We start from the raw sequence: 230,686 nt of genomic DNA, 5'->3' as shown, positions 1-230,686 counted from the left end.
CAAAGATAGGTCAGTTGATCAGGAGAGTTATTGATATAGGTGATGGTTTCCTTTCCCTTGACGGATTGATTATCATCATTGAGTTCCACGTCGATCACATAATTGGCTTTTTGCTGCCAATACATATGTCCCGGAGCACCAGAGGCAGTCCTGTAGACATTGGGAGATCGTAGCATGGTACCCAGCTGCTCAAATCGTTCGCCGTGGTTTTGCTCTGAACGACGAGCCTGCCCGAAAACCTGAGCAGTCATTAGGGCCAAGAGCATCCAAACTAGTCCTGTTTTTTTCATAGTTATATTTTATTTACCAAAATTTCGTTTCTAGCATCATCATCAGGGAAATCCCGAAGACCATAGCAGCCATAACCAAGGTCCACTCCTTTCTGTTTACACCAGCTATCCCTACCAGGATAGAGGTCACCAATAAATAGGCTCCAACAATGATCAATTGTCCGGCTTCCAAACCCAGATTAAAAGCAAGGAGAGGTTTCCAGATAACAGCCTCTTTTCCCAATAGCTCCCGGAGGTAATTGGAAAAACCCAAACCATGGATCAAACCAAAAAACAGCGCGAGAAAATAATTCATTTGAATACCTTTGCCCGTAGAAGGTCTTGGCTTCAAGATAGTAGTAAAGGCAGTAATGGCGATGGTGACAGGAATCAGGAATTCGATAACATCGGATCGTACCTGAATCACTTTAAAAGTGGCCAAAGCAAGGGTAAGGGAGTGACCAATGGTGAAAGCTGTTACCAAAATCACGATCTTTCGCCAATCTCTGGCTATAAAAACAGCACAAAGCGCCAAGACAAATAGGATATGATCATAGCCTTGGATATCCAAAATATGCTTCAGGCCAAGACGGAAATACAGTTCAAATGAATTCATAAACTCAGAAAATACCTCGATTGAAGTAAATTGGGGCAATAATACAGGTTTATTCCCATAAAAGACAAGCAATCCTTTTCAAATGCAACAGTTTTACATCTCCTTGATTTCTCTGGGATGGATGGTACTCAGTCATCCTTATTTTATCTCTTTGACAGAAATCCGGCAAAATCCTGAAAGCCAACGGTTGGAAATCGCTCAGAAGATTTTTTGGGACGATTTGGAGGAAGCTTTAGGAGACTTTCATGGAGAAAAGGTGGATTTTTTGAATCCTGAGAATCCAGAAAAATTAAATGCTCAAATTCAGGCATATCTACTCCATCACAATAAAATATGGTTGGATGGAAGCCCTGCTACTTTGAAATTTTTGGGCTATGAAATCGAAGAAGATGCTGCCTGGTTTTATATGGAGTCTCATCCTCTTCCCTGGAAAGCTAAGATTCGGGTTCAAAACAGCATCTTGATTAAGAATTTTTCTTCCCAGCAAAACATCATTCATGTGTATAAAAACAGCAAAAGCCCAAAAAGCTTGCTTTTGGGCAAAGGGAAGGAAAGTGGACAGATAGAATTCTGATAAAGTTTTAATTTTTAGCCCCATAAATTTTTAAAAAAAAAAGTCCGACTCTTGAGAGCCGGACTTGGATGATTTAAACAAATTGCTTTCCTCTTATTAAGATGGGTTCTGCACCATTTTGTCATTTGCATTCAACTCCGCAATTGGAATTTTGAACTGCCAGTTAGGCGTACCAGCAGGTTCTTCATATTTAGAGTTGATTACTGTTGCTACATGGTTTGCACCATTTCTATCCAATGAAAGATTCAAGCGCTTTAGGTCATAGAATCGGAATCCTTCGCCCCAAAGCTCAATTCTTCTTTGAGTCATGATCTCTTCTATCAAAGCTGCACCCGTGTTGGTTGAAAGCGTATACTCAGGATCTCTTTGAGAAGCCAATTCGAATAGAACTTGGGCTGCCTGAGCACCGTTTCCGCTTCTTGCCAAAGCCTCAGCCTCGATCAAAATCATTTCAGAAGCTCTCATATAAGGAACATCACCTACAGAAGAAGCATTAGCCTGAGCTACAAACTTTCTGTTCATGAAGTTTCTTTTTGCGAAAGAACTCAAAGTAACCTCATCGATAAATGGATCTCTCAAAGCCGCTGTTCCTGCATTTGGATCCCACAAACCTTTTCTGGCATCAGTAGGAGAAATCTTAGCATACAAAGAGCTATTGATCGCCTTAGGATTACCCCTGATATTGGTAGAGCTAAAGTTCAAAGACATATATGCGAAGAAAGAAGCAAAGAAAGTCTGCTGATCGTCAATTTGACGGCTTCCCCAGATCCACTCTGGATTATCAACATTGTTGAATCCTTCATATAATTGAGAAGCAGACATCAAGTCATAGCCTTGACGAGCCTGGTTTGCCAAAGTAGCCGCTTGAGCAAAGTTACCTTGAGTCAAAGCAACTCTAGCCTTGATTCCTCTAGCAACATTGACATTGATATGGGATTTAGCATTTCGGCCTTCACCCAATAAAGCAATCGCTGCATCCAAATCTGCATTCACTTGAGTATACACTTCTTCAACGGTATTTCTGGCTCCACCTTCAGTAATTGGCTCCAAAACCAATGGTACGCCTAATTGACCGTTGTTTCCACCTGCCTGATATCGCTCAGCAAATAGCTGTACCAAGTTGAAGTGAGCCCAAGCGCGATAAGCTAATGCCTGTCCTTTGATCTCATCTTTCTCTGCTTGAGGACCTGCGGCATTATCAATATTAGCGATGATCATGTTTGCGTTACCGATGATTTTGTAATAAAATCTCCACACGAACCGTACATCACCACTGTTTTCGTTGACATGGTTTAACCATCTAGACATGGATACAAACCAACCATTAGCGATTCCGGTCATTACCACATCCTCGCCCAAAACCTCGCGCATAATCATCACCCCACCTTCACCCGGCTGACCTTGGGAGTCGTAACGGATAAACATGGATCTGTGAATCCCATTAAGGGCTGTCATCGCATTTTGCGTAGTCGTAAAGACTGCATTTTCAGATACCGCATCCGTAGGTAGGGTATCCAAATAGTCCTCAGCACATCCAAAACTTAGAATGGCGCCGAGTAAGAATATTTTACTTAATAATTTCTTCATGGTCTTTGGTAAATTACAGATTCACATTAAGTCCCAGCGTGAATGTTCTCGCCGGAGTGAAAGTATTAGAAGTAGTACCACTAAAGGTTCCAGATACATACATACCGCTTCTTGAAGACAACCAGCCTAAGTTTTCACCGGCTAGGTATACGGTAGCTCCTCTCATTTTCCATCTTTCCAATAAAGTTCTAGGAAGGGTGTAAGAGAGATTGATTGCACGTAAGTTGAGATAAGAGGCATCGGTTAGCCACCTGTCTGATGCGACGTTGGTTTGAGCAGCACCGGTTACATCCATTTTAGGAACTTCTGTAACATCTCCAGGCTGTTTCCATCTGTTCAGGATATCCACGTGAGCAGCTCCTCCATCAGGGTCAGCACCCATCAAACCTGCATAGATTCCATCATAAATATCTCCACCTACTGCAAAGCTTACTAGGACATTCAAGGATAATCCTTTGTAAGAGAAGGTATTGGACAATCCACCAAAGAAGTCTGGGATTGCATTTCCTGCAAAATGGAATCTTGCATTTTGGAATCTAGTAGTAACTGTATCCTGCCCAATAATTCTGGTAGTTGGATCATTTTCAGCATACTCTTCAGCTCTATAAAGACCTTCACCAGTTTCTGGATCCACACCGTACCAGTCTCTCAACCAAAAATCAAAGATTGATCTACCAACCACATACTTTTTAGTACCTACAATTTGCTCCTCGAATGGAAGCTCTTTGAATTCATTTTTGAAAGTAGAAACGTTCACATTAGCATTCCATTTGAAAGCTCCTCTTCTCATCACATCTCCACCAATATTGAATTCAATCCCTTTATTCGACATGGTGCCGATATTTTGGAATCTGTTCTCTAAACCCGTGGTCAAAGACAAAGGAACTTCGAAAAGCAGGTTGCTAGACTCTCTATTGAAGAACTCCAAAGTACCTGAGAATCTATTTCCAAATGCGAAGTCCAAACCTAGATCATAGGTATTGTTGGATTCCCACTGTAGATCCAAAGCAGAAAGTGAAGCCTGCAAAATACCCGGCTCAGAAGCATTGTTGAAGCCTAGGTCATACAATGCTTGCCAAGGATAAAATCCTCCCACATTGTTATTTCCAACCTCACCATAAGAAGCTCTTAATTTGAATAGCTGGAAGAAGTTAGAATTGAAGAAATTTTCCTGATCAATCGACCAAGCTGCACCTACTGAGAAGAAAGTACCCCATCTTACATCTCTAAAGAATCTGGATGATCCATCTGTTCTCCAAGAAGCAGAGAATGAGTATTTATCATCGTACACATAGTTTACTCTGGAAAGGTAAGACTCGATTCTGTCCACATCAGTTCTTCCAGAAGCAGAGTTGATAGTTACGAAGTTGTCAGGCTCGATATTTCCAGCCAAGATCTGATCCTGCTTAGAGATAAACTGTCTTGTTCTTCTGAAATCATAGTTTTCATGACCTACCAAAGCTTCCACGAAATGCTTGTCGTTGAAAGTTTTTGAATAAGTCAATAACTGGTTGAAGGTTAGAGAATTGATTCTGATATTCTCTCTTCTTGTACGTCCAGCCGGAGCACCATCACCTACGATAGTATTGTCATAACCAATATTCAGCAAAGAAGTGATATCAGTAGCGATGTTGGTTCTGAAAGTAAAGTCTTTCAAGAACTTAGCTTCTACATAAGCTCTGGAAGAGATGACATCTCTGTCAAAACGATCGACGTTCAACAAAGTCTCCTGAACTACATGACGTCCTGGATAAGCACCAGCACCTCTTCTTGGAAGACCAAATTCTTCTAGGTCACCTAAATCGAAAATTTTGTTACCAAATTCATCCAAGATGAATCCACCAGTTTGCATATTTTGAGCAAAAACCGGATAAATAGGACCCATGGATCTAGCAGTAAAGAATGGGTTCACAAAGCTGGAACTTCCTCCATCTCTTGCATTATTTCCCTCACTCATGGTTGCTGAAAGGTTGATACCAGTTTTCAACCAGTTAGTAGCTTGAGTATTTACATTCAAACGACCAGTGAAACGCTCAATATCAGAATTGATAATGAAACCTTTCTCATTCAAGTAGTTGAAAGAGGTATAAAAATCAGTTTTCTCAGAGCCACCAGAATAAGTCATGTTATATTCTTTTCTGTCCCCTGTTCTCTGCAATTCATCAAACCAATTAAGCCCAACAAAATTGTTTACAGCATTCGAGTTTAGTCTACCGTCAGTTCCTACGATTTGATTGTTTGGAACATTGTAGACATTGTAACCCAAAATATTGATGAGGTTATTGGATGCAAAAGTAGCTGCAGCATCAGGAGTAGCTCCATTGCCCAATTGGCTATTTCTCAATGATTCCCAAACTAAAGGGTAATACTGGTCAGCATTTACTCTGTCATATTCTGGCAAAGCTCTGCTGGATACACCCTGCTGAACTCTCACATTGAAGGTTGGCTTATTTTTCTGACCGGTTTTGGTGGTAATCATAATTACACCATTTGCCGCTCTAGAACCATACAATGCAGCTGAAGAAGCATCTTTCAAGATGGTCATGTCAGCTATATCTTCAGGATTAAGGTTAGATAGGTCCCCATCATAAGGTACACCATCCACTACGTAAAGAGGTGCAGAAGAAGAGTTCACAGAACCAATACCTCTGATTCTTACAGCAGGAGTAGAACCCGGCTGACCTGAAGCAGAAGTGGTGATTACACCCGGTGCCTGACCTTCAATGGCATTTACCACGTTGTTGATAGGACGATTGGCTATCTGATCTCCTTTCAAGGCTATTGCTGAACCGGTAAAGTTTCCTTTATCAGCAGTACCTCCATAAGCAGTAATAATTACCTCTTGAAGATTTTGAGCATCTTCTCTCATGGTAACATTGATTTCAGATCTATTACCGATCTGCTCTTCCACACTGATATAACCGATATAGCTAAATACCAATGTTGATGCATTTGCAGGTACCAAAATGGTGTACCTACCATCCAGGTCAGTTACGACGCCAATGGTCGTTCCTTTCACCAAGACATTCACTCCGATCAAGCCTTCTGGCTCCTCAGGTGAAGTCACCCTACCGGTGATCGTTCTGTTTTGTGCCATGACCGAAACAGCTGTTAAGAGCATGATCACAAATCCCAGTAAAACTTTCTTCATAGGTTAAATTTTAATAGATGATTTGTTTTTCGAATCGGCTAATGAAAAAGCAAATAGCTAAAGGAGCAAATTTGGTAAAACTTAAAAAAGGTTAAGTTTTCAGAATAAAATTCTATTATTTTTATTTTCTTAGAATTTTATGAAAAATATATTGTGTCCGAACAGTGTCCGCTAATATAGGATTTCTATTTTTATAATTTTTATAATAAAAAATTTTGCTATTTTGATTTTAAATTATTTAAAATTCCGTTTCTTAGTTTTATCCAAAAAATATTAAATCAAATATTAATACTTTTTTTCAATATTTAATTCTGTTTTTGCCTATTGCGCAATCGATTTCTAAAAATAAATTTTTGCCATGTCCGATTTTAAAATTTGAATCACAGAATTATAAAAACGAAAAATGAAATTATTCGAAATTTAATTTCTCTTTTAATTTTACTCCAATTAGCACAAAAGGATGATAATCGGTTAGAAAAATAATTAACTAATTATTGTTTAAATTCTATTTTTATTCTTATAGTACTACTAAATACCCTTGAATTACCAGGGTTTTTTAGAAGATTTATACTTATCAAAATGATGTAAACACAAAAAAACCCGGTCATTGAACCGGGTTTTATTTTATATCAAACCAAAATTAATAGCCTGGATTCTGCTCAATTGGAGCAGTGGAGTTAGTTTGAATTTCTTCCAATGGAATCGGCCATACAAACAAATTGCTAGTATACAGAATGGAGTGATCTGTTGGGATTGCTCTGTCTGTATTATAGAAATTAATATTTGTGATAGATCTCGAAGTTGCCTTTGCAGGAACTCCATTCATGACTCCCGCTCCGGATAGTCTGTGAATGTCAGCCCATCTTTTACCTTCAGCCAAGAACTCAATTCGTCTTTCTTTATAGATAGCATCCAAGACACCTGCCTGACCGCCTAATCCAGCAGCGGTAAATGCCGGAACCGTCGCAGGTAAAGCTCTGCTTCTAACTGAATTCAAAAGTGTAACAGCAACATCCAAGTTACCCAATTGCGCATTAGCCTCTGCAGCATTTAATACTACCTCTGCAAATCTCAATATTGGATTTGGATCAGAATAGGTTACTGCATCCGGATATTTTCCAGTATATACTCCAGTTCCGTTGGAAGTAGTCAACAAAGTTCTTCTGGAGTCTTCTGCCAACCAGAAACTTGATCTCCAGATTAGCGGGCTGATTTTAACCAAACCTCTGGCGCCTAAGTCTGGATTTCCAAACATGGAAGCAAGTGCTCCGTTGACACCGGCATTAGATGCTTCCGTATTGATGAAAGAGAACACGTTATCAGTGGTTGAGCCTGAGAAGAAAGGAGCAGTTACTGAAGAAGTCACTGCGTACTGACCAGTAATTTTTGCTTGCTCTGCAATTACACCAGCCCAGTCTTCCATATGCAATTTAACTCTGGATTTCAAACCAATCGCTGCACCCTTACTTGCTCTAGAAAAAGCCCCATTTGGCAATAAAGATTCAGCTTCATCCAAATCAGATAATAATTGCTGATAGTCTTCTCCAACAGTTCCTCTTCCAACAGCCTCACCATCTGGCACTTTTGGTACATCATTGATAGCAAATGTTCTGTAAGGGACCCCAGGTGAAGCTGGATTATCGGAGTATGGTCTTGCGAAATGAACCAAAAGTTCATGATGAGCCAATGCTCTTAAGAAAAGCATTTCCCCTCTATATCGATCTCTTTGCGCCTGAGTTAAAACACCACTGCTTAATGCCTCATCCAACCCTTCCAAAACAATGTTGGCTCTGTTGATCATTCTATATAGAGAGATCCACATCCCATTATTATTGGCTGTTTGTGGGTTATATGCACCAACATAAGTGATCTCGTAGAACAACTGATCATTATACATATCCTCCCCACGCATATCTCCTTGCTGCACATTGGCAGCTCCGAAAGGATATCCTCGTTGAACTGATCCCAAATAGAATCCACGTTGTGCTGATTCGTAGACACCCAGCACCGCAGATTCCACTCTAGCCGGGGTAGCAAATGCCTCCTGGTCAGGAATCAGGTTTGCCGGCGTCAAATCCACTACATCACAAGAGCTTACTGCTCCCATAAGGGCAGCGCCCGCAATAGCGAGTTTGAATTTATTTATTGAAAACTTAGTCATTTTTTCTTCTTTTGATTTTGAAATTAGAATCCAACATTAACACCTAAGGTGTAGGTTCTGATAATCGGAGCCACATTCCAGTCAACTCCAAATGATTGCTGTCCAGAGAACGTGTTAGACTCAGGATCTAAACCAGTATAATTGGTGAATATGAATGGGTTTTGTACCTGAGCAAAAACTCTTGCATTTGTAATCTTGCCAGCAAATGCCGACTGAAGCACATTGCTAGGTAAAGTGTAACCCAAAACGATATTCTGAATTCTGACGAAGTCACCTTTTTCTACAAATCGGCTGTTGGAAGCAGAAGTCTGCCACATATTGGCATCTTGGCCAGAGTACAATTTTGGCATATCTGTCACTTGACCACTTTCAGTCCATCTGTTCATAATAGATGCATGGTTATTAGAAAATCCTTGTCCCAAAAGACCTCTCAAAGACTCGTTCATGATGAAGTTACCACCAGAGAATCTTGTAAAGATTTCAGCATCAAAATTCCCATACTTGAAAGTATTGCTCCATCCGCCTTGCCACTTAGGAAGCGTATTTCCTAAAAACTCTTGAGTTGGCCCTGAAGCCGTTGTAGATACATTGCCCGGGTTAGCTGGGTCGTAGGTTCTCCAACCAATAGCACCTCTTTGAAGGTTATATTGAACGATTTCTTCACCTCTATGGTACAAAGGATTTCCGTTTGCCGGATTAACACCAGCCCATTTGAATCCATATAACTGAGCTACTGGACCACCAACTTCAGTTCTATTATAAGTACCAGTCAATGGTTGGATTAAATTGGTGACCTCATTATTCAAGAATGTAATATTGAAATCAGTATTCCAAGTGAATTTACCTCTGCTTAGTACAGTCGCCAATGCTCTCAATTCCAAACCGGAGTTTCTCATTGCACCTACGTTTTGGTTGATGCTGTTACCAGGCACACCTAAAGATGGAGGGGTAGGAGCAGCCAAGATCAAACCGTCGATATTATTGATGAAGTAATCCGCCGTTAAAGAAACCGGACCAATAGTCATATCGAAACCTACATTGAACTTCTTGGAAGTTTCCCACTGCAAGCCTCCATTAGCAACTCGAGCATACCCGATACCAGCTCCTGCTCCTCCTAATACTGGAGAAAATCCACCGAATGCAGCAAATGAAGCTAATCCTACGTTTCCTACTTCTGCATAAGAACCTCTTACTTTCAAGTCAGAGATCAAATTCGAGTTGAAGAATGCCTCATCAGAAACTCTCCATCCAACTGATCCACCGAAGAAAGTACCTCTCTTATTATCTCCGATCAAATCAGAAATTCCATCATTTCTAACTGTCAATGACAAGAGATATCTTCCGCCATAGTTGTAGTTGAATCTACCGAAGTAGGAATCAAATCCCTGCTCGCTGTAACCACCTCCAGAGAACTGGTTATTGTAGGATCCTGAAATCAGGTTTTGCTCACGGTAGAAGTTATCGGAGATATCTGTTCCCCAACCTGCAAAATTGTAAAGTCTTGTAAACTGGTATTCCACACCACCTGTTACATTGATATTGTGGTTTTCACCGATTACAGTCTGATAGTTCAAGGTGTTTTGCCAGTTCCAACGAATAGCTGGATTGTAGGCCATATACACATAACCATTTGAACTTCTTCCATCACCGTGTCTAGGGTCTAGAGACTGAAAATCATCAGCCAAAGTCAAATCTGTACCGATTTGTGTTCTTGCTGTCAAGCCAGTTGCCAAATCAGCTTCTCCATACACAGAGCCTAAAATTCTGTGTGCACGGCTTCTATAAAGGTTATTGTCAATGACAAATCCGATGTTTGGAATGTTATTGTCCGGACCTGCCAAGTTTGCGCCAAAGCCTGTAGTTGCACCATTAGCAGTGACATTATAGCCATCAAACGCAATATTTTCAGGATCGTAAATCGGTACGTTTGGCAAGGCTCTGGTTGAATTATAGATCGCGCCGGAAAGAGAGTTTGCTCCATTATTCAAGCCGAAAATCTCTGTCAAAGAGTAGGAAAGAGAAGTTCCAATTCTAATTGCATCTGAAATGCTATGATCAATATTTGCTCTAAAAGAGTATCTCTTCAGGTCATTAGGTCTAATAGCAGACTCCTGATCTGTAAAACCTAAAGAGAAGAAATATTTGGTAGCAGCTGATCCGCCAGAAATCGAAATATTATGCTGCTGAGTAAAGCCTTTTCTATAAATCAAGTCCTGCCAATCGGTATTTACACCTGGATTAGCCAATGGAGATTGTCCAGCATTGCTTCTCTTTTCGTTGGCAATAGTAACAAACTGATCTCCATTTAAAAGTTGAAAACGTTCTACTTCCTCATTGAAACCCATGGAAGTATTGTAGCTCACTTTAGCTTTACCATCTGATCCTCTTTTTGTTGTGATCAAAATAACGCCATTAGCCGCCCTTGAACCATAAATTGCAGTTGCAGAACCATCTTTCAATACTTCATAAGATTGAATATCTGCTGGGTTGATGTTTGCCAATGGGTTGGAAGCATTCACAGCTGATCTGTCATCATCTACAATCGGAACGCCATCGATAACGATTAATGGATCCGCACTTGATGTCAAAGAGTTGACACCACGAATTCTAATGATAGGTCTTGCACCTAAAATACCATTTGGAGTGGTCACCTGAACACCAGGTGCGCGGCCAGCTAATTGAGAATCGAAGGATGGTGCCACTAAGTTGGCAATCGATTCATTGCTGATAGAACTCACTGAGCCGGTCACTTCTCTTCGCTCCTGAGTACCATAGCCTACAACGACAACTTCATTGAGGACTTTTACATCTGTTTCCAACTGAACGTCGATTACAGATCTGTTTTGAATATTCACTTCCTTGGTTAGATAACCAACAAAGCTGAACACCAAAGTAGTAGCATTTTCAGGAACATTGATTGAATAAGTGCCATCTATATCTGTGATGGCTCCAACAGTAGTTCCTTTTACTACTATACTTGCACCTGGTACTCCCTGCGGCTCTTCAGACGAGGTTACTTTACCAGTGATAGTTTTGGACTGCGCAAGAGCTGACATCACCGTCATCACTCCCAGCAGGATCCCGAGTAAAACTTTCTTCATTGGGTAAAAATTTAACGTGGGTTAATTTGATTTTGGGCTAAAGAAAAAATTTTAAAATAAAGAATCAAAATCTGTTAAATCTCCTTTAAATAGTATTTTTCAGAATATAATTCTTATAAATTGATTTTTTTAAAATTTAATATAAGAAACTCTAAATTTTCAATATTCTATAAACGAAAGATGTATTTATAAATCAAAAGGAGTATTCTTTATTTTGCCGAACTTCCCTAAAACAAAATGTTATTTGTTTTCTTTAAAAAATTCTATAAATATTAATATTTACTAAAATCCCTTTTGCCCAAATTTTATTAATTCATTGAGGTCATGAAAGAGCTAAAAGCAAATAAAGTTCTAAGTGGAAAAAACAACATCATGAAGAAAATTGGAACTTCATTTCCCTACTTAGACAAAACTCAAAATTAAATTTTTCTTTCTTTTTTTGTTAAAAGCTAGAAAAACCAAGCTGAGTGGTGTTAAAATTAGATTTTGATTAATTTTTTAATAAAAAATTCATGTGAGGAGACCATTTGCCATCCAACCTTTTCAACAAAGTCAATTCCGAAACCTGGAATTCACTTTCAAGCTTCGCCTCCTTTACTTCCTGGAAAACTGCTTCAAAAATCTGCCTCTTTAAGTCCTTAAAGGCTACAGTCATATGGGGATGATAGTTTCTGTCACTCAATTCATCTGGAAGGTGAACTTGGGTTTTCAGAAACTTTTTTAGATCTGATTGAAAAGTATATAAGTCTTGCTCTGCTTTTATATCCAAAAAAATCACTCTTTTACCAAAAGTATCCACGCCTTTCACTCTCATTCCGAAAGTGCTTTTATTACTACAAAAATCCTGTAGCATGGAAGCTAACTTTTCCTCTTTATGCTCATCATATGAAAAGGGCATTTTTACCGTAACATGGGCAGGGGACTTTAAAGCATACTTTACATTGAATTTTTCACGCAGATGTAACTTTAGCTCCTCCACTTTTTCTAAAAACTCTTGAGGTGGGAGTATGGCTAGAAAATATTTCTGCATGTTTTTCATAGAATCATTTTTTGGAATAGATGTAGTTTTAAGAAGTTTCTACAAAGTTTTAAACCTCAAATCTACAGGGTATCAATCTTTATTCTTGTGTACAATTCATCTCATTCTGTTACCTTAGAGAGGATTCCTGAGGTAAAAACATAAAAACTGTTTAAATAACCCAAGCAATCTTTTAAATTAAGGCTATTAATCAATAACACCCTATGAAGTTTTTTTCTAAAGTGATGATCGGTCTCGATATGACCGAGATGGACGAGATTCTAATCCAAAAGACAGTAGTTTTTCTGAAGTTTTTGGGAGTAGAGAAATGCTATTTTGTTCACGTTTCAAAAAATTTGGCTATTCCGGATGAAATTCTATCTCAGTACCCAAATTTATTGGCTGCAGGAGACGAGTCGGTTGAGGCGATCATGCAAAAGAAAATTGATGCCCAAAATTTCCCAAAGGATATAGAAGTAGAGGTTTTTGCTGAGGAAGGAGAACATCCTCTAGAAACATTCTTAAGGTGGGCAAAAATCAAAGATGTTGATTTAATCATTATGGGTAGAAAGGAAACCTTGAAGGGTTCGGGAGCCTTAGCAAACGGCGTGGCAAAAAAAGCTCCTTGCTCGGTAATGCTTCTTCAGGAAAAGAGAGCTCCGGAACTACCTAAACAAATTATGATTCCTACCGATTTCTCAGATCATAATCACATGATCTATGATTTTGGAGAGCGGATTGCTGATCAATTGAATGCCAAATTGATCCCAGTTCATATCTTTCATGTTCCACAGGGCTATTCCAAAACGGGGAAATCCTATGAGGAATTTGTGGAGATCATGAAAGAAAATGCGCGTAAGGATTACAAAAACTTTGTATCCAAGCATAACCACCCAGAATTAGAATGCGATTTTATTCTGGATGAGGGCGAAGATATCGGTGAAACTTTATTAAAGGAAGCTCACAAAATGGATGTGGATATGTTTATCATGGGTTCCCGTGGCAGAACCAAATCAGCTGCCATCCTTCTCGGTAGTACTGCTGAAAAATTAATCAAAGTTAATAATGTGCTCCCCATGATCATTTTCAAGAAAAAGGGAGAAACCATGGGCTTTTTCGAAGCTTTATTCAGAATCTAATCTGCTTTCTTCAATATAAAGAGAGCTTGATCTCCACGGCCTTCCTGATTATACAGGAAGGCTTTTTTATGAAAATCACTCATCTCCTCTGATGAAAAATACTCATTTTCATCTACCTCTAAACTATGACCTTGCTCATACAAGGCTGTTCCCCAAAACTGAAAAGCAGTAGAATCAAACTCCATATGTGATAATTTCAGCCCTTGAGTTTTGGCCAATGCTTTCAAACCGCTGATGGAAGGAATGACCAAATGTCTTGGAGCATCGAGCTGAACCCAATTAGCTCTTTTGTCTTTCCAGACTTGTCCATCTGTAATGGGAAGCCTAATCAAGAGGGTTCCTCCAGGGTTCAGCCTTTCTTTACAAGCTTTCAGCACACTTTCGGGATTTGACATATGCTCGAAGGAATGATGCATCATAATCAAATCAAAAGTCTGGTCTGAATCCAGAAAGTCCATTTTTTGGAGACTCAGGCCTTTCCCAAGCACTTGATCTTTTTCCAAATACGGGTCAAATCCCGTCAAATTCTTGAATCCCGAACAGTGTAACTCATATAATAACTGTCCATTTCCACAGCCCACATCTGCTATAGACTGATTGAATCCTTGGAATACATTTTTTAACCAATACCCATAAACTTTGGGGGCAAAAAAGCTCATCCTTAATTGGAGAAAAAGTTTTGCACGAAGAGCCTTGAAAGCTTTGGATATCAAACTTGAAGGCACAAGAGGGACAAAAGAATAATAGGAGCCTGAATAGTAATCGGAAAGATTATCAGGTATTTGTTCGATCTGAAGCGAAAAGCAGTCCAAGCACTCTAAATAAGAGAAGCTATCTCCTGCTCCAAACATGCGCTCGTAAGCTTGAAACTTGGTAAGGTGGGTACTTTTACAGAATGGACATTGCCTGTCGATCACTAGTAGGCATTTTCACGGTTAAAAAGTAATTCATGGATTGTCTTGATCATTATGCCCATGTCCAACAAAAATGACCAGTTGTTGATATAAAAAGAATCCAGCTTTACTCTTGAACGAATTTGATGTGGGTTTTCGATTTCACCCCTGTATCCTCTGACCTGAGCTAAGCCTGTAATTCCAGGACGGATTTTATGTCTGGAATTATAACGCTCAATTTGGGATTTGAATGTCTTATTCATCGGGATCGTATGAGGTCTTGGACCCACAATTGACATATCTCCTAACAACACATTAATGAACTGAGGCATCTCGTCCAAAGAGGAGGTTCTCAAAAAAGAACCAATCCTAGTGACTCTTGGATCATTTTTTACAGCCTGATGGGTGTCTGCATAATCGTTGGGAGTCATGGACCGAAACTTCAAACAGTTGAACTCACGGTTATTTACCCCATTCCTTTTTTGGATAAAAAAGATTGGACCTCTTGATTCCAATTTGATAAGGATACCTACCAAAGGAATCAACCAAGAAAGGATAAATACGATCACAAAGCTGGCGAAAATAACATCAAAAGCACGCTTCATGATGCTGTTGATCGCATGATCCAGTGGAATTTCATTGACATTGATTACAAAGAAATCCCCGTATCTGGAAAAGCTTAGATTTTTCTCCAATTGTAAGCTGCCTCCCGGAATCATTTTTACTTTAATGTAATTCTCGTCAGCGTAGCCAATAATCTTCTTGACCAATTTGGGTTCTAAATGCTCGTGGATATAAATCAGGTCCAAGTCCAACCCTGGAGCTTCGCTAAAGAAATCATCAATCCCCCCACGAGTTTGATTACAGTCTGCCTGATTGTCAAAATATCCGAGGAAGTTAATTCCAAAGTCTTTTCTAATCTTAAATACGTCTGCGAGTTTAGGGCTTGTTCCTCCCTTTCCGACTATAACTGCATTCCGATAATTATTTCCTTTTACTCTATACTGGCGAAGCAACATATGTACTCCAACCCGGAATATCCCCATGATCACCAGCATTCCTATTCCTAAAGAAAGAATTGGAATCACCTGTATGGAAGGGGTATTAAAAGGAACCCAAAGAACCGCCGCTGCGCCTACAAACCAGAAAACAGTCCCAGTTAGATGGCGAAGTGTATGGTCATATTCATCAGTTCGCCCGATTTTATAATCTTTTCTCAAAGCGGCAATTAAGAGCCACAGGACTGATAGCGGAAGTAATGCGTCTAAATCAGCCCCGTTGAAAAGGCCAATTTGAGTTAGAAAAAAATTACAAAGGAATAGAGAAACAAGAGAGGCAATAAAGTCACTGCTCACAAAAAGCCAGGGAAAATACTTATCGAATCTACGCTTCATAAAAATCTATAGCAAACAATCATATTTTATCAAAAATCAGGCTAAGCCGATCTTTTCTCTGGTTTTTAGGATTTCAAAACCAAAATTAAGAAAAGAATCGTCAAGCATGCTTACTTTTGATGATAAATTATTATACAAACAGCCCCAAAGGCGCTCATGAATTTTATCTCAAATCTATTCGCTTCTTCGGAAAACCCAGCTTCTCTAGGGGCAAAATTCCGTAAAAAACGTTTAGCTGTATTTGAAAATCTTTTTTTTCAACACTTCCAAAAAGACCAAGCAATCAAGGTCTTAGATGTAGGAGGAACTGCCTATTTTTGGAAAGGAAGTAGTCTATTAAACCTTCCTCAAATAGAGATTGTTCTCCTCAATTTGAGCACTGAAGATACAAAGCACCCCAAACTTCAATCCATTGCAGGAGACGCTACTTCCCTCCCTCAATATAAGGATGATTATTTTGATCTGGTCTTTTCCAACTCAGTAATTGAGCATTTATATACTTTTGAGAACCAGGAAAAAATGGCCAAGGAAATTTTAAGAGTAGGTAAAAAACATTTCGTTCAGACCCCCAATAAATATTTTCCTGTCGAAGCTCACTATGCTTTGCCTTTCGCTCAATATTTTCCAAAAAATTTACTTTTATCTATTCTGACCAAAACAAAACTGAGCAGGCTCAGAAAATGGTCGGAATCAGAAGCGAAACAATACTTGGAAGAAATCAGGCTATTGGATGAAAAAGAAATGAAAAGCCTTTTCCCTAATTCTAAAATATTCAAAGAAAAAGTGGCCGGACTGACAAAGTCAATCACGGCCCATAATTTTTATTAGTATGCTAAAGCTGCTTTTCGTTTAAGCAGTTCGTGATGTATACCATCCCAAAGGATTTTTCTTGCCTCCAATGCATCTTTTCCCGCTGCTGTTGCTTGGTCTAAATGCAAATCAGATTCCAATAGCATTTCTACCATTCTCCAAGCCAATGGTCCATGCTCCTCCTCGTCCAGGTGAATATGTCTGTCAAAGTAATAAGCCAAAGTTTTTAATTCCTCAGGCTGGTTTTTGATCAGCTCCTGCACAATCTGTCGGAATAAATCCGGAATCAAATCTTCTCTGCCCAAAGTGAAGGAAGCGGCGATTTCATGGGCTTCTCCAAACAAAGCAGTTTGATAATTTACCCTTAAGAACTGCTGCACAAAACCCGGAACCTTAGCCACTTTCATGGCCTCATCCAATTTAGCTCCAGAGGAAAGAGACTCAATCAACTTCTCTATTCTTGAAGTAGAAGCTCCCGCCTCACTCATGGCTCTTAGATAAAGTTCAAAGTGACTACAATAGCCACCTTCTCCATCCTCATCACTTTCTTCAGCTAATACAATATCATTGATCAATCGAGCAACCAATGGGTCCGATGCTGGCAACCAAGGAAGTGACATTCCGGTCAATCTATGCTGCAATGCTTTCAGCAGTGACATAAAGTCCCAAACCGCAAACACATGGTACTCCATGAATATCCTAAAATCATCCAACCCATTCAAATGCTGGTAAATTGGATGCTTCAACAACTCTTCTCTCTCTTTGGCCACGGAGGCCACCAATATTTCCAGTGAATTATTCATAATCATTTCAGTTACGAAATATAAACTATCCTTGGATGGTCAAATGTTCAGAAATTTTAATTGAAAATGCCTATGGTAGATATTTAGTTATCGGCAAACTGAAGGCGTACTAAATTCGCATAAAAGCCATCCTCCTGCTCTAAAAGCTGCAAATGATTTCCCTGCTCTACAATTTTTCCCTCGCTTAGCACATATATTCTATCCACTTTTCTGATGGTCGCCAATCTGTGAGCGATTATAATAGTGGTTCTGCCTTTCATCAATTCATCCAATGCCTCTTGTACTAAGTGCTCAGACTCCGCATCCAAGGAAGAGGTTGCTTCATCTAAAATCAAGATAGAAGGATCTTTCAAAATGGCTCTGGCGATTGCTACTCTTTGCCTCTGTCCACCTGAAAGCTTAACTCCCCTCTCGCCAACCAAGGTATCTAAGCCTTCCGGAAACTGAGAAATAAACTGCCAGGCATTGGCTTTTTTGGCAGCCATAATTATTTCTTCCTCGCTGGCATTAGGCTTGGCATAAGCAATATTTTCCCGAATGGACCCACCAAATAATAAAACCTCCTGAGGCACCATTCCGATATGGGAACGCAATTGTTCCAGATTCCAACGATTTAGATTCTGCCCATCAATTTTAATCTCCCCTTGGTGTACGTCATAAAACTTAAGCAAAAGCTGGATGATGGTAGACTTACCGGCTCCTGAATGTCCTGCCAAGGCAATTTTTTCACCAGGATTGACATAAAAGCTTAAATCCTTCAAAACCTGAAGCTCCGGTCGAGTTGGATAGGAAAAAACGACCTGTTCGAATTCAATTTTTCCCTCCAGCTTATCCACCTGAAACTCGCTACTTTCCTCAACTTTTTCATCCAAAATTTCTAAGACCCGCTCAGAACTTCCTATTGCTTTTTGGATCTGACTGTAGATATCACCCAAGCCCGCGATAGAGCCTCCTATAAAAGTGGTATACAAAACAAAGGATACTAATTCACCAATACTCATTTCGCCTGAAGCCACCAAGCTTGCGCCATACCACATGACCGCTACGATTCCTCCAAATAGTGCAAAAATGATAAATGATATGAATGCCCCTCTGAATTTGGCAGTCTTCAAGGCTACATGAACCACTCTGTTGAGACCTTTGGAATATCGGCTAGATTCATACGCTTCTCCCACAAATGATTTGACTGTACTGATAGACTGCAAAGTTTCTTCTACAATCACATTGGCAGCAGCTAATTCGTCTTGAGTCTTTTTGGAAAGTCCACGAATAAATCGACCGAAAACCATCGCAACCAATACCAAAATTGGGAAGGTCCCCAACATGAAAAAGGTCAATTTGGGGGTGGTGAAAAACAGAAAAGCAATCCCTGCAATCAGCGTAACTACCTGTCGGAATAATTCTGCTAGGGTCACTGAAAAAGTATCCTGGAGCAAACTGACATCGGAAGTGATTCTAGAGATCAATTCCCCTGTTCTTCTTTTGTCAAAAAAGGTCATCGGCAACCTCAAAAGCCTATTGTAAAGCGACTGCCGGATATCCCGCATGGACCTTTCAGAGACAAGTGCAAATAACCATACTCTGAAAAAGGAAAAAATACTTTGCACAGCCAGAATCCCCACCAACATCAATGCGATAGTATTGATATCAGAAACTATCCAGTCTTCTCCTTGGGCGGTATCTATCAGCTTTCCTGCAACAAAAGGAAACGTCAATAAGGTTAAAGAAGACAGCAGGAGGAAAAATAAACCCGCAATAAAGGTCCATTTATAGGGTAATAAAAACCTGAAAATCCCACTTAATTTCTGAAAACTCTGCTTATTCAACTTCCGCTTTTCGTGCTCTTCCAAAGCAGTTCCTCTCTTCTTGGCCATAGTACTATTACTTCAATCTGCAAAAATAGACCTTTTACTTAGAAAAAAGGGAAAAGACTCGGATTGTCTGAGGAATTAGGCCAAGCTGGCCAAAAGCTGCTGACTCATCTTCTCTCCAATAGCAGCAGAGTGCTTAAATCCATGACCGGAACATGCGGATACCATCCAAGTCATTGGAGAATCAGGATGCTTGCCTATCACAAATTTTGAATCCTCCCTCACCGTGTAAAAACAAACCTCAGATTTGAGAAACTCCTTTTTAAGCCCTTTGATTTTGCCCTGGATTTTTTGATTCCAAAATTCCTCCTGTTCGGTTTGGTTCACTGATCTATTCAAAAAGTCCGGATGTGCTGAATCTATGAAAGATTCTGTGGCCACTTTGATTGACTCTCCATCCAAACTGGGAAAGCCATAGATAAAATCCTCAGCTTGGTGTCCAAATCCCCACATAAAAACGGGAAGATTACCAAAATCAAGAGACTGATCCTCAATTTTTATCCAATGCAAAACCTGTCTACAAATCTTGAATTTATTGGCTTGATTCTCTGGCAGAAAGTCCTTGATCCAGCCACCATTGCATAACAGGACTCTTTGAGCCATGATCTTTTCTTCCTTGAGTTGAAGACAGACTCCTTGTTCGGTTTGTTCCAATTCAATCAAAGGCGCATGAACTCTCAGCTGCGCGCCTTGCTTCAGGGCCAAATCCAGTTGGGTTTCAACTATTTTTTCAGGAAAAAGATAGCCCGCACTAGGTTCAAAATAAACAGCCCCAGTTTTAGGTAAGTCAAATACCCCATAACGTTTTTCCAGTTCTTCGGAACCCAACAATTCATGAGAAATGGAGCGCTTTTTCGCGATACTTTTGGTTCGCTCAAAAAATCCCTCTCCTCCATGCTTGGACCATGGCTGAACTCCTGAGTCCAGTAAAATTCCTCCACTAGGTATGAAAAGCTGATTTCCCGAATCTTGCTCCATTTGTCTCCATATTTCCTGGGATCTTTGGGCAAAGTTCACATACTCTTCTCCTTCGCCTACTGCAAGCCGTGTAATTCTGGTTTCACCGTGAGAAGAGCCCATCGCATGAGGTGGGTCAAAGCGATCTAATCCTAGAACTGAAAAACCAGATTTTGATAAAAAGTACAAGGCAGCTGACCCAACAGCTCCCAGACCGACTACAACTATATCGACTTGCTTCATGCTAATAACTTTGAACCAAAATAATCATTAGAAGCAGTTGAAGCACTTATGAACTACATTAATTCCGAAATCAAGGATAATTCTATGATCAATCTTTCCCCATTTGGGCGTCGATCAGTTCCCTTTTGAGTTTCCGCTCTCGCTCTAAGGTGTTTTTTCTATGCTGATCAAATTCTTCCTGAACCTCTTCCAAGTCCTTTTGGGCTTTACGAATCTTCCTGAAGCTCCTGAAATATTGAAAGGAGAAAAATGCCAATGCAAGTCCCAAACCTCCTACTAATAGCCACATCAGAGAGGAATAAACGGCCTTATGAATAGCTATTCCAAAAATTGAAAAATTATCCTTTGCTTCTATTGCTTCCTGCTTTTCAGCTTCAGTTTGATCCAAAACTTGATTTAAACTGGAAATGCTATCATTTTTTGAAGTCAGCTGGGTTTTAAGCTCCACAACTTCCGCCCTCATGGTCCTCATGGAATCCAGCATATTGGATCTTAACTTATCCAGATTACTTTTCTTGACTACTTTATATTCCTGATAATTATTGGAAGCATCGTAGATGTATTCAAATTGGGAATCGATGGTACCGGAGTTCAATGAGTTTTGAGATTCTGAGGACTCCTGAGCCTGAATGTTGGCAGAAAAAAAAGAGAAAATGCCAACCATTAAGCTGAGGGTAATTTTTTTCATAAATTAGGTGTTTTACTATTTACTGAAAGCTGAGAAACCAATAAACGTGCCTCATTTTCAAAATTATGGCCTTTTTTTGGAAAGGCCTGACCAAAAGTTGATTTTTGATCGTAAATCAATGGGATAAAATCTCCGGAATGACATCCCAAAAATGCTGTGGATTTTCTACATGTTTCGAAAAAAATTACCTTGAAAAAAAACCTGATGGTAAAATACGTGTTCATTTTCATTTTAATGTTTGGGTTGGGCATTAGGACCTTCGCCCAAGAAAATGATTTTGATTTAGGAATTCAGGCCTATAATGAGGGGGATTATGAGTCTGCTTTTCTCCTTTTTGACAACTGGTTGCGAGAAAATCCAAGAGACCCTGAAGGCTATTGGTACTTGGGACAGGTTTACGAGCAATTTGATGGGATGAGTGATTTTTTGGCTTTGGAAAACTACAACCAAGCCTTGGCGCTCAACCCCGAGATGACTCCCGTCTATTTGCATAGGGGGCGCTTATACCTTCGATTAAAAAGATTTGAAGAGGCTGAGGCTGATTTTAAAACCTATAGAAGATTACCTAAAGGAGAGACTACCCGAATTATCTATAAAACCTCCGGCACAGACAGTGGAGTTTCTTCTATTTTCACTGACCAATCCGAAAACCCTTCTCAGATTTTATATCTTTTGTCTTTGAGTAAAGCTGGCCAAGGACAAGTTGAAACTGCCATTTCCCTATTGGACTCTGCTATATACTATAGTCCACTTGAGTCAGATTTCTATGCTGAAAAAGGCAAGCTACTCATGGATGAAAAGCAGGATCAGGCAGCCTTGATTGCCTTGGAAAAAGCCTTGCAGATCAATCCGGATCATTATCTGGCTAAGCAGCGAGTCTTGAGCATCCGTCAGGGAGGGGACAGGGAGAAATTGGAAGAATTGACCAAAGCAATCTCTACCGATCCTGAAAACCCTCTGCCGTGGAAGATTAGAGGCTATTATAAATTTTCCAAATCAGACTTCAAAGGGGCATTGACCGACTTTTCAGAAGCTATTTCATTGCATCCAGAGGATGCGGAAAATTGGTTTTACCGAGCAAAAACATATGCCAAACTGAAAAACTGGATCAAGGCTGAACAGGATTTCACCGAAGCCATGTTTCTGACTGAGCAAGAGCCTGAATTGCTTTTGGGGAGAGGACAAGCCCGGTATTATCAAAACAAGACCGAATTGGCTTTGGCTGATTTCATCCAATTGATCAGTATTGATCCCAGCAACGCCAGCGGATATTATCACAGAGGGATTACTTTACACAGACTGAATCGCGCATCTGAAGCCTGTAATGATCTGACCAAAGCAGTGCAACTCGGAATGGAAAATATAGGAGAAGTCAAGCAAAAAATCTGCAATTAATTTTTTAAAGCTCTTTGATAGTATCTACTCTGGAAGCAATAAAAGCTGGTCTCCAAGAAGCAAGCAATGTAATGGTGACGACTGCTAAACTGATCCAAACAAAATCTGAAAGTACAATCCGGACCGGATAAGCATCGACCACAGCAGAGGCAATTCCCAAGGATACCAAACCAAAGGATTGCTGGGCGAGGCAAATCAAATAGCCCATGACCAAACCAATCAAAGCGCCTGTAAAGGCTATTAAAGCACCCTGCTTCAAAAATATTTTTTGAATCAATCGATCTGGGGCTCCCATGGCTTTGAGAACAGCAATGTCCTTTTTCTTCTCAATGGCCAGCATACTCAGAGAAAAGAAAATATTAAATGAGGCTATCGCCAAAATAAACGTGAGCGTAAGGAATACAAAAAGCTTTTCCAATTTCACAGTTCTCAATAATCCCGCATGCTGTTCATCCGTATTTTTCACAGTGAAATCACTTCCTAAATGGGCTTTTAGTCTTTTTTGAACTTCCGCAACAGTACTTCCTTTTGATACTTTGATTTCCAGGGAAGTTCTTCGATTTCCGTAATTCAAAAGGTCTCGGGTAAAGTTTAAGGGTGCAATGACATATTCATCATCGAATTGTCTTTCCACAGAGAAGAAAGCTACCGGATCCAAAACAGCCGAAGCATATAGCTGGCTTGGATCTAAGGTAGCAGCACTTCGGGGTGCTTTGGGATAAAAAACTTTTAAAGGAACATTCTGATCATCCAGATTGACTGAAAGAAAAAATCCAACACCTCTTCCCAGAATAGCCCCGGGTCTCAGGTCAGTCCCCAGTGTGGTGTCTCCCCAAAAATATCCACGGGTAAATCGGTCTTGCTCCAGAAAATTATCCGATACACCCTTGATCGTTCCTACCAACTGATTGCCTTTATAGTCTAATAAGGCATTGTCCTCGATCACTTCTGTTAATACAGCGACGCCCTCAATGGCTCTAATTCCTCCAAGCCATTCTTCATCCACCTCAAAACTTTTACCCAGGCTCGCTTCTACCTTTAATTCGGCATCAAAGCTGGCAAAAAGTCCACGGATCAGGTCTTCCAAACCATTGAAAACAGACATGACAATGACCAATGCCATAGTCCCCACTGCAACTCCCACCATAGAGATGGTAGAAAGCACAGTGATGAAATTCCGCTTTTTTTTACTTCGGAAATATCGGGCCGCTATAAAATAACTGAGATTCAATCGCTGAAATTAATCTTCGTCCTCCTCTTCTTCTTCCTCAGGAGCAGGTGGAATATCCAGACCGGAAATGACTTTGTCCATATGCTGAGCATAAGAAGCGGATTCATCAGGAAAAAAGGCGAGCTCAGGGATAATTCGAACAGATTTCCCGATTCTCTTGCTCAGATAAAGCCTGATTTCCTTTTTATGATCATTGATCAACTCATAGGTAGACTGAGGATCTGCCAGCAAAAAGCTCAGATAAACCTTGGCTACACCTAGGTCGGGACTAACCAACACCCTGGTAATAGTAACCATGGCTTTACCAACAAGATGTCTAGCCTCTTTTTGAAAAATTTCTCCTAACTCCTTTTGCAGGAGTTTTGCGTGTTTTTGTTGTCTTTTACTTTCCATATAAAGTATTTGTGGTACAAATTTAGCGAAATACTTGGGCAAGCTTTAATTTCGGGGCAATCCTTAACGAATACCCAACACCTTGTATCAATTTTTCAAAGTAAACGATCCTTTCCGACTCATAGGAATATTGCTGTTCCTGGTGATTTGGAGCCTTATTTACATCCTATTTTCGGATTTTCCGATTACTGCTACACAGCTAAATTGGATGTTATTAGGAGAGCGCCTTGGCAATGGTGTTTTTCTTTACCAACACATTATTGATGATACCGGGCCATTATCAGCAGGATTATTTTCCTTGTTGGATTTTCTTTTTGGCAGGAATCCGCTCATGCTGGAAATTCTTGGAAGGATTTTAGTCTTGTTCCAAGTTGTTTTCTGGAACAACGTATTAATCAAATACCGGGTTTATGATGAAAACACCTATTTGCCAGCTATCATCATGTTGGCACTTTTCCATATCAGCTTTGATACCTTAAGTCTTTCACCAGCATTATTGGGAAGTACTTTCTTGGTTTTGGCCTTATCCCAACTTTTCTCCCAAACAGTACTCCAAAAAGACAGCACCGAATCAACCTTGTTGATCGGTATTTATGGAGGACTTGCTACAGGATTTCATCCTATCTACGTGGTTTTCCTTCCCTACATGATTTTAGTAGGCATTGCTATCAGTGGGTTTTCATTTAGACAACTGATGCTTTCTCTCATGGGATATCTCTTGCCCATATTATTGATCTCTGTTTTTTACTATTGGAATAATGGATTAGATGAAGCAATAGAAATATGGCCATTGATTTTTGTATCCGAAAAGTACCTATATCAACCCTATCTGAATTGGTTGATTTTAGGTGCGCTTCCGGTTTTACTTGCTTTGGTAGGATTATTTTTCAGTTCAGTCTTTAGAGCTTCCACCATCAATCAACAAAAACAAAGGCAATTGATGGTCATTTGGTTAATTTTTGCTGTGCTGAGTATTTTCTTTTCAAAAAGACAGGCTGGATTTCAATTGGTAATTTTACTTCCGGGACTTAGTTATTTGATTACACCATTTTTTCTGACTGTCAAAAAAAGCATTGCCACCATTGCTTTTTATCTTCTTATTATCGCTTTGCCTGCATTTAGCTGGTGGTGGATGTCTGAGGAAGTAAAAAAAGAATCCGACTACTTCATCAAAGAAAATCTCTCCTCCAAATATGAGGGAAAAGGAATGATGATTTTAGGAGATGATACCAGTCCATACCTAAATGGAAGCTTCGAAGGACCTTTTTTAAATTTCCATCTGAGCAAGCTATTCCTGGAAATGGATAGAAGCCTGCCGCAACGTGCCAAATTATTCCAGTTGATCCAAAGCCAAAGGCCTTCGCTTATTTTGGATCAGGAAGGAGTTTTTGAAAAGCTACTGAAAGATTACCCAGAACTGGCAAGAGAATATAGACTGGAAAGCAACGGAATTTATAGACTGAAATAAAGAGGCTTCAGAATCCTTTCTATCGAAGCCGATTTCTTTCGAATAGAAATGCTTTCAGATTTCTTATACTAAAAATTGATTGCTAATCTTTACTAGGTATCCGGTTAGGGAAAATTCTTAAAATAAAATCGCCTCAAAACCCTATCCAGCTAAGTCTGCATAGCAAGTAATTAAAAAAGCCACTCCCTTCAAAAAGGAGTGGCTTTACAATTATATAGACTAGAGATTAGCTGACTTTTTTAGCTTCTTTCTCTTTTTCACTTTCAATCTCACGCTTCATCAAGTCTACTACAATAGGAGTAGCGATGTATACTGAAGAATAAGTACCTACTAGGATACCTATGAACAATGCGAAAGAGAATCCTCTTAACACTTCACCACCAAATATCAAGAGTACAATTACCACAATCAATGTTGTGAATGAAGTAATCAAAGTACGTCCTAATGTCTGATTAATGGCATCATTGAAGATTTTCACAAGCTTGCCAGTTCCTCTGTTTTCGATATTCTCTCTGATTCGGTCAAATACGATCACGGTATCGTTGATGGAATAACCAATCACTGTTAACACCGCTGCAATAAATACTTGATCGATTTCGAAGGTTGCCCCAAATGCACTTGCAATAGCAAAGGCTGCAATCACAAATAAGGTATCGTGAATCAATGCAATGATGGAAGCCAAAGAGAATTGCCACTTACGGAATCTTACCAAGATATAAAGGAAGATGGCAATCAATGCAGCTAGCATCGCCTCCACAGAGGAAGCTTTGATATCATCTGCAACTGTAGCTCCTACTTTGGATGAACCTGTGATAGCAAACTGTCCAGAAGAAAGGTTTTCAGCATCATCAGTGAATGTCAATCCAGTCACTGTTGCAATTCCTGATTTTACTTTTTCCTCTACTTGTTTGTTAGAAGCATCATCATCTTCATTGATCAAGTAGGAAGTAGTAACTTTCAATACATTGTTTGCACCGTATGTTTTTACCTCTACCGAACCATCAAATTCACCATCCAAACCGACTTTCAGTTCAGAAGGAACTACTGGCTCATCAAAAGCTACGATGTAAGATCTACCTCCAGTAAAATCAACACCGAATTTCAATCCATTAATAGCTGCAATCCCTAAACCAAGGATTATAATTCCTGAAGAGATCAAATAAGCAACTTTACGCTTTCCTAAGAAATCGAAGTTTAAGCTGCTCAATGTATTTTTTGCAATTGGAGAAGAGAAACTGATAGAGCTCTTATCACCTTTTTTACTCATCCAAGACACAATTACTCTTGTGATGAATACCGCAGAGAAGAAGGAAGAAGCAATACCGATCATCAATACGATTGCAAATCCTTTAACAGGACCCTGACCCAAGGCGTACAAAATAGCACCGGTCAAGAAGGTGGTAACATTGGAGTCCAAAATAGCAGAGAATGCCTTATTGTAACCAGAGTTAATTGCAGCAATCAATCCTGCTCCATTTCTGAGTTCTTCTTTGATACGCTCGAAAATCAGAACGTTCGCATCAATGGACATACCAATTGTTAACACAATACCTGCGATACCTGGCAATGTAAGTGCGGCACCTAACTGAGCTAGAATTCCTAGAATAAAGAAGATGTTGAACACCAATGCAGCAATTGCTACAAGTCCACCTTTAGAATAGTAAGCCAACATGAATAGCACTACGATCACCAAACCGGAAATCATAGAGAACACACCTTGACTTTGAGCTTCTTTACCCAAAGTTGGACCAATGATACTTTCTTCTACGATTTGAGTAGGCGCTGGAAGAGAACCTGACTTCAAGATATTAGCCAAATCCTGAGCTTCCTGAAGGCTGAAAGAACCTGAAATTTCAGATTGTCCTGTAGGAATTTCTCCGTTTACTACCGGAGCTGTATATACATAGTTGTCTAGTACAACTGCAATTCTTTTTCCAATATTAGCAGCGGTCAAGGATCTCCATTTTCTAGCTCCTTCAGCATTCATCTGCATGGAAACTGCAGGTCTGGAAGTTTGGTCCAAAACCTGACGGGCATCTGTCACCACATCTCCTTCCAAAGGAGCTTCATCTGTTCCTCTTGGAGCCTTGATAGCGTAAAGTTCAAGAACCTCGTCGCTAGTTCCTTCCGGAGTGAATGGTTTTACTCCCCAAAGCAATTTGATGTCTCTTGGTAAAAGAGAATTGTAATCAGGGTTTTTCAATATTCTGTTGATCACAACGGTATCTCTCACCTGATAAGCCAAACCATAATTTGGATACAACAAGCTGAAAACTGGAGAAACATCTGTGCTAGGATTCAACGGATCAATCTCTGCCAACTGCTTTTCCAAAGCATTTCTTAGAGAATCTTCCTCAGACATATTTTCTGTGGAAACTGTATCAGCTGCAGCAGGAGTGTTAGAAGATTTGTTATCAGCAACCCAAGCCGCATTTACTGCTTCCAAAGAACCGCCTAAATCATTCAATTCAGCCACTTCCCAGAACTGAAGCTTAGCTACACCCTGCAGCAAGTTTCTAACTCTTTCCTGATTATCCACACCTGGAAGCTCGATTTGGATTCTTCCAGAACCTTGGATTCTCTGAATATTTGGCTGAGAAGTACCGAAACGATCGATACGAGTTCTCAAAATGTTGAAAGAACGATCGATCGCATTTTCAACTTCTTTGTCGATGATATCCAAAATCTCAGAGTCAGAAGACTCCAAAGAGATTCTTCCTCTGTTCGCAGCTGTTGCGAAAATGCTGCTTAATTTTCTGTTTGGATTATTAGACTGCCAAGCGGAATAGAATAGGTTTACAAATTTATCAGTAGAGGTTTTTGCTGTCTGTCTGGCATCTTCTACTGCTTTGTTAAAGCCTTCATCTTTGGGATTTCCTGCCAGACCTTTGACGATTTCCACTGGGGAAACTTCCAAAGTCACGTGCATACCACCTTGAAGATCCAGACCCAAACCTAGTTCGGTTTCTTTGATCTCTTGATAAGTAAAATCAGCACCTAGGAAATTGTAAACAGGCTCTCTCCAGATAGAATCCAGATAAGCTCTTCTTTTGGCAAAATCAACATTGCCGGAAGCATCAGTTGCATACTCGGATGCATTTTTCTGAATGCCATTAGATACAAATGTGAATGACAGATAGTACAGACAGAGGCCTGTAATAATCACTGTCAAAAACACAATGACACCTTTGTTTTGCATAGGGATTAGATATTAAATTATTATTTGTGAATACAGAATTAGGCAATGCTGCAGAGCAGCTTGCAGATTTAAATTAGAAAAAAGAGGATTTTAGGGTCCTTTAGTGGATATAATCCGCTCAAAAAGTATTTCAACCAGCTGATTGGGCTGAATAATGGAAACAGCTTCTGCTACAAAAGATCTGGGCTCGAAGCTGACAATTTCATAAATCAAATAGAATACTGTGTGGGTCACCTGAACCGCAAATGGAACTACGGCATCCACTGCAACGCTCAAAAAAGTTTGTTCTTGATCAGAATTGGTATGTTGCTCGGTTTGAACCGACTCATCCAAAGCAGTATATTCTACTGAAGAGATGAAGAAACACAAAAGCAAAGCAAGCAAAACGGTAATCCGCTGCTTCAAAAGATTGCTATTTGTCTTCCTGCTATTCATGGGTTGCAAATATAGCCATATTTTGATTCCCAAGTAGTTTAGCTATGATTTTTTAGCTTATTTACCGGACTTGGCTCTCAAATAAGTACGGATCACTTCCAGCGCTTTATCGAAACTATGATTGTTTGGAACGATCAGGTCCGCCTCATTTTTGAAAGGCTTGATATACTTTTCATATGTAGGCATGACGTGCATTTCGTATCGATAAAGCACATCATCCAGGTCATAGCCTCTTTCTACTTTATCCCGGATGATTCTTCTTTTTAGTTTGATATGATCTTTGGCATCGATAAAAATTTTCAAATCCAACAAATCTGCCAATTCGGGATAATAAAGAACAAATATTCCCTCCACTACTACCACTGGAGCTGAATTGAAAGTCAACATTTTTGGCTTTTTAGCGGCGTTATTAAAAGTGTATTCTTCCCTTTGTACAGTTTCTCCAGCCTGGATTTTACGGATATCAGAAGCATAGGCTTCAAAATCAATGCTAAAAGGAGTATCGAAATTATGCACCCCCTGAGCATCTACTGGCTGCAAATGTCTGGGTTTGTAATAATTATCCTGAGAAATCAGACAAACCTCGCCGGGTTCAAAAGTACTCAATAAACGCTCTAAGAAAAGGGTCTTTCCTGAAGCAGAACCCCCAGTAATCCCGACGATAAATGGCTTTTGCATGGGCACAAAGTTAAATCATTTTCACCCTTTTATCAGAATTTTCTTTGGCTTAGAAATTTAATCAATTGATTTACTGCCTTTCCCCGGTGGGAAATTTGGTTTTTCTCATCCATACTCAATTCTGCAAAGGTCTTCTCATATCCTTCTGGCTGAAATATAGGATCGTATCCAAAACCTTTTTCACCAATCCGCTTATCAAGTATCTGTCCTTCCGCTATTCCTTCGAATTGATGTTCTTTTCCATCCAGAATCAATGCAATGACAGTTCTAAACCTCGCTTTACGATTTGCTTTACCTCTCAGATTCTCCAAAAGTTTATCAATATTCCGCTCGTCTGATCGGGGTTCTCCAGAGTACCTTCCAGAGTACACACCCGGAGCCCCATCCAAAGCCTCCACTTCCAAGCCGGTATCATCTGCAAAACAATCTACTCCATAATTCTCTTTGACATATCGGGCTTTTTGAAATGCGTTGTGTTCGAGCGTATTTCCAGTTTCCGGTAATTCTTCGTGGCAACCTATATCCTGCAAAGAAACAATTTGAAATTTATCACCAAGAGCAGCTTTTACCTCTTCTATTTTCTTGGCATTATTAGTAGCAAAACAGATTTTCATAATTCAAAAATAGAAAAATATCTATGGGCTGACACGATTGAACTTGGGTATGCAGGATCAAAGCTCTAACTTCGAAAACAGATTTTAATAGTATGAAAAAAGTCACCATTTATTGCGGATCTAAAAAAGGAAATTCTTCTGTATTTGAATCTGCTGCAAGAGCTTTAGCTCATGAAATGATCAAAAGAGACCTTTCTTTAGTGTATGGAGCAGGAAGAGTAGGATTGATGGGGGTAATAGCCGATGAGATGCTGGCAGGAAATAAAGAAGTCCTTGGGATAATTCCCCAAAAGCTAGTTGATCGGGAAGTCGCTCATACGGGCTGCACGGAGTTGATTGTGGTAGAAACGATGAGAGATAGGAAATGGCTGATGGCAGAAAGAGGAGATGGATTTATTGCCATGCCTGGCGGAATAGGAACCCTCGAAGAGCTTTTTGAAATCATGACGCTCAACCAGTTGCATTATATTCAAAAGCCCTTGGCCTTATACAATGTCAATGGTTATTATGACAAATTGATTGATTTCTTGAACCACGCGATGGATTCTGGATTCTTGTATCCCGAGCAGGAAGAGCTTCTGATAGTTTCTGATGACCCAGTGGATTTATTGGATCAAATGGCAGCATATCAAGCACGAAGACCTGCCGATTGGTAGTTTTTTCTTTTGGGGTGATTTTCAGACTAATATTTGTTTTTATACGTTAAAACTTCAAGCTTATTCCGAGACTTTCATCAGTTTTTTCTATTTTTGCTCAGTTATTCAAGGCTTTATGATCGAAAAACTCTTTCCATTAGACAAAAACTATATCCTGAGACAGGCTCAGTTTGTGCTGGAGGAGGAACTTTTGGAGCAGATGATTTATGAGCTAAAGCGCTCCTACACATACCTGTACAATCCATTGCAGCTAATGGATCAGACCTATGCTAGGATTCTTGACAGCTTTGAATTTCCAACAGACCGAATCCGTATGATTTACCGTCAGCTTTGTGGAATCTACCGATTTAAGCATGGAGATAATCAATTGGAATTACTTTTTGACGGAAAATCTCATTTCGAAAAGTTTAAAGAGGATTGGGAAAATTCATTTATCAATTACGTGAAGGAGCTGGGTAATCACGAGCAGTATGTTAAAACCATGCTTAGAATGACCGTTCTGTATGACACAGAATCCCGAGCTGAATGGGCTGAGAATAATTGCAAGGCTTTTATCAATCAGTATTTTGACCTGAAAATCGTTAAAAGACAAGGCGAGCTTCGAATGAAAGTAGGGTAAAAGAGGTGTTGTAAAAACTCTTACACTTCAATAGCTATTTTAGAATTTTGATTTAAGATTTACGAAGGACACAGGGACTTTTGAGATTTTTTATGTCTTAAACTTGAAATCTAAGTTAAAGGTGGATTGATTTTAACCCCAAAAGACGCGTAGGGAGCAAAGAGTTCACTGAGAAAATCAGTGATTTTAGTTTAGAATAGACAATTGAAAAAAAAACTTTGCCTCTTTGATGGAGATAAAACAAAATTAAAAACCAACTAGCTCCTTGGTAATTGTTTCGGATTTTATTTTATTATACGGATAATCTTACTATTAAATACTCCATGCGAAAAATTGTATATCTATTAATTTTTGTTCTTTCAGTTTCCGCTTGTGTGCAAGACGGTTTAAATCCAGATCTGAAGAGATTAAGCCCTGAAGTCATAGAAGCGAGAGAATGGTTACAGCAAAATCAAGAAGCCATGGACTTGAAAGCTTTACAAACTAAATCAGATAGATTAGATCCCAAATTTTTGACTCGGGAGTTCAATTGGGAAAGAGCTTTGATTTTGATTGATTCCAAAAATCGCACAGCTATTGAGATTCCGGTTCACTACCCAAATGGGATGATGTTTGGCGTCACAAGAAATAAAAAGCCCCCTAAATCCGTTCGAACCTCTCTAGTTTTGGTAAAAAAACAGGAAAAGGAATATGCACCATATTTTTTAAAAATTAATTCTGAAGACACGGAGCACATCTTTTCAGCGAATAATTTTCACCTGATAGGCTACTTGAATATCCCCAATAATTTTTCCGGAGAATTTAATTTATATAATTGGGATGAAAGCTGGATTGGGACTACTGTATATAGTAATGGACAACCAGTCCGTTCTCGATTCCCAAAAGATCAATCTATCGAATGAAAAAATTGATTGCTATTTTCTTGTTTCTTTTTGGTTTTTCGGGTATTCCAATTGGCTTTTCACAAGAATTCGTACCTCGGGCTATAATTGGAAAATGGATAAGTGAGGAAGATCAAAAGCTCATTTGGGAGTTTTCTAACCCTTTCTTATTTCAAAGTGAATATGAGGGCCAAAACGAATCAAGTTCAGGGGTTTTTAACATTCTTGATTGGGAAAACACTTGTAGCGAATACAAGGAAACGGATTTGAAAGATCAGAAGTACCTCCAAATTAAAGATGAAGAGGGATTTGTTTTTTGTTATTATCTGGAAACATTAAACCATGAGCAATTAACTCTCATCTATATGCCTCGTGGAAATATTCTATCTTTTAGAAAATTGAAGCCTGATCAGAATTCTGCGATAATGTTTTAACTTAAAAATGTCAAAATACCCATCAGATTGGTGAAAATTGCAGGTTTATGCGCTCAAAGAATCTGCGTTGCGTTTTGCGAAATCTTTGAAAAATCTTGCTTCTGTCATTCTTTAATTTACTAACCTGAAAGCATATTTTAATCGCTTACAAGAGATTGAAAACATAACATTCTAAACTCTTTGCCACTTTCCATCTTTGCGGGAGATAAAACCGCTGCGTCGCCGCGCCTCTGCGAGCCATTTTTTTTTAAACCGCATAGGAATTATAGAAAACATAGCATTCTAAACTCTTTGCCACTTCTTTTCTTTGCGGGAGCCGTTACCGCGATGCCGCTGCGCTATTTTCGAGATTATTTTTTACCGCTGAGCCGCTGAGGGCGCAAAGGAGATCGCAAAGTTTTTTTCCAACGTTCCTCCGATGCTAAAAATGAAAGACCAGTTATTAGGAAATAAATCCTTCATCATGAATAATGGACCGACCTTAATAACTAATAACTCAATAACCTTTGCCTCTGATGCAAAAAGAGTCAGACTTAGAACTCCTGTCTTCGGAATAGGGGGACGATCCTAATAACCTATTACTCAATAACCAATAACTTTTCCCCTGCGTTTCCCCAAGCAATTTAAAGAACCATAGAGGGAACATAGGAAACATAGCCTCTTTGCCTCTTCCAGTCTTTGCGGGAGAAATTATAGTAGCGCCGTTGCGACTCAGCTAGAGAAATTGAGACTGCCACGCTCCGCAAGCTGCGCTCGCAGTGACGACTAAACTTTAAACTTTTTCTTTGCTTCTTAAATTCTTTGCGGGAGATAAAACCGCTGCGTCGCCGCGAGCATGTTCTAAAAGGCTATCCTAATAACTAATAACCATTAACTTACTCCCCCCACTCGGTATGGAAGATTCCCTCTCTATCGATTCTTTCGTAGGTATGCGAACCGAAATGATCTCGCTGAGCCTGGATTAGGTTTAAAGGTAATCTTCCTGAAGTGAATGCATCAAAATAGCTTAATGAAGAAAATAATCCCGGAACAGGAATTCCAAATTCAGCAGCGTATATCACTGTTTTTCTCACCGCTGGTAGACAGTCCTGCACCTGCTTGACAAAAGAAGGAGATAGCAACAAATTAGTAAGTTGAGGATCCGCCTCAAAGGCCTCAGCAATATCTGCCAACAAACCTGCACGAATAATGCACCCTGCTCTCCAAATTTTTGAAATCTGGGCCAAATTCAGTTCATATCCGTATTCTCTGGATGCCTCGGCCAACTGGTGTAAGCCTTGTGCATAAGAAACTATAAAAGAAAAATACAGTGCCTGTTCTGCCTGATGGATCAGTTGATCCTTATCCATAGCCACCAAAGCTGGTCTATGATATAGTTTATCTGCCTGGATTCGCTGATCTTTCAAAGCTGAGATCTCACGCATACTTACCGCCATATCAATGGTCGGAATAGGTATCCCCAAGTCCATCGCATTTTGAGAGGTCCACTTTCCTGTTCCCTTCTGTTTGGCTTTATCCAAAATCTGGTCTACCAATCTCCCATCTGAAAACTCATCTTTTTGAAGGAAGATTTCTGATGTGATCTCAACCAAAAATGATTGTAGTCTATCCTTATTCCAAGAGGCATAAACCTCATGAAGTTCGTCATTCGTAAGATTTCCAGCCTTTTTCAACAGGTCATAAATCTCAGAGGTTAGCTGCATGAGCGCATACTCTATTCCATTATGGACCATTTTCACATAATTGCCTGCAGACTTAGGACCTAAGTAGGCAACACAAGGTTCACCTTTGTATTTGGCAGCAACCGCTTCAAAAACTGGACGCACATGCTCATAGGCTTCCTTATTCCCCCCAGGCATAATGCTTGGACCTTTTCTGGCCCCTTCAGCCCCGCCGGAAACACCGGAACCAAAAAAGTGAATCCCTTTCTCTTGCAAATAGGTATCCCTTCGATCCGTATCGGTGAAAAATGAATTTCCTCCGTCAATAATTATATCTCCTTTATCCAAATGAGGAATCAAATTCTCAATCACCTGTTCAACAATTTTTCCCGCTGGAACCAAGAGCATGATTTTACGAGGAGAAGAAAGGGCAGCAATAAATGTTTTCAAGTCTGAGCTAGCATTTACTCTTTCGGGATTACCGCCTTCTTCGATCAATGCTGAAACTTTCTCGGGGTCCAAATCATAGCCAAAGGCTTTGAAATCATTGTCCGCTACGTTTAAAATAAAGTTTCGGCCCATCACGCCCAGGCCAATCAGTCCAAAATCAAATTGCTTTTGCTCCATCTTTTTTATGCTTTCTCGCTTTTTCCGGCTTAATCTTTTATTTGCTCGAAGTTTAAAATAAATAAGCCTTATTTTTACGATTCGAATTCAAAATTAACCTATCCTACGGAGCATGCCTGCTTTTTTCCAAAAAAGTATTGAGAAAGATTCAGATTTTTGCTTCCTAAAACACACCCTAATCCCGCTGATTTGATGAAATCGAGCACAACGCAAGCTACACACATTGGGATGCCCCGATGTATCGGGGAAAATTTGCGACCTGCCTGCCGCAGGCAGGGATTCCATGCGACCTTTGAGAAACAAATTATAAACACATGAAAAAAACCCTAAACCAAATGCTAATCATTTTTGGAGCTTCGGGTGATTTGACTGCCAGAAAATTAATTCCAGCCATTTACAACCTCTACAAAGGCCAGCATTTACCGGAAAACTTTGTGGTTTTAGGAGTGAGTAGAAGTAATATGGGAAGTGAGGAGTTTCGGTCCAAGGTCGTACTTGAAAGCGAATTTCTTCAGAAAAAAATAGCCAAGGAAGAAAAGGACTTTGTACAGAAGTTTGCCGATAAGCTTTACTATGAAGACCTAGGCACCGATTATGATGCTTCTTACGAAAAGTTAGCCAAAAGAATCAATCAGCTGGATGAGGAACATGGAACAGACGGAAATCTGATCTTTTATCTATCTACTCCTCCCAGCTTATATGAAACCATCGCCAAAAACCTTCATGATGCAGGATTGACCAAGGAAGAAAAAGGCTGGAGAAGATTGATCGTAGAAAAACCATTTGGATATAACCTGAAGTCTGCGAAAGCATTGAATGATGGGCTCCATTATTATTTCAATGAAGGACAGGTATATAGAATTGATCATTACCTGGGAAAAGAAACGGTTCAAAACTTATTAGTAACCCGCTTCTCCAATTCAATCTTCGAACCCTTGTGGAATCGACGCTATATCCATCATGTGGAAATCACCAATGCAGAAACAGTAGGAGTAGAGAAAAGAGGTGGATATTATGACAAGTCTGGGGCATTAAGAGATATGTTCCAAAGCCATTTGCTTCAAATTGTATCCTTGATCGTAATGGAGCCACCCATCAGTTCTGATGCAGAAGAAATCCGAGATGAAAAGGTAAAAGCCTTGAAATCATTGCGCATCATGAAAGATGAGGAAACTATTATTAAAAATACCTTAAGAGGCCAATATGTAGGATCCACAATTGGAGGAAAGAAAGTCAAAGGATACCGGGAAGAAGAAGGTGTAAATCCTGAATCTACCACAGAAACATTTGCTGCCCTCAAATTCTACGTTGACAATTGGAGATGGAAAGATGTTCCGTTCTACGTTCGAACAGGAAAGGCCATGCCGACCAAGGTAACAGAAGTAGTAATCCATTTTAAAACCCCACACCACGAGGTTTTCAAAAGCCAGGATGTCTACAAAAAGGATAATAAGCTTATTATAAGGATTCAACCAGATGAAGGAGTTCTTTTGAAATTTGGGGTTAAGGTTCCTGGTCTGGGATTTCATGTCGAGCAAGCCAACATGGACTTCTATTATTCAGACTTGGATTCCGCCCAAGTCATGGATGCGTATGAGCGTCTTTTATTGGATGCCATGCAGGGAGATACCACACTCTATGCAAGGGCAGATGAAGTGGAAGCAGCTTGGAGATTTGTAGATCCTATTCTGGAGTGCTGGGAAAACAATCCATCTGTCAATACTTATGGATATGCAGCTGGAACATGGGGGCCTAAAAACTCAGATGAATTGATAGAAGACAGTTTTGGCTGGAGAAACCCCGGCGACTTACTTACTGATGAGTCAGGCTTTTGTATTCTATGTTAATTTAAACCTTACAATAGAGCAATGGAAATTAAAATCCTCGAAAATAAAACAGAAGTAGCCAAGTCTTTTTCGGCTTATTTTGCGGAATTGGTTCAATCCCAAGAGCAGCTATTTGTAGCTCTATCAGGAGGAAGTACTCCAAAAACTGTTTTCGATTATTTAGCTTCAGAATACAGAAATAAGATTGACTGGACCAAAGTTTTTTTCTTTTGGGGAGATGAAAGGTGTGTTCCGCCTACAGATTCAGAAAGCAATTATAAAATGACTGTAGATCATCTGCTTTCTAAGCTACCCATTCCTGAAGCCAATGTATTTCGTGTTTTGGGAGAAAATGATCCTGAGGAAGAAGCTTTGAGATATGGGGAGCTTGTGGAGAAAACGCTTCCTTTGGAAAAAGGAATACCTCAGTTTGACTTGGTGATATTAGGCATGGGTGATGATGGTCATACCGCATCCATTTTTCCCAACTCCATTTATCTCTGGGATTCATCCAGAAATTGTAAAGTAGCTACCCACCCTGATTCAGGACAAAAAAGAGTCACCATAACGGGTAGAGTAATTAATCAAGCCAAACACGTTGTTTTCTTGGTCACTGGTGCAAGCAAAAAAGAAAAAGTAAGGGAGGTCATTCGAAGAGAAGGAGAATATAACAGTTACCCTGCCAGCATGGTCAATCCCAGCAGTGACTCTTTGGTCTGGTATCTGGACCAAGAAGCTGCTCAAGAAATAAAGTAATTGGAAAGCCATCGAAACCCGATGGCTTTTTTATTGAAAACTTATCCATCTAAATGATGTTTCATCTCAAACCACAAATCCTTTTTTATGAAAACTGTTAAAGCTTACGCTGCCTTTGAGGCAGAAAAACCTCTTGGACCTTACGATCTAGAAAGAAGATCTGTCGGGGCAAAGGATGTTGAAATTGAAATTTTGTATTGCGGAGTTTGCCACTCTGATATCCACACTGCAAGAAATGAATGGGGAGGCTCTACCATGTATCCAGTAGTTCCGGGTCATGAAATCGTAGGAAAAGTAACTGCCGTAGGACAGGAAGTCTCCAAATTTAAAGTTGGTGATACTGTAGGGGTTGGCTGCATGGTGGACTCTTGCCAAAAGTGCCAAAACTGTGAAGCTGATTTGGAGCAATTTTGTGAAAATGGAATGTCAGGCACCTATAATTCATACTTACAAGACAAGAAAACCATTACCTATGGAGGCTATTCCTCTTCCATAGTTGTCACTGAAAATTTTGTATTGAGTGTGTCGGATAAACTTCCTTTGGAAGGGGTAGCTCCATTACTTTGCGCAGGGATCACCACATATTCTCCTTTACGGCATTGGAATGTCAAGAAAGGGGATAAAGTAGCAGTTGTAGGATTGGGAGGATTGGGACACATGGCCGTGAAACTTGCCTCTGCAATGGGAGCGGAAGTTACCATGTTAAGTCGTTCGCCAGAAAAAGCTAAGGATGCCGATTCATTGGGAGCTCATCACTTTGAGTTGACTACGGATCCTAAAAATATGAAGCGCTTGAAAGGGTCTTATGATATCATTATTGATACCGTGTCCGCGTCGCATGATTACTCTGCTTACCTGAATCTTCTTCGCACTGATGGAGTGATGGTATTGCTTGGTGTTCCGCCAACTCCCGAACAGATTCACGCTACTTCCTTGATTTTTGGAAGAAAAAGTTTAGCAGGTTCCTTAATAGGGGGTATCAAAGAAACTCAAGAAATGCTCGACTTCTGTGCAGAGCATGGAATTGTATCAGATGTGGAAGTTATTCCTATTGACAAAATCAACGAAGCTTATGAGCGCACCATCGCGGGTGATGTTCATTATCGATTTGTGATTGATATGGCTTCGCTGAAAAAGTAAAGTAAAATGGCCTAGAGAATTATTCTAGGCCTTTTTTTTTAAAGCTATCTCAGATTTTAGCTTTCTGGGGTTTTGCCTTGGATCCCATACTCTGAGTATTTGTATTTTGTCTTCAGAATAGGAGTAAAAAATTTTGAATCCTTTCATCACTTTTACTCTCACTCCCTCATAATCTGACTCTATCCCAATAAGTGGGTTTTCAGCGATTATATTTGCTGCCTTGAGAAAAATAGCTTCTAGCTTTTCACTAAATAGTGTGGATTTATTTCGATTCTTCCAATAAGTATAGATTTCGAGCCTATCTTGAATGGACGAAAGGGTCCATTCTATTTTCCTAACCATTCCCTTAACAACTTTTCTGCTTGCTCAGTGGAATAAATTCGATTTTCATGGATGTCTTCTAAGCCCTTTTCAATTGATTTCTTTTCTTCTAAACTTAATATATAACTGGAGACAAGATCTACTTCAAGATCAAGAATTCTATTAATTTCCTCTAAAAGCTTCTCATCATTTAAAGAAGAGACTTTGGAAATTATTGCAGATTTTAAGTTTGAAATATTCATAAGCAAAATTCTTTCAGACACTTAATTTACGAAAGAAAAGTGATCTTGTTCTTTAATTAAATATCAAACAAACCTCCCATTCCTTGGGCTGGCTTGATTTTTAGATGCCTGTATGCCAGTTCAGTAGCCATTCTTCCTCGGGCTGTTCGTTTCATATTGCCTTCCTGAATTAGAAAAGGCTCATACACTTCCTCAATAGTCTCGGCTTCTTTTATTTTGATTATCTTTTGAATTCCTCTTCTTTATAAATCTCTATAAGCCTTTTAACAAGACGTTCAATTTCTAACCTTAATTTTTTATTTTCGATATCAAGTCCGGTAACATCAGTTGCCAAATTTAAAAGCAATTTTTCGAGCTCACTCTTCACAGAAATAACTTCAATAATTGGATCAATATATCTGACATATTCCATATAAACATTGTGAGCAAAAACCCCGAAATTCTGAATTCCTATTGGGTCCCAATGAATCAATACAAGATTTATTCTTGTCTGTAAACCGGTTAAACTTTTTAGTTCGTTATAGTCCATATCAAGGGTTTAATAGGTTAGTTATGATCTTTCCATGGTTTGTACCATTAGATATATTAACGCTATTGCTTTCCCCTGAAATTCCACAAATAATTGAATCCCCCATCTTGCATTAGTTACTATTCTTGGGATCCCACTACTAAGAAAAGCTTTAATTTGCGATGGGGAAAGCCCCTTTGAAATTCCTTAAGTAATTGTTCCATTGGAAGTGTATCACCTCCTACGGTCTAACTTTTACTACCTAGCATGGATGCTTTTTCGGTGTAAGCCGAATATCTTGTCGATAAACTAAACACCCTATTCCTCAGAGCGCCAGAAATATTTGATGGTAGGTCATCCCTTCTGACTTCTGACCTTCACTGAAAATGGGGGTATCATTCTAGTTTGCTTTGCCAATGCTTCATTTTGTGTAAAAGTTAATTTGTCCAAATATGGATAAACTTGCTCATCATCCCTTTCTAGGAATCCAGGTGCAGAAATAAAAACTTTGTCTGAGTTTGAAAACATTATAACAAGAGATTGAGAGAATACCTTATTCTATTCTGAAGTGAGTCTGACCCTTTCTGTCTTTCTCTTATTCTTCTTTCCGTACTCGACTTCTACAATTACATCTGGGAAGACCCCCTCTTGGATTGCCAATATTTTAGGATTTTCTAATCCCTCCAACTTATACAATTTACTCTCAGTATAGTAGTCTCCATCCGGTCTAATACTGATCAAAATACTAGACAAAACCTCATCCGTTCCTTCAAAATAATCAGCTGGTGTAGCCTCAGAGTCATATATTAAAATGGCATTGATGAAAAGTGCTCTTTCAAATAATGGGTAAGACAGAAATTCGACATTTTGAATATTGGCAAAAAAGTAATTCGCCTTCGAATCCTCAGTAAGATCTTTCAATTTGACTTGTTGAGCAAAGGAAAATAATGGAACATTAAAGGCCAAGACCAAAGTTATAGCCATGTTTCGATTCAAGTATTTTTTCATATTCTTGGGCTTATCTTACTGAGAAATGAATATGGTCTGAATGTCCCCCAACAGGATGACTGTAATTCCATTTTCCTGTTTCTATTGAAAATTTATGTTTAAAATGGGGTCCAAAATTTTCTCTTACATTCGGGAAATTATCCATAGCAATCTGAAGTTGAATAATTTGGTTGGTTATTCCTGAAACTGACATCTTTACACCATTTATTCTACTTATATCAATTGCCGTTCCATTGTAATGATTACTTCCGGGTCCATGGGTGCCATTTGTGGTAGCTGCAATATATATTGAGGTAATTTTTTCATTTCCACTTAATTTCAAGTTCGCCTTCTCAATTGCATGTTTGATCCCTTCTAATAATAATTTCGCTACTTCTTGATTAGCACTTTTTCTATCAGATTGGGTAATACCAAACTCTATCTTAATTTGATCTCCATTTTGAAGGATTAGAGTGGTTGGTATTTTAACCTTTTCTCCCTGAAAATTAAACCCATCATCTGGTGTATTTGTCGTTTCGAAATAACGATCTTCCTCCGGAAAAGGAATGCAAAACTCCTCTTCACAAATGTCTTCCTCTTTATCTGAGTCCCCTGTTGAAGGCGGAAGTGAACTCGTTCCTCCTCCTCCTGACGAAGGGGTTTCGGTGCCTACTGGCTCATTATTTTCATAGAGGTTCACATAACACTCCTGAACCCACACAGATTGCTGAGACTCGACACCTACCTCTTCTTCCATTGCAAAATATGGGAAATCTACCCAATACCCAGGTTGACAGTTGGTGAATAAAGAATACGCTCTTGATGAAACTTTCGGCTCCTCGGTCTGATAGCGGATATGAGAGATTAGTTGACCGTTTTCTACTTTGATACTTCTCAGGTGTCGCTCATCATAGGAAAAAAGATCGATCATCCCCGTCCAGCCTAACGGTATCTGATGGTAGGTCATCCCTTCTGACTTCTGATCTTCACTGAAAATGGGGGTATCATTCTAGTTTGCTTTGCCAATGCTTCATCTTGGGTAATAGTTAATTTGTCTAAGTATGGATATACTTGCTCATCATTCCTTTCTAAAAACCCAGCTGCGGAAATAAAAACTTTGTTTGAATTGGAAAATGATAGAACAAGTGATTGAGGATAAAGAATCTTTCTTATAATAATTCCATCTAAGTTTTCTTCAATTGCTACATCCCAATTAACAGTAATATTTTCAATAGTTTGTCCTATCGTATTATTCCAAATAAGGGAATTACTCACATCTGTAATTTGATAATTCTCAAAAGGACTGTCTTCATTTATCTTTATGCCAACTCCGTATTGAAAAAATGAACTATCCCATAAAATTTCAATCTTTTTATTATTCTGACTTTGTATCAAAACTGAAAAATCGACTGAATCAATTTGCTTAAAATGGGATTCTTGGAAGGATTTAGATGTAATCATTCTCTCCACCCTAGAATAATAACTTACTGAATAAACTCTAAGTCCAACTATACTCTCAATGATTTTTTCGAATTCCAAATGCTCTTTGCTTAATTCCATTTTTCGCTTTAAGATAAAATAGATAACTAACTATTCTCCTCGAAGGAAGATAACTTCTATGGTTAGCTGTTTCCCTATCAAAAAAACCTAAGCTCTACATGCGCCGCATACTTATTCAGCCAGATGATATCCATCCTTGCACCTTCCACCCATAGAAAAGTCAGGTCTATGGTCTCTACACTATCTAGTTTATTATAATCCTGAAAAAGATAAGAAGGGAATAAGTTTCGTAAGCTATAAGAACCAGGATATCGCTTTTTGTAATCATCCAAAGTTATTTGGAAAACTGGCAAATCCTCCAGCCTAAAATCTGTATTGCTGTAATTTTTAAATTCTAAGAATATAAGCTTTCCTTGACTGTATTGTACCCATACTGAATCCTTCACATTTCGATAATTGGCAATATCGATTTGATCATCATGCTGGGTAAGGACAAAGCTCTCAGGCAGATTATCAGGCGTTTTTGGATAGTCTGCCATAGCTAATTCGTTGAGAAAAACCTGATTCTCCGGAATAGTTTCGGCGATTTCCTCAATGTTTAAATTTTCGGATTCATTGTAGTACCAGATAGGAGTATCCCCGTGGGTAATGGGAGATCTTAAAATATTCTCTGTCATCGGGATACTGTCGGATGCACCTTCTATTAAAGCCTTTGGTGAAGTTTTTCGTTCACAAGATGACAGAATTAAGACACCTGAAAATAAAACTATTATTCTTATCACTTTTTAGTAGTAGTAGATCTCCAAAAAAAGATTCGTGATCGGTTTTAGGCAAGTCTAACTTCTATAGCAGTAGAACAAAAGGAAATATTTGAGGATGTTCATGATGCCTAATTTTAAATATCAAACAAACCTCCCATTCCTTGGGCTGGCTTGATTTTTAGATGCTTGTATGCCAGTTCAGTAGCCATTCTTCCTCGGGCTGTTCGTTTCATATAGCCTTCTTGAATCAAGAATGGCTCGTAAACTTCCTCGATGGTTTCTGCTTCTTCCCCGCATGCCGTAGCAATGGTGCTCAAGCCTACAGGTCCGCCTTTAAACTTTTCAATGATGGTCAGCAAAATTCTGTTATCCATTTCATCCAGGCCATTTTCATCCACGTCTAAGGCATTTAAGGCAAATTTTGCTATATCCAATGTGATGGTTCCATCTCCTTTGACTTCAGCGAAATCCCGCGTTCTTCTCAATAGCATATTTGCAATTCTCGGCGTTCCACGGCTCCTTCTGGCAATTTCAAAAGCTGCAATTTCGTCTATGGGAGTTTGCAAAATCCCTGCAGATCGGGACACGATATCTGTCAGCAATTTTGCATCATAATATTCCAGTCTGGAATTGATTCCAAACCTGGCTCTCAAGGGAGAAGTCAGTAAGCCCGAACGGGTGGTAGCTCCGATTAAGGTAAAGGGACTGAGAGAAATTTGAACTGATCTTGCATTAGGCCCTGAATCCAACATGATATCAATCCGGAAGTCCTCCATAGCAGAGTACAAATACTCCTCCACTATTGGGTTGAGACGGTGAATCTCATCGATAAAAAGCACGTCTCCTTCTTCCAGATTCGTTAAAAGTCCAGCGAGATCCGAGGGTTTATCTAAGACAGGGCCTGAGGTGATTTTGATTCCAGCCTTCAGTTCATTGGCAATAATATGGCTTAGGGTGGTTTTCCCCAGTCCCGGAGGGCCATGCAATAAGACATGATCCAGAGGTTCGTTTCTGTTTTTTGCAGCCAAAACGAATACCCTCAGGTTTTCAACGATTTTGGCCTGACCTGTAAAATCCTCAAAACTTAATGGACGGAGTACTTTTTCAAATTCTTTGTCTTTGGAACTCAAATGCTCCTCGTCTCCTCTCAGATAATCTTCTCTCATGATTCTTCGCTAGCTTACAAATATAGAAATATGATGATCCCTTATGATACCCTCAACCAAATTCTCTTTGATTAGTAGGAGGGAAGACAGAAGACAGAAGTATCTAAAACCTTTGGTTTCTACCAAAGCAAGGTTAACCTGGTAAATTCTTAAAGACAGTAATTTTTCTCAAAAGATTCAAATAAATAGCCATGGGAGCTATCATAATTTTGAAGTAAGAAATTGACAGGCCAAGCAAAAATAAGCCTTAACTTTGAGTCCAAAATTGATTCGAAATGCGCCCGAATACCCGAAAAAATATCATTTACTCCCTGGTTCTTCTCCTATTGGTAGTAGTAGTCTACACTTGGAGAAACCGGGAAAAATCGCCTGAAATCACCCTGGAAGAGGCTGCTCAAACCGGAAAAGTGACTTTATCAGGCCAAACAATGGGAACAACTTATTCAGTCACCTATTTGGATACTGAAAATCGGGACTTTAAAAAATCTATTGACTCTCTATTGGTTGTTTTCAACCAAAGTTTATCCACCTATATCTCGGACTCGGAATTAAGTCGGTTCAATCAGGGAGACTCTTTGAATTTTCAATTGCCTTTTCTACTTCAAGTGTTGAAAGCTAGCAAAGAAATCTATCAGAAAACTGAAGGGGCATTTGATCCAACAGTTGGTCCTTTGGTGAATGTATGGGGATTTGGACCAGGTGGACCACAGTTAAAAGACTCAGTGGATATCCAAAACATGCTGAGAATGGTTGGGTTTGACAAAATTGATTTTGATTCAAAGCAACTTAGAAAAAAGGTTCCTGGCGTATATCTAGACTTTTCTGCTATTGCCAAAGGACAAGGAGTGGATGTGGTAGCCAAATTTTTGAGCAGCAAAGGATTGTCAAATTATTTGGTAGAAATAGGTGGGGAATTAGTGGCGCGTGGAGTAAATGAAAAAGGCGAACTCTGGAAAGTGGGTGTAAATAGACCTGAAGAAGAATCAAATGCATCGGAACTATACAGCATTATTGCCTTAAACAACAAGGGTATGGCAACTTCAGGCAATTACAGGAACTTTTATGTGCAAGATTCCATCAAGATATCCCATACCATTGATCCTAAAACTGGCTATCCTGTCAGACATAATTTACTTAGCGCTACGGTCCTTGCAAATGATTGCATGACTGCAGATGCCTATGCCACAGCCATGATGGTAATGGGTACCGAAAGAGCTATTGCACTATCAGAAGGGATCAAAGAAATCGAAGTATTTCTAATCTATAGTAATCCGGATGGAAGCTATGGAACTTATGCCAGTGAAAGCCTAAAGCCATACCTATCCTTCGTTCAGGAATAAGAACACAGATTCACAGCATTTAAAATAAATGCAACATTATTGAATTTTATTACCTTTGCGAGGGTTATTAACCCAGCTTTTCTGGGATTTTGAAAGGAAAAGCTGATCAATTCGCATGGGAACCAACTTTATTCTTCTTTTTCTAACTGCAATGATTGCGGGATCTTTGGTCTTTTTTGCACCGAATTTCCGTGATAAGTATTTCAAGCTAGTATTAGTTTTTGCAGGCTCCTATCTTTTCTCTATCACCATTCTTCACATAATTCCCGAACTTTTTGACAGCACTTACAGCAGTTCCAGTATGGGACTGTACATTTTGATTGGCTTTTTATTTCAGCAGATTTTAGAATACTTATCCAGCGGAATAGAACACGGACATATTCACCATCATCACGGTTCCGGTAAAGGAGGAGTGATGACTGTCATGATTGGACTATTTATCCACGCATTTTTGGAAGGTACCCTACTATCCCATGGAAGCTTGATGGAGGGTGTAGTAGAAGAAGTGGCTCATGGCCATAGCGAGAATACCATTTTGGCAGGAATCATCATGCACAAAGGTCCAGCAGCTTTTGCTTTAGCCGCGGTACTTTCATCCGAGCTTTCGAAAAAATGGACATTGATTCTATTAACACTATTTGCATTAGCATCTCCTTTAGGAATGTTTTCAAGTGCCTTTTTATTCCAGCAAGGAGTTTTGGAAAAAGAAGGAATCGGTGTTTTGTACGGGCTCGTTGCAGGAGGATTTCTTCACATTTCCACAACCATATTCTTCGAAAGCAGCCCACAACATAAGCTTCAAACCAGCAAGCTTTTGGTAAGCTTCTTTGCCGCAGCCTTAGCGATTGCCTCTGAATATTTGCTATAAAATTTCGCTTAGCTACGCTGACTTTTTAAAAAATTTTAATTTTTATATAAAACAGGTTGCATTTACGTGGATTCACCTGCTACTTTATATGCTGAAGCATTTATAAAGCCAAAGAATCTATGCCTTCCCAACCCAAAATAAATACAAAACGCTACTGGAGAAAAAATCTTCAGACCTTGTTGATACTGCTCTTTTTCTGGTTTCTCGTATCCTTCGGGTTTGGAATCCTATGGGTGGAAGAACTCAATCAAATCAGGCTAGGAGGCTTCAAATTAGGTTTCTGGTTTGCACAGCAAGGATCTATTTATGCATTTGTGGTTTTGATTTTTATTTATGTCTACCGCATGAATCGGCTGGACAAGGAATTTGACGTAAACGAAGAATAACCTCACCCACTCATGGAAATCCTCACCTGGACTTATTTACTCGTAGGAGTCTCTTTCGCCGTTTACATTGGAATAGCCATTTGGACTAGAGCTGGTTCCACTAAAGAATTTTACGTAGCTGGAGGAGGGGTTTCCCCCTTGGCAAACGGGATGGCAACGGCTGCAGATTGGATGTCGGCAGCTTCTTTTATTTCCATGGCAGGCCTGATCTCGTTTGCGGGATACGATGGATCGGTATATCTCATGGGCTGGACCGGAGGCTATGTATTATTGGCTCTTTTGCTTGCTCCTTATCTGCGAAAGTTTGGAAAATTTACTGTTCCTGATTTTGTGGGTGATCGCTACTATTCCAAAACAGCAAAAATAGTCGCTGTCATTTGTGCCTTATTTATATCCTTCACCTATGTGGCTGGGCAAATGAGGGGAGTTGGAATTGTTTTTTCCCGCTATTTGGAAGTACCGATTGAATGGGGTGTAGTGATAGGAATGTGTATCGTTTTTTTCTACGCCGTGTTAGGAGGCATGAAAGGAATCACCTACACCCAGGTCGCCCAGTACTGTGTGCTCATTTTCGCCTATATGGTTCCGGCTATTTTCATCTCCATGCAATTGACTGGTAATCCTATTCCTCAATTGGGATTGGGTGGAGAGTTGGAAGAAGGCACCTATCTATTGGATAAGCTGGATGGTGTTTTGGCAGATTTAGGATTTGCAGAATATACCTCAGGCAGGAAAAGTATGACTGATATATTCATGATCACATTAGCTTTGATGGTTGGTACTGCTGGTTTGCCACATGTGATTGTACGGTTTTTCACGGTTCCCAGAGTCAAAGATGCACGGCTTTCGGCTGGCTATGCTTTAGTCTTCATAGCCATTTTATATACCACTGCTCCAGCGGTAGCCGCATTTGGTATTTACAATGCCATCAATTCCACCTCGGAAAAGAGAATGGATGAGCTGCCTACCTGGATTGCTACTTGGCAAAAAACTGATTTGATACAAGTAGAAGATAAAAATGGAGACGGAAAAGTGCAATACCTGCCAGATCCGGAAACCAATGAGTTGAATATAGACCGAGATATCATGGTGCTAGCCTCTCCGGAAATAGCAAAACTTCCCAACTGGGTGGTTGGTCTGGTTGCAGCTGGGGCTATGGCGGCAGCATTATCCACAGCAGCGGGACTTCTCTTAGTCATCTCCACTTCTGTTTCCAGAGATTTAGTAAAAACCTATAATCCTGGCATCACAGAAAAGAAGGAATTGCGTATTGCCCGAATTGCCGCAGCCGGAGCAGTGATATTGGCGGGTTATTTTGGAGTAAACCCTCCCGGTTTTGTGGCTCAAGTAGTTGCTTTTGCCTTTGGCTTAGCGGCAGCTTCCTTTTTCCCTGTCATCATTATGGGAATCTTTTCGAGTAGGATTAATAAAGAAGGCGCCATCGCCGGAATGTTAACTGGACTGGTCTTCACCTTGGGCTACATCATTTATTTCAAGTTTATCAGTCCCGAACTCAATACTTCTGAGCATTGGTGGTTTGGCATTTCCCCTGAGGGGATTGGGTCTCTGGGAATGATTCTCAATTTTCTAATTTGTATTTTAGTATCAAGCTTAACCCCTCCACCTCCTCAGGACGTACAAGAAATGATAGAGGAAATTCGAATTCCCAGAGGAGCGGGAAAGCCGACCCATTAGAAAAAATTCAGGGCAAAAGCCCTTTTTTACAATAAACCTAAAGTAGAAATGAGCGATCGATTACACACACTCAGCGGATATTTGTATGAATACCAGAAAAGTGTTGCCCAGCCAGAGGAGTTCTGGTCTCGGGTCGCAGATTCTTTTCATTGGAGAAAAAGATGGTCTAAAACCTTAAAATGGAATTTTCGAGACCCAGATGTCAAATGGTTTATCAATGGTAAACTGAATATCACTGAGAATATTTTTGAAAGACACCTCTATACAATAGGCGATCGGCCCGCTATTATTTGGGAGCCTAACGATCCAAAAGAAGCTGGACGTACGCTTACATATAAAGAGCTTTATCATGCAGTTTGCCAGTTTTCCAATGCACTGAAAGCAAAAGGAATCGGAAAAGGGGATCGGGTCATTATTTATATGCCTATGGTACCAGAGGCAGCTGTAGCCATGCTTGCCTGTGCCCGAATAGGAGCCATTCACTCTGTGGTTTTCGCTGGATTTAGCGCCTCTGCTTTGGCTGATAGAGTGAATGATTGTCAGGCAAAGGCAATCTTAACTGCTGATGGGAATTTCAGAGGAAATAAAAAAATTCCTGTCAAAGATGTAGTCGATGAGGCATTGGAGAAATCCTCCGTGGAAACCGTGATTGTTTACCAAAGAACCCACCAGGAGATCAACATGAAATCTGGAAGGGATCATTGGTGGCATGATGTAATCAAAGAAGAGAAAGAGGAAAATAAAGCAGAGGAAATGGACTCGGAGGATATGCTTTTTATCCTTTACACTTCAGGTTCTACCGGCAAACCAAAAGGGGTTGTTCATACCACAGGAGGATATATGGTTTATACCAAATACTCCTTTGAAAATGTATTTCAATATTCTCCAGGGGATATTTACTGGTGTACCGCAGATATTGGCTGGATTACCGGGCACTCCTACATCGTGTATGGCCCTTTGCTAGCTGGAGCAACCACCTTGATGTTTGAAGGAGTACCTACTTTTCCTGATGCAGGAAGATTTTGGGCAGTGGTGGAAAAACATCAAGTAAATCAGTTTTATACGGCACCTACAGCCATTAGGGCTCTGCAAGCCCACGGCACAGAACCAATCGAGGGATATGATTTGAGCTCATTGAAAGTGCTCGGCTCAGTTGGTGAGCCCATAAATGAGGAAGCTTGGCATTGGTATCACACGCATATAGGAAAAGGAAAATGTCCAATTGTAGATACTTGGTGGCAGACTGAGACTGGAGGAATTATGGTTTCCCCTCTTGCGGGAATTACTCCGACAAAACCAGCATATGCAACTTTGCCTCTTCCCGGAATTCAATTATGTATAGTGGATGCGGAGGGAAATGAGCTCACGGGAAATGGGGTGGAAGGAAACCTCTGTATAAAATTTCCTTGGCCTTCTATGATCCGTACCACTTATGGTGATCATGATCGATGCAAACAAACCTACTTCTCAACTTACAAGGACATGTATTTTACAGGAGATGGTGTCAAAAGAGACCATGATGGATATTATAGAATTTTAGGCCGAGTAGACGATGTGATTAATGTTTCCGGACATAGAATGGGCACCGCAGAAGTAGAAAATGCCATCAATGAGCACCCATTGGTAATAGAATCTGCGGTAGTGGGCTATCCACACGAAGTCAAAGGCCAGGGCATTTATGCTTACGTGATCTGTGACATGAAGAATAGAACGGAGGAAAACTTGGTCAACGAAATCAAGGATACCGTTTCTAAAATTATCGGCCCGATTGCCAAGCCTGATAAAATTCAAATTGTGCCAGGTTTACCCAAAACCAGATCTGGTAAGATTATGCGGAGAATATTGAGAAAAGTCGCAGAAAATAATCTGGATAATATGGGAGACACCAGTACACTGCTTGATCCTGAGGTGGTGACTCAGATTATTGAAGGCAGAAAGTAACCTGGATTTCTGAATTGGATGCAGGATACAAGAAAATAGAACTTGTATCTTGCATCTAAACTTCTTCAACAAATATGGCCAATGTCATTGTCAACCGGGTTCAGGAATTTCTAAAAAAACATCCTCCCTTTTCCTTCTTGAACCAAGATGACTTAGCCTCCGTGGCCTCTCAAATAGAAATTCAATACCATGAAAAAGGTGAAATTCTATTTGAAAAAGGAGATGCCCCGGAAGCCCATTTTTTTATCCTGAAAGAAGGCCAAATCGAATTGAAAGACGGGGAAGAGACCAAAGACTTTTGTGATGAAGGGGATGTGTTTGGAGTCTTGGCCTTATTAGGAAAAAGACCCTATATCCTAACTGCAGCTGTATTGGAAAACTCGCTGGTATATTGCATCCCGGTCAATGCTTTTGAAGAAATTCTGCAGAGAAACAGCAAAGTAGCGCTCTTTTTTGCTGCGGGTTTCGCATCAGGACAGGTCGTAATACGGCAGGATCTTTCTGCCGGACAAAAAGCTAGAGGGATTTTCAAAAAAGACAATAATGACCACTCTTTACTCATTTTTTCAGATCAGTCTGAAATTCGATTTTCAGAAAATGTAGTCTGTATTGCTGCAGAATCTAGCATACAACAAGCTGCAGAAAAAATGGCAGAAAAGGAGGTGAGTTCAGTCGTAATTATCAATTCCGAAAAATACCCCGTAGGAATCATCACCGATAAGGACCTTCGAACCAAAGTTGTCGCAAAAGCAATTTCACTGGATTTGCCAGTGAAGCAAATCATGAGTTCACCGGTGGTCACCAAAAAAAGAGACAGCAGCTTTTCAGACTTGTATTTGAGTATGATTAAAAATAGGCTGCATCATTTGATCCTGACCGAAGACGGGAGCGCCGAAAGTCCTGTTTGTGGGATTCTATCGGATCATGACGTGCTGCTTTCCATGGGCAACAGTCCTGCAGTTTTGATCAATGCCCTGCTGAATACAACCGATCTCACTGAAATGCGTGCCATTCGGGATAGAGCCGAGACAATGCTTCGCTATTATTTGGAAAATGAGGTATCCATGGATTTTGTGGCCTCGGTCATGACCGAAATCAATGATGTCATCATTCAACAAGCAACCAAAATTGCCAGGAGCAAACTAGCACCCGAATTTCCGGAGATGCAGGGAATCAAATTTGCCTTTATTTCTTTGGGCTCGGAGGGAAGGGAAGAGCAGCTACTAAGAACTGACCAAGACAATGCCCTGATTTATGAGGACCTCCCGGCTTCGGTTCAAGTGAAAGCAGCAAACTATTTCCATCTAATGGGTTCCGAAATAGTGGAAGTACTCCTTGCATGTGGGTTTGCATCTTGCCCGGGTGAGATTATGGCCTCCAATCCCAAATGGGTACAGCCTCTGAGCAAGTGGAAAGAATATTTCTCAGAGTGGATTCTTTCGCCTACTCAAGAATCCTTAATGCAGGCCTCTATCTTTTTTGACTTCAGAAAAATCACCGGTAGCTCTTCTCTAACTGATGAGCTCAGTGCCCATATATATGAGGAAATTCAGTCCAAAAAGGCTTTTCTGAGCTTTATGGCTCAAAATGCTTTAAAAAACCCACCTCCACTCGGCTTTTTTAAAGATTTTATGGTGGAAAAATCTGGGGAACATAGAGACCAGTTTGATATCAAAGCCAGAGCAATGATGCCCTTGGCGGACCTAGCCAGACTTTTGGTCTTGAGCCACGGAATAACAGGGATCAATAATACATTTAAGCGCTTTGAAAAATTAGGGCAGCTGGAACCTAATTATGAGTCTCTTTTCAACCAAGCTGGAAAGGCCTATGAAATCCTGATGAGGATGAGAGCATTGGAAGGACTTCAAAATGATAATAGTGGCAGATTCATTTCTCCGGAACATATGGGGAAACTTCAAAGACAATTGCTGAAGAATACATTTTCCCCATTGGCTGAATTGCAAGATATTATGGAAGTGCGTTTTCAACTAGCCTACTTCAGGAAATGAGTTGGTGGCCTTTTGGAAGAAAAAAAGAGGAGCAGCCTCCTTGGCTGAACGCTTATTTAAAGGAGGCTAGAAAGTCTATTCCCGGAATCCGAAAAATCCAGCAGTTGAGCTTTGTAGTCTTGGATACCGAGGCCACTGGTTTTGATCCTAAGAAAGATGAATTATTATCCTGCGGTATCATAGGGATTGAAGAGGAAAAAATCAAAATCAGCAGTTCCAAAGAATGGCAATTTGCATCTGAGAAATCTCCTGGAAAATCTGCAACAATACATGGCTTGATTCATCCCAAAAATCCAATTGAGCTAAAAACCTTTTGTCAGGAGCTACTGGGTAATCTGCGAGGATCCATTATTGTAGGCCATCATATTGGATTTGATTTGGACCTACTGTGCAAAACTTTTCAACCTTTTGGATTTAATCAATTCCCTAATCCGAAAATTGACACGATGAATTTGGCTGTGCGTTTGGATTTTGGCCCCCAAGTAGACTGGAATAGGGTAAGAAAAGAGGATTACAGCCTGGATGCTTTGTGCGAAAAGTTCAACATCCCCAAAGAAGACCGACATACTGCTGGAGGGGACGCATTCCTGACTGCTCAATTATTATTGAAATTATTAAAGCAGGCCGAGAAAAAGGGGATTCTTACTTATCAGGAGTTATTTCGCTGATTACTTCCAGTTGACTCCTATTTTCCCTTGGGCTTTCATCATCACCTGCAAGCCAGAACGAGTAGGATAAAATCCCGAGGGAGATATTTCAAGATTTTGGATAGACAAATCAGCGATAGGAGTCTCCAGACCCAATCTTTCCTGAATGCCTCCCAAGCTATCTTCCAACAAATCTCCTATAGGAAAAACAGCCCTTTTTTCAATCTGACGGATAATTTTTCCCTTTTTAAGCGCAATTCCCAACTTGGCTCTGGAATTATCGCTCATCACTTTGAAATTGACATCTTCAAAAATCAAACTTTCCGATTTTCTATCGTAGGCAGGCTTCCCCACCACAAAGAAATTTCCTTCCATACGCTCACCATTTTCCCGGTCAGCCACGAAATCACAGGTAATAGCCAGCCGTTCCCCAAAAGATTGAGTTTTGAGATTGGCATAAGTCAACAATGTCTTTCTATCCACTCTGAATGTTTTTCCCAGAAAATTCTCTGCCATCAAAGCATCCAGCTCAGCATAACTCATTTGAAAAGGCAATGTGATCTCCAGATGATTTTCTGAATCTGAATTGGTACTTAGAGCCGGAAGAGGAAAAGCTCTAGAAGGTGCTGCATTAGCGGGATGGGTGTTGATTTTTCCGCTCAGACCCAACCAAAGATGAAAGTTCTCAGATCGGTCAAAATACTCTTTTAATCTCACGGATTGAGGCTGAATAGAAAAGGCCTGGGCTCCTCCCTCCCAGTTTACCATAAAAGGCTTACCTGCCTGTTCCCATGCCAAGTCAATCATAGGCTTCATGTTTACCAGTTTTTGATCGGGACGTAAATTTTCTTTCGCCCAAGCCCGGATTTCCCTTTCCAACAATCCGCTCAAATCCAATTTCATCCCTAGTACATCCAGTGCAAGATTTCCTCCTAAATCTATCAATTCAAACTGCTTGACACTCAGACTCCAGTCTGGATTGATCTGGGGATTCACTCGAAATACGGGAGCAAACTGCTCATCCAATGGTACTTTTCCCCTAAATAAACTTCCCAATCCGCCTCTTTTCAATCCTAAATCACCTTTTACTTTTAAAGGAAGAGTCATTTGAATTGTTTGGCTATCCAAAGCTACCCATGAAATGCTCCCAACTCTGCTCAATTGAAGATTTCCCTCTATGCCACTACCTAAATCCAAATTTTCCTCGGAAACCAAATTAACGGGAAGCTGGGAATTAAATATCTTGTTTAGAGTAGCCTTCGGCATAGTCAAAGGAACATTGACCTCGGAAGTAGCCCGTGGGATTTCAGGCAAAGGTCCAGGATTAGAAATATCTAAACTTTTACACCCAACAAGCAGGATACTGAGAAATATGAAAGGAATACTATATTTTTGCAATTGAGTTGCGAATTGATGGATCATTTGTAATTTCAATGAATCTATTAAGGAACTAATTACTCCCTGCAAGTATTGTCCCAATTAAAGTATAAGAAGTGATGAATTGGAAAAAATTAACAGAAGAAGCTCAAATTGAGGAAATAAAAGCGCTTAGCAAAGAAAGACCTGTGATGATTTTTAAGCACAGTACACGTTGCTCAGTCAGTAGCATGTCCTTGGACAGACTATTGAGAAATTGGAAAGCAGAGGATGAACAGAAGCTAGTTCCTTATTTTTTAGATCTCATTGCGCATAGAAATCTTTCAAACCTCGTAGAACAAGTATTTGGCGTACCACATGAGTCTCCTCAGGTCATCATTGTAAGGGATGAGGTGGCTGTTTACGACAATTCTCACTTTGGGATCAATTATTCTGATTTAATGGCAAAAATTTAAACGCTGTTAAAAGCCTGAATTAGCCTTTTATCCCCACTTTTCCCCTCTCTTATTTTTTAGTAAAGAGTGACTAAACCTTTGCCTTTTTCATACAGTCAAAGAAGATGAACTTTGCAATTGTATGAAAAAGAACTACCCAATAATTACTTTAATTTTTTGCTTTTTGACGGCATTGACAGCTTTGGCACAAAGGCCCGAAGGAGCTGAGAGACAGGAGCGAAAATTTACCGGCACCGTGATTGACGGATCTATTAACCAGCCTATGGTTGGTGCCAATGTGCAAATAAAAACAGTAACCGATTCACTTTTGAGAGGGACGGTAACAGATGGACAAGGAAAATTTGAAATCATCCGTCCAAATATCCCTCAAGTTAAAATAGAAATCACTTTTATAGGATATAGAACTATCACCAAAATCCACAGCATGAGAGAGCCCGTGGATTTGGGAGATTTGATTTTACTTGAAGACACCAAGGTATTGGGGGAAGTTTTGATTGAAGGGCAAGTTCCAGTTGGAGAACAAAAAGGAGATACTACCTCCTTTAATGCCAATGCTTTCAAAACCAGAGAAAATGCCCAGGCAGAAGACTTAATCAGAAAGCTTCCAGGTGTCACATTTCAAAATGGACAAATCCAAGCTCAGGGAGAACAGGTTCAGAGGGTATTGGTGGACGGACGCGAATTTTTCGGTTCGGATCCCAGCATTGCCTTAAGAAATCTTCCAGCTGACGCCATCGAACGGGTAGAAGTCTTGGATCAACGCTCAGACCAAAGCAGACTTACGGGTTTTGATGACGGTAACTACACCAAAACCATCAATATTATCCTTCGCTCAGACAAGAAAAATGGGCAATTTGGAAGAGCCTATGCAGGCTATGGTACAGATGATCGCTATTCCGCGGGGGGCAGCTTGAACTTATTTAATGGAGATCGAAGAGTATCGATTTTAGGTCTTTTCAACAATGTCAATCAGCAAAACTTTTCTTCCCAAGATTTGGCAGGGGTAACCGCCAATGCCTCGGGAGGAGGAGGAAGAAGATTTGGAGGTGGGCGCTTCGGAGGAGGCAACAACAACTTCTTTGTAGGCAATGACATTGGAATCATTGCAACCAATGCCTTGGGCCTGAATTATTCAGACAAATGGGGCAAGAAGGTAAACTTCACCGGAAGTTATTTTTTCAATAATACCAACAACACTCTGCGTCAGTTGACCAATCGGGAAACGATTGTCAACCAAGGGCTAAGTCAGTTTTATGAAGAAAGTCTGATCAATAATGTGGAAAACTTCAACCACAGAGCCAATGCCCGAATTGAAGCGGATTTGAATGAGAAAAACAGTTTGATCATCACTCCATCCATTTCTTTTCAAACCAACCGCACCTTCAGTGACAGGGATGCATTGACCTATGCGAGTACGGGTGATTCTCTTTCTGCCTTAAAATCTACTTCCAATGCAGAAACTCAGGCTTTCAATTTGGCAAATAATCTGACTTACCGATATAAGTTTGACAAAAAGGGAAGAACTCTCTCTACTGATATCAATACGGTATGGAACAATAGGGATCAGTTTTCCGACTTATTAGCAGCGAGCAGAGAGTATAGAAGAAATACTTTAGACACCACTACCCAAGAAACAAATGGATTAAATCGGGGCTTTAATTATAGGGTCAACACTACCTGGACGGAGCCATTGGGAGAAAAATCCATCGGTACTTTTGGCTATCAAATAGCCAACAACAAAACCCGTTCTGACCAAAAAACCAGAGTCTTCAATGAGGAAAACCTGCCAGTGTTGGATACAGCTTTGAGTAATGAATTTGACAATAAATTTATCACTCAAAGACTACGATCCGGCTATGCCTATACCAATAATGGCTGGAATATTAATTTGAACCTAGACTACCAAAATGCCCACTTAGACAATGAGGCCTTCTTCCCGACAGAGGGAGTATTCAGAAGGGATTTCAACAATATTTTACCGAGTGCAAATATTAACTTCCGAAATAGGGAAACAGGTTTTTCTTGGAGGATTCGATATAGAACTGATACTGATGAGCCAAGTGTAACTGAGTTACAAAACGTGGTCAATAATCAAAATCCTTTAAATCTATCAGTGGGTAACCCTACCCTGGGCCAAAGCTATAACCACAACATTTTTGCAAACATCGCCAAAGTCAATCTGGAAAAGTCTAAGACCTTTTTCACCTTCATCAACTATTCTGCAACCAGTAATTTTATTGGAAACAGCACCTTTGTGGCTTCCCAAGACACTTTGATCAATGGAGAAATCCTCCTGAGACCCGGAGGTCAAATCTCTCAGCCAGTGAACTTGGATGGGAATTGGAGAGTGAGGGCTTTTGCAACTTATGGAATGCCAATACCAAAATTGAAATTACAATTCAATACCAATACAAGACTAGGCTTCAACCGAACTCCTGGCCTGATCAATGGTGATCTGAATTTGAATGACAACATTGATTTAAGCCAAGGCATTACGATTAGCTCCAATATCAGCAAGAATGTGGATTTCTCGGTAAGTACTACAGGTACTTATACTATCGTTAATTCCAGTTTGCAGGCTAATTTGGATCAAAATTATTATGTGCAAGAGTCCAATATTCGTTTGTATTTCTCTCCCAACAATGGAAAACTATTCGTAGGCAATAATGTGAATAACATGCTTTACAGCGGCTTGTCTGAAGGTTTTGATCAGTCTGTGTGGTTGTGGAATATTGAAGGTGGCTTCCGCTTTGCCAAAAACAATAAGGCCGAGTTGAAAGTGGTGGTTTTTGACTTATTAAATCAAAATAACAGCATCAGTAGAACTATTTCTGATGTGGCGATTACGGATGTATTCACCAATGTTTTAACCCGATACGGAATGCTAACCTTTACTTATATCATTGGGAATTTCAAAGAGCCCGAGCCGGATAATAGTCCTTGGAATAGAGGTAGGCCGAGTGGAGGAAGAACCTGGTAGGAAAGTGAGAAGGCTAAAGTGAGAAAGCTAAAGATGCTCGCAGTGGCCCAATGATATTTCCGCAAAGACTGGAAGAGGCAAAGAGACTATGTTTCCTCTGTGGTTTTTAAAATTGCTCGCGGAAACGCAGGGGAAAGGTTATTGGTTATTGAGTTATTTTCAAACTAAGATTTCACCTTTGCCCCAAACTAGGTGTGCTATTGTGAATCCTATGTGGTTTAAAAAAATAGCTCGCAGCGGCGCTGCGGTTTTATCTCCCGCAAAGGAGAGAAGTGGCAAAGAGGCTATGTTTCCTTTGTTCCCTCTGTGGTTTTTAAAATTGCTCGCGGAAACGCAGGGGAAAGGTTATTGGTTATTGAGTCATTTTCAAACTAAGATTTCACCATTGCCCCAAACTATGTGTGCTATTGTGAATCCTATGTGGTTAAATATTCCCCCCTTAAAATAAAAAAAGCCGACGGAGCACATCCCCGCCGGCTTTTCGCTATTTAACCCTAACTTTACCTTATCACATTTTAGGAAGTACTACAGTATCTACAGAGTGAATTACTCCGTTTGACTGCCATACGTCTGCGATAGTTACTTTTGACTGACCACCGTTTTCGTCAGTGATATATAAGTCTTTACCTTTCATCCAAGCAGTCAATTTACCACCTTGTACAGTCGTCAATACCGCTTTTCCATTACCCTTTTTGATAGCCTCTGCGATGTCCTTAGAACCCATTTTACCAGCAACTACATGGTAAGTCAAGACTGCTGTCAATTGACCTTTGTTCTCCGGCTTCAAAAGTGTTTCTACTGTTCCGTTTGGCAATTTTGCGAAAGCGGAGTTTTCAGGAGCAAAAACGGTGAATGGACCTTTTCCTTGTAATGTCTCTACCAATCCTGCTGCTTTTACAGCTGCTACTAGGGTAGTGTGATCTGCAGAGTTTACTGCATTTTCAACAATGTTTTTGGAAGGATACATAGGTGCGCCACCTACTTCTACTGTCTTCTCCATTTGCGCAAAAGCCACATTGGCTGATAAGAAAACAAATGCTACTAAAGCTACTTTTAAGAAATTTTTCATGGTTTGTAGTGTTTTTTGTATTTGGAAGGAATTACGAGGGTCCTGCAAAAATTGGATTGAGAAGGCTTGAAAAATATTTTAAAAAGTCTGTACCAAGTATCCTACAAAGGCTTAAAGCCCCTTGGAGAGTTTGATGCATGCTTAAAGGATATTTTATTATGATTTGAAATTCGGATTAAAAATCCTACCACAGGAGTTCACCCCAACAACGATAAACCAATACTCCAATAGGCCTTTTAAGTCAAAAATTGTAGCTTTGCGACTTGATTAATCTGAATCTCATGTATCAGGAAAAAATCGATGCCATCAAGGCCGCAATTGCATCTGCAGATGCCAATAATCCCGAAGAGTTGGAAGCTTACCGCATGGAGTATATCTCCAAAAAAAGTGTTGTGGGTGCTCTCTTCGCAGATATGGGAAAAATCCCGAATGAGGAAAAGCGCGCCTATGGACAATTGGTCAATGGAGTCAAGCAACTTGCAGAGGAGAAGTTTCAGGAGCTGATAGAAAAAGTCAATTCTGCAAATAAAAAAGCCAAGTCTTCCAATATTGACCTAACCTTACCTCCATCCAACCAAGATATAGGAGGCATTCACCCACTGACCGCAACTCGTCAACGCATCATAGAAATTTTCGAGCGCATTGGTTTCAACCTATCCGAAGGACCGGAAATCGAAGACGACTGGCATAATTTTACTGCTCTCAACTTCCCTGAAAACCATCCTGCAAGGGAGATGCAGGACACCTTTTTTATCGAGAAAAATCCAGATATCGCCTTGCGTACCCATACTTCTTCTGTACAGGTAAGGGTAATGGAAAATCAAAAACCTCCCATCCGCACTCTTTCTCCAGGAAGAGTGTATAGAAATGAAGCTATTTCTGCAAGAGCACATTGCATCTTCCATCAGGTTGAAGGATTGTATGTTGATGAGAACGTTGGATTCGCGGATTTAAAAAATACCCTGTACCACTTTGCCAAGGAGATGTTTGGTAAGGAAACCAAAGTTCGCTTCCGCCCCTCTTATTTTCCTTTCACCGAACCCAGTGCAGAGATTGATATTTCTTGCCTGATTTGTGGAGGAAAAGGTTGTACCATATGTAAAGGAACGGGTTGGGTAGAGATCGGTGGTTCTGGGATGGTAGATCCAAATGTCCTTGAAAACTGTGGCATTGACTCTAAAAAATATACGGGCTTTGCCTTCGGAATGGGAATTGAGCGAATCGCCATGCTCAAATATCAAATCAAGGATTTGCGCTTATTCACTGAAAACGATGTGCGCTTCCTAAGGCAATTCAAACCCTTACTCTAGATTTAAGCCCGGCAAATTGTCGGGCTTTTTTCTTCTACTTTAGCCTATCAACTACAAGCAATCTTATTCACCCGATTAGCATGTCGTCCGCCTTCAAAAGGCGTGTTTAGGAAGGTCTCGGCCAGTTTTTCTGCAAGCTCGTAGGAAATAAATCTGGCAGGAAGAGCCAAAACATTGGCATTGTTATGCTGACGAGCTAAGGCTGCCAACTCCTCATTCCAGCAAAGGGCCGCACGGATTCCTTGATGCTTGTTGGCCGTGATTGCTACTCCATTTCCGGATCCGCAGATAACAATGCCCAGCTCGTATTCTCTATTTTCAATAGCAGTACTTAAGGGATGCACATAGTCTGGATAATCCACAGAAGCATCAGAAAAAGGCCCAAAATCTTTGACCTCATGGCCTAAGCTTTCCAGTTTCTGAACAAACTTCTCTTTGTATTCAAATCCGGCGTGATCGCCTCCGATTGCTATTTTCATGATTTTGTCTTTTAAATCCCCCTAGCCCCCTTTGAAAGGGGGAATTGGTGGTAGGTTCTTAATGAAGTACTAGCCTATAAAGCAAGACTTATCTTCATTCTCTTAATTTATCTGTATTGTCTTTTCAGACTTCTCACTTCAGAGTTCAGACTTCTATTCGGCTTCTTTTTTCGCATACTCGGCTTCCTTAATCGCACGCTTTTTCTCCAAACGTTTAGCGATATTAATTCCAGCTTCGTACAGGACCAAGATAGGCATGGCGATCAGCAACTGAGAAATTACATCCGGAGGGGTAATCACCGCCGCCAGAACCAATATCACGACAATCGCATGTCTTCTATAAGCTCTCAGCATTCCAGAAGTAACCAGTCCTGACATAGACAGGAAATAGATGACTACCGGCAACTGGAACATAATCGCAGAAGCCAATACCAGCATAATAAGGGTAGTCACATAGGAGGATATATCAAACTCATTCAAAATCGACGGATCCAACTGATAGTTGGAAAGAAAGTTGATCGATAATGGAGAAAGGATATAATACCCAAAGGCTGCCCCCAGGAAGAACAACAAACTCACGAAGAAAACAGCTCCCCGAGCAGCGTTTTTCTCCTGATCATACAATCCCGGGCTGATAAATTTCCAAAACTCCCAGAATACATATGGGAAAGCCACCACAAAACCCACCACGAAACTGGAGGTCATGTGCATGGAAAACTGCCCCGTCATCTGCCTACTTTGAATGGTAAAAGGGAGTTCATCAATACACAATGCTGCGATTCCCAAATAATCACTGATATCACAAAGCACCCGATAGGTGAGAAAATCCACCTTGGATGGGCCCAGGATAATGATTCCAAAAACAATGCTTTTGGATAGAAATGCAATCACTGAGAAAATCAGAATGGCTGCCACAGATCGCAGCAAATGCCAGCGGAGAGCTTCTAAATGGTCCAAAAAGGACATTCCCTCCTCTTCCTCTTGATATTGGTCTAATGCCACGTTGGTTTGTTACGCTTTTAGTATAATGGAAACTGAATCATCCACTTGTTGACTTCTGCACGGATGCTCTGCAACTCACTTTCATTGTCATGGTTTTGCAAAGCTCGGTCAATCAGCTGAACGATCTTTTTCATATCTTCTTCCTTCAGGCCACGGGTGGTGACTGCGGCAGTTCCTACTCGCATCCCGGAAGTCACAAATGGAGACTTGGTATCGAATGGAACCATGTTTTTATTGATAGTGATATCTACTTTGCCTAGTGTTTCTTCAGCCAGTTTTCCAGTAAGATTCTTATTTCGAAGATCAATTAGCATCAAGTGATTGTCAGTTCCTCCTGAAATCAATTGATATCCAAGACTTACGAACTCTTCTGCCATTACGGCTGCATTTTTCTTCACTTGAAGAATATAAGTCATATATTCATCAGACAAGGCCTCTTCAAATGCAACTGCCTTAGCTGCGATAATATGCTCTAATGGTCCTCCCTGAGTACCTGGGAATACACCCATGTCCAGCAAAGATGACATCTTTTTGATTTCGCCTTTTGGAGTAGTCAATCCCCATGGATTATCAAAGTCTTCTCTCATCAAGATCAAGCCACCTCTAGGACCTCTCAGGGTCTTGTGAGTAGTCGTAGTTACGATATGACAAAACTCCAAAGGATCATTCAACAAACCTCTTGCAATCAATCCTGAGGGATGGGAAATATCCGCCAACAATAATGCACCTACCTGATCAGCAATATCTCTCAAACGCTCATAATCCCAATCTCTAGAGTAGGCAGAAGCTCCGCAAATGATCATTTTTGGTTTTACTTCCAATGCCTTGGCTTCTACCTTATCATAATCAATCACCCCGGTCTCTTCTTCTACTCCATAAAAATGAGGATCGTATAATTTTCCGGAAAAGTTTACTGGAGATCCATGAGTTAGGTGACCACCATGAGATAGGTCAAAGCCCAAGATAGGATCACCGGCTTTCAAACATGCCAAGAATACAGCAGCATTAGCCTGCGCACCGGAATGGGGCTGCACATTGGCCCAAGTTGCACCAAAGAGCTTCTTTGCTCTGTCGATAGCAATTTGCTCGATCTCATCGACCACCTCGCATCCACCATAGTAGCGCTTTTTTGGAAGCCCTTCTGCATATTTATTGGTCAAAACACTGCCTGCGGCCTCCATGACCTGCTTGCTGGTGAAATTTTCCGAAGCAATCAGCTCTATGCCGCGCTTCTGTCTGTCTTCTTCTTGTGCGATGAGGTCAAATACAACCGTATCTCTTTTCATAATCAGGGAATTGAAAGCCTATTAATTGGAAAAACAAGACTGAGCCTGTTTGAAATCAGGATCAAAAATAGCCCGAAAGTCCTTATTATCCAATGTGAAATGGGATTGAAAAAAGCGAAGATCCATAGCTAGTCTATAAATCATGGCTGAAGCTTCGTAAATTCAAATTATGATTGATTTCAAATTCCAGCCATCCACTTACTTTTCAGAGGAGGTTTCCTCTGTTTTGTTGGTCAAACTCCACTATCCGGAGTCCACTTGGGGCGAACAGATCAGTATTTATGCCCACCAGATGGATTTCAAAATCCATTTGGAAGCGGTGGATTTTTATGGAAATGACTATATGCTTTATCCATCAAAAATCGAGGAGCCTTTCAATCTGGAAGATTTAATTTATTTGATAGAAGGCATGCAGGTCAATCAAGATGAATTGGATGGAAAAATGGAGTTGGTATTGGATGGAGTGCCTGAAGCAAGCAGTGCGTTTTATCCAGAGTTGGAAAAATACTTTGAGGAGAAGAGAAGGAGCTTTGGCTTGTAGTTTTGAAGCACCTAAGAGGATGGGGAAGGATATTTAGAAATTTTAGAATTACGATTTACGATTTACGGGCATGAACGGTGAACATTGAACCCTGAACCCTGAACCCTGAACAAAAGCCTACTCAATTTCTCAGTTACCCAATTACACGTTCCAGAAAATATCGAACATCGAATGATGAATGTTGAATTTGGAAGTGAAAGCGGTGATTAGAAATGAGATTTATTCTTCAAGATGCCTAGACGAGCGAATAAATAATAATAGAATTACGATTTACGATTTACGGGCATGAACGGTGAACATTGAACCCTGAACCCTGAACAAAAGCCTACTCAATTTCTCAGTTACCCAATTACACATTCCAGAAAATATCGAATGTTGAATTTCGAATTACGGGTATGAACAATGAACTATGTCTATTTGCCGTAGGCAGAAACTTTGAATAATTGAATTCAATTAAGAGACTCTATTTTCCAGATTAAAAATCCTAGGATATGGATTCAGGATTGCAAATCCCGAATAGCTTCTCAAAAATCCAAGGCGCTGGCTCTTTGGCTGCCTACTTGGTAGCTTTTAAACCAATACTCATAGGTCTCAAAGTCGATACAATCCTTCAATTCAATGCCATTGAAAAGTAATTTCTTTAAGCAACTCACCGGCAACCAAGATTTAATTTTGCGCTCCTGTTCTTTGGAAAGCTGGGATAATTGCACCCATTTCTTGCCGTCAATAAAAATTGGAATAAGTTTGGTCATTGGTTTATGCATGTTTTCGAGACAAAAGTACCTTGATAATCAGACGGCTACAATTATGCCAAATTAATTTTATGTTATTAAAATTCGAGATTCATAACTTGCTGAGATGATTGGGGCAGTAATTTCTTTTCTTTTCTTGATTGCGGGGCTTGTCTTTCAGCGAAAAGCAGGCTTTCCAACTGAAAAAGCCACCTCCTTCGTGAATTCTTATCTGTTCAACTTGGTACTTCCTGCCCTGGCTTTACTTTATATACCCCAAATAAAACCAGGTTGGGACCTATTGATTCCTATTTCAGCGGCCTGGCTAACTTTTCTGCTTTCCTGGTTGCTATTCGGAACCCTTGGAAAGATCTTTCATTGGAGTAAACAAGTGACAGGCTGTTTGGCAATTGTTGCAGGGCTAGCTAACACATCATTCTTAGGATTTCCAGTGGTAGAAGCATTGTATGGCAAGTCAGGACTTCCTATCGCCTTATTGATTGATCAGGGAGGTTCTTTTTTATTGGTTTCGTCCTTGGCTATTGTAATTGGCTCGATCTACAGCCATCAAAGCGGAAGACTTCGAGAAATTCCATTAAAAATCATCAAATTTCCTCCTTTTGGTTTTTTGGTTGGAACCCTAATCATGAGCCTTTTGGGCTGGAAAACCCCAGAGTTCTTAATGCCTTTCCTGACATTGGTAGGCAAAACCATGGCTCCAATGGCTTTATTGGCGATAGGTTTGAGGTTTAGAATTGAAAAAGCTGATTTGACTTCGCAATATTTTTGGTATGGCTTAGCCTATCGATTGGTTTTTGCACCGCTACTGGTTTACCTGATCTACAGCAATTTTATGGATACAGAAGGACTTACCTTCAAAGTAACCGTACTGGAATCGGGGATGGCACCCATGATTACCGGTTCCATTGTAGCTATTAATTACAATTTAGCCCCTAGACTAGCTGCTTTACTTTCCGGTCTGGGGATGATCATCTCCCTTTTTAGCCTGACCATCTGGTACTTCTTTTTAGGCTGACCAGATTCTATCCAGTTCTTCAAAAAACTCCTGGTGAATCGATTTATTGGTTGCTAAAATTTCTCTTCCGAAAATATAGTTTTTACCTCCGGAAAAATCCGTCACTTTACCCCCAGCTTCCTGTACAATAAGTGCTCCTGCAGCCACATCATAAGAGTTGAGATTGTATTCAAAGAACCCTTCTATTCTACCCGCTGCAACATAGGCTAAATCAACCGCCGCTGAGCCAAAGCGTCTCAAACCATGAGTAGACTGCATAAGACTTTTCAATGTCGCCAAATAGCGGTCTATCAATTCAAAATTATAATAGGGGAAGCCGGTTGCAATGAGGGAAGCCGCCAGATTTGGAGCTTTACTCACACGAATCGGGGTATCATTGCAAAATGCTCCTCCTCCCTTGATGGCATAAAAGCATTCGTGCATATTGATTTCATACACTACTCCAAGAATCACTTCCTCTTTTTCCATCAAAGCAATGCTTACGGAAAATACAGGCAAGCCGTGAATAAAATTCGTAGTCCCATCCAAAGGGTCAATCACCCAGTTGTATACTTCAGCCCGGGTGGTATTCGTACCTTCTTCAGTGATAAAACCTGCATCAGGGAAAATGACCGAAAGTTGCTCTACGATCTGACGTTCGGCTTCTTTGTCTACATAAGAAACCAAATCATTGAAGCCTTTATGTTCTACATTTTTTACATCAAAATGCTGACGTTCCTTGCGGATAAAGGCGCCAACAGATTTGGCAATATTTTGTGTTTGATCTAAGAGTTTTGAAAGTTCGGCTGAATTAAGCATCGATGAAAAGTGGGGATTTACTTAATAATGGATGGATAGGGTGAAAATGTTTTAATGAGAGAATCAGCTTGCAAGATTAAAGCCATTTTAGCTTGAAGCCTTCGGAAACTAAGATATAGAATTTAGTTGAAGCTTTTTCAGATTTCAAACTTAAAAATCAGCTTTATTCTTCTTTTCCATATTTGGCTTTCCTCTTGTCCTCTCTGCTTTCTTTCTTTTCTGCTTTTCCCTCCACAGTGAGTACAATTTCTCCTTTCAAGGGATTATTTTCATAATAATCAATCAACTCGACCAAGGTTCCTCTGACGTTCTCTTCATGAAGCTTTGATATTTCCCTGGAAACACAAGCCTGCCTTTCTTCTCCCAAAGCTTCTGCAAGCTGAGCCAAGGTTTTCAACAAGCGATGAGGAGACTCATAAAAAATCATGGTTCTGGATTCTTCAGTCAATGCATCAATTCTGGTCTTTCTTCCTTTTTTATGAGGTAAAAAGCCTTCGAAAACAAAGCGATCATTGGGCAAACCAGAATTTACCAAAGCAGGAACAAAAGCTGTTGGACCTGGAAGACATTGAACCTCCAAACCAGCCGCAATAACCTCTCTAACGAGCAAAAAACCAGGATCAGATATTGCTGGTGTGCCTGCATCAGAAACCAGTGCGAATACCTCTCCTTTTTTCATTCTTTCCACCAGCTTTTCAACTGCTTTATGCTCATTGAAAATATGGTAAGATTGTAAATTATTGGTGATTTCCAGGTGTTTGAGAAGCATCCCCGTAGTTCGGGTATCTTCTGCCAATATTACATTGACAGTCTGAAGTGTTTCCAGTGCCCGCAAAGTTATATCCTTGAGATTGCCGATTGGTACAGGAACCAAAAATAAGCTGACCTGCTGCTCTGTCATACACCCAACTCGTCGATGGCTTTTGCTAGTTTACGGTCTTTCTCAGTCACGGTATTTCCGGCATCATGGGTAGTCAATTCAATCTCCACTGTATTGTAGACATTGCTCCAATTAGGATGATGCTGCTGCGCCTCAGCTAAAAATGCCACTCGGGTCATAAAAGCAAAAGCCTCCTGAAAATCCTGAAATTTGAATGTTCTTTTGAGTTTGTTGTCTTCTTCTTTCCACATAGTTTTTAAAAGTTAGAGTGAAATCACACCTTCAATGGTAGAAGCTTTTTCATAATATTCAATGACCTCGTCGGCACTTTCTACCATCACCTGTATCGTGGTGCTGACATACTTGCCTCCAGAGCTTGGCTTCAGGGTCATTTCATTTTTAGGAAAAATTGCTCCAACCTCATGCTCCCTTCCATAGGGAACAATGAATTTAAACATATACAACATTGGAAACTGTCCGTTAGCTTCCAGTTTTTCCTTGAAGGTCTCTTTGTTAAATTTCTTTTGCATTCGTAAGCTCTCCTGTAAAATGGATTACAAACAAAGAACCCATGCTTTGCGGCATGGGTTCCAATTTTTTCTTAGAAGAATTTATATCGATAATCCTTCACATTGGCCAGATCCTGTAAAGCCATCATGACTTGATAGGAAGTTCTCTGGGCTGCATTCTGTGTAAGAGATGCCTGATAGGATGTATAGTCACCGATCTCGGCTGCAGGAGTAAGATTATTCAATCTACCTACAATGACACCAACGTCTTCAGAAATAGGTTGCGTGATCTTACCTTCAGAAATTCCGAAAATAGCACCCACTGCTTTTGGAGCGAATCCGATACCTGGGATTACCGAGGAGCTTAATTTCAGATCTGGAACCTCATTCAAAGAAGCTGCCTGAGGATAAACTGCCTTCATTTCTTCCAAAGTAGCTTTACCATCTAAAGCCTTTTTGATGATTTCAGCTTTCTTCTCATTCATTACTTGGCCTTTCACTTGCTCTCTAACATCTTCTAGCTTCGCTTCTCCTTCTTCTTTTTTACTAACCAAAGAAGTAACGATGTAAGCATTATCCAATTCAAATACAGGAGATACTTCACCTTGAGAAGCTTCAGCAAATGCCCAACGGATAATCTCTCTGGCGTTTTGGAGATTATTCAAGTTTCTGGCACCTGCATCTACATTGTTTGCCTGAAGGATTCTGTATCCTTTGTCAGTAGCATTTTCTGTAAACTCATTTCTATTGCCGGATTCAGCAGCGAAAGCATCAGCATTTCTGAATGCCTCGTTTCTTGTAGCATCAGAAGCAATTAGCTCCAATTGCAATACAGCTATTTTAGTATACTCGCTTTTTGGAAGAGAAGTCACATCGATGATGTGGTATCCGTATTCAGTTTCTACCAAGTTTGGAATCAAACCTGTAGAACTTCTCGCATAAGTAGCATTTGAGAAAGCTTCTACAAACTCATCCTTAGCAAACCAACCTAGGTCGCCACCATTTTGGGCGGTACCATCCTGACCGTATTGACGGGCAGCCAACGCAAAATCACCACCGTTTTTCAATTCAGCCAAAACTTCTTCAGCCTGAATTTTAACCTGAGCTCTTGCAGCTTCGTCCATTCCTTCTGTGCTGAATAGGATATGAGAAGCGCTCATTCTTGGAGTACCATTGTACTTATCAGAAACTTTGAAGGAAATATAGGTAGAGCTTGATGTAACAAAAGGTCCATAAGTTTCGCCTTCTACCATTTCGTCTACATTACTAGTTAATTCCGCAGGGAATTCATCACCAGGTCTGAAAGTATAGAATGCTGGTCTGAAGTCAGAGTTTCTGTTAACGAATACAGAATCGTTCTCAGCTGTTCTCAATTGCTCAGTTAACTGGTTAATTCTGGAGATAACCTCAGCTGAATCTTCTTTGCTTGGTCTAATACTAAAACTTACATACTCCAAGTTGGCAGAATTTCCGGTTTTGAATTTAGCCTGATTCTTTTTCAAGTAGGCCTGTAATTCAGCATCAGAAATTTTCACTGAAGAATCAGACACCGCATAGTAAGGCACAAACAAGATGGATGCATCTGCGATGGTATTGGCAGACTTGTATTCCAATTTTGCTTCAGCAGAAGTAGCATACTCGGAAGTAGCCAAAAGATTATCATACTTGATTCTTAGTCTGGAATCAGCGAACAACTGCTCTTGCTGAGCCCAAAAAGCTTGCTGAGCTGGATCTGCTGTTTCTAAAGATTGTAAAAACTGAATCAACTGGCTTTTGTCAAACTGTCCAGTTTGAGGATTCACCAATTGCTGTCGGAGTTCAGGAACGATATTTTTTCCCTGTACCATATCCACCAATTCAGCAGGGGAGATAGTTAATCCCAATTTTTCGTATTCTTCTTTGAATACTTTATCGACAATCATTGCTTGCCATGCCTGCTCTCTGACAGTAAACATTTCTACTTCAGATGGAGCTCGCCCGGTACGCTGTTGAAAAGCGATTCGAAATTCTTCCACCTTGGCCACGTATTCTTCATACGTGATTTCTTCTCCTGCAATTTCCCCAACGATATTTTGGTTGGAATTGAGAAGAGAGGAATTAGGACTCAAAAGATCACCCCCTAGGAGGAATAAAATCAACCCGCCGGCAATAACACCGATCGCGAGACCTGTCCGCTGTCTTATTTGTTTAATTAACGCCATTATTGTTACTACGCTTTTTTAGAAGTGTCGCAAAATAATAGCATTAGTAACGAAATTCAAAATATATTCTGAATCAAACCCTTACCTAAAAAATCGTTGGGCCGTTGATTTTGAGCCTAACTGAGTCAATTCTATGATCTTGTCTCGAAACTACAGTGAAGGTATATGCCTCTATTGTCACAGACTCCCCTTTTTTGGGAAGATTTTCGGTATGAGAAAGAATTAATCCCGAAATTGTTTCAAAATCTCCTATCGGTAAATCCCAATCATATTTATCATTTAAATAATCAATTTCATGACGGGCACTGAGTAAATATTCCTGATCTCCGATTTTTTGCTCGATCAGATCATCACTGTCATACTCATCTTCTATCTCTCCAAAAATCTCTTCGATGATATCTTCCATCGATACGATTCCGCTAGTACCTCCAAATTCATCCACCACCAAAGCCAAACTTTTCCTTTCCTGAATAAACTGAATCAGCAACTCATTGGCGAGAGCGGATTCCGGTGCAATGATAATCGGTGTAAGAATCTCTTCAATCGTCTTAGGCTTTTTGAAAAGCTCCAATTGATGGCAATATCCGATTACATCATCGATCGTTTCCCTGTATACAATGATTTTTGAATGCCCGCTTTCAGCAAACACTTCTTTCAAATCTTCAATGCTGTCTTCCACCTCCACAGAAACAATATCTGTTCGAGGAATCATACATTCCCGAACTCTGACAGTTTTGAATTCTACTGCATTGTCGAAGATTTTGGTATCTATTTCAGCTTTTCCCTCAGACTTGGTCTGATTCATATGGTTTTGGATAAAGCTGTTCAAGTCCGTCACTGTAAAAACCGGTCTGTCTTCACTATACTCCAATCGTAAGATTTTGGTAATGAAAAATCTGGATAGCCCTACAACAGCCCAAACAACCGGATACATGAGGTAATAGATGCCTAGAAAGGGAATGGCAAAAATGCTCAACATATTGTTGGGGTTGAGCATAAAAAGGCTTTTAGGAAGAAATTCGGCTGTAATCAGCACGATAATAGTGGAAATCAAGGTTTGCAATAGCAACACCACCACCTCATTGTTGAGCCCAGGAGGCAAACAAGCATCCAAAGGATACTCCAGCAGATAGGCCATGAAAATACCATAAAGCACCAAGGATATCGTGTTTCCCATCAAAGTAGTACCGATAAACTGCCCTGGTCTTTTGATGAAGCTACTCAATACTTTTCCGCTAAGTGCACCCTGCTTGCTTTGCAATTCTATCTGAAGCTTATTGGCAGAGATATAAGCGATTTCTATTCCTGAAAAAAATGCAGAAAAAAGGAGAGTAATAATGACATAAATGAGATAAGTAGTCTCCATAAATTAACGCTTGCGCTTTTTAACTGGCTTTGAGTTATTTTTTTCTGCTTCCTCCCGCTTGGTTCTTCTATACTGAAACCAAAAAAGTAAAGCTACTGCGAACATAAAGATAGCATAGGAAAACCCTATTCCCACCGTCATGGTCTGATGAATACCTATGATTATCAAGGCCAAAGAAAGGGATAAAATCAATACATCGCCTAGTTTCATATTTCTTCTCCCGGTAATATGGTCCTACTGTCTCTCACGTTTTTCAATGTGTAATTGGTAAAGCTTTCATCTGCTTCCATTCCTGTTCCATTAAAAAGGGTTTGCTTGTCCCGAATGGTCACAAACTTATCTGTGAAGATTTTTTTCTTGTTTGGATCCCAGTACAATTCCTCACTTTGTAAATGCTGATCTTCTATAGAATTATCCACCTGCACATTTCCTTCACCTCTATACAGGTTTTTTTCTTTGTCAAAATAACCCCTATCCGCTCTCAATGTTGTTTCTAAAGTCCCGTCTCTTTCAAAAAATTCAATCAAAATCCCATCTGGAAACTCCATATTCCCATTGAGGTATTCGAGTTGTTTGGCGGCTGTAATCTCTGATCTAACGATAGCTGAGTCAGAATGTACCACATGGATATTGGTGGCAATATTCATTGGACCTTCATACACCTGCAATGCGGCTGAATCCACATCTTCTCGACAGGAGAGCAGAGATATTGCTAAAAAAAGCAAGAGAAGTAATTTCCTCATGACGCAAAGATAAAAGATATTTTTAGCAGATATGGAAAACAAAAAAAGGCAGCCCGAAGACTGCCTTTTATACTTATTTATTTTGAATTAGTCTCTTGTAGCCAAGGTAACAGTTTCACCAATCCAGCATCCTGTATTGATAGTACCACCTACTTGAAGACCTTCAGTAAAGATTTCCTCTTTGGAAGGGAACTGAGCTCTAGCCTGCGCCATACCCTGAGAGTCACCTGCTCTTTGGTATGCATTGTAAGCAGCCATGTAGATAGATCTATCTTTAACTCTTGATACACCACCTCTACAGTCGTTGAAAGAGTTCATATACAATCCGCCAATCAAAGAGTAAGCATCTTTAGTTTTGCTTTCGTCAAGGTTAGCAGCTTCTTTAGCAGCATTTCTAGCAGCAGACTTTCTTCCTAGGTTGGCATGAACTTTCGCCAATTCCATTTGGATTTCAGCTTTCTGAACATTGTTTTCAGCTAAAGTCAAAGCTTTTTCCAATACTGGCTGAGCTTTCTCATAATTCTGCTCCTGCATATATCTCATCGCTCTTACCTGAGAAGTAGCGTAAGTTGGATTTTTAGAGTCAATCAATTCCAAAGCAGTCAAGAATGCATTTGAAGAGAAACACTTATACTGAACAGAATATTTGAAGATTTGCTGTGCCAATTGCTCATTGGTAGGATCAGCCTTCAACTTAGGACCCATGGTGTTTTCGATGAAATTACAATCGATCAATTCCATAGCTACCAAGATAGACTCAGCTGTACTTCTAGCATTGGATACATCCTTTCCGTTAGCTTCAGCTTTATTTAAGTATTCTTGAATTTTATCGTACTTGGCCAAAACCTGCTCAGGCTTATATGCTTGATTGTAGGCATTATGTCTGTAAACCGCATCGAAGTAAGCAGCATATAGAGTTGGGATGGATAATTCACCATTGATCTCCATTGCTCTTTCGAAATCAGCAACTACATCGCCTAATTTCTCTTTAGTGCCTTTGAAGTAGCCATATCCGTAGTACGCTTTATTTTCAATCCATTTAGTAGCATTGTTATAAAGCTCATCTCTTTTATCATAGATCAGCATTACTGAGTCCTGATAAGCTCTTTTCTTGGCAGGATCGGTAACTGCATCAGCTGCTCCATCATAAACTTTAGTACCATTGATATAGATGGACTCATTTAATTCAGGAACATTTACTAATAGCCAGTGGAGAGGTTTGGTAGCTTCCACAAACTGATCCGCTTTCATGTAGTCTACATAAGCAGCGTTCAATTCTCTAGCTTTAGCTTCTTTAGCTTCGTCGGATGGCCAATTCCATCCGTCCTGGGCTTGCACCATTCCGGCGAGAAGCAAGGCGGATAGCCCCAGAAGGGTTGATTTAATTTTCATGGTTTTGACTTGTTTAATTCGGTTTAATTGCTCTTCTCTTTCTATGCAGTCCTTAAAACTGCCTTCAGATATTTACTCAAATACTCTTTTGTAGAACCAAGTGTTATCGTTAAGAGAGAAGCCTAAGGTGAAGTTCACGTAGTTTTCTCTGATCAATCCTGCGGAGGTAGTCCCTCTTTGTCCCACCTTTACCGCAAGGTTCATTAACGACAATTGGTTAACAGGAATTGAAGCTCCAAAGTTAATGCCAAGGTCATTAATGGTGGTCTGGTTGATATAGTATGGAGTCTGTAAAAACTCCAAACCTACCCTATAAGTACCTCTTTTCAGATTGTTATCAACCGACATAAAATCGGGAACAATCTGGAATCCCAAGCCCAATTTAATAGCCTCTCTTAGCTCCAAAGGATCCCCCAGAAAGTTTCTGAAATCAGAGAAATTCTGGTACTGTCCTTCCAATCCAATCACGTATTTATTGGCTCTCTCGTAACTTACCCCAAATCCGTAACGACTTGGTATATAGATACTTCCTTTTTCGTTATCCAATATCAGGTCTCCTTCTGAATCGGGGTCGCTAGCTTCGCCAAATGCAGCGAGTTTGGCAAAGGCATTTCCATTAACGTCCCCTAGACCCTGATAAATGGCACCCACATGAAGGTTACTTTTCTCACCTACTTTGAAATAGTAGTGAGTACCAAATTTGAGGGCAACATCGCTAATTGTTAATCTTTCATAATATTCCGAAGTGCTTCCTACCTGCGTGCCATTTTCATTAAAAAGAGTCAATTGATTCTTTCTGATGGTAGAGCCAAATAGGTAAGATCCATGAACTCCGATGCTCAGATTTTTGGCTAATAAATAACCCGCACTGATGTATGCTTCAGAGATTCCTCCGTCACCGTTAATATTATTAACTGCCTCAATCTCTGCATTGTTAACCATACTGGAGATTTGCAGATCATAATTTACCGAGGTAACCTGATTCAGACCCATTCCCATGGTTAGTTTTCCTGGCTTGAAAGGCAAGGAAAGCGCGATATAGGAAAGTCCTCCACCGTCCACATCGGAAGATTGAGACCCATTGGAAGCATTGATTCTTCTGTAATTCAGGGAAGTCTGAAAATTAAAAATAGTGTTTCTGGTTTGTAGGGCAGGATTGACTACGTTGGCGTTCCAGCCCGTGCCAAAACTGATTCCTAATCCTCCCATTCCTTGGTTTTGTGTAAGTCCGGAATAATTAAATTCCCCGATTCCAAGGGCAGAATAAGTGGAGGCACTAGACTGTGCCTGAGCTTCAGAAAAGAGGATGAAGGTGCAGCAAACACCCAATAGATGCCATTTGATTTTACTCAACATTGTGGTTTAGAATGCAATTCAATCCATACAGGACCAAATTTGGGACTACAAATATGTGGTCTTTTGCCAATGATTCAAAAGATTGTGCATCTCCACCGCAAACAAAGACCTTAATTTCAGGAAATTCGGCCCTAAAAGCCTGAATTTGACCTATGATTTCGTAATAAATGCCATACCATACCCCCACTTGCATACAAGTTTGGGTAGAATCTCCGACCGGAGCCTCCGGTTTTTTACCTACTTCTACCAAAGGAAGGCGGGCCGTAAACTGATTCATGGCCTTGGCTCGCATAGCCAAGCCGGGACTGATCGCTCCACCTTTGTAGGTATCAGACACAATCAATTCGAAAGTCATACAGCTTCCCAAATCGATTACCAAAGCTGAATTCTGTCCGGCTTTTTTCCAGCCCCCGATCGCAGCAGCGATTCTATCCAAACCTAAAGTCTGTGGAGAACCGTATCCATTATGTATGGGAAGATTGGTTTCTCTTGTCAAAAAAAGAAAATCAAAATCCAAAGCGGATTTCAATTCTTCCTCTGACCATTTGACTGAGGAAATAACACACTCGTCGAAGCTCAGTTCAGACCAGGCTTTTTGGGCAAAGTCCAGATTCTCAAAAGCCCTTTCCCAGGTGATTTCACCTTTTTCAAAAAGCGCTGATTTAACCCGGGTATTCCCTATGTCGACTACGAGGTTTGGCATATGATAAATTATGACTGCAAATTAGCTATTTAAAAAAAGACGACTTTTTCCAGTATCTAAAATTATCTTTGAATCGTCCCTGACTTAACAAACATTAACCCATGAACCCAAAGAGCTTCCAACTAATAGGCTTGATGTCCGGTACTTCCGGAGATGGATTAGACCTTGCCTACTGCGAATACAAAAAGAGTGATAACTGGACTTTCGAAATTTTGGAAGCTTTGACTATTCCATTTCCTGAAAACTTGGGACATCAATTATCCAAATCACACCTATTAACAGCGAATGAACTGGCGGTTTTAGATGTGGCTTTTGGAAAATGGATGGGGGAACAAGTAGCCGCTTTTTGCAAAGAACGAGAAATCACTCCTTTTGCTTTATGCTCACATGGGCATACTGTATTCCATCAGCCAAACCTTGGACTGAGCTTGCAAATTGGCAATGGATGGGCCCTTCACCAAGCTTCAGGATTGACAGTGGTCAATGATTTCAGGATGCTAGATATACAATTAGGGGGTCAGGGAGCTCCATTAGTACCTATAGGTGATGAATTACTTTTCCCTCAAATGGACTTCTGCATCAATCTGGGTGGAATTTCCAATATCAGTATGAAGCAAAATGAGCAAAGAGTAGCTTTTGACATGAGCCCTTTCAATATTTTGTTAAATCCTATTGCCCACATTTTGGGAGGGCCTTATGATGAGGGCGGTCAATGGGCATCTGAGGGTAAGGTATCAAACACACTTCTCGATAAGCTGAATAAATTGCCCTTTTACTCCAAAAAAGGAGCAAAATCCTTGGGAAGGGAAGATATGGAGCAGGATTTTGAACCACTAATCAAAAATTCAGGCTTAGCCCCAAAGGACCTATTAGCCACTTTGATTGAGCACTACGCTCTGCAAATCAGCCAAGTAATAAGAGATTATTCCCAGGTAGAAAATCCACAGGTTTTGATTACAGGTGGAGGAGCCTATAACAGCTATTTTATCCAGAGATTAGACGCTCATTTAGAGGGACAATGGAATCATTTTCAAGCTTCATCTGAATTGATTGAATTCAAAGAAGCCTTGATTTTTGGTTTTCTGGGACTCCTTAGATTGCTGGGAGAGGAAAATTGCCTCAGCTCTGTCACAGGAGCTAGGAGAAATTCCTCTGGAGGAGTGATTTATAGCTAACCCTCCATACAATCTACTCTAGGAGGCGCTGGATATTTTTCTATTTTTGCGCTGCGAAGTAAACCCAAATAAACATGCAGGAATTATTAAAGAAGTTTGAAAATAAAAAACCCGAAATCATTTTCGAGTGGTCAGACTCTGAGTCTGAAGCGGAAGGTTGGGTAGTCATCAACTCCCTGAGAGGGGGAGCTGCCGGAGGAGGAACCCGAATGCGAAAAGGCTTGGATAAAAGAGAGGTAGAATCACTTGCCAAGACTATGGAAGTGAAATTCACTGTGTCAGGTCCAGCCATCGGAGGAGCAAAGTCCGGAATTAATTTCGACCCTAAGGACCCAAGAAAGGATGAGGTATTGAGAAGATGGTACAAGGCCGTCACTCCATTACTGAAAAACTACTACGGAACCGGCGGGGACTTGAATGTGGATGAAATTCACGAAGTAATACCAATTACTGAGTCTTTTGGAATCTGGCATCCACAGGAAGGTGTGGTCAATGGGCATTTTCTTGCTACCGAGCCTGAAAAAATCAGAAAAATCGGTCAGTTAAGACAAGGTGTTTCCAAGGTTTTAGAAGATCCTCATTTCACTCCAAACGGTCCCAAAAAATACACGGTAGCCGATATGATTACTGGGTACGGAGTGGCAGAGGCAGTGCGTCATTATTATAAAATTTGGGGCGGAAACCTCAAAGGAAAGCGTGCAGTCATCCAGGGCTGGGGCAATGTAGGAGCCGCTGCAGCATGTTTTCTGGCAGTAGAGGGAGTTAAGATAGTCGGCATTATTGACCGTGATGGCGGTTTGATCAAAAAAGAAGGATTCTCTCTTGATGAAGTAAGAGAGTTATTTATAACCAGAAATGGCAATCAGTTAGTCGCTGACCAATTGATTCCTTTTGATATTATCAATGAAGAGATTTGGGATCTGGAAAGTGAAATCTTCATCCCTGCCGCGGCTTCGAGATTGATTACCAAAGAACAATCAGAACGAATGATCAAAGCAGGATTAGAAGTGATTTCCTGCGGAGCCAATGTACCTTTTGCAGACCCGGAGATTTTCTTCGGACCTATTGGTGCATGGACAGATCAGCAAGTTTCCGTGATTCCGGATTTCATCGCGAATTGTGGTATGGCAAGGGTATTTGCTTACCTCATGAGTGATCAAGCAGAAGTAACCGATCAGGCAATTTTCAAAGATGTAAGCAAGACTATTGAAAAAGCCTTGAAAAAGACTTTTGCGGAAAATCCGGGAAAAACTAAACTGGCTGAAAGCTCCTTTAAAATAGCTTTGGGTCAACTCGTGTAAAACCATTCTTTAGCTTTGCCCAGTTGGAGTTAATTTTTGATTAAATCCGCTGGGCAGCTTTTTGATGGTTGTGCGGTTTGACGCAAAATCTGTAGTTTAGCAAATCCCTATTACAGACTGTCAAGCAAAAAATATTTGCTTAAATTAACCGAAAAGAACACCCAGCATACCCCTGTTATTCACATGAAGAATTTTATCCTTGGCATCTCCTTACTTTTCGGAATATTATTTTTTCCCGGAATGCAGGCATCCCAGTGCCTGGCTAAGGAGAGCTCTAATGAAACTAGGCTAATTGCACAAGCTGAGCAGGTAGATGCTGATCATGAGGCAGCTAGCGTTCACATAGATGAGGCACACGAAACCGAAGTCCACCATACACCTCCGGGTTGGTTAGTCATTCCTTTTGTGGCTCTTCTTCTGATGATTGCTACGGGGCCATTGTTCTATGAGCATTTCTGGCATAAAAACTATCCCAAAATTGCGGTTGGCTTGGCTGTTCTAGTGGTTTTATACTATCTGTTTGTATTAGAAAATGTACACGGACCGGTTCACGCCTTGGCCGAATATGTTCAATTTATTGCCCTTTTGGCCTCTCTGTACATTGCCTCGGGGGGTATTTTGATTGAAATTGATAAAAAAGCTACACCTCTTGCCAACGTATCTTTGCTGCTGATAGGAGCATTGGTTTCCAATTTGATTGGAACGACTGGGGCTTCCATGCTTTTAATCCGTCCTTTTATTCGATTGAATAAAGGCAACATTCAAGCTTACCATATCATCTTCTTTATTTTTATGGTCAGCAACATCGGTGGGTCTTTGACACCTATTGGTGACCCTCCATTATTCCTAGGCTTTTTGAAAGGTGTTCCATTCTTCTGGACTTTAGAAAACAACTGGGACAATTGGTTATTTGCTCTACTGATTTTAGCAGCCGCATTCTATTTTGTCGATCGCAAATTCGGAAGAGCAAATGATGACAGTGAAATGGAAGAGGTAACCTATACCAATAAATTCTCCATGATTGGATTGAAGAATTTTGGATGGTTATTCATTGTGATTTGTTCTGTCTTCCTCGACCCAAACGTACTGGATTGGGTTCCTGCTATCCACTATGATGGACAAAAATTCTCTTTTCTCAGAGAAATTATCATGCTTTCTGTAGCCTTCCTTTCCTATCGATTTGCAGATCAACGAGCGATTAAAGGCAATGAATTCAACTTCGAACCAATCCGGGAAGTTGCGTTTATTTTCATTGGTATTTTCGGAACCATGATGCCTGCTTTGGAATTAGTAGGTGATTTTGCGAAATCTCCTGAAGGAGCTGAATTAATCACCCATAATACCTTGTATTGGGGAACAGGTATTTTATCAGGCTTTTTGGATAATGCTCCAACATACTTGAATTTCTTGGCAGCAGCGATGGCTTCAGAGGGAGCTTCGATCAACAATATTCAGGAAGTGAGGCAGTTTGCAGCAAATGGCTACCCTGATTCATCTTTCCAGCTAATGGCTATTGCCATCGCCTCTGTATTTTTTGGAGCTATGACATACATTGGTAATGGACCTAACTTCATGGTGAAGTCAATCGCTGAACAAAGCGGGATCAAAATGCCTTCCTTCTTTGGCTACATCATCCGCTTCTCCTTGCCTATCTTATTACCTATCCTGTTTTTGGTATGGTTGGTATTCTTTGCCTTTGCCTAAAAGCAAATCCATTTTCCAAAATATCATGGGATTAAGAGGGATTCCTTTTTCACTTATGAAGTGAGCTTCTCTAGCTGATATTTGATTCGTAATTTTGTTAAAATTTTTTAGTTTATATAGAGTAAATCCTTGTCTCTATACTAAAAACTAGTAACTTAGATTCATCTGAAAATGAATGAATTACGATAGTTATGAAAGCTGGCAGAAATTTTTCCCTGATTCTTTTTCTTTTCCTGTTGGTTTCCTGCAATGCCGAGGAAGACTTCCTGCCCAAAGGAAGCCAACTTCTCTTGAATCCCAATTTATCGCTTTACCAAGGTTCAGTTCTTCCGTGGAATTCTTCAAATATTCGAGAACAATTTGAAATTGGAACAGATAGTGAAGTTTTTTATTCAGGAAACAGATCTCTCTTTATTGTAAACATCGATAGTACTGAATTTGCATCAGCAAGTTGGAATCAAACCTACACTGGTCCTATGCCTAAGGAGGGAAGTACGATAGAACTATTGGCCTTTATAAAAGGTGAAAACATCAAAAGCCTTAGGGCGGATAATAATATATTTATTTCCTTAATCGTTCGTTCTGGCAAGGGTGAAATTATCAAATCAAATAGTGTAATTAATCAACTTGAAGGTGATTTTGACTGGTATTTGCTTAAGGTTACTTTAGATAATTTTCCTGCCGATGCAAATAGCATAGGAGCTAGCGTTGGCTTAAATAGTCGAGTTTTAGGAAAAGCCTACTTTGATGAAATAAATTTATTTGTTAGATAAAATCTCTGTTGAATTTTTAAATAGCCTTAACTCTTCCAGAAATACTAGTAAATTAAATGCACCTGAAAATGAATGAATTGCGATAGTTATGAAAGCTGGAAGAAATTTTTCCCTGATTCTTTTTCTTTTCCTGTTGGTTTCCTGCAATGCCGAGGAAGACTTCCTGCCCAAAGGAAGCCAACTTCTATTGAATCCCAATTTATCCCTGTATCCAGATAATGTTTCGCCTTGGACACCATTGACCTCCAATACAGTTCAGTATGGAGTGAGCCGGGAAGTTTTCTTGACTGGAAACCGATCTCTTTTTATCGAAAATAAAGAAAGATCAACTGCCCATGCTGCAACTTGGATTCAGACTTATACAGGACCCATGCCTGCTCCCGGGAGCACAGTTGAGCTTTTAGCTTTTGTAAAGGGAGAAAATGTAAGGGATTTAACTTTAGGAGGAAGAGTGCACATTGGAATACAGATTTTTCCCAGAATAGCATTTGATCAAAGCAAAAGTGCTTCCGCCACAAATGAAGAGCTTTTTCAAGGTGATTTTGATTGGTTTTTATTAAAAGCCACCTTGGAAAATTTTCCAAAAGATGCAGAAAAAATTCAGGTTGGTTTATTTGTACCCGACTTAACTTTAGGGAAAGTATATTTTGATGAGATTAATCTAATTGTAAGGTAAAAGCCTAAGCTTAAGACCCTTGCAGTTTTTTCACTTCACTATGCCGAAAACAATCGACCAAATGATCATTCACTAAGCCAGTTGCCTGCATGTGAGCGTAGATTGTTGTGGAACCCAAAAATTTAAAGCCTCTTTTCTTTAGATCCTTAGCCAATCGGTCGGATTCAGCTGAAGTAGCAGGAGCATCTTTCATACTTTGAAGCTTGTTTTGAATAGGTTTTCCTCCTACGAAAGACCAGATATAATCTGAAAAAGAACCGAACTCTTTCTGTACCTCCATAAAGCGTTGAGCATTATTGATAGCTGCTTTAATTTTGAGCTTATTTCGAATAATTCCCTGATCATGAAGCAATTCTTCTACATAGGAATCGGGAAAGTCAGCGACCACTTTGTAATCAAAATCGGCAAAAGCATTTCTATATCCCTCCCGCTTTTTCAGGATCGTTGCCCAGCTCAATCCTGCTTGGGCAGACTCCAAAACCAGGAATTCAAAATGAATCTTATCATCATAAACAGGAACTCCCCATTCTTCGTCATGGTAGCTAACATACTGATCAAATCCCAAACACCAAGGGCAGCGAATTTTCGATTGAGTATCCATTTGTAAAAGCTTTAGGAATAAATGTAGGGAAAATTGGGAATTGGAATCAAGCTGACTTAATTTTTGGCCCGGTTCAAAAAAACCAAGAATTATGATTGCTACCTCCTTTTTGGAAATCAGCGCAAAAGCCTATAGACAAAACATCAAATACATTCGCTCAGAGATAGGGGAAAAGCCTACTATTTCTGCAGTGGTGAAAGGAAATGCCTATGGGCATGGAATTGAGCAAATGGTTGGAATAGCAGAAAAAGCAGGTATCAGGCATTTCAGTGCTTTTAGCTCGGACGAGGCTTGGCTTGTTAAAAAGCATTCTACCAAAAATTCTGAGATTATGATTTTAGGGATGTTGTATGAGGAAGAAATGGAAGACCTGATCCGAGCTGGGATCAATTTTTATGTTTTTGATTTTTACAGGCTGGAAAAGGCAATCTCTATTTCAAAAAGAATCAAAATTCCTGCAAAGATCCATATTGAAGTTGAGACAGGATTTCACAGAACAGGGTTTGACTGGGAGGATAAAGAAAAGTTGGTTCAGGTGTTGAAAGAAGCCAAAGAACATGTGATTTTAGAAGGACTTTGCACTCATTATGCAGGGGCTGAAAGTGTGAGCAATTTTGTTAGGGTGAAAAATCAGATTTCAGTCTATTACGAGTTTAAAAACTATCTCTCAGAAAACTATCTCTTTTTCAACAGGTACCATACTGCCTGCTCTGCAGCCACTTTAATTTTTCCGGAAACCATCATGGACATGGTGAGAATCGGCATTGCCGGTTACGGTTTTTGGCCAACCAAAGAGACTTATTTTGCCAAGTTGAAAGATCTTCCAAGCAATAATAAAAACCCATTGAAAAGACTGATTACCTGGAAGAGCTCTGTCATGAGCCTGAAAAAGGTAGAAATGGGAGAGTTTGTAGGGTATGGCAATAGTTTCATGGCCCTTCATGACATGCAATTGGCCATTGTACCTGTCGGGTATGGCCATGGATACAGTAGGTTACTTTCCAACTCAGGACAAGTCCTAATAGGCGGGCAATTCTGTCAAGTGGTGGGAACTGTTACCATGAATGCCATCGCAGTGGATATTACTAAGGTATCGGGAGTTCAAACAGGGGATGAAGTGGTAATGATTGGAAAGCAGGGGAAAAAAGAAATTACTGTTGCTTCCTTTTCGGAGTCTACCCAGCAGGTGAATTATGAATTGCTAACAAGACTTCCCAAAGATATTCCCAGAAAGGTAATTCCCTAATCAATAAAAGATCACTGTCTTATTTTTTACAACAAGGACCTTCCTTTCCAAATGATATTTAATGGCCTTGGAGAGAACTACTTTTTCCACGTCTTGGCCAATTTGTACCAATTCAGAAATCGTATTATGGTGGCGGACGCGTGCAACTTCCTGTTCTATAATCGGTCCTGCATCCAATTCTTCGGTCACATAATGAGCAGTGGCCCCAATGATTTTTACGCCTCTTTCGTATGCTGCGTGATACGGTTTTGCTCCAATAAAAGCAGGTAAAAAAGAATGATGGATATTGATGATTCTATTGGGAAATCTTTCAATCAACTTCCCTGACAAAATCTGCATGTACCGAGCCAACACAATAAAATCTACCTGATTTTCCTCTAAGAGCTCTAGTTGCTTGGCCTCTGCTTCCTCTTTGTTGGAGTTGTTGACAGGAATATGCTCATACTTAATCCCAAAGGACTCTACTACCAGTCTCAGATCGGGATGATTGGAAACTACCAAAGGGATATCCATTTCCAACTGACCCGCATGATGCCTGCCCAAAATATCAAAAAGGCAATGTGAGAGCTTACTCACAAAAAGAGCCATTCTTGGTTTGGGAAAATTAAAATGAAGCCTAAAGTCCATCCCAAATTTTCCAGCGACCTCTTCTTCAAACTTTTGCTTGATTGATTCCTTGGAAATGGAAAAGCTTTCAAGTTCCCAGGCTGCTCTCATAAAGAACATCCCCAGCTCTTCATCCACATGCTGATCTACTTCTAAAATATTCCCCTCATATCGAAACAAAAATTGGGAAACAGCTGCTACTATTCCTTTTTGATCTTTGTATTGAATAATGAGGATAGCCTTTTTCATGGTTTCTCATTCCATATTTTCCAGGCTGCCTCTGCTTGAAGCTCTAACATTTCCAATCCATTTTTGGCCTTTCCACCTTTGGAAAGACAAGCTTTCATGAGAGTAGTTTCTGAAGGATTATAAACCAAATCAAAAACCCAGTGCTCAGAAGTCAATTGAGACAAAGGAATAGGAGGAAATCCTTCTGTTTTGGGATAAGTGCCTAAGGGAGTACAATTGATCAACAGATGATGATCAGCCATGTAAGATGGGTTAACTTCTAAATCCTGATAGCTAATTTGTTGATCTGCTGGATTTCTGGATACAGATAGGAAATCAATTTCCAAATCTTTGAGGGCTTGCTTGATTGCCTTAGAAGCTCCACCAGTTCCCAAAACCAAAGCTTTGGGTCTTTTTGGCCCCAACCATTTTTCCAAAGAACCTTTAAAGCCAAAGTAATCCGTATTGTATCCAGTCAGTTTGCCTGGCTCAATTTTAATACAATTGACTGCACCGATTTTCTCACAGGCAGGGTCAAGAGCATCCATCCAAGGGATTACTTGCTGCTTGTACGGGATGGTCACTGACATCCCTTCCAATTCGGGGTTTTCCTTTAAAACTTTGGAAAAGTCAGTAATCTCAGGAATATCATATAGGTCAAAGTGACAGTCGGTGATTTGTTCTTTTTCAAATTTTTCTGTGAAGTACTTCTTCGAAAAAGAATGACCCAATGGATATCCGATCAAACCAAATTTTCTCATGATTTCTTGAGATAAGCGGCCAACAAATCAATTCCCAAAACCAGTACTATCCCCCCAACAAATCCAAAAATTGCCCAAGTCAAGTTAGGTTCAGATCCTACTTGAGCCATATACTCTGAAGGCAGAATATTTTCAGTCAAAAAGGGCTTTTCTTCACCGGAAGAGGAAATTCTATACTGAGTAACCACTTTCCAAGGCCATAATTTATTAATAGAGCCCACCATAAAACCTGAGAGCAAACCGATTGTAGTGGAATAGAATTTTCGAAGGAGCCAAGAAACAACTCTACTGAATGAAAGAATCCCCACAATACATCCTGAGGCAAAAAGTCCCAATTTGAGAATGTCTTTTTCTGAAACTGCCGCCAGCACTGTTTCATACTTTCCTAGAATCAATAAAATAAAACTACCGCTAATTCCCGGGAGGATCATAGCACAGATAGCAATGGCACCTGCGACAAAAGTAAACCAAAGCGCATCGGGAGAGGTGGTCGGAGGAAGGCCTGTTACCCACCACGCCAAAGCTGTTCCTACCAAGAGAGAAATTATCACTCCCAACTGCCAGCGTTTGATTTCTTTCAAAATAATGAAAGCACTAATCAGGATCAATCCACAGAAAAATGACCAAAGCGGGATGGGATGTTCATCCATTAGCCAAGTTATCAATTTGGAAAGTGTGAAAATTGAAGTCATGATACCCAGCAAAAGACTGAGTAAGAAGCTACCATTTACAGATTTGTAAAATCCTTTCAACTCAAATTTGAGCAGAAGTTTCAGGTTATCCCCTGTAAAGGCATTGATACTGTCCAGCAAACGCTGATAAATACCTGTGATCAAAGCTATGGAACCACCTGAAACACCAGGAACAATATCCGCGGCGCCCATGGCCATTCCTTTCAAATAAGTCAGCAGGTAAATTTTGAGCTTTTTCATTTGATAAAAATAAAGGCTGAAAGATTCACTCGATCAGCCTATTAGATTTTTAAAGTTTGATTTCTCCTAAAAAGTGATCGAATGTATCACCTCTTAATCCCAGTCGTATTGTTTCCAAGGGAATTACTTCGGAGGGGGAAATATTTCCCAAATTGACATTCGCTCCCAGTAATTTGATAAACCAAACCTGCTGAGATTTGATAGGTGCTTCCCAAAGGATTTTTTCTTCAGGGATTTTTGTCAAAATTTCTTCGACCAAACCTTGTCTTACTTCCCCGGAGTCACGGAATAATCCCACATTTCCTCCTTCTCTTGCTTCTCCGATTACCTTCCACGCACCTGCATCGAGTTCAGTTTGCATCTGTTCAATCCACTTGTATGGAGGGATGATTTTAGCGGCATCTTTAGACCCGACTTCTGAAAGTACGGTTACCTGCTTTGCCAAAGTGGATATATACTCACACTTTTTATCATGATTTAGAGATATCGATCCGTCGGAAACTTCAGCAAACTCTAAATTATATTTATCTAATACTTTTCTATAGTCTTCAAACTGTCCTCTTACGATAAAAGCTTCAAATAAAGTTCCTCCAAAATAAACGGGAATCCCAGCTTCTTTATAAACCGCCAGCTTTTCACTCAATTGTTTGGTCACATATGATGTGGCCCAACCTAGCTTAACAATGTCAACAAAATCAGAACAGCTATCTACAAAGTCTTCTGTTTCCCTAAGGCTAAGTCCTTTGTCCATAGCCATAGTAAATCCCGTGGTACGCGGCTTTTCAGTACGTACAGGGATATTCTTTAGCACATAATTCATTTACTTGATTTTAAGGTTTAAGGCAAGAGTTTATCGTCCCGGTATTGCGCAATCAGCTTGTAGATGGCTTTTTGCTGCTTCAACTCAGGCATCAAATCGTACAAAACCGTATGCCGATCAAAGTCCAAAGTTAAAGCATTTTCCAAATATGAAAACGCTTCTTTGTAATTGCCTAATTTGATCTGGTAAACTACCATGCGATAATAGAGCTCCGCTTCCTCGGGCAACTCCTCGATTCCTTCGCTGATTACGTCTACAGCCTCCTCAAATCTATTTTGGTCGTAGTAAATCACAGAGAGGTTCACATAGGTCTCCATGATTCCCGGTTCTAGGTTGATAGCCTCCTCATAAGCCTCCGAACTGGCCTGGAGATTTCCAAGGTTAAATTCAGCGTCGGCCAGACCAACCCAATAATTCGCATTTTCCTTACTGAGATTGAGGGCTTTTTTGAAATAGTGGATAGCCTCAAAGAACTTCTCCTTCTTAAGCATGCACATTCCCAATCCAAACCAAGCATCATCATATTCCTCATCCAGCTTTGCTGACTTTTTGAAATATTTAAAAGCCTCATCGATTTTGCCCAGCTTCTCGTATGCAGCGCCCATATAGCAACAGTTCTCTGCATTCGCTCCTTCGCAATTGATGGTATTTTGATACGCTTCCAGAGCCAATTCATATTGATTGGTATTCATCAGCGCATTTCCCAAATTGAAATAAGCTGAAGCGAAACTATCGTCTATCAAAATGGCATAATCATAGGCTTTGATGGCATCTTCAAACCTTCCCAAGCGATTATAAACTACGCCCAAATTATACCAAGCCCCTGCACTATAGGGATCCTGGTCTATAAATTCTTGGTAAAACTGAAGGATTTCATCGAATGAGCCCTCTTCTTCCGTAATCATAGCAAGCTGAAAAAGAGCATCTTCGTGGTTGATACGGATTTTTACAGCCTCTTTAAAATAATGGCTAGCCTGCTTATTATCACCTTTGGCTCGAAATAGATTTCCCAGAGAATAATAAACCTCTGCCTTGTCCTCTGCCATGGGTAAATATTTCTCCAATAAGTCTACGCCCTCTTGAGGATTCCCAGCCAAAATATGTGCATTGGCCAAAGCAAGGACGATTTCCTCATTATTAGGTGAAATATTATTGATATTTTCCAGGATGCTCAGGCCCTCTTCCAGCTCATCGTTGAAGATCAGGCATTGAGCTTTGAGCAATTTGATTTCCACAGAAAAGGGGAATTTTTCCAAGGCAAACTCAGAAGCCCTTAATGCTTTCAGAAATTTTTGCTGATCAAAATAGAAGCGGATAATATCCTCCAGTTCTTCTTCATCGAAAAACATATCGAGGTTGGATTTCAGGGAATTTTCAAAGCGCTCCACGAGCTTTTTATCTTCTTCCCAATCGTGATCGTGATCTCCGGTCATTCGAATGTGTTAAGGTTTACTTAAGATACCAAATAAAACGGTCTCTCAAAACGCTGAAATGTTAATTTTTTTCAAGTGATTAAAAGGCCTTCCCAGCGCAAGAAAGGGATAACGAAGCCTTTCCGAAATTAGTTTACTTTGCCCAGGAAAAGGTGTCTTCCAAAGATTTGAATTCAAAGTCTAAAAGTTGGACTGCTTTACTGCCATCAAATGTAATTTTTTGGGAAGCAATTTTCGCAGTTTTCTTATTTAAGGGATTTTCAGTAAGTCCCAATTTTCTTCCTATTCCTGTAAAAAATACGGCTAGATTTAAGATTAGGCCTTTGGCTGGTTTGGTTGGGGCTGATTTTTGAAAAACCGTAGCCATCTTTTCAAAAAAGTCCCGGAAAGGAATGCTTGCTGCATTGAGGATAAAACGCTCTCCCCATGCTTCCTTTTGAATCAATTTCCGGATCATCTCTGCAGCATCCCGAATGTCCAAGTAATTGATGTTTCCAGTAGGATAAAAAGAATTTCCCTTCAAAATAAATTGATAAACAGATGCGCTGGATCGCTCATCCTCCACCTTGGGCAAAAGAACAGATGGATTTACTACCATCACATCCAGTCCTTCCTGAGCTCCTCTCCAAGCTTCCAGTTCACCCCAATATTTCGAAACTGCATATTCTGTGTTCAGCGGTGACTCTGTCCACTTGAAATTTTCGTCAATTATTTTTGCTTCAATACTTCTGCCGATCGCAGCTACTGAGGATACATGAACCAACTTTTTCACCCCTGTATTCAGCAGGGCATTAATCAAGTTTGCTGTACCCTCCACATTGACATGATATAAGCGATCAGTATCCGCAGGGTTAAATGAAACCAAGCCGGCGCAATGCACCACAAGATCTATTTCCTGTAAGGCTGATTCCAAGGCATCCATATCTGCCAAACTTCCCTCATGCCAATGAATTGGAAAATCTAAGCCTTGGATCAATTTATCTGAAGATTGCTTTCTTCTGAGCCCATGAATTTCACCCAAAGCACGAAGTTCTTTAGCTAAATAGCTTCCCAGCAAACCTGTGATTCCGGTAATAAGAATTTTCATGCTTTTTTTAAGATCAAAGACTGGTATTTAACCATTCCGAATGACGGATTTTTTCAAAAGTTTTGGACTTGGGAAGTGTTTCCAACATATCCAGATAACGAGAATTATGGCAGTCTGTTCCAAAAAATCGAACATTTGCCTTTTCTAAAAGTGTCTCTGCAAAATCCTTGACTTGCTTGGAGTAGAATCCTGTCAAAGAAAGCAGGTTAATCTGGAAGATAATATTTCTGTCAATGAGATCCTGTAGTAAATCTTTATCCGCAACTAAGTACTGATAGCGCTCAGGATGGGCAAAAACCGGTTTATATCCAGCCATTTCCAAGTGGAAAAAAATCTCCAGCAACATCTGAGGTCGATTGATAAAGCCAGTTTCGACTAGGATATAGCTATCTCCGAAAGTTAAAAGCTCTTCCCCGGCTTTCACTTTTTCCAAGAAAATCTCATCCATATAGTACTCCGCAGCCGCATCAATTTCTATCTCAATGCCCTCATTTTTTACAGCCTTACGTAGATCTTCCAGCCCCATCTTAATAATTTCAGGAGTATTTCGGTAATACTCGGACATGATATGAGGGGTGGTGATAATCTTTCTAAGCCCATATTGGGATAACCTGCGTACCAAATCCAGGGATTCCTCCATAGATTTAGATCCATCATCTATTCCGGGTATGAGATGAGAGTGCATGTCTGCCTGCAACCAGCTAAGGTCCAGGTCTTCTATGACTTCAGGTTTACGTTTAAACAGGTCTAAAATGCCCATTTAGAATCCTCCTCCACTTGATTTTATAAATTCAGCCAATGTTGGCCACTTCTGATCTTTTTCTGAGATTATAGGGTCTGTCACTTTCCAATCAATGCCTAGCTCGGGATCATTCCATAAAATTCCGCCTTCGCTGGCTTGGTGATAATAATTGGAACATTTATACAGGAAAAGTGCATCTTCCAAGACCGAAAATCCGTGTGCAAATCCTTTCGGAATATACAGTAAATTCTGCTTGGATGCATCCAAAACCACAGATAATGATCGCCCAAAGGTAGCTGAATCTTTCCGAAGGTCCACTACTACATCCAAAACCTTCCCCTGCACAACACGCACGAGCTTTGCCTGCGCAAATGGATCTCTTTGAAAATGTAGTCCACGGACAGTTCCTTTTTGGGAAAAGGACTGATTATCCTGAACCCAGTTTTCTTCCAAACCATTGGCAGTGAACCAATCCTTTCGGAATGATTCAAAAAAATAGCCCCTAGAATCTTGAAACAATTTAGGTTGTATTTCAAAAACACCGGAAATGAAGGTTTCCGTTATCTGAGCCATGGGAGTTTAATTTTATTTGAAAGCAAAATAAGTAGTCCCCCCAAGACTATCCTAATCATTATTGAGGAAATATGACGAACTTTGTGTCTTGGAAGGTGATTTTCAGAGGGATATTTCCAAATAATTGAAACTTATCCACTCGATCTCTCCTTTTGTATTGAGAATCAAAAATCCTTTATGAGTAAATTTTCCCGAAAACTTCAAAAATTATACGATACCGCTCCCAAGCAGGAAACCGCAGTTTTGGTGACTGTTGTGAGACAAAATGAATCTGATCAACTGATTGATGAGCATTTAGATGAGTTGGCTTTTTTGACCGAAACGCTGGGTGTAAAGGCTGTTTTTCGCTTTACCCAGAAAATGGAAAAGCCAGACATCAAAACTTTTGTGGGGAAAGGAAAACTGGAGGAAATTCAATCCTATGTGGAGCACTTTGCAGTAGACATGGTCATTTTCGATGACGATCTTTCTCCTTCTCAAATGAAAAATCTGGAAAACGAGCTGAAAGTGAAAGTGTATGATCGATCTCTGCTGATTTTAGATATTTTCTTACAAAGAGCCCAAACGGCACAGGCCAAAACCCAAGTAGAATTGGCCAGATTTCAATATCTACTTCCAAGATTAACCCGCATGTGGACTCACTTGGAACGTCAGAGAGGTGGTACATCCACGAGGGGTGGTGCCGGTGAAAAGGAAATCGAAACAGATAAGCGGGATATCCGAAATAAAATCACCTTGCTGAGACAGAAGCTAAAAGAAATAGAGAAGCAAGGTGTCACCCAACGCAAGGGGCGTAAGGGAATTGTCCGAGTTGCACTGGTAGGTTATACCAATGTAGGCAAATCCACTTTGATGAACTTGGTTACCAAAACCGATATTTTAGCTGAAAACAAATTATTTGCGACGGTAGACTCTACGGTTAGAAAGGTCGTGTTGGAAAACATCCCTTTCCTGCTTTCCGACACCGTAGGATTTATTAGAAAACTACCTACACACTTGATAGAATCATTCAAATCTACACTGGATGAAATTCGTGAAGCAGATCTTTTGGTACATGTGGTTGATATTTCGCATCCAAGCTTTGAAGATCATATTGCAGTAGTAACCCAAACTCTCAGAGAAATCAATGCAGGAGATAAGCCTGTCCTATTGGTCTTCAATAAAATTGACCTGGTGGAAACTATGCCTTCTGAAGAGAAAATCATGGAAATGACTGAAATCGAGCTTCAGGAATCCGACTTTAAGGATTTTGACGCACTTTCAGAAGCCTATGAAAAAAAGACTGGAATCCAACCTGTTTTTATGGCAGCCGGAAGTGGAAAAAACATAGAAGAGTTCAGAGAAAGGTTAGTATCCGAAGTCAAGAAACAACATCTGAAAATTTATCCACATTATTTGGAAGATCAAGTAGTCATCTGGAACAGTGAAGAAAATAGCTCGGATTAATCTCCGAGCTATTTTCTTATCAGACAATTTGAGGGCTTTAAATTCTTCCTATTCACTTAATAAAATTCCTTTTAGTCTTTAGTTATTTTTCATATATATTTTCAAAAAGAGGCAAAACCCAGCCCATGACTACAGAAGATTATCCCTTTGAATTATTTTTCGATTTAGTTCCTGACCTACTGTGCATTGCAGGTTTTGATGGTTATTTTAAAAGAATAAACCCAGCGGTTTCCAAAGTATTAGAATATAGTCAAGAGGAACTCTACTCTCGGCCTATTAATGATTTTATACATCCTGAAGATGTGTCAATGACCAATCAGAGGAGATCTCAACTTTTTGAATCACAGCCTTTGCTAAACTTCGAAAACCGATACATTACCAAAAGTGGAAAAATCATATGGCTTTATTGGACTGCCTGGCCTAACACCGAAAAAAAACTGGTTTTTGCGATTGCTAAAGAAATTACTGAAAAGAAAAGATTGGAAGAAAGGAAGGACGAATTACTGTCAGACCTTTCTCACAAAAATGAAGAACTCAAAAGTCTTACATACATAACAGCTCATGATTTGAGGTCTCCAGTTTCGAGTATATTGTCAGTTTTCCAGTTACTGAATTTGGAAAAAATAAAAGACGAAGAAAGCGTAGAGTTGATCAAGCTTATTCAGAGATCAACCTTGGGACTTAAAGAAAACCTCAATAAATATTTGAATAAACTTTCTGAAAAGGACAGCAACAATAACAAAAAGGAGCTGGTCAACTTATCAGAAATTCTTCAGGAAACACTGATTACACTGAACCCTACCCTGAAATCAGTCAATGCCCAAATCAAGCATGATTTTTCCCAAGCAGGTGAAGTTTATTTTAACAGACTTCATTTAGAAAGTATTTTCCTGAATTTGATAGGAAACTCTATTAAATATAGAAAAACAGATGTTGCACCACAGGTTTGCATATGGACAGAAATTGTTGCTGAAAGAATATTTCTCTATATCAAAGACAATGGGCAAGGAATGAATATGGAAAAAGTAAAGGATAAGATATTCAAAATGAATCAAACCTTTCACGGGCACTCAGAGGCCAAAGGCATTGGGCTTTATTTAGTAAACAGCCATCTTCAAAATGCAGGCGGAAGCATTGAAGTGAAAAGTGAGGAAGGGGTCGGAACTACTTTTAAGGTAATTTTTTAAGAATTTAAATAAAAAAGAGGCTGTCTTAGAAGTAGCCCTATTGTCAGCCTGAGCGGAGTCGAAGGCCATTTTTATCGTTGTGGCCTACATTTCGACTTCTCTCTATGTGACAAATTTCACTTTTTAGACAGCCTCTTAATCAAATTTTCTATTAGTCATTTTAGAACTTCATACTCACTCCAAGCAAGAAATTCGTGCCTGCCTGAGGATAATAGAAGTTTTCTGTAATCAATTCTCTGCCACTATTCCCCGGAACGAAATAGCTAAAGGTGTAGCCATTAGGCTCGTACAACTCATTGAAAATATTATTGATCAATAAGTTTACCTCTAAACTCTTAAAGAATCGGGGCTGTGCGGTATAGCTGATTCGAAGATCATTGGTGAAAAATGCATCCAATGTCCGGTTCTCATTGGAGGTATTATCCAGGTATTGCTGCCCTACATATTTACTCAACCAGTTTAGAGAAAGGTTCTTGGTAGGATGATATTCGATAATAGCCGAACCCACTACATTGGGAGAAAATGCTATATCCGTGTTGGTATAAGTATTCTCCACTTGCTGAAAATCCTCCACGCTGTAGTCGTCTATGTATTCCGTGAATTCAGCAATCTTATTTTGACTGAAGGCTATGTTTCCTCCCAAAGTCCATTTTTTAGATACTTGATATGCACCGTCCAATTCTATCCCTGCCCTGTAGGATGAAGCAACATTCTCTCTTATATAGGCACCAACATTATTGATTTGACCAGTCAAAATCAATTGATCTTTGTAATCCATGTAATAGAAGTTGGCATTATAGGTAAAGTTGCCTGCTCTTGACCGCACGCCTGCCTCGATGTTATTGAGTCTTTCAGGTCTTGGCACTTCCGTAATCGGATTGTCCGTAAAATCAGCTCTTGTTGGTTCACGGTTGGCTACAGCATAGCTAGCATACCAAGTCTGATTTCCTTTTTCGTACGAGAAACCAAACTTTGGATTGAAGAAGGTATAATCTTCCTGACCGTCCACAATTCTCAAATCGTCATTGACTCCGAAGAAGGTATAATTAATCCCACGAACTTGAAGATCTCCAAATAGATTTAAGCCTGGCTTCAATTCATAATTTGCCTTGGCATAGATATTTCTATCGTCTTTAACAGCGTTATTATCGTAATATCGATCTCGGATATCAGTATCTCCAGCAATTCTGGCCCATATGATTTCTCCAAAATGGTCGCCATCGTAGCGATTGGCGCCACCTCCTAAAATCACATCCCATTTTCCATCGTCGGACACATAATTAACAGATCCTACGAACCCAAAGAAATCATTGTCCAACCATCTTCTTCTGATGATATCTGTTCTAGTAATGGTATCTCCACCAATAATGACATTGGGCAAGGCATATCTGGAAAAGCGGTCATTTTCGCGAAACTGCTCATAATAGCCGCGGCCATAGGTATAATGTAAAGCCAGATTAGTTTTCCAATTGGACCCAATTTTTCCCGTATAAATCAACTGATAATGATCCTGCTGGTAATTATCTGTTTCATTATCATAGGTGTAGAAATTATTGGTGCGGTCAGTCTCCAATAGAGCCTCCGGTAAACCATACCAAGACTGATAAGTCTGCTCTTTTCCGGAGAAAACATTCAATTTGACTACATGATTTTCTCCGTAGTAGCCTCCAGAAAGGAAGTAAGATCCCAAATCAGAAAAAGCTCTATCCACATAGCCGTCGGTCGTGATTTTGGATAATCTAGCATCTACGGCAAATCGATTATTCAATAAACCTGTTCCAGCTTTGACTGTATGTCTCCAGGTGTTGAAGCTGCCAAAACCATTATCAACCTGAGCATAGGCCTCTTCTTGTCGAGTATCTGTTTGGAAATTCAAACTTGCTCCGAAAGTAGCAGCTCCATTGGTCGAAGTCCCGACTCCCCGTTGAATTTGCACATTATCTACCGAACTGGCAAAATCCGGCATATTGACCCAGAATACTCCATGTGACTCAGCATCATTGAGAGGGATTCCATTCACAGTAACGTTGATTCTTGTCTGGTCTGTACCCCGAATTCGGAGGCCAGTATATCCTATACCAGCACCGGCATCCGAATGTGTAACCACAGAAGGAGTGAAGTTCAAAAGAATTGGAATATCCTGACCCAAGTTCCTTTTGGCAAGCTCTTCCTTGTCTATGGTTTTGAAAGTAGTTGGCGTGTTTTCTGATGCCCGAGTGGCAGATACTATAAATTCTTCACTCAGAAAATCTTTGCCGGAAAGTCTAATCTCCAAATTTCCAGAATAGGGTAAGGTTACACTCTGACGAAAAGTCTCATATCCTAAATAAGATACCCGAAGATCAACTTCACCCGTAGGAAGCTTTGAAATGGTGAAATTTCCTTCTCCATCAGTAATAGCTCCTCTTCCTGTTTTTTCGGTCCATACAGATGCTCCTACCAGAGGCTCGCTACTTTTTGCGTCCAGTACTTTTCCGCTCAAACTTTGTTGAGCCCAAGCCGAAATGGTCAGCGTAAATGCCATCCAGCTCATCAATAATTTTTTCATTTGTTTAAATCCCTTCCGGGTCATTGAGTGAAACATGGGATGACTTAGGGGAAGTCAGCCGTATTTGTTTACCCGTTTTGCAATAGTAAAATCAGAGCATACAGTGGTACCAAACTGTCTATTCTAAATTCACTTTGCTTGCTCATTTCCCTTCGCCGGCACTACCCGGATCAGGTATTATGGGTATGATCTCAGCCCGTTTTATTAAGGCACCCCTTATGATCTATGTGCAAAGGTATGGGGGAAAAGTCTTAAAGCAAAAAAAGTAATAAAAGGATTTGTTAGTAATTCACTTTAAAATTTAATCATAATGAAATCTACATTTTGCAATTAAAATTTCATCATCCTTTACTTGGTAAATTAGGCGATGTTCTTGATCAATTCTTCTAGACCAAAATCCCGAATACTTAAATTTTAAAGGCTCCGGTTTACCTATACCTTCAAATGGGTTTCTGGAAATATCCTTTAACAACTCGTTGATTCTTTTCAACTTTTTCTTGTCTGTTTTTTGCCAGTAAAGATAGTCTTCCCAAGATTCCTCAACGAAAACAAACTTCATTCTTCAAATAGTTTTTTCTCGAATGATTTCCCTGATTTCAACTTTTGAATAGCTGAATCGAGGCGCTCTTCATTTACTTTAGAAGAAAGTTCATGATGGGTAGCCTTCAAAGAGTTATATTCTACTAAAGACATTATCACAATGCCAGAATCCTTGCCCCGATTAATTATTAGTGTCTCGAAGTTTTGCGAAATTTGATCAAAATATCGTTTGATATCCTTTCTGAAATCTGATAAGGTAGTAGTAAGCATATTTATGATTTTTTGTACACAAATATGTACATATTTTTTTAAAAAAAGAGGCTTTCGCCCCTTTTTATAAATCATCCTCATCAAAATCATCTTCGTCTCCAGGCCCCATATCAAACATGGAACTGAATAAATCCTTGAACTGTAAACCAGTGTCCAACATGCGTTTGCTCAGCTGAGAATATTCAGCCAAACCATGCAATGCAAACTCCATAAAAAATTCTTTCTCTCTTTCAAGTAGATTTTTGACCAACTGTGTTACCACATTTTCCAAGCCCGGAACTTCCATTAAAGCTTGCTTATACTCTTTATCGGATTGAGAGGCTAAAATATCCAGGACGTTTCCTTCCCCAAACCAGGCAAGTGGAATCACATAGGGGTTTCCTTCCTTGGACTTTTTCTTTTCTTCCGGAGATGGAAAATAATTCACAAACTGAGATCTTATAGCTTTTCCAATTAAGTTGTACGCAACCAATCCCGCACCTTCTTGCTCTCCTTCATACACTAATTCTACTTTACCGGTAATCGCCGGAATTACTCCGATCAAATCGGCAATTCTTACCACCGTTTTGTTTTCACCATTCATATAAAGCCTTCTCTCAGCTGCTGAAATCATATTTTCATAGGCTGAAATGGTTAAACGAGCCGAGACACCTGACTTTTCATCCACGTACTCGGAAGCTCTTGCCTCAATCGCAATCTGTTCGATCAAGTCCTTCATGAGTTCGGGCACATGAATATTTTCAACAGGCTTTCCCTTCAAGTTTGCCTCCTGTGCGGTGATTTTTTTACCAATCTCAATGGACTTCGGATAGTGGGTGATAATCTGACTTTCAATTCTATCTTTTAGAGGAGTAACTATACTTCCTCGGTTGGTATAGTCCTCTGGATTAGCTGTGAAAACAAATTGTATATCCAGGGGCAATCGCAGCTTAAAGCCCCGAATTTGAATATCTCCTTCTTGAAGAATATTGAATAAAGCTACCTGAATTCGAGCTTGTAAATCCGGTAATTCATTGATTACAAAAATAGACCGGTGAGATCTTGGCACCAGACCATAGTGAATCACCCGCTCATCATTGTAACTGAGCTTCATGGTGGCCGCTTTGATAGGATCCACATCTCCAATCAAATCAGCTACAGAAACATCAGGAGTCGCTAATTTTTCTGTGTAACGTTCATTTCTATGCCACCAGGTGATTGGGGTATCATCACCCCTTTCTTCGATCAGATTTCTCGCATAGGAAGTCAAAGGTGCCAATGGATCATCATTTAATTCCGAACCATAGACCACCGGTAAATATTCGTCCAAGAGCAAGGTCATCATTCTCGCAATCCGAGTCTTGGCCTGACCACGAAGTCCCAATAAATTGATGTTGTGACGGGATAAAATCGCACGTTCGATATCTGGAATTACTGTATCCTCATAACCCCAAATACCTTCAAAGACATTTTCTTTTGCTTTGATTTTAGCAATAAGATTATCTCTTAATTCCTCTTTGATTGATTTAGCCTGATAGCCAGCAGCCTTCAACTGACCAAGTGTTCGAATTTGTTTCAGTTCTTTTCCTGTAAGTGTATGGTAGTCCATGCGTTTGTTTAAAAGCGTTTGGTTCGGTTTCTTCTATAATCCTCAAAAATCAAATCTCCTAAGCCCTTCAAAGAAGAGTAGTAAGCATTTCCATTGTTGACCTTGGTAAATTCTTTGACAAACTCCTTCAAATAAGGGTCTGAAGCGATCATAAAGGTGGTTACGGGGATTTTTAATTTTCTGCATTGAGCAGCTAGTTTGAGCGTTTCACTCAAGATTTTACTGTCAATCCCAAAAGAGTTTTTGTAATATTTGATTCCAACTTTCAAGCAGGTTGGCTTACCGTCAGTAATCATGAATATTTGTTTGTTCGGATTCTTCCTCCTGCGAAGTAGATCCATAGCCAGCTCTAATCCTGCAACTGTATTAGTATGATAAGGACCCACTTGAAGGTAGGGCAGATCCTTAATTTCAATTTGCCATGCATCGTTTCCAAATACGATGATATCAAGCGTGTCTTTTGGGTATCGGGTTTTTATCAATTCTGCCAAAGCCATTGCCACTTTCTTAGCCGGCGTGATCCGATCTTCCCCATACAAAATCATAGAGTGGGAAATATCGATCATCAAAACTGTAGAGGTCTGAGATCTATACTCATTCTCCACAACTTCCAAATCATCTTCGGTCAAAAGATAGTCACCTGTAAATCCATGATTGGCCTGGGCATTACGTAGCGAGTCAGTAAGCGCAATTTGATCTAAGTTATCTCCAAACTCATAGGCTCTTCTGTCGGTGCCTCGCTCTTCTCCCTGACCGGAATGTGTGGTTTTATGCTGTCCTGATTTACCTCTTTTGAGCTTCCCAAAAATTTCCTCCAGGGCAGACTTTCTAATCGTTTGCTCTGCTTTCCCTGTAATTTTAAACTCCCCTTTTTGATTTTCTTCAGTCAGATATCCTTTGGATTTAAGGTCCTCAATGAAATCCCCAATTCCGTAATTGGGATTAGTCATGTTGTAACGCTTATCCAAGTTTGTCAGCCAGCTAAGAGCCTCCGCCACATCTCCGCCAGTCATGGTAACCAGCTGAAGAAATATATTAAGAAGGTTCTCAAAGGTGTTTTTCTCAGGATCTTGGGAAGGTATATATTGAGTAAAGCGGAAGCCTTTCATAATCAGATTTTTAAAGATTAGACTCAAGAAGCAGAACAAAACTTGCTGCCAAATCGAATTGAGCGAACTTTAAGATACATGTCTCGATAACAAAGTGAAAGGCATAGGAGTTTGAATAAGTGGATAAAAACACCAAAAAGATGAAAAATTATCAAACTGTAGTTGGGGTTGTGACCGGAATTTTGATTGTTTTTGTCACGCTGATTCAACTCAATATTGCTTTGCCATTAATTTGGCTAATTTTCTTGGCGGGGCCTTTTTTAGTTCTTTGGATGGTTTGGTCTGTTTTAACGGCTCCAATTACAATAGAAGAAACCTTTGATGAACAATGGTATCAGGACAAACCGGAACTAAGAAGAGAAAGAGATTAATCAAGGTGCAAAAAATTCCTGTGGAGTAAGGATAGGTATTTGACTGTTGCCAATAAAATCCCTTTTATTTCTAGTGATTAAAAAATCTACACGATGAGCTAAAGCAGTATAATATTGTAGCCCATCTTCCTTGGCTTTAAAGTTGGAATTCAAAGATTGAATAATCACATCCTTCCCTCCTGAAATTACCTCACAAACTAAAAAAAATTGTTCTAAAAGTTCATTTGCTTGAGGAATTTTGTAGACCTCAAAAACAAGGTAATATAAGTTTCCTAAACTGCTCTCAGCGATAAAAAGCTGAGCCAATGACCCTTGTGCCAGCATTAGAAAAAGCTTAGAATCTTCATAAAAGGGATCCCTTTTTGCGAGCAAGTCAATCACTACATTAGTATCTAAAAAGATTTTAACCATGTTTTTTTAACAAATAATGACTTCGAAGCTCTTTGTCAAATTTATCAGGGCTGGGTCTAGGTTTCATAGACTCCAATTTTTTTAAAAGTGATTTTGCCGCTTTTTGAGCTTCAGTTTGTTCTATTTCTGGATCTTCTTTAGAAAAAATCTCCTCAAACATTTGAGACAATGACATTCCTCGGTCAGCAGCTTTTTGCTTGGCCTTTTCTATTATTTCTTTTTCTACAGTAAGAGTAAGTTTGGTTTTCATAAATACACGTGCTTAAATACAATATACGTGTAATTCTCAAATTGTGTTCAATTTCGTCGTTTATTTGATTTGAAGTACTTTCGAATTCCTATGAGCCCTTCATTTAAATACGCCCAATTCATCAAGTCCACCGCCAAACATCTGGGCTTTGACTTCTGTGGAATTGCTAAGGCGGAATTTTTAGAAGAGGAGGCCCCGAGACTTGAAGAGTGGCTAAATCGAAACTATCAAGGACAGATGGCCTATTTGGCCAATCATTTTGACAAGCGTTTAGATCCAACCAAGTTGGTTCCCAGTGCAAAAACAGTCATTTCCCTGATTTACAATTACTATCCAGAGCATAAACTTCCTGAAAAACCAGAAGACATCAAGCTGGCCAAATATGCTTATGGAGAGGATTATCACTTTGTGATTAAGGATAAACTTAAAACATTTTTGGAAATTCTTAGGCGGGAAATCGGTGAAATTGAAGGGCGGGTTTTTGTTGACTCAGCACCTGTTATGGAGCGACAATGGGCTCACAAAGCTGGATTGGGATGGGTTGGAAAAAACAGCCTTTTGCTTAATCGAAAGATGGGGAGCTTTTTCTTTTTGGCAGAGTTGATCATCGATTTAGAGGTAGTTCCTGATGTTCCTTTGGCAAAAGATTATTGTGGAACTTGTACGGCCTGTATAGATGCATGTCCAACAGATGCCATCGTGCAACCGGGAGTAGTCGATGGTTCCCGCTGTATTTCCTACTTGACCATAGAATTGAAAGAGGCAATTCCTTCAGAATTCAAAGGAAAGATGGAAAATTGGGCTTTTGGCTGCGATATCTGCCAAGATGTGTGTCCTTGGAATCGCTTTTCCAAGCCTCATCAAGAACCAAAATTTGATCCCCATTCGGATCTAAAAGACTATTCAAAGAAAGATTGGATTGAGATGACAGAAGAGACTTTTCAGAAAGTTTTTAAAAAATCTCCTTTAAAGCGTACAAAATTTGCCGGACTGAAAAGAAATCTCGAATTTATTCAATCAAAGCCCTCCTAGACTTATGGCGCAGAAGTCTCCTATGAAGCAATTCCAAAAACTCTTTAAGAGTAAAAAAAGGAAAAGACCTGCCCATAGAGTTGGTTTGCCTCCCGCGGCCCTGGTTTTTACTGGTGACAAAAAGCAAGAGGAAGTTTTCATTAACTTGATCACCTACGATGAACAGGAGATTTATGAAGAAAAAATCAAGCTATCCCAGCTTAAAGATCATCTGAAGCTTCAAAAAAAAGTTTTCTGGATAGATGTCATTGGGCTCCACGATGTAGGTATTTTAGAAGAAATCGGACAGATTTTTGGCATTCACAAATTGACTTTGGAGGATATTCTCAGCACCTTCCAAAGGCCAAAAATGGAGGCTTTTGAGGAGTACATTTTTGCTACGCTGAAAATGATTCAATGCAATTCCCCTGAAGACCCCATAGATGAAGAACAGGTGAGTTTTCTAATGGCTAAAAATATTCTGATCACTTTTCAGGAAAAAGAGGGGGATGTGTTCCAGTTTGTAAGAGAGAGACTCCAAGACTCCAAAAGGACTATCCGACAAAGAGGAACCGATTATCTGCTGTATGCTTTATTGGATGCGGTTGTCGACAATTACTTCACTGTTCTTGAACATATAGGCGAAAGGATAGAAAGCTTAGAATCGCAGGCTATCATAGAACCCGGAACCGAAACTCTGAATGCCTTGTATCTTCAACGCAGGGAGATGATGGACTTGAGAAGGTCAGTTTATCCGCTCAGGGAGGTAATCGGAGCTTTCGATAAGTATGCAGAGGATAAAATCTCTCCGGAAGTACGACCTTTTATCCGAGATTTGTATGAAAATACTATTCAGGTAATTGAAACCATGGAAGTGTTTCGGGATATGTCTTCCGGCGTCCTAGACCTTTACATGAACAGCCTTTCTAACCGCATGAATAATGTAATGAAGGTGCTTACCATTATATCTACCATTTTTATTCCTTTGAGCTTTGTGGCCGGAGTTTATGGAATGAACTTCGAGTATATGCCCGAGTTACAATGGCGCTATGGGTATTTTTATGTTTTGAGTGGAATGGGTATAGCAGTGATTGGAATGCTCTTTTATTTTCGATTAAAAAAATGGCTTTAAGAGCAATTTAAGCAGTCTTTTTCTATTGTAAACAATTAAATTGTTTAAATATCCAATCTTAAAAAGCTTTAAGACTGATATCTAGACTTTTCACGGAGTGCGTTAAAGCCCCCATAGAAATAAAATCCACACCGCATTCGGCCACCTCAGCAAGGGTCTCCTCTGTAATTCCACCAGAGGCTTCGGTTTCAAATTTTCCATCAATGATTGCAACTGCCTTTCTCATGGTTGCATAATCCATGTTGTCCAGCATGATGTAATCCACTCCTCCAACTCTCACTACTTCCTCCACCTCTTGCAGATTTCGGGTTTCAACTTCAATTTTTAAGTTCAGATTATGGGAGGCTAAATAGGCTTTGGTTCGCTCAATGGCTTGCTGAATTCCTCCGGCAAAATCCACATGATTGTCTTTCAACATCACCATATCATACAGCGCAAATCTATGATTTACTCCTCCACCGATATGAACAGCCCATTTTTCCATCAATCGGAAATTAGGAGTGGTTTTCCTGGTATCCATCAGACGAGCTTTGGTATGGATAATCTTCTGAGTCAACCTATGAGTCAATGTAGCGATACCGCTCATTCTTTGCATACAGTTGAGAACCAATCTTTCTGAAGACAAAATAGAAGCTGCTGGACCTGCAACAGTCAATCCTATATCTCCATATTTCACTTCATCTCCATCCTTTTTGAGAAGAGTTACTTCCAAACTGGGATCATAACTTTTAAAAATTTTCTCAGCCATTTCTATTCCAGCAAGTACTCCGTCACCCTTGATTAAAAGTTTTGCCTGACCCATTTTATCTGATGGAATCGCCGCCAAAGAAGAATAATCTCCCGGTCCAATATCTTCTGCAAAAGCAGATTGGATAAATGATTGGATAGCCTGATCGGTAAGGTAAGCGGGTCTCATGTATCAAGATTTAAAATCAGCTGATCAGATTTCAAAAATCTGGCAGAGATTGAAGCATTAAATGGGATGAAATGTTTGGAGTAGCTATAAACTATTTCCAGCTGCAAAAATAGGGATAATGAGTAGCAGTACGGGCAATTTTCTAAAAATGCTTACACTTTTACAAAGCCCAGACTATACACTTTGATTTGGGCATCCTGCTGATTGACTTTAATAAAAACCTTATAAATGCCTTTTCCGCTTTGATAATCCCCTATATAAGAACTCAAACTGGGATTATTTTCTGATCTAAAAACTAGGGAAAATTTTAAGGGTGGGTTTTTCTTGAAAAAATCTTTTAACACTATTTCGGCCTGACTTTTCGAAAAATCACCTTGTTGACCGTTGATATTGAGTGAAATACTTGCGTCAAAATATCTAGCCAAATCACTACTGGACCCACTATCGATCGCCACTATAATGGGGTCAATAGAGTGCTCAGGTGGATAGGTAGTATCGGGTACAGCTATCCACAGTAAAAGTGATAGTATGAGTTGGTTAAGCATCATCAGTGCTGATTTGGCAAATACTACGCCAAATTCATTCTTTCAAAATGCATTTTTGAGATTATTTCTTTCAGCAGGAAAAAAGTCAATCCATCATTCTTTGGGTCAAGAATGCCTAGAATATTTTATATTTGCCACATGGATAAGAAAGTACTTTTAATGATCTTGGACGGCTGGGGAATTGCGACTAAACCCGCTGTATCCGCCATCGACAAAGCCAAAACACCTTTTGTAGATAGTTTATATACCAAATACCCACATTCTACCCTTGAGGCCTCCGGTTTGGCAGTAGGTCTTCCAGAGGGCCAAATGGGAAATTCAGAAGTGGGACATATGAATATCGGCGCTGGTAGAATTGTTTATCAAGACTTGGTGAAAATCAACCAAGCTGTGAAAAACGGAGAGCTGAAGGAGCACCCTGTGTTGAAAGAAGCCTTTGCCAAAGCAAAAGCTGAAAAGAAGAAAGCGCATTTTATCGGTTTGGTTTCTGACGGTGGAGTGCATGCTCATATTGATCACCTGAAGGGTCTTTGCGATGCTGCTAAGGCAAATGGAATGGAGGATGTTTTCATTCATGCATTCACAGACGGTAGAGATACCGATCCAAAGGGAGGCGTTCATTATCTATCCGATCTTCAAGATCACCTGAAAAATTCATCCGGTAAAATCGCCTCCGTGGTAGGAAGATACTATGCCATGGATCGTGATAATCGTTGGGAGCGCGTTAAGCTGGCTTACGATGCCTTAGTTCATGGCGAAGGAGAAAAGTCCAAAGATATCCTAGCTGCTATCAAAAAATCCTATGACAATAATGTAACGGATGAATTTATCCGTCCTATTATCCACGTAGGCGCAGATAATAAACCTTTGGCTACCATAGCTGAGGGAGACCTGGTGATCTGTTTCAATTTTAGAACCGACAGGGGAAGGGAAATCACTCAGGTGCTGACGCAAAAGGATTTTGAGGATTACAACATGAAAAAGTTAAACCTCAATTACATCACTTTTACTAATTATGATGAGACCTTCCAGGGTGTCAAAGTTCTTTTTGAAAAGGATAATTTAAATAATACGCTAGGGCAGGTACTTGAAGCAGCCGGAAAAACTCAAATCAGAATTGCTGAAACTGAGAAATACCCTCACGTAACCTTCTTTTTCTCGGGAGGCAGGGAAAAAGAATTTAAAGGAGAGAGCAGAATTCTATGTCCTTCTCCAAAAGTTGCGACTTACGATCTCAAGCCCGAAATGAGCGCTTTTGAAATCGCTTCCAAAATAATTCCTGAACTTAAGAAAAAAAGTACGGACTTTATCTGCCTTAATTTTGCCAATGCTGATATGGTCGGGCACACAGGTGATTTTGAGGCTGCAATGAAGGCCTGTGAAGCGGTGGATCAATGTACAGAGCGAGTAGTAAATGCTGCTTTGGAAAATAATTACACCATCATGGTGATCGCAGATCATGGAAACAGTGATATGATGATCAATGAGGACGGAAGTCCAAATACGGCTCATACCACCAACCTTGTTCCTTTTATTTTGATCGACAAGCAAGACAGCTTCCAGGTAAAAGATGGAAAATTAGGAGATCTAGCACCTACCATCTTGAAACTAATCGGCCTGGAGATTCCTAAAGAAATGACTGGAGATATCTTGATAAACGAATGAAATTTAGAATACTCGTAGCACTTGCATTCCTGATTTCCTCGCTTACTTCCTGTGAAAATACTCCTGGAATCGCACCTGTAGGGGAAATGGAGGTTTTACCTTATTATGATTTGAAAGGCTTTGTACTTCAGGAAATCGAAAAGCTGGACAGCAGTAGCCAAGTTTCCAAAATCACCCGGATAAATGGGGAAGAAAAAAGGTCCGATGTGACTTTCTCAAAAGAAGATTGGAAAGAAGAGCTAGACGCTTTCTTGGAGGCAGATATCAACAAACCTTCCTTAGCCACAGCATTTAACACTGAGATCAAAGGTGATATTTTAATCCATCAAGCTAAACCTGAGGCAAAAACAACCATCAAAGAAATTCAGGTTCGGATTGTAGATGACAAACCTGTTTGGTTAAGATTTAGAGGTGCGAAAGAAAGTATATTTTACACCTCTTATATCAATGGGGGCATTTACATGAATGCTTTTACTGATAAAATTGATCATTACGAATTGGAAAGCACACAAAAAATTTGGTTTCTCAGTCCAAATAATATGAAAATTCAAGGTGCTGTTAGATAAAAAAAGGCTCGGAAAAAATCCGAGCCTTTCTTTTTATTGATTAAATAAGGGGGGTCTTTGAGTTTGCCAATCAGTATTTTTCTGAATGAGACTTCCTAGTATCACCAATTTTTCTTCCTCAAAAAGATTTGCCAATAAAGTAATGGAAGTAGGTGAACCGCTTTCATTAAATCCATTTGGCATGCATAAGGCAGGATGTCCTGTCAGGTTAGTAATCTGTAGCTGTGATCCGGCAAAAGATGGAGTCACAATCACATCATATCCTTTCATCAATTCATGCATTTCCTGAATCAACAAAGTTCTCTGACGACTTAGATTCACATAATCAGTAGCAGGAATAAATCGAGCAGCACGAAACAGGTTTGGCCAGGCATTTCTATGTTGAGCTACCAACTGATCATCCCAACCAAGGCGGGTCAATTCATCAAAAGCGGCTGAACCTTCAGCCATGAGCATCATCACTATAGGACCGGCAGGAATGGAAACATTTAACTCAAGCGGATGTAATTCTATTCCAATATTTTTGAACGTTTCTAACACTTTTTGATCATTGGCAGAAGCTCTTTCTCCTTCGAAGAAAGGCTTGAAATAGCCCACTTTCAAGCTTTTTGGATCTCTTTTCGCATCATAATTGAAAGCTGCCTGAATAGAACTTGCGTCATTATCATCCTGTCCATTGATGACTGCTAGGACTATCCCATTATCCAATGCCGATCTGGAGATTGGGCCTATTTTATCCATAGACCAGCTCAATGCCATAGCACCGTGCTTGCTGACTCTCCCATAAGTAGGTCTTAAGCCAGTAACACCATTACGTGTAGATGGCGAAACAATGGAACCTAATGTCTCAGTACCAATTGCAAAAGGAACCAGCCCAGCACTAACTGCGGAGGCAGAACCGGCTGATGAACCACTAGATCCTTGCTTCAAATTCCATGGGTTTTTGGTAACTCCTCCATACCACACATCACCCATTGCCAAAGCACCTAAAGTAAACTTCCCCACCAAAACTGCTCCCGCATCGTCCAACTTGGTCACAATAGTAGCTGTTTCATCTATTTCCTGATCCTTGTAGGGCATGGCTCCCCAAGTAGTCTTGGTTCCTTTTACTGCTAGCAAATCTTTGACACCATAAGGAATTCCGTGTAGAGGTCCTCTATATTTTCCTGCTTTCAATTCCGAATCCATAGCCCGGGCTTTTTCCAAAGCAGAATCTTCCATCAGAGTGATCAGACACTGAAGAGTATCAGAGTATGTTTTAATCCTATCTAGATAAATCTTTGTCAATCTCTCACTTGTCAGCTTTCCGGACTTGATTAACACCGCCAATTCATGAACGGGCGTAAAAGCAATATCCACATCTGATTTGGGAAGATCCGCTGAATTAGCAAGCCCCCAATTCAGAGTTTTTTGCTCCAGAGAAGGTTTAAATCCTTTGGGAAGTGGGTTGAAAACCAAAGAAGGCGCAACTGAATTGTCCAGACTGACCTTTCTGGAATTTTCAAGATTATTCAGCTGATTTTTAAGCGTATTTACCATACTATCCTTCTCAGCCGGACTGAAGGAAATACCAATCAAGTCGGACGCCCCTTCGATGGAAGCCGGATTGATTTCACCGGAAAGTTTCCCAAAGGTAAAACCAAGTGCTAGGCAAGATGCCGCTCCGAGGCATATAAAGAAGCCTGATTTTAATCTGTTTTTTATTTCCATAGCTTAGTTTTGTATTATGCATGAACATGCAAGTCCCCAAGGTGTTTAATTAGTGCTTTAAAATCAAACCATTCATGGATCAAAAACCAGCATTTCCCATATTTCCCATGTATTTCAGAGGGCTATTGTTGCTCGCAGGAATGTATACAATTGCCTGGTCGGCATTTTTTAAATGGTTTGGACCGGAATTGATCAACTGGTTGGCGATCAATGGGGACCTGGCTTCCACACTACCCGCTAATTGGTATGGAAGTTTTGGATTAATAGTAGGCTTGTTGATTTTTGTTTCTGCCTTCTATCCGGTAAGTTGGGTCTACTTGATTATAGGAGGGATAGCTGGAAAAATTATTTTGGCAATCTGGTTCTCTTTGGGGTTTTTGCCGGATATAGGCTGGAATAAGCGAAGTGGTTTTCACCTGATTTTCAATGAGCTCCTTTGGTTAATTCCTTTGATTGTAATTTTCCTCAGAGGCCTTCAAGTAAGGGCTTATTTAAATACAGAAGAAAAAAAGTAAAAAAGGGGCTTTCGCCCCTCTTTTGTTATAGAATGATGATCAACAATAAAATGATGATGATTGCGCCTGTAGAAATGAATATTCCTCCATTTCCTCTTCTGCTTATCTCCTTCATTTCTTTGAGCTCTTCTCTAATTTCCTTTCTCTCTTCTCGTGTCATATCGGAAAAATCCATTGCTTTGATTTCTTCAAATCTAGTCTTCATGGCTTCCAATTTGGCTTTTTCCTCCTCACTCAACTCCGTAACTTCTTTCTCTTTTTTCGCAGGCTCAGCATAAACCATGGACACAGAAAGAAACAGGGCAAAAATTAATAGTAGTTTTTTCATTTGAATGTAGTTTTGGTAAAAGATAAATTAAACTGATTAAGAATATTTTTAGAACCAATCATAAAACGGATAATTGGTGATTTTAGGATATTAATCCACCAAAATGATAATGATCAGGATTAAAATGATCGCGCCAGTAGAAAGCCAAAGGCCGTTATTCCTTCCTTCTGCTTTGATTTCTTGTAGCTCAATTTTAAGAGCTTTGGCCTCATCCTTACTAAGTGTAGAGAAATCCATCGCTTTGATTTCATTAAATCGACTTTGAAGTTGTTCGATCTTTTCTGAGTCTTCAGCGCTAAGCTCAGTTTTTTCCTTTTTGGTTTTTTCGCCAGGGTTTGCATGGGCGGCATTGATGCCGAAGAACCCTAACATCATGAGAATCAGAAGTGCTTTTTTCATGGGATTATTAATTTATTTGAAAAGGATATGTAAAATGTCAAAGGCTATATTTCTAAAGTGATGCAATTTTTTTAAACCAAACCTTAACAAGATATTAAAGTGAAACAAATTGACACAAAACCAATCCAAGAGAGAAAAGTTTACATCTACGGATTGACGCCTCCCAGCGGTATTTTTTGTACCTTGGTTGGCTGATTAATTTAGCTTTTTTCTACGAAAAAATAGACCATGTCTCAAAATCAACCCCATAAATTATTTCTTTTAGATGCCATGGCTCTGATCTATCGGGCACATTTTGCATTTAGTAAAAATCCTAGAATCAACTCCAAAGGCCTTAATACCGGTGTCATGCTGGGTTTTACCAATACGCTGATGGAAGTGTTAACCAAAGAAAAGCCCAGTCATATTGCGGTAGCTTTTGATACTTCTGCTCCTACTTTTAGACATGAGCAGTTTGAGCCTTACAAAGCAAATAGACAAGAACAACCAGAAGACATTACTGTATCTATTCCATGGGTTAAGGAAATTGTTAAAGCATTCCGGATTCCAGTTTTGGAAATGGATGGATTCGAAGCTGATGACATCATCGGGACCTTGGCTAAAAAAGCAGAAAGGGAATCATTTACGGTCTACATGATGACGCCGGATAAGGATTATGGGCAGATCGTGGATGACCATATATATTTATACAAACCTGCCTTCATGGGCAACGGCGTGGATGTGATGGGCCCAAAGGAAGTTTGTGCCAAATGGGATATTGAGCATGTGGATCAGGTGAGAGATATCCTGGGACTGATGGGTGATGCGGTGGATAATATTCCGGGTATTCCAGGCATTGGCGCTAAGACTGCAACCAAGCTATTGAAGGAGTTCGGAACAGTGGAAGAACTGATTAAAAACACGGATAAGCTGAAAGGAAAGCAAAAGGAAAATGTGGAAAACTTTGCCCAGCAAGGTATACTTTCCAAAGAGCTTGCTACCATCAAAATAGATGTGCCTATCGCATTTAATGAGGAGGACCTCCGATACGATGGTTTTGATGAAGAAAAGCTCAGGGCTATTTTCAACGAGCTGGAATTCCGTACTCTTTCCAATAGAATTTTTAAAGACGAGGGAAAAAAAGCAGTTATTCAGAAAAATGAGCAGCTTGGTCTTTTCGGGGAAGCTCCAAGTTCATCTCCAGCTTCGGAGATTGAGTTTGAAGAAGAATCTGTAAATACCTCCGCTCCGGTTGTTCCAGATACTATCCATAGCAATCTTCACCATTATCACAAAATCAAAGGAAAAGATGCCATCGAAGAATTGATGGAGTATTTGATGGTACAGAAAGTTGTGTGCTTTGATACGGAAACTACTGCGCTCAATGCAATGGAAGCAGAGTTGGTTGGAATTTCTTTTGCCTACCTCAGTGGTGAGGCCTACTATATTCCTTGCCCTGCTGATCAAAAAGAAACGCAGGCTATTTTGGAGCTGTTAATGCCTTTCTTCGAAAATGAAGATATCCTCAAAGTTGGTCAGAATATCAAGTATGATCTGCTGGTTTTAAAAAACTATGGGATAGAAGTGAAAGGTGCGCTTTATGACACCATGTTAGCCCACTACCTGATTGAACCTGAAGGCAAACACAGCATGGATTGGCTCGCTGAGCAATACCTCAACTATAAGCCTGTTTCCATTACTGAATTGATCGGAAAAAAAGGTAAAAATCAGGGTAATATGCGGGATGTGGATGAAGATGAAGTCACATCCTATGCTGCAGAAGATGCTGATATTACCCTCAGATTGAAAGAGAAATTTGATCCCCTTTTGAAAGAAAATGAATTGGAGAATCTTTTCTACAAAGTGGAAAACCCGCTGATCAATGTGCTGACAGACATGGAGTTTGAAGGGGTCAAAATAGACACTGACAGCCTAGCCGAACTTTCTCAAGCCCTAGAGGAAGAAAGTATTGCTATAGAAAAAAGAGTCTATGAATTGGCAGGAGTCAGATTCAATCTAGCTTCTCCAAAGCAATTGGGTGATGTGCTTTTTGAAAAGTTGAAACTGGACCCCAAGGCTAAAAAGACCAAAACAGGGCAATACGCCACTGGAGAGGAGATATTGAGCAAATTGGCAGATGAGCACGAGATTGCTCAGGCCATTTTGGATTATAGACAAATGGTGAAGCTAAAGTCGACTTACGTGGACGCTTTGCCTACTATGATCAACTCTAAGACAGGACGCATTCATACCACCTATAATCAGTTTGTTGCGGCAACAGGTCGTTTGTCCTCCATCAACCCCAATTTGCAGAATATTCCTATACGAACAGAAAGAGGAAGGGAGATAAGAAAGGCCTTTGTAGCCAGAGATGAAAATCATGTGCTTTTGGCAGCGGATTACTCTCAAATAGAACTGAGAATCATGGCTGCTTTCTCCGGAGATGAGTCCATGATAGAGGCATTCAAAAATGGCAGGGATATTCATGCTACCACTGCCGCAAAAATATTCCAGGTTCCACTGGAAGAAGTCACCTCCGACATGAGGAGAAAGGCTAAAACCGCCAACTTTGGAATCATCTATGGCATATCAGCTTTTGGACTTTCTCAGCGGCTATCTATCCCAAGAGGAGAGGCCAAGGAAATCATTGATGCTTATTTCAAAGAGTTTCCTGCTGTAAAAGAATATATGGACGGAGCTATAGAAAAAGCTAGAAAAGACGAGTACGTTGAGACTATCTTGGGTAGGAGAAGGTACTTGAGAGATATCAATAGCCGAAACCAAACAATGCGAGGTTTCGCTGAACGAAACGCAATCAACGCTCCTATTCAGGGTTCAGCGGCCGACTTGATCAAAGTCGCTATGATCGATGTGCATAACTGGATGAAAAAAGAAAAGCTGAAGTCCAAAATGATCCTGCAAGTTCACGATGAATTGGTTTTTGACGCTCATAAGGATGAAGTTGAGATATTGAAGGAAAATATTCCTGGCTTGATGTCAAATGCCATCAAACTAGCTGTCCCGGTAGAAGTGGAAGTGGGGCTGGGGAAAGATTGGCTGGAAGCACATTGATGAGAGATTAGAAGCGAGAAGCGAGAAAATAGAGACGAGAGATTAGAAAAGTGGCTGGAATTGCTTGATCTGATGTACAAAACCCCAAACCAAATTGGCTAAAGTAAAAACTTCCTTTTTTTGTCAGAATTGTGGCGCGCAAAGCCCAAAATGGCTAGGTAAATGTCCTGCGTGCGGGCAATGGAATACCTATGTAGAAGAAATTATTCAAAAGGAGGAAAGTGGAAAGGGAACCTGGAAAACTCCCTCCAACGGAACAAAAAAGGCAAGCAGTCCTAAAAAAATCACTGAAGTCAATTATGAGGAACAGCCAAGGTGGATCACCGGGGATAATGAATTGGACAGAGTTTTAGGAGGAGGAATAGTTCCTGGGTCCTTGGTATTGATAGGTGGTGAGCCTGGAATTGGGAAGTCAACCTTAATGCTTCAGATAGCCTTAATCTTGAAGAATAAAACCATTCTTTACGTATCCGGGGAGGAAAGTGAGGCTCAAATCAAAATGCGTGCAGACAGGATGGAGGCCAAAAACCCAGATTGTTATGTGCTTTCTGAAACCAACACTCAGCAGATATTTCAACAGGTAGAAATTCTAAAACCTGACTTTTTGGTGATAGATTCTATTCAGACGCTCAACAGTCAATACGTGGAATCAGCCGCAGGCTCAGTATCTCAAGTTAGGGAGTGCACAGCCGAGCTCATGAAGTTTGCCAAGGAAACCGGAACTCCTGTTTTTCTAATTGGACATATCACCAAGGATGGTTCCATCGCCGGCCCCAAAGTATTGGAGCACATGGTCGACACGGTATTACAATTTGAAGGAGATCGGCACCTGACTTATAGAATATTACGAACTTCAAAAAACCGATTTGGGTCCACACATGAATTGGGCATCTATGAAATGCGAGCCGAAGGACTCCGGTCAGTAGCCAATCCATCAGAGATCTTGCTAACCCAAAGAGAGGAAGTATTAAACGGAGTGGCCATTGGAGCCATGATGGAGGGGAATCGTCCTTTGTTGATTGAAATCCAATCTTTGGTCAGCCCGGCTACATACGGAACACCTCAAAGAAGCAGCACCGGACATGATGCCAAACGTCTGAATATGCTTCTGGCTGTATTAGAAAAGCGGGGGGGAATGAGACTTGGACAGCAAGATGTCTTTTTGAATGTGGCAGGCGGCCTACGAGTGGATGATCCGGCATTGGATTTAGCAGTATGTGCAAGTTTGATTTCCAGTTATGAGGACACACCCGTTTCCGAGCAGATTTGTTTTGCAGGTGAAGTGGGTTTGGGAGGAGAAATTCGGGCTGTATCCAGAATAGAAAACAGAATTGCAGAAGCTGAAAAGCTGGGTTTCAAGAAAATCGTAGTCTCAAAATACGCTGTCAAAGGGCTAGATCTCAAAAAATTTAAAATTCAGATATTACAGGTAAGTAAGTTGGAAGAAATGTATTCGCTAATTTTCTAAAATGGATTAAATAGCCTCTTTTATCTTCAATTGGAAATTGCATCAATGAGGAAATTATTCATATTCTTATTTATATCCTGCCATTATTATTTTTTGGCTGCTTGCCAAGGAGAGAATTCTAACACTCCAAATATCCAGGAAAATATTGCCGGCACTTATTATAAGTCCTTAATCACAAAAGATGGTCAGGATAGGAATTATATCGTCTACGTGCCTTCATCTGTAAACTCTAGAGAAAAGCTCGCTTTACTATTGGTAATTCACGGAACCAACCAAAGTGGTCAGGTATTCTATGATAAAGGATTGTGGAACTCGAAAGCAGATCAAGAAGGATTTATAGTTGTTTATCCAACTGCTTTAACTTATTGTCATTTTGACGAGGGCACTCAAAGAACTACAACCAAATGGGCAGCCGGGGACTTAGGAGAAAGTGATTTACAGAAAGGAGGATTACCACTTTGCGTTGGCGAAACCTTAAGAGATGATATGCTATTTTTTGACGAGCTAATCGAAACCTTGAAATCAGAGTATCTAGTGGATGAAAAACGTATTTATGCAACAGGTTTTTCAAACGGTGCTCAAATGGCTTCACGATTAGCTGCGGAACGCTCTGATATATTCGCTGCTATCACTATTCATGCAGGTAATTTGTCAGAGTTTATTCCTCCAACACTTTCGCCAAACCCCATGTCAATCATAGTTTCCGTAGGAACTTCCGATCCGCTTTTTTTGAAGAAGATTGGCTTCAATCAGCCAATTGCAATAAATCCTGATGCTATCAATATACCCGGAGTAAAATCGCTTATAAATCCCTTTCTTTCTATTTCTGGCTTAAATTCTAATTACACCTACACAGAGAGACCCTATTTTGGAAAGAAAATCGGCAGGTTTCATTTCAATTCTAGCAATGTTAACAAGGAAAATTCTTTGGATTTTTTATTGATTGAGGATCTTCAGCATAATTATACCAACATTTTAATTGATCCCTATTGGGAATTTTTAAGGACAAAAAAGCTTCAGTAAGCCAAGGATTAAATTTCCTTCCGATTAATAATGTGGTTTATTCATAAGCCCAAACTGGAGAATCCTTATCTTACTTGAGTATAGAAAACGAACTTTTTTATGAAAAATAATATCCGATATTACTACAGTTTGCTTCAAGAAAGACTATGGTTTAAACCTCTACTTTTTTGCATCATTTCAGTTGGGTCTGCTTTTTTGGCTCATATAGCAGACAACAGTTTTTTGGATGATATGGTCCCTGAAATTGAAGAGGACTCCATCGAAGTTCTGTTGAATACAATTTCTGCAAGCATGCTGGTTATAGCCATTTTTGCGGTGGGGTCCATGCTATCCGCCTTTTCTGCAGCCAGCAGTAGTGCTACACCTAGATCCTTCCCCTTAATTGTTTCAGACGACGTTTCACAAAATGCCCTTTCTATATTCATTGGCTCATTTATTTATAGCATCATTGCCACTGTAGCATTCAAAAATGACTACTTCGGGAAAGCAGGAAATTTTACACTTTTTATTCTAACCCTAGTAGTATTCGCTATCGTAATTTTAACCTTTTTAAGATGGGTAGACAGTATTTCTAAATTAGGCAGATTAGGCCAAACCATACAGAAAGTAGAAAAAGCAACCAAAGACTCCTTTTTGGAAAGAAAGCAGAGACCATACTTAGGTGCGAAGCCACTAAAGTCAAGTAAAAAAGGAACTCCAGTTTTTTCAAAATTTATCGGCCATATTACCCATATACATATGGATCAGGTAGATGAGTTTACCAAAGAATTTGATGTCGATGTAATCATTAATTGCCTACCAGGCTCTTTCTGTACTCCTGATCAACCTTTGGCTTATTTTCAACAAAAACACAAGGAAGAAGTAGAATTGGAAAAATTAATTAACTGCTTTGAAATCGGGTTAGAAAGATCATTTTTGGATGATCCTCGTTTTGGGTTGATCGCTTTAAGTGAAATTGGAAGCAGAGCTCTTTCTCCGGGAATCAATGATCCGGGAACCGCCATTGCCATCATCAAAAGTCACACTCGTTTATTTTGCGAATGGTTTTCTAAAGAAGATCAAGAGTCAAAGTCAGTGATTTATGATAGGATAGAAGTTCCTCCACTTTCTCTTTCTGATATGTTTGAGGATGCTTTTCGCCCAATTGCCAGAGATGGAGCCGGAACTGTAGAGGTCATGATCTGGCTTCAAAAATCCTTTTCTACTCTATGGAATATTGGAAATCAAGAAGCCAAGGAATTGGCTATTCTTCATTCTAAAACATCCTTTGAAAGAGCTGAGAAGGCAATTTCAAATATACATGATATTGAAAGCCTGAAAGAGAAATCCTTATTCTTTGCCCATCAGAAATCTTAATCTAGTTTTACTATTTCTGAGAATAAATGAAAATTACCCCTTTTATATTTCCCTCAAATGCCTGAAAATAAAAACCTGACCTTAGACCCGGAAAACTGGGATGAAATGAGACAGCTTGGCCATCAAATGATCGATGATCTATTTGATTATTGGCAATCAATTCGGGATCAAAAAATATGGAAGCCTATTCCCGAAGAGGTGAAGGACCAATTTGAAAAACCAATTCCAGAAAAAGGGCAAAGTCCAGAGGAAGTTTATAAGGAATTTAAAGAGTTTATATTTCCCTACAATAAAGGAAATGTGCATCCTCGATTTTTTGCATGGATTCAGGGGACAGGAACTCCCATGGGAGTTTTAGCTGATTTGTTGGCCTCCGGAATGAATCCTAATACTACCATTGGAGAGCATTCTGCTATGTATGTGGACAGGCAAGTGGTCAACTGGTGTAAAGAATTGATGAATTATCCACAGGAAGCCTCCGGAATCTTGGTCAGTGGTGGGTCCATGGCTAATATTACGGCTCTTACAGTAGCAAGAAACTCTTTCGGCTCTGAAAAAATACGCCAAAAAGGACTTAAGGCAGCTTCCGCTCAGTTAATTATTTATTGCTCTGTAGAGACACATTCCTGTATTCAAAAGGCAGCAGAAATTATTGGTTTGGGAACGGATTCAGTTCGAAAAATTTCTGTGAATGAGCGGTATGAGATGAATGTTGCGGAATTAGAACATCAGATTATTTCAGATAAAAAAGCTGGACTTCTACCTTTTGCCATAGTAGGAACCTCAGGCACTGTCAATACCGGCGCTATCGATCCGTTGGATGAATTGTTGAAGATTTCAAAAACTTATGGCCTTTGGTTTCATGTAGATGGAGCCTATGGAGCCTTGGCAAAATTAGACCCTGTATATGCTCCTCGATTAAAAGCGATAGAAGAAGCAGATTCTGTTGCCTTCGATCTTCACAAATGGTTATATGTTCCCTATGAAGTAGGCTGTACTTTGATTCGGGATGCAAAGAAGCATCGAGAGGCTTTTGCCATCACTCCCAACTATTTATTGCAGGAATCCCGAGGCCTTTCCGGAGGCTTAGACTCCATCAATAATTATGGTTTTGAGCTCTCTAGAGGCTTTAAAGCACTGAAGATTTGGATGTCTCTCAAAGAACATGGCAAAGAAAAATATGCTGCCATGATAGCTCAAAATAATCGTCAGGCAGAATACTTGGCAGATTTGGTCAATCAAAATCCAGAATTAGAATTGATGGCACCGGTTTCCATGAGCATTACTTGTTTTCGAATGATCAAGCCAGGACTTTCGGAAGAGCAATTAAAAGATCTGAACCGGGAAATATTACTGAGACTTCAAGAAGAAGGAATTGCATCGCCAAGCAGTACCATTCTCAATGGGAAATACACCCTGCGGGTTGCCAATGTAAACCAGAGAACTCGAATGGAAGACATGGACCTGTTGGTTCGGGAAGTGCTTAGAATCGGGAATCAAATTGTGATTGCGTAGAAATTTTGGGTAAATTCCATAAACCCTACGCATCATGAAATCAGCACTTTACCTCGCCCTTTTAGGCTTAATTCTGTTTTCCTGCAAAAATAGCCCTGAATCTTCCAGCCCAGAACCTGGCTACCTAATCGCCTTTAATACTTACGAACCTGACTCAATTGTAGAAGATAATTGGGAAATACGGATCATGGATCCCGAAGATAGTACCCATCATTCTACCAATATTATCAATCATCCTGATGTAGCATGGACCTATTTTGCCAATGGACCTACTATCTATTTTATCAGTGATAGAGACACTGCTTATCGACACTTTTTTCTCTATCAAATGGATAGTGAAGGAAAAAATATTCAAAAATTGTCAAATCTCAGGTTAGAGGACAGTTGGATGGATTTGGACCCGGCAACCCAAACCATGGTCGTATCAGGGAGAACAGAAAGCCGCTATCAACTCTACCTGATTGATCTCAAAACCGGAAATTATACACCATTCATGCATGATACTACCTTCAAATTCCAAGACCCGGTTTTTTCTCCTGACGGCAAACAGGTGGCTTATGTAAAAAGTCCAAAAGTCCAAGAAAAGGGAATTTTTCCTGAGGTTTTTCTAATAAATAGAGATGGTAGTGGGGAAAAACAACTAACCAAATTTCCCGCAAACGACCCTGCGGCAGAAAAATATGGGTACAAAGCTGGAGCACTCAAGTGGCATCCCACTGAAAACTTCATCAGTTATGCCAGTTCAAGAGGAAATACCACTTCAATTTTCGGAGTTAGGCCAGAAGGGGGAGAGAGCTGGAAACTTTTTCCCTCTGAAAACCGCGAAGTTTATCACTCCTGGAGTCCTGATGGGAAACTCTTGACTTTTGAGCAGTCCGAGCCAGACAGTGCCTCCAAAGGATATAAACTGATTCTCATGAATTGGGAGACAAAAAAATTCCAAGACATATCCGATCCTGCTTTCAAAACTCAATTAGCACCAGTATTCGTGCAAAAAAACTAAGAGCAGTCCCTAATTTTAGGACAAAAGCAGGAAATATTGGCCTAATTTTGGTGCTTGCATGGATTGGCTTTGGCCTATTCTAAAATTAAACCAAATACTATCATGATGAAGTTTTTAAAAATCAGTTCACTCGTTCTTTTTCTGGGCTTTTTTGCGGCTCTTGAAAGCCACGCTCAGGAAGTGGGTCTACGTTTCGGTAATGTAAATGGAAATAACGTAGCATTAGACGCGGTTTTTGCTTTGGGCGAGTTTAGTAGAGTCCATGGTGACTTAAGCTTTGGAGGCGGAGGAGCAGGGATTGATTTGCTTTGGAACCCAATCTATCGCCCTATCTCTGATTCAGAGTTTAATTACTATTTGGGATTTGGCCCCTCCTTATTTTTGGGTGATCCATTCAAATTGGGAGCGGCAGGTGAAATTGGTGCAGAATATGAATTCCCCGACTTTCCTCTAATTGTGGGCCTGGATTGGAGACCCTATTTTATTTTGATAGAAAACACCACATTTGATGCCGGTGGCTTTGGATTAAATATTCGTTGGAGATTAAATTAATCCAATTATTACGTAACTTATAGCTGGGTCATCGCCCGGCTTTTTTTATGCCGACTGACTGAGATTATTGCCTTTTTTCTGTTTAAACAGATACAAAGATGGAACTGATTCTGGAAGGTGATTTCTACTTGGAGCGTTTCTCAGGAAAAGCAGGATGGACCTATATTCCTTTCTCAAAGGAAAATATTTCTGCCAAAAACCCTTTTGGTATGCTGAAAGTCTCCGGAAGCATCGACGAATATCAGTTTGAAGACAAACACCTAATGCCTATAGGAGATGGCAGGCTTTTTTTACCACTAGCGAAGCAAATTCGGAAAAAGATCAAAAAAGAAGCTGGTGACTCTGTTCACTTAAAACTCTACAGACAAGCTTTACCCGACAGTGCACCCCCTGAACTCTTGGATTGCCTACGCGATGACCCCGGAAAGCTTAAGCTTTTCGATCTATTGCCTGTAGAAGAAAAAGAAAAGTGGATTAGCTTTATTTACAGCGCAAATTCAGAAGATGAGAAAGCGAACAGAATCGTCAAATTACTGGAAGAATTGCATTAAAACTCCACAATGATCCCAATGGTCGGCAACACATTACCCGCAGTATTCTCTATCAAGCGCAATTGATATCGGCTAGGGTCATTGGGATTTATTACTTTTTGGCCAGAATTATCTCTTTCAGGCACCAGAATAGGAGCCTGTAAGGCTTGAAAATTATAGGCATTTTGAATATCCACGTACCAATTGAGATTCCAGTTTTTGAAAAAATACTTCTTATCCAACCTCAAATCCAATTGATGAAATGCTGGCAATCGTTCTCCATTAATTCGGCTATAGTCCAAGATCCCTGAGTTTCTCACATCCCAATTTGAAATCAAGGCCGATTCCTGCACATCAAATGGAGTATAAGGAGTACCTCCCAAGAATCTCCATCTTGCGCCTAACTCCCAATTATTCTTGAATCGCTTTCCTGCTGTTAAGCTTACGATAAACCTATTATCCCAAGAAGATGGAACAAAGCCTTCTGTATTAGGATTGGTAAATTCACTTCTAACCAATGTCAAAGCAGCTATCCCATAGAAATCTTTGAAAAGCCGCTGCTGCGCCAAAAACTCAATTCCATAAGCTCTCCCTTCAGCATTTGAATTGACAGGTTCGTTTCCGATTACTCCGAAGTCAGCTCCCAAATTGGCTAAGGCTATACCATTACGAATGGAGGAGGGATAATTATCATACTTTTTATAAAATGCCTCAGCCGTAAAGCGCCGATTTTTTTCAGGAACCAAAAATTCAATTCCTCCGATCAATTGACTGCTCCTAATGAACTGCACATCATTTTCTTGATTAACCAAGACGCCTTCATTGTTTCGAAAGCCTAAAACTGTGTAGGGTGGTTTTTGATAATAAATGCCTGCATTCGCTGTGGCAAATAAATTTGGTTTTAATTGGTAAGAAACAGAAACCCGTGGACTAATTTGGTTGAGAGGGTTTGTGGCTGTACTTCCAAAGTCAGAACCATCCATTCTTAGCCCACCCGTAAGTAACAAGCGCTCCCCATTGAAATACTTGCTTCCGGAAATGAAGGCTCCATAAGAGCTGAAGTTGGAGGTGGAATTAATGTCTATCACCTGCCCTGATCCAGACAGAGTTGCCCTGTCAAAATTATCAATGAAATAACGAGCATATTCATAATTCACCCCATACTTCAGAGTATAGCCTGCTCCAAAGATGCTGTTTTCAGCCCGAAATTTATTTTCGGATTCCTGGCTTAAATAATCAAATAAAAGATTGGCCTCTGAGCTCGCATCATTATTGGCGTACTTAAAGGAACGGTTGTTCAGCATATTCCTGCTCAACACAAAAGTCCAGAATCCGTTTTCCCGAAAACGCTTTAATTTCAATCCGGTGGCATAGTTCCACTGCTCCTGAATCGGCAGTACGCCCAGTAAATACAATCGATTTTCTCTTTCCTCCTGAGTTTCATTTTCTGGGATATCTTCATTGAGAACAAATTTGTCGATCGCTCCTACACCCAGAAAGGTTAACTCTGTTTTCTCGTTCAGTTTGGTGGTAGTCTTGACTTGGAAGTCATTAAATGTGGGTAAAAATGGTAAGCCCAACAGTCGAAATAAGCCCTGTAAATAAGATCTTCTCGCCGATAGCAAATAGGTGGTCTTTTCTCCCAAAGGTCCTTCATTGGAGAGTGTCAGTTCGGAGGCTCCCACAGTCAGCTGAGTAAACATTTGGTCTCTTCTTCCTTCTTTCAATTGAACTTCAAAGAAAGAGCTTAAGGCATTCATTCTATTAGCAGGAAATCCTCCTGCTATCAAATCCACATTCTTGATCAGGTTGACGTTGAGTATTCCAACCGGTCCTCCTGAAGAGCCTTGAGTGGAAAAGTGATTGATCACTGGAACTTCGATTTCGTCAATGAAAAATCTATTTTCGTTGGGTGCGCCACCCCGAATCAAAATATCATTTCTAAAACTTGGAGTACTGGCCACTCCCGGCAAAGCCTGGATAACCCGGCTGATATCTCTGTTGCCCCCAGGATACCTTTCTATTTCATTGGAATTGAGCTTGCGAACTGATAGCGGAGTTTCTTCAGACCTTGAAAACTCCGAGCTCACTACTACTTCATTCAGCTCAGAAGCATCTTCAAGTAATTCAAAATCCAACTGAACCGGCTTAGCCTGCGTAATTTGAACCTCGTATTTGGTGGCAGTTTTAAAGCCTACAAAACTGGCTCTCACATTGTATAGACCCGGAGGAATATTACCGATTTGATAGTTTCCATTCTCATCACTGATAGCTCCCAATTCTGTATTCAATATCAAAACATTGGCAAAAGCCACAGGCTGATTATTGACGGGATTGATGATTTTACCTTTTAAAACTCCTTGAGAAAAAACAGGCAGGGTTAGCAGCAAACAAATCAGTGCCGCGAGATACTTTTTCATAATCAGGTTGGAATACTTTAAAAATCAATTCCTGAAGTGAAAGTTTCAGAAATACCCGAAAATTTGACCTAAATCAAGGATTTTAAGCAGTTTGTTTTTCTTTTTCTCTCCAAAGCCTCCACCATGGAGTACCAGGCGAGTCATGATGCTCATAGTGGTAGCCAAAGAAGTAACAGCTCAAAAATGCCCAAATGTGATTTTTGGACTGAGACCGGGAGTGATGGGCATTGTCGCTTTCACCTCTATGAGGCAAGTATGTGCCGAAATAAAACAGTTGCAAAGTGGACAGAATCGCGGGAAGCATCCAGAAGACAATCAGATTTTCGGTAGGGAGCCATAGCTTTAGAACATTAAAACTGACTGCCATCAACAGTATCTGCCAGATACTTACATATTGGCGAATAAAAGAGAGATACCAAATCAGAAAATTACCGGAGGCATGATAATCAGGGTCTTCATCTGTAGCCACATGCCGATGATGCTGATGGTGTTTGGGAAAAAGCTTCCAATAAAAATTATAAGAAAACAGAATAGCTGCGATCAATCCTGTGGCATGGTTGATTTGTTTGTGTGAAGAGACCACACCATGCATGGCATCATGAGCTGTAATAAAAAGCCCTGTATAAAGGTGCATTTGTATCAAAATACCCAAATAGGTGAGTGGATTGGTCCAAGATATTTCAAACTGAATCCAAAAAACCAAAGAGATAGCCCAAAGCAAAATAATGCTCCAAGCGATCAATAGACCTTTAGGATCTACCTTTTGGGTGATTCGATACTGATTCAGCTGCATGTAATTAGACCTGTTTTCGACTCAAAAGGTAAGAATTCTTTCTCTTACCTGCTCCATCAGCCACATAGGAGTGGATGTTGCTCCACAAATTCCTACCGTTTCATTGGGCTCAAACCAGCTCTCCTCAATTTGATCTGGATTGGACACAAAAAATGTATTGGGGTTTTTCTCTTTACAAACATTATATAGCACCTTACCATTGGAAGACTTGGTGCCACTGACGAAAACTATTTTGTTGAACTTATCAGCAAAGTCACGAAGCTCCTTATCTCTATTGGAAACCTGACGGCAAATAGTGTCATTGGTATTGACAGTGATTCCATTTTGCCTTAAGATTTCATTAATCTCGTAGAATTTATCCGTGCTTTTGGTAGTCTGGCTGTATAGGGTCAGGTTTTTCGGAAGGCTAGGAATATCCAATTCAGAAATATCCTGAAAGACTACCGCCTTATTATTGGTCTGACCCAGCAATCCAATCACTTCTGCATGACCATGCTTTCCGTAGATATAAATAGTCTCTTCTTTGTCGAAAGAATTTTTAATCCTGTTTTGCAACTTCAATACAACCGGACAGGATGCATCTATAAGCGTCAAATTATTTTTGATGGACAATTCGTAAGTAGACGGCGGCTCACCATGCGCACGAATGAGGACTTTTTCATCCTTCAATTGATGCAATTCCGAGTGATCAATAATTTTCAGCCCTTTTCTGGTAAGCCTATTGACCTCTTCGTCATTATGGACGATATCTCCCAAGCAATAGAGATAGCCTTGCTCGTCCAAAATCTCCTCTGCCATTTCGATAGCATAGACCACCCCGAAGCAAAAGCCAGAATGATTGTCAATTTCTACATGGAGATTTTTCATCTGAATTGGATTATGTTTTACTAGTCCTCAAGCTGTTTTTTTCAGAAAATTTACCGTCTTAAGACTTAAGATTTTTAACCTGCCTGAATTCATAGCCTATAAACTTTTCAGGGAATGAATTGTTTTTCGGCTTCTGATACTTTCGAATATACTCACATTCATCAACAAGAGCGTCATCGAGTAGATACTATCCTCAATTGGAACTGTCCAAATTCGGATGCCTAAATTTTCGGCATTGTTATAAATCACCACCGGCTCCTCTGTCAATCCACCAGTCAGAACTCCATTACACAGGAAAAACGGTATCAGATGAACCAAATAGGCAAATAAGAAGCGCCCTAAATATTTATCATTAAAGACGAGAAAATGCACCAATAAAGCGATTGCTCCTACGAAAAAATTGACCGACGTGTACCATTTGTCCAAGTGCCAAACTGCAAAACCCAATAAAAATGGGACCATGATATAGACAAAAGGCTTTCCAAAAGGCAGGAAAATATCCTTCGGGAAAAAATAAATCAGTACCTCATAGATAAATATGCAGGCAAAAGGAACTGTCAAGAAAAACAGCCACTCTTCCAAAGGCAATTGAAAGAAGTAAATCCCTACCAAATAATCGGGGTTAAATTCCCATACTCCCATTACGGTAAACCAGTGATCCCAAATCAGAAAGAACGCCCCCGTAAAGAATATCGCTGGGAAAAGAGCGTACCATTTAGTAGCGTACCTGATTTTAGGCTCAAAAGATCTTACCAAAGGAAAGGAAATGGTAAAAAGATTGATCGCCAGATACAAATAATGCTCCATTAACTAATCCCCAGTTTGGTGCCAAAATAGGTCCCTACCAATAAAGAAATCTTTTTGGAATTAGGGATTCGGATTCTCTGCTGTGTGATAGTTTCGGCAGGCAAACCTTTGATTTTATCGAATAACTTTTGGTAATAGAGATACGCCACTTTCACCCCTAATTTCGCACCATCCGGTAACTGTTCGATTCCAATCAGAGAGTCATCAAAATCTTTCTGAATATCTCCTTCTATCTGAGTTTTTATATCTCTATTGAAAAGCTTGTAATCAACACCTGGAAAATAAACCCTGCCTCTTTCTTCAAAATCACTTTTGATATCCCGAAGGAAATTAACCTTTTGGAAAGCGGCTCCCAGCTTACATGCTGGCACTTTGAGTTTATCGTACATTTCCTGATTACCCTCACAGAAAACTTTCAAACACATCAGGCCTACAACTTCTGCCGAGCCATAGATGTATTCATTGTATTTGGAATCATTATATTTTTTGAAATCCAAGTCCATTTCCATGCTATGAAGGAAGGCCTCAATTAAGTCCAGGTCAATTTTATATTGATTTACTATGAGTTGAAATGCATGCAAAACCGGATTGAGGGAGATTTTTGCATCAATGGCTTCATAGGTATCTTTTTTAAACCTCTCCAATAAAGCCGCCTTATCCTGATCATGAAAAGTATCCACAATTTCATCTGCATAGCGAACAAAACCATAGATGGCATAAATAGGAAGATGAAACTTTTTGTCCAAAGTTTTGATCCCCAGCGTGAAGCTTGTACTGTATCGCTGAGTGATCAGTCGACTACATTCCAGTGTGGTTTGGTCAAAAAGTGCTTTAGCATCCATTGCTATAATATACCTATTTATTTACAGATTGTTTTCTTTGATCACTTCTTTTGCCACTACCTGCCCCGAAATCAGGGATGGCGGAACACCCGGTCCAGGCACAGTAAGCTGACCAGTATAATACAGATTTTTTACTTTTTTGTTCTTCAAAGAAGGTTTCAAAATTGCCGTTTGCAAAAGCGTATTAGCTAAGCCATAAGCATTGCCTTTGAAGGCATGATAGTCCGACTTGAAATCCGAATGGGCATAAGATCTTTTATAAATCACATGCGAGCGCACATCCTGACCCGTGATTTTCTCCAGACGGTCCATGATGATGTGGTAATATTTTTCTCTCATTTCCTCAGAATCCTCCAAATCAGGAGCTAAAGGAATTAATAAAAACATATTTTCTTTTCCCTCAGGAGCTACTGTAGGATCTGTAATTGATGGGACAGAAGCATAGAAAAGCGGCTTTTCCGGCCATCGTGGATTTTTGTAAATCGCATCTGCATGAGGACCAAGTGGTTCATCGAAAAACAGGTTGTGATGACGCAGATTCTTCAGTTTTTTATCAATTCCCAAGTAAAACAACAAACTGGAAGGGGCCATAACCCTCTTGTCCCAGTATTCCTCAGAATAATTGCTGTAATTAGGATTGAGCAAATGCTTATCCACGTGATGATAATCTGCACCGGCAATCACAATATCCGCTTCAATTTTTTCTCCAGAAATTAGACGAACGCGTTTAGCTATGCCTTTTTCCACTTCAATTTCTTCTACTTCGGATCCATAACGGATTTCAACTCCTTTTTCTTCAGCCAAGGAAACCATCCCTCGAATAATCTCATGCATTCCCTTTTTGGGATACCAAGTACCCAAAGCGATATCTGCATAGTTCATGAGGGAATAAAGGGCAGGAATATTTTCAGCTGTTTCTCCTAAAAAGAGAACAGGAAATTCCATCAATCGAATAATCTGCTCGGATTTAAAAAACTTGCAAACATGCTTAGACATGGATTGGAAAATATCCATTTTCACCATATCCACGAGCAATCCCGGAGAGGCAAATTCCAATAAGGACCTGCTTGGCCTTTTGACCAAATCGTGAATGCCTACCTCATATTTGTATTTTGCTTGCTCTAAAAATAAATCCAGTTGCTTGCCTGCGCCTGGTTCTATTCTATCCAACATGGCTTTGAATTCATCCATATTGGCCGGAATATCCAGAACTTCCTGCTCTCCATAAATGACAGCATAAGAAGGATCCAGACGAATCAGGTCATAATAGTCGGATGGCTTTTTCCCAAATCGGGCAAAATAATCCTCAAATACATCCGGCATCCAGTACCAACTGGGCCCCATATCAAAAACAAACCCCTGGTGCTCAAACTTTCTCGCTCGACCTCCTGGGGTTTCGTTTTTTTCTAAAAGAGTAACTGAACAACTCTCTCCTGCCAGATGGGTGGCTACTGATAGTCCTGCAAAGCCAGAACCGATTACCACCACATGCTTTTTACTCATAGGATCAATTTTTATTCTTATAAACTGCTAGATCATCTTTCAACAGCTTTCTGGCAATATGTATTCTATTCTTTACAGTTCCAATTGGAATCTGCAACTTATCCGCAATTTCATGATACTTGAATCCTCTGTAGTGCATCATAAAAGGAGTCTTATATACATCGTCCAGTTTATCAATTGCGGTGTAAATATCTTCCATCGCAAAGTTTCCATAAACGCCATTCTCAATTTGAGAATCGCTGGAATTAATGTAATGAAGATTGTCTGTGGTGTCTACGAATGTGCCTCTTCTGACCATTCGCTGATAGTTGGTAATGAAGGTATTTTTCATAATGGTATACAACCATGCTTTCAGGTTGGTACCTTCTGTAAACTTATCTCTGTTGGTAAATGCCTTTACCATGGTGTCTTGTAACAAATCATTTGCATCATCCATGTCCCTGGTTAACTTCAGTGCAAATGGTTTCAGTGTGCTGGAAAGCTTGTGTAGTGAGTAACTGAATTCTAGAGTTGTCATGGTAGCTTTGTGTTTTTGTTTAATCAAACTTAGGAATACTTAAACAAAATACAAAGCTTTTGTTGAATTTTTTTTCATTTAGGTTAAACAAAATATTTCTTGACCGCTCTTTTTTGGGATTTATGGCCGAATTTGGATATAAATGGACAAAAAAAGGCATTCTTGGTAGAATGCCTTTTGTTTAATTTATTGTTAAATTCTTTAGACTATTTCTCTTGTGTCACTTCTGCGAGCTCTTCCAGCATAACTTTGATGTCCCTAATGTAATTGAGTTGCTGCACATTAGCCGGGAGTTTTAAATCCTGACCGATTACCTGATACCCTGTGATCAAGATTTTTGCTTCCTGAAAACGCTCTGACAAAGCATCCACATAGTCTTGTGCATACTCCGAACTTGGTGAGGTAGTAATCACAGTTAAAAGGTAATCAGGTCTATGCAATTTATAAACTGAAAGGAGATCATCATTAGGGGTGCTTTGTCCTAAGTATATAACCTTATGTCCCATGCTTTTGATCAGATAAGCTGCGAAAAGCAGGGAAATTTCATGAAGTTCTCCTTCTGGTAGGAATAGTAAAAATTTCTTTCCTCCACCGTTTACCACTTGACCATCTATGGCTACAATGAGTTTCTGTCTGACCAGGTTAGAAATGAAATGCTCCTGAGCCGGATTGATCGCCCCGGTTTGCCAAAGCACTCCAATCTTAGACATGAATGGATAGATGATGTTGAGCATGGTTTGCTCAAAGCCCAGTTTAAGGATATTGGAAGAAAGAATTTTATCGAATCGCTCCTCATCCATTTCTATCATACAGATAGTCAATGCATGGATTTGATCGTCATGGGTTAGAGATCTTTCCGTCAGTTTCATCACTTCAGTTCGAATCTCTCCTTCTTCCATAGATGCAATCTTACTGATCTTAAAGCCATTGTCATTCAACAAAGCGACATTCAAAATCAGTTTCAGGTCCGCATCATCATAATAACGGATATTGGTATCAGTCCTTTTGGGGCTCAGCAAATTGTAACGCTGCTCCCAGATACGTAATGTATGGGCCTTGATACCTGAAAGTTGCTCTAGATCTTTGATCGAATAAGTGCTCACTTTTCTTCCTGTTTAAAATATTCTCTGGGTACTACGAACAATCCGAAGGAAACAGCATCTTCCTTTTGATTGGTTTTATGATGCGCTTGATGCGCCTTGAAGATTCCTTTTAGGAAAGCATTTTTGGGTCGGTCAAACCATTTCAGTCTGCGATGAACCAAAACATCATGCAAAAAGAAATAGAGTACTCCGTACAAACTGATTCCGATTCCCATCCAAAACCGATAATCAAGATTTTCCAATCCCAGGAAAATCAATACTACTGCAATACTTCCAAAGAGCAACGAAAACAAATCGTTCAACTCAAAGAAAGACTTAGAAGGCTGATGATGGGTCTTGTGGATCATCCAAAGAGGACCATGCATCAAGTACTTGTGAATCAACCAACCGGAAAATTCCATTACGATAAATCCCAGTGCGATAAATCCTATAGCTTTAATCATCACGAAAACAACTAATTAAGTGACTGTTTTGTTATAAGCTGCAATTTGACCTTTTGTTTCAGCTTTATGGAATAATATTTTATGATTCATGTCATAAATCATTCCACAACGGTAAAATTGAGTATGGTAAAGAATAAAATTAATGTCAAAAGCAAAGGCAGTGCAATAGGATTCTGCTTTTCAAACTTTGCTTTTCTAAAAATCAGGTGGATCAGGTAGGCTATAAAAAACCACCCCAGATAATTGCCTACAGGAATGATGTCAAATTTCCAATACCAAAAATCCAATGAAACTGCCACCGGCTCCAAAATATAGTCTATCGCGGTCATCGCTGTAGCGCCTAAAAATGCCGCATAATAATCATTGGGAATTTTCTGGAAGGCAAGTCCAGTGAGATAGGATAAAATAAACCAATTGACACCTATTATAATAGGAACCTCCCAAAGCTTAGGTCCCAAGGTCGGACCATATACATAGTCTCCAAATAAATACCCGGTATGAATTCCTATCAATTCTGCCCCAAAACCTATCCAAAATGCAGCTGCGGCAAAAATCGGAAATGAGTCAGACCAGCCCCTGTGAAATAGAAGAATGATCACCAGAGAAGTCAAAAGCTGAGCTGGAGTCATACTCAAAAACCAATCTCTATAATCTGGCAAGCTGAGCCCCACCAAACCAACACCGTGAAGGATGATGATTACCGCTATGGCAATGATTACTTTTATATTGGTCCTGGAGCTATTTTCAGTGACTACTTTATGCATGAGCGGTGCTTGGGTGAGCAGAATTGAGGTTTTAAGTTTGGGATTCCTAACTTTGATGTTCCAAATTTGTTATTAAAAAAAGGAAAATCCCTACAAAACTACGAAATGATACTATACAACGTCACCATCAATGTTGCTCCCGAGATAGAAGAAGACTTTATTCAATGGTTGAAAGACACCCATATTCCAGAAGTAATGGCCACTGGTATTTTTACCGAGCATAAATTATTGAGACTGATCCAAAGGGCGGATGATGGCAGCACCAACTATGCAGTGCAATATTTTACTGAGAGCCTTGCCAAAATGCAGGAGTACGAAACCAAGCATGCTCCTGCCCTAAGAGCCAAAACGCAAGAACGCTACCAAGATAAAGCATTGGCCTTCCGAACCCTTTTGGAAATCATTTAAAAATGCCCAACTGGCTCAAACTCATCATCAGCATCATTTTGCCTCAAGCCGCTGGGCTGACCGGGGCTTATTTTACCATCAGTAGCGTAGATAGCTGGTACGGAACCTTGGAAAAGCCTTTTTTCAATCCTCCACCTTGGTTGTTCGGTCCCGTTTGGACGACTTTGTATCTGATGATGGGTTGGGTTTGCTATTTGATCTGGAAAAGCAATCACTCTCAAAAGAGATTTTTATTAAGTCTTTATTTTATTCAGCTTGCTTTAAACGCGATTTGGTCCCCGGCATTTTTTGGAGCAGAGTCTCCTGCTTTAGGCTTGGTGGTTATCATTCCTTTGGGAGTATTAGTCTTTATTTGCATTCTGCAGTTTAAGAAAATATCGCCATGGGCATCCTGGTTAATGATTCCCTATTTTCTCTGGGTTTGCTTCGCCTCTCTTCTCAATTTTTCTATCTGGTATCTGAATTGAGGTTTTTGTTTCTTTTAATATAATGTATATCAGCCTTTTTAATAGAAAGTAAGGTTCTGGTTCAACTTAAAGGACCAGAAATTTGATCCTTCCGTCTTCGGTCTTCCTTCTATTTTGAATAAAGGATTTATCCTCACTGTGATTATTGTAGCCAATTAGATATTTTTTTCAACGCTTTTTCCGTTTGTGCACTAGGTTTTTAGCAAATAAAGATTAGTTTTAAATCTTTAATTATTTTTATATGAAACAAATTTTTACCGCGCTCTTGCTGCTGAGCTTTTTTTCATGCAGTCAGAACAGTTCCGAAAAAGAGACTTCCAATATTTTAGAGAAGTTGGAGCTCAAAATTGATAGCCTGACTGTCGATTCCGGGGAGGAAATTTTTGCTCCCGATGGAATATATTCCGAAGATCAGAGCCTAGACGGTGAACGTGTCTTCGCTTTCTACGAACCAGACTTTGAGGTTTTTGAGATTTCACTTAAAGAAATGAAGTTGCTCGCGAGGCATCCCTTCCAGCGTGAGGGTCCTGACGGCATCAAAGGGTGGATTTCCTCATTTCAAGCCCTTCCTGAGGATCAACTGATGATTTATGATGGGGTGATTCCAAGTATTTATGATCTGGAAGGCAAAAAATTAAAATCATTCGAACAGGATTTTCAAAAAATGATTGATTTCCAATCTGAGAGTCCCTTTATGGTCACTAATTATTTGAAATCCAGCCCAGAGCAAAATTTCTTTTTCTCTTTACCAGCAGAGTTTGGAAAGCCCATCTTGGGCCTTGCGGTATTTGACATGATGAATGAGAAAGGTAGGGTTTTGAAACTACCTGCCTTTGATTTAGTCACAGGTTTTCAAGTGATTTTCCGCCAGGGAAATGGAGCCTCATTTTATGGCGACAGGGTAGAGTTACAATTGATTAATCAGCAACTGCTGGTTACCTGCAACTCAACAGCTCAAGTCTACAGATATGACTACAAGAATGATTCTTTGGAATTGATCTCCTTTGAGCATCAACTGGTAGAAAACCAAAAAAGCGGTTCATTTACCAATGAAGTAGATTCCAGAGAAAAACAGATGGAGGTAGCGAATCAAATACGGCAGCAGATTTCTTTTGAAAATTTCTATTGGGATGAAAGCAGAAAACTCTACTTCCGCTTTGCTACCAAAAATTATTATATCTCACCGGATGGCAAAGTGCGAAAAGCGGACTGCTACCTCTTCGCCTATGATGAGGAATTTCATTTAGTCGGAGAGCAATTTTTACCGGAATTGACCAGAATCCCCTATTTCGGTTACTTCCATGAGGGAGATTTTTTCAGCTACTGGCCTTTGGGAGATGAGGCCGGCTTTGTCAGATTTCAATTTAATTTCTAATCCATGAATAGATTTCCATTAGTCATTTTCCTGATCCTACTCTTTTCTTGCGGAGAAAATACCGAAGAACGGTCCCAAAAATCCGATAATATCCTGGCAGACCTCCAGATTAGTTTAGATACGGTGATAGTTGATGTAGGAGAAGAAATTTTTAATCCTGGGATGTATTATCAATTTGGACTAAGTGAAGATGGTCAATCGGTCTACTTTGCCTTAAACCGAGAACCTGAGGTGCACGAAATAACCCTTCAAAAGCTCCAATTGGTCCGCAGAATATACTTTGAAAAAGATGGGCCAAACCGTGCTCCCAATTTTATCAATTACTTCGATGTCCTACCAAAGAATGAATTCATGTTGGCACACTATGGAATTCAGGGAATCTATAATGCGCAAGCAGAAAAAATTCAGACGATGGAGATACAGCCTGGGGAATTCCAAGGCCTAGACGAGGATTTGCATGCACTTTATTTGAATCTCACTATCAGCCCGGATAAGAAACTGGCCTTTTCCACTCCTAAAAAGCCTTCTGAAATTTTCAATTCATTTATAGCCAAAATGAACCTTCATGAAAAAACAGGTGAACTCATCGCTCTCCCTGCTTTGGAAATCACGAAAAATTTCCAAGTAACATTTAGCAGTGAAAACTCAAGCACTACTTATGGAGATTTCATATCCATTCAAAAGGTGAACAATCAGCTTGTCATATATTCCGGCAGTACTTCCGACTTATATCTATATGACTTTGCCACGGATTCTTTGATACTTAAAACTTTCAATCATCAGCTAGTTCCAGCAAAAAAGACAGGCTCTTTTCCCTCAAAAGTAGACTCTCAGGAAAGAGTAAGAGAAGTAGGCGATGAAATCAATCAGCAGCCGACATTTTCAGGATTATATTGGGACCCAGGTAGAAAGCTGTATTTCCGATTTGCATCTAAGAGCAATGGGAAACTGGAAACCGGCGAGCCAAAAAAGAAAGATGTCTATTTATTTGCCTATGATGAGGAGTTGCAATTACTAGGTGAACAAATAGTTGATTTGCCCTATCCCTTTGGACGAGCCTTTTTCTTTGAGGGCAAGCTCTACAGTTATCGACCAGTAGATGAAGATCCTGGATTTGTGAGAATGACATTAACCTATTGATATGTACAAATTAGGAAAGACCTTTGTCCTCGCACTTTTTGTTGCTTTCGCTTTTTCCTGTAGTGGTGAGAAAGAATCTGCTGAAAACGACTCAACCAATATTCTAGCTGACTTTTCCTTTTCTGTGGATACTGTGGTCGTTGATCCGGGAGAGGAATTGATCAGTCTTCCTTATGGACTGGGTACACATACAATTAATGAGTCTAAATCACATCTTTATTTACTAGATGGGAAAAACTCCTTGATCAATAAAGTAAATCTCAACAGCCTAAAACTGGAAGAGCAGATTTCATTTGAAAAAGAAGGGCCTAATGGAGTCGGTGAGTATATAGAAGTGTTCGATGTGTTTCCCGGAGAAAGGTTTTTTCTTTCTGGATATGAAAAATCCAGTTTGATAGATAGGGAGGGCGAATTGATCAAGGACTACACACTAAAAGGAGATGATTTTGATATTGAGGGAATGGAGGAGAATTTCAAATATTCCCTCTACTACAAACTGATCTTATCTATTGAAGATGAAAAACTGTTTTCACTTCCCGGTGACTTCATGAAAGCAAGCAGAAAGTTGGCAAAATTCAACTTTAGAGAGAAGAGCGGTAAAATTTATGACCTGCCTGCTTTGGAGAAGGCATCAGAATATCAAATTATTCTTAATTCGAATGATGGCATGATGATATACGTGGAGGAGATTCACTTTCAAAGAATCAATAACAGGTATTTTTTGTCTACGAGTCCTACCAATAATATCTATGAGTTTTTTCCAGAACTCGATTCACTAATCTTATATAAATATAATTTTTCTTTAGCCCCAAACAGAAAAGAGAAGCAGATTAGAAATGAAGTTTCCTCACAGGAGGAGTTTGAATCTGAGATGGAAAAAGCCAGAACTCAGATTGGATTTGAAAAGCTGATTTATGATGACAAATCTGAGAGATACTATCGTTTTGGAAGAATCTATCAAGCCCGGGAAGATAAAGAGGCTCCCCTCAAGGCTCAGGTGTTTTTATTCGCCTTTGATAAAAATCTTAAACTGATCGGAGAAACTGAAATCCCGGAATTAGATCGAGCTCCTTTAAGTGCCTTCTTCAAAAACGGCAAGCTCTGGTCCTATGTAAATGTGAATGATGAGTTGGGCTTTGCGGTGATGGATTTTAAATTTTAATCTCAATGAATTATAAACTCATGATAAGACAGCTTTTATTCCTTTTTTTTGTCTCCATAATTTTTTCTTGCCAGGAGAAATCCAGCGAAAAAATTGAGCAAAGCAATATCCTTGAAAATCTCACCTTCACAGTTGATACAATATTGGTGGACTCGGGAGATGAACTTTTAAACCTTGGCTTTGGAATCCGAACCTTCGACTTGACCGACAATGGCTTTTTCTTTTTTGAAAACAGTCCTCCTGCTTTAGTCGAGGTGGATTTGGAAGCGATGACATTAACCCAAAAAACTGAATTCGAAACCGAAGGACCTGATGGAGTCGGCAACTTTGTGGCCCAAGTGTCAATAGGTCCCAATGAGGAAGTTTATGTTTTGGGTGTTCCTCAAATCGGCATTTATGACAAATCGGGGAAGAAGCAAAAAAATCTCAAAGTGACTCCAAAGGAAATTGACTCCCAACTTGCCGAAAACTTTTTTGCCTTATATGGAAATTCCATTTACGATTTTAAAAGAAACCTTTTTTACTCTTGGCCAACAGGTGAAGAAATTAATAATCCTGAATTGGTAATCATTGATGTAAAAAATCAAACCGCCAGAACAGTTGCTCTTCCAGAAATGGAAATAGTTCGGAAATACACTCTTTTGGCAAATGAAAACGGAAACTATATGTCTTCAGGTCAACCCGTTTATCTCTTCAATCATCAAAACAAACTCTTGATATCCACTTCAGCCATGGGAGATTTTTATGAATATGACCTGGATGCAGACAGTTTGCGCTTGATAAAAGTCACACATCAAATGATTCCCAATCGACTTAGTGGAGAAGTCACGCAAAACCTGACAACCGAAAAAGCATTTAGGCAGGAAATGGCAAAAATCAATTCTCAGATCATTTATCAAAAATTGATGTGGGACTCTAAAAAGAATCTTTTTTTCAGACTAGCCTCGCAGGTCAAAATGGGAGAAACTCGAAATGATCCTAATGAATACACCTATTATTTATTAGCCTATAATAAAGACTACGAGTTGGTTGGTGAAAGCAAACTCAATGGGGTTACAGATTTCATAAGAGGTTATTTTTTCAAAGACGGCAAACTCTGGTCTTATATCAATGTGAATGATGAGTTGGGTTTTGCGGTGATGGATTTTAAGTTTTAAAAAGATGCGAAAAATAAGCCTACTACTTTTTCTTTCTTTGGTTTTGGCCTGTGGGGGCAATTCTTCTAAAAACCCCAATTCTGGGAATGTGCTTGAAAACCTGACTTTTACAATTGATACCGTACTAGTAGACCCGAAAGATGAAATTTTTGATTTAGGGTTTGGAGTGCATAATTCCGCGCTTTCATTGGATACTAAAACGTTTTACTTTTTTGATATGAGAAAGACGGTAATCTATGAAATAGACTTGGACAGATTGGAAATGGTTGCTGTTTACCCATTCTCCAAAGAAGGCCCAAATTCCATTGGATTTAATCCACCAAAAATTAATTCCCTTCAAAACGATCGCTTTTTAATTACCTCTCCAGGTATAAATGTTGGGATTTTTACCAAAAATGGGCAAAAGGAAAAAAGCTTAAAATTCAATTTTAGAGAAATTGAGGGATTGGGAGTCCAAGAGGAAGGCTTAATCACCAGTAGAGTCACTTTATCTCATGATGAGGAGCAAATGTTTGCTTTGACTAGATTAAGTGCCACTCAGACTGAAGTCAGGCTCTTGGTCATTGACCCAAATTCCAAAACGGGGAAAAGTATAGAATTGCCCAGCATGCACCAGGCGGTAAAATTTACACTACTCCTTCAACAACCAAAAAGGGTTTCGAGTACAGGGGAAAATATTTGGTTAAATACCCTGCATGAAAAGCTTTTTATTACCAGTTCGGTTACTTCTGATACCTATGTGTATGATTATGCCAAAGACTCCTTGATATTAGTTGAATTTAATCACAAGCTAGTCCCAAGGAAAAAAACGGGAGATTTTGAAAGTAATTTATTTACCGATGAGAAAGCATTTGAAGATGCGGCAGAGAAACAAATCAACCAGGTTGCTTTCAAAGAATTGATTTGGGATGATCAGCGAAAACAGTTTTTTAGGTTTGCCTATAAACGGATTAAGGATTCTGAAGGCAACTGGTACCGAAGCGCCGATGTATATCTATTTGTTTATGATGACGAATTAGCCTTATTAGGAGAAAAGTACTTACCCGAATTTAGCAATGTTCCAGAATTCACCTTCTTCAAAGACGGCAAGCTCTGGTCCTATGTCAATGTGAATGATGAGTTGGGCTTTGCGGTGATGGATTTTAAATTTTAACCTAACTATTATGAAAAAACTACCTATTTACTTTTTGTTGCTTTTCCTGATTTCCTGTGGAGGAGATCCTGATAAATCCAGTGCCAATCAAAATCTAGACATCTCCTACGAAATCGACACTGTAATGGTGGATGCTGGGGATCACTTCTTTTTTGTACGCTATGGTCTGAGTATGTCCGATTTGGATAAAGAGCGAAAACTCCTCTACAATTTCAATAATCAGGAGATGGTCATGGAAATTATAGACTTGGAGAACCTAAAATTGAAAGAGGTTCGTCAATACGAGAAAGAAGGGCCCAATGGAATTGGAGGCGGCTTTATCATGCGCATCCAAGTCCTTCCGGATGAAAGTGTGCTTTTTTATGACTTTGTAGGCATCCATCATGTGGCTAATTCCGGTGAAAAGATCACTACTCACAAATTGGGCGAAATTGAATGGCAAGGGGATCAATTGGCTGAGGAGGAAGAAATAAATATGTCCAGTTTGGATACCCAAGATGGCAAACGATTTTATGGTTTTTATGGCACCCAAGGTTTTGACAGCAAAATTCTTGGTTTGGTAAAAATCGACTTAAGTGATCAATCGCTTCGCTTATTTCCATCTGACTTTTTGCAATTTACCTCAGACTTTGAAATCAGTTTTGAGATGAATGGAGGAGGAATGGCGAAAGCGCCTGAGCAAAACCGCGTTAGAGTGCTCGATGACAAAATTCTGATCACTACCAGTTCAAAAAATCAAATCTGGCAATGGAACTTGGAGCAAGACAGCCTAATCAGTCAAAGCTATGAGAGCAAGTTGAGTTCTAATAGCAAAAAAGGAAATTTCCCAATGCAGGCGAGTTCTCAGGAGGAATTTAGAGCAGCGATGAAGGAAAAAAACAAAGAGGTCAGTTTTGGTAGATTGATCCATGATACTGAACAGAATAAATTTTGGAGAGTTCATCGTGATCTGGAGCGGATGACTGCTGGGGATACCATAATTTATAAGCATATCCTGACAGCTTTTGATTTGGAGATAAATCAGGTTGGCGAAACACTTTTACCTGAGGGAATCTTGTTTTTCGAACCTGGATTTTATCTTGAAGGAAGGTTGTGGAAGTTTTTAAATATTGACGATGAGGTAACTTTTGTAAGAGTAAAACCAGAGATTAAATGAGAAGATTACTCTTCAATTTATTTTTAGTTGGTCTCTTTTCCTGTGGAGGAAAAATCGATTCTAACAATCAAGATATTTCAGAAGAAATCTCCTACAACATCGACACAGTCATCATTGATGCTGGCGATCAATTTCTTTATTTGTCAGAAGCGCTAGGGAGATCATACCTTTCCAAGAATGGAAAGACTTTATATAATTTGAATCAAAAAGTACCCCATCTTGAAGTTATTGACCTTAGCATACTGAAACTGAATGGGATTATCCCTATGGAAAGGGAAGGACCTGTAGGCATCGGTGCTTACAATTTTTATGATAAAGTTCAGGTTTTGGAAAATGGTGAGATTTTCATTTTTGCATGGGATGTTATTTCGAAGCTTTCAGCCGACAGAAAATCTGTAGAGAAGTTTAGATTTTCAGCTGAAAACCTAAAAGGAGATAGATTGGAAGAAGATGAAGAAATCAAATATGAAGGAATCATATCCGAAGATGGTAAATCTTTATTCACTTTTTATGGTAAATCAAATGAACCGTCCTCTAGATTGGGTTTAGCCCTGATTGATCTTGATAAAATGGGTTTACGAAAGGTTGAATTACCTCTTTTTCAAGAACTCAAAAAGTTTGAAATAAAAACTGAAAAAGAGCCATATGCTAAATATCCATATATCTATGTATTGCCTATTTTTTTGACTCAAAGCTCCGATCAACTTTTAGTTTCCTCTTCAGCTTTCAATGAAGTTTACAAAGTTGATATTTCATCAGGAACTTACTCCCATCTAACTTTTTCCTCTTCTATTACTGCTAATGAAATTGAGCTCAAATATTCTACAGAGGCCAGATCAAGTTTTGAAGCACGAGAGGCAATTCGGGAAATTTGGAAACAGGTTTCATTTCGCAAGTTTGTTTGGGATCAGCAAACCAAAAAATACTGGAGACTTACTAATCAAATGGAGATTAATGAGGAAGATGAAAGCACAGACAACGTAACATTAACCTTTTTTGATCAATACTTAAATCAAAAAGGGGAAGTGAGTCTTCCAGAAAATTGGAGGATTCTAGGTGCTCCGCTGATCTCACAGGGAATGTATTGGCAATTTCTAAATATTGACGATGAAGTGGCTTTTGTAAGATTTAAACCAGAAATAAAATGAAAAAATTACTTTTTGCAGCGATCCTTTTTGTGACTTTTTCCTGCAGTCAGAAAGATTCTAATAAGGAAAAAGCTAGAGAGCTAGAAATTAGCTACAGCCTCGACACGGTTATGGTCGATGCTGGCGATCAGTTTATCCATGTAAACTGGAGCTTGACCAGTTCAGACCTATCAAAGGATGAAAAATACTTGTATAACTTTCAAACCGGAGCCAAAGAGCCCGGATTGGAAATCATCAATCTGGAAAAGCTTCAGCTTGAAAGGGAAATTCCATTTTACTTAGACGGCCCTAATTCCATACGACATTCCTATTTCAACAAGGTTTATGCCATGGAAGATGGAACTATTTACCTGTCGGATAATTACGACCTGTACCATTTTGATTTGGAAGGAACCAAACTTGGAAATTTGAATTATGCTAACCATGATTTTGAGGGAGAGAAGCTTCCTGAAGATTTAAGAGTCGATCTCAACGAGGCATTATCGGAGGATGGTGAAACACTCATTGCGCTTTATGCAGACAAGAAACTGGAAAGCGCACCACTTGGCATGGTGATTTTTGACTTGGAAAATAAAAAATTTCAATATCGGCCTCTGGAATTTATTCCCAAGATGGAAAAATTTAGAACCAGCCTTTACTTGCCGGAATATCCAGACTATCCCATGGGAGCTATCTTAGATTCTTATCTTCTTCAGGTAAAAAATGACACATTGATTCTCTCTACTAGGTCCAAAAATGAATTGAAGTTTTACAACTGGAAAACCGACTCTTTGACATCCAAATCCTACGAAAGCCAATTCACAAGTCAAGAGGCAAAAATTAATTTCCCAAAGCGAGTGGAAAGTCAAGAGGAGTATGAGCGACTTGCCACGGAAACTAAAAAGTATGTGAAATACGGCCCTCTGATGTTTGACAAAAAGAATAGCCTCTATTGGAGATTATCTTCGGAAATGGATAAAATGGTGGGAGATTCCATTGTTTTTAAAACTGTGTTGACAGCTTTCAATAAGGAATTTGATCAGGTGTCAGAAGTTCTGCTGCCGCAGGATTATCAAATTGCTTATAAATCTTTTGTCAGAGATGGCATGCTTTATAGTTTCTTAAATGTAGATGATGAAGTGGCTTTTGTGAGAATTAAGCCAAGTATTTCAGAATAAAACCTTTTGATGAGCTGCGAAGAGATTCTTTTATAAACCTCATAGGAATGATAGAAAACATAGCTTTAAAAACTCTTAGCTTCTCTGCTCCTTTGCGGGAGATCCAAACCGCTGCACCGCTGTGCCTCTGCGAGCAGTTTTTAACCGCATAGGAATGATAGGAAACATAGCTTTAGAATCTCTTTGCCTCTCTGCTACTTTGCGGGATATAAAACCGCTGCGTCGCTGCGCCTCTGCGAGAAATTTTTAAACTACATAAGATTCACAATAGCACACATAGATTTAAACAAGGGTGAAAACTTGGTTTGAAAATAACTCAATAACCATTAACTCTTAACTACTCAAGTTCAACGACAATTTTCCACCGCATAGGAATGATAGAAAACATAACTTTAAAAACTCTTTGCCTCTCTGCTACTTTGCGGGAAGATCTAAACCGCTGCGTCGCTGTGCCTCTGAAGAGAAAATTTTAAACCACATAGGATTCACAATAGCGCACATAGGTTTAAACAAGAGTGAAAACTTGGTTTGAAAATAACTCAATAACCAATAACTCTTAACTACTCCAGTTCAACGACAATTTTCCACCGCATAGAAATGATAGAAAACATAGCTTTAAAAACTCTTTGCCTCTCTGCTACTTTGCGGGAGATCAAAAAATATCGAACATCGAACACACAATGATGAATAATGAAGTGTCGCCAACCTCAACCAGCGATTCTCTTCAATTACTCGATTAATCAATTACACACTTACACATCAACCCTCAATCCAGCCTTGGTAAGCTCAATTTATACTTCATCGCAATCAAGCGAATACTGATTACCAAAGACATGGAAATCAGCAAATTGTAATCCCTCTCCAATCCCCAATAATTCAAGCCAACATATAAAACGGCACCCGCAAGGCAAGCTGAAGCGTAAATTTCTTTCCTAAAAAGAACCGGAGTTTCATTGGTTAAAGTATCTCTGATCACTCCGCCCATCACCGCAGTAAACATTCCCATGATGGCTGCGATTTCAGGTCTGACTCCCAAACTCAAGGCTTTTTCCACACCTAAAACGGTAAAAAAACCTATCCCCAAGGTATCAAAAAGGAAAAAAGTCTTTCGGAGTCTACTTAGGAAATCAGGAAAAATAAATGCTGCCAATACCCCTAGCATAATCGCATATAAAAAATGGATATCCCCAATCCAGACTAGAGGATAGGAATCCAATAAAATATCTCTCAATGTTCCTCCACCGATAGCAGTGATGAAACCTGTAAACCCTGCTCCAAAAAGATCATGCTCTCTCTCCCGAATTGCCAAAGCACCGGAAATGGCAAAAACAAAAGTTCCTACAAGTTCAAGAACGTATTGAAGCGTCATTTTATATTGTTTCCAATTATATTTTTCGCATGATAAAAACTCCCATTTCCCGCTGATTTAAGACCAAAACAGTTTTGGGGGCCTCCACATATTCAAAGCCTAAGTCAAGTACTTGTTCCAATTCCTTAGCCTGCAAAACAAATCGCTCTGATCCGTCTGGCAATTCAAAAACCCCATTTCCTATTTCCTTGGCGGAATCTAGAATTCCCCCAAAGCCAGTACACATTCTAAACCAGAGAATCCCACCGGGCTTTAGAACCCGATGAATTTCGGAAATCATTTGCCTGAAGTTATCCACATTTTTGGCAAAATGTAAAACAGCTGAACAAATCACTACATCAAATGCCTCCGCGTGAAAAGGAATTTCTTCCAGTCTCCCAATTTGAAATCGATGGGCATCATACTCATTCTTTAAACTTTTTGACTGAAAGCGACAATACTGAATCGCTAACTCATCAGGGTCAATTCCGAAAATCTGATATCCCTGATTGACGAAGTAGGCTGTATTTCTGCCCTCCCCACAACCCGCATCCAAAATTTTCATTTCCTTGGTAAATCTACCTTTCAATATCTGATCCAGTAGGTAGATATCCACATTCCCCAATAAACGATTTAGCTCATTGATTTCCATGCTCCCAATCATCTAAAGCCTTTTGGGCCTTTTTTCTTCCAATTTCAATCAGTTCTGCAGAGCGGTGAAACTCCAGGGTTCCGGCTTGCTTTCTGGCCACTTTCACCTGAATATCCACATCATGTTTTTCCAAAAGGAGTTCACAAAACCTATCCTGAAGCAAGTCGAAAGAGCGTTTGACCAAATTGAGCGTAGAGTAGCTGATTTCTTTATCTTCAGGCTTTTCTTCCGGGAAAAACTGACTCATCTTATCCTTATACTCTCTCAACCAAGCTGGCAAGGTGATAAAACGGTTGCCTTCAGCATCCTTTTTAGGAGGGGCAACATAATCCTGATCCAATCCATTCACATCCACAATCATCAAAATGGTGTCTTCCCGCTTTTTAATCAGTGAAAGGGGAATAGGATTTAAAACTCCTCCATCTATCAAAATCTGCTTTTCGACTACCGCAGGAACGAAAACTGAAGGAATGCTTCCGGAAGCTCTTATGGCCGTATACAAACTTCCGCTATTAAAAATGACTTCCTTTCCTGAATGAACCTCCACAGCATTGCATGAAAAGGGAAGACTCAAATCTTCAATCTGACAATCCTCCACCACATTTTTCAGAGCCGAAAAGACTTTTTCTCCTTTGATAAATCCACGACTGGAAAAGGTAAAATCCATCAAAGAAAAAACATCAATCCGGTCCAGATTGCAGATCCAATTTTTAAAATCCTCCATCTTGCCTGCTGCATACATGCCCCCCACCAAAGCTCCGGCAGAGCAACCTGCTATTTCAGCAATTTCATAATTTCTTTTTTCCAACTCTTCAATCACCCCCACATGCGCTAATCCTCTAGCTCCACCGCTACTCAAAACCAGTGAAACTTTCTTCTTTTTTGCCATATCTTTAGGGTATAAAAATTAATGAACGAAAGTACACATTATGAGCCAATTTAAACCCTTTCACCTGGCTTTCCCTATTCGGGATATAGAAGAAACCAGAAAATTCTACGGCGATTTACTGGGATGCGATATCGGTAGAAGTACCGATAAATGGATTGATTTCAACTTCTTTGGTCACCAACTTTCGGCTCACATCAAGCCGGATGAGTTGGCAAATGCAAAGACCAATGAGGTAGACGGTAAAAATGTACCCGTAAGGCATTTTGGCGCAATTTTGCCTTGGGATGAATGGCATGCATTAGCAGACAAACTGAAAAATCACGGAATTGAGTTTGTTATTGAGCCATATATCAGATTCAAAGGTGAAGTGGGAGAGCAGGCAACCATGTTTTTCCTAGATCCTTGCGGCAATGCCCTAGAATTCAAATCCTTTCAGGACGAATCACAGATTTTTGCAAAATAAGAGATTTGAAGCCTCAATATATCCGAAAGGGAATCGATAGAGTCATTGAAATAGAAGGAAAGTCCTTCCTTTATTTCAGTGGAACCTCCTATTTGGGAATTGGGCAGAATGTGGAATTTCTGGAAGTTTTGGCTAAAAACCTGTTTGACTTAGGGTCCAATCATGGGCAAAGCCGAGTAAATAATATCCGGCTTAAAATCTTTGATGAATTCGAAGAGTTTTTTGCTCAAGAAGCCAAAGCTCCAAAATCAGCCATTCTCAGTTCAGGTTATTTGGCAGGAATTGCAGCAACCCAATATTTGGCAGCATCTACCGAAGAAATCTGGATTGCCCCCAATACCCATGCAGCTGTAATTCCCAATGGATATTCTAGCGGCACCCAATTAAATTTTAATCAATGGAAAAAAGCTTGTCAAGAACAAGCCAGCCAATTATTTGGTAAAAAGATTTTATTGATTGGAAATGCAGTGGATCCCTTATTGGGCGAAATCCACGATTATTCATGGGTAAAGGATTTAGCAGAAAAAAACTCAATCAGTCTACTCATCGATGATAGCCATGCTTTTGGTGTATTGGGCAGGGGAGTTTTTGGAACCTATGCTCAATGGCAAAACCCGGCCATTAGGCTTGTAGTCTCTGGTTCTTTAGGGAAGGCTTTAGCTTTACCCGCTGGAATTATTTTGGGAAGTGAAGAGAGCATTGATGCGATCAAGTCAACACCCTTATATGGGGGAGCATCTCCCGGATCTCCCGCGCATCTTCATACCTTCATGGAAACCCAATCCATTTATGAAAAATCCAAAAGCCAACTGCAGGATTACTGTGGGATTTTTGCTCAGGAAATTTCAGGATTCAAAGGCATAAAAGGCTCAAGAAATTTTCCGGCTTTCATCATTGAAAAAGTTGATTGGGTATCCAAACTTGAAAATGCAGGAATCATCATATCCTCATTTCCTTATCCCACCCAAAGCAGTCCACATATCAACCGCATCGTCATTTCAGCTTTTCATGAATTCGATGATCTTTTTTATCTTGTCAATACTCTTTATCAACTTCAAAAGGAATGAAAAAACTATTTTATCTAATTATTCTTTCAATTTTTCTAAGTTCCTGCGATAACCAAAACGATCAACCTTTTCAGGGAGATCTTTCTGATTATCCAATCTTAAAAAGAGTATTAGACTCTGCCGATAAATACCAAGTTCAAATTCTTTATTCCAAAATTGACAGAAATGAACATGGAGTCCCCATGTTTGATACGCATGAATTCAATTTGGATAATGAACGGTACTTCTATCCAGCCTCTACCGTAAAATTGCCGGTAGCCATATTGGCTTTGGAGTGGCTAGAAGAGCAGAATGTGGATAACTTGGATATGAACAGCATCATGCTAGTCGATTCAGTGCGACCTTCCCAAGTGCCTGCTTATGTGGATAAGTCTTCCAAAGACTCTCTTCCAAGCATAGCTCATTACATAAAAAAGATCTTATTGGTTTCTGATAATGATGCGTACAATAGACTTTATGAGCTATTAGGCCAAGATTACATCAATGAAAAATTAGCAGAAAAGGGGCTCAATCATACAATCATCAACCATCGATTGAGCTTCCCGGCGAATGAAATTGAAAACCGTTATTTCAACCCAATCAAATTTGTGGATAAAAGCGGAAATATCATTCTCGAGTTACCGGAAAGGGAAAGCAAGGCTATCTATTCAAATCCTGAAAAACCAGTAATCGGAAGAGCTTATTACTCCGGAGATTCTCTGATCAATACTGGAATGGAATTTACGTTCAAAAATAAATTTGCGCTCAGCGATCTACATGGAGTCATTCAGCGGATAGTTTTTCCACAGGCCTTTTTGGAACAGGAGCGATTTCAACTCAATGAGGAGCATAGAAAATTCATCCTGAAATACATGAGTATGCTTCCCAGAGAGTCGGATTTTCCCAGCTATCAAGGGGAGGAATATTATGATAGCTATTCCAAGTTTTTCAAGTTTGGAACAGACAAAAAACCCATTCCCGAACAATTCAGGATTTTCAATAAAACTGGATGGGCTTATGGACACCTGATTGATGGAAGTTATTTCGCAGATTTTGAAAACAATGTAGAATTCATCGTCTCAGCCATTATTTATGTCAATAAAGATGAAACGCTGAATGATGATCAATACGAGTATGAGGAGATTGGGCTTCCATTTTTTACAGAACTGGGGGAATACCTTTATCAGAAGGAGTTGAAAAGAAAAAAAGGAATCAAACCAGATTGGTCTGAGTTGAAATTGAATTATCTTAATAAGTAAGATGAAGTTTAAACTGATAAAAGGAAAGTTATTTTTCAGGCATTACGCAATTTATGCCCTAATAACAGCAGTCGTTCAAACTATAGTGAGCTTAGGAAATTACAGGCTGAAATTTGGAATTGATTGGGCTTTTCTTCATGACCCAATGACAATCCTGATTCTTTGTTTTTATTGGTTGTGTTGGATGGCCTTTTGTTATTTGGTTTTTTGGAGACTTAACCCTGCTTATCGAGAAAAAATAAAGAGTAAGCGTCAAAAAAAAGATTGACTTATCCACAATTTTCAGCTAGGAGTAACTCTGCATTTTTACCAAAGGATGTGGATAACTCCCTCCCAATGAAATACCTAAGTCTCTCAATTCCTTGTTTTTCAATTCCCAAGGGTGGTGAATGTCAAAACCTTTAATGGATTTTAGCTCTGGAATCCACAGCCGAACATAATCTCCGTTTCGATCATAATTTTTGCCTTGTCGAAGAATATTGAAATAGCGGTTTTCTCTGGGATCATTCCCTACACCGCCCACATACATCCAGTTTCCCCAATTGGAGCAAACGTCATAATCTATCAACATACTTTCAAAATAGCTGGCTCCCCAAGTCCAGTCTATCCCCAAATCATTGACCAAAAAACTGGCGACATTCTGCCTCCCACGATTGGACATGAATCCCGAGTATTTCAACTCACGCATGTTGGCATCCACAAAAGGGACTCCTGTCAACCCCTCACACCAGCGCTCGAATAGAGCACTATCTCTTCTCCAGGAGTCCTCTTGTTTTTTGATACCTCCAATTTGAAATATTTGATTGCCATGTTTTTTGCTGATGAACCTGAAATAATCTCTCCAGATCAATTCAAAAATGAGCCAATAAGTACTTTGATTCTTTTTGCGCTCCTTTTCGTAGCGTTTTACCTCTTCAAAAATGGTTCTTGGAGAAATACAACCTAAAGCTAACCAAGGTGAAAGCTTAGAACTGTAATCTCCTCCAATCAATCCATTTCTGGTTTCTTTATACATTTTCAGAAGATCTTTTTCCCATATATAGGACTGGATTCGCCCTAAACCGGCACTCTCTCCACCATTTAACTCCATCACCGCTCTGGGCTCGGTCTCAGGTTCCTCCAGTCCATATGTTTTCAGGTCTGGCAATACTCCAGACATGGGCAATAAATCTTCTGCCGGAAAATTAATTTTATCGGGGTTGGGAAAAGTAGGCCTGATTGAAGCCATCTTTTCCACAGCTTTTCTAAATGCTGTAAATACTTCTGGCACTTGGTAAACAGGGAAGGGCAAATCCTCTATATGATACAGGGTGCTGATCCAATAGGACTCTGTAGCAATTCCTTTTCCCCAAGCAGCCTGATCCAAAGCTTCATCTACCTTTTTTTCTTCATCAGTTACTTCCTCTGAATAAAAAATAGCGTCCGCTTTAACGCGACTGGCTAGGGTGATCAACTCTACTTCTGGTTTCCCTCTTAGAAGAATCAAATCGGCCCCAGTTTCTCTTAAATTTTTCCTCAAATCCAATACAGATTCAAATAAAAACTTGGCTCTGAAGGGACCTGTTTTTGAAAAACCGAGTTCAGTAGCTTCGAAATGTCTTGGGTCAAAACAATACACCGGGATCACTTCTTTGGCCATAGCCAAAGCTTGATGCAAGGTCTCATTGTCTGTCAGACGCAGATCATTTCTAAACCAAACTATCGCTCTTTGATACTTCATGATTGTTGAACAGGCTGTTTAATGCAAGTGTTTGAGATATTTTTAAAATTCAATTCTCCCTATTTTCTTTAAATTCAAGAAAATTTAAACTCATCATGAAAATCTCCCACTTCATTTGTTTTCTACTCCTATTCATCCCAATAATAAACTTTGCACAAAGCCTGCAAGAAAAACTGGGCTATGCTGCGGAAGACAAATTATTGATCATTCATGGTGATGATGTAGGCGTTTCCCATTCACAAAACCTGGCAACTTTTCAAGCTATTCAAAATGGATTGGTGAGCTCCACCAGCATGATGGTTCCGGCAGCATGGTCTAAAGAGGTAGCTGAATTAGCCAAAAGCATCAAAACCCCGGACATAGGAATTCACATTACGCTGACCAATGAATGGCTTCATTATAATTGGGGACCGGAAGCCGGGAAGACAGATGTTCCCGGACTCGTCAATCCACTCGGGCATATGTTTCCAAGTTGTGCAGAGGTTGCCCAAAACGCCAGTCCCGAACAAGTAGAAAAGGAAGTCAGAGCTCAAATAGAAAGTGCAAAATCCATGGGAATAGATGTCACCCATCTCGATTCCCATATGGGTTGCATGTTTTATGGACGGCCGGAATATATGAGAATTTATGTGAAGCTGGCTTTGGAATACAATATCCCGGCGATGATTAATCAGGAAATTTATAAGGGATTGATTGAACCCAATCCTGCACTCTTTGAAGGTTTGGAGGTCCAAAAGCTTCCCATCATTGACCAGATTATTATGGCTGATGAAAAAGCTTATGCAAATGGTATGGAAGAGTTTTACACGGATGCATTGAAAAATTTACCGGCTGGAGTGCATGTGCTATTATTACATTTAGCCTTTGACGATGCTGAGATGAATGCAGTTACTTCGGGGCATGATTCATTTCACGCACCCTGGAGACAAAAGGATTATGACTTTTTCACTAGTGAGCAGGCTAAAAAATTATTGGAAGAACAGAACATTAAATTGATCACTTGGAAAGAAATTGGAAAGCTTCTTTAAAATGAAAATTATAATGAAAAAGACTTTTACCTATCTCATTTTTTGTCTGCTTCTATTCTCCTGTTCGGAACTTCAAGATCCATATTCACTGATTTTCGAAGACTTAAAGTCCCAAAAAGGGCTTACAGGAAAGAAAGCCTATTTAGCATCTCCATTTACAGCTGCTGGAGACAGAGTATATCTGATCGGAAATCAAGACGGTAGCTTTCCCGATATGGGCTGGCATGTAGAAGGCGAAATGGGAGGAATCTGGATGCATCCAATCAAATTAATGGATGGCTTTAGTGCCCAAATACAAATAGGAGATCAAAAAAGCTGTTTGGAAAATGCAGAAGCTTTTATGAATTACCCATTTTCCAACCTGATAGAATATGACTTATCCACATTAGGGCTGAAGGTAGAGAGGCTTCATTTTGTGCCTGATGGAAAGGAAGGAATGGTAGTTTTATATAGAATTAAAAATGTGGATAAGTCCGAAAAGTCCATCTCTTTTAATTGGAGCGCAAAAGTTGATTTGATGCCGGTTTGGCTCGGCGAAAGAAGCAAGATGATGGATGAAGAAGATCAGGTCAATTTCGATGAAATGAGTCAAACCCTCTGGGCAAAAGACGTTGGAAATGACTGGTATGTTTCCTGGAAGACAGACCCCAAATTCCAAGTTAGTCCTGTTGCCAATAGCTGTGAATTTGAATCTAAGGGAAAAGGACTGGCCTCCACATTTAATACAGAATTGAATATCCCTGCTGATGGCACTATAGTTTTCCCTGTTTTCATATCCGGCTCCACCAATAGTCAATTGCAAGCTTTTTCCACCTTGGCAGAAATTCAGGAAAACCTGGCTGCTGATTGGTTTAGTAAAAAAGAGCGATATGAACTCATAAAATCAACAGCACAGATTCAAGTTCCAGATCAGGAATTACAAGAAGCTTTCGAGTGGGTAAAATATAACACAGACTGGCTCGTGCGTGACGTGCCTGAAATAGGCAGAGGTTTTGGTGCAGGATTGCAGGATTATCCTTGGTTTTTTGGTGTAGATAGCGAATACACCATACAAGGGTTACTTGCTACGGGCAGGAAAGAATTGGTTTATTCCACTATAGAACTTATCCACAATTTGTCTGAAAAAACCAATGGCAATGGAAGGATTATCCATGAAGCCTCCACGAATGGAGTGGTATTCAATCCGGGAAATATTAATGAAACGCCTCAGTGGGCATCCACTATTTGGGAGGTTTACCGATGGACAGGCGATAGGGAGTTTTTAGAAAAATACTTTCCTTCTGTTGAAAAGGGGCTTACATGGCTTTTGGAGGAAAATGATTCAGATGGAAATCTCCTAGCGGATGGCTATGGCATGATGGAAATCCACGGGCTGGAATCTGAAATGATCGATGTGGCGGCTTACAGCTACAAAGCTTTTGCAGACGCTGCTCAAATGGCTGAAATTTTAGGGAAAACAGCCCTGGCTGAAAGTTATCAACAAACAGCAGATGCGCTGGCTGAAAAAATCAACGCCGAATTTTGGGTACCCGAATTTGGAAGCTATGCCGATTTTATAGGAACTGCAGATGAGGCCATACACCTGATTGATGGAGCCATTATTCGGGCAGATACTTTGAATAAACCTTGGGCTGTGGAAGAATTGAAAGCTACCAAATCAAAGTTATCCACATTAACAAAGGATCAAAAACAGGGGTTTGTATTGTATCATAATTGGGTAGTCAATACTCCTATGGAAGTCGGAGTGGCCGATCCTGAAAAAGCCCAAATCGCCTTAAAAACAGGAAGAAAATATACCAATCCTTTTGGAGTATTTGTGACTGGCATAGATAGAGATGAAAGTGCTGAGCTGGAAGAAGGTTCTTTTTCCGGGAGCAAAGTATTCTCCTACACAGGTGCTGTGATGACATTACCAACAGGGGTGTCTGCCATTGGAGAAAACAATTATGGGAATCCAGACCAGGCTTTAGATTATCTAAAAAGAATGACAAGAAGTTTTGGATTTGCCTTACCCGGATCAATCTACGAGGTTTCACCCGACTATGGAATGTTTACCCAAGCTTGGAACTTGTATAGCTATGCGATTCCGATAGTCACCCAGTTTTTTGGGATAAAGCCAGATGCCGGAAATAAAGTTATCCACATCCGTCCTCAGATGCCAAGTGATTGGGAAGAAGCCAAAATTGAGCGAGTAAAGGTTGGTGAAAATGAGATCACTGTAACCTATGAGAAAAAAGGAAAGAATCTGATCCTAGAGGTCAATCAAAGCCAGAAAAAGTGGGGGCTTTCAATTGAAATTCCTGAGAGTTATCAACAAGTAAAAGTCTTAGGCAAAGAAGTCAGTAGCGATACTCAGAATGGATATCGTAGAGTTTTGATGACTGGGGAAAAGGTGAGGGTGGAAGCTTTCTAGAAAAAAAACTTCCTTATGCTTTACATATTCAACCAATAATTCAGCTTCAGCACCAAACTTCTTTGCTTAGGGATGAAATCACCCGGAAAATAATTGTCGGTGTACACCACAAAGAAATCGGAAACAGGTGCATATCTCCACTGCAACCTGGTATTGATATTCAGGTTGTCTATCTGGTTGTTGTATTGGATGAAGGTTGTCCAGAATAGGTTTTTGCTAAATGTCAGATCGATTCTTGGACCCACTAGAAGCAAATTCGCATCGTTTTGAGGTTCTGGCAGTCGGATCTGATTGTAGGAGAAATTCATGGAGATATTTGCTGTATAGCCCATTCTGATGGCCATCTCACTTCGAATGGAAGCAATATTTCCTGTAAAATATTCTCCAAACTCACTTCGAAGAGAGAAATTAAAAGGCAATCTCGGGTTACTTCTAAAATCAATCCCAAATCTCTGGGTACTGTAATCAGTACCTGCAGCAAGTCTTTCTCCACCTGTTCGAGTAGGATCAAATGGACTGAAAAGATAGACATAGCTATAGGTGTTGGAAAAAGTCAGCTGCGCAAGGGACTGAAATCTAATTTCATAACTCAGTTCAATATCTCTATCAGTCATCCCCAATCCATCATTCCACAGATATTCAAAATCAATTTTAGGTCCATGACGATTGATATATTTACTCTTGGGAAAGAAGCTGTAAGAAAGATCTGGGTTCAGTCGCTTATAATCTGTTCTCGGAGTAAATCCCACTTCTGGATTGTAGTTTTCTCCTATATCCAAATAGCTAAAGCTCCAGTTCCAGTGTAAGTCATTATATAAGATGTAGGCATTGAAAGTTCCGGTTTCATCACTTACTCCCTTTTCAAATGTCCTATGATAAAAGGCCTTTCCAGTCCATCTGTTATCGGCTGATGCCAAATTGTATTCCAAGCCCACTAGACGATTATAATCATTGGGATTAAAAAGACCTTGTTCATTTTCTGCAGCCAAAGACTCTCGATCAACTACGATTAAGCCTATGTTTGAGCGATTGAACACCTTTTTTTGCAATGCAAGTACGCTGAAATTTTTACCATTAATTCCTGCCTGCTCATCATTGGCGGTTTGCATATTCATCAAACCTACCCGCCAATCATCTGTGATTTTACCACTCAATCTGGCTCCATAAATAATTTTATTCTGGACATTTTGTCCTGTATTCTCGTCTCTATCCACCCCAATTCTTCTGGAAAAGAAAGGCCTTGCCAATGGATGCCCAAAGCTGGCAAACAAGTCACCATTTTCGAGGAAAAATTGCCTTCTTTCCGGGAAAAATATTTCAAATCTATCTAAGTTGGTAACCTGCTGGTCCACTTCCACTTGAGAGAAATCCGGATTAAAAGTAAGGTCTAAATTCAACGCAGGACCGATCCCAATTTTCGCATCACCGCCCACCGCTGGAGTCATTTTTTCAGAGGTGCCTTCCAGATAATTTTTGGAAGTTCTTCCAGCTACATAAGGTATAATAGAAACATTCGCAGATTTCTTGCGAAGTGGTTCTTCAAAAATTAGCTTTCTACTAAAAGCTGTGGATATAATAGAGAAGTTTCTCGGAATAGGCGCCCAAGTACTTCTTTCTCCCAAGTGACTGTCAATTCGGTAAAAGTTGACATTCCAATTTTGGGCACCATCCTGAAATCTTAACGTGGAGAGAGGAATGATTGCCTCCACTTGCCAATGATTCTCAAAAATTGTTGCCTTCGCATACCATTTGTTATCCCAAGCCAAATTTAAATCATCACCTCTAGCTCCACCATTTGCCAAAAGAGCTTCTCTTTGAACCCCGTAAGGATTGACGCCAAATTGGAAGGCATTGGTTTTATCATTGAACGTATCAAATACAAAGCTGATCCCATCATTTTGCTCTCCTCTATAGTCCCTCCTCAAAGAGGTAGAAACATATTTGCGAGGTCCTGTATTTTCCATGACCGCGGCTATGTATATATTTTGATCATCAAATGCGATCTTCACTCTGCTTTGCGCTTGAGCTTGACTGGTATCAGAAGGAAAATATTGGGTAAAATTAGAGTTCCAACCCTCAGGACCCCAGATTTCTTCATCTAGGATTCCATCCAAGACAATGGGTTCACTGGTTTTGAAGGCGAAGGCATTGGGAGCTTGCTGAGAATATGCAGCAGAGCATAGCAGCAAGGACCCAAACAAAATGATAGTTTGGCTTATTCTCATGGTTTAGTCGATGCCACAAAATTAGAATTGTTTGAAGCTTTGACTCTGAGAATTTTACAAATGGTAAGATGTGATGCTTATCGTTTTTCAGCGGGTACCAAAGGCAGTTAGCACCAAGTTTCTGGAGCCTGCATTTCGCCTAAATTCACATAGATATATTCCCTGCCAAATTCCTAAGGATAGTTTTCCACCAGAAATCGGAATTTGAAGGCTGGAATCGAAAAAACTGGCTTTAATGTGAGCAGGCATATCATCCGGACCTTCATAAGTGTGGATAAACCGTGGATAAGTTTCCGGAATCAATTCATTTACAAAGGTTTGGAAGTCTTTTCTGACAGTAGGATCAGCATTTTCATTGATAGTCAGGGCAGCTGAAGTATGCTGGATAAAAACCTGCAAAAAACCGACTTGAAATTGTTCAATTTCAGGAATGGCAGCCTCTATTTTTTCAGTAATTAAATGATAGCCTTGTGGATAACTGGGCAAACGTAATTTTTTTTGAAAAAACTGACTCATATCGGCAAGTTAAAAAAATATGCTTTGGGTATCGCTCGTCTTTTCAAATATCAATGTAGGTCCATCACATGCTCCCCATGAACCCAATAACCTTCCATCAGAATCCCAGGAAAAATACTCTTGACCTGAAAAACAGGTGTGGATCAGTTGCCTATTACTAGGATTGTCACGGCTCAAAAGCACAGACTCTTCGTCATAATTCAACAACAAAAATAAATTGTCATTATTCTCTTCGACCTGAAACTTTCCGGAAAGCACATAATCACCAATGTTTTTAACAAAAGAACTGTCTTTCTTAAATCGGTAAACATAGGTTGTGTCCGTCTGATCATAAGTCTTTACGTCTCCAGGGTTGAGGCAAAAGTTGCAAAAAGATTCTGTTAGCGCCCATTCTTCCCAATCAGACTTGTCAGGATTAATCGCCTCAGTGCAAGAAGAAAGGGCAAATAATGAAGTCAGGAGAAAACAGCAGAATTTATTCATGATAACACTATTTATGAAGTCATTACGCTTTTAAGCTCTAATCTGATACAGTCATTAGATCTTTTTCACTGAATTGACTAACACACCCATAGGTTCAATACTTATCAAGACCTGATCTCCATCCTCCAGCGTAAAATTATCAGGAACAATTCCAGTACCTGTCATCAAAAAGCAACCAATAGGAAATGTATTTGCTCTGAATAACCAATCGGCCAATTCCTGTGGTTTCCGTTTTAATTGTGTCAAATTGGTTTTTCCTTCAAATTGGGTTTTTCCTCCTCTTTTTATTTCCAATTTAATTTCAGTTTCCTCCTCCAACTGATTTCCAATCCAAATACATGGACCTATGGAAGCACAACCTTGATATACTTTAGCTTGTGGTAAATACAGTGGATTTTCACCTTCTATACTCCGACTGCTCATATCATTTCCAATAGTAAAACCCTGGATTTTTCCGGAAGGTGATAAAAGTAAAGTCAATTCAGGTTCGGGAACATCCCAAGAGGAGTCCTTTCTGATATTCACGGGAGAACCAGGGTTAGAAACCCTCGATGCGGTAGCTTTAAAAAAAAGTTCTGGCCTATCGGCTGCATACACTTTATCATAGAAATCAGCTCCACCTGAATCTTGAGACTCTTCCATTCTTGCAGTTCGGCTTCGATAATAGGTGACACCTGCAGCCCAAACTTCCTGGTTCCCCATTGGAGCCAAGATTTCCTCACCCAATAATTCCTCTGCTTTGGAGGAGGAGATACTTTCCCAGTTTTTGGACTCATTACTCAACAGAGATTTTAAATTTTCTCTACCCAATAAATGATCCCAGTCTAATTCTGGGCCTAGCAAAAACGCTTGGTCTACTTCTAAAAGGGTTGCTGAGGCTAATTTATATAGTTTCATAGTTAGGCTATAGGTTTATGAAAAGCTGAGAATCAGAATAAATGCAATGAAAGCAGGAAAGGCCTGAAACCAAAAGATTTTTTTAGAAACGGTGTATGCCCCGAAAATTCCTGCAACTACGATAAATCCCAGAAAGAATAATCGAACAGAAATGGACAGCTCATTTTCCAGAAAAAAGGACCAAATAAGGCCAGTAGCAACAAAGCCATTGTATAACCCTTGATTTGCGGCAAGAGACTTAGTGGTTTTGAAGAACTCCTTAGATCCTCCGAAAACCTTTCGGCCAAAACTTTCCCAAGCAATAGACTCCATCCAAAAGAAAAATAAGTGCTCGACTGCTATCAAGCTGATTAATATGGAGATTAAGACTTGCATATCCGTTTTTTCCTGAATTTACAGATATTTTGGGGCATTGAGGAAAGCTTGACTCCAAATCAGAGTAAAATCATTTGCCTATCTTTAAGGCCTGAATTATATGGATAAACTTCAACTTCCTGCCGCATTTCAAACTCAAATGAGAGAGTTACTCGGAAACGAAGAATATGGCGTTTTCGAAAAGGCTATTGATCAAGATAGTAGAAGTTCTATTCGCCTCAACCCATTCAAAAAATTCAAGCTTCAATATCAAGCTTCGCCTGTTCCTTGGTCCAAGCAAGGATATTTTTTGGAAGAGCGCCCTTCCTTTACTTTAGACCCGAGTTTTCATGCTGGGGCTTATTATGTTCAGGAAGCATCTTCTATGTTTATTGAACATATTTTACAAAGCCTACAGATACCGAAAGGAATCTACCTAGACTTGGCGGCAGCCCCGGGGGGAAAGTCAACCTTATTAAGCTCCTACCTAGGCAATGAAGGCCTTTTGGTGGCCAACGAAGTAATCCAAAGCCGTTCCCAAATTCTAAAAGAGAATATCATCAAATGGGGTTTGGGAAATACGGTGGTTAGCAATAATGATCCCGAGCACTTTGAGCCTCTGGAGGGATTCTTTGATCTCGTTTTGGTGGATGCCCCTTGCTCCGGAGAAGGCATGTTTCGAAAAGATCCACAGGCTAGAACAGAGTGGTCCCCAGATCATGTGCAACTTTGCTCATCCAGGCAAAAAAGAATCATGGACAAAGCCGGTGCACTCACTGCGGCTGATGGCCATTTGATTTATAGTACCTGCACCTTTAATGAAGCGGAAAATGAGGAGATGATTCGATTTATGATTTCCGAATTTTCCTATGAACCGGTAAGAATTCCTCTCAATGAAACATGGAATATTCGGGAAAGCCAAGTAGAAACCGAAGAAGGGACTTTTTACGGCTATCGTTTTTTCCCGCATTTAGTGGAAGGAGAAGGCTTTTTTATTACAGTTTTCAAAAGGCCAGAAGATGCTTTTTCTCTTTCTCCGGGAAAAATTAAGGATTTCAAGCATCCTTTTCTGAAAGAAGTCAGTCCAAAAGAATCTCAGGCTTTGGATGAGGAATTAGGTTTTCAACCTTCAGGACAATACTATCAGCTAAATGACTCCTATTTTAGAATTGAATCTACTTGGAAGGCCTATTTTGAAAAAATTAGCCAGCATTTAAGCATCCGTTATTTCGGGGTTGAATTAGGAAAAAAACAGAAAAACGACTGGATCCCATCTGCCGAGTGGGCTTTATCCACATTACCCAAAAATGGATTCAATTTGCTCAATGTCAACTTGGCTCAAGCACTGGATTTTTTGAGGAAAAAAGATTTGGAGATCGATGAGATTCCCTTGGGCTGGGTCCTGATTTGTTATCAAGATCTGCCTTTAGGCTGGATCAAAAACTTGGGCGGGCGAAGCAATAATTACTATCCAAAAGAATGGAGAATTCGGACGCTTTAAAATTTAACTATTCTAAATTTTGAATAAAAAAAGCCAGGATAATCATCTCGGCCTTCTTCCTATTAGACAAATGTCTTTTAGCCATATATCTCTTCTAAGATCTGCGCTAATCTCACACTTGCAGCGACCATCCTTTCTTCAGCTACGTGATAATATTGATACATATAGCTATAGCTGATTCTTTTATTTTCCGGCAAATCATACACCATAGGTCTTAAACTTACCGCTTCCTTCAACCAGTCCTGCATGCTTGCAGACTGATAATGTCTTTGCAATTCAGGAGTGATTCTTCTGTATAGTTCATTGGCAATTTCAGAGTAACTCATGCCCTGTCTTTCAATCATTCCACTATCCCAAAGTGCATGTAGGTTGGTAGGGTTTCCGAAAAATTCAATCTTCACATCATTTCCTCCACGATCTTCACCAGTTCCAACATGAAGGGGTTGATGGATATCTTCCACCATATGAATTAACATTTTTAACTTTTCTGCTTCTTGCTGCGGAGTTAATCCACCTGCTTTCAATTCATTTTTCAAGCGCTGAATAGCCTCGTAAGCATCTCCGCCTTTTTCCTGATGTGCAGGGTCATATTCTCCGTTTTTGCTGGTCAAATAATGCCAGGTAGTGGCATAATTGAAAGTGCTATCTGACCTGATTTCATCCATCCAAGTGCCACTGCGAGCTATGGACATTGGGTAAATAATTTTTTCCACCCTTTTCACGGTGGATTCTTTCATCTGCCTTTGGGCCATTAGGCCAATCAAATAATGTCCCAACTGACCCCAGGCAAAGCTTTGGGTAGATACTAAGGAAAAAAGCAGGATAATACCTGCTATTCTGAATCTTTTCATTCTTTTATGAGTATTTGTCTTTTTGCTTCAATGAAATCTTTAGAAACTGAATTCTATATTCAAATTTAGCTTTGCTAAATGATTAAAATGTCAACTCAGTATTAAGCTTTTTGAAGTTCTGCCACAGCCAACCAGGCCATCAATCCGGCACCAATTTCCAAAGCATCTTCCTCGATATCAAAGGTAGGCGTGTGAACACCCGATACTATTCCCTTGTCTTCATTTCGGGTTCCAAGGCGGTAAAAGCAACCGTCAATTTCCTGAGAATAATAGGCAAAATCCTCAGCTGCCATCCAGATATCCAAATCTATGACATTTTCTTCACCCAGATATTCCTTGGCCGCATCTGTTGCTCTTGCGGTTAATTCTGGGTCATTTTGCAAAAATGGGTAGCCTTTTCTGATTTCGAAGTCAACTTCTCCACCCATGCCTTCCACGATTCCTTTTGCGATTTGAAGCATTTTTTGGTGAGCCTTCGCTCTCCATTCTTCATTCAGGGTTCGAAAAGTGCCTTGAATTTTCACCTCATTTGGAATCACATTAGTAGCTCCTAAAGCTTCCACTCTACCAAATGAAAGTACCGAAGGGATTTTAGGGCTTGCAGCTCTGCTGATCACTTGTTGCAAAGCAACAATCATATGAGAAGCAATCAATACCGGATCGATTAGTGTTTCCGGCATAGCTCCATGTCCTCCTTTACCTTTCACAGTGACATAAAGCTCATCTGCAGAGGCCATATAGATGCCTTGACGAAACCCAACTTTTCCTGCTGGAATGAAGGGCATCACATGTTGACCAATTATACCATTGGGACGTGGATTATTCAAAGCTCCATCTTTGATCATGTAAGATGCGCCACCTGGGGCAACTTCCTCTCCCGGTTGAAAAATAAGCTTGATGGTACCTTCAAATTGGTCCTTTACCTCGTTAAGGATTTTGGCAGCACCTAACAATGATGCTGTATGTGCATCATGCCCACAAGCATGCATTACCCCTGGATTTTGGGACTTATAAGGAACTTCGTTTGCCTCAATAATTGGCAAGGCATCCATATCTGCACGAAGCGCTATTACTTTTTTATCCGGGTTTTTTCCTTTGATCAATGCAGTCCATCCCGTTGTCGCTTTTTGCTCCAAGCTCTCGATTCCTATCTCTTCCAGTTTAGACTTAACAAATTTTGCTGTCTCGTACTCTTGATAGCTTAATTCCGGATGGGAATGGAGATGACGTCTATTTTGAATTACTTCTTCTTTATACGCTTTGGCAAGCGATTTAATTTTGTCCTTCAACATCATTGCTTTGGCTTGGCACAGTAAATTCTTTCCTCAAGATTCGATCTTGAATAATCCGTGCCGATGGGAATTCAGTTTTGATCAGATGGTAAGTCTTCAATGCTTCCACCTTGTAGGCATATTTTCCAACTTTCACCAAGTACCGGGGCTGCTCATATTGAATGGCTGGCTTAACATCAGGGAAAAGCATGCTAATTTTCTCCTGGGTTTTAAATGCTAAATCTCTATCCAAGCCTGAATAAACCAACACCTTATATCCATTGAAATACGGCTCGGATTTATTCTTGTCATACTGCTGCTTGGCGATTTGCTCAAGTTGATTATCAATCGCCTGAGGAGAAGTGGCTGGTTCTGGTGCTTTTTGTGCTTCTTTCCTTTCCTCAAAGTTTGGATAGGAAGGCAGCGATGAGCTCAAATCTTCAGAGTAATTTTCATAAGAAGATGCACTATCTACTGCAGAGCTAGATGTTTTGCAAGAAGCTGCAACAATCAAAAGCACTAATAACCAGACAACTCTCATATGGATTAATTATCGATGATTACACATTTTCCTTCCTGCACATCCTGTTCCACACTTTTATACTTGACATCCTCTTTGAGGGTTCCGTTCGTGTATTGAACAGTCACACGATCATTTCTTCCATAAGTCTTTTCAGACTTTCTTGGAGCAACAGCTTGAGGGGCCTGTCTTCCTGCAGAAGCAGCTGCCGCCGCAGCTCTATTTGCACCAGGGTTCAAGGAGCTTGAAACCTCAGCTTTGGAAGCTTGAACTTGTGGTTCAGGTGCTCTTTGAGCCTGTGCTTGCTGAACTTGAGAAGGATCTTGCTTTGGCAAATCAGCTCTGGTAAGGAATGAAACCATATCTTCATTCAATTTGCCAATAAATCGCTTGAACATCTCAAATGCCTCAAACTTATAAATCAACAATGGATCTTTTTGTTCATATACGGCATTCTGAACGGACTGCTTTAAGTCATCCATATCCCGTAGATGTTCTTTCCAGTTTTGATCGATGATGGCCAAAGTGACATTTTTCTCCAAAGACCTGATCAACTCATTTCCTTCCGAGCTGAGCATTTTTTCCAAATTCACGACCACTCCGATTTGCTTAATGCCGTCAGAAATAGGAACCATGATATCCTTGACCGTAGCACCTCTTTCTTCTTGCACCCTTCTTAAAATCGGAAGAGCAGTAGTAATGATCTGTTGGTTTTTCTTTTGGTAACTTTCAAAAGCAGCCTCATACAGCTCCTGAGTCAAAGTAGAAGCATCTTTGGACTTGAGGTCATTTTCAGAGATTTGGTAGTCAAGACCCAATGAGGTGAAAATATTCATGCGAAGATTTTCCAAGTCTTCTGTGGACTTGCCCATCTCCACAATGCTTTCACAGACATCGTAAAGAATATTCAAAATATCTAGTTCCAAACGCTCTCCTTTGAGGGCATTTCTTCTTCTCTTGTACACCACTTCCCGCTGGGAATTCATCACGTCATCGTATTCCAATAGACGCTTACGAGTACCGAAGTTATTTTCCTCCACTTTTCTCTGAGCTCTCTCAATGGACTTGGTAATCATAGAGTGCTGAATTACCTCTCCTTCTTCCAATCCCATTCTATCCATGAGTTTGGCAATTCTGTCAGATCCGAAAAGTCTCATCAAGGAATCTTCCAGGGAAACAAAGAACTGGGATGAACCCACATCTCCTTGACGACCTGCACGACCTCTCAACTGTCGGTCCACACGTCTGGATTCATGACGCTCAGTACCAATAATGGCCAAACCGCCAGCTTTCTTAGACTCTGGACTCAACTTGATATCAGTACCACGACCCGCCATGTTTGTGGCGATGGTAACTGTACCTGCTTTTCCTGCTTCAGCAACTACATCAGCTTCTTTCGCATGTTGTTTGGCATTCAATACCTGATGTGGGATTTTTTTCAGAGTAAGCATTCTGCTCAACACCTCAGAAATTTCAACTGAAGTGGTACCCACCAAGACTGGTCTACCTTGGGCAACCAATTCATTGATCTCGTCTACAACAGCATTGAATTTCTCTCTTACCGTTTTATAAACTTTATCCTCTCGGTCGTCTCTTTGAATAGGTTTGTTGGTTGGAATTACCACCACATCCAACTTATAGATTTCCCAGAATTCTCCAGCTTCAGTCTCTGCCGTACCGGTCATACCGGCCAACTTGTGATACATTCTGAAGTAATTCTGAAGAGTAATAGTTGCGTAGGTCTGAGTAGCGTCTTCTACTTTCACATTTTCTTTCGCCTCAATCGCCTGGTGTAAGCCGTCAGAATATCTTCTGCCTTCCATCACACGACCGGTTTGCTCGTCTACAATCTTCACCTTGCCATCCACTATGATGTACTCCGTATCACGCTCAAACATACAATAAGCCTTCAAAAGCTGATTGACAGTATGAATACGTTGAGCTTTTACCCCGTAGTCCTTGATCGCCTCTTCTTTCCTTACAAGCTTTTCTTTTTCATCAATACTTTCATCCTTTTCAAGATCAGCAATCACAATTCCGATATCCGGCATGATGAAGAAGCTTGGGTCTTCATTTTTGGTGGTCATGGTTTCGATTCCACGATCCGTCAGATCAACTACATTGCTTTTTTCATCAATTGTAAACAAAAGCGGTTCGTCTGCCTCAGGCATATTTCGCTTATTATCCTGTAAATAATAATTTTCGGTTTTCTGTAAAACCACGCGAATTCCCGGCTCAGAAAGATATTTGATCAAAGGCTTATATTTCGGCATACCTCGATATGCTCTGAACAAAGCTAGTCCCCCTTCTTTTTCATTACCTTCTGCAATCAGCTTCTTCGCAGTTGTCAAAAATCCCTGAACCAACTTTCTCTGCTCATCAACCAGGGTTGATACCCTTGGTTTCATTTGATCAAACTCATGCACATCACCTCTCGGAACAGGTCCTGAAATAATTAATGGAGTACGTGCATCATCAATCAGCACGGAGTCAACCTCATCGACCATGGCAAAATGATGCTTTCCTTGCACCAAATCATCAGAGTCTCTAGCCATATTGTCACGCAAGTAATCAAAGCCAAATTCATTGTTGGTACCATAAACGATATCGCAACCATAAGCTTTCTTTCTTCCTGCTGAATTAGGCTGATATTTATCGATACAATCTACAGAAAGGCCATGGAATTCAAAAAGCGGTGCATTCCACTCCGAGTCACGTTTTGCCAGGTAATCATTTACTGTAACAATATGAACACCTCTTCCGGCCAAAGCATTGAGGTATGCTGGTAATGTGGAAACCAACGTTTTTCCTTCACCCGTTGCCATCTCGGCGATTTTACCTTTGTGCAAAACCATACCCCCGATCAGCTGCACGTCATAGTGCACCATGTCCCAAACTACCTCGTTTCCTGCAGCAAGCCAGCTATTGTGCCAAATGGCCTTATCACCGTCAATCTCCACATTTTTCTTAGTAGCCGCCAGTTCCTTATCCTTAAGCGTGGCCGTTACGGTCAATTGCCCATTTTCTTTAAATCTCCTTGCCGTCTCTTTGACAATTGCAAAAGCTTGAGGCATGACTTTTTCCAAAACCTCTTCTAAAGATTCATCCCGCTCTTTTTCTACCTGTTCGATTTGGGTAAAAAGATTATCCTTCTGGTGGATAGCGTCGATAGGAAGGGCTTCAATTTCTGCTCTAAAGCCAGCAATCTTATCATCCAGTTCCTGTAAATGGCTATTGATGGTTTCTTTGATCTGAGCAGTTTGGGCACGAAGCTCCTCATCACTCAGTTTCTGAAGACCAGAAAAAATGTCATTTATTTCTTTAACCTTCGGAAGTAATTCTTTGATATCTCGGTCGGATTTGGTTCCAAAAACTTTGGCTAATCCTTTTGCTATAAAATCTAACATGTTTGTCGTATGTGATTCTGAAATCAGGCTTTAAAATTAAGCCCTTTTTATTACAATTGATAATTAAACTAGAGAGGCCTTTGTGTGCCTTTCTTAATTTGAAAGTTCCATTTTTCCGGAAAAAACCTGTTTGGCTGGTCCAATCAACCAAACGTTGTCTAGGCTTCCATCTTCATTTCTGTGAAATCGTACGGAAAGATTTCCTCCCAAGGTTTTGATTTTCACCTCAGCATCAGATTTTTCCTGTTCAAAAGCAATGGCCGCCGCTGTCACACCTGTTCCGCAGGATAGGGTCTCATTTTCAACTCCTCGCTCGTAAGTTCTGACAAAAATCTCATCCTTGTCCAAAGCCTCAATAAAATTGACATTGGTTCCACCAGGAGCATAATCTTCTCTATATCGTATTTTTTTGCCTTCCTCAAAAACAGGGTAATTATGAACATCTTCAACCACTCTTATATGATGTGGTGAACCTGTATTTACAAAGCTATCTCCGTTTTTAGCAGTAATTCCTTTCACATTGCCCATTTTCAACTCCACCACATCTTGGTTCAAAACTGCCTCATGAGGGCCGTCGATAGCCAAAAAATGCGTTTTGTCTTCAATGATGCCTAAAAAGCCAGCAAAGGCAACTGCACAACGGGCACCGTTTCCACACATACTCTGGGAGCCGTCGGCATTGAAATAGATCATTTCAAAATCATAGTCTCTATGATTTCGGATTAAAATCAATCCATCAGCACCTATTCCAAACTTTCTGTCACAGATTCTGGAAACCAAGTCGAGATTTTGATCATCGAATTTATTCTCCCGATCATCGATCATCACAAAATCATTTCCAGTGCCCTGATATTTATAGAAAACCATTTTATTCATCTTAACTTTTAGAAAGTCAAAAACCTAACCAAGCAAAACTTTGGATGCAAACATAACCAACTTGTCAGAAAATCGGACTTAATGTCTGATTAGCAATTTCAATTCTGCTTAAGAATGGTTAGTTTCAGGTATCTTTTAACATTGAAACTAGAAATCAGTTATTTATTTATGAAACTCACAGAAAATCCTATATCCCGACGAAAGTTTTTATCGAACAGTTCCAAAGCAGGCCTTGCTGTAGGTCTGGTTGGTTCGGGAATCTTAAGTGCTTGCTCCAATGAGGCCAAAGGTGATGCACAGGCAATTTTAGCAACCAGCTTTACGCAAACTCCGCTAAGCTTCGATTTTGGAGCATTGGAGCCTCATATTGATGCGATGACTATGGAAATCCATTTCACCAAACATGCAGCCGGATATGCAAAAAACCTGGGTGAGGCAGTTGGAGAGGAAAATGTAAACACCAACAAACCCTTGGAGGATGTATTGGCTAAGATTTCCAATTACAGCACGAAAATGAGAAATAATGGTGGCGGCCATTACAATCATGAACTATTCTGGCAAATCATGACTCCGGATGCTGCCGAAAGACCAGAAGGGGATTTGGCAGAGGCTATCAATTCTTCTTTTGGAAGTTTCGAGGCATTTGTTGAGCAATTTGAAGCTGCTGCTAAGACTAGATTTGGTTCAGGTTGGGCATGGTTGGTGGTGGGAGAGGACAACAAATTGTCCGTAGGTTCTACACCTAACCAAGACAATCCTTTAATGGACATTTCAGATTTTAAAGGAATTCCTTTACTCGGTTTAGATGTCTGGGAGCATGCTTATTATCTGAACTATCAAAACAGAAGGGCAGATTACGTCTCCGCTTTTTGGAACATAATTAACTGGAAAACAGTGGCTGAGCGCTATAATGCGGCCATTTAATCCAAATCATTAAATAAAAATAAGACGTCGGACTATCCAGTTCGGCGTTTTTTTATGCCCATTTCCTACCTAATCCAGTTACGTTTTGCTCTTCGTATTTTTTTCTGGATATCCGATTGGCATCTCAATTGGATCAAATAGAAGTAAACCAAAATAAAATTACCATGATCAAAAATTTTGTAAACGCCGCAATGATTGCATTTTCAGCCGGAATTATTTTGAGTTCTTGTTCAGAAAACGAAGACCAAATGCCTTCTGAAGGGAATTCCAATGCAAGGCTTTTTGCGACTGCCAGCGAAGGTTCTTCCGGTAGCAGCAATTCCAGAGTAATCGTCAATGGATTCTCTTCCACAGAATTCACTGTGGCCACTGCAGACATGGAATTGAGGTATGCTGCAAAAGCAGACATTCAAGCAGGAATTAATCTGGGTAACATTACTTTAAAAACAAATGTGAACTCCAGCCTACAGACTTCCGCTGCACAAACCAAATCACTGACCATTATTGCCAATGGTGATAGTAGAGCAGCTTTGGTTGCTGAAGGAGAAACTCCTGAAGGAAACTATGCAGAAGCAGAATTTAAGCTGAAGAAAAACACTACCGTTGCCTCTTCAGACCCAAAATTCAACAAATCAATGTGGATTAAAGGTCAAGTCAACAACACAGAGGCCATTGTATGGTCTGAAACTGAAAAAACAATCCGTGCAATGGCAGAAGCTAGCAACGGTGTAGAAGTAGAAGGCCAAAGCGAAATGGTTTTGGATTTCGACATGACTAAGCTATTTGCAGGGGTTGACTTTTCCTTAGCAGTAGATGGAAATGCAGATGGCAAAATTGAAATCGGTCCAAACGGAGTCGATGGTAATACCTTGCTTTACTCAAGAATCATGAGCAACATTGACAGTGCCGTGACTTTAAAAAAGAGAAACTAAGCACATTATTAGATCTTAAAGTTTTAAAAGGCCGGGTTTTCCGGTCTTTTTTCTTTATTTCGGATTCCAACTAGATTAATACCTATGCAAGATCCAAAATCCCTAACTTCGGTTGCTTTATTCCATCAAACCTTTAAGCACCCTGTATTACCAGAACCTACAATTCCTTCTGAAACCCGCTGCAAATTGAGAGTTTCTTTGCTTGCAGAGGAGTTGAAAGAGTTAGAACAAGCCATTGCGGACAAGGATTTGGTAGAAATTGCGGATGCGCTTTGCGATCTGCAATATGTGCTTTCAGGAGCTGTTCTTGAATTTGGGCTAGGGGAAAAATTCAAAGATCTTTTCGACGAGGTACAAAGATCAAACATGAGCAAAGCTTGTGTCACAGAAGAAGAAGCTAAGGCCACAGTGGCACATTATAAGCTGAAAGGAACCGACTGTTTTTATGAAAAAGAAGGAGATCTGTTCTTGGTCTTTAGAGAAGGTGATAGAAAAACTTTGAAATCAGTTAATTACTCCCCAGCGGATTTAAAGAAAATTGTAGAGAAATAATCAAGAGCTTTTGATAGGCTGATCCCTATAGTTTTTGATTTCCAATACACGGGCCGGAAGATTATATCCGGCCTTTTCTAATGTAGTCAATACTTGGATTATAGCTTGGCTTTTCACTTCCATGTCAGCAATCTTTCGATCAAAAGTATCTACCCAAAAAGCCACCTGCAGATTCAAGGTGCTTTCTGCCAGGTCTGAAACCCAAACTTTGGGCGTTTTGGTGTCCATCAAGACTCCTGGGACTTTTTGAATGGCCTCCAGAATTAAAGCTCTTGCGGCTTGGTAGTCGGAGCCATAATCCAAACCAACTATAAAATCATAGCGCAGAAAGCCGTCTATGGTAAAGTTGACCAGAGGGTTTTTAATGATGGTGGCATTGGGAATAAAAACGTCTTTGCCATCCGAAGTTTTGATTTGAGTATCTCGCAGGTTTAAGGTCAAAACAACCCCTCTCATTCCATTAATATCTACAATATCTCCTACTCGAAAAGGTCTTTTGAAGGCTAGAAGAATTCCTGCTAAAAAGTTTTCGCCGATATCCTTAAGGGCAAAACCGATCACGAAAGCTGTAATACCAGCCCCGGCAAGAAGCCCTGAAACCAAGCCTGTCAGTCCAATTATTCTAAAGACTAATAGAAATCCAAGTAGGATTATGATCAATCTGAAGACTACGGATAAGAAATTGGCCAAAAGAGGATCATCCATCCGAACTAATAATCGTTTTTTCAAAAACTTTTGAAGGATGTTGGCCAAAAAGTAAAAAGCAAAAATGATGGCTAAAGAAAGACCTATTGTCTTTAATAGTGCTTCAATTCCTTCCCAATCTGTATTAAAAATGTCGAGGCTTTTCATCATCCAATAATTTGATTTTCCTCAAAATACAAAAAAGCTCAGGATTTGACTCTTAGGGGAATTATTTGAGCCAAGAATTATAATACAAAAAGCCCCACATTTCTGTGAGGCTTTTGGATTTACCTCCCTCAGGAGGCCAGGAGCGGGACTTGAACCTGTCTGTGTAATACAGACCTGTCTGCAACAGGCAGGCCTGAGAAACAGGCAGGCCCGCACGTCCAAAAGGACACAAGATTTCATAAGCCCAATATTTCTCGTTTTCCTCTGGTTGTCTTTAAATACTTTTCAAATTCCCTGGCCTCAGCTCTTGTTGGGAACTCTTTCATAAAAATAAGTTCAAAAGGACGATAGGGCCTTGTTGTTCGTTCGTATCCAGAATTGTGGCGATTAATTCTTGCGCTCAACTCTGAAGTGAGTCCTACATAGATATATTTCCTTTGAGTACTGGATATTGCGTATACGGTAAACATTCAAAAAATTAAACAAAAAGCCCCACATTTCTGTGAGGCTTTATGTACCAGGAGCGGGACTTGAACCCGCACGTCCAAAAGGACACAAGATTTTAAGTCTTGCGTGTCTACCAATTCCACCATCCCGGCATTACCTATAAAAATTATAGGCTGTCTTTTGCTTGTTAAAGCTATGGCTTGAAACAACAAAGCCCTCTTTCAAGGGCTTGATCTGAGCGAGAGACGAGATTCGAACTCGCGACCCCGACCTTGGCAAGGTCGTGCTCTACCAACTGAGCTACTCTCGCTTATTTCAATATCCCAGACCTTTGTCTGAGCGAATTGTGGATGCAAAGGTAAGTTCCTCTTTGATTTTTACAATAATTCTGACTGGAATTTTTTTAATAATCTTAGGAATTTTAAGGATCACACTGATTTTCAGCAATTTTTAAAACTCATAAGATGCTAAGATTTTAACCATCTCCGCCACATTTTTCGCTCCCAGCTTTCGAAGTATATTCTTTCTGTGTGTTCCGACTGTATTGATAGAAATATTTAATTTCTCCCCAATGTCCTTTGACTCCATTCCTTCCAGCATCAACTCGACCACCTCTTTTTCCTTCTTCGTCAACTTAACCTCCTTATCATTTGGGGAGTCTTTGGAAACTATGATTCGGGTGCCATCATCTTTATTGTAGGAATAATTCCAATCATAACCCTTGTATTTCGGAGGAGTCAACAGCTTGACGATAATATGTAAATCCATTGCAAAATTACCATCCTTATCAATCAAATAGGGTCTTACTTTGGCCATCATCCAAGAAACTTCACCGGTGGTACGGTGAACCCATCTGGTAGTATAAGAAAATTCAAAAGTATGCCTCTCTTTTAGACTTAAACCATGGAAAGCATCGAAAACAATCTTTTGAAATTTAAAAAGCTCTGGCCTGTCATCCGGGTGCACCATAGTAAAGGAAGTTTCCATTCCCTTTTTTCGGAACATCTCCTCGGGATATCCTGTAAGCTTTTCAACCTCCCCGGTAAAAAAGGCTAGTTTTAGATTTCTATAATCAAAACAAGCTATCAAAAGACCTTCGTTCATGCCGATATTCTGGCTTAAGGCCTCGAGGTTCTCTAATAATCTTCTTTCATTGGGATGAGCTTTAAACTCTTGCTCTGCCCAATTTTGGAAGAACTTAGTATACTTATCTTGTTTCTTAAGGTCCTTTAGTAATACCTTATCCATAGAAAGTCTTTCTTTTTGCAGTTAATATACTAAAAAACTGATTTTTAATTATTCAATAGTTTTCTTCACTTCATGCAACTTCAGCAAGGCCTCAATTGGAGAAATTGAATTTATATCGATTTGATCCAAAAGCTCCTTAGCTTCCTTGAACTTAGGATCCATCTCAAACATACTAAGCTGATAATTATTTTTTGGGACAGAACTAAGTGACTTTTTGCCCTGGTTCATGGCCTTATCCTTTTCAAGATGGGACATGATCTCTGCAGCTCTCAAGACAACAGGGTTTGGCATTCCTGCCATTTGAGCTACATGAATACCGAAACTATGTTCGCTGCCACCTTCCTTCAGTTTCCTCATGAAAATCACCTTATTTCCGACTTCTTTCACTGCTACATTGAAGTTCTTAATTCTTGGAAAATCCTGAGTAAGTTGATTCAACTCATGGTAATGAGTTGCAAATAAGGTTTTTGCCTTGAAAGTAGGATGATTATGAAGGTACTCGACAATCGACCAGGCAATGGAAATTCCATCGTAAGTGGAAGTTCCTCGCCCGATTTCATCCATCAAAACTAGGCTTCGATCTGATAAATTATTCAGAATGCTAGCCGTTTCGGTCATTTCAACCATAAACGTTGACTCACCTTTGGATAAATTATCAGAAGCCCCAACTCGAGTAAATACTTTATCAATAATTCCGACCCTAGCGAAAGAAGCCGGGACAAAAGATCCCATTTGAGCCATTAAAACTATCAACGCGGTCTGTCTTAACAGTGCCGATTTACCTGCCATATTAGGACCGGTGATGATAATTATTTGCTGACTGTCATGATCCAGATAAATATCATTTGGAATATATTCTTCTCCTGCTGGTAATTGCTTCTCAATCACCGGATGCCTTCCGTCTTTGATTTCTAAAGTTTCGGTATCAGATACTTTCGGGCGAGAATAATTATTATTTAGAGCAACCTGTGCAAAAGACAATAGCGCGTCTAAGGTGCCAACTATTCTGGCGTTTTGTTGAATTTGAGTGACAAATTGAGCTGTTTCAGCAACTAAGTCCTGAAAATATTTTTGTTCCAGAGCGATCATTCTGTCCTCTGCATTCAGAATTTTTTCCTCGTATTCTTTGAGCTCAGGGGTGATATATCGCTCAGCATTGACCAAAGTCTGTTTTCTGATCCACTCCTGAGGTACCTTATCCTTATGCGCATGGGTTACCTCCAGGTAATAACCAAAAACTTTATTGAAGGCAATTTTCAAAGAGCTGATCCCTGTATTTTGGATTTCCCTTTGCTGAATTTGAACGAGAAAGTCCTTACCCTTATTCGCTAAGTTTCTGTATTCATCCAATTCTGCATCTACGCCATCTTTGATCACGCCTCCTTGATGAACTAGCATCGGTGCATCCTCTTGAAGCTCCCTTTCAATTTTCTCCAAAATGTATTCGCAAGGATGGATTTGATCAGCCAATCTTTTGAGGGTAGGGTTTTGCTGATCCTTGAGAAGAGTTTTTACAGGCAATATCGCTTTCAAAGCCCGACGGATCTGATTCATTTCCCTTGGATTGGCCCTTCCGACCACTACTTTAGAAATCAATCTTTCCAAATCACCTATATGGCGCAAATGAGCCAATATTTCATCTATCAGGATTGCGTTTTCATGGAAAAATTCAACCACATTAAGCCGTTCTTCAATTGGAGATTTTTCCTTCAAAGGAAGAACCATCCACTTTTTCATCATTCTCGAACCCATCGGAGTTACCGTATGATCCAAAATTTGAATCAACGGAACGCCTCCATCATGCTGTGGGAATACCAATTCGAGGTTTCGGATGGTAAATTTGTCCAACCACACGTACTTTTCTTCAGCAATCCTCGAAATAGCCGAGATATGCTGTATCTCTCTATGCTCAGTTTCTTCTAGGTAAAAAAGGATCGCTCCAGCCGCCACTATCCCCATCTCCAATTCCTCTATCCCAAAACCTTTGAGGTTGGCAGTTTCAAAATGAGTTTTGAGCTTTTCATAGGTATAATCAAACTGATATACCCAATCTTCACAATGAAAAGTGATATAATCGTTTTTGATCAGCTCATGTGCTGTTTTCTTCGCAGCTTTTGAAAAAATAATTTCCGCAGGCGCAAAACTTTGCAAAAGCTTTTCCACATAGCTGGAATTACCTTCAGCACACATGAATTCCCCTGTTGAAACGTCCAAAAAGGCTATTCCATGTTTATCCTTTCCAAAGTGGATGGATGCCAAGTAATTATTTTTTCTGGTGTCCAGAACTTGGTCATTGTAGGAAAGGCCCGGAGTTACTAATTCTGTAACCCCTCTTTTCACGATTCCTTTGACCGACTTGGGGTCTTCCAGCTGATCACAAATTGCGACACGATTTCCTGCTCGAACCAATTTAGGAAGGTAATTATCCAGTGAATGGTGTGGAAAACCGGCCAATTCTATATGTGAGGCCGCACCATTGGCTCTTTTAGTCAAAACAATGTCCAAAACCTTGCTGGCAATTATTGCATCTTCACCAAAAGTCTCATAAAAATCACCCACACGAAACAAAAGCAAGGCACCAGGATGCTTCGCTTTAATCGCATTATACTGCTTCATTAGCGGGGTTTCTTTTCCATCTTTGGATTTACTCATGGGTTCGGCTAATTTCTCTTAAATTTGGGGGAACGAATTAAGTTTGAAAATAGCCTATAAGCAAGGGAGATCAAAAAAGATGAAGAAATTAAGTATGGAAGAGCTGGAAAGGCTCTCCGTTGAAGAATTTAAGGAAACCAAAAAATCACCCATTGCTCTGGTTTTGGATAATGTAAGAAGCCTGAATAATGTAGGATCGGCCTTTCGGACCGGGGATGCATTCAGAGTGGAAAAGATTTATCTTTGTGGGATAACCGGAACTCCTCCTCATCGTGATATACAGAAGACTGCCTTGGGAGCCACAGAGTCTGTGGAATGGGAATATTGTTTGAATACCATGGAGGCTGTTCACAAATTGAAAGCGGAAGGTTATCAGTTATGCGCCTTAGAACAGGTTGACCAATCCGTGCTTCTAAACGAGTTCAACCCAGAACCCAATAAAAAATACGCCCTAATTTTTGGAAATGAGGTTTTTGGAGTAGAAGAGGAAGTTTTGAAAGCTTGCAATCAAGTCTTGGAAATCCCTCAGCTCGGCACTAAGCATTCCCTAAATATTTCTGTTTCCTTGGGAATTGCAGTCTGGGATCTGATGGTAAAATTGGAGGCTTTTGATTCCTAAAAGCCCCCAATTCCTATCAATTTTTTAAGAAACGGTACCGAAAGCCTAAAGAACCTCTTAACAAACCACCGGTTTGAGTAGAAATAATAGGAGCTACTTCCAAATGAAATCCAAAATCCTTTTTAGCGAAAGGATAGTAATTGATGCCTGCAGGTATTACCACGCCTGGAAAAGTATTCACCCTGCCACCTAAGCCTAAGTAAATCTGAAGATCTTCATCAGATTTGACCATATAGTTAGCCACTAGCTCCAAACTCAGGAATCGTGTGAAACTATTGGTACCCAAGCGAAACTCAGGAATCCATTTTTCACCAAGCTGCTTATTAACCCCCACAAAGGGTAGATCACTCTGATGGTAAGAAACAGTCCACTGGGCCTGAGATATGAATGCAAAGGAGACACAAAAAATAAGCGTCAGTAAAATTTTTTTCATGTATGGTAGTTTTTAAGGGTAAGCCAGAAGAATCATTCCAATAGACTACTAAAGGCTTAATTTATATTGATTAAAATTTAATTGTATTTGACATTAAAAACCTAAATCACTTAGCTTAACGTGGGTTTTGATCATATTTGAACTCGCTTTCGCCACAATCTTGCCTGAGTCTTTCTGGATCACTGCTTCCCAATGGTTCAGGTTTGAGCCCGAACGGATTAACTCTGCACTCACCTCTAAGACTTCTCCAATTTGAGAAGCAGATAAAAAGTCAACATTCAAATTAATGCTGGTCATCAGATATTCCGAACCGGCAACAAAATTCCCCATTCCGATCACATCATCTAACATTAGCGAAGCAATTCCTCCATGTAAAATTTTAGCAGGATTACACATTTCCGCTCTTACAGTGTAAGCCACCTTGATGTGCTTCTCACTTACTTCTTTCAATGTACCAGCCAACCAGTTACCTGCTGCTGATGGAGTTTGATCCAGGGTTTTGCCTACAAGAGACTGAAACAATTGCAATGCTTTCGACTCTTTTTTCATGAATTTAGGATATTGTTCTTTTGTATTAAAAGGGGTTTAAAAATAAAGAGGGATGAACAAAATTTTGTGATAAACTCTAAACTCAATGAACAAAAACCTTATTCCACCAAGCGTCCGTAGTCTTCAAATACCTGCTTAAGCGCCTCTTTTTCTGATTTTTCTTCCCAAATCGGGATTTCTATATCATTTTGGACTAAATAAATCATTTTTCCATTTTCAATCAAAGTCTTTAGTTGATTTATTGCTGACAAATGATCTGATTTATTTCCATTTTTAAAAGTGAAAGTTTCTCCGCCCGATTTGATTTGAATGGGCCAATCAAAATTTTGTGGCTCAATGTATAAGTAAGCCTCATCTTTAGGAGGATTTAAAATCAACACCAATTGAATCCCCGCTTCATCATTTTTCACACTCAAATCTTCGTGCCTGAATAAGGTCATACCTGCATCAGAACGGATTTCTCTATTATAATTGATGGCCTTCATATTTAAAAAATAGATTCTTGCAGCATCACTCATCCGAAAGGTTAAGTCTTCTCCCGTATTGTTGGCTCTTCTTGAATTGAAAAAGGAAAGACCCAAAACCATCAAAATGGAAGCTATTCCGAATATTTTGATGATTTTCAGTAACTCAGGAGTTAAAACCGGGTCTTTTGCAGCCATACACAGATAGTATTAAAGAATGCTTTGAAGCTTTTCTTTTAATAAAACCCATGCACTTTCAAGATGTTTTTGTTCCACATCAGTCTGGCCAATTACCCAGCGAATGACAAATTTACTCTCGAGTTTAGTATGCGAAAAAAATGCCATTCCACTAGCATTGACTTCATTCATCCACTTTTCATTGATAGCATTTAGCTTTTCTACTGATAAATCTGCCTGAGTATATCGAAAACAGATTGTGTTGAAATTTACCGGCGCCAATATCTCGACACTTCCATGCTTAGATATCCATTCCTCAACTGTTTTCGCAAGTTTTAGATGGTTTCTGAGTTTTTCCCGAATTCCTTCTAATCCATAAGTTCTCAGGACAAACCACAATTTCAGAGCCCGAAATCGTCTACCAAGTTGTATGCCCCAGTCTCGGTAATTGTTGACTTCATTGTCCAATTGAGTCTTCAGGTATTCGGGTGTGAGCGAAAAAGTATTTATCAAGTATTGTGGTTCCTTTAAGAATAGGACAGTACAGTCGAAATTAGTAAACATCCACTTATGAGGATTGAAAACATAGCTATCCGCCTTTTCATGTCCTTGCATCAAATACTGATATTCAGGTAAAATCAAAGCCGTACCAGCAAAAGCTGCATCTATATGATGCCAAAGCCCATGTTTCTGCGTGATTTCACTGATCTTATTGATAGGATCAACGGCAGTTGAACTCGTGGTACCCAAAGCAGATACCACACAAAGTGGATAAAAGCCATTTTTCAAATCTTCCTCTATCGCTTTTTCCAATTCCTCAGGAATCATGGCAAATTCCTGATTCACTGGGATTCGAACCAAATTTTGAACACCCAAACCAGCAATCTTAATCGCCTTATCGATTGATGAGTGAACATGGGAAGATGAATAAACCCGAAAAACCTTATCTCCAACAAAGCCCTTCTCATTGATTTGATAATGGCTGGCTTTTTCTCTTGCAGTTAATATTGCGCTTAAAGTAGCGGTGCTCGCAGTATCGTGAATGACCCCTTTCCAGGATGAATCTATTCCTTTGGCATCTCTCAACCAATCACAAACTCTTTCTTCCAATTCCGTGGCTGCGGGGGAGGTCAACCAAGACATGCATTGAGCACCTAAAGTTGACATCAGCATTTCTGCCAAGATAGAAGGTTCTGAATTATTCGCCGGGAAGTAGCCAAAAAAGGCGGGATGTTGCCAATGCGTCATTCCAGGAAGAATTATTTTTTCAAAATCCTCAAAAATCTGATCGAATGATTCTCCCTTCTCAGGGGCATTTTTAGGAAGCTGATTGTATATAGTTTTGGGCTCTGTATTGGGTGTAACCGGATATTTTTCCTTCTGCTCCAAGTAATCTGCCATCCAATCAACTAACTGATGGGCTCTCTTTCTAAATTCCTGCTTATCCATAGGATTTTTATCTCACGTAAGATCCTGCATTGATATCAATTGAAGTTCCGGTAGCATGATCAGCCAATCCAGAACAAAGCAAGGTGACCATAGGAGCTATGTCTTCAGGGAGAGTCAGCTCGTTCAGGGCAATATCATTTAGCGCAAAATCCTCTCCATACTCCGATAAAATCTCATTTGCCATATCTGTTCTGGTAAACCCCGGAGCAATTAAAAAGGCTTTAATGCCTATTTTCCCATAATGCCGTGCAATTGACCTTGTCAAACTTACCAAGGAGCCTTTGGAAGCCGCATAGGCCAAATAATCGGTAGTATCTCCTCGAAAAGCTGCTCTAGAAGAAATAGTAATGATCCGACCGTTCTGCTGGCTTTTAGCTTGATCAACAAACTCTTTACAAAGAATTCCAACTGCTGTGGAATTAATCGCCATGGTTTTTTCCCAAATTTTCAGCCATTCATCGGTAGGCAAAGTATCTTTTGCAGGAATAGAAACCCCGGCATTATTCACCAATCCGGTTAATGGCCCATATTTTTTTATTAATGCAGGAATAAAGCCCACTACTTTTCCGGAATCTGATAAATCACAAGACTCCATGAATCCAGGAGTTTTGAATTGACTCAATAAAGACTCTGCTTCCTCAGTGTTGGAATTATAATGGACGATTACTTCAGCTCCAGATTCAGAAAGTTGACGAGCTATAGCTCTTCCTATGCCTCTTGAAGCACCAGTAACCAATATTCTTTGGTTTTTTAGAGAAATATTCATGATAGCAAAATATTATTTTGTAACCCAGTTCTCCCGAATGGCCAAGTGCTGAATATGAGCGAGATGGTGTTGGGAGTGCCAACTGTACATCAAAGCAACTTCCAAAAGGCTTTGCTGCCTCATATTTTCCGGGTGATAATAGGTTTTATGGAAATCGCTCAGTTCCATTTTTTCCAGAAGCACTACCCATTTGAAATGTATGATTCGTATCAAATCCAAAGAAGGATTTACTGCCAGATCATAATCAGACATTTTGGCCCACGCAGCCTCATCATAAGGTTTGATAGTAGGGTTATCTTCCGTCAAAGCCAATTTGAAACGGATAAGAGCATTCATGTGACTGTCAGCAATATGATGCACCACTTGACGAACAGTCCACCCTCCAGGCCGGTAAGGAGTGTTTATTTGAGATTCATTGAGATTTCCCAATGCCTTATTTAGGTTTTCAGGCAATAATTTTATCTGTTCGATCGCCTCTTTGAGATTTTCCTCGGCAGAATCAGGATCAAACTGAAATTTTCCGATAGGGTACTTTAAATGCTCTATATCAATCATGGGTATTAAATTTTGCCTCCTGCGGCTATGGTTGCTAAATCTACGTTTTTTGCCCCATTGGCCAAAAGTACATTTGCACTGGAGCATAAAGTTGCTCCGGTAGTAATGACATCATCCACCAACAAGATGTTTCTATTTTGAACTGAAATACTGCTTTTTAATTGAAAAACCTCCTCAACATTTCCCATTCTTTCCAATCTACTTTTTTTGGTTTGAGTTTCTGTTGCTACTATTCTCTCTAAAATATTCTCTATTTGAATACCCAGACTTTCAGCAAGCCCTTTGGCAAATTCCTCACTTTGATTGTATCCCCTTCTTTTCAGTTTCATTCGGTGCAAGGGTACCGGAACAATGCAGTCCCAGCTTTTTGAATAATCTTGTTTTAAGAGTAGTTGACCATACTTTTTACCCAAATAATATCCGACTTGAGGCTTATTTCGGTATTTCAGTTGATGAAGTAAGCGCTGAGTTTTACCATTTTTTGTAAACTTCAAAAAGGCCAAAACTCTTGAAACCCTTGTCAACCCCTGCAATTTATCCTTCAAATCATTGTCAGTTGCCCGAAGGTGATAGCTAGTTATTGGAAGTTTGCCTTCACAAATCGTACAAAGGCAAAACTCATAGTCGAAAAGAGCCCTTGTGCACAGCTCGCAATTGCGGGGAAAAATTAAATCCAAAAAATCTTTGACAAAAAGTAAACGCATACGCATTAGTTGCTGTTATTCAAACTGCTTGCAGAATAGCTGTATATTTGCGGCAGATTTATCCTAAACCATTAATTTAATGAATCTTATAGAGGAATTCAACGATTACAGAGCCCGCATGAATGATAAAATCATGGCTGCGGACAATAAAGTGATCAAGCGATTTTTCAATCTTGACACCAATGCTTATGCAGAAGGTGCTTTGGATATCAAAACGAAAGAAATGATCGGTCTAGCCTGCTCCATGGTTTTGAGATGCGACGATTGTATCAAATATCATTTGGGAAAATGCCACGAAGCTGGGCTAAATTCCAAAGAAATATTTGAAGTATTCTCCATCGCAACATTAATAGGTGGCAGCATCGTCATTCCTCATTTAAGAAGGGCGACTGAATATTGGGAAGAACTTGAAAATCAATAATATAAGTGTTTAAAAAAGATCTAGACCTGGAGAGAAAATGGTCCAAACTATTGGTTGGGCTGGAAGATACTATTGGGAAAAAACCCAAAGATCTCAATGGAGTTTTATTCTTAATAGGTGTTCAGGAACTAGGAAAAGGGGCCAAGACATTTTCAAAGGAGCAAAAGCAGGATTTGATGCATATTGCTGTTTGCAAGGTCTTAAGTCTAGCAGGGTTTTACGAATTGGATTTTGTAGATCAAGAAGGCTGGCCTCATTGGAAACTAATAAAAGAACTTCCTCGCTTCGATTTATTGGAGCAGGAAAAGCTACTGAAGATTCAGGTTTTGGAATATTTTGAAAAAGAGTACCAAATAGAGATTGATTAAGCATGAAAATTATTTCATACAATGTAAATGGAATCAGGGCTGCCATCAACAAAGGATTTGTGGATTGGTTGAAGACTGAAAACCCAGATATCATTGGAATTCAAGAACTTAAAGCAGATATTTCCCAAATTGAACCAAGTATATTTACTGACTTAGGCTACGAGTTACATTGGTTTCCTGCTGTCAAAAAGGGATATTCCGGAGTAGCCATATTCACCAAAATCAAACCCAAATCAATCAAAATGGGAATGGGTTTGGACAAATACGATGATGAAGGAAGATTGATTCAGGCAGAATTTGATAATTTCTCCTTTTTATCTGCGTATTTTCCTTCAGGAACCACTGGAGATATACGACAAGACTTCAAATATGAGTTCTTGGATGATATCTATGGATATATGCAAGATTTGAGAAAAGAGCATCCTAATTTGATTTTAAGCGGAGATTATAATATTTGTCACAAGGCCATAGATATTCATAATCCTGTGTCAAATAAAAACTCTTCAGGATTCTTGCCAGAAGAAAGAGCCTGGATGGATAAATTCACCGAATCAGGATTTGTGGATAGTTTCAGACACTTTAATCCAGACCCTCATCAATACACTTGGTGGAGTTATCGGGCAAATGCACGATCAAAAAATCTGGGATGGCGTATAGATTATCATATGGCTACTGCGGAAATGCAGAACAAATTAAAAAGCTCAGTAATTTTGCCAAATGTGGTGCATTCGGATCATTGTCCGATTGTTTTAGAAATTGAAGATTAAACGCAAATAAATATTACCCATAGCATATAAAAGGAATGAATTCTATAAAAATTTCAATACCATCACTGATTGAGAACATAAAAATCATTGAGAGCTTCATTGACAATGCTCGCGAGAAGTTTGAAATCAATGATGATATCTATGGGAATATTATGATTTCTGTCACAGAATGTATCAGTAATGCTATCATTCACGGAAACCAAAGTAACAAGAACAAGCTGGTTCATCTGGAATTGAAAGCAGAAGAGGATCAACTGCAATTCATCATCGAAGATGAAGGAGAGGGTTTTGATTTGGAACAATTACCTGATCCTACTTCCCCGGAAAATATCGCCAAACCAGGAGGCAGAGGAATCTTCTTGATTCGACATTTGACTGATGAGGTAAAGTTTGAAGAAAACGGAAAGAAAACAATCCTTTCCTTTTACATGGATTAACATGGCAATTAATTTCTTTACTGAAGACAGCCCTTTTCAGCTCAAGCAGAAAAACAAGAGAAAGCAATGGCTTAAAGAAATTGCCAAATCGGAATCCTTTCAGATTTCAGATCTCAATTATATTTTCTGTTCAGATGAATATTTGTACCAAATCAATGTGGAGTATTTAAATCACCACACTTATACAGATATTATCACCTTTGACAATTCAGAAGAAGATGGACTTATCGAAGGAGACATTTTCATCAGTATTGATAGAGTTCAGGAAAATGCATCCAAACACCTAGTCCAAGAGGAAGATGAATTAAGCCGGGTGATTAGTCACGGTTTATTTCATCTGATTGGATACAAAGACAAGAAGAAAGAAGAAGCAGAACTCATGAGAACAAAGGAAGAGTTCGCTATTGAATTATATAAAAAATCATAGTGTTCCACGTGGAACAGTAAATCAAATTGCACACTTCATTAGTAAGTGTTCCACGTGAAACAGTAAAGGAAAATTATCATGTTTCAAAAATATGATGTCATAGTAGTAGGTGCGGGGCATGCCGGATGTGAAGCAGCACATGCCGCAGCAAAGATGGGTTCTAAGGTGTTATTATGTACCATGAACATGAATACCATCGCACAGATGTCCTGTAATCCTGCAATGGGTGGTGTCGCTAAAGGACAAATTGTACGGGAGATTGATGCACTCGGAGGTATGTCTGGGATTATTTCAGATAAATCCATGATACAATTCCGTATGCTTAATAGATCAAAAGGTCCTGCCATGTGGTCTCCAAGGTCTCAAAATGACAGGATGAGATTTGCTGAGGAATGGAGATTGGCCTTAGAAGCAACACCCAATGTAGACTTTTGGCAAGAAATGATTACTGGAATCATTGTCAAAGACAAAAGAGTAGTAGGCGTTAAAACCGGAATAGGTTTAGAAATTGAATCGGAAACAGTTGTCCTTACCAATGGAACATTCTTAAACGGGATCATTCATATAGGAGAAAAACAGTTTGGAGGAGGAAGAACTGGAGAAGCAGCAGCTAAAGGAATTACAGAACAATTGGTGAGTTTAGGATTCGAAGCGGGAAGAATGAAAACCGGAACTCCTCCAAGAGTAGATGGTAGAAGTCTTGACTATTCCAAAATGGAAGTTCAACACGGAGATGAGAACCCTGAAAAATTCTCTTATTCTGATGAAACAAGTCCTTTGAAAGAACAAAGGTCATGTTGGATTACTTACACCAATAAAGATGTACACCAAACACTGGAAACTGGTTTTGACAGATCTCCTATGTTTAATGGCCGAATTCAAGGTTTAGGTCCACGCTACTGTCCATCAATTGAAGATAAAATCAACCGCTTCGCCGAAAGGGAAAGACATCAGATATTTGTTGAACCAGAAGGATGGAACACTGTAGAAATCTACGTAAACGGTTTTTCTACTTCACTACCAGAAGACGTTCAGCAGAAAGCCATGAGGCAAATTCCAGGATTTGAAAATGCGAAAATGTTTCGTCCAGGATATGCCATAGAATACGACTTCTTCCCACCAACTCAACTCAAGATTACACTTGAAACACAATTGGTAGAAAACCTATTCTTTGCAGGTCAGATCAATGGTACAACTGGATATGAAGAAGCAGCTTCTCAGGGTCTAGTCGCAGGAATCAATGCAGCACTGAAAACTCAGGAAAAAGATCCATTTATATTGAAAAGATCAGATGCATACATAGGAGTACTCATAGATGATCTAATCAATAAAGGTACAGAGGAGCCTTATAGAATGTTCACTTCCAGAGCTGAATTCCGATTATTGCTTAGACAGGATAACGCTGATTTGAGGTTAACGGAGTTGGGCTATTCTATCGGTTTAGCTGATCAAAAAAGATTTGATAAGATGCAGGATAAAAAAGAGCAAACTGCAAAATTGATCAATGATTTGAAACAGAAAAAGCTACTTCCTGACGAAACAACAAATGAGGGACTGGAAGCTATTGATACAGCTGCTATCAAGGAAAAAATCAGTGCTGAAAAACTTCTAAAAAGGCCTCAAATCGGGATAAGTGATTTGAAAAAGCTGGATAAAGAATTGGCTACTTATTTATCAAAATATCCAACCGAAGTATTAGAGCAAGCAGAAATTCAAATCAAATACGATAGCTATATAGAAAAAGAACAGCAAATGGTGGAGAAGCTTTCTAATATGGAAAACTTTAGAATCCCTCAGAGATTTGATTATTTAGCTATCCCTGCTTTATCTGCTGAAGGAAAACAAAAATTGAATAAAATTAGACCAGAAACATTGGGTCAAGCTTCCCGAATAAGTGGGGTATCACCAGCTGACCTATCCATATTGACTGTTTACCTTGGAAGATAAACCTGTAGAAAGATTAACTAAATGCCCGCTTTGTAAGAGTGGGCTTTTTCTTAATTACACCGAGATCCCGGATTTCGCTGTAAGTAAGGAGAAATTCATTTTGTGTAAATGCACAAAATGTCAGTTGGTATTTACCAATCCTAGACCAACAGAAAAAGCAATAGCTCCTTATTATGACTTTCCGGAATATTACTCTCATTCCACGAAGAGCAAATCTTTAACAGCTCTAATCTATTCTAAAGTCAGAAAGATTTCTATCAAGAAAAAATTCAAGTTGATAGAATCATTAAAAACAGAGAAATCAATTTTGGATATAGGCTGTGGAACTGGAGAGTTTTTAACTTATACCAAAAAGAACGGATGGAATGTAGAAGGCTTAGAGCCAAATAAAAATGCCAGGAAGCTAGCAAAAGAAAATCTACAACAAAAAGTCCATAAAAATCTAATTGATTTAGATCTAAAGAAAGAGTTTGATGTAATTACGCTATTCCATGTATTAGAACATATTCATTCTTTAAGAAAAGGGTTCAGAAAGGTATTAAGTCATTTAAAATCAGATGGTTATATCATTTTAGCAATCCCAAATTTTGAAAGTGAAGATGCCAATCAATATGGAGAATTCTGGGCAGGTTGGGATGTACCTAGACATCTTTATCATTTCAATGAAAAGTCTATAAATTATCTGGCAGAAGAATTTGATTTAAGTATCAAGGAAAAAAAGCCAATGATATTCGACAGTTATTATGTGTCACTTTTATCAGAAAAATATCAGAATCCAGAATCCAATATTCTAAGCAATTACAGCAAGTCATTTTGGACAGGATTAAAATCAAATAAATCAGGAAGAAAGACCGGTAATTATTCAAGCAACCTATATATCCTTCAGAAAAAGTGAAGATAAAATATACCTTTCTATTAGTTTTTTCTGTTGCATTATTCACTCAATGCGCAAAACAAAGTACACCTCAGGGAGGACCTAGAGATGAGGACCCACCAAAATTATTGGAGGCAAATCCTAAAGACCAATCAATAAATATCAAACCCGAAGAGATAGTCTTAGTATTTGATGAATATATCAAACTAGATAACCCCAATAAAAACATCATCATCACTCCAAGAGTAAAAAAGGATGAGGTGGTAACCACCGCTTTAAAAAATACTGTCACAATAGAACTTAATCAGGAATTAGAAGATAACACTACCTACGTATTCAATTTTCAAAAATCAGTTCAGGACTTATCAGAGGGAAATCCTGCAGAAAATCTAAAAATTGTCTTTTCCACAGGTTCAAGTATAGATAGCCTGGAATTGAGTGGTCAGGTTAATTTCTATTTCCCAGATAAACAGTCGGATTTCAAAAACGTATTGGTAGGCTTATATCCAGAAAATGACACAACAGATTTATTTACTGCAGCACCTTATTATATATCGCAAGTAGACAGTACCGGCCAATTCAAAATAAGCAATATCAAGAATGGAAATTACAGAGCCTATGCTTGGAATGATGCTAACAACAGTTTAAAGGCAGAATTCAAATCTGAGGCTCACGATTTTTTAAAAGACACAATCACCATTGAAGAAAATATTGAAGGAGCCATATTCAATCTATCTCAAGCGGATTTAACACCTATTAGATTACTCAGATCATCTTTTACTAATGGAAGCTATGATTTGATCCTCAATAAAAATGCGGTAGACATCAAGCTTGAAAATGAGAGTTTAGGAAAGAGCATATTTTACACTAAAGAAGACAAAAGGATTCGGTTATTTTCAGATAAAAGCATTCCTGATAGCTTAGCATTTAAAGTTAAGTTGATTGATTCTGTAGGATATCAAATTGATACACTGATCTATGTCAAATTTCCAGTCAATGAAAGAAAACCAGAGGAATTAACTGTAACAGCTAATTCGGGCAAAAATTTCACTGGCACTATGGAGGCCATCCTAAGTTTTAATAAGCCAATAACAAAGATCCATACAGATTCTCTTTATATCCCACTAGACTCAGTAAGAAGTATCAAAATAGGACCAGAGATGTACTATTTTGAAGATTCAAGTATGAGAAATGTTCTCCGATTAAAGGTATCCATTCCAGACAGCACACAATCCGATGTTGTAACTCTGACAGTTGCAGATTCTACTTTTCAGGATATACAGCTTCAGTATAATCTAAAAGAATTAAAAGCTAATTATCGAAAAATAAGACCAGAAACTTTAGCAGACTTACTGGCCGGCAGAATTAATAATGCAGAACCTCCATTTGTAGTACAGTTGCTTGATAACAAGGATGAATTAAAGGCAGAAAAGAAGCTTATAGACACCAATAATTTCCGTTTTGAACGGATAGAAGCAGGAACTTATAAGATAAGAGTGATAGAGGATAGAAATGGAAACGGAAGGTGGGACCCCGGAAATTTCTTTGAAAATAAACAGGCTGAAAGAATTTTCTATTTTAAAAACCCAGAGAATTCAAGTACAGATATTATCATAAGAGGCGGATGGACTAATGATGGAATCATCATTGAACCTTCAAAACCTACTGGAATCAGTCAGAAAAAACCTGTGGACAACCCATCAGAAGACGGTGGATAAGTAAAGCATAAAGTGGGCTTAACTCACACTTATACACCAGAGACAAGAGTTTGAAAAGTAAAGCCTCCGAAAAAGGGGATAAGCTAAGATCTATCAACAGAGATCACATAAGATTTCCACAGCATAGTTAGACACCTTTCAAAACACAGAGCTCATCCACAAAAATATCGAGTTAGCTATAAACTCTTTTTGATCAAATAGATACAAGTGGATAAACTGAGGATAAGTCGTAGATAAGTAATGTATAAGATTGGAAGGAAAGTGGGGAATCAAGAAATCAACACTTACCAACATTTCCACAGCCTTAATAACCTTAATAAGAAATTTTTTAAAAATTAATCTAATAGAGTTATAAGCAAGTGAATACTGTGGATAGCTATCCTTTCAATTTTATTTTTTGGTTATATTAGGAGCAAGTCAATTTTCAATACAAACAAAAAATCAACCGTTTTCCGCAGACTTGAGTTAGTAGTTATAAAGAAAAATTCAAACCTTCGGACAATAGATCTCTTAGCCCATAAACAATAAACCCATGGAATTGAACCGTCTTTTTGATTTAGTGCCTTATCAGATTGCCAAATTTGATAAAACAGATGCCGTTGCCAGAAAAGAAAATGGAGAATGGATTACTTATTCTTCGAGAGATGTCAAAGAGATCATCGATAATCTGAGTTTGGCTTTCATGAAAGCAAATATTGCTGCAGGAGATAAAGTGGCTATTATTTCAGAAAATAGACCGGAATGGAATTTTGTTGATTTGGCTTTGCAGCAAATAGGAGCGATTTCTGTTCCTATGTATCCAACCATTACCAGTGATGATTATGCTTACATATTTGATCATGCTGAAGTCAAAATGATTTTTGTTGGGGATACTACTATTTATGAAAAAGCGATTGAGGTAGCAGGAGATCGCAAAATTTATTCTTTTGATAAAATTGATGGCGTTGAGCACTGGACTTCTTTAAAGGAGACTGGCCTTTCTGGCGATCTTTCCTTATTGGAAAAATCAAAAGCTGCCGTGAAATCCGAGGATTTATTTACGATTATTTATACATCTGGAACGACAGGGAGACCAAAGGGAGTGATGTTGACTCATCATAATGTATTAAGCAATGTTTTGTCGGTTTCTCATATCATGAGTCCACCAGAAGGTATCTCCAAAGTTTTGAGTTTCCTTCCGCTTTGCCACATTTTCGAAAGGACAGCATCCTTCTGTTTCTTCTACTTGGGTTTCTCGATTTACTATGCAGAGAATATGGATAGTATTGGTGAAAACTTAAAGGAGGTACAGCCACATGTATTCAACACGGTTCCGAGACTTTTGGAAAAAGTTTATGACAAAATTGTAGCAAAAGGCTATGAGTTATCAGGTATTAAAAAGCAATTGTTTTTCTGGGCATTAAATCTTGGATTAAAATATGATCCTGCTGCAGATATGGGTGGATGGTATAATTTTCAACTCAAAATTGCTAACAAGCTCATTTTCTCAAAATGGAGAGAGGCATTAGGCGGAAATATCATGCAGATTAATTCTGGAGCCTCCGCTTTGCAACCTAGATTGGCCAGAGTTTTTTGGGCTGCAGGAATAAAAGTCTGTGAAGGTTATGGTCTGACGGAAACTTCTCCCGTGGTGACTGCTTCGATTTCCAATCATGAGGAAATCAGAATTGGTTGGGTTGGCAAGATTGTCAAAGATGTGGAAGTGAAAATCGCAGAAGACGGTGAAATCCTTGTCAAAGGACCCAATGTCATGCAAGGGTACTACAAGAACCCTGAGATGACCGCAGAGGTACTTAAGAATGGCTGGTTTCACACAGGAGATATAGGCGAGCTAGATGGAAATTATCTCCGAATCACTGATCGTAAAAAAGAGATGTTCAAAACCTCGGGAGGAAAATATATAGCGCCTCAGGTGATGGAGAATAAATTCAAGGAATCTACCTTGATTGAGCAGTTGATTGTCGTAGGTGATAACAGAAATTTCCCTGGTGCATTGATCGTACCGAGTTTTGATGGCTTGAGAGAATATTGTAAGCGAAAAGATATTCCTTACACCACAGATAGAGAAATGATCCAAAGAGAAGATATTCTGGAGAAGTACCAATCTGAGGTTGATTCTCTCAATAAATATTTTGGAAAATGGGAGCAGATCAAACGCTTTAGATTACTGCCTGAAGCTTGGGGAGTAGAATCAGGAGAACTGACTCCTACGATGAAATTGAAGCGAAAAGTAATCCATCAGAAATATGCCGATGAAATAGAAGCCATTTATCAGGTTTGATTTGAGTCAAAAAGTTTCTGTAAATGACTTTTAAGTCCTTAATCCCAGTAATCAAAAGAAAATTCCGAAAGAACCTCAGTTTATTAATTATATTCTGATAATTTCAAATAATTGAAATTAATTAAAATAATATTTTATAATATTTGTTAATTCCAATCAATATTTGTGATGCATGCATAACTTTTTTTCAAATATAGTATGCATGCATACAAAATTTTTTTAAATTAGGTCTCCTCAAAACAATGGGAGATCCGTATGAAGAGAGAAGAAACAGTAGATTTTCACATTAAGAGTGCCTGGCACGCCATTTCCAGAATGTATAATCAACATGCAGCTGAGGAAGGCTTTACCACTGCTATTGGTTTTGTGTTGATTAATATAAATTCCAAAGAAGGTACACCGGCAACGAAGATTGCTCCCAAAATTGGTTTGGAAACAAGAAGCCTAACCCGCATGCTGAAGACTATGGAAGAAAAAGGATTAGTCTACAAAAAACCTGATTTGGTGGATAAGCGATCAGTGAGAATTTATCTGACTGAAGAGGGAAAGCGAAAAAAGGAAATATCAGTGAAGACGATCAAAGAATTTAATGAACAGATCCGACAGGTTATTCCTGAAAAAGATTTGGAAAGCTTCTTTGCCACCTTTGAAAAAATCCAGATGGTCATTGACCAGTTTAGCGGGATTGAAGTGAATAAACCTATATATGAACTATAATTTCCAAGATTCTCCTTGGAATCAAGACTACCAAAAAACCCAAAAAAATGAACAAAACCATTAAAAAAGTAGCCGTTTTAGGTTCCGGAGTAATGGGTTCCAGAATTGCCTGTCATTTTGCCAATATTGGTGTACAGGTGCTTTTACTGGACATTGTACCTTTTGAGCTCACAGAAGAAGAGCAGAAGAAAGGCCTTACCAAAGAACACCCTGCTGTAAGAAACAGAATTGTCACTACTGCACTTCAAAATACATTGAAGTCGAATCCTTCTGCCATCTACGACAAATCCTTTGCATCAAGGATCACTACAGGAAATTTTGATGATGATTTGTCAAAAATTAAAGATTATGACTGGATCATTGAGGTAGTTGTAGAAAGGTTGGATATCAAGCAACAACTATTTGAAAAAGTCGAAAAATTCAGAAAGCCTGGCACTTTGATTACCTCGAATACTTCCGGTATTCCTATGCACATGATGTGTGAAGGTAGAAGCGAGGATTTTCAGAAAAATTTCGCAGGAACTCACTTTTTCAATCCACCTAGATATCTAAGATTATTAGAAATCATTCCTGGTCCTAAGACTGATCCAGAAATTGTCGATTTCTTGATGGATTATGGAGATAGATTCCTTGGAAAGGAAACTGTGCTTTGTAAAGATACTCCAGCCTTTATTGCCAATAGAATTGGAGTTTATGCCATTATTTCTGGGATGCATACCATCGAGAAGATGGGATTTGGTGTGTCTGAAATTGATAAGATGACAGGACCTGTAATCGGTAGAGCAAAATCAGCAACCTTCAGAACGATGGATGTGGTAGGTTTGGACACTACTGTCAATGTTGCCAACAACTTATATAAAGCACTTCCGCACGACGAGTCCAGAGATAAGTTTAAGCTTCCAAAAATTATGGAGGTCTTATATAACAACAAATGGTTCGGGGATAAAACAGGCCAAGGCTATTTTAAAATGATCCGTCACAAAGACGGAAGTAAAGAACTCAAGGAATTGGATTTCGAAACCTTTGAATACAAGGATGTAGAAAAACCAAAAATCAAAGCACTTGAAGCAGCAAAGGATATCGAGGATTTGAAAAAGAGAATCAAATTCTTAATGAATTTTGATGATAAAGCCGGTGAATTTTATAGAGCTTCTTTCTATGATTTATTCAAATATTGCTCTCATAGAATTCCAGAAATATCTGATGAATTGTACAGGATTGATCAAGCAGTATGCGCAGGTTTTGGTTGGGAATTGGGTCCTTTTGAAACCTGGGATATTCTAGGAGTGAAGGAAACTGTAGATAAAATGGAAGCGGCGGGTGAAAAAGCTGCTGATTGGGTTCATGAAATGCTAAAAGCAGGAAATGAATCTTTCTACAAAGTTGAAAATGGTAAAAAACTCTACTACGATATCCCATCCAAATCTTACGTAGAAATTCCGGGTATAGAAGATTTTATATTGTTGGATACTCTCAAGGCTTCAGGTAAAAAACTCTGGGGAAATGCGGGTGCAAGTGTATATGATATGGGAGATGATGTCATTGGATTGGAATTCCATACCAAGATGAACTCCCTGGGCGCTGAAGTAATCGAAGGAATCAACACAGCGATTGGACTGGCGGAGAAGTCCTACAAAGGTTTGGTAATCGGAAATGAAGGAGGAAACTTCTCAGCCGGAGCCAACTTGGCAATGTTGTTCATGTTTGCCGGAGATCAGGAGTTTGACGAAATCAATCTGATGATTGCTCAATTCCAAAACACTATGATGAGAGCTAGATATTCTTCGGTTCCGGTTGTGGTAGCTCCTCATAACATGGCCTTGGGTGGGGGTTGTGAATTATCCCTTCATGCAGATCATATTCAAGCGCATGCAGAATTGTACATGGGATTAGTGGAAGTTGGGGTAGGTCTCATTCCTGCAGGTGGCGGTACTAAAGAAATGACCAAACGCTTTGCCAATACCGTGAAAGATGGAGATGTGGAATTGAACCTGTTACAGGAATATTTCATGAATATCGCCATGGCAAAGGTGTCCACTTCGGCTGCCGAGGCAAAAAACCTGGGTTATCTGAGAAATCAGGACGGCATTACCTTAAACAGAAAGCGTCAACTAGCAGAAGCAAAAGCAAAAGTATTAGAGCTACATGAGGCGGGTTATACTCAACCTGTTCAGCAAAGCAATATTCGAGTTTTGGGAAAAACCTCTTTAGCTCTATTTGAAGCTGGAATTACCGGAATGAGATATGGTGCTTACATCTCAGAGCATGACGCAAAAATTGCTAGAAAACTGGCTTGGGTAATGTCTGGAGGAGATTTGTCTTCCCCAACAGAGGTTTCAGAACAGTATTTACTGGATCTGGAAAGAGAAGCATTTCTGAGTTTGACTGGAGAGAAAAAGACTTTGGAAAGGATTCATAGCATCCTATTCAAAGGAAAACCACTTAGAAATTAGAGATGAGAAGCTAGAATCGAGAATCTAGAGACCATTAGTTAACATTTTTACCAGATGACTTATGAAGTTGAGACATAATTTTAAAAACCTGACTGTTTGGAGAAAATCGGTGGATTTGGCAGTAAAAGTTTATGAAACAACGGCGCTATTTCCTTCCGAAGAGAGATTCGGAATGACCTCTCAAATGAGAAGATCTAGTGTATCTATTCCTTCAAATATTGCTGAAGGAACCGCAAGAAATTCTTCAAAAGCGTTTTCAAATTGTCTTGATATAAGTTTAGGTGAAAGTTTTGAATTGGAGACTCAAACGATTATCGCAACTAGAGTAGGATTGTTGAACCAAGAAGCATTCGAATCTATCAATCTTGAACTTGACGAAATACAGAAAATGCTAATTGGTCTTAAATCTAACATAGAGTCAAACCCTTACTAGCTCATGCTCTCGCTTCTCGTATCTAATCTCTCGCTTCTTATTTAAAAGATGCACTTTAAAAATTAACAATAGACACTCAAGTAAACTAACCATGGACGCATATATAATTAACGGATATAGATCAGCAGTTGGAAAATCCAAAAAAGGAGGATTTCGATTTTACAGACCGGATGATTTGGCTGCAGATGTAATCAAGCATTTGGTGGCCAACACTCCGGGACTGGAGGCTAAAATGGTCGATGATCTCATAGTAGGAAATGCAGTACCTGAAGCAGAACAGGGAATGCAGATGGGAAGAATGATTTCTTTGCTGGCTTTAGGCATAGATAATCCAGGATTTATCATCAACCGCTATTGCGGATCTGGATTGGAAGCCATTGCATTGGCTGTTGGTAAAATTAAAGCTGGAATGGCTGATTGTATCATAGCAGGTGGCACAGAATCTATGTCTTTGGTACCAATGATGGGCTACAAAACTGCTCTAAACTGGAAAATTGCCTCTGAGCATCCATCCTACTATTTAAGTATGGGCTTAACAGCTGAGGAATTGGCCAAAGAATACTCCATTACCCGAGAAGACTCCGATGCATTTTCGGTTCGATCCCACGAGAGAGCACTAGCTGCAATTAATGGTGGAAAATTTAAAGATGAGATAGTTCCAGTAGAAGTAGAAGAAACCTACCTGGATGAAAAAGGGAAAAAGAAAACAAGAAAGTTTGTAGTAGATACAGACGAAGGCCCTCGAGCAGAAACTTCCATGGAGGTTTTGGCAAAATTAAAACCGGCTTTCAAAAATGGTGGGCAGGTAACTGCAGGTAACTCTTCCCAAACTTCCGACGGTGCAGCCTTCGTGGTTGTCATGTCTGAGCGATTAATGAAATCCTTGAATTTAGACCCCGTTGCAAGAATGATGTCTTATTCAGTGGCTGGGGTAGATCCTAGAATCATGGGAATAGGACCCAAAGAAGCAGTGCCAAAAGCCTTGAAACAAGCTGGTTTGTCTATGTCAGATATTGGCTTGGTAGAATTGAATGAAGCCTTCGCAGCTCAAGCTTTAGCAGTAATCAGATCACTGGATATGGATGAAGAATTGGTGAATGTAAATGGTGGTGCTGTTGCATTAGGTCACCCGCTGGGATGTACAGGAGCGAAATTATCAGTGCAGCTCTTCAATGAAATGAGAAGAAGAAATTCCAAGTACGGAATGGTCACGGCCTGTGTAGGTGGTGGTCAGGGAGTTGCTGGAATTTATGAACTATTGAAATAAAAGAATATAAAAAATAAAATGACAACTCTATCAAAATCAATCCAAGGAGGAGAATTCCTCATTCGGGAAACAGATGCCCAGGACATCTTTATTCCAGAGCAATTTACTGAAGAGCAAAAAATGATGGCTCAGGCATGTCAGGATTTTATCGATACGGAAATCACTCCGAATATCGAGGAAATTGACAGTATGAAAAATCCGGATTTGGTTCCTTCCATTTTCAAAAAGGCGGGTGAACTTGGTCTATTGGGTATTTCTGTTCCGGAAGAATTTGGTGGAATGGGTATGAGCTTCAACACTTCCATGTTGATTGCTGATATTATTGGAGCTGCTGGTTCTTTCTCCACAACTTATGGAGCACATACGGGAATTGGTACGCTTCCTATTTTGTACTATGGAAACGAAGAGCAAAAGCAAAAGTACCTTCCTAAACTGGCAACTGGTGAATGGGCAGCATGCTATTGTTTGACCGAACCGGACGCTGGCTCAGATGCAAATAGCGGTAAAACCAAAGCAACTCTTACCGAAGATGGAAAACATTATCTGATCAATGGACAGAAAATGTGGATTTCCAATGCAGGTTTTGCAGACTTATTCATCGTGTTTGCAAAAATTGAGAATGATAAAAATCTGACAGCTTTCATCGTAGAAAAATCCTTTGGCGGGATTACAATGAATGAAGAAGAAAAGAAAATGGGTATCAAAGGTTCTTCTACCCGTCAGGTCTTCTTCAATGATTGCAAAGTGCCTGTGGAAAATATGCTTTCTGATAGAGAAAATGGCTTTAAGATCGCTGTGAATATCCTGAATATCGGAAGGGTAAAATTAGGAGCCGGAGTATTGGGAGGGGTTCGTACTGTGACTTCTTTGGCAGTAAAATATTCCACAGAAAGAAAGCAGTTCGGAGTTAGTATCAATTCTTTCGGAGCTGTAAAGAGAATGTTGGCAGAAATGGCTACCCGTACATTTGTTTCGGAATCTCTTTGCTATCGTGCAGGACAAGATATTGAAGATCGCATGGATGCTTTGGCTGCAGAAGGCATGCCTGATGCGGAAGCAAAATTGAAGGCTTTGGAACAGTTTGCAATTGAAGCAGCAATAGCTAAAGTACATGGATCAGAAGTTTTGGATTTTGTCGTAGATCAAGGCGTTCAGGTATATGGTGGCATGGGATATTCTGCCGATGCTCCTATGGAAAGAGCCTATAGAGATGCGCGTATTGCCAGAATTTATGAAGGGACTAATGAAATCAACAGAATGTTGATGGTTGGAATGCTATTGAAGAGAGCGATGAAAGGTGAAATCAACCTTTTTGAGCCGGCAATGGCTGTTTCCAAAGAATTGACATCTGTTCCATCCTTTGAAACTGTTGATACTTCTGAGTTATTCGCATCAGAAAAAGATGTTTTGGTTAAGCTGAAGAAGGTTTTCTTGATGGTTGGTGGAAAAGCAGCCATGGCTCTTCAGGATAAAATTGAAGATGAGCAGGAAATCATGATGAATCTGGCTGATGTGATGATTGAAATTTATGCAGCAGAGTCAGCGATTTTAAGAGCTGAAAAACTGGTAAGTATCAAAGGAGAAGAAGCTTGCAAGCATCAAATTGCTATGGCTCAGGTTTATCTTTCAGAAGCAGTGGAAAAAATCAACGCAGCAGCTAAAGAAGCCATTGCTTCATTCACCAAAGGAGATGAGCAAAAAGTGATGTTGATGGGATTGAAGAGGTTTACCAAAATGGATCTGATCAATACCAAAGAGCTGAGAAGACAAATAGCTGATTATATGATTGAGGCTGGAAAATATCCTTTTTAAGTAAACACAGATAGATTGAGAAAGGCCTCCTGTTATGAATGCGACAGGAGGCCTTTTTTATTAATTTTTGGTAGAAGTAGTATCCGGCTTTGTGGGTTTTGGAGTTCCTTTGAGTACTCCTTTCAATATACTCTTTGCCTCCTGTACTACCTTTTCTGTACTTTCGCCTGTTTTCTTTTGTAATTCTTTCTTCACGCTGTCCTGAACCATTTCAGCTTTGAGTTTCAGCTGATTTTTTATGCTGTCTTGTGCTGCCTGAAATTGCTCTTGAGCCTGATTTTGAAAGTTTTGTTTTTCGGAATCAAATCTGGATCTGAGCGCATTTGCCAGCAGTGTCTCTATACTATTTCCTCCGGCCAAACTCACTTTAGGCTGATTATAAGTACCGGCCAAGTTGATGGATAAAGGAATCAATGTAGACTCATTTGCCTGGCTTCCTGAAATACTAGCTAAAATACTATTAGCCTGTGCTCCAAATTTCCCAGCCGGCACCTGCATGTTCAATAAATAATTAATGGACCCGTCAAACCCGGCTGTTCCTTGTACGGTGGTTTGATAATCCCATAATTTCACATCGAAAGGTTTTACTTCCATCATCCCGTTTTCAATACTAATCGGAACTTTAATATTTCTCAGTTGGATGGTGTTGGCATCCTTTAATTTGGTAAGGCTGGTCAAGCCTTCCAGTATTTTATTTTCTTTCAAGGCAGCTTCGGCAATCGCCAAAATTCCGGATACATCCAAAGAGGAAAGCACAGGCATCATGTCTGGACCCAAAAGGCCACTGAAATTGAGCTTGGTATTGAATCGGCCGGTGATATCCTTGGCAATCGGAGCAAAAGCCTTGACTGTGGTGAGGCTTTGAAATGCTTTGGCAATACTTAATTCAGAGATATCCAAACTCATATCGAATTTTGGATTGGCGATATCTCTAGGGTCATAGTTTCCATTCAGCGTAATTCGCCCATCCAGGGTTTTCATTCCTGCCTCATTGAAGCTGAGAATTCCTTCTCTTAAAACCATGGTTCCTCGGACCTCTTTGAGATTGAGGTTATCATAGATTACCTCATCCGCTTTAACAGCCATGGTGAAGTCAATATTTTTTGGTAGAGCGATCACTTCCAGTTTACTGCTGTCTGTGGTTGAGGTACTACTCTCGCTCATCCATTCATTGATATCAAAATAGGAACTGTTCAGGGAAAGCTGTCCTTTCAATGTTCCGTTTTCTGAAAGCAAATAATCCATATAGTTGGATAGAAAACCGGAAGCTGTCAGTGGGCTTTTTCCCAGTTTCGAATCAAACTCCACCAATTCAGCTCGCTGAGGGTTGAAATTGGCTTTAGCTTGTTTGATTGCCACTCCCTGAGGATAGTCTTTAGATTTGAAGAAAAATTGGGAAATAGTCAGGTCTCCTGAAGTATTGATTCTAGAAAACTGCTCTTTTTCCACATCCTGATAAGAGCCGGTACTGTTGATATTTGCCTGAATTTTTCCTTTCAATTCGGTATCTGCAATTGGGAAAATCGCCATGATTTTCTCTAAGTCCACCGCTCCCGCTACAGCACCTTTCCAGTTGAGTGCCTCAAAATCCGCTATTTTCAGGTTTCCCTCGATTTTTTCACCTTCCAGCTCAAAACCAAAACTGCTGAAGTCCGCTACAAAATCCTGCATGCTTCCCTTATCACTTCGAATCGAGGCAACTGCATGAATTTTTTCTAATGCGGCAGGATACTCTGCGTTTTTCACATATCCCTCAGAAAATTTAAACTGGGCAGCAATAGCAGGTAATACTTTATTGGTGGAATCATATCTGCCTTTGGCACGTGCGCTAAAGTCCAGATTTCCTGCTAGGCTAGTTCCTTCAATCGGGAAAATAGAAGTCAGTTCTTTTAAGTTAAGCTTACCATTCAGCTCCCCTTCCATCAGGTAATCCTTGAGGTTTTGAAGCGTGAAATTCCCTGAGATGGGATTTGAACCAAAATTCATGGAAAAAGTAGGAATCTGAATAGAGGTATTCTCAAGTTGGGAGGTTTCATTCTTTATCGCCATGCTGACGTTAATTTTGTCCACAGGCTTAGGAAGTTCTGGGTACTGAAACATTCCGTCTTTAATTTGAAGATTAATATCAAAAGAAGGAATACTGGTATCAGTGTAAAGTCCCTTGATAAAACCTTCAAAACTCATAGTTCCTGAAGATTTGATAGAAGAGAAGCTTTCGGTGTACATTCCCGGAACTAAAGAAAGAAAACTTTTAAAGTCCGAATCAGGAGCAACAAAAGCTAGATCATAATCGACTCCTTCTTCGGGTAAGGCTACAAAGCCATTCATGTTGAATAGAAAATCATTCAGGCCAAATTTTCCATTTTCAAAACTGAATTTCATGTTCTCCAGATCGACCTGAACAGTGGCATCTCCCTGAAATTTTTTGTTGGTCAGATAATGAGTTCCTTCATAAGACATATCGGCGATAGTCGCTGTAGCTTTGACAGGCAAATCATAAACATCCAAGGTAAAATCGCCAGAGCCTCTTGCCATGATATCCGCTAAGGCCATAGTAAACTGCAAGGATCTATCATCATAAATCATGTTGACGTGATTCACTTCGATTTGCTCGATGCCTATTCTAAAGTTGCTTTCAGATGATTCTGATTCAGAGTCTGAAGATTTGGTAATGTCATAATTGGCTGTTCCGTCTTCTAAGACTTTGATATAAAGATCGCCGCCATTCAAATGCAAGCCAGTGAGCATAGGGTAATCCCCGAAAAGAACAGATTTTAAATTGAAATCCAGATCCAATTGATCTACCTGAATCAGCGTATCTCCTTCAAATTCGTCTTTTCCGATAATTCCAAAATCTCCCAATCCAGCACTGACGTCGGGAAAACTTCGGAAAATGCTCAAGGATATTTTTTGAGGATTATAGTAGACTGTAGCATTGATAGACTCATCGAGTTCCTGATTAATTTTTGCGACGATTTTGTCTTTAAAGATAATAGGAATCGCCACTGCACTCAGGATTAGAAAACTAAAAATTGCCAGAAGTATATAGATTGCTTTTTTCATAAAAGATTGATTCTAAGTCAGTATTCTAACGCTAATTGAACCTAATAGATTCAAGTAAAGATTCTGCCACTCTTTAAAAAATAATCGAATTTCCCGGAAATTCAGAAGAATTAACTTCCCGGAAAGGAAATGCCATTTACTCTGCGGTATAGGTTGAGGGCGTATTTGTCTGTCATTCCTGAAATAAAGTCGATTAGCGCTCTCAAGAGTGGATAAGGATTCACTTCTTCTCCCCAACCTTTAAGAGGAAAGTCTTCAGGTAATAATCGAAGAATACTTTTGTCTTGGCCTGAGAAATTCTCTGGGGCATAAAACTGATGATACAGTGCTTTTGAAAAAACTGATAATAATCCTTCCAAAACCTGAAATCCTGCAGCCTCTTTTTCCAAAACTACTTTAGACCGGTAGATTTTTTTAACAGAGATTTCTGTGATTTTTTGGAGATGCTTAGCAGAGGGAATGATATCGGTCAGTGCTTTGTCAAAATTTCCTTTGCACATACTTTCCTCATATTGTACAAAAGCCTCCACAGTTTCTTGAATCAACTCACCAATAGCCAAAGCTCTCAGCGCGCCTAAATTTTGAGCAGATGTTCTATTTTCAAGCTTTTTAGGATCAAACCTGTCTTTTAAAATAGGAGAAAGTAAAGAGACTGTTTCATCAAAGCCCACCAATCCCATGGTGCAACCGTCTTCCAAGTCTATAATGCTGTAGCAAATATCATCTGCTGCCTCTACCAAAAAAGCCAATGGGTGCCTGTACCAACATTCATCCGTAGCTTTTTCTAAGCCCAGAAAAGAAGCCATCTGCTCAAAATCAGTCAATTGATTGATGAAAAAGCCAAACTTCTTCTGACTCCTTCGAGCTATATCCCTATGGGCAATTTGACTGGGTCGTGGATATTTGGTAAATGCGGCCAAAGTAGCATAAGTGAGCTTGAGCCCAAACTGCTTGGATACCAGCATTCGGAACCCCTGTGCATTGCCTTCAAAATTACATAAATCAGCCCATTGCTCTAATCTGACGTGGTTTTCCCATATTTTTCCGGCAGGGTGAAATTTAAAAAAATCAGAAATAGCCTCTTCTCCAGCATGGCCAAAAGGAGGGTTTCCAATGTCATGGGTCAAAGCAGCTGCAGCTACAATTCCACCTATTTCTGAACTGCTTATTCCTGATTTCTGAAGGCTTGGATATTTTTCAATCAAATATTCCCCGGCACTTTTTCCCAAAGATCTGCCTACGGAAGAAACTTCTAAGCTGTGAGTTAATCGGGTATGAACAAAGGCTTGCTCAGGAAGTGGAAAAACTTGCGTTTTATCTTGTAAATTGCGGAATGGAGCAGAAAAAATAATTCTGTCATAATCGATTTCGAATTCACTTCTTGCGGCTTGAGTTGGAATAAATCCAGGTTTGTCTCCAAATCTTCCTCGGGTGAGGAGTCTTTCCCATTTCATCATGCCCAAAAATAAGAAGGTCTAGACTTAAATCCTCAAAAGAATAAAATATTGAACTTGGCATAGAGCTTGGAAGTTCTACTATAGACTAAAACTAAAACCAATGAAAAAATACATTTCTAATTTTCTGATTGCCATTACTGCGATTTTTGCAGTTGCTTGTGATTTCAATGATTCACCGGATAATGGAATGGCCCGAGTAAATTTTTACTTAGTGGATGCCCCTGGAGATTTTGATGAAGTTTGGGTGGAGGTTCTCGCTGTGAGAGTTCGAATGAAGTCTGATAACTCGGATGAGAATGATGATTCATCTTGGAGAGAAATGAATTATGAGCCTGGGGATAAAATGGTCAACCTTTTGGACCTTACTGGTAACAATTCTTTGTTGTTGGGAACTGAGGACTTTGAAGAAGGGGAAATTGATCAAATCAGATTGGTTCTTGGAGAAAACAACTACGTGGTTTCTGATGGAAATGAATTTGAATTAAAGACTCCAAGTGCACAGCAAAGTGGTCTAAAAATTAAGGTAAACCAGCCTATTGAAGGAGGACAATCTTATAATTTGGTAATTGATTTCGATGTTGCCAAGTCAATTGTAGTTGCAGGAAACTCTGGAAACATTATTCTTAAGCCTGTTTTGAGAGCTTATTTAGAGGAAGCAGCAGGAATTTCTGGATTGGTATTACCATTGGACGCGCAAACCATAGCTGTTTCAGCTAGCAGAAATGGAGAAAGTTTCAACACTTTTACGGATGAAGCTGGAAACTTTAAAATTCAAGGTTTAGAGCCTGGAACTTATACGATTTTGATTACTCCAAATGAGCGATATACTCCAGTGAGTTTGGAAGCGGTAGTGGTTGAGCAAGGCAAAATCACTGTTCTAGATCCAGTCACAGTTACTTTGAAAGAAGATTAAGCTGTTAATAATACACCCTCAAAAGCCGGTTCGCCGGCTTTTTTGTTTTTAAGGCCTGAGTTTGACTTTTTGGACTAAATTTGCATTGTGGATAAATCAGCATATTTCTTTTTCTTTTCGGCCCTGACACTTCTTTTTGGAGCTTGCGATGGCATCGCAGACAGACAAGAAGGCCTTCTCAATTTGGTTTTAGTAGATGCTCCTCCAGCCTATGATTCCGTTTTTGTGGAAATTCTTGGGGTTGATGTGAGTATGAATGTTCAGGGCAGAGAAAGTACGCAAGAAGTATTTTTCATACCATATGAACTGGGAAATAAGCAAGTCAAGGTTTCTGATTTAGTAGGCGGAGAGGTTTTACTTCTGGGTAGAAGTCCCTTGCCTGTTGGTCAAATCACCCAATTAGCTGTCAGGTTAGGTACAAGAAATTTCCTTTGGGAACGAGAAAACAGATATGCTTTAAATTACGCAGATGGCGTTTCGGAAGTGGTGGTTTTACCTCTAAGCCTGAATATAGAAACTGGGTTTTCCTATGATGTGATTCTGGATTTTGATCTTGAAAAATCCATTCAGACCATTTCTACAAATCCCTTGAGATTAAACTTCACTCCTTCCATAGACTTGGTCATTCCGGGAAATCTTGGAGAAATCAGAGGTACATTTTCTCAAAATCAATTACGCCCAGCCATTTTTGCCATTGCAAATGGAGATAGCACCAGTACTCATGCAAACAGTTCCGGGACTTATCTTTTCAGATTGCCTGAGGGCACTTACACCCTTTATTTCGACCCAAAAAATCAAAATTTTCTACCCGACACCTTATTGAATGTGGAGGTTGAAGCAGGAGAAACTTTGACTTTGGACCGCTTAACTTTTAGAGTTAGACCCTGATGGAAATGCATGCCACATATATGCAGCGAGCTCTAGAGCTAGCGGAATGGGGAAGAGGAAATGTAAGCCCTAATCCTTTGGTAGGCTGCGTAATTGTTTGCGATGATAAAATTATCGGAGAAGGCTATCATCAAAAATACGGTGGCCCCCATGCAGAGGTTAATGCAGTCAATTCTGTCATTGATTCTGAAATCCTAAAAAAATCCACAGTCTACGTTACCTTGGAGCCTTGTGCTCATTTTGGAAAAACTCCTCCTTGCGCCAACCTTTTGGTAGAAAAGCAGGTGAAAAAAGTGGTGATTGCTGCAACAGATTCTAACCCACTTGTTGGAGGGAAAGGAATAGAAATCTTAAAAAATGCAGGAATTGAAGTTGAAACAGGCATTTTAGAAAAAGAAGCGCGAAAGCAAAACCGAAGATTTTTCACTCAAATCGAGCAAAAGAGACCTTATGTCATTTTGAAATGGGCCCAAACTTTGGATGGGTTTGTAGCTAGAAAAGATTACTCCTCCAAGTGGATATCCAATTCCCAAAGTAGGCAAATGGTGCATAAATGGAGAGCCGAAGAGGATGCTATTTTGGTAGGGAAAAATACAGCATTATATGATGATCCAGCTTTGAATGTGAGAGACTGGGTAGGTAAAAATCCACTTCGCTTGGTCATTGATCCGAAACTGGAACTTAAACCTGATTTGAAAATTTTCGATCAAGCTATACCCACCATTTGTTACAATACAGTCAAATCAGAAATACAAGGAAATATTGAATGGGTAAAGCTTTCTCCCAACTTTAAAATTTCCGCACTTTTGGAAGACCTTCAAAAGCGAAAGATTCAAAGTGTTTTGGTAGAAGGAGGTGCTTTCCTTTTGAATAAATTTATTGAATCCGAACTTTGGGATGAGGCTAGAGTGTTTAGCTCCAAAACCAGATTCAAGGAAGGTGTAAAAGCTCCACGTCTTCCTATTTCTGCCACCGAACGAATCCAATTCCAAGAAGACGAACTAGCCATTTATTATCATGTCTGAAAATCTATTTATCCCTGAAAAAGCCACTAAAGCTGAAAAATATGAAGCCTTGCTTCCTCAAATTGAAGCCTTGATTTCAGGGGAACCGGATTTATATGCCAACCTATCCAATGTGGCCGCAGCTTTAAAACAGGCCTTTGATTTCTTTTGGGTTGGCTTTTATTTAGTCAAAGAAAATCAACTGGTTTTGGGTCCATTCCAAGGACCTATTGCCTGTACGAGAATTTCTTTTGGGAAAGGGGTTTGTGGAACCGCCTGGAAAGAAGGAAAAACACAATTGGTACCAGATGTGGATGCATTTCCAGGACATATTGCTTGTAGTTCAGCTTCCCGATCGGAGATAGTGGTTCCTGTATTCAAAGGGGATCAGGTAGCGATGGTTTTGGATGTGGATTCCGATCAATTGAATGATTTTGACAACACCGACCAGGAATACTTGGAGAAACTGATGAAATCTCTAAGTGCTACTTTGAGCTAATCAAAGGTTCTCCCACCCAAAAAAGCTCTGAGGATTGAATGCTGGTAAAGCCTTCTGGAACTTCTATTCTAGTGATGTAAGTGAGTGGGAGGATTATTTTTCCATTGGAGTTTTCAATTTCTAGAGGCAAATTTTCCTTTCCAAAAATCTCCAAAATAATTTCGGGGAGCCATTTTTTGAAAGCTCCGTTTTTTACTGGGTAAAATTTCCATCCTGGCTCCAGAATAGTGAGGTCCATTTTTTCTAAAAAAAGAGATAATTCCAAAGCCTTTTCATGAGGAAAACCAACCATGTGTACTGCTTGATGAGCGGAGGCCAATAAATAGTGGAGAGCATTTTCCAAAGATTCCTGAGGAGAAGAAGTGTAAAATTTTAGAGGGTATTGCTCTTCCAAAAGCTGCAAATTCTTTTTTTGAAACTCTTGGCTTGCAAGGATCACATCTATTTTAATGCCCCAAGTCAATACCTGCTCCACACAAGTTTCAGCGACCAATACAGTAGGCACCCATTCCAATAAGGGACTGATTGAATCAAAACTGAAGCCTTCCGTATTTAAAATTAAAACTGCAGGCTCTTGTTGCTCTTTAACAAAATGATGGGAAGACATTAGCGGTACAGGTTTTGGTAAAAATTAAGAGCATTTTTATAAGCTAGCTTTTCCAGTGAACTCTGCTCCAAATTAGCTTGAAGTGCCTCCAAAATAGCAGGATACTTTCCAGCATTTTCAGCGAGTGGAAAATAGAAAGGGAATCGATTGGGATCAGGAAAATCCAGTGTGTAAAAAAAGTCTGCACCAAAACATTGCGCCTCTTCTCCACCAATTTCAAATCCATGAAGTATATGTTCGTATAATCTATCCGGCACATCATTATCCAAAAATGCCCGGAGAAAATTCACCCCAATAATCCCTTTTTGGATGATAATTTCTTGAGCAAACTCATCTGACAAATTACGTTTGTGATCCCAAATCGCCCTATAATTGGAATGACTGGCAATAACAGGGATGGAAAGATTTTCTTTTTTGATGTGAGTTAAAATTCCTTCTGCCAATAAATCGGAGGTATGTGAAAGATCAATGGGAATCTTTTTGCCACTCATGTAGTCGAGCAATTTTTTTCCATCATCTTTCAGACCAATTCCTTCCGTGTAATTCCCACCACCAAATCGATTTTCGGTATGGTGAGTAAGACTGATATAGGCCAGCTTTCCTGTTTTTTCCAAGATCCGATCAAACTGCTCGTAAATATCTTTCCAAGAAGCGTCCTCATGTCCAATTCCAGCCGCATTTTCTATGGATGCCATAATACCTACTTTTTCAGAAGGAGCTAAATTTTCTCCATCGAACTCCATAAAAGAAGTAGATTCTTTTTCGATTAATTCTCTGAAAATTACAGCTTGTTTCGAACCCAAATCCATAGAGCTAGGGCGTACATCCGTATAAATTGCGCAAATCTGCAATCTTACATTTCCATTGATCAGATGAGGAAAAGCACAGGCAATATCCTCTGTTGCAAAAGGACTAGCATTGGGTATTTTGGCTAGATAGGATAATAAATCACAGTGTAGGTCGACTATTGGGAAGGGCATGAATTCTGGCATTTGGACAAAGTAAACCAAAAAAACGCGTGTTTTTTAATACTTTTAGGCTGGAATCTTGTTACTAGTTTAGATATCAGCATATTTTCCAAATCATCCTAAAAGCAAACAAAATGGCAGTATCCCAACCTTTTAATTTCAAAAAATGGATAGATGAAAACAGGCATTTGCTAAAGCCGCCTGTTGGAAATCAGCAAGTTTTTAAAGGGAATGATGACTTTATCGTGATGGTAGTGGGAGGTCCCAATTCCCGTAAAGATTACCATTACGATGAAGGAGAAGAATTTTTCTACCAGTTGGAAGGAGATATTACTTTAAAAATTATTGAAGACGGCAAGCCTAAAGATATTCATATCAAAGAGGGAGAGATTTTTCTTTTACCGCCCAAGGTTCCTCACTCTCCAAGAAGACCTGCTAATACTGTTGGCCTGGTAATAGAACGCTATAGAAGGTCAGGGGAAAAGGATGGCTTTATTTGGCATTGCGAAAACTGCGGTAATTTGCTGTATGAAGAATATGTCGAGCTCACGGATATAGTAAATCAATTGCCTCCTATCATGGAGAGATTCTGGAACAATCCCGAACACACTACTTGTAAAAACTGCGGTACTGTCATGGAAAAGTAAGGTTTAAATTCAAACTTATCTTTTCACCCATCCTCAAACATATGCAATTTCCAAACTATCAATATTCAGAAGCATTCGCTCAAAAAATGGATCAGGAAGATCCTATGAGAAAATTTAGAAATGAGTTTCTTTTCCCTAGAGTAAATGGAAAAGAGGCCATTTATTTCTGTGGAAACTCCCTAGGCTTACAACCCAAATCAGTCAAAAGCTATTTGGAAAAAGAACTTGAAAACTGGGGTAATTTAGCTGTGGATGGACATTTTCACGGAGAAGATGCTTGGTACCATATCCGAAAGAAGTCTAAGCCTGCTTTGTCCGAACTATTTGGTGCACATGAGCATGAAGTAGTGGCAATGAACAACCTGAGCGTGAACTTGCACCTTTTGATGGTTTCTTTTTACAGACCCACTAAGTCCAGAAATAAGATCATTATTGAAGCAGGGGCATTTCCTTCAGACCAGTATATGTTGGAAAGCCAAGTGAAATTTCATGGTTTAAATCCCGCTGAGGTCATAGTTGAGCTGAAGCCAAGAGAAGGCGAGCATACACTAAGAACCGAAGATATTCTTGCGGAAATTAAAAAGCAGGGAAATACATTGGCTTTGGTCAACATGGCAGGCCTTCAATATTACACAGGTCAGCTTTTTGATATGAAAGCTATTTCACAAGCTGCACATTCCGTTGGAGCTTTGGCAGGATTTGATTTGGCACACGCTGCAGGAAATATTCCTCTGAAGCTGCATGACTGGGAAGTAGATTTCGCGACTTGGTGCAGTTACAAGTATTTGAACTCAGGCCCTGGAAATGTCTCAGGGATCTATGTGCATGAGAAATATGCCGAAAGTCCGGATTTACCTAGGTTTGCAGGCTGGTGGGGGCATGATGAGGGACAGCGTTTTTTGATGGAAAAGGGATTTATCCCCATGCATGGAGCAGACGGCTGGCAATTGGCCAACAGTAACGTTTTGGCAATGGCGGCTCATCAGGCCTCTTTGGATATTTTTCAGGAGGCTGGAATTGAAAACCTTAGGAAAAAAAGCTTTTTGCTAACTGGTTATCTGGAGTTTTTGATCAAGAAAATCAGTGGTGAATCCGGTGTTTTGGAAATAATTACCCCTGAAAATCAATTGGAAAGAGGTTGCCAGTTATCTTTGCACATTCATAGAGGCGGAAAAGCCGTCTTTGATGAATGGTACAAACACGGAGTTGTTGGAGATTGGAGAAACCCAAATGTAATTCGTCTAGCTCCTACTCCGCTTTACAATAGCTTTGAGGATGTATTCCGATTTGCACAGATATTGGAACAATCTATAGAAAAATTCGCTTAAAAGAGCGAGGATCAACCAATCCTTATGAGTTCGAGCATGATACAGTTGATGAATAAAAGTCTAATCACCCAGCATGCGAGATATTTTCGAATAGAGCATCCAACAAGTGGAGGCTATTCGGGAAAGGCTTAAGGCCTTTTAAAAAGCGATCATAATCTCATGAAACAAAACGAAATCACCATCCTTGGCGCCGGATTAATCGGATCATTGATGGCCATATATCTTAAGCGTCAAGGTCTGGATGTTTCTGTCTACGACAAAAGGCCTGATAAACGCAAAACGCCTTATTACGAAGGAGGAAGATCTATCAACATGGCTCTAAGCCATAGAGGATGGAAAAGTTTGGAGCAGGTTGGTCTGAAAGATAAAGTCCTTCCTTTAGCCATTCCAATGTATGGAAGGAAGGTCCATGATGAGCATGGAGGAACTACTTTCATTCCTTATGGAAAAAACAAGCAAGCGATTTATTCTATTTCCCGAGGCAAATTCAATCAACTTCTTGCTGAAGAGGCAGAGCGCTTAGGTGCTGTGATCAATTTTGAGCACAAATGCGTGGATGTTGATTTTTCAAATCAGGAAATTACCTTCGAAACCAAAGAAGGAATTTATAAAAAAGAAGCACCGGTAATTATTGGTGCAGATGGAGCCTACTCCTCTTTGAGAATGGCTATGCAAAAGCAAATCCGATTCAATTACAAGCAGGAATATATTTCTCATGGCTATAAGGAATTGACGATACCGGCAACTTCCAAAGGGGAATTTGCAATGGATCCCAATGCCTTGCATATCTGGCCAAGGGGAAAATTTATGTTGATAGCACTTCCCAATCCAGACAAGTCTTTCACCTGTACTTTGTTTCTTCCTTTTGAGGGAAGTAAAGTTTGCTTTGAAAAAATCAATGATGATTCGGATTTGGAATCTGTTTTCAAGCATTATTTTGATGATGCTTATCAGTTGATGCCCAACTTAAAGGAGGAATATTTTAAAAACCCTACAGCAGCACTAATCAATATTGAGTGCTATCCTTGGGTTCAAGGGCACAGTATCTTATTGGGAGATGCATCCCATGCGATGGTTCCATTCTATGGTCAGGGAATGAATTGCGGATTTGAGGACTGCTATATTTTAAATAGCTATCTGGATAAATTCGGTCACAATTCTTGGGACTTGGTATTTGAAAAATTCCAGAAGCAACGCAAGCCAGATACAGACGCTATTTGTCAATTGGCCATGGAAAACTTCGTGGAAATGCGTGATTCTGTAGCAGATCCTAAATTTATTCTTCGGAAAAAGATTGAGGCAAAATTGCACGATTTATATCCTAATGACTGGATTCCTTTGTATTCCATGGTTACTTTTTCTGATATGGGATATGCAGAAGCTTATGCTCAGGGGAAATTACAGGAAGCAGTAATGGATAAAGTGATGGCAGACCCTTTAATCACCGAAAACTGGGACAAGTTGGATTACGAAGAAATCATCAATATCATGGAAACTGCGAAAGCAGTATAACTTTTAATAGCAATATGCAGAAACCCGATTTTAACATCGAAGAAGTTAATAAAATTATCCGTGGACGAAGATCCATGTTCGTAGCTCAATTCAAAGAGAATGACCCCGTAGATGATAGCATCATCGAAGAAATGCTCGAAAACGCAAATTGGGCTCCTACTCACAAATTGACCCAGCCTTGGAGATTTATTGTTTACACTGGTGAGGGCTTGAAAAAATTTGCTGATTATCAAGCCGAGTTGTACAAGAAAAGAGCAGAAAAGAATGGAACTCCATTTATTGAAGCTACTTATCAAAAATTTAAAGAGAATCCCTTAAAAGCATCCCATGTCATTGCGATTTTGATGAAAAGAACCGAGGGTTCTGGTATTCCTGTCATGGAAGAAATTGCAGCAGTTTCTATGGCCGTTCAAAATATGTATCTCACTGCTTCTGCTCATGGCTTAGCAGCTTATTGGGGTACTGGTGGACCGACGTTTTGGGAAGAAGCCAGAGAAGATTTTGGACTGGAGGGCGAAGATATTCTGATGGGCTTCTTTTATGTTGCAAAGCCGGCTACTGAAAACTGGCCAGCAGGAAAAAGAGAGCCAATTGCTGATAAAGTTGGCTGGATAAGAGAATAAAAAAAGAGGCTGGTTTGATAGAAACCAGCCTCTTTTGTGTTAAAATCCCACAAAAGCAGGAGGTTCTACACCATTTGCTCTAAGGTAAGCAATGGCAGCTCCTCTATGATGAGTGCTGTGATCCATGATTAGGGCCAAAACTTGTCTTCGAGTTACTTTATTTCCAAAAACCTCTATTTGTTCCCCAGCTTTTTCGGGTGTTAATGCCTTGGCGGTTGCCGTTCCATAGTCATAGCATTTGGCAACATAATCCGCTAATTCAGCTTTTGACGCGGTTGCCACATCGATTGTAAAATCAAAATCTCCGCCTCCAAGGAATCCTTTCGAGATGCCTACAATGGCAGAACCAATATGATGAATTTGCTCCTTGAAACTCATGGCATCCGGATCAGTTTTGTAATCCATTCCTGAGTCGGGCATTTTATTTAACACATCAATCGTAAACTGCTTGCTGTTGTTCCATTTGCTCACAAACTCCTCCATGGTAGTTTGGGCATTCGCATAGCCTGAAGCCAGCATCATCATTCCTGCAGCTAGGCTGAAAATCAGGGTACTTATTGTCTTTTTCATAGGAAACTATGGTTGGTTACATGTTAAATTTCCATTATTCCAAGTTCAAATCAAATTCAAAAGACTAATTTTAAAGCATGAAGAGAATGGTATTGGCTGGCATATTTTTAATTGCTCTAATGGGATGTGAGGAAAATTATCTTCCCAAACCTCCAGGATATAATAGAATTGATTTACCAAATCATAGCTACCAGCCGCTATCAGGAGATTATCCCTATCAATTTGATTTTTCTTCTCACAGCAAAGTAGAGCCCGACTCCTTTAATTTGGCGGAGAAAAATTGGATTAATTTAAGCTATCCGAACTTTGGGGCTAAAGTACATTTGACCTATAAGCCGATTACGCAGGCTCAGGATTTCAGAACATTATCCACAGATGCCTTTAAGTTGACAGCCAAACATCAAATCAAAGCCTACGGAATTGAAGAGTCCGTCTTGGTAACGCCCAATGGATATACAGGAGTGGTAGCTGAATTACAAGGAGAAGTTCCTACCCAGTTTCAGTTTTTTGTAACAGATTCCACAGAGCATTTCCTCCGAGGAGCCTTGTATTTCAATACAGCTATGAAAAATGATTCTTTGGCTCCGGTAATAGAATACATCAAGGTGGACATGGCCCACCTGATGAATTCAATGAAATTTCGGGATTAGCGAAGATTTTTCCAGGATTTAATAATAATTACACCACCCACTATTGCCACTGCTGAAGCGATGATTGCTGGAAAGGTCTCACTGTAGATCCAGAAGCCAGTTGCAAATAATGCGGCGTATACCATGATGGAACCAATGAGCATCAAACCAATTTCTTTTGGAAGTTGGCCAATGGTCTGCTTCTCCTCAGGATATCTATCCAACACTTTTTTCCAACCATAAGCAGCTGGATATACTTTTCTATAAAAGCTGAGTAATACCTCGTCCTTTTCCGGTTGAGTCAGGAAAGTAACTAATAACCAACCTACAGTAGTGATGGACACAGAGTAGATAAGTTTGAGGTAAGCTTGATTTTCAGGAATTAAAATCCAATTGACTTTAGGATTGATTACCTCAAAAAATATGGCTACTACAAATGAAATGGCCATAGCAGAAATCTCTGTGTAAGCGTTGATTCTCCACCAAAACCAACGAAGAATGAAAATCAAGCCGGTACCTGCACCGATTTGGAGCAGTATGTTAAATGCATCCAAGGCAGAAGAAAGGGCTAAAGCCAAAAATGCAGACAAAACCATTAATCCTACAGTGGAAATCCTACCCACAGCTACCAATTCTTTATCTGAAGCTTCTGGCTTTACAAAACGGAGATAAAAATCATTCACGATATATGATGATCCCCAGTTAAGGTGTGTCGAAAGAGTTGACATGACCGCGGCAATCAATGAAGCCAATACAATTCCGATTAGGCCAGTAGGAAGGAAAGTGAGCATGGCTGAATAAGCTAAATCATCTCCTAATTTATCCACCGGAATCTGGGGGAATGCTTCCTGCATATCAGATATGTTAGGGAAAATCACCAAAGATGAAAGCGCTATCAATATCCAAGGCCAAGGTCTCATGGCATAATGGGCAATGTTGAAAAATAAGGTAGCACCTACGGCATTTTTTTCATCTTTTGCGGAAAGCATACGCTGGGCGATATAGCCCCCGCCTCCTGGCTCAGCTCCTGGGTACCAAGTGGCCCACCATTGAATTGCAATCGGAAGAATGAATAAAGGAATATACACATTGGGATCTGTGAAGTCCGGAACGAAATCCAATTTGTCTACCACATTTTCATGTGCCAAGAGATTATTCAGAGAGCCAATTTCTGGTAAATCCAAGATAAAATATGCGGCTCCAAATGAACCTATCATGGCTATAAAAAACTGAAAAAAATCTGTCAATAAAACGCCCTTCAGACCTCCCAAAGAACTGTAAATCACCGTAACCACTGAGGCTATCAAAAGGGTTTGAACAGGAGAAAGTCCCAACATCACTCCGCCAATTTTGATCGCGGCCAAAGAGACTGTGGCCATAATGACTACATTGAAGAAAATACCCAAATACAATGCTCTGAAAGCTCTTAGGAAAGCAGCACCTTTTCCGGAATATCTTAATTCATAAAACTCCAAATCAGTAGTGACTTCAGACCTTCTCCAAAGTTTTGCATACACAAATACAGTGAGCATTCCTGTTAGCAAAAATGCCCACCAGGCCCAGTTGCCTCCTACCCCGTTTTTCCTGACTATATCAGTTACCAAGTTGGGAGTGTCTGCGGAAAAAGTAGTAGCTACCATGGAGACCCCTAAAAGCCACCAAGGCATATTTCTACCTGAAAGGAAGAATTCTTTTGCTGAACTTCCGGCTTTTTTGGAAGTGAAAATCCCTATCAAAAGGGATATGATAAAGAAGGCTGCAATGATGGCCCAGTCTAAAGTGCTGACATTCATGGGTGATGGGTTTATTTAATCCATCCAAATAACAAAAAATTTATTAAAATGCCTTCTAGCTTTTTTAATAAATTTTAAAAACATTAAAAATTTTCACTCTTTTGATAAAATTTCTAGAATTCAGAGACTGAAATGGAATCTGTTGTAATTTAAAGCTATGAAATCGAGCAGGACGCAAGCGACATATACTGGGATGCCCCGGTGTATCGCGGGAAATGTGCGACCTGCCTGCCGCAGGCAGGGATTCCATCTGACCTCTAAAAAACAAATTATAAACAGATGAATAAAGCACTTTTTCTTTCCGTTTTTAAGGCATATGAATTAGGCTCTGTATCCGATGCAACAATCACTGAATTGGGAGAGGGTTTGATTCATCAGACTTTTTTATTGAATACCTCTCAAGGTGCATATGTTCTTCAAGCCTTTAATAGGGAAGTATTCCAGTTCCCAGAAAGAATATCCTCCAATTTAAGCTTGCTGGCTGAATATAGAGACAGTCATCCATTTCAATATGATCTACCTCTGCCTTTGAAGTCTGCTGAAGGAAAAAATATGATAGAATGGGAAGGGAAACTCTATCGGCTTTTTGATTTTGTTCAGGGCACCACTATTCAGGAAATCGAAAGTAAAGAACAGGCATTTGCTGCGGGAGAAGCGTATGGATTTTTCGCATCCTGGGCGAAGGATGTTGATCTTAGCCTTTATCAGGAAACAATACAAAATTTTCATCGCTTGGACCTGCGCTATGAGAGGTTTTTGGAGGTCGCTAGTTCAAAGCAAAACTTAGATGAAGAGGAACGGTACATTCTGATGTTTTATATCAATCAAAAGCCCCTAGTGGAGGCCTACAAATCCTGGACCTCCAATCTTCCTTTACGCTTAACCCATAATGACACCAAGATCAATAATTTGATTTTTTCTGAAAATGCTCAAAATGTGAAAGCCTTGATCGACTTGGATACCTTAATGCCAGGATTTTTGCTTTACGATTTGGGAGACCTAATTCGTACAGTTGCCTGTTCAGTATCCGAGACTAGTGTAAACTGGCCAGCTATCCATTTGAATATTGATGTTTATGAAGAGCTTCTAAAAGGGTATTGGTCAGGAATTCAAATCATTGCAACTTCAGCGGAAAAAGAGTCTTTGCTTTTGGCAGGAGAAATCATGACTTGTATCATGGGATTGAGATTTTTTACGGATCATTTGATGGGGAATGTCTATTATAAGGTAAAGTATCCCGAGCAAAATCTTCACAGAGCAAAAAATCAGATGGTCTTTTTAAGAGATCAGCAAGCCAAAAGAAAGATTCTTGAAGAGATAGGGAATAAAGTTTTTGTTTAAACCAGTAAGACCTGACAATTTTAGTCAAAACCTTGGCTTTTGATGCTTACCCGATTTAATTTGCTTTCCTCTAAACCAGAATCTCTTGTCCGGATTTTTCGACACAAAAATTGAATTTCTAAAAGGTGTTGGTCCCCAACGGGCGGATTTGTTGAATAAGGAGCTTTCAATTTTTTCTTATGGGGATTTGTTACAGCATTACCCTTTTCGCTACGAGGATAGAAGCAAGTTTTATAAAATTAGAGAACTCCATTCGGACTTAGAAAATGTCCAAGTTATCGCTCGGATTTTGAAAGTGGAACTGATCGGAATGGGAGGGAAAAGACGCCTGGTAGCTCACGTGGCTGATGAAACCGGAGAAATGGAAATGACCTGGTTTAAGGGAATTCAATGGGTCCAAAAGAAATTGCCAACTGGGGCGGTATTCATATTTTTTGGAAAGCCTGCTCAGTTTGGGAGAAAATGGAGTATCGCCCATCCAGAGATGGAACCTCTATCCCAAGCTTCGGAAAAGAGAAATAATTTTCAGCCGGTTTATTCAACTACGGAAAAACTCAGAGCCCGCTTTTTGGATAGTAGAGGGATTTCCAAAATCATGGAGCAGCTGGTGCAGGCCTGCTATCCTCATATTCAGGAAACACTTCCTCAGGAAATTATTCAGCAATATCAACTTATTGGAAAAAGAGAAGCTGTTAAGGAAATACATTTTCCATCGGAGCCAGGTCTTTTACACCGAGCCAGGAAACGCCTAAAGTTCGAAGAGTTTTTCTTTTTACAGTTGAGGCTTTTGATGATGAAAGTTGCCAGAACTGAAAAGTTCAAAGGACAAGTTTTGGACAACACGGAATTGTTGACTGATTTCTACCAAAATCATATTCCTTTTGAATTAACCAATGCACAAAAGCGTGTTATTCGAGAGGCCTATCATGATCTTAAGTCTGGTAAGCAGATGAATCGCCTGGTACAAGGAGATGTAGGAAGTGGAAAGACTATGGTTGCTTTTATTTGTATGTTGATAGCTATCAGTTCAGGTGCGCAGGCATGTTTGATGGCTCCAACTGAGATTTTAGCAAATCAGCATTATGAGGGCCTGAAAGAGTTTGCAGATATGATGGGTTTGAAAATCGCAATCCTCACCGGCTCTGTTAAAAAATCAGCCAGGAAAATAATACATGAAGAACTGCTGTCGGGCGAATTGAAAATTCTCATCGGAACCCATGCATTGTTGGAAGATATAGTTCAGTTTCAAAATTTGGGTTTGGCCATTGTAGATGAGCAGCATCGCTTTGGAGTGGCACAAAGGGCGAAGCTTTGGGCAAAAAATGAGGAATTTCTTCCCCATGTGTTAGTCATGACTGCAACTCCCATACCCAGAACTTTGGCGATGACCCTTTATGGAGATTTGGATGTGTCGGTGATTGATGAATTACCTGCCGGAAGAAAACCGATTCAAACAGTGCATAGGTATGATAAAGACCGCTTAAAAGTTTTTGGCTTTATCAATCAGGAAATTCAAAAAGGCAGACAGGTATACATTGTTTACCCTTTGATAGAAGATTCAGAAACCTTAGACCTGAAGTCTTTGATGGATGGCTATGAAAGTATAGCTCGTGCATTTCCGCAATACCCCTTGAGCATAGTTCATGGAGCAATGAAGTCAGATGCTAAAGATTATGAAATGCAACGCTTCGTCAAGGGGGAAACCAAAATTATGGTGGCAACTACTGTAATTGAAGTGGGAGTGAATGTTCCCAATGCTTCAGTCATGGTGATTGAAAATGCGGAGCGATTTGGCTTGTCTCAGCTCCATCAGTTGAGAGGTCGGGTAGGTAGAGGTGCCGAGCAGAGTTATTGCATTTTGATGAGTAAGTATGAGCTAAGTAAGGATTCCAGGGTGAGACTCGAGACCATGGTAAGAACCAATGATGGATTTGAGATAGCAGATGTAGACTTGAGGTTGAGGGGGCCAGGAGATTTGATGGGAACACAGCAAAGCGGAGTTACGGATTTATTGATTGCGGATTTAAGTAAAGATGCACCAATTTTGACCTTGGCGAGGGATGCTGCCCAGCAGATTTTGGCGAATGATCCGAATTTAGCATTGCCTGAGAATGCGCCAATCTTAAGACAAGTTAGGCAGCAGAAGAAAACTGCGATGAATTGGAGTAGGATATCCTAATTTGCTCGTCGTGGCGTGTTGATTTATTTCTCCCGCAAAGGGACAAAGTTTTGTTCGTCACTGCGAGCGCAGCTTGCGGAGCGAAGCAGTCTCATAATCTCTCGCAGAGGCGCTGCGGCGCAGCGATTTGATCTCCCGCAAAGGGACGAAGAGGCAAAGAATTAAAAACTATGTTTTCTATCATCTCTATGTGGTAGAAAAATATCCTAGATCTGTAGTAATTATAAGTTATTGGTTATTGAGTTATTTTCCACCCAAGTTTTCTCCTTTATACCAAGCTATGTGTGCTATTGTGAATCCTATGTGGTTTAAAATTTTCTCGCAATGGCACAGCGGCGCAGCGTTTTAGGTCTCCAGCTAGGTAGCAGAGAGGCAAAGAGTTTATAAAGCTATGTTTTCTATCATTCCTATGCGGTTTAAAAAGTGCTCGCAGCGGCGCTGCGGCGCAGCGATTTGATCTCCCGCAAAGGGACGAAGAGGCAAAGAATTAAAAACTATGTTTTCTATCATCTCTATGTGGTAGAAAAATATCCTAGATCTGAAGTATTTATTGGTTAGTGAGTTATTTTCAACCCGAGTTTTCTCCTTTGTCCCAACCTATGTGTGCTATTGTGAGTTCTATGTGGTTTAAAAAATGGCTCGCCAAGACGCAGCGGCGCGGCGATCTGATCTCCCGCAAAGAAAAGAAGTAGCAAAGAGTTAAAAACTATGTTTTCTATCATCTCTATGTAGTAGAAAAATATCCTAGATCTGGAGTAATTATAAGTTATTGGTTATTGAGTTATTTTCCACCCAAGTTTTCTCCTTTATACCAAGCTATGTGTGCTATTGTGAATCCTATGTGGTTTAAAATTTTCTCGCAGCGGCACAGCGGCGCAGCGTTTTAGGTCTCCAGCTAGGTAGCAGAGAGGCAAAGAGTTTATAAAGCTATGTTTTCTATCATTCCTATGCGGTTTAAAAAGTGCTCGCAGAGGCGCAGCGGCGCTGCAATTTAATCTCCCGCAAAGGGACGAAGAGGCAAAGAATTAAAAACTATGTTTTCTATCATCCCTATGCTGTTTAAAAAAAAATAGCTCGCCAAGACGCAACGACGCAGAGATTTTTATTCGCACTCAAAAATCTGTGCAAAACCTACCTGGACCTCAGACAGGCCCACGAGAATAAAATCAATTGCTAAAAAAGCCTTAAAAGTCCCAACACCCCTCGTAATTCGTTACTCAAAAATCGTAAATTCCTCCACAAACCTTACCTTTGTATTTCTCCACAAACCCAAATCCCCATGCCTAACACCATCATTTTTACCAAAGAAGCTCCAGCTCCAATCGGTCCATATTCTCAAGCAGTTCTAGCTGGAAATACCCTATATGTTTCTGGTCAAATAGCACTGGATGCAGAAACCGGCGAGTTGATCAATGAGAATATTACAGAAGAAACTCATGCAGTAATGAAAAATTTGGAAGCAGTATTAAGAGCTGCCAAGTTCAGTTTTTCAGACGTGGTCAAGTGCACGATATTTATTCAAAACATGGATCAATTTGGTGTCATCAACGAAGCCTATGGTCAATATTTCAAAAACAACCCTCCAGCGAGAGAAACAGTGGAGGTAAGTAGATTACCTAAACATGTGAATGTTGAGATTTCTTGCGTTGCGGTGAAATAAAATTTGTCAAGCCTGTTTTACCCCTTGGCAATTTCCTTTCCCATATTTAGGAAAATCCAGCGGTGAACAGGCTTCACTATTTTCCAATAATAGCGCCCCCATTTTCCCTCAGGATAAAAACGTACAGTTTGGACCAGCTCATTGGAGCCTATCTTCCACTCCAAAAAAACTTTGCCCGGCAAATTCATTTCAGCCTCCAATTCTAAAATCCCCTCTCCTTTATCTGCCTGACAAACTTTCCAAAAATCAATTGGATCCCCTTTTTTCAATTCAGTGGCCGATATTCTCCCTTTTCTAAAGCCTATTCCTCCTATCAATTGATCTAGAAGCCCCCTGATTTTCCATAATTTTGTCCCAAAATACCAGCCATTTTCCCCTCCGATTCTCCAAACTTTTTCCACAACAGCATCTTTATTAACCTCAATAGGAAAATACATTTTTTCGATGATTTCCTGAGGATTGGGCTGAAAGATCTTAATTTTGATAGGATACTTTTTCACAAAGTGATAACCCAATCGACTACATTTAGTTAATTAAGCATGAACTTCATTCCCTTTCAAAGCGAAACTTTAGTCAGCGCACTTTCTAAGGAAGAGGTCATGGAACATATTTCCAAAAAAACATTGGAGGTCAACTTTTTAGATAAAAGAACTGAAAGCTCCAAAAATGTGGCTTTTAATGGGATAGTCGGGAAAAATAGTTTCCGAATTTCCAGAGTCATCAACCGAAGCAATACTTTCCTTCCTTTGATTCTGGGGGAAGTGGAGGATACTGCCAGAGGTTCTATCTTATTTTTGGAATACAAGCTTTTTCCAGGAGCCCTCTTTTTTGTGGTTTTCTGGAGCATTATCCTTTTGGCTTTTTCAGCCTTTTTTTTCGGATTAGCTCAAAATATTATCAATGGAAGCATTTGTTTGGTTATGGCTATTTTGAATTATGCCTTGGCACTTTTTTTCTTTCATCGTCAGGTTAAGATCTCGCGAAAGGAATTTCATCAGTTGATCAACTTACAAATCAAGGATTAAATCCTTCTTACCTAGGGAAAAAGGGCTTTTAGAATTATTTTAGCGGCCTGAAATAAGAACTCGATAAATCCAATACCATGAGCATTCGAATAGAAAAAGACACCATGGGGCCTGTTGAGGTTCCTGCGGACAAATACTGGGGTGCACAAACCCAACGTTCAATTAATAATTTCAAAATCGGCGGAGAGAAAAACCGAATGCCAATTGAAATTATTCAGGCATTTGCCATTTTGAAAAAAGCAGCTGCTCAAACGAACGCAGAATTAGGCGTTCTTTCCCAAGAAAAAGCCGATGTGATTTCTAAGGTTTGTGATGAAATTCTTGCCGGTAAGCTGGATGATCAATTTCCTTTGGTGGTTTGGCAGACTGGTTCCGGAACTCAGTCCAACATGAATTCCAATGAGGTTATCGCCTACAGAGCACACGTGCTGATGGGAGGTTCTTTGGAAGATGAAAAGAAAAAAATCCATCCTAACGACGACGTCAATAAGTCCCAGTCTTCTAACGATACCTATCCAACTGCCATGCACATCGCTGCATACAAAATGGTGGTTGAAACCACTATTCCAGGAGTGCAAAAGTTGAGAGACACCTTGGATGCTAAAGCAAAAGCTTTCAAAGATGTAGTGAAAATTGGTAGAACTCACTTCATGGATGCAACTCCATTGACATTGGGACAGGAGTTTAGCGGATATGTGGCTCAGCTGGATCATGGATTAAGAGCATTGAAAAATACCTTAAGCCATTTATCTGAATTGGCATTAGGCGGAACAGCTGTTGGAACAGGCTTAAATACTCCAAAAGGATATTCAGAATTAGTAGCAAAGAAAATTGCTGAATTCGCGGGTCAACCTTTTGTGACGGCACCAAATAAATTTGAAGCATTGGCAGCGCATGACGGAATGGTGGAAGCTCATGGAGCCTTGAAACAATTGGCCGTTTCCCTAATGAAAATTGCTAATGATATCCGAATGCTTTCTTCAGGACCAAGATCCGGAATCGGAGAGATCTTGATCCCTGAAAACGAGCCGGGATCTTCTATTATGCCAGGAAAAGTCAACCCAACTCAAGTGGAAGCCATGACAATGGTAGCCGCTCAAGTGATGGGCAATGACGTAGCCATATCAATTGGAGGTTCCAATGGACACTTCGAGCTAAACGTATTCAAGCCAATGATCGCCGCCAACTTCCTACAGTCTGCAAGATTGATCGGAGATGCCTGTGTTTCCTTCAATGATAATTGCGCGGTTGGAATTGAACCAAATACCCCAATGATTCAGCGTCATTTGGAAAACTCTCTGATGTTGGTAACCGCATTGAATACACATATTGGCTATGAAAATGCAGCAGCTATTGCTAAAAAAGCGCATAAAGAAGGTACCAGCTTACGTGAAGCGGCCATAGGTTTAGGGCTTCTCACTTCCGAACAGTTTGACGAGTGGGTGAAGCCTGAGGATATGATAGGAAGCCTGAAATAAGTATGAATTTAGAAGTTTGAATTCTGAAAAGGCCCAATATTTAGAAGCCTCTCCAGCGATGGGGAGGCTTTTTTATTTTTTAAATCAAGCCAATTTCACTAAGAAATCAAGCCCTAAACGCAGGGGTGAGCTCTTTCAGCCTTCTCACTTTAGCCTTTTGACTTTCTTTTAGCTTTCTGACTTTCTTAACTTTTCCATAAATAAGGAAACAAAATATAGCCTGCTGCCGCCACTATGGCATTGATTGCAAAAAGGCTCAAAAGCTTATCTACGCTAACAGACCAATCCAATCCATCCAAGGCGTTTTTGGAAATTCTGATAGCCATTAGCAATATGGGGATGATCACAGGGAAACTCAAAATTGCCATCAAAGTGGCATTATTTCCGGCTTTGGAAGCTATACCGGAGACCATTGTCAAACTTGCGGAAAAGCCCATGGCTCCCAACACTAAATTCAATAAGAACAAGCCCTGATCCTGCACAGGGTTACCCAAGATCACCGAAAATACTCCATAACCCAGCAAGGCCAAGATCAGTGTTAGGCCGGTGTTATAAATAATTTTGGAAAGGATGATCGCTTCAGGCGATGCAATCATGTAGTAGTATAATTGCCTTCCCTGATGCTCTTGTACAAAACTTTTCGCAACTGCATTGACTGCAGAAAAAAGAATAATGATCCAGTACAATGCATTCCAAGTAGGCACAGATAGATTGCCCATCTTAGCTCCTACACTTAAGTAGGTAATAAAAACAGCTGAAATCACATACAGCAGTATTCCATTGAGGGCATATTTTTGCCTCCATTCCAAGGTGATTTCTTTTTGAATCAAAATGCCGATTTCCTTCAACATGCCTCAAAGATAGGAATAGAACTTAATTCGGCGCCTTTCTATGTTTGGTTCCTTGCTCATAAGCATAGGTTAGCTTCACCAAGGTTTTTTCATCAAATACCCTTCCCAAAAACTGAATGCCAGCTGGCAGGTTCCCGGACACAAAACCCATAGGAACTGTAAATGCAGGCTGCCTGGTATGCGGGGCAATGATTTGAGAATTGTCTCCCTTATATTCTTCCTGAAAATTAACGATAGTAGCAGCAGGTTGATTCCAGCTTGGATAAACCAATACATCAAGATTCAAAGAATCCATGGTTTTTTCAATTGCCTCCCGAAAAGCTACCCTCCGGAGGTCAGTGAAAGCATCTCCGCAAGGGATCTCTGGGCTTTGCCCTCTTCCAAAATTGGTAACAAACATTTCTAGTCTGGTTCTTGCAAAATCAGACTTAGTGCCAATTCTTACTACATCTTCTAAGCTCGATAAGGTATCGCGTTTGACATATTCAGCTAAAAATGCTTCCAGATCTTTTCGAAAATCTGCGCACCACTGATTTTGTCTTAGCTCTTGAAAATTTTCTACCTCTACTGAATCTACAATCACAGCTCCCAAGTCAGCCATATCTTCCAATGCCTTATTGAAAAGGGACGAAATTTCAGGATGTATATTATTTTCACTCAAGGTCCTAAAAACGCCGATTCTAGCCTCTTGAAGGCCATTCTTGTCTAAAAAGTCCATATAGGAATCAGGAATTTTCCCTTCCGAAAAATTGGTAATCGGGTCTTTGGGATCTTTTCCAGCCATGATATCCAGCATGCGAGTGGCGTCTTCAACCGTACGGCACATGGGGCCCACTACATCATTTCTTAAATAAAGCGGAACAATACCTTCCCTGCTAATTAACCCTAAGCTAGTTCGAAAACCTACCAGAGCATTATGAGAAGAAGGGCCCCTGATGGAGTTTCCTGTATCTGTGCCTATCCCTAAAGTTCCAAAATTTGCAGCCACTGCAGCACCTGTTCCACCACTTGATCCTGCAGGGACATGATCTAAATTGTAGGGGTTTCTGGTGATCCCTTTAGTGGAACTTTCCGAATGCATGGGGCTAAAAGCCCATTCTGCCATATTGGATTTAGCCAATACGATAGCTCCCGCCTCTTCCAGTTTTTGAATGATAAAAGCATCCGTTTCAGGATAAAAGTCCTTCAAGGCCAAGGCACCAGCGCTAGTTGGAAGACCAATGGTGTTGATGTTGTCCTTGACAATTACTGGAATTCCGTGCAAGGGGCGCAAATTTCCTGTGGCTGCAAATTCTGCGTCCAAGGCTCTTGCTCTTCCAATTGCCACGGGATTGATCTCAGAAATGGAATTGATCGCAGAATCGTTTTCCTCTATGCGATAGATGTAGGCTCTGACCAGATCCTCCGCTGTATAGTCTCCGTTTTTATAGGCCTCATGGATTTGAGAAATCGTGAGCTCCTCTAAAGAGATGTCTTTCTTTGTATTACAGGAAAAGAAAAGACCTAAAACTCCAATGATACAGATGAAATGCTTCATCAGGGAATTTAGAATTTTATTTCGAGATTTATTTATTCTCTTATTTCAAAGTTCCCTTACACGAATTCCTCTTCTTTGTTTTTATCCCAAAACCGCTCTTCCTTCGGTAAACTTTCCAAATACTCATTGGTCTGATCATATCCTTTTTGGAGAATTTGCTTCCACTTTTTATCATCCATGAAGCCAATTCCTTTCAGATTCAATTCGAAATAATGGGAAACTTTGGACTTGGTTACTTCCTGTTTTTGCAAGGAATTCAGCGTGAGTGAATTGATAATCAATGAACCTATACCGGGAATTTTAAAGCGTTTCTTTTTTCTAAACCTGTCCATGAAAACGGCCCAACCATTCGGTGAATCCTCATAATCCACTTTTCTGTCTGGCAAGCCTGACAAGGAAACGGCAATAATTTTGGATACCGGATATTTATACATGGGCTCTATCGGCAAATTATCCATTACCGCCCCGTCCACATGTAAATATTGATCAATTACCACAGGAGGAAAAACTCCTGGAATCGCGATACTGGCCATGATTTGCTTCCAGAGAAGTCCTCTTTCGTGGATTTTGGTTGTAGCTCTGGAAAAATTGGTAGACACACAATAGGAATTAATCCATATATCCTCCATGTCATAATTTTTGAAAAGAGTTTTGGCGAAGCGCTGGATTTTTTTCCCACTTAAAAAGGAAATCATAGGCAAAGCCATATCATTGGAAGTCAGTTTGGATTTTACAGCCACCTGAGTGATTTCTTCGATTTTATCAAAATCAAAATCAGCATAGCTCATGGTAATACCGTATATCGCGCCAGCGCTAGTACCACCCAGGAAGTCTATTTCTATCCCTCTTTCCTGCAATGCCTTAACTACCCCAAGGTGGGCATAACCCTTGGCTCCTCCTCCGCCCAAGACCAAGCCTACAGCGGTATTGGTAATAATTCTACAGAACCTGCGGATATCTCTTCCATTCCTTTGTCTGACATGAATATGTAGGTTAATATCCCTATTTTCTAGCCACTTGGAAGTAGATTCTGGCATTGGTGCATCTTGAGGATGCAACATCAATAGATATATCTTTTTATTGAGGATACTTTTTGAATAGAGTTCCAGCTCCTTTTCTATAAGATAGATTTGAGGATCTGCCTTGAAATCAGTGGCCAAAATCACCAAGTCCGCATAGACCATGCATTGGTGAGACCATTCAGGGTGAGTTTCACTACAGACCAAAATGTTGATTCCCTCATACTGCTCCAGTGAATCGAAGAATGTCTGATCAGCATGCTCTGCCTGAGAATCATAATCAAACACCTGAACCGGAATTTGATTTTCCCTAAAAAAGGTTTCCATATCTGCTGTCCAAGGACTTAAATCATGATCAGCTTGTAAGTTGATTAGGGCTATATTTTTTGGAGGGGTTGACTGGTTTTTTTGAAATGTGTTTCTTCTAAGTCTGTTGATTACAAAGCCTGTCAAGGAATTCGCTAAGGATGGGTTTTTGGCTACCAAAGTCAGGTATTCTTCCTGATTAAATTCCAAAACCACTGATTTTCTAATCGCTAATACTGAGGCCATTCTAGGCTCACCGGTAAATAAGGCAAACTCTCCAACCGGCTCTCCTTCGCCTATATCCCCCAAAATTAATGTTCCATTGACATCTTCTTTAATCGCTCTCAGCCTACCAGAAAGTACTATGTAAAGGATGTTTTCTTTGGCCCCCTGATGGAAAAGATATTCACCGGTATTGAGTTCTTTTTTAGTACCTATTTTAAAAATTTGATCCAGCATTTCATTGCTCATCCCTCCAAAAAGCTTGTGAAAAAGATGATGATAATGCGTATTAAAATCCTTCATCGGAGTTATTTGGGTTTTAAATTATTAATCAGCCTATCTTCTGGGAAAAATTGATCGAAACCCCAAAAAACAAGTTTGTTTTTCTTAGCTACTGCTCTCAAAATCAGTTATCTCAACTAATCTCGATAAAATTATCTGATAAAAAAATGAGAGCCGTAATAATTTTAGAAATTTGTAGTTGAAAGGTGAATTGAGCTCAGGCGCAGAAATTCCTTTGAAAAAAATTCTAATCAAAAAAAGTCATCTTTAAGCCAACCCTTTTTTCAATTAGCCTTAATAATTTCTAAGACTTTTTCCTTTGGCAAGGCTTCCACAGTTCTACCATCTTTGCCCATCATCGTTTCTGCAGCAAAAAGTGAATTGATTATTGCTTCCTCTGTAGCCTCAATTACGGCCATAAAAAGTGGACTCATTTCCTCATTCGCTAAAAATTCTGACTTCAGTTTTTTATCAGAGGTATAAGGGATTCTAAGACCTTCATTTGTGGAAAAGGCAATCACATAATCACCCGAGCCATTAGAAGCAATTCCTCCTGTTTTTGCCAGGCCCATCATGGCACGCTGAGCCATTCTTTCCAAGTTTCTTTCTAAGACTGGTGCATCCGTTGCGACAACGATCATGCAGCTTCCATCGGCTTTTTCCAAGGCATCTTTAAATGGGTATTTTCCCAATTTTTCGCCCACCGGAACTCCTGCTATTTGTAGATTTCCTCCAAAGTTTGTTTGAACCAATACTCCGACCGTGTATCCACCCAAGCTTTCTGGTAATTTTCTTGAAGATGTTCCGATTCCTCCTTTCCAGCCAAAGCAAACCGTTCCAGTTCCGGCTCCAACATTTCCTTCCGTAACTTTCCCTTCTTTTGCAGCCTGAATTGTTTGTATTACGTCATCGGGACTGATATGCATTCCCCGAATATCATTCAGATAACCGTCATTGGTTTCACCGACCACTGCATTGACAGACTGAACATTTTCATTTCCCTGCTGATCTAAAGAATAGCGCACCACTCCTTCAATACCAGCAGCCACGCTAAGCGTATTGGTTAAAATTATTGGGCTTTCTAGGTTTCCCAGTTCCTGCACTTGAGTCACTCCTGCTAGCTTTCCGAATCCATTTCCAACAAAAATCGCTGCGGGCACCTTTTCTTGAAAGAGATTTCCATCGTGAGCTAGTATTGCCGTAATGCCGGTTCGAATAGACGTTCCTTCTATTTTAGTAAGATGCCCTACTTTCACTCCTTTGACATCCGTAATTGCATTCAAGGGTCCGGTTGGGAGCAATCCAAACTGAATGCCTAATTCTCTTGGGCGGCTTTGGGCTGAAATTTCCATATTGATAAATAAACAAAATAGGGCCGGGATAAGTAGACTTTTCATGCCTTTGAAGAATTTTAAAAGGAAAATGTAATTTAGTTTTCCAATCCAGTTGCACTGGAGAAGTTCTTCCAATATTACCTATCTTAAGCCCTCCATACAAGTTTAGATTTCCATGCTAAAAAAAGAGCGATACGAAGCCTTTATCAATTACTTTTCGGAAAACATGCCCGTAGCAGAAACGGAGCTTCAATACGAGGATCCATTTCAGCTTTTGGTGGCAGTAGTACTATCCGCTCAATGTACTGACAAGCGTATCAATATGGTCACTCCGGCCTTATTTCGGGATTTTCCTACTCCCGCTCATTTGGCTGCATCCCATTTTGATGAGCTTTTCCCTTATATCAAAACCGTTTCTTATCCCAATAATAAAACCAAGCACCTGTTGGGTTTGGGTAAAATGCTAATGGAAGAATTTGGCGGAAAAGTGCCTGAAACTGTAGCAGAACTCACCAAGCTTCCAGGAGTGGGAAGGAAAACCGCAAATGTGATTACCTCTGTAGTTTGGAATCAACCCAACATGGCCGTAGATACGCACGTTTTTCGCGTATCCAGAAGACTCGGCCTGGTTCCTCAAACTGCAAAAACACCTCTAGAGGTAGAAAAACATTTGATCCGCCATATTCCGAAAGAACATGTTCACAAGGCTCATCATTGGTTGATTCTACATGGCAGATATACCTGTTTGGCCAGAAGACCCAAATGCGAAGAGTGTAGCATCACTCATTTTTGTAGGTATTTTGAAAAAAACCAAGAAAAATTAACCGCCGAACCAAAGAAAAAATAAATGTGTGGCATTCATCTGATTTGGGGTAAAGGAGCCAAAGAAGAATCGATTCAGGGACTTCTAAACGAAAGTAGGCACAGAGGTCCCGATCAGGAAGCCTCTTTTAGCCCTTGGCCGGGGCTTTGGCTTGGTGTTAACCGACTCAAAATTTTACATCCCGGACCTGATGCTGATCAACCTTTTTGGGCACCAGATGGCAGGTCGATCCTTATCTGGAATGGAGAAATCTACAACTATCAGGATCTGAGAAATTTACTTCAAAAAATGGGAGTAGAGTTTGTTACCCATTCAGACACTGAAGTTTTGACACATTGGCTGAGAATTTTTGGTGCAAAAGGTCTTGAAAAATTACAGGGCATGTTTGCCTTGATTTATGTGGATTTGAGCAACCAAACAGTCTTGGTGGCAAGAGATAAAAATGGTGAAAAACCGCTCTACTATCATCAAAATCAAGATCGCTTAATCATTTCCTCAGAAAGCAGAGGAATTGGCAAACTATCGAAGAGCAAGCTGGATAAAAATCAGTTGGAGTATTATTATTACATGAGAACTCCCCTTCAGGGAAAGACATTTTTCAAGGGTGTCAAAGAATGGAAACCCTCCAGATTCAGTTTAATTCGACAGCATTCAGCTTTTCGCTGGGATAATATTCCCTCTCTTCCATCAGCACAACAAGAAGTCTCGAAAAATCGTCTTCAAGAACTGATATTAGACGCTGTCTTAAAGCAATTTCATGCTGATGTGCCTGTGGGGATGCTACTCAGTGGAGGAATAGATAGCACCTTGCTGTATTCGCTTTGGTATCAAGAAACAGGAGTTCCTTTGCATACTTTCACTATCGCCCATGAAGCTGCGTATTCTAACAAATATGGAGATGCTGAGGCGGTCAAAAAACTAGGAAAAGTTCTTCCTTCGGAAAATCATTTGATCCAGGTAGACCAAACCATATTTTGGGAAAACTGGGAGGAATATCTCAGGACTTTGGATTTACCTATTGGGGATTCGGCCAGCTTTTTAACTTGGCTAATTGGTAAGGAGGCTAAAAAACACGTCAAAGTACTGGCGTCCGGAGCAGGTGCGGACGAACTCTGGGGAGGATATCAGCGGCATCAGGCTTTTGATTTCTATTGGAGAAGAAAGGATTGGCTCCTGCGTCTAAAGCCACTTCTTCTCAAACTACCTTTGAACCGAAATTGGCAAAAGTTTCTGACAGGTATAGAGGAAAACCCTAAGAGGACCTTCATGAATTTTTCAGCTCTGGAAAGTCTTCAAGAAGACCTCTTTTCAGATCATGAAAGAATTTTTGATGAGCGATTATCATCTTACAAGCAAATGTTGGATTTCGATCGAAGAGTTTATCTGGTTCAGGATGTCTTAAAAATTCAGGATAATGCCTTAATGGCGCATGGAATCGAGGGAAGGTCGCCTTACTTGGATGAAGGGGTTATTCAATTTTGGAAAGAAATTAAATCCGATGAGCTTTTATTGGGGAAAAAATGGTTGAGGCAAATTCTCAAGGATCGAGGATTAAGTTGGGTGGGCAATCGTAAAAAAACCGGATTTGGATTACCTTTATTGGAATGGTTTTCAGAGAAAGGAGAATTCCGCGAAAGGGTCTTTCAGGAACTAGCGACTTTTAAAAAAGATTATCAGGATATACTTCCAAAGGTTACCAATGAACTTTTGGAAAAGCCAGAGAACCATGTCAAAAGTCATTTTTTGACATTGTACAACTTATTTTTACTAGCTGAATGGCTGAAAATTCAAAAGCTATGAAAATCCTTTACATCCACCAGTATTTCAGAACGCCCGAAGAAGGTGGTGCAGTTAGGTCATTTCATTTGGCAAAGGGCTTGGTAGAAAAAGGCTTTGAAGTTGAACTTATTACTGGTGGAAATCAGCAGCACTATGATCAAAAATGGATAGAAGGAATCAAGGTCCATTATTTACCGGTTTCCTATGATCAAAAGTTTGGCTTTTTTCAGAGGATCAAGGCATTCTGGATTTTTGTAAAGCAATGTAAAAAGCTAATTCCAAAGCTAAATCGTCCAGACTTACTTTATATTACTTCCACTCCTTTGACCACGGGTTGGATTGGGCTTTGGGCAAAGAAGAAATTAGCAATCCCCTATATTTTTGAAGTTCGTGATCTCTGGCCGGAAGCACCTGTTCAAGTAGGGGCTATTCAAAACCGACTGCTGAAAAATTACCTTTTTGGGCTTGAAGCCAAAATTTATCGAAATGCATTAAAAATAGTAGCCCTTTCACCTGGAATCGCTGCCTACATCAGACAAATCAATCCACAGTTTCACGTTCAGATCATTCCAAATTTCGCAGACTTAAAGCAATTTTTTCCTCAGGAGAAAAACCAAGACCTACTTCAGAAGCATGGATTAAATTCATCTTTGACTATAGCCTATGCGGGAGCCTTGGGAAAAGTTAATGCGGTTGACGAATTGGTGGACTTGGCTAAAATCGCTCAGCAACAGGGTAAAAATTGGCAATTTTTAATCATGGGAGATGGTAGCGAAAAGAAAACGTTGGAAAAGAGCGTTGAAAAATTGGGTTTAATACAAGTCCATTTCTTTCCCTTTGGTTCCAAAGAACAAGTCAACGAATTATTGGGAATGGCCGACTTGGCCTGGATTTCATTTGCTCACTTACCTGTCTTAAAGACAAATAGTCCCAATAAGTTCTTTGATGCCTTAGGGGCTGGCAAGGGTATAATTGTCAATCACAAAGGCTGGGTATATCAATTAGTCAAAAAGCATCAGCTAGGGATTTCTTGCTTGCCAGGGAAAATGGCTAGATGTTTTGAGCAACTGGAAATACTGGAACAACACCCCCAAACCCTGAAAAGTTACCAGGAAAATAGCCGTCTTCTGGCAGAAAACTATTTCACCAAAGAGCATGCGGTAGAGAGGCTTGCCTATTTATTAGATCCAGGAAAAAACCCTCCTAAGCAGGGGGACGAGGTCTATATCCTGACTGCCTGAAAATTTGCTCCGCATCAGGATTACCCATCAATTGGTATAGGCTCATATCCTGGTTGAATACATAATCGTCCACAATATTCCATCCCAACCACCTTCCTAATCTTCCCGGAGCTTTGGTGCTGATTGCATCTGTGAATGGAGCCTCCCCCATATATTTTCTGATTTCAAATGGGTTGGTCTCATAAAGCAGTTCATTTTCCACAAAGTGGGCCCAGATAAATTCCTCATTGGCAAAGGACTCAGAAATCTGATCAGGAGTATACCCAATGATAAATTGGTCAGAGGTGCATGGCAAAATTGCTTTTGTAAAATGGTAAGCTTTTCCATAGTAAATCATCTCTGCCAAAAGCGTCTTATCCTGAGGGTTTGTTTGATTAAATCTGGAAGAAATAGCAGTGACAATCATCGGTACGATATAAGGCCTATCATATCGTTCTGCCATATAGCGTGCAAGTTCTGGCTGAAATGTATGGCTGGGAGGAAGGTAATAATCCAAACCAATGACAATGATGTCCTCAGTCACCACCAAGTCTGAGTTAAAGCCCGAAACAAAGGTGTAAATCTTGGGTATTTTAAATTCCGGGAAGTAGTGTTTGATGTATTTAAATGCATTTTCCAGCTCCTTTTCCACATCAGAAAAATCTGTGAAAACCTGTTGCACGGAGTCATTCAGCACCTGCATGGCTGAGTCCTGATGTATAGTTAAAAGTTCGGAAGCCAGCGTATCCAAAGAGGGATACAAGTCCGCCTGTAAATAAATTTGTGTAAACTCTGGATGTTTTTCCAACAAGAAGGAGAAATCCTCTTGGGTTTTTGCTGAAAAAAATTCCTGCTCCAGCCGGGTAATAGTAAGCTCCAACTCCTGATCTAGAATATCTTCATCAAGCTGACATGTTTCTTCTTTTTTGCCGCAGGAAAATATCAAAAGAATTAAACTGCTAATTAGAATTAATCTTGAAGCCTTCATGTGATTCACTTTTGATTCGAAAATATCCTTGCAATGATAATGAATGGAAACGAATTCCTTCCCTTTTGAGTATGCATACTTGGCCTTTCCTTAAGGATTGCTTTTCTTTCTGAAGTGAAAAATCAGCTCCTAACCGCTTTTGCATTTTCCAAGCAGCTTTCCTTCAGAAAGGTGAGCAATATTGCTATGTTGGGCCTTTCTTTTCAACTGAGCCGAATCCTGAAAAAACCCATTATCTGGGGTCAGCCGACTACATTAAGTATTGAACCTACCACCAGCTGTAACTTACGCTGCCCGGAATGTCCCTCGGGCTTAAGGTCTTTTAGCCGACCTACAGGAATGCTAGAAAATGGGCTTTTTGAAAAAGTAATTCTTCAATCCAAAAAACATTTGACCTGGCTACATCTCTACTTTCAGGGAGAGCCATTTCTAAATCCACGCTTTTTGGAAATGGTTAGTTTTGCAAATAAAGAGGGAGTTTTCACCTCCACTTCCACTAATGCGCATTATCTCGATAAGGAAAGAGTAAATCAGATTTTAGCCAGTGGCCTGAAGCAACTGATAGTCTCCATGGATGGAATCACTCAGGAAGTCTATCAACAATACAGAATTGGAGGAAACTTAGAAAAAGTACAGGAAGGATTAGGCAATTTAATCTCTGAGAGGAAAAGGCAAGGGAAGCTTTTTCCACGAATTGTACTTCAGTTTTTAGTGACCGGACAAAATGAGCATCAGATACCCGAATTAAAAAAGTGGGTGAAAGCTCTGGAAGTCGATGAGCTCCAGCTAAAAAGCACACAAATCTATGATTTTGAAAATGGCTCCGAATTGATTCCATCTGATTTGGGCTACTCCAGGTATATCCCTGCAGGGAACGGTCGCTGGAAATTGAAAAAGAAAGTGGAAAACAAATGTTGGAGAATGTGGCTGGGTGCGGTAGTAACTTGGGATGGAAAGGTAGTTCCTTGTTGCTTTGACAAAGACGCGACCCATGTGATGGGCGATTTTCAATCTCAGGCGATCAAGCAAATCTGGAAATCAGCTAACTACCAATCTTTTAGAAAACAGTTGCTAAATGACCGAACTCAAATTGAGATTTGTAAAAACTGCACCGAATAAGACTTCTTATCTCTTTGTTTTTGGCAGCTTTTTGGAACTATTTTTGGTTAAAAACAGAAATTCACGGATTTTTAAATTGCATATTTGTTTGAAATTCACCCGGGACAGCATTTTCGCATGATTCAATTAAAAAGATTCTGGTACTTTTTCTGCCTTTTGGCAGGCATTCTTCTCAGTAACCCTGAGCCGCTTATTGCTCAGCAAAACACGGATATTTCAAGTATCAAGGTTGATGAACTGAGTGATGAACAATTACAGGAGCTTGTCAAAAGAGCTAATGAGGCAGGACTCAGTACGACTCAATTTCTTCAAATGGCTCAAATGCAGGGAATGTCTGGAGCCGAAATCGAAAAACTACGAAAAAGACTTGAGGACTTAGATCTGAGCGCAACAGCCAGTCGGAGTACAAATGCCAGCAAAAGGGAGCCTAGAAGACAAATTGATCTGAATGAAATTACTCAAGGCATCTATGAAGTACAGCCTGAAGTAGAATCAGGAAATAGTCAGTTGTTCGGCAGCAATCTTTTTTATCAGAAAAACAGGAGGCTAAGCTTTGAGCCAAGCCTGAACCAAGCCACTCCTCAGAATTATGTGCTCGGTCCCGGAGATGTCATTTTTGTAGATATATATGGACAGTCAGAGCAATATTATGAAGCCACAGTCAATCCTGATGGATTTGTAATTCTGGATAATATTGGCCCAATTTCAGTATCAGGAAAATCCATTGAAGAAGCCACTGGAATTATTAGAAACAGAGTGGGTAGATTTTACCCCAGCTTGATTGGTCCTAATCCAAAAACCTTTTTACAAGTGACCTTGGGAAATGTAAAGACCATCAAAGTTCACATTTTAGGAGAAGTTAGGTTGCCGGGAACTTTCACGCTCAGTGCTTTTTCAACGGTATTCAATGCGCTTTATGCAGCTGGAGGTCCCAATGATAATGGCACCATGCGCCAAATCAAAGTGGTCAGAAACAATAAGCAGATCGCGATGGTCGATGTTTATGACTTATTGATTAATGGTACCGCCAATTTAGACTTGCAGCTACGCGATCAGGATGTGATTTTGGTCACTCCCTTTATTTCCAGAGTAAGCATCAAAGGAGAAGTAAAAAGACCATTGACTTTTGAAATAAAGGAAGGAGACACATTCCAAGACCTTTTAAACTATGCAGGGGGATTCACTGATTTGGCATTTGAAGATAGAGTAGCTATATCTAGAATTACGGAAAATCAGCGCTCCGTGTCTGATGTTTACAAGAACCAATTTGGGATGTTTATTCTCAAAGGGGGAGATGAGATTACTGTAGGAAAAATCCTGGACAGGTATTCTAATCGCGTGCAAATCAAAGGTGCGGTGTTTAGGGAAGGAACTTTTGCCCTGTCTGATGGGCTGACCTTAACCCAACTGATCAAAAATGCTGAGGGACTGAGAGGCGATGCCTACACCGAGCAAGCTAGCATTTTAAGAACCAAGCCTGATCTCAGTACTGAAATGATTCAGGTGAATCTAAAAGCTGTTTTGGCTGGCTCTATTGCTGATATTCCTTTAAAAAGGGAGGATGTAGTCCGTATATCCAGTATTTACGATATTAGAAATGAGCAGTACGTTCAAGTTTTGGGTGAGGTAAAAAGACCTGGAGTTTATCCTTTCTCTTCTGACATGACCGTGGAGGAATTATTGATTTTGGCAGGAGGATTTCAGGAGTCCGCCAATCCTAATGATATCGAAATAGCAAGGAGATTAGAGGATACTGATTTAGGAACTTTATCAGATATCATACCTGTTCAGGTCAATCCAGATTTATCCTATAGAGCTGATTCCCAAACGCTGAGCCCCTATGACCAAGTCATTGTTCGTAAGAAGGCTAGTTTTACCATGCAAAGGTTAGTGGCTGTAGAGGGGCAAGTAAACTCTCCCGGTATTTTCGCGATTCAGAGTTCCGGAGAGCGGATTTCTGACTTAGTTCGAAGAGCAGGTGGACTCAATCAATTTGCCTATTCAAAGGGAGCAACACTGATCAGAAGAACAGAGTTTTTCAATACTGAGTCGGAGCAAATTCGGAGACAAAGAAATTTGGAAGAACTTCGCATGCAACTCATGCGCGACCCTAACAATTCAGAAGCACAGGAAGAGTTGG

213 protein-coding genes, 2 tRNA genes, 1 pseudogene and 1 riboswitch (2 of these 217 only partly in view) are annotated in these 230,686 nt (G+C 39.9%); of the genes and pseudogenes, 99 read left to right on the top strand and 117 right to left on the bottom strand.

Annotated features, from left to right (window positions below; genetic code table 11):
• Window positions 1–266, bottom strand: partial view of a M1 family metallopeptidase gene (locus BM073_RS09820; RefSeq protein WP_407639972.1) — the start only. 2,050 nt of this gene lie to the left of the window's left edge; the window shows 266 of its 2,316 coding nt (coding positions 1–266); the start codon lies at window positions 264–266; the stop codon falls past the left edge of the window.
• Window positions 267–303: 37 nt separating this feature from the next.
• Complete coding sequence (locus BM073_RS09815) at window positions 304–885, bottom strand: HupE/UreJ family protein (protein WP_091653659.1); 582 nt, start codon at window positions 883–885, stop codon at window positions 304–306.
• An 82-nt stretch (window positions 886–967) separates the two neighbouring features.
• On the opposite strand from BM073_RS09815, the gene BM073_RS09810 reads away from it, so the two are divergent.
• Window positions 968–1,459, top strand: a complete 492-nt coding sequence (locus tag BM073_RS09810) for a DUF6702 family protein (protein ID WP_091653657.1) — start codon at window positions 968–970, stop codon at window positions 1,457–1,459.
• A 96-nt stretch (window positions 1,460–1,555) separates the two neighbouring features.
• Here BM073_RS09810 and BM073_RS09805 read toward each other — a convergent pair whose 3' ends face one another.
• The 5 genes from BM073_RS09805 to thpR all read right to left on the bottom strand — a co-directional run bounded on the left by BM073_RS09805 (window position 1,556) and on the right by thpR (window position 12,489).
• Window positions 1,556–3,046 (bottom strand): RagB/SusD family nutrient uptake outer membrane protein, encoded by a 1,491-nt coding sequence (locus BM073_RS09805; protein WP_091653655.1) that lies wholly within the window; start codon window positions 3,044–3,046, stop codon window positions 1,556–1,558.
• 13 nt (window positions 3,047–3,059) lie between these two features.
• On the bottom strand, window positions 3,060–6,197 hold the full coding sequence (locus BM073_RS09800; protein ID WP_091653654.1) for a SusC/RagA family TonB-linked outer membrane protein: 3,138 nt from the start codon (window positions 6,195–6,197) through the stop codon (window positions 3,060–3,062).
• Between the two features lie 640 nt (window positions 6,198–6,837).
• Window positions 6,838–8,358, bottom strand: coding sequence for a RagB/SusD family nutrient uptake outer membrane protein (locus tag BM073_RS09795; protein WP_091653652.1), 1,521 nt, complete (start codon window positions 8,356–8,358; stop codon window positions 6,838–6,840).
• 23 nt (window positions 8,359–8,381) lie between these two features.
• Entirely contained in the window at window positions 8,382–11,459 is a 3,078-nt protein-coding gene (locus BM073_RS09790; RefSeq protein ID WP_091653650.1) for a SusC/RagA family TonB-linked outer membrane protein, read from the bottom strand.
• A 490-nt stretch (window positions 11,460–11,949) separates the two neighbouring features.
• Entirely contained in the window at window positions 11,950–12,489 is a 540-nt protein-coding gene (gene thpR, locus BM073_RS09785) for an RNA 2',3'-cyclic phosphodiesterase (RefSeq protein ID WP_175557883.1), read from the bottom strand.
• 212 nt (window positions 12,490–12,701) lie between these two features.
• Between thpR and BM073_RS09780 the strand changes: the two genes are divergently transcribed.
• On the top strand, window positions 12,702–13,616 hold the full coding sequence (locus BM073_RS09780) for a universal stress protein (protein ID WP_091653647.1): 915 nt from the start codon (window positions 12,702–12,704) through the stop codon (window positions 13,614–13,616).
• On the opposite strand, the gene BM073_RS09775 is transcribed toward BM073_RS09780, so the two are convergent.
• The gene (locus BM073_RS09775; protein WP_139217472.1) at window positions 13,613–14,533 is read right to left on the bottom strand and encodes a class I SAM-dependent methyltransferase; all 921 of its coding nucleotides are present in this window, start codon (window positions 14,531–14,533) and stop codon (window positions 13,613–13,615) included. The two genes, BM073_RS09780 and BM073_RS09775, sit on opposite strands and share 4 nt — an antisense overlap.
• Window positions 14,533–15,903, bottom strand: coding sequence for an exopolysaccharide biosynthesis polyprenyl glycosylphosphotransferase (locus BM073_RS09770; protein WP_091653643.1), 1,371 nt, complete (start codon window positions 15,901–15,903; stop codon window positions 14,533–14,535). Before BM073_RS09770 ends, BM073_RS09775 begins: the two co-directional genes overlap by 1 nt.
• A gap of 156 nt (window positions 15,904–16,059) precedes the next feature.
• Between BM073_RS09770 and BM073_RS09765 the strand changes: the two genes are divergently transcribed.
• Entirely contained in the window at window positions 16,060–16,731 is a 672-nt protein-coding gene (locus tag BM073_RS09765) for a methyltransferase domain-containing protein (protein ID WP_091653642.1), read from the top strand.
• On the opposite strand, the gene BM073_RS09760 is transcribed toward BM073_RS09765, so the two are convergent.
• The 5 genes from BM073_RS09760 to BM073_RS18070 all read right to left on the bottom strand — a co-directional run bounded on the left by BM073_RS09760 (window position 16,728) and on the right by BM073_RS18070 (window position 21,505).
• The gene (locus BM073_RS09760) at window positions 16,728–17,516 is read right to left on the bottom strand and encodes a DUF3050 domain-containing protein (RefSeq protein ID WP_091653765.1); all 789 of its coding nucleotides are present in this window, start codon (window positions 17,514–17,516) and stop codon (window positions 16,728–16,730) included. The genes BM073_RS09765 and BM073_RS09760 overlap by 4 nt on opposite strands.
• Before the next feature lie 83 nt (window positions 17,517–17,599).
• A complete protein-coding gene (locus BM073_RS09755) occupies window positions 17,600–19,390 on the bottom strand; it encodes an ABC transporter ATP-binding protein (RefSeq protein WP_091653640.1) in 1,791 nt (596 codons plus the stop codon).
• 75 nt (window positions 19,391–19,465) lie between these two features.
• Complete coding sequence (solA, locus tag BM073_RS09750; protein ID WP_091653638.1) at window positions 19,466–20,587, bottom strand: N-methyl-L-tryptophan oxidase; 1,122 nt, start codon at window positions 20,585–20,587, stop codon at window positions 19,466–19,468.
• 88 nt (window positions 20,588–20,675) lie between these two features.
• Window positions 20,676–21,275, bottom strand: coding sequence for a hypothetical protein (locus BM073_RS09745; protein ID WP_091653636.1), 600 nt, complete (start codon window positions 21,273–21,275; stop codon window positions 20,676–20,678).
• Window positions 21,272–21,505: a hypothetical protein gene (locus BM073_RS18070; RefSeq protein WP_091653634.1), complete on the bottom strand. Its 234-nt coding sequence runs from the start codon at window positions 21,503–21,505 to the stop codon at window positions 21,272–21,274. The genes BM073_RS09745 and BM073_RS18070 overlap by 4 nt, the downstream gene beginning before the upstream one ends.
• Here BM073_RS18070 and BM073_RS09735 point away from each other — a divergent pair.
• Complete coding sequence (locus BM073_RS09735; protein WP_175557882.1) at window positions 21,492–22,670, top strand: tetratricopeptide repeat protein; 1,179 nt, start codon at window positions 21,492–21,494, stop codon at window positions 22,668–22,670. The genes BM073_RS18070 and BM073_RS09735 overlap by 14 nt on opposite strands.
• A gap of 4 nt (window positions 22,671–22,674) precedes the next feature.
• Here BM073_RS09735 and BM073_RS09730 read toward each other — a convergent pair whose 3' ends face one another.
• Entirely contained in the window at window positions 22,675–23,901 is a 1,227-nt protein-coding gene (locus BM073_RS09730; protein ID WP_217643099.1) for an FtsX-like permease family protein, read from the bottom strand.
• A 9-nt stretch (window positions 23,902–23,910) separates the two neighbouring features.
• Window positions 23,911–24,294, bottom strand: coding sequence for a 30S ribosome-binding factor RbfA (rbfA, locus tag BM073_RS09725; RefSeq protein WP_091653629.1), 384 nt, complete (start codon window positions 24,292–24,294; stop codon window positions 23,911–23,913).
• An 82-nt stretch (window positions 24,295–24,376) separates the two neighbouring features.
• On the opposite strand from rbfA, the gene BM073_RS09720 reads away from it, so the two are divergent.
• Complete coding sequence (locus BM073_RS09720; protein WP_091653627.1) at window positions 24,377–25,762, top strand: hypothetical protein; 1,386 nt, start codon at window positions 24,377–24,379, stop codon at window positions 25,760–25,762.
• Window positions 25,763–25,988: 226 nt separating this feature from the next.
• Here BM073_RS09720 and secDF read toward each other — a convergent pair whose 3' ends face one another.
• The 4 genes from secDF to BM073_RS09700 form a co-directional block, all read right to left on the bottom strand.
• Window positions 25,989–28,961: a protein translocase subunit SecDF gene (secDF, locus tag BM073_RS09715; RefSeq protein WP_091653626.1), complete on the bottom strand. Its 2,973-nt coding sequence runs from the start codon at window positions 28,959–28,961 to the stop codon at window positions 25,989–25,991.
• A 90-nt stretch (window positions 28,962–29,051) separates the two neighbouring features.
• Window positions 29,052–29,396 (bottom strand): hypothetical protein, encoded by a 345-nt coding sequence (locus tag BM073_RS09710; RefSeq protein ID WP_091653624.1) that lies wholly within the window; start codon window positions 29,394–29,396, stop codon window positions 29,052–29,054.
• Window positions 29,397–29,453: 57 nt separating this feature from the next.
• Window positions 29,454–30,074, bottom strand: a complete 621-nt coding sequence (locus BM073_RS09705) for a uridine kinase family protein (RefSeq protein ID WP_091653623.1) — start codon at window positions 30,072–30,074, stop codon at window positions 29,454–29,456.
• Window positions 30,075–30,106: 32 nt separating this feature from the next.
• Entirely contained in the window at window positions 30,107–30,688 is a 582-nt protein-coding gene (locus BM073_RS09700) for a non-canonical purine NTP diphosphatase (protein ID WP_091653621.1), read from the bottom strand.
• A 92-nt stretch (window positions 30,689–30,780) separates the two neighbouring features.
• Between BM073_RS09700 and BM073_RS09695 the strand changes: the two genes are divergently transcribed.
• From BM073_RS09695 to BM073_RS09680, 4 genes are all read left to right on the top strand, one after another.
• The gene (locus BM073_RS09695) at window positions 30,781–31,344 is read left to right on the top strand and encodes an LOG family protein (RefSeq protein WP_091653619.1); all 564 of its coding nucleotides are present in this window, start codon (window positions 30,781–30,783) and stop codon (window positions 31,342–31,344) included.
• 115 nt (window positions 31,345–31,459) lie between these two features.
• A complete protein-coding gene (locus BM073_RS09690; protein WP_091653617.1) occupies window positions 31,460–31,963 on the top strand; it encodes a hypothetical protein in 504 nt (167 codons plus the stop codon).
• Window positions 31,964–32,286: 323 nt separating this feature from the next.
• Window positions 32,287–32,865, top strand: a complete 579-nt coding sequence (locus tag BM073_RS09685) for a hypothetical protein (protein WP_091653615.1) — start codon at window positions 32,287–32,289, stop codon at window positions 32,863–32,865.
• The gene (locus tag BM073_RS09680; RefSeq protein ID WP_091653613.1) at window positions 32,862–33,278 is read left to right on the top strand and encodes a hypothetical protein; all 417 of its coding nucleotides are present in this window, start codon (window positions 32,862–32,864) and stop codon (window positions 33,276–33,278) included. The genes BM073_RS09685 and BM073_RS09680 overlap by 4 nt, the downstream gene beginning before the upstream one ends.
• A gap of 875 nt (window positions 33,279–34,153) precedes the next feature.
• Here the strand turns inward: BM073_RS09680 and gndA are convergent.
• Window positions 34,154–35,566, bottom strand: coding sequence for an NADP-dependent phosphogluconate dehydrogenase (gndA, locus tag BM073_RS09675; protein ID WP_091653611.1), 1,413 nt, complete (start codon window positions 35,564–35,566; stop codon window positions 34,154–34,156).
• 314 nt (window positions 35,567–35,880) lie between these two features.
• Between gndA and zwf the strand changes: the two genes are divergently transcribed.
• From zwf to BM073_RS09660, 3 genes are all read left to right on the top strand, one after another.
• Window positions 35,881–37,413 (top strand): glucose-6-phosphate dehydrogenase, encoded by a 1,533-nt coding sequence (gene zwf / locus BM073_RS09670; RefSeq protein WP_091653609.1) that lies wholly within the window; start codon window positions 35,881–35,883, stop codon window positions 37,411–37,413.
• 21 nt (window positions 37,414–37,434) lie between these two features.
• On the top strand, window positions 37,435–38,148 hold the full coding sequence (gene pgl, locus BM073_RS09665; RefSeq protein WP_091653608.1) for a 6-phosphogluconolactonase: 714 nt from the start codon (window positions 37,435–37,437) through the stop codon (window positions 38,146–38,148).
• Between the two features lie 87 nt (window positions 38,149–38,235).
• The gene (locus BM073_RS09660; protein WP_091653606.1) at window positions 38,236–39,288 is read left to right on the top strand and encodes an NAD(P)-dependent alcohol dehydrogenase; all 1,053 of its coding nucleotides are present in this window, start codon (window positions 38,236–38,238) and stop codon (window positions 39,286–39,288) included.
• A 24-nt stretch (window positions 39,289–39,312) separates the two neighbouring features.
• Here the strand turns inward: BM073_RS09660 and BM073_RS18320 are convergent, their stop codons facing one another.
• The 9 genes and pseudogenes from BM073_RS18320 to ruvB all read right to left on the bottom strand — a co-directional run bounded on the left by BM073_RS18320 (window position 39,313) and on the right by ruvB (window position 44,773).
• Window positions 39,313–39,630, bottom strand: coding sequence for a type II toxin-antitoxin system RelE/ParE family toxin (locus BM073_RS18320; protein ID WP_091653604.1), 318 nt, complete (start codon window positions 39,628–39,630; stop codon window positions 39,313–39,315).
• Window positions 39,615–39,872, bottom strand: coding sequence for a hypothetical protein (locus tag BM073_RS09650; RefSeq protein WP_091653602.1), 258 nt, complete (start codon window positions 39,870–39,872; stop codon window positions 39,615–39,617). Before BM073_RS09650 ends, BM073_RS18320 begins: the two co-directional genes overlap by 16 nt.
• 35 nt (window positions 39,873–39,907) lie before the next feature.
• A pseudogene (locus BM073_RS09645) lies at window positions 39,908–40,063 on the bottom strand (Holliday junction DNA helicase RuvB C-terminal domain-containing protein); the annotation flags it as partial.
• Window positions 40,064–40,071: 8 nt separating this feature from the next.
• Window positions 40,072–40,380, bottom strand: coding sequence for a hypothetical protein (locus tag BM073_RS09640; protein WP_091653600.1), 309 nt, complete (start codon window positions 40,378–40,380; stop codon window positions 40,072–40,074).
• 537 nt (window positions 40,381–40,917) lie between these two features.
• Window positions 40,918–41,367: a hypothetical protein gene (locus BM073_RS09635; protein WP_091653599.1), complete on the bottom strand. Its 450-nt coding sequence runs from the start codon at window positions 41,365–41,367 to the stop codon at window positions 40,918–40,920.
• Between the two features lie 10 nt (window positions 41,368–41,377).
• Complete coding sequence (locus BM073_RS09630) at window positions 41,378–42,313, bottom strand: hypothetical protein (protein WP_091653597.1); 936 nt, start codon at window positions 42,311–42,313, stop codon at window positions 41,378–41,380.
• Window positions 42,310–42,906: a hypothetical protein gene (locus BM073_RS09625; RefSeq protein ID WP_091653596.1), complete on the bottom strand. Its 597-nt coding sequence runs from the start codon at window positions 42,904–42,906 to the stop codon at window positions 42,310–42,312. The genes BM073_RS09630 and BM073_RS09625 overlap by 4 nt, the downstream gene beginning before the upstream one ends.
• 77 nt (window positions 42,907–42,983) lie before the next feature.
• The gene (locus BM073_RS09620) at window positions 42,984–43,628 is read right to left on the bottom strand and encodes a hypothetical protein (RefSeq protein WP_139217471.1); all 645 of its coding nucleotides are present in this window, start codon (window positions 43,626–43,628) and stop codon (window positions 42,984–42,986) included.
• A gap of 113 nt (window positions 43,629–43,741) precedes the next feature.
• On the bottom strand, window positions 43,742–44,773 hold the full coding sequence (ruvB, locus tag BM073_RS09615; RefSeq protein WP_091653593.1) for a Holliday junction branch migration DNA helicase RuvB: 1,032 nt from the start codon (window positions 44,771–44,773) through the stop codon (window positions 43,742–43,744).
• Window positions 44,774–45,048: 275 nt separating this feature from the next.
• Between ruvB and BM073_RS09610 the strand changes: the two genes are divergently transcribed.
• From BM073_RS09610 to BM073_RS09580, 7 genes are all read left to right on the top strand, one after another.
• Window positions 45,049–46,113 carry an FAD:protein FMN transferase gene (locus tag BM073_RS09610; protein ID WP_091653591.1) on the top strand — a complete coding sequence of 355 codons (1,065 nt, stop codon included), beginning with the start codon at window positions 45,049–45,051 and terminating at the stop codon, window positions 46,111–46,113.
• 115 nt (window positions 46,114–46,228) lie between these two features.
• Window positions 46,229–46,981 carry a ZIP family metal transporter gene (locus BM073_RS18065; RefSeq protein WP_091653589.1) on the top strand — a complete coding sequence of 251 codons (753 nt, stop codon included), beginning with the start codon at window positions 46,229–46,231 and terminating at the stop codon, window positions 46,979–46,981.
• A gap of 119 nt (window positions 46,982–47,100) precedes the next feature.
• Complete coding sequence (locus BM073_RS09600; protein ID WP_091653587.1) at window positions 47,101–47,367, top strand: DUF4212 domain-containing protein; 267 nt, start codon at window positions 47,101–47,103, stop codon at window positions 47,365–47,367.
• A gap of 12 nt (window positions 47,368–47,379) precedes the next feature.
• Window positions 47,380–49,062 carry a sodium:solute symporter family protein gene (locus BM073_RS09595; protein WP_091653585.1) on the top strand — a complete coding sequence of 561 codons (1,683 nt, stop codon included), beginning with the start codon at window positions 47,380–47,382 and terminating at the stop codon, window positions 49,060–49,062.
• Between the two features lie 48 nt (window positions 49,063–49,110).
• Window positions 49,111–51,003 (top strand): acetate--CoA ligase, encoded by a 1,893-nt coding sequence (gene acs, locus BM073_RS09590; RefSeq protein ID WP_091653583.1) that lies wholly within the window; start codon window positions 49,111–49,113, stop codon window positions 51,001–51,003.
• A gap of 74 nt (window positions 51,004–51,077) precedes the next feature.
• Entirely contained in the window at window positions 51,078–53,012 is a 1,935-nt protein-coding gene (locus BM073_RS09585) for a DUF294 nucleotidyltransferase-like domain-containing protein (RefSeq protein WP_091653581.1), read from the top strand.
• A complete protein-coding gene (locus BM073_RS09580) occupies window positions 53,009–53,680 on the top strand; it encodes a 3'-5' exonuclease (protein ID WP_091653579.1) in 672 nt (223 codons plus the stop codon). The genes BM073_RS09585 and BM073_RS09580 overlap by 4 nt, the downstream gene beginning before the upstream one ends.
• On the opposite strand, the gene BM073_RS09575 is transcribed toward BM073_RS09580, so the two are convergent.
• Window positions 53,681–55,081 carry a DUF4403 family protein gene (locus tag BM073_RS09575; protein ID WP_139217470.1) on the bottom strand — a complete coding sequence of 467 codons (1,401 nt, stop codon included), beginning with the start codon at window positions 55,079–55,081 and terminating at the stop codon, window positions 53,681–53,683. It lies immediately after the preceding gene.
• A 74-nt stretch (window positions 55,082–55,155) separates the two neighbouring features.
• Between BM073_RS09575 and ytxJ the strand changes: the two genes are divergently transcribed.
• Together ytxJ and BM073_RS09565 are read left to right on the top strand one after the other, a co-directional pair.
• On the top strand, window positions 55,156–55,491 hold the full coding sequence (ytxJ, locus tag BM073_RS09570; protein ID WP_091653575.1) for a bacillithiol system redox-active protein YtxJ: 336 nt from the start codon (window positions 55,156–55,158) through the stop codon (window positions 55,489–55,491).
• Window positions 55,492–55,612: 121 nt separating this feature from the next.
• The gene (locus tag BM073_RS09565) at window positions 55,613–58,471 is read left to right on the top strand and encodes an outer membrane beta-barrel protein (protein WP_091653573.1); all 2,859 of its coding nucleotides are present in this window, start codon (window positions 55,613–55,615) and stop codon (window positions 58,469–58,471) included.
• A gap of 508 nt (window positions 58,472–58,979) precedes the next feature.
• Here BM073_RS09565 and BM073_RS09555 read toward each other — a convergent pair.
• Window positions 58,980–59,540, bottom strand: coding sequence for a fasciclin domain-containing protein (locus tag BM073_RS09555; RefSeq protein WP_091653764.1), 561 nt, complete (start codon window positions 59,538–59,540; stop codon window positions 58,980–58,982).
• A gap of 281 nt (window positions 59,541–59,821) precedes the next feature.
• Between BM073_RS09555 and pheS the strand changes: the two genes are divergently transcribed.
• Window positions 59,822–60,850 (top strand): phenylalanine--tRNA ligase subunit alpha, encoded by a 1,029-nt coding sequence (gene pheS / locus BM073_RS09550; RefSeq protein WP_091653569.1) that lies wholly within the window; start codon window positions 59,822–59,824, stop codon window positions 60,848–60,850.
• 47 nt (window positions 60,851–60,897) lie between these two features.
• On the opposite strand, the gene rpiB is transcribed toward pheS, so the two are convergent.
• From rpiB to BM073_RS09535, 3 genes are all read right to left on the bottom strand, one after another.
• Complete coding sequence (gene rpiB / locus BM073_RS09545; protein ID WP_091653568.1) at window positions 60,898–61,329, bottom strand: ribose 5-phosphate isomerase B; 432 nt, start codon at window positions 61,327–61,329, stop codon at window positions 60,898–60,900.
• 153 nt (window positions 61,330–61,482) lie between these two features.
• On the bottom strand, window positions 61,483–62,331 hold the full coding sequence (gene tatC / locus BM073_RS09540) for a twin-arginine translocase subunit TatC (protein WP_091653566.1): 849 nt from the start codon (window positions 62,329–62,331) through the stop codon (window positions 61,483–61,485).
• A gap of 17 nt (window positions 62,332–62,348) precedes the next feature.
• Window positions 62,349–63,617 (bottom strand): serine hydroxymethyltransferase, encoded by a 1,269-nt coding sequence (locus tag BM073_RS09535; RefSeq protein ID WP_091653564.1) that lies wholly within the window; start codon window positions 63,615–63,617, stop codon window positions 62,349–62,351.
• A gap of 169 nt (window positions 63,618–63,786) precedes the next feature.
• On the opposite strand from BM073_RS09535, the gene BM073_RS09530 reads away from it, so the two are divergent.
• Entirely contained in the window at window positions 63,787–64,158 is a 372-nt protein-coding gene (locus BM073_RS09530; protein WP_091653563.1) for a UDP-glucuronosyltransferase, read from the top strand.
• Between the two features lie 524 nt (window positions 64,159–64,682).
• Here the strand turns inward: BM073_RS09530 and BM073_RS09525 are convergent.
• Window positions 64,683–64,910, bottom strand: coding sequence for a hypothetical protein (locus tag BM073_RS09525; RefSeq protein ID WP_091653561.1), 228 nt, complete (start codon window positions 64,908–64,910; stop codon window positions 64,683–64,685).
• 106 nt (window positions 64,911–65,016) lie between these two features.
• On the opposite strand from BM073_RS09525, the gene BM073_RS09520 reads away from it, so the two are divergent.
• Complete coding sequence (locus BM073_RS09520) at window positions 65,017–65,925, top strand: AEC family transporter (protein WP_091653559.1); 909 nt, start codon at window positions 65,017–65,019, stop codon at window positions 65,923–65,925.
• Here the strand turns inward: BM073_RS09520 and BM073_RS09515 are convergent.
• From BM073_RS09515 to BM073_RS09465, 11 genes are all read right to left on the bottom strand, one after another.
• Window positions 65,917–66,723 (bottom strand): inositol monophosphatase family protein, encoded by an 807-nt coding sequence (locus BM073_RS09515; RefSeq protein ID WP_091653558.1) that lies wholly within the window; start codon window positions 66,721–66,723, stop codon window positions 65,917–65,919. The two genes, BM073_RS09520 and BM073_RS09515, sit on opposite strands and share 9 nt — an antisense overlap.
• Before the next feature lie 163 nt (window positions 66,724–66,886).
• A complete protein-coding gene (gene rsmI / locus BM073_RS09510) occupies window positions 66,887–67,624 on the bottom strand; it encodes a 16S rRNA (cytidine(1402)-2'-O)-methyltransferase (RefSeq protein ID WP_091653556.1) in 738 nt (245 codons plus the stop codon).
• Entirely contained in the window at window positions 67,621–67,854 is a 234-nt protein-coding gene (locus BM073_RS09505) for a 4a-hydroxytetrahydrobiopterin dehydratase (protein ID WP_091653554.1), read from the bottom strand. The genes rsmI and BM073_RS09505 overlap by 4 nt, the downstream gene beginning before the upstream one ends.
• A gap of 12 nt (window positions 67,855–67,866) precedes the next feature.
• Window positions 67,867–68,133: a DUF493 domain-containing protein gene (locus tag BM073_RS09500; RefSeq protein WP_091653553.1), complete on the bottom strand. Its 267-nt coding sequence runs from the start codon at window positions 68,131–68,133 to the stop codon at window positions 67,867–67,869.
• A gap of 71 nt (window positions 68,134–68,204) precedes the next feature.
• Window positions 68,205–70,313, bottom strand: a complete 2,109-nt coding sequence (locus BM073_RS09495) for a peptidylprolyl isomerase (RefSeq protein ID WP_091653551.1) — start codon at window positions 70,311–70,313, stop codon at window positions 68,205–68,207.
• Between the two features lie 85 nt (window positions 70,314–70,398).
• Window positions 70,399–71,679: a hemolysin family protein gene (locus BM073_RS09490; protein WP_091653549.1), complete on the bottom strand. Its 1,281-nt coding sequence runs from the start codon at window positions 71,677–71,679 to the stop codon at window positions 70,399–70,401.
• 3 nt (window positions 71,680–71,682) lie between these two features.
• Window positions 71,683–71,889 carry a hypothetical protein gene (locus tag BM073_RS09485; RefSeq protein ID WP_091653548.1) on the bottom strand — a complete coding sequence of 69 codons (207 nt, stop codon included), beginning with the start codon at window positions 71,887–71,889 and terminating at the stop codon, window positions 71,683–71,685.
• Entirely contained in the window at window positions 71,886–72,422 is a 537-nt protein-coding gene (lptC, locus tag BM073_RS09480) for an LPS export ABC transporter periplasmic protein LptC (protein ID WP_091653546.1), read from the bottom strand. The genes BM073_RS09485 and lptC overlap by 4 nt, the downstream gene beginning before the upstream one ends.
• A gap of 87 nt (window positions 72,423–72,509) precedes the next feature.
• The gene (locus tag BM073_RS09475; protein WP_091653544.1) at window positions 72,510–73,814 is read right to left on the bottom strand and encodes a hypothetical protein; all 1,305 of its coding nucleotides are present in this window, start codon (window positions 73,812–73,814) and stop codon (window positions 72,510–72,512) included.
• 72 nt (window positions 73,815–73,886) lie between these two features.
• Window positions 73,887–75,170: a beta-barrel assembly machine protein BamG gene (locus tag BM073_RS09470; RefSeq protein ID WP_091653542.1), complete on the bottom strand. Its 1,284-nt coding sequence runs from the start codon at window positions 75,168–75,170 to the stop codon at window positions 73,887–73,889.
• Window positions 75,160–75,873, bottom strand: a complete 714-nt coding sequence (locus tag BM073_RS09465; RefSeq protein ID WP_091653541.1) for a type III pantothenate kinase — start codon at window positions 75,871–75,873, stop codon at window positions 75,160–75,162. Before BM073_RS09465 ends, BM073_RS09470 begins: the two co-directional genes overlap by 11 nt.
• Window positions 75,874–75,974: 101 nt before the next feature.
• Here BM073_RS09465 and BM073_RS09460 point away from each other — a divergent pair, with 101 nt between their 5' ends.
• The 5 genes from BM073_RS09460 (at window position 75,975) to BM073_RS09440 (ending at window position 81,502) form a co-directional block, all read left to right on the top strand.
• Entirely contained in the window at window positions 75,975–77,048 is a 1,074-nt protein-coding gene (locus BM073_RS09460) for an anhydro-N-acetylmuramic acid kinase (protein ID WP_091653539.1), read from the top strand.
• 74 nt (window positions 77,049–77,122) lie between these two features.
• Entirely contained in the window at window positions 77,123–78,349 is a 1,227-nt protein-coding gene (locus BM073_RS09455) for a Glu/Leu/Phe/Val dehydrogenase dimerization domain-containing protein (protein ID WP_091653538.1), read from the top strand.
• Window positions 78,350–78,532: 183 nt separating this feature from the next.
• A complete protein-coding gene (locus BM073_RS09450; RefSeq protein WP_091653536.1) occupies window positions 78,533–80,053 on the top strand; it encodes a sodium:proton antiporter in 1,521 nt (506 codons plus the stop codon).
• A gap of 290 nt (window positions 80,054–80,343) precedes the next feature.
• Window positions 80,344–80,826 carry a hypothetical protein gene (locus tag BM073_RS09445; protein ID WP_139217469.1) on the top strand — a complete coding sequence of 161 codons (483 nt, stop codon included), beginning with the start codon at window positions 80,344–80,346 and terminating at the stop codon, window positions 80,824–80,826.
• Window positions 80,827–80,914: 88 nt separating this feature from the next.
• A complete protein-coding gene (locus BM073_RS09440; protein ID WP_091653533.1) occupies window positions 80,915–81,502 on the top strand; it encodes a hypothetical protein in 588 nt (195 codons plus the stop codon).
• Between the two features lie 10 nt (window positions 81,503–81,512).
• Here the strand turns inward: BM073_RS09440 and BM073_RS09435 are convergent, their stop codons facing one another.
• Window positions 81,513–82,103: a DNA-3-methyladenine glycosylase I gene (locus tag BM073_RS09435; RefSeq protein ID WP_091653531.1), complete on the bottom strand. Its 591-nt coding sequence runs from the start codon at window positions 82,101–82,103 to the stop codon at window positions 81,513–81,515.
• A gap of 91 nt (window positions 82,104–82,194) precedes the next feature.
• Here BM073_RS09435 and alr point away from each other — a divergent pair, with 91 nt between their 5' ends.
• Complete coding sequence (gene alr, locus BM073_RS09430) at window positions 82,195–83,349, top strand: alanine racemase (RefSeq protein ID WP_091653529.1); 1,155 nt, start codon at window positions 82,195–82,197, stop codon at window positions 83,347–83,349.
• Here alr and purU read toward each other — a convergent pair whose 3' ends face one another.
• The 8 genes from purU to rfbC all read right to left on the bottom strand — a co-directional run bounded on the left by purU (window position 83,350) and on the right by rfbC (window position 90,531).
• Window positions 83,350–84,204, bottom strand: a complete 855-nt coding sequence (purU, locus tag BM073_RS09425; protein WP_091653528.1) for a formyltetrahydrofolate deformylase — start codon at window positions 84,202–84,204, stop codon at window positions 83,350–83,352. It abuts the gene before it with no gap.
• Complete coding sequence (locus BM073_RS09420) at window positions 84,201–84,944, bottom strand: shikimate dehydrogenase family protein (RefSeq protein WP_091653526.1); 744 nt, start codon at window positions 84,942–84,944, stop codon at window positions 84,201–84,203. Before BM073_RS09420 ends, purU begins: the two co-directional genes overlap by 4 nt.
• Window positions 84,941–85,876: a DUF368 domain-containing protein gene (locus tag BM073_RS09415; protein WP_091653524.1), complete on the bottom strand. Its 936-nt coding sequence runs from the start codon at window positions 85,874–85,876 to the stop codon at window positions 84,941–84,943. The genes BM073_RS09420 and BM073_RS09415 overlap by 4 nt, the downstream gene beginning before the upstream one ends.
• A gap of 49 nt (window positions 85,877–85,925) precedes the next feature.
• Window positions 85,926–86,696: a phosphosulfolactate synthase gene (locus BM073_RS09410; RefSeq protein WP_091653522.1), complete on the bottom strand. Its 771-nt coding sequence runs from the start codon at window positions 86,694–86,696 to the stop codon at window positions 85,926–85,928.
• Between the two features lie 17 nt (window positions 86,697–86,713).
• Complete coding sequence (locus BM073_RS09405; RefSeq protein WP_091653520.1) at window positions 86,714–88,129, bottom strand: tetratricopeptide repeat protein; 1,416 nt, start codon at window positions 88,127–88,129, stop codon at window positions 86,714–86,716.
• A gap of 133 nt (window positions 88,130–88,262) precedes the next feature.
• Complete coding sequence (locus BM073_RS09400; RefSeq protein ID WP_091653519.1) at window positions 88,263–89,216, bottom strand: NAD-dependent epimerase/dehydratase family protein; 954 nt, start codon at window positions 89,214–89,216, stop codon at window positions 88,263–88,265.
• Between the two features lie 13 nt (window positions 89,217–89,229).
• The gene (locus tag BM073_RS09395; protein WP_091653517.1) at window positions 89,230–89,976 is read right to left on the bottom strand and encodes a tyrosine-protein phosphatase; all 747 of its coding nucleotides are present in this window, start codon (window positions 89,974–89,976) and stop codon (window positions 89,230–89,232) included.
• The gene (gene rfbC / locus BM073_RS09390) at window positions 89,977–90,531 is read right to left on the bottom strand and encodes a dTDP-4-dehydrorhamnose 3,5-epimerase (protein ID WP_091653515.1); all 555 of its coding nucleotides are present in this window, start codon (window positions 90,529–90,531) and stop codon (window positions 89,977–89,979) included.
• Window positions 90,532–90,708: 177 nt separating this feature from the next.
• Here rfbC and hflX point away from each other — a divergent pair, with 177 nt between their 5' ends.
• Window positions 90,709–91,977: a GTPase HflX gene (gene hflX / locus BM073_RS09385; protein ID WP_091653514.1), complete on the top strand. Its 1,269-nt coding sequence runs from the start codon at window positions 90,709–90,711 to the stop codon at window positions 91,975–91,977.
• A gap of 125 nt (window positions 91,978–92,102) precedes the next feature.
• Window positions 92,103–93,164 carry a PAS domain-containing sensor histidine kinase gene (locus BM073_RS09380; RefSeq protein WP_091653513.1) on the top strand — a complete coding sequence of 354 codons (1,062 nt, stop codon included), beginning with the start codon at window positions 92,103–92,105 and terminating at the stop codon, window positions 93,162–93,164.
• Window positions 93,165–93,324: 160 nt separating this feature from the next.
• Here the strand turns inward: BM073_RS09380 and BM073_RS09375 are convergent, their stop codons facing one another.
• The 5 genes from BM073_RS09375 to BM073_RS09355 all read right to left on the bottom strand — a co-directional run bounded on the left by BM073_RS09375 (window position 93,325) and on the right by BM073_RS09355 (window position 99,219).
• Window positions 93,325–95,712, bottom strand: a complete 2,388-nt coding sequence (locus BM073_RS09375; RefSeq protein ID WP_091653511.1) for a TonB-dependent receptor — start codon at window positions 95,710–95,712, stop codon at window positions 93,325–93,327.
• Window positions 95,713–95,842: 130 nt separating this feature from the next.
• Window positions 95,843–95,939: riboswitch (TPP riboswitch) on the bottom strand.
• Window positions 95,940–96,013: 74 nt separating this feature from the next.
• Window positions 96,014–96,271, bottom strand: a complete 258-nt coding sequence (locus tag BM073_RS09370) for a Txe/YoeB family addiction module toxin (protein ID WP_091653510.1) — start codon at window positions 96,269–96,271, stop codon at window positions 96,014–96,016.
• Window positions 96,268–96,522: a type II toxin-antitoxin system Phd/YefM family antitoxin gene (locus BM073_RS09365; protein WP_091653762.1), complete on the bottom strand. Its 255-nt coding sequence runs from the start codon at window positions 96,520–96,522 to the stop codon at window positions 96,268–96,270. The genes BM073_RS09370 and BM073_RS09365 overlap by 4 nt, the downstream gene beginning before the upstream one ends.
• Window positions 96,523–96,586: 64 nt before the next feature.
• Window positions 96,587–98,110, bottom strand: coding sequence for a P-loop NTPase family protein (locus tag BM073_RS09360; protein WP_091653508.1), 1,524 nt, complete (start codon window positions 98,108–98,110; stop codon window positions 96,587–96,589).
• 8 nt (window positions 98,111–98,118) lie between these two features.
• A complete protein-coding gene (locus tag BM073_RS09355) occupies window positions 98,119–99,219 on the bottom strand; it encodes a vWA domain-containing protein (RefSeq protein ID WP_091653506.1) in 1,101 nt (366 codons plus the stop codon).
• Window positions 99,220–99,359: 140 nt separating this feature from the next.
• On the opposite strand from BM073_RS09355, the gene BM073_RS09350 reads away from it, so the two are divergent.
• Window positions 99,360–99,590 (top strand): hypothetical protein, encoded by a 231-nt coding sequence (locus BM073_RS09350; RefSeq protein WP_091653761.1) that lies wholly within the window; start codon window positions 99,360–99,362, stop codon window positions 99,588–99,590.
• On the opposite strand, the gene BM073_RS09345 is transcribed toward BM073_RS09350, so the two are convergent.
• Entirely contained in the window at window positions 99,591–100,001 is a 411-nt protein-coding gene (locus BM073_RS09345; RefSeq protein ID WP_091653505.1) for a type II toxin-antitoxin system VapC family toxin, read from the bottom strand. It lies immediately after the preceding gene.
• Window positions 99,994–100,251, bottom strand: coding sequence for a DUF6364 family protein (locus BM073_RS09340; RefSeq protein ID WP_091653503.1), 258 nt, complete (start codon window positions 100,249–100,251; stop codon window positions 99,994–99,996). Before BM073_RS09340 ends, BM073_RS09345 begins: the two co-directional genes overlap by 8 nt.
• Before the next feature lie 90 nt (window positions 100,252–100,341).
• Between BM073_RS09340 and queG the strand changes: the two genes are divergently transcribed.
• Complete coding sequence (gene queG / locus BM073_RS09335; protein ID WP_091653501.1) at window positions 100,342–101,283, top strand: tRNA epoxyqueuosine(34) reductase QueG; 942 nt, start codon at window positions 100,342–100,344, stop codon at window positions 101,281–101,283.
• A 4-nt stretch (window positions 101,284–101,287) separates the two neighbouring features.
• A complete protein-coding gene (corA, locus tag BM073_RS09330) occupies window positions 101,288–102,394 on the top strand; it encodes a magnesium/cobalt transporter CorA (RefSeq protein ID WP_091653500.1) in 1,107 nt (368 codons plus the stop codon).
• Between the two features lie 58 nt (window positions 102,395–102,452).
• Here the strand turns inward: corA and nadC are convergent, their stop codons facing one another.
• Window positions 102,453–103,310 carry a carboxylating nicotinate-nucleotide diphosphorylase gene (gene nadC, locus BM073_RS09325; protein WP_091653498.1) on the bottom strand — a complete coding sequence of 286 codons (858 nt, stop codon included), beginning with the start codon at window positions 103,308–103,310 and terminating at the stop codon, window positions 102,453–102,455.
• A gap of 152 nt (window positions 103,311–103,462) precedes the next feature.
• Window positions 103,463–103,858, bottom strand: a complete 396-nt coding sequence (locus BM073_RS09320) for a DUF4783 domain-containing protein (RefSeq protein ID WP_091653496.1) — start codon at window positions 103,856–103,858, stop codon at window positions 103,463–103,465.
• Window positions 103,859–103,993: 135 nt separating this feature from the next.
• Here BM073_RS09320 and gpmI point away from each other — a divergent pair, with 135 nt between their 5' ends.
• Window positions 103,994–105,520 carry a 2,3-bisphosphoglycerate-independent phosphoglycerate mutase gene (gene gpmI / locus BM073_RS09315; RefSeq protein ID WP_091653495.1) on the top strand — a complete coding sequence of 509 codons (1,527 nt, stop codon included), beginning with the start codon at window positions 103,994–103,996 and terminating at the stop codon, window positions 105,518–105,520.
• Window positions 105,517–106,086 carry a hypothetical protein gene (locus BM073_RS09310; protein ID WP_091653493.1) on the top strand — a complete coding sequence of 190 codons (570 nt, stop codon included), beginning with the start codon at window positions 105,517–105,519 and terminating at the stop codon, window positions 106,084–106,086. Before gpmI ends, BM073_RS09310 begins: the two co-directional genes overlap by 4 nt.
• A gap of 33 nt (window positions 106,087–106,119) precedes the next feature.
• Here BM073_RS09310 and BM073_RS09305 read toward each other — a convergent pair whose 3' ends face one another.
• Complete coding sequence (locus BM073_RS09305) at window positions 106,120–107,796, bottom strand: amidase (protein WP_091653491.1); 1,677 nt, start codon at window positions 107,794–107,796, stop codon at window positions 106,120–106,122.
• Window positions 107,797–107,870: 74 nt separating this feature from the next.
• On the opposite strand from BM073_RS09305, the gene BM073_RS09300 reads away from it, so the two are divergent.
• Window positions 107,871–108,311: a hypothetical protein gene (locus tag BM073_RS09300; protein ID WP_091653490.1), complete on the top strand. Its 441-nt coding sequence runs from the start codon at window positions 107,871–107,873 to the stop codon at window positions 108,309–108,311.
• A 25-nt stretch (window positions 108,312–108,336) separates the two neighbouring features.
• Here the strand turns inward: BM073_RS09300 and BM073_RS09295 are convergent, their stop codons facing one another.
• Together BM073_RS09295 and BM073_RS09290 are read right to left on the bottom strand one after the other, a co-directional pair.
• On the bottom strand, window positions 108,337–108,639 hold the full coding sequence (locus tag BM073_RS09295; RefSeq protein WP_091653488.1) for a hypothetical protein: 303 nt from the start codon (window positions 108,637–108,639) through the stop codon (window positions 108,337–108,339).
• A 90-nt stretch (window positions 108,640–108,729) separates the two neighbouring features.
• Entirely contained in the window at window positions 108,730–109,038 is a 309-nt protein-coding gene (locus BM073_RS09290) for a hypothetical protein (RefSeq protein WP_091653486.1), read from the bottom strand.
• A gap of 228 nt (window positions 109,039–109,266) precedes the next feature.
• On the opposite strand from BM073_RS09290, the gene polA reads away from it, so the two are divergent.
• From polA to BM073_RS09250, 8 genes are all read left to right on the top strand, one after another.
• On the top strand, window positions 109,267–112,089 hold the full coding sequence (gene polA / locus BM073_RS09285; protein WP_091653485.1) for a DNA polymerase I: 2,823 nt from the start codon (window positions 109,267–109,269) through the stop codon (window positions 112,087–112,089).
• Window positions 112,090–112,183: 94 nt separating this feature from the next.
• Window positions 112,184–113,557, top strand: a complete 1,374-nt coding sequence (radA, locus tag BM073_RS09280; protein ID WP_091653483.1) for a DNA repair protein RadA — start codon at window positions 112,184–112,186, stop codon at window positions 113,555–113,557.
• 45 nt (window positions 113,558–113,602) lie between these two features.
• On the top strand, window positions 113,603–114,580 hold the full coding sequence (locus tag BM073_RS09275) for a CE1 family esterase (RefSeq protein ID WP_091653481.1): 978 nt from the start codon (window positions 113,603–113,605) through the stop codon (window positions 114,578–114,580).
• 99 nt (window positions 114,581–114,679) lie between these two features.
• The gene (locus BM073_RS09270) at window positions 114,680–115,936 is read left to right on the top strand and encodes a DUF2254 domain-containing protein (RefSeq protein WP_091653479.1); all 1,257 of its coding nucleotides are present in this window, start codon (window positions 114,680–114,682) and stop codon (window positions 115,934–115,936) included.
• Window positions 115,937–115,993: 57 nt separating this feature from the next.
• Window positions 115,994–117,451: a pyridoxal phosphate-dependent decarboxylase family protein gene (locus BM073_RS09265; RefSeq protein ID WP_091653477.1), complete on the top strand. Its 1,458-nt coding sequence runs from the start codon at window positions 115,994–115,996 to the stop codon at window positions 117,449–117,451.
• 34 nt (window positions 117,452–117,485) lie between these two features.
• Window positions 117,486–118,454 carry a TolB family protein gene (locus BM073_RS09260; RefSeq protein ID WP_091653476.1) on the top strand — a complete coding sequence of 323 codons (969 nt, stop codon included), beginning with the start codon at window positions 117,486–117,488 and terminating at the stop codon, window positions 118,452–118,454.
• Window positions 118,455–118,556: 102 nt separating this feature from the next.
• Entirely contained in the window at window positions 118,557–119,006 is a 450-nt protein-coding gene (locus BM073_RS09255) for an outer membrane insertion C- signal (protein WP_245756395.1), read from the top strand.
• Between the two features lie 98 nt (window positions 119,007–119,104).
• Window positions 119,105–119,557 carry a DUF1905 domain-containing protein gene (locus BM073_RS09250; RefSeq protein WP_091653474.1) on the top strand — a complete coding sequence of 151 codons (453 nt, stop codon included), beginning with the start codon at window positions 119,105–119,107 and terminating at the stop codon, window positions 119,555–119,557.
• Here the strand turns inward: BM073_RS09250 and BM073_RS09245 are convergent.
• The 10 genes from BM073_RS09245 to BM073_RS09200 all read right to left on the bottom strand — a co-directional run bounded on the left by BM073_RS09245 (window position 119,554) and on the right by BM073_RS09200 (window position 129,595).
• Window positions 119,554–121,956, bottom strand: coding sequence for a TonB-dependent receptor (locus BM073_RS09245; protein ID WP_091653473.1), 2,403 nt, complete (start codon window positions 121,954–121,956; stop codon window positions 119,554–119,556). The genes BM073_RS09250 and BM073_RS09245 overlap by 4 nt on opposite strands.
• Before the next feature lie 82 nt (window positions 121,957–122,038).
• Complete coding sequence (locus tag BM073_RS09240) at window positions 122,039–122,749, bottom strand: fatty acid desaturase (protein ID WP_091653471.1); 711 nt, start codon at window positions 122,747–122,749, stop codon at window positions 122,039–122,041.
• Between the two features lie 21 nt (window positions 122,750–122,770).
• Window positions 122,771–123,616 carry a 4-hydroxy-3-methylbut-2-enyl diphosphate reductase gene (locus BM073_RS09235; RefSeq protein ID WP_091653469.1) on the bottom strand — a complete coding sequence of 282 codons (846 nt, stop codon included), beginning with the start codon at window positions 123,614–123,616 and terminating at the stop codon, window positions 122,771–122,773.
• A gap of 96 nt (window positions 123,617–123,712) precedes the next feature.
• Window positions 123,713–124,423, bottom strand: coding sequence for a lycopene cyclase domain-containing protein (locus BM073_RS09230; RefSeq protein WP_091653467.1), 711 nt, complete (start codon window positions 124,421–124,423; stop codon window positions 123,713–123,715).
• Window positions 124,423–125,265: a phytoene/squalene synthase family protein gene (locus BM073_RS09225; RefSeq protein ID WP_091653465.1), complete on the bottom strand. Its 843-nt coding sequence runs from the start codon at window positions 125,263–125,265 to the stop codon at window positions 124,423–124,425. The genes BM073_RS09230 and BM073_RS09225 overlap by 1 nt, the downstream gene beginning before the upstream one ends.
• Window positions 125,266–125,286: 21 nt before the next feature.
• The gene (locus BM073_RS09220; protein WP_091653464.1) at window positions 125,287–126,768 is read right to left on the bottom strand and encodes a bifunctional phytoene desaturase/3,4-desaturase; all 1,482 of its coding nucleotides are present in this window, start codon (window positions 126,766–126,768) and stop codon (window positions 125,287–125,289) included.
• A gap of 4 nt (window positions 126,769–126,772) precedes the next feature.
• Window positions 126,773–127,285 carry an RNA polymerase sigma factor gene (locus tag BM073_RS09215; protein WP_091653757.1) on the bottom strand — a complete coding sequence of 171 codons (513 nt, stop codon included), beginning with the start codon at window positions 127,283–127,285 and terminating at the stop codon, window positions 126,773–126,775.
• Between the two features lie 206 nt (window positions 127,286–127,491).
• A complete protein-coding gene (locus tag BM073_RS09210) occupies window positions 127,492–128,388 on the bottom strand; it encodes a MerR family transcriptional regulator (RefSeq protein ID WP_091653462.1) in 897 nt (298 codons plus the stop codon).
• The gene (locus BM073_RS09205) at window positions 128,385–128,831 is read right to left on the bottom strand and encodes a sterol desaturase family protein (RefSeq protein ID WP_091653461.1); all 447 of its coding nucleotides are present in this window, start codon (window positions 128,829–128,831) and stop codon (window positions 128,385–128,387) included. Before BM073_RS09205 ends, BM073_RS09210 begins: the two co-directional genes overlap by 4 nt.
• 98 nt (window positions 128,832–128,929) lie before the next feature.
• Window positions 128,930–129,595: a carotenoid biosynthesis protein gene (locus BM073_RS09200; RefSeq protein ID WP_091653459.1), complete on the bottom strand. Its 666-nt coding sequence runs from the start codon at window positions 129,593–129,595 to the stop codon at window positions 128,930–128,932.
• 105 nt (window positions 129,596–129,700) lie between these two features.
• Between BM073_RS09200 and BM073_RS09195 the strand changes: the two genes are divergently transcribed.
• From BM073_RS09195 to BM073_RS09150, 10 genes are all read left to right on the top strand, one after another.
• On the top strand, window positions 129,701–130,003 hold the full coding sequence (locus tag BM073_RS09195; RefSeq protein WP_091653755.1) for a DUF4286 family protein: 303 nt from the start codon (window positions 129,701–129,703) through the stop codon (window positions 130,001–130,003).
• Between the two features lie 2 nt (window positions 130,004–130,005).
• Entirely contained in the window at window positions 130,006–130,470 is a 465-nt protein-coding gene (locus BM073_RS09190) for a TspO/MBR family protein (RefSeq protein WP_091653458.1), read from the top strand.
• A gap of 241 nt (window positions 130,471–130,711) precedes the next feature.
• A complete protein-coding gene (locus BM073_RS09185) occupies window positions 130,712–131,845 on the top strand; it encodes a DUF4221 family protein (RefSeq protein WP_091653456.1) in 1,134 nt (377 codons plus the stop codon).
• A 3-nt stretch (window positions 131,846–131,848) separates the two neighbouring features.
• Window positions 131,849–132,985: a DUF4221 family protein gene (locus BM073_RS09180; RefSeq protein ID WP_091653455.1), complete on the top strand. Its 1,137-nt coding sequence runs from the start codon at window positions 131,849–131,851 to the stop codon at window positions 132,983–132,985.
• 1 nt (window position 132,986) lies between these two features.
• Window positions 132,987–134,147 carry a DUF4221 family protein gene (locus BM073_RS09175; RefSeq protein WP_091653453.1) on the top strand — a complete coding sequence of 387 codons (1,161 nt, stop codon included), beginning with the start codon at window positions 132,987–132,989 and terminating at the stop codon, window positions 134,145–134,147.
• Window positions 134,148–134,152: 5 nt separating this feature from the next.
• Window positions 134,153–135,304: a DUF4221 family protein gene (locus BM073_RS09170; protein WP_091653452.1), complete on the top strand. Its 1,152-nt coding sequence runs from the start codon at window positions 134,153–134,155 to the stop codon at window positions 135,302–135,304.
• A 4-nt stretch (window positions 135,305–135,308) separates the two neighbouring features.
• Window positions 135,309–136,457, top strand: a complete 1,149-nt coding sequence (locus tag BM073_RS09165; protein ID WP_091653450.1) for a DUF4221 family protein — start codon at window positions 135,309–135,311, stop codon at window positions 136,455–136,457.
• A gap of 10 nt (window positions 136,458–136,467) precedes the next feature.
• Window positions 136,468–137,613, top strand: a complete 1,146-nt coding sequence (locus BM073_RS09160; RefSeq protein ID WP_091653448.1) for a DUF4221 family protein — start codon at window positions 136,468–136,470, stop codon at window positions 137,611–137,613.
• Window positions 137,610–138,761 carry a DUF4221 family protein gene (locus BM073_RS09155; protein WP_091653447.1) on the top strand — a complete coding sequence of 384 codons (1,152 nt, stop codon included), beginning with the start codon at window positions 137,610–137,612 and terminating at the stop codon, window positions 138,759–138,761. Before BM073_RS09160 ends, BM073_RS09155 begins: the two co-directional genes overlap by 4 nt.
• On the top strand, window positions 138,758–139,918 hold the full coding sequence (locus BM073_RS09150) for a DUF4221 family protein (protein WP_091653445.1): 1,161 nt from the start codon (window positions 138,758–138,760) through the stop codon (window positions 139,916–139,918). Before BM073_RS09155 ends, BM073_RS09150 begins: the two co-directional genes overlap by 4 nt.
• Before the next feature lie 766 nt (window positions 139,919–140,684).
• Here BM073_RS09150 and BM073_RS09145 read toward each other — a convergent pair.
• Genes BM073_RS09145 through BM073_RS09135 form a run of 3 tightly spaced genes read right to left on the bottom strand, consistent with a single transcriptional unit; the run spans window position 140,685 to window position 142,807 of the window.
• Window positions 140,685–141,287, bottom strand: a complete 603-nt coding sequence (locus BM073_RS09145; protein ID WP_091653443.1) for a trimeric intracellular cation channel family protein — start codon at window positions 141,285–141,287, stop codon at window positions 140,685–140,687.
• 16 nt (window positions 141,288–141,303) lie between these two features.
• Window positions 141,304–141,918 (bottom strand): class I SAM-dependent methyltransferase, encoded by a 615-nt coding sequence (locus BM073_RS09140; RefSeq protein WP_091653441.1) that lies wholly within the window; start codon window positions 141,916–141,918, stop codon window positions 141,304–141,306.
• Window positions 141,905–142,807 carry a patatin-like phospholipase family protein gene (locus BM073_RS09135; protein WP_091653440.1) on the bottom strand — a complete coding sequence of 301 codons (903 nt, stop codon included), beginning with the start codon at window positions 142,805–142,807 and terminating at the stop codon, window positions 141,905–141,907. Before BM073_RS09135 ends, BM073_RS09140 begins: the two co-directional genes overlap by 14 nt.
• A gap of 40 nt (window positions 142,808–142,847) precedes the next feature.
• Between BM073_RS09135 and BM073_RS09130 the strand changes: the two genes are divergently transcribed.
• From BM073_RS09130 to BM073_RS09120, 3 genes are read left to right on the top strand one after another with little or no spacing between them, the layout of a single operon-like run.
• On the top strand, window positions 142,848–143,270 hold the full coding sequence (locus BM073_RS09130) for a VOC family protein (RefSeq protein ID WP_091653438.1): 423 nt from the start codon (window positions 142,848–142,850) through the stop codon (window positions 143,268–143,270).
• A 5-nt stretch (window positions 143,271–143,275) separates the two neighbouring features.
• On the top strand, window positions 143,276–144,337 hold the full coding sequence (locus BM073_RS09125) for an aminotransferase class I/II-fold pyridoxal phosphate-dependent enzyme (RefSeq protein WP_175557881.1): 1,062 nt from the start codon (window positions 143,276–143,278) through the stop codon (window positions 144,335–144,337).
• Window positions 144,334–145,575, top strand: a complete 1,242-nt coding sequence (locus BM073_RS09120; protein ID WP_091653435.1) for a serine hydrolase — start codon at window positions 144,334–144,336, stop codon at window positions 145,573–145,575. The genes BM073_RS09125 and BM073_RS09120 overlap by 4 nt, the downstream gene beginning before the upstream one ends.
• A 286-nt stretch (window positions 145,576–145,861) precedes the next feature.
• Here the strand turns inward: BM073_RS09120 and BM073_RS09110 are convergent, their stop codons facing one another.
• On the bottom strand, window positions 145,862–147,295 hold the full coding sequence (locus BM073_RS09110; RefSeq protein WP_091653431.1) for a DASH family cryptochrome: 1,434 nt from the start codon (window positions 147,293–147,295) through the stop codon (window positions 145,862–145,864).
• Window positions 147,296–147,390: 95 nt separating this feature from the next.
• Between BM073_RS09110 and BM073_RS09105 the strand changes: the two genes are divergently transcribed.
• The gene (locus BM073_RS09105) at window positions 147,391–148,323 is read left to right on the top strand and encodes a polysaccharide deacetylase family protein (RefSeq protein ID WP_091653429.1); all 933 of its coding nucleotides are present in this window, start codon (window positions 147,391–147,393) and stop codon (window positions 148,321–148,323) included.
• 13 nt (window positions 148,324–148,336) lie between these two features.
• Complete coding sequence (locus BM073_RS09100) at window positions 148,337–150,736, top strand: alpha-L-rhamnosidase-related protein (protein ID WP_091653754.1); 2,400 nt, start codon at window positions 148,337–148,339, stop codon at window positions 150,734–150,736.
• 20 nt (window positions 150,737–150,756) lie between these two features.
• Here BM073_RS09100 and BM073_RS09095 read toward each other — a convergent pair whose 3' ends face one another.
• The 5 genes from BM073_RS09095 to BM073_RS09075 all read right to left on the bottom strand — a co-directional run bounded on the left by BM073_RS09095 (window position 150,757) and on the right by BM073_RS09075 (window position 155,232).
• Entirely contained in the window at window positions 150,757–152,961 is a 2,205-nt protein-coding gene (locus BM073_RS09095; RefSeq protein WP_091653428.1) for a DUF5916 domain-containing protein, read from the bottom strand.
• An 87-nt stretch (window positions 152,962–153,048) separates the two neighbouring features.
• Window positions 153,049–153,477, bottom strand: a complete 429-nt coding sequence (locus BM073_RS09090) for a secondary thiamine-phosphate synthase enzyme YjbQ (RefSeq protein ID WP_091653426.1) — start codon at window positions 153,475–153,477, stop codon at window positions 153,049–153,051.
• Between the two features lie 9 nt (window positions 153,478–153,486).
• Window positions 153,487–153,960, bottom strand: a complete 474-nt coding sequence (locus BM073_RS09085; protein WP_091653424.1) for a hypothetical protein — start codon at window positions 153,958–153,960, stop codon at window positions 153,487–153,489.
• 54 nt (window positions 153,961–154,014) lie between these two features.
• Window positions 154,015–154,857 (bottom strand): fumarylacetoacetate hydrolase family protein, encoded by an 843-nt coding sequence (locus BM073_RS09080; protein WP_091653422.1) that lies wholly within the window; start codon window positions 154,855–154,857, stop codon window positions 154,015–154,017.
• A 15-nt stretch (window positions 154,858–154,872) separates the two neighbouring features.
• Window positions 154,873–155,232, bottom strand: coding sequence for a DUF1304 domain-containing protein (locus BM073_RS09075; protein ID WP_091653420.1), 360 nt, complete (start codon window positions 155,230–155,232; stop codon window positions 154,873–154,875).
• A gap of 100 nt (window positions 155,233–155,332) precedes the next feature.
• Between BM073_RS09075 and BM073_RS09070 the strand changes: the two genes are divergently transcribed.
• Window positions 155,333–156,712, top strand: coding sequence for a methyltransferase RsmF C-terminal domain-like protein (locus BM073_RS09070; RefSeq protein WP_091653419.1), 1,380 nt, complete (start codon window positions 155,333–155,335; stop codon window positions 156,710–156,712).
• Window positions 156,713–156,789: 77 nt separating this feature from the next.
• Here BM073_RS09070 and BM073_RS09065 read toward each other — a convergent pair whose 3' ends face one another.
• The 5 genes from BM073_RS09065 to dapF all read right to left on the bottom strand — a co-directional run bounded on the left by BM073_RS09065 (window position 156,790) and on the right by dapF (window position 163,628).
• Entirely contained in the window at window positions 156,790–157,563 is a 774-nt protein-coding gene (locus BM073_RS09065) for a S1/P1 nuclease (protein WP_091653417.1), read from the bottom strand.
• A 101-nt stretch (window positions 157,564–157,664) separates the two neighbouring features.
• Complete coding sequence (locus BM073_RS09060; RefSeq protein ID WP_091653415.1) at window positions 157,665–158,855, bottom strand: M20 metallopeptidase family protein; 1,191 nt, start codon at window positions 158,853–158,855, stop codon at window positions 157,665–157,667.
• On the bottom strand, window positions 158,836–159,375 hold the full coding sequence (locus BM073_RS09055) for a hypothetical protein (protein WP_091653413.1): 540 nt from the start codon (window positions 159,373–159,375) through the stop codon (window positions 158,836–158,838). The genes BM073_RS09060 and BM073_RS09055 overlap by 20 nt, the downstream gene beginning before the upstream one ends.
• Before the next feature lie 5 nt (window positions 159,376–159,380).
• Entirely contained in the window at window positions 159,381–162,761 is a 3,381-nt protein-coding gene (gene secA, locus BM073_RS09050) for a preprotein translocase subunit SecA (protein WP_091653411.1), read from the bottom strand.
• A 93-nt stretch (window positions 162,762–162,854) separates the two neighbouring features.
• Window positions 162,855–163,628: a diaminopimelate epimerase gene (dapF, locus tag BM073_RS09045; RefSeq protein WP_091653752.1), complete on the bottom strand. Its 774-nt coding sequence runs from the start codon at window positions 163,626–163,628 to the stop codon at window positions 162,855–162,857.
• A gap of 177 nt (window positions 163,629–163,805) precedes the next feature.
• Here dapF and BM073_RS09040 point away from each other — a divergent pair, with 177 nt between their 5' ends.
• The 3 genes from BM073_RS09040 to BM073_RS09030 all read left to right on the top strand — a co-directional run bounded on the left by BM073_RS09040 (window position 163,806) and on the right by BM073_RS09030 (window position 166,045).
• Window positions 163,806–164,561, top strand: coding sequence for a superoxide dismutase (locus tag BM073_RS09040; RefSeq protein ID WP_091653410.1), 756 nt, complete (start codon window positions 163,806–163,808; stop codon window positions 164,559–164,561).
• A 164-nt stretch (window positions 164,562–164,725) separates the two neighbouring features.
• Window positions 164,726–165,493, top strand: a complete 768-nt coding sequence (locus tag BM073_RS09035) for a hypothetical protein (RefSeq protein WP_091653750.1) — start codon at window positions 164,726–164,728, stop codon at window positions 165,491–165,493.
• 84 nt (window positions 165,494–165,577) lie between these two features.
• Window positions 165,578–166,045, top strand: coding sequence for a pyrophosphohydrolase domain-containing protein (locus BM073_RS09030; protein WP_091653408.1), 468 nt, complete (start codon window positions 165,578–165,580; stop codon window positions 166,043–166,045).
• Here the strand turns inward: BM073_RS09030 and BM073_RS09025 are convergent, their stop codons facing one another.
• The 6 genes from BM073_RS09025 to mutS form a co-directional block, all read right to left on the bottom strand.
• Window positions 166,046–166,900 carry a mechanosensitive ion channel family protein gene (locus BM073_RS09025; protein WP_091653407.1) on the bottom strand — a complete coding sequence of 285 codons (855 nt, stop codon included), beginning with the start codon at window positions 166,898–166,900 and terminating at the stop codon, window positions 166,046–166,048. It lies immediately after the preceding gene.
• A 233-nt stretch (window positions 166,901–167,133) separates the two neighbouring features.
• Complete coding sequence (locus tag BM073_RS09020; RefSeq protein ID WP_091653405.1) at window positions 167,134–167,367, bottom strand: GIY-YIG nuclease family protein; 234 nt, start codon at window positions 167,365–167,367, stop codon at window positions 167,134–167,136.
• Window positions 167,368–167,412: 45 nt separating this feature from the next.
• A tRNA-Leu gene (locus BM073_RS09015) sits at window positions 167,413–167,496 on the bottom strand.
• An 85-nt stretch (window positions 167,497–167,581) separates the two neighbouring features.
• Window positions 167,582–167,654 (bottom strand) — tRNA-Gly (locus tag BM073_RS09010).
• Window positions 167,655–167,794: 140 nt separating this feature from the next.
• Window positions 167,795–168,592: a LuxR C-terminal-related transcriptional regulator gene (locus tag BM073_RS09005; RefSeq protein WP_091653402.1), complete on the bottom strand. Its 798-nt coding sequence runs from the start codon at window positions 168,590–168,592 to the stop codon at window positions 167,795–167,797.
• 48 nt (window positions 168,593–168,640) lie between these two features.
• On the bottom strand, window positions 168,641–171,244 hold the full coding sequence (mutS, locus tag BM073_RS09000) for a DNA mismatch repair protein MutS (RefSeq protein WP_091653400.1): 2,604 nt from the start codon (window positions 171,242–171,244) through the stop codon (window positions 168,641–168,643).
• Between the two features lie 79 nt (window positions 171,245–171,323).
• Between mutS and BM073_RS08995 the strand changes: the two genes are divergently transcribed.
• Window positions 171,324–171,863, top strand: a complete 540-nt coding sequence (locus BM073_RS08995; RefSeq protein WP_091653749.1) for an RNA methyltransferase — start codon at window positions 171,324–171,326, stop codon at window positions 171,861–171,863.
• Window positions 171,864–171,879: 16 nt separating this feature from the next.
• On the opposite strand, the gene BM073_RS08990 is transcribed toward BM073_RS08995, so the two are convergent.
• From BM073_RS08990 to BM073_RS08960, 7 genes are all read right to left on the bottom strand, one after another.
• Entirely contained in the window at window positions 171,880–172,296 is a 417-nt protein-coding gene (locus BM073_RS08990; protein WP_091653398.1) for a hypothetical protein, read from the bottom strand.
• 93 nt (window positions 172,297–172,389) lie between these two features.
• Window positions 172,390–172,845, bottom strand: coding sequence for a PaaI family thioesterase (locus tag BM073_RS08985; protein WP_091653397.1), 456 nt, complete (start codon window positions 172,843–172,845; stop codon window positions 172,390–172,392).
• Between the two features lie 98 nt (window positions 172,846–172,943).
• A complete protein-coding gene (locus tag BM073_RS08980) occupies window positions 172,944–173,507 on the bottom strand; it encodes a hypothetical protein (RefSeq protein ID WP_091653395.1) in 564 nt (187 codons plus the stop codon).
• Window positions 173,508–173,519: 12 nt separating this feature from the next.
• Window positions 173,520–174,935 carry a pyridoxal phosphate-dependent decarboxylase family protein gene (locus BM073_RS08975; protein ID WP_091653393.1) on the bottom strand — a complete coding sequence of 472 codons (1,416 nt, stop codon included), beginning with the start codon at window positions 174,933–174,935 and terminating at the stop codon, window positions 173,520–173,522.
• 7 nt (window positions 174,936–174,942) lie between these two features.
• Window positions 174,943–175,701 carry an SDR family NAD(P)-dependent oxidoreductase gene (locus tag BM073_RS08970; protein WP_091653392.1) on the bottom strand — a complete coding sequence of 253 codons (759 nt, stop codon included), beginning with the start codon at window positions 175,699–175,701 and terminating at the stop codon, window positions 174,943–174,945.
• A gap of 12 nt (window positions 175,702–175,713) precedes the next feature.
• On the bottom strand, window positions 175,714–176,256 hold the full coding sequence (locus tag BM073_RS08965) for a YfiT family bacillithiol transferase (RefSeq protein ID WP_091653390.1): 543 nt from the start codon (window positions 176,254–176,256) through the stop codon (window positions 175,714–175,716).
• A 5-nt stretch (window positions 176,257–176,261) separates the two neighbouring features.
• Window positions 176,262–176,960, bottom strand: a complete 699-nt coding sequence (locus BM073_RS08960; RefSeq protein ID WP_091653388.1) for a ComF family protein — start codon at window positions 176,958–176,960, stop codon at window positions 176,262–176,264.
• Window positions 176,961–177,039: 79 nt separating this feature from the next.
• Here BM073_RS08960 and BM073_RS08955 point away from each other — a divergent pair, with 79 nt between their 5' ends.
• The 14 genes from BM073_RS08955 to BM073_RS08890 all read left to right on the top strand — a co-directional run bounded on the left by BM073_RS08955 (window position 177,040) and on the right by BM073_RS08890 (window position 192,882).
• A complete protein-coding gene (locus tag BM073_RS08955; protein ID WP_091653386.1) occupies window positions 177,040–177,381 on the top strand; it encodes a carboxymuconolactone decarboxylase family protein in 342 nt (113 codons plus the stop codon).
• 5 nt (window positions 177,382–177,386) lie between these two features.
• Complete coding sequence (locus BM073_RS08950; RefSeq protein ID WP_091653385.1) at window positions 177,387–177,749, top strand: hypothetical protein; 363 nt, start codon at window positions 177,387–177,389, stop codon at window positions 177,747–177,749.
• Between the two features lie 2 nt (window positions 177,750–177,751).
• The gene (locus BM073_RS08945; protein WP_091653383.1) at window positions 177,752–178,516 is read left to right on the top strand and encodes an exodeoxyribonuclease III; all 765 of its coding nucleotides are present in this window, start codon (window positions 177,752–177,754) and stop codon (window positions 178,514–178,516) included.
• Window positions 178,517–178,551: 35 nt separating this feature from the next.
• The gene (locus BM073_RS08940; RefSeq protein WP_091653382.1) at window positions 178,552–178,953 is read left to right on the top strand and encodes an ATP-binding protein; all 402 of its coding nucleotides are present in this window, start codon (window positions 178,552–178,554) and stop codon (window positions 178,951–178,953) included.
• A gap of 1 nt (window position 178,954) precedes the next feature.
• Window positions 178,955–179,380 (top strand): rRNA maturation RNase YbeY, encoded by a 426-nt coding sequence (ybeY, locus tag BM073_RS08935; RefSeq protein ID WP_091653380.1) that lies wholly within the window; start codon window positions 178,955–178,957, stop codon window positions 179,378–179,380.
• Window positions 179,381–179,458: 78 nt separating this feature from the next.
• Window positions 179,459–181,327: a tRNA uridine-5-carboxymethylaminomethyl(34) synthesis enzyme MnmG gene (gene mnmG / locus BM073_RS08930; protein WP_091653378.1), complete on the top strand. Its 1,869-nt coding sequence runs from the start codon at window positions 179,459–179,461 to the stop codon at window positions 181,325–181,327.
• A gap of 124 nt (window positions 181,328–181,451) precedes the next feature.
• Entirely contained in the window at window positions 181,452–182,222 is a 771-nt protein-coding gene (locus tag BM073_RS08925; protein ID WP_245756394.1) for a class I SAM-dependent methyltransferase, read from the top strand.
• Complete coding sequence (locus BM073_RS08920; protein ID WP_245756393.1) at window positions 182,219–183,919, top strand: Ig-like domain-containing domain; 1,701 nt, start codon at window positions 182,219–182,221, stop codon at window positions 183,917–183,919. The genes BM073_RS08925 and BM073_RS08920 overlap by 4 nt, the downstream gene beginning before the upstream one ends.
• A 532-nt stretch (window positions 183,920–184,451) precedes the next feature.
• The gene (locus BM073_RS08915) at window positions 184,452–186,200 is read left to right on the top strand and encodes an AMP-dependent synthetase/ligase (protein ID WP_091653375.1); all 1,749 of its coding nucleotides are present in this window, start codon (window positions 184,452–184,454) and stop codon (window positions 186,198–186,200) included.
• 255 nt (window positions 186,201–186,455) lie between these two features.
• Window positions 186,456–186,917, top strand: a complete 462-nt coding sequence (locus BM073_RS08910) for a MarR family winged helix-turn-helix transcriptional regulator (protein ID WP_091653374.1) — start codon at window positions 186,456–186,458, stop codon at window positions 186,915–186,917.
• Between the two features lie 47 nt (window positions 186,918–186,964).
• Window positions 186,965–189,370 carry a 3-hydroxyacyl-CoA dehydrogenase/enoyl-CoA hydratase family protein gene (locus BM073_RS08905; RefSeq protein ID WP_091653372.1) on the top strand — a complete coding sequence of 802 codons (2,406 nt, stop codon included), beginning with the start codon at window positions 186,965–186,967 and terminating at the stop codon, window positions 189,368–189,370.
• A 61-nt stretch (window positions 189,371–189,431) separates the two neighbouring features.
• Window positions 189,432–189,803 (top strand): four helix bundle protein, encoded by a 372-nt coding sequence (locus BM073_RS08900; protein ID WP_091653371.1) that lies wholly within the window; start codon window positions 189,432–189,434, stop codon window positions 189,801–189,803.
• 91 nt (window positions 189,804–189,894) lie between these two features.
• The gene (locus BM073_RS08895) at window positions 189,895–191,070 is read left to right on the top strand and encodes an acetyl-CoA C-acyltransferase (RefSeq protein ID WP_091653369.1); all 1,176 of its coding nucleotides are present in this window, start codon (window positions 189,895–189,897) and stop codon (window positions 191,068–191,070) included.
• An 18-nt stretch (window positions 191,071–191,088) separates the two neighbouring features.
• Entirely contained in the window at window positions 191,089–192,882 is a 1,794-nt protein-coding gene (locus BM073_RS08890; protein WP_091653367.1) for an acyl-CoA dehydrogenase FadE, read from the top strand.
• 60 nt (window positions 192,883–192,942) lie between these two features.
• Here BM073_RS08890 and BM073_RS08885 read toward each other — a convergent pair whose 3' ends face one another.
• Complete coding sequence (locus BM073_RS08885; protein ID WP_091653366.1) at window positions 192,943–195,945, bottom strand: AsmA-like C-terminal region-containing protein; 3,003 nt, start codon at window positions 195,943–195,945, stop codon at window positions 192,943–192,945.
• Between the two features lie 110 nt (window positions 195,946–196,055).
• Complete coding sequence (dgt, locus tag BM073_RS08880) at window positions 196,056–197,399, bottom strand: dGTP triphosphohydrolase (RefSeq protein ID WP_091653746.1); 1,344 nt, start codon at window positions 197,397–197,399, stop codon at window positions 196,056–196,058.
• A 103-nt stretch (window positions 197,400–197,502) separates the two neighbouring features.
• Between dgt and BM073_RS08875 the strand changes: the two genes are divergently transcribed.
• The 4 genes from BM073_RS08875 (at window position 197,503) to BM073_RS08860 (ending at window position 200,706) form a co-directional block, all read left to right on the top strand.
• Entirely contained in the window at window positions 197,503–198,315 is an 813-nt protein-coding gene (locus BM073_RS08875; RefSeq protein ID WP_091653364.1) for a DUF4382 domain-containing protein, read from the top strand.
• A gap of 87 nt (window positions 198,316–198,402) precedes the next feature.
• On the top strand, window positions 198,403–199,203 hold the full coding sequence (locus BM073_RS08870; RefSeq protein ID WP_175557880.1) for a DUF4382 domain-containing protein: 801 nt from the start codon (window positions 198,403–198,405) through the stop codon (window positions 199,201–199,203).
• Window positions 199,203–200,228 carry a bifunctional diaminohydroxyphosphoribosylaminopyrimidine deaminase/5-amino-6-(5-phosphoribosylamino)uracil reductase RibD gene (gene ribD, locus BM073_RS08865; protein ID WP_091653361.1) on the top strand — a complete coding sequence of 342 codons (1,026 nt, stop codon included), beginning with the start codon at window positions 199,203–199,205 and terminating at the stop codon, window positions 200,226–200,228. Before BM073_RS08870 ends, ribD begins: the two co-directional genes overlap by 1 nt.
• A complete protein-coding gene (locus BM073_RS08860; RefSeq protein ID WP_091653360.1) occupies window positions 200,221–200,706 on the top strand; it encodes a free L-methionine (R)-S-oxide reductase MsrC in 486 nt (161 codons plus the stop codon). The genes ribD and BM073_RS08860 overlap by 8 nt, the downstream gene beginning before the upstream one ends.
• Here BM073_RS08860 and BM073_RS08855 read toward each other — a convergent pair.
• Window positions 200,693–201,313 carry a thiamine pyrophosphokinase gene (locus BM073_RS08855; RefSeq protein ID WP_091653358.1) on the bottom strand — a complete coding sequence of 207 codons (621 nt, stop codon included), beginning with the start codon at window positions 201,311–201,313 and terminating at the stop codon, window positions 200,693–200,695. The two genes, BM073_RS08860 and BM073_RS08855, sit on opposite strands and share 14 nt — an antisense overlap.
• Complete coding sequence (locus BM073_RS08850; RefSeq protein WP_091653744.1) at window positions 201,313–202,293, bottom strand: dipeptidase; 981 nt, start codon at window positions 202,291–202,293, stop codon at window positions 201,313–201,315. The genes BM073_RS08855 and BM073_RS08850 overlap by 1 nt, the downstream gene beginning before the upstream one ends.
• A gap of 122 nt (window positions 202,294–202,415) precedes the next feature.
• Between BM073_RS08850 and BM073_RS08845 the strand changes: the two genes are divergently transcribed.
• From BM073_RS08845 to BM073_RS08830, 4 genes are all read left to right on the top strand, one after another.
• The gene (locus BM073_RS08845) at window positions 202,416–202,928 is read left to right on the top strand and encodes a 3-hydroxyanthranilate 3,4-dioxygenase (RefSeq protein ID WP_091653357.1); all 513 of its coding nucleotides are present in this window, start codon (window positions 202,416–202,418) and stop codon (window positions 202,926–202,928) included.
• A gap of 41 nt (window positions 202,929–202,969) precedes the next feature.
• Complete coding sequence (gene kynU / locus BM073_RS08840) at window positions 202,970–204,256, top strand: kynureninase (RefSeq protein WP_091653355.1); 1,287 nt, start codon at window positions 202,970–202,972, stop codon at window positions 204,254–204,256.
• 159 nt (window positions 204,257–204,415) lie between these two features.
• Complete coding sequence (locus BM073_RS08835; RefSeq protein ID WP_091653353.1) at window positions 204,416–205,768, top strand: FAD-dependent oxidoreductase; 1,353 nt, start codon at window positions 204,416–204,418, stop codon at window positions 205,766–205,768.
• A 14-nt stretch (window positions 205,769–205,782) separates the two neighbouring features.
• Window positions 205,783–206,391, top strand: coding sequence for a nitroreductase family protein (locus BM073_RS08830; RefSeq protein WP_091653352.1), 609 nt, complete (start codon window positions 205,783–205,785; stop codon window positions 206,389–206,391).
• A 39-nt stretch (window positions 206,392–206,430) separates the two neighbouring features.
• Here BM073_RS08830 and BM073_RS08825 read toward each other — a convergent pair whose 3' ends face one another.
• Window positions 206,431–206,961: a DinB family protein gene (locus tag BM073_RS08825; protein ID WP_091653350.1), complete on the bottom strand. Its 531-nt coding sequence runs from the start codon at window positions 206,959–206,961 to the stop codon at window positions 206,431–206,433.
• A gap of 77 nt (window positions 206,962–207,038) precedes the next feature.
• Here BM073_RS08825 and gldD point away from each other — a divergent pair, with 77 nt between their 5' ends.
• Window positions 207,039–207,611, top strand: a complete 573-nt coding sequence (gene gldD / locus BM073_RS08820) for a gliding motility lipoprotein GldD (protein WP_091653349.1) — start codon at window positions 207,039–207,041, stop codon at window positions 207,609–207,611.
• Here gldD and BM073_RS08815 read toward each other — a convergent pair.
• Window positions 207,608–209,383, bottom strand: coding sequence for a sodium:solute symporter family protein (locus BM073_RS08815; protein ID WP_091653347.1), 1,776 nt, complete (start codon window positions 209,381–209,383; stop codon window positions 207,608–207,610). The two genes, gldD and BM073_RS08815, sit on opposite strands and share 4 nt — an antisense overlap.
• Window positions 209,384–209,662: 279 nt before the next feature.
• On the opposite strand from BM073_RS08815, the gene BM073_RS08810 reads away from it, so the two are divergent.
• The 3 genes from BM073_RS08810 (at window position 209,663) to BM073_RS08800 (ending at window position 214,563) form a co-directional block, all read left to right on the top strand.
• Window positions 209,663–210,724, top strand: coding sequence for a phosphotransferase enzyme family protein (locus BM073_RS08810; RefSeq protein WP_091653345.1), 1,062 nt, complete (start codon window positions 209,663–209,665; stop codon window positions 210,722–210,724).
• An 85-nt stretch (window positions 210,725–210,809) separates the two neighbouring features.
• Window positions 210,810–212,903 carry an ATP-dependent DNA helicase RecG gene (recG, locus tag BM073_RS08805; RefSeq protein ID WP_091653344.1) on the top strand — a complete coding sequence of 698 codons (2,094 nt, stop codon included), beginning with the start codon at window positions 210,810–210,812 and terminating at the stop codon, window positions 212,901–212,903.
• Window positions 212,904–214,182: 1,279 nt separating this feature from the next.
• Window positions 214,183–214,563: a RidA family protein gene (locus tag BM073_RS08800; RefSeq protein ID WP_091653342.1), complete on the top strand. Its 381-nt coding sequence runs from the start codon at window positions 214,183–214,185 to the stop codon at window positions 214,561–214,563.
• A gap of 17 nt (window positions 214,564–214,580) precedes the next feature.
• Here BM073_RS08800 and BM073_RS08795 read toward each other — a convergent pair whose 3' ends face one another.
• The gene (locus BM073_RS08795; RefSeq protein ID WP_139217468.1) at window positions 214,581–215,000 is read right to left on the bottom strand and encodes a DUF2867 domain-containing protein; all 420 of its coding nucleotides are present in this window, start codon (window positions 214,998–215,000) and stop codon (window positions 214,581–214,583) included.
• Between the two features lie 102 nt (window positions 215,001–215,102).
• On the opposite strand from BM073_RS08795, the gene BM073_RS08790 reads away from it, so the two are divergent.
• Both BM073_RS08790 and fumC read left to right on the top strand, forming a co-directional pair.
• A complete protein-coding gene (locus tag BM073_RS08790; RefSeq protein WP_091653338.1) occupies window positions 215,103–215,588 on the top strand; it encodes a hypothetical protein in 486 nt (161 codons plus the stop codon).
• Window positions 215,589–215,665: 77 nt separating this feature from the next.
• Window positions 215,666–217,066: a class II fumarate hydratase gene (gene fumC, locus BM073_RS08785; protein WP_091653336.1), complete on the top strand. Its 1,401-nt coding sequence runs from the start codon at window positions 215,666–215,668 to the stop codon at window positions 217,064–217,066.
• A 185-nt stretch (window positions 217,067–217,251) separates the two neighbouring features.
• On the opposite strand, the gene BM073_RS08780 is transcribed toward fumC, so the two are convergent.
• The 4 genes from BM073_RS08780 to BM073_RS08765 all read right to left on the bottom strand — a co-directional run bounded on the left by BM073_RS08780 (window position 217,252) and on the right by BM073_RS08765 (window position 222,680).
• The gene (locus tag BM073_RS08780; RefSeq protein WP_091653335.1) at window positions 217,252–217,917 is read right to left on the bottom strand and encodes a heme exporter protein CcmB; all 666 of its coding nucleotides are present in this window, start codon (window positions 217,915–217,917) and stop codon (window positions 217,252–217,254) included.
• Between the two features lie 22 nt (window positions 217,918–217,939).
• On the bottom strand, window positions 217,940–219,454 hold the full coding sequence (locus tag BM073_RS08775) for an amidase (protein ID WP_091653333.1): 1,515 nt from the start codon (window positions 219,452–219,454) through the stop codon (window positions 217,940–217,942).
• Window positions 219,455–219,510: 56 nt separating this feature from the next.
• Window positions 219,511–221,304 (bottom strand): patatin-like phospholipase family protein, encoded by a 1,794-nt coding sequence (locus BM073_RS08770; protein WP_091653332.1) that lies wholly within the window; start codon window positions 221,302–221,304, stop codon window positions 219,511–219,513.
• A gap of 263 nt (window positions 221,305–221,567) precedes the next feature.
• Window positions 221,568–222,680: a DmpA family aminopeptidase gene (locus BM073_RS08765; RefSeq protein ID WP_091653330.1), complete on the bottom strand. Its 1,113-nt coding sequence runs from the start codon at window positions 222,678–222,680 to the stop codon at window positions 221,568–221,570.
• A 112-nt stretch (window positions 222,681–222,792) separates the two neighbouring features.
• Here BM073_RS08765 and nth point away from each other — a divergent pair, with 112 nt between their 5' ends.
• Genes nth through BM073_RS08750 form a run of 3 tightly spaced genes read left to right on the top strand, consistent with a single transcriptional unit; the run spans window position 222,793 to window position 226,460 of the window.
• Window positions 222,793–223,464: an endonuclease III gene (gene nth / locus BM073_RS08760; protein WP_091653329.1), complete on the top strand. Its 672-nt coding sequence runs from the start codon at window positions 222,793–222,795 to the stop codon at window positions 223,462–223,464.
• The gene (asnB, locus tag BM073_RS08755) at window positions 223,465–225,240 is read left to right on the top strand and encodes an asparagine synthase (glutamine-hydrolyzing) (protein WP_091653327.1); all 1,776 of its coding nucleotides are present in this window, start codon (window positions 223,465–223,467) and stop codon (window positions 225,238–225,240) included. It abuts the gene before it with no gap.
• A complete protein-coding gene (locus tag BM073_RS08750) occupies window positions 225,237–226,460 on the top strand; it encodes a glycosyltransferase family 4 protein (RefSeq protein ID WP_091653742.1) in 1,224 nt (407 codons plus the stop codon). The genes asnB and BM073_RS08750 overlap by 4 nt, the downstream gene beginning before the upstream one ends.
• Here BM073_RS08750 and gldB read toward each other — a convergent pair.
• Window positions 226,423–227,427: a gliding motility lipoprotein GldB gene (gldB, locus tag BM073_RS08745; RefSeq protein WP_091653326.1), complete on the bottom strand. Its 1,005-nt coding sequence runs from the start codon at window positions 227,425–227,427 to the stop codon at window positions 226,423–226,425. The two genes, BM073_RS08750 and gldB, sit on opposite strands and share 38 nt — an antisense overlap.
• Window positions 227,428–227,541: 114 nt before the next feature.
• On the opposite strand from gldB, the gene BM073_RS08740 reads away from it, so the two are divergent.
• The gene (locus BM073_RS08740) at window positions 227,542–228,546 is read left to right on the top strand and encodes an SPASM domain-containing protein (RefSeq protein WP_091653324.1); all 1,005 of its coding nucleotides are present in this window, start codon (window positions 227,542–227,544) and stop codon (window positions 228,544–228,546) included.
• A gap of 117 nt (window positions 228,547–228,663) precedes the next feature.
• On the top strand, window positions 228,664–230,686 hold the 5' portion of the coding sequence (locus tag BM073_RS08735; RefSeq protein ID WP_091653323.1) for an SLBB domain-containing protein. The gene runs 560 nt beyond the window's last position; 2,023 of the gene's 2,583 nt are visible here — the first part of the coding sequence; it begins with the start codon at window positions 228,664–228,666; its stop codon lies beyond the right edge, outside the window.

It is taken from the genome of Algoriphagus ornithinivorans, from assembly GCF_900115305.1.
GTDB classification, from domain to species: Bacteria; Bacteroidota; Bacteroidia; order Cytophagales; family Cyclobacteriaceae; genus Algoriphagus; species Algoriphagus ornithinivorans.
This window is presented reverse-complemented; position numbering and strand designations above follow the sequence as displayed.

Coding starts and splice junctions, on each gene's coding strand:
- BM073_RS18320 (WP_091653604.1), bottom strand. CDS start 39,630: ATGGTTAGGAAAATAGAATGGACCCTTTCGTCCATTCAAGATAGGCTC.
- gldB (WP_091653326.1), bottom strand. CDS start 227,427: ATGAAGGCTTCAAGATTAATTCTAATTAGCAGTTTAATTCTTTTGATA.
- BM073_RS09500 (WP_091653553.1), bottom strand. CDS start 68,133: ATGCAAAAGAAATTTAACAAAGAGACCTTCAAGGAAAAACTGGAAGCT.
- BM073_RS09195 (WP_091653755.1), top strand. CDS start 129,701: ATGATACTATACAACGTCACCATCAATGTTGCTCCCGAGATAGAAGAA.
- BM073_RS08895 (WP_091653369.1), top strand. CDS start 189,895: ATGGACGCATATATAATTAACGGATATAGATCAGCAGTTGGAAAATCC.
- BM073_RS09020 (WP_091653405.1), bottom strand. CDS start 167,367: ATGTTTACCGTATACGCAATATCCAGTACTCAAAGGAAATATATCTAT.
- BM073_RS09140 (WP_091653441.1), bottom strand. CDS start 141,918: ATGGAAATCAATGAGCTAAATCGTTTATTGGGGAATGTGGATATCTAC.
- hflX (WP_091653514.1), top strand. CDS start 90,709: ATGAGTAAATTTTCCCGAAAACTTCAAAAATTATACGATACCGCTCCC.
- BM073_RS09055 (WP_091653413.1), bottom strand. CDS start 159,375: ATGAGAGTTGTCTGGTTATTAGTGCTTTTGATTGTTGCAGCTTCTTGC.
- BM073_RS09455 (WP_091653538.1), top strand. CDS start 77,123: ATGCAGGAATTATTAAAGAAGTTTGAAAATAAAAAACCCGAAATCATT.
- BM073_RS08815 (WP_091653347.1), bottom strand. CDS start 209,383: ATGAATGTCAGCACTTTAGACTGGGCCATCATTGCAGCCTTCTTTATC.
- BM073_RS09160 (WP_091653448.1), top strand. CDS start 136,468: ATGAAAAAACTACCTATTTACTTTTTGTTGCTTTTCCTGATTTCCTGT.
- BM073_RS09265 (WP_091653477.1), top strand. CDS start 115,994: ATGCCTGAAAATAAAAACCTGACCTTAGACCCGGAAAACTGGGATGAA.
- fumC (WP_091653336.1), top strand. CDS start 215,666: ATGAGCATTCGAATAGAAAAAGACACCATGGGGCCTGTTGAGGTTCCT.
- BM073_RS08845 (WP_091653357.1), top strand. CDS start 202,416: ATGGCAGTATCCCAACCTTTTAATTTCAAAAAATGGATAGATGAAAAC.
- BM073_RS09770 (WP_091653643.1), bottom strand. CDS start 15,903: ATGAAGCGTAGATTCGATAAGTATTTTCCCTGGCTTTTTGTGAGCAGT.
- BM073_RS09630 (WP_091653597.1), bottom strand. CDS start 42,313: ATGACCTACCATCAGATACCGTTAGGCTGGACGGGGATGATCGATCTT.
- BM073_RS08980 (WP_091653395.1), bottom strand. CDS start 173,507: ATGGCTGCAAAAGACCCGGTTTTAACTCCTGAGTTACTGAAAATCATC.
- BM073_RS09610 (WP_091653591.1), top strand. CDS start 45,049: ATGCGCCCGAATACCCGAAAAAATATCATTTACTCCCTGGTTCTTCTC.
- BM073_RS08990 (WP_091653398.1), bottom strand. CDS start 172,296: ATGAAAAAAATTTTACTGACGCTTATTTTTTGTGTCTCCTTTGCATTC.
- BM073_RS08955 (WP_091653386.1), top strand. CDS start 177,040: ATGAATCTTATAGAGGAATTCAACGATTACAGAGCCCGCATGAATGAT.
- gpmI (WP_091653495.1), top strand. CDS start 103,994: ATGGATAAGAAAGTACTTTTAATGATCTTGGACGGCTGGGGAATTGCG.
- BM073_RS09230 (WP_091653467.1), bottom strand. CDS start 124,423: ATGGAGCATTATTTGTATCTGGCGATCAATCTTTTTACCATTTCCTTT.
- BM073_RS08780 (WP_091653335.1), bottom strand. CDS start 217,917: ATGTTGAAGGAAATCGGCATTTTGATTCAAAAAGAAATCACCTTGGAA.
- BM073_RS09460 (WP_091653539.1), top strand. CDS start 75,975: ATGAACCCAAAGAGCTTCCAACTAATAGGCTTGATGTCCGGTACTTCC.
- BM073_RS08890 (WP_091653367.1), top strand. CDS start 191,089: ATGACAACTCTATCAAAATCAATCCAAGGAGGAGAATTCCTCATTCGG.
- BM073_RS08830 (WP_091653352.1), top strand. CDS start 205,783: ATGCAGAAACCCGATTTTAACATCGAAGAAGTTAATAAAATTATCCGT.
- BM073_RS09515 (WP_091653558.1), bottom strand. CDS start 66,723: ATGCTTAATTCAGCCGAACTTTCAAAACTCTTAGATCAAACACAAAAT.
- BM073_RS09155 (WP_091653447.1), top strand. CDS start 137,610: ATGAGAAGATTACTCTTCAATTTATTTTTAGTTGGTCTCTTTTCCTGT.
- BM073_RS09450 (WP_091653536.1), top strand. CDS start 78,533: ATGAAGAATTTTATCCTTGGCATCTCCTTACTTTTCGGAATATTATTT.
- corA (WP_091653500.1), top strand. CDS start 101,288: ATGGCGCAGAAGTCTCCTATGAAGCAATTCCAAAAACTCTTTAAGAGT.
- BM073_RS09235 (WP_091653469.1), bottom strand. CDS start 123,616: ATGAAAAATCTCCATGTAGAAATTGACAATCATTCTGGCTTTTGCTTC.
- BM073_RS09685 (WP_091653615.1), top strand. CDS start 32,287: ATGCGAAAAATTGTATATCTATTAATTTTTGTTCTTTCAGTTTCCGCT.
- BM073_RS09025 (WP_091653407.1), bottom strand. CDS start 166,900: ATGATGAAAAGCCTCGACATTTTTAATACAGATTGGGAAGGAATTGAA.
- BM073_RS08835 (WP_091653353.1), top strand. CDS start 204,416: ATGAAACAAAACGAAATCACCATCCTTGGCGCCGGATTAATCGGATCA.
- BM073_RS08960 (WP_091653388.1), bottom strand. CDS start 176,960: ATGCGTTTACTTTTTGTCAAAGATTTTTTGGATTTAATTTTTCCCCGC.
- BM073_RS09370 (WP_091653510.1), bottom strand. CDS start 96,271: ATGAAGTTTGTTTTCGTTGAGGAATCTTGGGAAGACTATCTTTACTGG.
- mutS (WP_091653400.1), bottom strand. CDS start 171,244: ATGAGTAAATCCAAAGATGGAAAAGAAACCCCGCTAATGAAGCAGTAT.
- mnmG (WP_091653378.1), top strand. CDS start 179,459: ATGTTTCAAAAATATGATGTCATAGTAGTAGGTGCGGGGCATGCCGGA.
- BM073_RS09270 (WP_091653479.1), top strand. CDS start 114,680: ATGAAAAATAATATCCGATATTACTACAGTTTGCTTCAAGAAAGACTA.
- BM073_RS09505 (WP_091653554.1), bottom strand. CDS start 67,854: ATGTGGAAAGAAGAAGACAACAAACTCAAAAGAACATTCAAATTTCAG.
- BM073_RS09175 (WP_091653453.1), top strand. CDS start 132,987: ATGTACAAATTAGGAAAGACCTTTGTCCTCGCACTTTTTGTTGCTTTC.
- BM073_RS08905 (WP_091653372.1), top strand. CDS start 186,965: ATGAACAAAACCATTAAAAAAGTAGCCGTTTTAGGTTCCGGAGTAATG.
- BM073_RS09310 (WP_091653493.1), top strand. CDS start 105,517: ATGAAATTTAGAATACTCGTAGCACTTGCATTCCTGATTTCCTCGCTT.
- BM073_RS09180 (WP_091653455.1), top strand. CDS start 131,849: ATGAATAGATTTCCATTAGTCATTTTCCTGATCCTACTCTTTTCTTGC.
- BM073_RS09705 (WP_091653623.1), bottom strand. CDS start 30,074: ATGCAAAAGCCATTTATCGTCGGGATTACTGGGGGTTCTGCTTCAGGA.
- BM073_RS09600 (WP_091653587.1), top strand. CDS start 47,101: ATGCCTTCCCAACCCAAAATAAATACAAAACGCTACTGGAGAAAAAAT.
- BM073_RS09700 (WP_091653621.1), bottom strand. CDS start 30,688: ATGAAAATCTGTTTTGCTACTAATAATGCCAAGAAAATAGAAGAGGTA.
- BM073_RS09580 (WP_091653579.1), top strand. CDS start 53,009: ATGAGTTGGTGGCCTTTTGGAAGAAAAAAAGAGGAGCAGCCTCCTTGG.
- nth (WP_091653329.1), top strand. CDS start 222,793: ATGCTAAAAAAAGAGCGATACGAAGCCTTTATCAATTACTTTTCGGAA.
- BM073_RS09790 (WP_091653650.1), bottom strand. CDS start 11,459: ATGAAGAAAGTTTTACTCGGGATCCTGCTGGGAGTGATGACGGTGATG.
- BM073_RS08915 (WP_091653375.1), top strand. CDS start 184,452: ATGGAATTGAACCGTCTTTTTGATTTAGTGCCTTATCAGATTGCCAAA.
- BM073_RS09745 (WP_091653636.1), bottom strand. CDS start 21,275: ATGAAAAAAATTACCCTCAGCTTAATGGTTGGCATTTTCTCTTTTTTT.
- BM073_RS09250 (WP_091653474.1), top strand. CDS start 119,105: ATGGAACTGATTCTGGAAGGTGATTTCTACTTGGAGCGTTTCTCAGGA.
- BM073_RS09300 (WP_091653490.1), top strand. CDS start 107,871: ATGGATCAAAAACCAGCATTTCCCATATTTCCCATGTATTTCAGAGGG.
- BM073_RS09490 (WP_091653549.1), bottom strand. CDS start 71,679: ATGGAGACTACTTATCTCATTTATGTCATTATTACTCTCCTTTTTTCT.
- acs (WP_091653583.1), top strand. CDS start 49,111: ATGAGCGATCGATTACACACACTCAGCGGATATTTGTATGAATACCAG.
- BM073_RS09695 (WP_091653619.1), top strand. CDS start 30,781: ATGAAAAAAGTCACCATTTATTGCGGATCTAAAAAAGGAAATTCTTCT.
- kynU (WP_091653355.1), top strand. CDS start 202,970: ATGCAATTTCCAAACTATCAATATTCAGAAGCATTCGCTCAAAAAATG.
- BM073_RS09805 (WP_091653655.1), bottom strand. CDS start 3,046: ATGAAGAAATTATTAAGTAAAATATTCTTACTCGGCGCCATTCTAAGT.
- BM073_RS08970 (WP_091653392.1), bottom strand. CDS start 175,701: ATGAATATTTCTCTAAAAAACCAAAGAATATTGGTTACTGGTGCTTCA.
- BM073_RS09305 (WP_091653491.1), bottom strand. CDS start 107,796: ATGGAAATAAAAAACAGATTAAAATCAGGCTTCTTTATATGCCTCGGA.
- BM073_RS09120 (WP_091653435.1), top strand. CDS start 144,334: ATGAAAAAACTATTTTATCTAATTATTCTTTCAATTTTTCTAAGTTCC.
- thpR (WP_175557883.1), bottom strand. CDS start 12,489: ATGCAGAAATATTTTCTAGCCATACTCCCACCTCAAGAGTTTTTAGAA.
- secA (WP_091653411.1), bottom strand. CDS start 162,761: ATGTTAGATTTTATAGCAAAAGGATTAGCCAAAGTTTTTGGAACCAAA.
- BM073_RS18070 (WP_091653634.1), bottom strand. CDS start 21,505: ATGAAAATGAACACGTATTTTACCATCAGGTTTTTTTTCAAGGTAATT.
- BM073_RS09435 (WP_091653531.1), bottom strand. CDS start 82,103: ATGGATACTCAATCGAAAATTCGCTGCCCTTGGTGTTTGGGATTTGAT.
- BM073_RS08965 (WP_091653390.1), bottom strand. CDS start 176,256: ATGATTGATATAGAGCATTTAAAGTACCCTATCGGAAAATTTCAGTTT.
- BM073_RS08995 (WP_091653749.1), top strand. CDS start 171,324: ATGAAGAAATTAAGTATGGAAGAGCTGGAAAGGCTCTCCGTTGAAGAA.
- BM073_RS09035 (WP_091653750.1), top strand. CDS start 164,726: ATGATCAAAAATTTTGTAAACGCCGCAATGATTGCATTTTCAGCCGGA.
- dgt (WP_091653746.1), bottom strand. CDS start 197,399: ATGAAATGGGAAAGACTCCTCACCCGAGGAAGATTTGGAGACAAACCT.
- BM073_RS09395 (WP_091653517.1), bottom strand. CDS start 89,976: ATGGGCATTTTAGACCTGTTTAAACGTAAACCTGAAGTCATAGAAGAC.
- BM073_RS09190 (WP_091653458.1), top strand. CDS start 130,006: ATGCCCAACTGGCTCAAACTCATCATCAGCATCATTTTGCCTCAAGCC.
- BM073_RS09005 (WP_091653402.1), bottom strand. CDS start 168,592: ATGGATAAGGTATTACTAAAGGACCTTAAGAAACAAGATAAGTATACT.
- ribD (WP_091653361.1), top strand. CDS start 199,203: ATGGAAATGCATGCCACATATATGCAGCGAGCTCTAGAGCTAGCGGAA.
- BM073_RS09085 (WP_091653424.1), bottom strand. CDS start 153,960: ATGAATAAATTCTGCTGTTTTCTCCTGACTTCATTATTTGCCCTTTCT.
- BM073_RS09040 (WP_091653410.1), top strand. CDS start 163,806: ATGAAACTCACAGAAAATCCTATATCCCGACGAAAGTTTTTATCGAAC.
- BM073_RS09170 (WP_091653452.1), top strand. CDS start 134,153: ATGAATTATAAACTCATGATAAGACAGCTTTTATTCCTTTTTTTTGTC.
- BM073_RS09405 (WP_091653520.1), bottom strand. CDS start 88,129: ATGACCGGAGATCACGATCACGATTGGGAAGAAGATAAAAAGCTCGTG.
- BM073_RS09130 (WP_091653438.1), top strand. CDS start 142,848: ATGAGCCAATTTAAACCCTTTCACCTGGCTTTCCCTATTCGGGATATA.
- BM073_RS09110 (WP_091653431.1), bottom strand. CDS start 147,295: ATGAAGTATCAAAGAGCGATAGTTTGGTTTAGAAATGATCTGCGTCTG.
- BM073_RS09440 (WP_091653533.1), top strand. CDS start 80,915: ATGAAAGCTGGAAGAAATTTTTCCCTGATTCTTTTTCTTTTCCTGTTG.
- BM073_RS09595 (WP_091653585.1), top strand. CDS start 47,380: ATGGAAATCCTCACCTGGACTTATTTACTCGTAGGAGTCTCTTTCGCC.
- ruvB (WP_091653593.1), bottom strand. CDS start 44,773: ATGAGAGAAGATTATCTGAGAGGAGACGAGGAGCATTTGAGTTCCAAA.
- BM073_RS09485 (WP_091653548.1), bottom strand. CDS start 71,889: ATGAAACTAGGCGATGTATTGATTTTATCCCTTTCTTTGGCCTTGATA.
- BM073_RS09145 (WP_091653443.1), bottom strand. CDS start 141,287: ATGACGCTTCAATACGTTCTTGAACTTGTAGGAACTTTTGTTTTTGCC.
- BM073_RS09100 (WP_091653754.1), top strand. CDS start 148,337: ATGAAAAAGACTTTTACCTATCTCATTTTTTGTCTGCTTCTATTCTCC.
- BM073_RS09690 (WP_091653617.1), top strand. CDS start 31,460: ATGATCGAAAAACTCTTTCCATTAGACAAAAACTATATCCTGAGACAG.
- BM073_RS09470 (WP_091653542.1), bottom strand. CDS start 75,170: ATGTTGAGTAAAATCAAATGGCATCTATTGGGTGTTTGCTGCACCTTC.
- BM073_RS09075 (WP_091653420.1), bottom strand. CDS start 155,232: ATGCAAGTCTTAATCTCCATATTAATCAGCTTGATAGCAGTCGAGCAC.
- BM073_RS09345 (WP_091653505.1), bottom strand. CDS start 100,001: ATGGTTAAAATCTTTTTAGATACTAATGTAGTGATTGACTTGCTCGCA.
- BM073_RS09710 (WP_091653624.1), bottom strand. CDS start 29,396: ATGAATAGCAGGAAGACAAATAGCAATCTTTTGAAGCAGCGGATTACC.
- gldD (WP_091653349.1), top strand. CDS start 207,039: ATGAAGAGAATGGTATTGGCTGGCATATTTTTAATTGCTCTAATGGGA.
- BM073_RS09565 (WP_091653573.1), top strand. CDS start 55,613: ATGAAAAAGAACTACCCAATAATTACTTTAATTTTTTGCTTTTTGACG.
- BM073_RS09640 (WP_091653600.1), bottom strand. CDS start 40,380: ATGGACTATAACGAACTAAAAAGTTTAACCGGTTTACAGACAAGAATA.
- BM073_RS09410 (WP_091653522.1), bottom strand. CDS start 86,696: ATGAATTATGTGCTAAAGAATATCCCTGTACGTACTGAAAAGCCGCGT.
- BM073_RS09240 (WP_091653471.1), bottom strand. CDS start 122,749: ATGCAGCTGAATCAGTATCGAATCACCCAAAAGGTAGATCCTAAAGGT.
- pgl (WP_091653608.1), top strand. CDS start 37,435: ATGGAAATTAAAATCCTCGAAAATAAAACAGAAGTAGCCAAGTCTTTT.
- queG (WP_091653501.1), top strand. CDS start 100,342: ATGAGCCCTTCATTTAAATACGCCCAATTCATCAAGTCCACCGCCAAA.
- BM073_RS09225 (WP_091653465.1), bottom strand. CDS start 125,265: ATGGATGCTAAAGCACTTTTTGACCAAACCACACTGGAATGTAGTCGA.
- BM073_RS09375 (WP_091653511.1), bottom strand. CDS start 95,712: ATGAAAAAATTATTGATGAGCTGGATGGCATTTACGCTGACCATTTCG.
- BM073_RS08770 (WP_091653332.1), bottom strand. CDS start 221,304: ATGAAGGATTTTAATACGCATTATCATCATCTTTTTCACAAGCTTTTT.
- BM073_RS09535 (WP_091653564.1), bottom strand. CDS start 63,617: ATGAAAAGAGATACGGTTGTATTTGACCTCATCGCACAAGAAGAAGAC.
- BM073_RS09475 (WP_091653544.1), bottom strand. CDS start 73,814: ATGAAAATTAAATCAACCCTTCTGGGGCTATCCGCCTTGCTTCTCGCC.
- BM073_RS09275 (WP_091653481.1), top strand. CDS start 113,603: ATGAGGAAATTATTCATATTCTTATTTATATCCTGCCATTATTATTTT.
- nadC (WP_091653498.1), bottom strand. CDS start 103,310: ATGAGACCCGCTTACCTTACCGATCAGGCTATCCAATCATTTATCCAA.
- BM073_RS08900 (WP_091653371.1), top strand. CDS start 189,432: ATGAAGTTGAGACATAATTTTAAAAACCTGACTGTTTGGAGAAAATCG.
- BM073_RS08765 (WP_091653330.1), bottom strand. CDS start 222,680: ATGAAAAGTCTACTTATCCCGGCCCTATTTTGTTTATTTATCAATATG.
- BM073_RS09815 (WP_091653659.1), bottom strand. CDS start 885: ATGAATTCATTTGAACTGTATTTCCGTCTTGGCCTGAAGCATATTTTG.
- BM073_RS09200 (WP_091653459.1), bottom strand. CDS start 129,595: ATGCATAAAGTAGTCACTGAAAATAGCTCCAGGACCAATATAAAAGTA.
- BM073_RS09060 (WP_091653415.1), bottom strand. CDS start 158,855: ATGTTGAAGGACAAAATTAAATCGCTTGCCAAAGCGTATAAAGAAGAA.
- BM073_RS09755 (WP_091653640.1), bottom strand. CDS start 19,390: ATGGCCAAGAAGAGAGGAACTGCTTTGGAAGAGCACGAAAAGCGGAAG.
- BM073_RS09525 (WP_091653561.1), bottom strand. CDS start 64,910: ATGACCAAACTTATTCCAATTTTTATTGACGGCAAGAAATGGGTGCAA.
- BM073_RS08810 (WP_091653345.1), top strand. CDS start 209,663: ATGAATAAAGCACTTTTTCTTTCCGTTTTTAAGGCATATGAATTAGGC.
- BM073_RS09355 (WP_091653506.1), bottom strand. CDS start 99,219: ATGAAAGGCTTCCGCTTTACTCAATATATACCTTCCCAAGATCCTGAG.
- BM073_RS09635 (WP_091653599.1), bottom strand. CDS start 41,367: ATGAAAAAATACTTGAATCGAAACATGGCTATAACTTTGGTCTTGGCC.
- BM073_RS08885 (WP_091653366.1), bottom strand. CDS start 195,945: ATGAAAAAAGCAATCTATATACTTCTGGCAATTTTTAGTTTTCTAATC.
- BM073_RS08975 (WP_091653393.1), bottom strand. CDS start 174,935: ATGGATAAGCAGGAATTTAGAAAGAGAGCCCATCAGTTAGTTGATTGG.
- BM073_RS09295 (WP_091653488.1), bottom strand. CDS start 108,639: ATGAAAAAACTACTATTAATTTTTGCCCTGTTTCTTTCTGTGTCCATG.
- BM073_RS09380 (WP_091653513.1), top strand. CDS start 92,103: ATGACTACAGAAGATTATCCCTTTGAATTATTTTTCGATTTAGTTCCT.
- secDF (WP_091653626.1), bottom strand. CDS start 28,961: ATGCAAAACAAAGGTGTCATTGTGTTTTTGACAGTGATTATTACAGGC.
- BM073_RS09150 (WP_091653445.1), top strand. CDS start 138,758: ATGAAAAAATTACTTTTTGCAGCGATCCTTTTTGTGACTTTTTCCTGC.
- BM073_RS08850 (WP_091653744.1), bottom strand. CDS start 202,293: ATGCCCTTCCCAATAGTCGACCTACACTGTGATTTATTATCCTATCTA.
- BM073_RS08750 (WP_091653742.1), top strand. CDS start 225,237: ATGAAAATCCTTTACATCCACCAGTATTTCAGAACGCCCGAAGAAGGT.
- BM073_RS09360 (WP_091653508.1), bottom strand. CDS start 98,110: ATGGACTACCATACACTTACAGGAAAAGAACTGAAACAAATTCGAACA.
- rbfA (WP_091653629.1), bottom strand. CDS start 24,294: ATGGAAAGTAAAAGACAACAAAAACACGCAAAACTCCTGCAAAAGGAG.
- rfbC (WP_091653515.1), bottom strand. CDS start 90,531: ATGGCTCAGATAACGGAAACCTTCATTTCCGGTGTTTTTGAAATACAA.
- BM073_RS09350 (WP_091653761.1), top strand. CDS start 99,360: ATGAAAAATTATCAAACTGTAGTTGGGGTTGTGACCGGAATTTTGATT.
- ytxJ (WP_091653575.1), top strand. CDS start 55,156: ATGAATTGGAAAAAATTAACAGAAGAAGCTCAAATTGAGGAAATAAAA.
- BM073_RS09215 (WP_091653757.1), bottom strand. CDS start 127,285: ATGACAACTCTAGAATTCAGTTACTCACTACACAAGCTTTCCAGCACA.
- BM073_RS18065 (WP_091653589.1), top strand. CDS start 46,229: ATGGGAACCAACTTTATTCTTCTTTTTCTAACTGCAATGATTGCGGGA.
- BM073_RS09365 (WP_091653762.1), bottom strand. CDS start 96,522: ATGCTTACTACTACCTTATCAGATTTCAGAAAGGATATCAAACGATAT.
- gndA (WP_091653611.1), bottom strand. CDS start 35,566: ATGGAGCAAAAGCAATTTGATTTTGGACTGATTGGCCTGGGCGTGATG.
- BM073_RS09530 (WP_091653563.1), top strand. CDS start 63,787: ATGATTGATTTCAAATTCCAGCCATCCACTTACTTTTCAGAGGAGGTT.
- BM073_RS09095 (WP_091653428.1), bottom strand. CDS start 152,961: ATGAGAATAAGCCAAACTATCATTTTGTTTGGGTCCTTGCTGCTATGC.
- purU (WP_091653528.1), bottom strand. CDS start 84,204: ATGAAAAAGGCTATCCTCATTATTCAATACAAAGATCAAAAAGGAATA.
- BM073_RS09065 (WP_091653417.1), bottom strand. CDS start 157,563: ATGAAAAGATTCAGAATAGCAGGTATTATCCTGCTTTTTTCCTTAGTA.
- BM073_RS09765 (WP_091653642.1), top strand. CDS start 16,060: ATGAATTTTATCTCAAATCTATTCGCTTCTTCGGAAAACCCAGCTTCT.
- BM073_RS08945 (WP_091653383.1), top strand. CDS start 177,752: ATGAAAATTATTTCATACAATGTAAATGGAATCAGGGCTGCCATCAAC.
- BM073_RS09080 (WP_091653422.1), bottom strand. CDS start 154,857: ATGAAACTATATAAATTAGCCTCAGCAACCCTTTTAGAAGTAGACCAA.
- BM073_RS09165 (WP_091653450.1), top strand. CDS start 135,309: ATGCGAAAAATAAGCCTACTACTTTTTCTTTCTTTGGTTTTGGCCTGT.
- BM073_RS08775 (WP_091653333.1), bottom strand. CDS start 219,454: ATGAAGCATTTCATCTGTATCATTGGAGTTTTAGGTCTTTTCTTTTCC.
- BM073_RS09340 (WP_091653503.1), bottom strand. CDS start 100,251: ATGAAAACCAAACTTACTCTTACTGTAGAAAAAGAAATAATAGAAAAG.
- BM073_RS09260 (WP_091653476.1), top strand. CDS start 117,486: ATGAAATCAGCACTTTACCTCGCCCTTTTAGGCTTAATTCTGTTTTCC.
- BM073_RS09290 (WP_091653486.1), bottom strand. CDS start 109,038: ATGAAAAAAGCACTTCTGATTCTCATGATGTTAGGGTTCTTCGGCATC.
- BM073_RS09205 (WP_091653461.1), bottom strand. CDS start 128,831: ATGATTAAAGCTATAGGATTTATCGCACTGGGATTTATCGTAATGGAA.
- BM073_RS09680 (WP_091653613.1), top strand. CDS start 32,862: ATGAAAAAATTGATTGCTATTTTCTTGTTTCTTTTTGGTTTTTCGGGT.
- BM073_RS09415 (WP_091653524.1), bottom strand. CDS start 85,876: ATGAAAAAGCTCAAAATTTACCTGCTGACTTATTTGAAAGGAATGGCC.
- BM073_RS08790 (WP_091653338.1), top strand. CDS start 215,103: ATGAACTTCATTCCCTTTCAAAGCGAAACTTTAGTCAGCGCACTTTCT.
- lptC (WP_091653546.1), bottom strand. CDS start 72,422: ATGAGGAAATTACTTCTCTTGCTTTTTTTAGCAATATCTCTGCTCTCC.
- BM073_RS09795 (WP_091653652.1), bottom strand. CDS start 8,358: ATGACTAAGTTTTCAATAAATAAATTCAAACTCGCTATTGCGGGCGCT.
- BM073_RS08860 (WP_091653360.1), top strand. CDS start 200,221: ATGTCTGAAAATCTATTTATCCCTGAAAAAGCCACTAAAGCTGAAAAA.
- BM073_RS09400 (WP_091653519.1), bottom strand. CDS start 89,216: ATGAAAATTCTTATTACCGGAATCACAGGTTTGCTGGGAAGCTATTTA.
- BM073_RS09810 (WP_091653657.1), top strand. CDS start 968: ATGCAACAGTTTTACATCTCCTTGATTTCTCTGGGATGGATGGTACTC.
- BM073_RS09245 (WP_091653473.1), bottom strand. CDS start 121,956: ATGAAAAAGTATCTCGCGGCACTGATTTGTTTGCTGCTAACCCTGCCT.
- BM073_RS09760 (WP_091653765.1), bottom strand. CDS start 17,516: ATGAATAATTCACTGGAAATATTGGTGGCCTCCGTGGCCAAAGAGAGA.
- BM073_RS09420 (WP_091653526.1), bottom strand. CDS start 84,944: ATGAGAAAATTTGGTTTGATCGGATATCCATTGGGTCATTCTTTTTCG.
- BM073_RS08800 (WP_091653342.1), top strand. CDS start 214,183: ATGCCTAACACCATCATTTTTACCAAAGAAGCTCCAGCTCCAATCGGT.
- BM073_RS08985 (WP_091653397.1), bottom strand. CDS start 172,845: ATGAAAAAAGAGTCGAAAGCATTGCAATTGTTTCAGTCTCTTGTAGGC.
- ybeY (WP_091653380.1), top strand. CDS start 178,955: ATGGCAATTAATTTCTTTACTGAAGACAGCCCTTTTCAGCTCAAGCAG.
- BM073_RS09220 (WP_091653464.1), bottom strand. CDS start 126,768: ATGAGTAAAAAGCATGTGGTGGTAATCGGTTCTGGCTTTGCAGGACTA.
- BM073_RS09800 (WP_091653654.1), bottom strand. CDS start 6,197: ATGAAGAAAGTTTTACTGGGATTTGTGATCATGCTCTTAACAGCTGTT.
- asnB (WP_091653327.1), top strand. CDS start 223,465: ATGTGTGGCATTCATCTGATTTGGGGTAAAGGAGCCAAAGAAGAATCG.
- solA (WP_091653638.1), bottom strand. CDS start 20,587: ATGAAGCAAGTCGATATAGTTGTAGTCGGTCTGGGAGCTGTTGGGTCA.
- BM073_RS09780 (WP_091653647.1), top strand. CDS start 12,702: ATGAAGTTTTTTTCTAAAGTGATGATCGGTCTCGATATGACCGAGATG.
- BM073_RS09105 (WP_091653429.1), top strand. CDS start 147,391: ATGAAAATCTCCCACTTCATTTGTTTTCTACTCCTATTCATCCCAATA.
- BM073_RS09320 (WP_091653496.1), bottom strand. CDS start 103,858: ATGATGCTTAACCAACTCATACTATCACTTTTACTGTGGATAGCTGTA.
- BM073_RS09070 (WP_091653419.1), top strand. CDS start 155,333: ATGGATAAACTTCAACTTCCTGCCGCATTTCAAACTCAAATGAGAGAG.
- polA (WP_091653485.1), top strand. CDS start 109,267: ATGTCTCAAAATCAACCCCATAAATTATTTCTTTTAGATGCCATGGCT.
- BM073_RS09135 (WP_091653440.1), bottom strand. CDS start 142,807: ATGGCAAAAAAGAAGAAAGTTTCACTGGTTTTGAGTAGCGGTGGAGCT.
- BM073_RS09030 (WP_091653408.1), top strand. CDS start 165,578: ATGCAAGATCCAAAATCCCTAACTTCGGTTGCTTTATTCCATCAAACC.
- rpiB (WP_091653568.1), bottom strand. CDS start 61,329: ATGAAAATAGCAATCGGAGGCGATCACGCCGGATTTGAATACAAAGAG.
- BM073_RS09090 (WP_091653426.1), bottom strand. CDS start 153,477: ATGAGTCAGTTTTTTCAAAAAAAATTACGTTTGCCCAGTTATCCACAA.
- BM073_RS08795 (WP_139217468.1), bottom strand. CDS start 215,000: ATGTATTTTCCTATTGAGGTTAATAAAGATGCTGTTGTGGAAAAAGTT.
- alr (WP_091653529.1), top strand. CDS start 82,195: ATGATTGCTACCTCCTTTTTGGAAATCAGCGCAAAAGCCTATAGACAA.
- BM073_RS08855 (WP_091653358.1), bottom strand. CDS start 201,313: ATGTCTTCCCATCATTTTGTTAAAGAGCAACAAGAGCCTGCAGTTTTA.
- BM073_RS09495 (WP_091653551.1), bottom strand. CDS start 70,313: ATGGCGTTAATTAAACAAATAAGACAGCGGACAGGTCTCGCGATCGGT.
- BM073_RS09575 (WP_139217470.1), bottom strand. CDS start 55,081: ATGATCCATCAATTCGCAACTCAATTGCAAAAATATAGTATTCCTTTC.
- BM073_RS08910 (WP_091653374.1), top strand. CDS start 186,456: ATGAAGAGAGAAGAAACAGTAGATTTTCACATTAAGAGTGCCTGGCAC.
- BM073_RS09520 (WP_091653559.1), top strand. CDS start 65,017: ATGATTGGGGCAGTAATTTCTTTTCTTTTCTTGATTGCGGGGCTTGTC.
- BM073_RS09660 (WP_091653606.1), top strand. CDS start 38,236: ATGAAAACTGTTAAAGCTTACGCTGCCTTTGAGGCAGAAAAACCTCTT.
- BM073_RS08940 (WP_091653382.1), top strand. CDS start 178,552: ATGAATTCTATAAAAATTTCAATACCATCACTGATTGAGAACATAAAA.
- BM073_RS08875 (WP_091653364.1), top strand. CDS start 197,503: ATGAAAAAATACATTTCTAATTTTCTGATTGCCATTACTGCGATTTTT.
- BM073_RS09185 (WP_091653456.1), top strand. CDS start 130,712: ATGAAACAAATTTTTACCGCGCTCTTGCTGCTGAGCTTTTTTTCATGC.
- BM073_RS09625 (WP_091653596.1), bottom strand. CDS start 42,906: ATGGAATTAAGCAAAGAGCATTTGGAATTCGAAAAAATCATTGAGAGT.
- zwf (WP_091653609.1), top strand. CDS start 35,881: ATGAAAAAAACCCTAAACCAAATGCTAATCATTTTTGGAGCTTCGGGT.
- BM073_RS08825 (WP_091653350.1), bottom strand. CDS start 206,961: ATGAAAAAGACAATAAGTACCCTGATTTTCAGCCTAGCTGCAGGAATG.
- pheS (WP_091653569.1), top strand. CDS start 59,822: ATGTATCAGGAAAAAATCGATGCCATCAAGGCCGCAATTGCATCTGCA.
- BM073_RS09555 (WP_091653764.1), bottom strand. CDS start 59,540: ATGAAAAATTTCTTAAAAGTAGCTTTAGTAGCATTTGTTTTCTTATCA.
- BM073_RS09255 (WP_245756395.1), top strand. CDS start 118,557: ATGATGAAGTTTTTAAAAATCAGTTCACTCGTTCTTTTTCTGGGCTTT.
- BM073_RS09465 (WP_091653541.1), bottom strand. CDS start 75,873: ATGCCAAACCTCGTAGTCGACATAGGGAATACCCGGGTTAAATCAGCG.
- dapF (WP_091653752.1), bottom strand. CDS start 163,628: ATGGTTTTCTATAAATATCAGGGCACTGGAAATGATTTTGTGATGATC.
- BM073_RS09585 (WP_091653581.1), top strand. CDS start 51,078: ATGGCCAATGTCATTGTCAACCGGGTTCAGGAATTTCTAAAAAAACAT.
- rsmI (WP_091653556.1), bottom strand. CDS start 67,624: ATGACAGAGCAGCAGGTCAGCTTATTTTTGGTTCCTGTACCAATCGGC.